The sequence below is a fragment of the Streptomyces sp. MNU76 genome (assembly GCF_020982545.1).
Taxonomy (GTDB): domain Bacteria; phylum Actinomycetota; class Actinomycetes; order Streptomycetales; family Streptomycetaceae; genus Streptomyces.
Genome location: NZ_JAJKLK010000019.1, coordinates 57,672 through 287,880, shown reverse-complemented (window position 1 = coordinate 287,880; position 230,209 = coordinate 57,672). Strand labels below are relative to the sequence as shown.

187 protein-coding genes, 1 tRNA gene and 15 pseudogenes (2 of these 203 only partly in view) are annotated in these 230,209 nt (G+C 71.4%); 85 read left to right on the top strand and 118 right to left on the bottom strand.

The genetic code is table 11. The annotated features are described in order from the left end of the window. Positions 1-183, top strand: partial view of a LysR family transcriptional regulator substrate-binding protein gene (locus E4N62_RS27745; protein WP_230219073.1) — the 3' portion only. 597 nt of this gene lie to the left of the window's left edge; 183 of the gene's 780 nt are visible here — the last part of the coding sequence; its start codon lies off the left edge, out of view; the stop codon is at positions 181-183. A gap of 97 nt (positions 184-280) precedes the next feature. On the opposite strand, the pseudogene E4N62_RS27740 reads toward E4N62_RS27745, so the two are convergent. Continuing rightward, a pseudogene (locus tag E4N62_RS27740) lies at positions 281-697 on the bottom strand (carbohydrate binding domain-containing protein); the annotation flags it as partial. A 129-nt stretch (positions 698-826) separates the two neighbouring features. Here E4N62_RS27740 and E4N62_RS27735 point away from each other — a divergent pair. After that, positions 827-1,276 carry a DUF6314 family protein gene (locus tag E4N62_RS27735; RefSeq protein WP_230219071.1) on the top strand — a complete coding sequence of 150 codons (450 nt, stop codon included), beginning with the start codon at positions 827-829 and terminating at the stop codon, positions 1,274-1,276. A 10-nt stretch (positions 1,277-1,286) separates the two neighbouring features. Here E4N62_RS27735 and E4N62_RS27730 read toward each other — a convergent pair whose 3' ends face one another. The 3 genes from E4N62_RS27730 to E4N62_RS27720 form a co-directional block, all read right to left on the bottom strand. After that, positions 1,287-1,862, bottom strand: a complete 576-nt coding sequence (locus tag E4N62_RS27730; protein WP_230219069.1) for a histidine phosphatase family protein — start codon at positions 1,860-1,862, stop codon at positions 1,287-1,289. A 106-nt stretch (positions 1,863-1,968) separates the two neighbouring features. Further along, the gene (locus tag E4N62_RS27725) at positions 1,969-2,412 is read right to left on the bottom strand and encodes a GNAT family N-acetyltransferase (protein ID WP_230219067.1); all 444 of its coding nucleotides are present in this window, start codon (positions 2,410-2,412) and stop codon (positions 1,969-1,971) included. Continuing rightward, the gene (locus E4N62_RS27720; RefSeq protein ID WP_230219065.1) at positions 2,409-3,875 is read right to left on the bottom strand and encodes a PLP-dependent aminotransferase family protein; all 1,467 of its coding nucleotides are present in this window, start codon (positions 3,873-3,875) and stop codon (positions 2,409-2,411) included. Before E4N62_RS27720 ends, E4N62_RS27725 begins: the two co-directional genes overlap by 4 nt. Between E4N62_RS27720 and E4N62_RS27715 the strand changes: the two genes are divergently transcribed. From E4N62_RS27715 to E4N62_RS27705, 3 genes are all read left to right on the top strand, one after another. After that, complete coding sequence (locus E4N62_RS27715) at positions 3,874-4,827, top strand: DMT family transporter (protein WP_230219063.1); 954 nt, start codon at positions 3,874-3,876, stop codon at positions 4,825-4,827. The two genes, E4N62_RS27720 and E4N62_RS27715, sit on opposite strands and share 2 nt — an antisense overlap. A gap of 110 nt (positions 4,828-4,937) precedes the next feature. Next, positions 4,938-5,135: a DUF1918 domain-containing protein gene (locus tag E4N62_RS27710; RefSeq protein WP_230219061.1), complete on the top strand. Its 198-nt coding sequence runs from the start codon at positions 4,938-4,940 to the stop codon at positions 5,133-5,135. Between the two features lie 920 nt (positions 5,136-6,055). After that, on the top strand, positions 6,056-7,780 hold the full coding sequence (locus E4N62_RS27705) for a BCCT family transporter (protein ID WP_268269891.1): 1,725 nt from the start codon (positions 6,056-6,058) through the stop codon (positions 7,778-7,780). Positions 7,781-7,835: 55 nt separating this feature from the next. On the opposite strand, the gene E4N62_RS27700 is transcribed toward E4N62_RS27705, so the two are convergent. The 3 genes from E4N62_RS27700 to E4N62_RS27695 all read right to left on the bottom strand — a co-directional run bounded on the left by E4N62_RS27700 (position 7,836) and on the right by E4N62_RS27695 (position 9,065). Further along, a complete protein-coding gene (locus tag E4N62_RS27700) occupies positions 7,836-7,976 on the bottom strand; it encodes a hypothetical protein (protein ID WP_230219057.1) in 141 nt (46 codons plus the stop codon). Next, the gene (locus tag E4N62_RS49710; RefSeq protein WP_374117076.1) at positions 7,925-8,257 is read right to left on the bottom strand and encodes a helix-turn-helix domain-containing protein; all 333 of its coding nucleotides are present in this window, start codon (positions 8,255-8,257) and stop codon (positions 7,925-7,927) included. The genes E4N62_RS27700 and E4N62_RS49710 overlap by 52 nt, the downstream gene beginning before the upstream one ends. Positions 8,258-8,378: 121 nt before the next feature. Further along, positions 8,379-9,065, bottom strand: coding sequence for a TetR/AcrR family transcriptional regulator (locus E4N62_RS27695; RefSeq protein ID WP_230219055.1), 687 nt, complete (start codon positions 9,063-9,065; stop codon positions 8,379-8,381). A 100-nt stretch (positions 9,066-9,165) separates the two neighbouring features. Here E4N62_RS27695 and E4N62_RS27690 point away from each other — a divergent pair, with 100 nt between their 5' ends. Beyond that, a complete protein-coding gene (locus E4N62_RS27690; protein WP_230219053.1) occupies positions 9,166-9,882 on the top strand; it encodes an NAD(P)-dependent oxidoreductase in 717 nt (238 codons plus the stop codon). A gap of 911 nt (positions 9,883-10,793) precedes the next feature. On the opposite strand, the gene E4N62_RS27685 is transcribed toward E4N62_RS27690, so the two are convergent. Continuing rightward, a complete protein-coding gene (locus E4N62_RS27685) occupies positions 10,794-11,960 on the bottom strand; it encodes a glycoside hydrolase family 10 protein (RefSeq protein WP_374117108.1) in 1,167 nt (388 codons plus the stop codon). Positions 11,961-12,230: 270 nt separating this feature from the next. On the opposite strand from E4N62_RS27685, the gene E4N62_RS27680 reads away from it, so the two are divergent. Both E4N62_RS27680 and E4N62_RS27675 read left to right on the top strand, forming a co-directional pair. After that, positions 12,231-13,106 (top strand): 3-hydroxybutyryl-CoA dehydrogenase, encoded by an 876-nt coding sequence (locus tag E4N62_RS27680; RefSeq protein ID WP_184896214.1) that lies wholly within the window; start codon positions 12,231-12,233, stop codon positions 13,104-13,106. Between the two features lie 207 nt (positions 13,107-13,313). Continuing rightward, the gene (locus E4N62_RS27675) at positions 13,314-13,571 is read left to right on the top strand and encodes a hypothetical protein (RefSeq protein ID WP_184896212.1); all 258 of its coding nucleotides are present in this window, start codon (positions 13,314-13,316) and stop codon (positions 13,569-13,571) included. A gap of 30 nt (positions 13,572-13,601) precedes the next feature. Here E4N62_RS27675 and E4N62_RS27670 read toward each other — a convergent pair whose 3' ends face one another. From E4N62_RS27670 to infC, 10 genes and pseudogenes are all read right to left on the bottom strand, one after another. Continuing rightward, positions 13,602-14,147 (bottom strand): NUDIX domain-containing protein, encoded by a 546-nt coding sequence (locus E4N62_RS27670; RefSeq protein WP_230219049.1) that lies wholly within the window; start codon positions 14,145-14,147, stop codon positions 13,602-13,604. 96 nt (positions 14,148-14,243) lie between these two features. Then, the gene (locus tag E4N62_RS27665) at positions 14,244-15,584 is read right to left on the bottom strand and encodes a transcriptional regulator (protein WP_230219047.1); all 1,341 of its coding nucleotides are present in this window, start codon (positions 15,582-15,584) and stop codon (positions 14,244-14,246) included. Between the two features lie 222 nt (positions 15,585-15,806). Next, the gene (locus E4N62_RS27660; protein ID WP_308185713.1) at positions 15,807-16,805 is read right to left on the bottom strand and encodes a PP2C family protein-serine/threonine phosphatase; all 999 of its coding nucleotides are present in this window, start codon (positions 16,803-16,805) and stop codon (positions 15,807-15,809) included. 246 nt (positions 16,806-17,051) lie between these two features. Next, the gene (gene pheT / locus E4N62_RS27655) at positions 17,052-19,565 is read right to left on the bottom strand and encodes a phenylalanine--tRNA ligase subunit beta (RefSeq protein WP_230219045.1); all 2,514 of its coding nucleotides are present in this window, start codon (positions 19,563-19,565) and stop codon (positions 17,052-17,054) included. Then, positions 19,565-20,686 (bottom strand): phenylalanine--tRNA ligase subunit alpha, encoded by a 1,122-nt coding sequence (gene pheS, locus E4N62_RS27650; protein ID WP_033531711.1) that lies wholly within the window; start codon positions 20,684-20,686, stop codon positions 19,565-19,567. The genes pheT and pheS overlap by 1 nt, the downstream gene beginning before the upstream one ends. A gap of 163 nt (positions 20,687-20,849) precedes the next feature. Then, positions 20,850-22,006, bottom strand: a pseudogene (locus tag E4N62_RS27645) (ATP-binding protein). Between the two features lie 53 nt (positions 22,007-22,059). Beyond that, positions 22,060-22,914, bottom strand: coding sequence for an RNA methyltransferase (locus E4N62_RS27640; RefSeq protein WP_230219043.1), 855 nt, complete (start codon positions 22,912-22,914; stop codon positions 22,060-22,062). A 294-nt stretch (positions 22,915-23,208) separates the two neighbouring features. Continuing rightward, positions 23,209-23,592: a 50S ribosomal protein L20 gene (gene rplT, locus E4N62_RS27635; RefSeq protein WP_184896197.1), complete on the bottom strand. Its 384-nt coding sequence runs from the start codon at positions 23,590-23,592 to the stop codon at positions 23,209-23,211. A gap of 100 nt (positions 23,593-23,692) precedes the next feature. Further along, positions 23,693-23,887: a 50S ribosomal protein L35 gene (rpmI, locus tag E4N62_RS27630; RefSeq protein WP_003977225.1), complete on the bottom strand. Its 195-nt coding sequence runs from the start codon at positions 23,885-23,887 to the stop codon at positions 23,693-23,695. Between the two features lie 131 nt (positions 23,888-24,018). Beyond that, the gene (infC, locus tag E4N62_RS27625) at positions 24,019-24,735 is read right to left on the bottom strand and encodes a translation initiation factor IF-3 (protein WP_221522910.1); all 717 of its coding nucleotides are present in this window, start codon (positions 24,733-24,735) and stop codon (positions 24,019-24,021) included. Between the two features lie 332 nt (positions 24,736-25,067). On the opposite strand from infC, the gene E4N62_RS27620 reads away from it, so the two are divergent. After that, positions 25,068-25,424 carry a DUF1844 domain-containing protein gene (locus E4N62_RS27620; protein WP_184896195.1) on the top strand — a complete coding sequence of 119 codons (357 nt, stop codon included), beginning with the start codon at positions 25,068-25,070 and terminating at the stop codon, positions 25,422-25,424. Positions 25,425-25,618: 194 nt separating this feature from the next. Here E4N62_RS27620 and E4N62_RS27615 read toward each other — a convergent pair whose 3' ends face one another. Next, positions 25,619-26,350 carry an SseB family protein gene (locus tag E4N62_RS27615; RefSeq protein WP_230219042.1) on the bottom strand — a complete coding sequence of 244 codons (732 nt, stop codon included), beginning with the start codon at positions 26,348-26,350 and terminating at the stop codon, positions 25,619-25,621. Positions 26,351-26,499: 149 nt separating this feature from the next. On the opposite strand from E4N62_RS27615, the gene E4N62_RS27610 reads away from it, so the two are divergent. Then, a complete protein-coding gene (locus E4N62_RS27610; RefSeq protein WP_230219041.1) occupies positions 26,500-27,597 on the top strand; it encodes a class A beta-lactamase-related serine hydrolase in 1,098 nt (365 codons plus the stop codon). Here the strand turns inward: E4N62_RS27610 and mycP are convergent. Beyond that, the gene (gene mycP, locus E4N62_RS27605) at positions 27,587-28,924 is read right to left on the bottom strand and encodes a type VII secretion-associated serine protease mycosin (RefSeq protein ID WP_230219039.1); all 1,338 of its coding nucleotides are present in this window, start codon (positions 28,922-28,924) and stop codon (positions 27,587-27,589) included. The genes E4N62_RS27610 and mycP overlap by 11 nt on opposite strands. Beyond that, positions 28,921-29,775 (bottom strand): hypothetical protein, encoded by an 855-nt coding sequence (locus tag E4N62_RS27600; RefSeq protein WP_230219036.1) that lies wholly within the window; start codon positions 29,773-29,775, stop codon positions 28,921-28,923. Before E4N62_RS27600 ends, mycP begins: the two co-directional genes overlap by 4 nt. Positions 29,776-31,440: 1,665 nt before the next feature. Between E4N62_RS27600 and E4N62_RS27595 the strand changes: the two genes are divergently transcribed. Continuing rightward, positions 31,441-32,643 carry an amino acid deaminase/aldolase gene (locus tag E4N62_RS27595; RefSeq protein ID WP_184896189.1) on the top strand — a complete coding sequence of 401 codons (1,203 nt, stop codon included), beginning with the start codon at positions 31,441-31,443 and terminating at the stop codon, positions 32,641-32,643. 72 nt (positions 32,644-32,715) lie between these two features. Here the strand turns inward: E4N62_RS27595 and E4N62_RS27590 are convergent, their stop codons facing one another. The 4 genes from E4N62_RS27590 to E4N62_RS27575 all read right to left on the bottom strand — a co-directional run bounded on the left by E4N62_RS27590 (position 32,716) and on the right by E4N62_RS27575 (position 37,274). Further along, positions 32,716-33,642: a DUF2510 domain-containing protein gene (locus E4N62_RS27590; RefSeq protein WP_230219034.1), complete on the bottom strand. Its 927-nt coding sequence runs from the start codon at positions 33,640-33,642 to the stop codon at positions 32,716-32,718. A gap of 103 nt (positions 33,643-33,745) precedes the next feature. Further along, positions 33,746-34,537 (bottom strand): 3-oxoacyl-ACP reductase, encoded by a 792-nt coding sequence (locus tag E4N62_RS27585; protein WP_230219030.1) that lies wholly within the window; start codon positions 34,535-34,537, stop codon positions 33,746-33,748. Beyond that, a complete protein-coding gene (locus E4N62_RS27580; protein ID WP_230219029.1) occupies positions 34,534-35,907 on the bottom strand; it encodes an aldehyde dehydrogenase in 1,374 nt (457 codons plus the stop codon). The genes E4N62_RS27585 and E4N62_RS27580 overlap by 4 nt, the downstream gene beginning before the upstream one ends. Before the next feature lie 8 nt (positions 35,908-35,915). Then, a complete protein-coding gene (locus tag E4N62_RS27575) occupies positions 35,916-37,274 on the bottom strand; it encodes a glutamine synthetase family protein (RefSeq protein WP_230219028.1) in 1,359 nt (452 codons plus the stop codon). Between the two features lie 105 nt (positions 37,275-37,379). Between E4N62_RS27575 and E4N62_RS27570 the strand changes: the two genes are divergently transcribed. The 3 genes from E4N62_RS27570 (at position 37,380) to E4N62_RS27560 (ending at position 40,434) form a co-directional block, all read left to right on the top strand. Next, entirely contained in the window at positions 37,380-38,126 is a 747-nt protein-coding gene (locus E4N62_RS27570) for a FadR/GntR family transcriptional regulator (RefSeq protein WP_230219027.1), read from the top strand. 124 nt (positions 38,127-38,250) lie between these two features. Then, a complete protein-coding gene (eat, locus tag E4N62_RS27565) occupies positions 38,251-39,690 on the top strand; it encodes an ethanolamine permease (RefSeq protein WP_230219025.1) in 1,440 nt (479 codons plus the stop codon). 63 nt (positions 39,691-39,753) lie between these two features. Beyond that, positions 39,754-40,434, top strand: a complete 681-nt coding sequence (locus E4N62_RS27560) for a gamma-glutamyl-gamma-aminobutyrate hydrolase family protein (protein ID WP_230219023.1) — start codon at positions 39,754-39,756, stop codon at positions 40,432-40,434. A 237-nt stretch (positions 40,435-40,671) separates the two neighbouring features. Here E4N62_RS27560 and E4N62_RS27555 read toward each other — a convergent pair whose 3' ends face one another. Then, positions 40,672-41,598, bottom strand: coding sequence for a LysR family transcriptional regulator (locus tag E4N62_RS27555; RefSeq protein ID WP_230219021.1), 927 nt, complete (start codon positions 41,596-41,598; stop codon positions 40,672-40,674). 204 nt (positions 41,599-41,802) lie between these two features. Here E4N62_RS27555 and E4N62_RS27550 point away from each other — a divergent pair, with 204 nt between their 5' ends. Further along, a complete protein-coding gene (locus E4N62_RS27550; RefSeq protein WP_230219019.1) occupies positions 41,803-42,864 on the top strand; it encodes a C4-dicarboxylate ABC transporter in 1,062 nt (353 codons plus the stop codon). Here E4N62_RS27550 and E4N62_RS27545 read toward each other — a convergent pair. The 3 genes and pseudogenes from E4N62_RS27545 to E4N62_RS49705 form a co-directional block, all read right to left on the bottom strand. Beyond that, a complete protein-coding gene (locus E4N62_RS27545) occupies positions 42,791-43,546 on the bottom strand; it encodes a helical backbone metal receptor (protein WP_230219017.1) in 756 nt (251 codons plus the stop codon). The two genes, E4N62_RS27550 and E4N62_RS27545, sit on opposite strands and share 74 nt — an antisense overlap. 7 nt (positions 43,547-43,553) lie before the next feature. Beyond that, on the bottom strand, positions 43,554-44,135 hold the full coding sequence (locus E4N62_RS27540; protein WP_230219015.1) for a helix-turn-helix domain-containing protein: 582 nt from the start codon (positions 44,133-44,135) through the stop codon (positions 43,554-43,556). A gap of 631 nt (positions 44,136-44,766) precedes the next feature. Continuing rightward, positions 44,767-46,245 (bottom strand): annotated as a pseudogene (locus E4N62_RS49705) (glycine betaine ABC transporter substrate-binding protein); the annotation flags it as partial. A 79-nt stretch (positions 46,246-46,324) separates the two neighbouring features. On the opposite strand from E4N62_RS49705, the gene E4N62_RS27525 reads away from it, so the two are divergent. From E4N62_RS27525 to E4N62_RS27515, 3 genes are all read left to right on the top strand, one after another. Beyond that, positions 46,325-47,254 carry a 5'-3' exonuclease gene (locus E4N62_RS27525; protein WP_230220217.1) on the top strand — a complete coding sequence of 310 codons (930 nt, stop codon included), beginning with the start codon at positions 46,325-46,327 and terminating at the stop codon, positions 47,252-47,254. Between the two features lie 172 nt (positions 47,255-47,426). Then, positions 47,427-48,272: a siderophore-interacting protein gene (locus E4N62_RS27520; protein ID WP_230219013.1), complete on the top strand. Its 846-nt coding sequence runs from the start codon at positions 47,427-47,429 to the stop codon at positions 48,270-48,272. Continuing rightward, positions 48,173-48,811, top strand: a complete 639-nt coding sequence (locus E4N62_RS27515; RefSeq protein WP_308185957.1) for a serine hydrolase — start codon at positions 48,173-48,175, stop codon at positions 48,809-48,811. The genes E4N62_RS27520 and E4N62_RS27515 overlap by 100 nt, the downstream gene beginning before the upstream one ends. Here E4N62_RS27515 and E4N62_RS27510 read toward each other — a convergent pair. Continuing rightward, the gene (locus E4N62_RS27510; RefSeq protein ID WP_230219011.1) at positions 48,798-49,658 is read right to left on the bottom strand and encodes an N-formylglutamate amidohydrolase; all 861 of its coding nucleotides are present in this window, start codon (positions 49,656-49,658) and stop codon (positions 48,798-48,800) included. The two genes, E4N62_RS27515 and E4N62_RS27510, sit on opposite strands and share 14 nt — an antisense overlap. Positions 49,659-50,026: 368 nt before the next feature. On the opposite strand from E4N62_RS27510, the pseudogene E4N62_RS49700 reads away from it, so the two are divergent. From E4N62_RS49700 to E4N62_RS27490, 3 genes and pseudogenes are all read left to right on the top strand, one after another. Further along, positions 50,027-51,632: pseudogene (locus tag E4N62_RS49700) on the top strand (amino acid permease); the annotation flags it as partial. 841 nt (positions 51,633-52,473) lie between these two features. After that, positions 52,474-53,385 (top strand): hypothetical protein, encoded by a 912-nt coding sequence (locus tag E4N62_RS27495; protein WP_230219009.1) that lies wholly within the window; start codon positions 52,474-52,476, stop codon positions 53,383-53,385. A gap of 78 nt (positions 53,386-53,463) precedes the next feature. After that, positions 53,464-54,429 (top strand): RluA family pseudouridine synthase, encoded by a 966-nt coding sequence (locus E4N62_RS27490; protein ID WP_230219007.1) that lies wholly within the window; start codon positions 53,464-53,466, stop codon positions 54,427-54,429. Between the two features lie 8 nt (positions 54,430-54,437). Here E4N62_RS27490 and E4N62_RS27485 read toward each other — a convergent pair whose 3' ends face one another. The 6 genes from E4N62_RS27485 to E4N62_RS27460 all read right to left on the bottom strand — a co-directional run bounded on the left by E4N62_RS27485 (position 54,438) and on the right by E4N62_RS27460 (position 60,068). Beyond that, on the bottom strand, positions 54,438-55,904 hold the full coding sequence (locus tag E4N62_RS27485) for a cytochrome P450 (protein ID WP_230219005.1): 1,467 nt from the start codon (positions 55,902-55,904) through the stop codon (positions 54,438-54,440). Between the two features lie 97 nt (positions 55,905-56,001). Next, the gene (locus tag E4N62_RS27480) at positions 56,002-56,640 is read right to left on the bottom strand and encodes an ATP/GTP-binding protein (RefSeq protein WP_184896161.1); all 639 of its coding nucleotides are present in this window, start codon (positions 56,638-56,640) and stop codon (positions 56,002-56,004) included. Beyond that, positions 56,621-57,061 (bottom strand): DUF742 domain-containing protein, encoded by a 441-nt coding sequence (locus tag E4N62_RS27475; RefSeq protein ID WP_184896159.1) that lies wholly within the window; start codon positions 57,059-57,061, stop codon positions 56,621-56,623. The genes E4N62_RS27480 and E4N62_RS27475 overlap by 20 nt, the downstream gene beginning before the upstream one ends. Continuing rightward, positions 57,058-57,465 (bottom strand): roadblock/LC7 domain-containing protein, encoded by a 408-nt coding sequence (locus E4N62_RS27470; protein ID WP_033531682.1) that lies wholly within the window; start codon positions 57,463-57,465, stop codon positions 57,058-57,060. The genes E4N62_RS27475 and E4N62_RS27470 overlap by 4 nt, the downstream gene beginning before the upstream one ends. Next, the gene (locus tag E4N62_RS27465; RefSeq protein WP_230219003.1) at positions 57,462-59,120 is read right to left on the bottom strand and encodes an ATP-binding protein; all 1,659 of its coding nucleotides are present in this window, start codon (positions 59,118-59,120) and stop codon (positions 57,462-57,464) included. Before E4N62_RS27465 ends, E4N62_RS27470 begins: the two co-directional genes overlap by 4 nt. A gap of 312 nt (positions 59,121-59,432) precedes the next feature. Further along, the gene (locus E4N62_RS27460) at positions 59,433-60,068 is read right to left on the bottom strand and encodes a TetR/AcrR family transcriptional regulator (RefSeq protein ID WP_230219001.1); all 636 of its coding nucleotides are present in this window, start codon (positions 60,066-60,068) and stop codon (positions 59,433-59,435) included. Between the two features lie 191 nt (positions 60,069-60,259). Between E4N62_RS27460 and E4N62_RS27455 the strand changes: the two genes are divergently transcribed. The 4 genes and pseudogenes from E4N62_RS27455 to atzF all read left to right on the top strand — a co-directional run bounded on the left by E4N62_RS27455 (position 60,260) and on the right by atzF (position 67,080). Beyond that, a complete protein-coding gene (locus E4N62_RS27455; protein ID WP_230218998.1) occupies positions 60,260-61,084 on the top strand; it encodes an urea amidolyase associated protein UAAP1 in 825 nt (274 codons plus the stop codon). After that, positions 61,081-61,722 carry an urea amidolyase associated protein UAAP2 gene (locus E4N62_RS27450; protein ID WP_230218996.1) on the top strand — a complete coding sequence of 214 codons (642 nt, stop codon included), beginning with the start codon at positions 61,081-61,083 and terminating at the stop codon, positions 61,720-61,722. Before E4N62_RS27455 ends, E4N62_RS27450 begins: the two co-directional genes overlap by 4 nt. Then, positions 61,719-65,236: pseudogene (locus E4N62_RS27445) on the top strand (5-oxoprolinase/urea amidolyase family protein); the annotation flags it as partial. The gene E4N62_RS27450 and the pseudogene E4N62_RS27445, both read left to right, overlap by 4 nt. 250 nt (positions 65,237-65,486) lie before the next feature. Continuing rightward, positions 65,487-67,080: pseudogene (gene atzF, locus E4N62_RS27440) on the top strand (allophanate hydrolase). Between the two features lie 102 nt (positions 67,081-67,182). On the opposite strand, the gene E4N62_RS27435 reads toward atzF, so the two are convergent. From E4N62_RS27435 to E4N62_RS27385, 11 genes are all read right to left on the bottom strand, one after another. Further along, positions 67,183-70,032, bottom strand: a complete 2,850-nt coding sequence (locus E4N62_RS27435) for an RNA helicase (RefSeq protein WP_230218991.1) — start codon at positions 70,030-70,032, stop codon at positions 67,183-67,185. Between the two features lie 164 nt (positions 70,033-70,196). Then, positions 70,197-71,147 (bottom strand): twin-arginine translocase subunit TatC, encoded by a 951-nt coding sequence (gene tatC, locus E4N62_RS27430; protein ID WP_230218989.1) that lies wholly within the window; start codon positions 71,145-71,147, stop codon positions 70,197-70,199. Positions 71,148-71,197: 50 nt separating this feature from the next. Beyond that, positions 71,198-71,485 (bottom strand): Sec-independent protein translocase subunit TatA, encoded by a 288-nt coding sequence (gene tatA, locus E4N62_RS27425; RefSeq protein WP_230218986.1) that lies wholly within the window; start codon positions 71,483-71,485, stop codon positions 71,198-71,200. Between the two features lie 258 nt (positions 71,486-71,743). Beyond that, the gene (locus E4N62_RS27420; protein WP_230218985.1) at positions 71,744-71,938 is read right to left on the bottom strand and encodes a hypothetical protein; all 195 of its coding nucleotides are present in this window, start codon (positions 71,936-71,938) and stop codon (positions 71,744-71,746) included. Positions 71,939-71,960: 22 nt separating this feature from the next. Next, the gene (locus E4N62_RS27415; protein ID WP_230220213.1) at positions 71,961-72,221 is read right to left on the bottom strand and encodes a hypothetical protein; all 261 of its coding nucleotides are present in this window, start codon (positions 72,219-72,221) and stop codon (positions 71,961-71,963) included. A gap of 178 nt (positions 72,222-72,399) precedes the next feature. Then, positions 72,400-73,398 (bottom strand): YafY family protein, encoded by a 999-nt coding sequence (locus E4N62_RS27410; protein ID WP_230218984.1) that lies wholly within the window; start codon positions 73,396-73,398, stop codon positions 72,400-72,402. Between the two features lie 15 nt (positions 73,399-73,413). Next, complete coding sequence (locus E4N62_RS27405; RefSeq protein WP_230218978.1) at positions 73,414-74,391, bottom strand: YafY family protein; 978 nt, start codon at positions 74,389-74,391, stop codon at positions 73,414-73,416. Between the two features lie 150 nt (positions 74,392-74,541). Then, positions 74,542-74,913, bottom strand: a complete 372-nt coding sequence (locus E4N62_RS27400) for an FKBP-type peptidyl-prolyl cis-trans isomerase (RefSeq protein ID WP_230218976.1) — start codon at positions 74,911-74,913, stop codon at positions 74,542-74,544. 62 nt (positions 74,914-74,975) lie between these two features. Beyond that, entirely contained in the window at positions 74,976-75,920 is a 945-nt protein-coding gene (locus tag E4N62_RS27395) for an FKBP-type peptidyl-prolyl cis-trans isomerase (RefSeq protein ID WP_230218975.1), read from the bottom strand. 109 nt (positions 75,921-76,029) lie between these two features. After that, positions 76,030-77,391 carry a Pup--protein ligase gene (gene pafA, locus E4N62_RS27390; RefSeq protein ID WP_013004876.1) on the bottom strand — a complete coding sequence of 454 codons (1,362 nt, stop codon included), beginning with the start codon at positions 77,389-77,391 and terminating at the stop codon, positions 76,030-76,032. 9 nt (positions 77,392-77,400) lie between these two features. Continuing rightward, a complete protein-coding gene (locus E4N62_RS27385; RefSeq protein ID WP_230218974.1) occupies positions 77,401-78,660 on the bottom strand; it encodes an MFS transporter in 1,260 nt (419 codons plus the stop codon). Positions 78,661-78,768: 108 nt separating this feature from the next. On the opposite strand from E4N62_RS27385, the pseudogene E4N62_RS27380 reads away from it, so the two are divergent. Beyond that, a pseudogene (locus tag E4N62_RS27380) lies at positions 78,769-79,786 on the top strand (LacI family DNA-binding transcriptional regulator). Between the two features lie 103 nt (positions 79,787-79,889). Here E4N62_RS27380 and prcA read toward each other — a convergent pair. The 6 genes from prcA to arc all read right to left on the bottom strand — a co-directional run bounded on the left by prcA (position 79,890) and on the right by arc (position 86,030). After that, complete coding sequence (prcA, locus tag E4N62_RS27375; protein WP_230218973.1) at positions 79,890-80,633, bottom strand: proteasome subunit alpha; 744 nt, start codon at positions 80,631-80,633, stop codon at positions 79,890-79,892. 71 nt (positions 80,634-80,704) lie between these two features. After that, on the bottom strand, positions 80,705-81,550 hold the full coding sequence (gene prcB / locus E4N62_RS27370) for a proteasome subunit beta (protein ID WP_045557093.1): 846 nt from the start codon (positions 81,548-81,550) through the stop codon (positions 80,705-80,707). After that, a complete protein-coding gene (locus E4N62_RS27365) occupies positions 81,502-82,080 on the bottom strand; it encodes an endonuclease VII domain-containing protein (protein WP_230218972.1) in 579 nt (192 codons plus the stop codon). The genes prcB and E4N62_RS27365 overlap by 49 nt, the downstream gene beginning before the upstream one ends. Positions 82,081-82,113: 33 nt before the next feature. Beyond that, positions 82,114-82,329, bottom strand: coding sequence for a ubiquitin-like protein Pup (locus E4N62_RS27360; protein WP_005485230.1), 216 nt, complete (start codon positions 82,327-82,329; stop codon positions 82,114-82,116). 188 nt (positions 82,330-82,517) lie between these two features. Then, positions 82,518-84,029 (bottom strand): depupylase/deamidase Dop, encoded by a 1,512-nt coding sequence (gene dop, locus E4N62_RS27355; protein WP_338133446.1) that lies wholly within the window; start codon positions 84,027-84,029, stop codon positions 82,518-82,520. Between the two features lie 234 nt (positions 84,030-84,263). Continuing rightward, complete coding sequence (gene arc / locus E4N62_RS27350; protein WP_033531660.1) at positions 84,264-86,030, bottom strand: proteasome ATPase; 1,767 nt, start codon at positions 86,028-86,030, stop codon at positions 84,264-84,266. A 269-nt stretch (positions 86,031-86,299) separates the two neighbouring features. Between arc and E4N62_RS27345 the strand changes: the two genes are divergently transcribed. Continuing rightward, positions 86,300-86,599, top strand: coding sequence for a ferredoxin (locus E4N62_RS27345; protein WP_230218971.1), 300 nt, complete (start codon positions 86,300-86,302; stop codon positions 86,597-86,599). A gap of 90 nt (positions 86,600-86,689) precedes the next feature. Here the strand turns inward: E4N62_RS27345 and E4N62_RS27340 are convergent, their stop codons facing one another. The 3 genes from E4N62_RS27340 to E4N62_RS27330 form a co-directional block, all read right to left on the bottom strand. After that, positions 86,690-87,259 carry a hypothetical protein gene (locus E4N62_RS27340; RefSeq protein WP_230218970.1) on the bottom strand — a complete coding sequence of 190 codons (570 nt, stop codon included), beginning with the start codon at positions 87,257-87,259 and terminating at the stop codon, positions 86,690-86,692. Positions 87,260-87,455: 196 nt separating this feature from the next. After that, positions 87,456-88,358, bottom strand: a complete 903-nt coding sequence (locus E4N62_RS27335; RefSeq protein WP_045557089.1) for a tRNA (adenine-N1)-methyltransferase — start codon at positions 88,356-88,358, stop codon at positions 87,456-87,458. 59 nt (positions 88,359-88,417) lie between these two features. Beyond that, positions 88,418-89,548, bottom strand: coding sequence for a site-2 protease family protein (locus E4N62_RS27330; protein WP_230218968.1), 1,131 nt, complete (start codon positions 89,546-89,548; stop codon positions 88,418-88,420). A gap of 749 nt (positions 89,549-90,297) precedes the next feature. On the opposite strand from E4N62_RS27330, the gene E4N62_RS27325 reads away from it, so the two are divergent. Both E4N62_RS27325 and E4N62_RS27320 read left to right on the top strand, forming a co-directional pair. Beyond that, positions 90,298-91,221 carry a RecB family exonuclease gene (locus E4N62_RS27325; protein ID WP_230218966.1) on the top strand — a complete coding sequence of 308 codons (924 nt, stop codon included), beginning with the start codon at positions 90,298-90,300 and terminating at the stop codon, positions 91,219-91,221. Between the two features lie 15 nt (positions 91,222-91,236). Beyond that, the gene (locus E4N62_RS27320; protein ID WP_230218964.1) at positions 91,237-91,908 is read left to right on the top strand and encodes a response regulator transcription factor; all 672 of its coding nucleotides are present in this window, start codon (positions 91,237-91,239) and stop codon (positions 91,906-91,908) included. 96 nt (positions 91,909-92,004) lie between these two features. Here E4N62_RS27320 and E4N62_RS27315 read toward each other — a convergent pair whose 3' ends face one another. From E4N62_RS27315 to metH, 4 genes are all read right to left on the bottom strand, one after another. Further along, on the bottom strand, positions 92,005-93,588 hold the full coding sequence (locus E4N62_RS27315) for an ABC transporter substrate-binding protein (RefSeq protein ID WP_230218962.1): 1,584 nt from the start codon (positions 93,586-93,588) through the stop codon (positions 92,005-92,007). 91 nt (positions 93,589-93,679) lie between these two features. Continuing rightward, positions 93,680-95,284, bottom strand: a complete 1,605-nt coding sequence (locus tag E4N62_RS27310; protein ID WP_230218960.1) for an ABC transporter substrate-binding protein — start codon at positions 95,282-95,284, stop codon at positions 93,680-93,682. A gap of 406 nt (positions 95,285-95,690) precedes the next feature. Continuing rightward, complete coding sequence (locus E4N62_RS27305) at positions 95,691-96,395, bottom strand: HAD family phosphatase (RefSeq protein WP_230218957.1); 705 nt, start codon at positions 96,393-96,395, stop codon at positions 95,691-95,693. A gap of 128 nt (positions 96,396-96,523) precedes the next feature. Beyond that, positions 96,524-100,051: a methionine synthase gene (gene metH, locus E4N62_RS27300; RefSeq protein WP_230218956.1), complete on the bottom strand. Its 3,528-nt coding sequence runs from the start codon at positions 100,049-100,051 to the stop codon at positions 96,524-96,526. 394 nt (positions 100,052-100,445) lie between these two features. Between metH and E4N62_RS27295 the strand changes: the two genes are divergently transcribed. The 4 genes from E4N62_RS27295 (at position 100,446) to E4N62_RS27280 (ending at position 105,870) form a co-directional block, all read left to right on the top strand. Beyond that, the gene (locus tag E4N62_RS27295) at positions 100,446-101,210 is read left to right on the top strand and encodes an IclR family transcriptional regulator (protein ID WP_230218955.1); all 765 of its coding nucleotides are present in this window, start codon (positions 100,446-100,448) and stop codon (positions 101,208-101,210) included. Positions 101,211-101,761: 551 nt separating this feature from the next. Continuing rightward, complete coding sequence (locus E4N62_RS27290) at positions 101,762-102,559, top strand: MIP/aquaporin family protein (protein ID WP_230218954.1); 798 nt, start codon at positions 101,762-101,764, stop codon at positions 102,557-102,559. A 100-nt stretch (positions 102,560-102,659) separates the two neighbouring features. Then, positions 102,660-104,198 (top strand): glycerol kinase GlpK, encoded by a 1,539-nt coding sequence (gene glpK, locus E4N62_RS27285; protein ID WP_230218953.1) that lies wholly within the window; start codon positions 102,660-102,662, stop codon positions 104,196-104,198. A gap of 55 nt (positions 104,199-104,253) precedes the next feature. Next, the gene (locus E4N62_RS27280) at positions 104,254-105,870 is read left to right on the top strand and encodes a glycerol-3-phosphate dehydrogenase/oxidase (RefSeq protein ID WP_230218951.1); all 1,617 of its coding nucleotides are present in this window, start codon (positions 104,254-104,256) and stop codon (positions 105,868-105,870) included. Between the two features lie 148 nt (positions 105,871-106,018). On the opposite strand, the gene E4N62_RS27275 is transcribed toward E4N62_RS27280, so the two are convergent. Further along, entirely contained in the window at positions 106,019-106,231 is a 213-nt protein-coding gene (locus tag E4N62_RS27275; protein WP_230218949.1) for a hypothetical protein, read from the bottom strand. A gap of 118 nt (positions 106,232-106,349) precedes the next feature. Between E4N62_RS27275 and E4N62_RS27270 the strand changes: the two genes are divergently transcribed. Next, positions 106,350-107,021 carry a FadR/GntR family transcriptional regulator gene (locus tag E4N62_RS27270; RefSeq protein ID WP_230218946.1) on the top strand — a complete coding sequence of 224 codons (672 nt, stop codon included), beginning with the start codon at positions 106,350-106,352 and terminating at the stop codon, positions 107,019-107,021. A gap of 158 nt (positions 107,022-107,179) precedes the next feature. Further along, complete coding sequence (locus tag E4N62_RS27265; protein WP_230218944.1) at positions 107,180-108,196, top strand: PAC2 family protein; 1,017 nt, start codon at positions 107,180-107,182, stop codon at positions 108,194-108,196. Between the two features lie 121 nt (positions 108,197-108,317). Here the strand turns inward: E4N62_RS27265 and E4N62_RS27260 are convergent, their stop codons facing one another. The 5 genes from E4N62_RS27260 to E4N62_RS27240 form a co-directional block, all read right to left on the bottom strand. After that, positions 108,318-109,322, bottom strand: coding sequence for an SMP-30/gluconolactonase/LRE family protein (locus E4N62_RS27260; protein ID WP_230218942.1), 1,005 nt, complete (start codon positions 109,320-109,322; stop codon positions 108,318-108,320). Positions 109,323-109,727: 405 nt separating this feature from the next. Then, complete coding sequence (gene mshC, locus E4N62_RS27255) at positions 109,728-110,957, bottom strand: cysteine--1-D-myo-inosityl 2-amino-2-deoxy-alpha-D-glucopyranoside ligase (RefSeq protein WP_230218940.1); 1,230 nt, start codon at positions 110,955-110,957, stop codon at positions 109,728-109,730. A gap of 159 nt (positions 110,958-111,116) precedes the next feature. Continuing rightward, complete coding sequence (locus E4N62_RS27250) at positions 111,117-111,974, bottom strand: SCO1664 family protein (protein ID WP_230218938.1); 858 nt, start codon at positions 111,972-111,974, stop codon at positions 111,117-111,119. After that, positions 111,938-112,528, bottom strand: a complete 591-nt coding sequence (locus E4N62_RS27245) for a DUF3090 domain-containing protein (RefSeq protein ID WP_033531640.1) — start codon at positions 112,526-112,528, stop codon at positions 111,938-111,940. The genes E4N62_RS27250 and E4N62_RS27245 overlap by 37 nt, the downstream gene beginning before the upstream one ends. 97 nt (positions 112,529-112,625) lie before the next feature. Next, a complete protein-coding gene (locus tag E4N62_RS27240; protein WP_230218936.1) occupies positions 112,626-113,312 on the bottom strand; it encodes a histidine phosphatase family protein in 687 nt (228 codons plus the stop codon). 141 nt (positions 113,313-113,453) lie between these two features. On the opposite strand from E4N62_RS27240, the gene corA reads away from it, so the two are divergent. After that, the gene (gene corA / locus E4N62_RS27235; protein ID WP_230218934.1) at positions 113,454-114,449 is read left to right on the top strand and encodes a magnesium/cobalt transporter CorA; all 996 of its coding nucleotides are present in this window, start codon (positions 113,454-113,456) and stop codon (positions 114,447-114,449) included. Between the two features lie 112 nt (positions 114,450-114,561). Here corA and E4N62_RS27230 read toward each other — a convergent pair whose 3' ends face one another. Together E4N62_RS27230 and E4N62_RS27225 are read right to left on the bottom strand one after the other, a co-directional pair. Further along, a complete protein-coding gene (locus E4N62_RS27230) occupies positions 114,562-115,350 on the bottom strand; it encodes a ferritin-like domain-containing protein (protein WP_230218932.1) in 789 nt (262 codons plus the stop codon). Positions 115,351-115,628: 278 nt separating this feature from the next. Then, positions 115,629-116,684 carry an LLM class F420-dependent oxidoreductase gene (locus E4N62_RS27225; protein WP_230218931.1) on the bottom strand — a complete coding sequence of 352 codons (1,056 nt, stop codon included), beginning with the start codon at positions 116,682-116,684 and terminating at the stop codon, positions 115,629-115,631. A gap of 224 nt (positions 116,685-116,908) precedes the next feature. Between E4N62_RS27225 and E4N62_RS27220 the strand changes: the two genes are divergently transcribed. Beyond that, a complete protein-coding gene (locus tag E4N62_RS27220; protein WP_230218928.1) occupies positions 116,909-117,892 on the top strand; it encodes an aldo/keto reductase in 984 nt (327 codons plus the stop codon). Next, positions 117,889-120,201 (top strand): helix-hairpin-helix domain-containing protein, encoded by a 2,313-nt coding sequence (locus E4N62_RS27215; RefSeq protein WP_230218926.1) that lies wholly within the window; start codon positions 117,889-117,891, stop codon positions 120,199-120,201. The genes E4N62_RS27220 and E4N62_RS27215 overlap by 4 nt, the downstream gene beginning before the upstream one ends. A gap of 154 nt (positions 120,202-120,355) precedes the next feature. On the opposite strand, the gene E4N62_RS27210 is transcribed toward E4N62_RS27215, so the two are convergent. Continuing rightward, positions 120,356-121,045 (bottom strand): hypothetical protein, encoded by a 690-nt coding sequence (locus E4N62_RS27210; RefSeq protein WP_230218925.1) that lies wholly within the window; start codon positions 121,043-121,045, stop codon positions 120,356-120,358. 48 nt (positions 121,046-121,093) lie between these two features. On the opposite strand from E4N62_RS27210, the gene E4N62_RS27205 reads away from it, so the two are divergent. Beyond that, the gene (locus E4N62_RS27205) at positions 121,094-121,282 is read left to right on the top strand and encodes a DUF5703 family protein (protein WP_005485166.1); all 189 of its coding nucleotides are present in this window, start codon (positions 121,094-121,096) and stop codon (positions 121,280-121,282) included. A 70-nt stretch (positions 121,283-121,352) separates the two neighbouring features. Here E4N62_RS27205 and E4N62_RS48865 read toward each other — a convergent pair whose 3' ends face one another. From E4N62_RS48865 to E4N62_RS27190, 3 genes are all read right to left on the bottom strand, one after another. Then, complete coding sequence (locus E4N62_RS48865) at positions 121,353-122,285, bottom strand: chaplin (protein WP_230218924.1); 933 nt, start codon at positions 122,283-122,285, stop codon at positions 121,353-121,355. Between the two features lie 133 nt (positions 122,286-122,418). Then, positions 122,419-122,652 carry a chaplin ChpH gene (gene chpH / locus E4N62_RS27195; RefSeq protein ID WP_033531632.1) on the bottom strand — a complete coding sequence of 78 codons (234 nt, stop codon included), beginning with the start codon at positions 122,650-122,652 and terminating at the stop codon, positions 122,419-122,421. 155 nt (positions 122,653-122,807) lie between these two features. Beyond that, a complete protein-coding gene (locus tag E4N62_RS27190; RefSeq protein WP_230218923.1) occupies positions 122,808-124,133 on the bottom strand; it encodes a M20/M25/M40 family metallo-hydrolase in 1,326 nt (441 codons plus the stop codon). Between the two features lie 200 nt (positions 124,134-124,333). On the opposite strand from E4N62_RS27190, the gene E4N62_RS27185 reads away from it, so the two are divergent. From E4N62_RS27185 to E4N62_RS27170, 4 genes and pseudogenes are all read left to right on the top strand, one after another. Then, positions 124,334-124,418, top strand: a tRNA-Leu gene (locus E4N62_RS27185). Positions 124,419-124,700: 282 nt separating this feature from the next. Then, positions 124,701-128,575, top strand: a pseudogene (locus tag E4N62_RS27180) (Pls/PosA family non-ribosomal peptide synthetase). 77 nt (positions 128,576-128,652) lie between these two features. After that, on the top strand, positions 128,653-130,035 hold the full coding sequence (locus E4N62_RS27175; RefSeq protein WP_230218922.1) for a M1 family metallopeptidase: 1,383 nt from the start codon (positions 128,653-128,655) through the stop codon (positions 130,033-130,035). 10 nt (positions 130,036-130,045) lie between these two features. Continuing rightward, positions 130,046-130,501, top strand: coding sequence for a YchJ family protein (locus E4N62_RS27170; protein ID WP_374117075.1), 456 nt, complete (start codon positions 130,046-130,048; stop codon positions 130,499-130,501). Between the two features lie 21 nt (positions 130,502-130,522). On the opposite strand, the gene E4N62_RS27165 is transcribed toward E4N62_RS27170, so the two are convergent. After that, positions 130,523-131,248 carry a FadR/GntR family transcriptional regulator gene (locus E4N62_RS27165; protein ID WP_230218920.1) on the bottom strand — a complete coding sequence of 242 codons (726 nt, stop codon included), beginning with the start codon at positions 131,246-131,248 and terminating at the stop codon, positions 130,523-130,525. Between the two features lie 143 nt (positions 131,249-131,391). Here E4N62_RS27165 and E4N62_RS27160 point away from each other — a divergent pair, with 143 nt between their 5' ends. Continuing rightward, on the top strand, positions 131,392-131,910 hold the full coding sequence (locus tag E4N62_RS27160; protein WP_184896060.1) for a gluconokinase: 519 nt from the start codon (positions 131,392-131,394) through the stop codon (positions 131,908-131,910). 249 nt (positions 131,911-132,159) lie between these two features. Here E4N62_RS27160 and E4N62_RS27155 read toward each other — a convergent pair whose 3' ends face one another. The 3 genes from E4N62_RS27155 to E4N62_RS27145 all read right to left on the bottom strand — a co-directional run bounded on the left by E4N62_RS27155 (position 132,160) and on the right by E4N62_RS27145 (position 135,363). Next, complete coding sequence (locus tag E4N62_RS27155) at positions 132,160-132,783, bottom strand: cytochrome b/b6 domain-containing protein (RefSeq protein ID WP_230218917.1); 624 nt, start codon at positions 132,781-132,783, stop codon at positions 132,160-132,162. Then, entirely contained in the window at positions 132,767-133,558 is a 792-nt protein-coding gene (locus E4N62_RS27150; RefSeq protein ID WP_230218915.1) for a molybdopterin-dependent oxidoreductase, read from the bottom strand. Before E4N62_RS27150 ends, E4N62_RS27155 begins: the two co-directional genes overlap by 17 nt. 149 nt (positions 133,559-133,707) lie before the next feature. Further along, positions 133,708-135,363, bottom strand: coding sequence for an FAD-binding dehydrogenase (locus tag E4N62_RS27145; RefSeq protein WP_230218913.1), 1,656 nt, complete (start codon positions 135,361-135,363; stop codon positions 133,708-133,710). Between the two features lie 269 nt (positions 135,364-135,632). Between E4N62_RS27145 and E4N62_RS27140 the strand changes: the two genes are divergently transcribed. The 7 genes and pseudogenes from E4N62_RS27140 to E4N62_RS27110 all read left to right on the top strand — a co-directional run bounded on the left by E4N62_RS27140 (position 135,633) and on the right by E4N62_RS27110 (position 140,713). Next, positions 135,633-136,145 carry an NUDIX hydrolase gene (locus E4N62_RS27140; protein WP_230218911.1) on the top strand — a complete coding sequence of 171 codons (513 nt, stop codon included), beginning with the start codon at positions 135,633-135,635 and terminating at the stop codon, positions 136,143-136,145. A gap of 30 nt (positions 136,146-136,175) precedes the next feature. Next, positions 136,176-136,565, top strand: a pseudogene (locus E4N62_RS27135) (YidH family protein); the annotation flags it as partial. Then, entirely contained in the window at positions 136,545-136,895 is a 351-nt protein-coding gene (locus E4N62_RS27130; protein WP_230220211.1) for a DUF202 domain-containing protein, read from the top strand. The pseudogene E4N62_RS27135 and the gene E4N62_RS27130, both read left to right, overlap by 21 nt. A gap of 102 nt (positions 136,896-136,997) precedes the next feature. Beyond that, positions 136,998-137,294, top strand: a complete 297-nt coding sequence (locus E4N62_RS27125; RefSeq protein WP_184896043.1) for a hypothetical protein — start codon at positions 136,998-137,000, stop codon at positions 137,292-137,294. 99 nt (positions 137,295-137,393) lie between these two features. Further along, positions 137,394-138,296 carry an MBL fold metallo-hydrolase gene (locus E4N62_RS27120; protein WP_230218909.1) on the top strand — a complete coding sequence of 301 codons (903 nt, stop codon included), beginning with the start codon at positions 137,394-137,396 and terminating at the stop codon, positions 138,294-138,296. 150 nt (positions 138,297-138,446) lie between these two features. Next, positions 138,447-139,493 carry a phosphotransferase family protein gene (locus tag E4N62_RS27115; protein WP_230220209.1) on the top strand — a complete coding sequence of 349 codons (1,047 nt, stop codon included), beginning with the start codon at positions 138,447-138,449 and terminating at the stop codon, positions 139,491-139,493. A 5-nt stretch (positions 139,494-139,498) separates the two neighbouring features. Further along, entirely contained in the window at positions 139,499-140,713 is a 1,215-nt protein-coding gene (locus E4N62_RS27110; RefSeq protein WP_230218900.1) for an acyl-CoA dehydrogenase family protein, read from the top strand. 226 nt (positions 140,714-140,939) lie between these two features. Here E4N62_RS27110 and E4N62_RS27105 read toward each other — a convergent pair whose 3' ends face one another. Further along, the gene (locus E4N62_RS27105) at positions 140,940-141,533 is read right to left on the bottom strand and encodes a TetR/AcrR family transcriptional regulator (protein ID WP_184896035.1); all 594 of its coding nucleotides are present in this window, start codon (positions 141,531-141,533) and stop codon (positions 140,940-140,942) included. Positions 141,534-141,673: 140 nt separating this feature from the next. Then, positions 141,674-142,438 carry an SDR family oxidoreductase gene (locus E4N62_RS27100; protein WP_230220207.1) on the bottom strand — a complete coding sequence of 255 codons (765 nt, stop codon included), beginning with the start codon at positions 142,436-142,438 and terminating at the stop codon, positions 141,674-141,676. 237 nt (positions 142,439-142,675) lie between these two features. Between E4N62_RS27100 and E4N62_RS27095 the strand changes: the two genes are divergently transcribed. Then, positions 142,676-143,932, top strand: coding sequence for an exo-beta-N-acetylmuramidase NamZ domain-containing protein (locus E4N62_RS27095; protein WP_230218892.1), 1,257 nt, complete (start codon positions 142,676-142,678; stop codon positions 143,930-143,932). Positions 143,933-144,042: 110 nt separating this feature from the next. Next, entirely contained in the window at positions 144,043-145,362 is a 1,320-nt protein-coding gene (locus E4N62_RS27090; protein ID WP_230218891.1) for a serine-threonine protein kinase, read from the top strand. An 85-nt stretch (positions 145,363-145,447) separates the two neighbouring features. Here E4N62_RS27090 and E4N62_RS27085 read toward each other — a convergent pair whose 3' ends face one another. Next, on the bottom strand, positions 145,448-148,261 hold the full coding sequence (locus E4N62_RS27085) for a penicillin acylase family protein (protein WP_230218890.1): 2,814 nt from the start codon (positions 148,259-148,261) through the stop codon (positions 145,448-145,450). A gap of 355 nt (positions 148,262-148,616) precedes the next feature. Here E4N62_RS27085 and E4N62_RS27080 point away from each other — a divergent pair, with 355 nt between their 5' ends. Both E4N62_RS27080 and E4N62_RS27075 read left to right on the top strand, forming a co-directional pair. Further along, positions 148,617-149,219, top strand: a complete 603-nt coding sequence (locus E4N62_RS27080) for a hypothetical protein (RefSeq protein WP_230218889.1) — start codon at positions 148,617-148,619, stop codon at positions 149,217-149,219. 762 nt (positions 149,220-149,981) lie between these two features. Beyond that, positions 149,982-151,058, top strand: coding sequence for an RNA ligase (ATP) (locus E4N62_RS27075; RefSeq protein ID WP_230218886.1), 1,077 nt, complete (start codon positions 149,982-149,984; stop codon positions 151,056-151,058). 29 nt (positions 151,059-151,087) lie between these two features. Here the strand turns inward: E4N62_RS27075 and soxR are convergent, their stop codons facing one another. Beyond that, positions 151,088-151,573 (bottom strand): redox-sensitive transcriptional activator SoxR, encoded by a 486-nt coding sequence (soxR, locus tag E4N62_RS27070; RefSeq protein WP_308185686.1) that lies wholly within the window; start codon positions 151,571-151,573, stop codon positions 151,088-151,090. A gap of 107 nt (positions 151,574-151,680) precedes the next feature. Here soxR and E4N62_RS27065 point away from each other — a divergent pair, with 107 nt between their 5' ends. Next, entirely contained in the window at positions 151,681-152,142 is a 462-nt protein-coding gene (locus tag E4N62_RS27065; RefSeq protein ID WP_230218882.1) for a MaoC family dehydratase, read from the top strand. A gap of 98 nt (positions 152,143-152,240) precedes the next feature. Here E4N62_RS27065 and E4N62_RS27060 read toward each other — a convergent pair whose 3' ends face one another. The 5 genes from E4N62_RS27060 to E4N62_RS27040 form a co-directional block, all read right to left on the bottom strand. Then, entirely contained in the window at positions 152,241-152,945 is a 705-nt protein-coding gene (locus E4N62_RS27060; RefSeq protein WP_230218880.1) for a polysaccharide deacetylase family protein, read from the bottom strand. Beyond that, entirely contained in the window at positions 152,942-153,640 is a 699-nt protein-coding gene (locus E4N62_RS27055; RefSeq protein ID WP_230218876.1) for a glycoside hydrolase family 11 protein, read from the bottom strand. Before E4N62_RS27055 ends, E4N62_RS27060 begins: the two co-directional genes overlap by 4 nt. 204 nt (positions 153,641-153,844) lie before the next feature. Beyond that, complete coding sequence (locus tag E4N62_RS27050) at positions 153,845-154,471, bottom strand: TetR/AcrR family transcriptional regulator (RefSeq protein WP_230218874.1); 627 nt, start codon at positions 154,469-154,471, stop codon at positions 153,845-153,847. Between the two features lie 126 nt (positions 154,472-154,597). Next, a complete protein-coding gene (locus E4N62_RS27045; protein WP_184896013.1) occupies positions 154,598-154,885 on the bottom strand; it encodes a YiaA/YiaB family inner membrane protein in 288 nt (95 codons plus the stop codon). Positions 154,886-155,017: 132 nt separating this feature from the next. Next, complete coding sequence (locus E4N62_RS27040; RefSeq protein ID WP_230218872.1) at positions 155,018-156,205, bottom strand: acyl-CoA dehydrogenase family protein; 1,188 nt, start codon at positions 156,203-156,205, stop codon at positions 155,018-155,020. A 73-nt stretch (positions 156,206-156,278) separates the two neighbouring features. Between E4N62_RS27040 and E4N62_RS27035 the strand changes: the two genes are divergently transcribed. Continuing rightward, positions 156,279-156,917: a TetR/AcrR family transcriptional regulator gene (locus tag E4N62_RS27035; RefSeq protein WP_230218871.1), complete on the top strand. Its 639-nt coding sequence runs from the start codon at positions 156,279-156,281 to the stop codon at positions 156,915-156,917. A gap of 97 nt (positions 156,918-157,014) precedes the next feature. Here the strand turns inward: E4N62_RS27035 and E4N62_RS27030 are convergent, their stop codons facing one another. The 10 genes from E4N62_RS27030 to E4N62_RS26985 all read right to left on the bottom strand — a co-directional run bounded on the left by E4N62_RS27030 (position 157,015) and on the right by E4N62_RS26985 (position 169,736). Then, positions 157,015-158,340, bottom strand: a complete 1,326-nt coding sequence (locus tag E4N62_RS27030) for an MFS transporter (RefSeq protein ID WP_230218870.1) — start codon at positions 158,338-158,340, stop codon at positions 157,015-157,017. 258 nt (positions 158,341-158,598) lie between these two features. Further along, on the bottom strand, positions 158,599-159,684 hold the full coding sequence (locus tag E4N62_RS27025) for a Zn-dependent alcohol dehydrogenase (protein WP_230218869.1): 1,086 nt from the start codon (positions 159,682-159,684) through the stop codon (positions 158,599-158,601). 66 nt (positions 159,685-159,750) lie between these two features. Next, positions 159,751-161,139 carry an aldehyde dehydrogenase family protein gene (locus tag E4N62_RS27020; protein ID WP_230218868.1) on the bottom strand — a complete coding sequence of 463 codons (1,389 nt, stop codon included), beginning with the start codon at positions 161,137-161,139 and terminating at the stop codon, positions 159,751-159,753. Positions 161,140-161,331: 192 nt separating this feature from the next. Then, a complete protein-coding gene (locus tag E4N62_RS27015; protein WP_230218867.1) occupies positions 161,332-161,850 on the bottom strand; it encodes a DUF3574 domain-containing protein in 519 nt (172 codons plus the stop codon). Positions 161,851-162,009: 159 nt separating this feature from the next. Further along, positions 162,010-162,546 carry a class F sortase gene (locus tag E4N62_RS27010; RefSeq protein WP_308185683.1) on the bottom strand — a complete coding sequence of 179 codons (537 nt, stop codon included), beginning with the start codon at positions 162,544-162,546 and terminating at the stop codon, positions 162,010-162,012. A gap of 441 nt (positions 162,547-162,987) precedes the next feature. Then, positions 162,988-163,614 carry a hypothetical protein gene (locus tag E4N62_RS27005; RefSeq protein WP_230218864.1) on the bottom strand — a complete coding sequence of 209 codons (627 nt, stop codon included), beginning with the start codon at positions 163,612-163,614 and terminating at the stop codon, positions 162,988-162,990. A 100-nt stretch (positions 163,615-163,714) separates the two neighbouring features. Then, positions 163,715-164,989: an MFS transporter gene (locus E4N62_RS27000; protein WP_230218862.1), complete on the bottom strand. Its 1,275-nt coding sequence runs from the start codon at positions 164,987-164,989 to the stop codon at positions 163,715-163,717. Positions 164,990-165,067: 78 nt separating this feature from the next. Continuing rightward, positions 165,068-166,528 (bottom strand): CitMHS family transporter, encoded by a 1,461-nt coding sequence (locus tag E4N62_RS26995; protein WP_230218860.1) that lies wholly within the window; start codon positions 166,526-166,528, stop codon positions 165,068-165,070. Positions 166,529-166,649: 121 nt separating this feature from the next. After that, on the bottom strand, positions 166,650-168,905 hold the full coding sequence (locus tag E4N62_RS26990; protein ID WP_230218858.1) for a molybdopterin oxidoreductase family protein: 2,256 nt from the start codon (positions 168,903-168,905) through the stop codon (positions 166,650-166,652). Between the two features lie 213 nt (positions 168,906-169,118). After that, a complete protein-coding gene (locus E4N62_RS26985; protein WP_230218856.1) occupies positions 169,119-169,736 on the bottom strand; it encodes a TetR/AcrR family transcriptional regulator in 618 nt (205 codons plus the stop codon). Positions 169,737-170,053: 317 nt separating this feature from the next. On the opposite strand from E4N62_RS26985, the pseudogene hmgA reads away from it, so the two are divergent. The 3 genes and pseudogenes from hmgA (at position 170,054) to E4N62_RS26970 (ending at position 173,369) form a co-directional block, all read left to right on the top strand. Beyond that, a pseudogene (gene hmgA / locus E4N62_RS26980) lies at positions 170,054-171,378 on the top strand (homogentisate 1,2-dioxygenase). Positions 171,379-171,406: 28 nt separating this feature from the next. Next, positions 171,407-172,156: a GntR family transcriptional regulator gene (locus tag E4N62_RS26975; protein ID WP_184895985.1), complete on the top strand. Its 750-nt coding sequence runs from the start codon at positions 171,407-171,409 to the stop codon at positions 172,154-172,156. 12 nt (positions 172,157-172,168) lie between these two features. Further along, positions 172,169-173,369, top strand: a pseudogene (locus E4N62_RS26970) (type ISP restriction/modification enzyme). Positions 173,370-173,427: 58 nt separating this feature from the next. Here E4N62_RS26970 and E4N62_RS26965 read toward each other — a convergent pair. Beyond that, positions 173,428-174,653, bottom strand: a pseudogene (locus E4N62_RS26965) (RNA-guided endonuclease InsQ/TnpB family protein). 214 nt (positions 174,654-174,867) lie between these two features. Then, complete coding sequence (locus E4N62_RS26960) at positions 174,868-175,575, bottom strand: TetR/AcrR family transcriptional regulator (RefSeq protein WP_230218850.1); 708 nt, start codon at positions 175,573-175,575, stop codon at positions 174,868-174,870. 63 nt (positions 175,576-175,638) lie between these two features. Between E4N62_RS26960 and E4N62_RS26955 the strand changes: the two genes are divergently transcribed. The 3 genes from E4N62_RS26955 to E4N62_RS26945 all read left to right on the top strand — a co-directional run bounded on the left by E4N62_RS26955 (position 175,639) and on the right by E4N62_RS26945 (position 178,789). After that, entirely contained in the window at positions 175,639-176,679 is a 1,041-nt protein-coding gene (locus E4N62_RS26955) for an ATP-binding cassette domain-containing protein (RefSeq protein WP_230218848.1), read from the top strand. Beyond that, complete coding sequence (locus E4N62_RS26950) at positions 176,676-177,458, top strand: ABC transporter permease (RefSeq protein WP_230218847.1); 783 nt, start codon at positions 176,676-176,678, stop codon at positions 177,456-177,458. Before E4N62_RS26955 ends, E4N62_RS26950 begins: the two co-directional genes overlap by 4 nt. A gap of 107 nt (positions 177,459-177,565) precedes the next feature. Beyond that, the gene (locus E4N62_RS26945) at positions 177,566-178,789 is read left to right on the top strand and encodes a CaiB/BaiF CoA-transferase family protein (RefSeq protein ID WP_230218846.1); all 1,224 of its coding nucleotides are present in this window, start codon (positions 177,566-177,568) and stop codon (positions 178,787-178,789) included. A 40-nt stretch (positions 178,790-178,829) separates the two neighbouring features. Here the strand turns inward: E4N62_RS26945 and E4N62_RS26940 are convergent, their stop codons facing one another. The 3 genes from E4N62_RS26940 to E4N62_RS26930 form a co-directional block, all read right to left on the bottom strand. Continuing rightward, the gene (locus E4N62_RS26940; protein WP_033531581.1) at positions 178,830-179,096 is read right to left on the bottom strand and encodes a hypothetical protein; all 267 of its coding nucleotides are present in this window, start codon (positions 179,094-179,096) and stop codon (positions 178,830-178,832) included. A gap of 115 nt (positions 179,097-179,211) precedes the next feature. Next, positions 179,212-180,042: an anti-sigma factor domain-containing protein gene (locus E4N62_RS26935; protein WP_230218845.1), complete on the bottom strand. Its 831-nt coding sequence runs from the start codon at positions 180,040-180,042 to the stop codon at positions 179,212-179,214. Between the two features lie 34 nt (positions 180,043-180,076). Continuing rightward, positions 180,077-180,619: a sigma-70 family RNA polymerase sigma factor gene (locus E4N62_RS26930; protein WP_230218844.1), complete on the bottom strand. Its 543-nt coding sequence runs from the start codon at positions 180,617-180,619 to the stop codon at positions 180,077-180,079. Positions 180,620-180,852: 233 nt separating this feature from the next. On the opposite strand from E4N62_RS26930, the gene E4N62_RS26925 reads away from it, so the two are divergent. The 4 genes and pseudogenes from E4N62_RS26925 (at position 180,853) to E4N62_RS26910 (ending at position 188,188) form a co-directional block, all read left to right on the top strand. Next, on the top strand, positions 180,853-182,376 hold the full coding sequence (locus tag E4N62_RS26925; protein ID WP_230218843.1) for a DUF4331 domain-containing protein: 1,524 nt from the start codon (positions 180,853-180,855) through the stop codon (positions 182,374-182,376). Between the two features lie 531 nt (positions 182,377-182,907). Further along, entirely contained in the window at positions 182,908-184,551 is a 1,644-nt protein-coding gene (locus tag E4N62_RS26920; RefSeq protein ID WP_308185955.1) for a tetratricopeptide repeat protein, read from the top strand. Continuing rightward, a complete protein-coding gene (locus E4N62_RS26915; protein ID WP_230218840.1) occupies positions 184,548-186,389 on the top strand; it encodes a nickel transporter in 1,842 nt (613 codons plus the stop codon). Before E4N62_RS26920 ends, E4N62_RS26915 begins: the two co-directional genes overlap by 4 nt. A 72-nt stretch (positions 186,390-186,461) precedes the next feature. Beyond that, positions 186,462-188,188: pseudogene (locus E4N62_RS26910) on the top strand (serine/threonine-protein kinase). 39 nt (positions 188,189-188,227) lie between these two features. Here the strand turns inward: E4N62_RS26910 and E4N62_RS26905 are convergent. Further along, a complete protein-coding gene (locus E4N62_RS26905) occupies positions 188,228-189,034 on the bottom strand; it encodes an SGNH/GDSL hydrolase family protein (RefSeq protein ID WP_230218838.1) in 807 nt (268 codons plus the stop codon). A 315-nt stretch (positions 189,035-189,349) separates the two neighbouring features. Between E4N62_RS26905 and E4N62_RS26900 the strand changes: the two genes are divergently transcribed. The 7 genes and pseudogenes from E4N62_RS26900 (at position 189,350) to E4N62_RS26870 (ending at position 199,189) form a co-directional block, all read left to right on the top strand. Beyond that, a complete protein-coding gene (locus E4N62_RS26900) occupies positions 189,350-190,555 on the top strand; it encodes a S8 family peptidase (protein WP_230218836.1) in 1,206 nt (401 codons plus the stop codon). A 205-nt stretch (positions 190,556-190,760) separates the two neighbouring features. Then, positions 190,761-191,150 (top strand): hypothetical protein, encoded by a 390-nt coding sequence (locus E4N62_RS26895; protein WP_184895958.1) that lies wholly within the window; start codon positions 190,761-190,763, stop codon positions 191,148-191,150. Between the two features lie 3 nt (positions 191,151-191,153). Then, complete coding sequence (locus E4N62_RS26890) at positions 191,154-192,275, top strand: GNAT family N-acetyltransferase (RefSeq protein WP_230218833.1); 1,122 nt, start codon at positions 191,154-191,156, stop codon at positions 192,273-192,275. Positions 192,276-192,627: 352 nt separating this feature from the next. Further along, complete coding sequence (locus tag E4N62_RS26885) at positions 192,628-193,461, top strand: glycosyltransferase family 2 protein (protein ID WP_230218831.1); 834 nt, start codon at positions 192,628-192,630, stop codon at positions 193,459-193,461. Further along, a pseudogene (locus tag E4N62_RS26880) lies at positions 193,458-194,485 on the top strand (glycosyltransferase family 2 protein). The gene E4N62_RS26885 and the pseudogene E4N62_RS26880 overlap by 4 nt, the downstream one beginning before the upstream one ends. Beyond that, positions 194,482-195,306: a polysaccharide deacetylase family protein gene (locus E4N62_RS26875; RefSeq protein ID WP_230218829.1), complete on the top strand. Its 825-nt coding sequence runs from the start codon at positions 194,482-194,484 to the stop codon at positions 195,304-195,306. Before E4N62_RS26880 ends, E4N62_RS26875 begins: the two are co-directional and overlap by 4 nt. Next, the gene (locus E4N62_RS26870) at positions 195,299-199,189 is read left to right on the top strand and encodes a lipopolysaccharide biosynthesis protein (protein ID WP_230218827.1); all 3,891 of its coding nucleotides are present in this window, start codon (positions 195,299-195,301) and stop codon (positions 199,187-199,189) included. The genes E4N62_RS26875 and E4N62_RS26870 overlap by 8 nt, the downstream gene beginning before the upstream one ends. Positions 199,190-199,218: 29 nt before the next feature. On the opposite strand, the gene E4N62_RS26865 is transcribed toward E4N62_RS26870, so the two are convergent. Next, positions 199,219-200,634 carry a xylan 1,4-beta-xylosidase gene (locus E4N62_RS26865; RefSeq protein WP_230220205.1) on the bottom strand — a complete coding sequence of 472 codons (1,416 nt, stop codon included), beginning with the start codon at positions 200,632-200,634 and terminating at the stop codon, positions 199,219-199,221. A gap of 135 nt (positions 200,635-200,769) precedes the next feature. Here E4N62_RS26865 and E4N62_RS26860 point away from each other — a divergent pair, with 135 nt between their 5' ends. Then, the gene (locus E4N62_RS26860; RefSeq protein WP_230218826.1) at positions 200,770-201,864 is read left to right on the top strand and encodes a DUF5925 domain-containing protein; all 1,095 of its coding nucleotides are present in this window, start codon (positions 200,770-200,772) and stop codon (positions 201,862-201,864) included. Positions 201,865-201,912: 48 nt separating this feature from the next. Continuing rightward, positions 201,913-202,683, top strand: coding sequence for a DUF72 domain-containing protein (locus E4N62_RS26855; RefSeq protein WP_230218825.1), 771 nt, complete (start codon positions 201,913-201,915; stop codon positions 202,681-202,683). A 13-nt stretch (positions 202,684-202,696) separates the two neighbouring features. Here E4N62_RS26855 and E4N62_RS26850 read toward each other — a convergent pair whose 3' ends face one another. Then, positions 202,697-203,065 carry a GntR family transcriptional regulator gene (locus E4N62_RS26850; protein WP_230218823.1) on the bottom strand — a complete coding sequence of 123 codons (369 nt, stop codon included), beginning with the start codon at positions 203,063-203,065 and terminating at the stop codon, positions 202,697-202,699. A 71-nt stretch (positions 203,066-203,136) separates the two neighbouring features. On the opposite strand from E4N62_RS26850, the gene E4N62_RS26845 reads away from it, so the two are divergent. Together E4N62_RS26845 and E4N62_RS26840 are read left to right on the top strand one after the other, a co-directional pair. Then, entirely contained in the window at positions 203,137-204,066 is a 930-nt protein-coding gene (locus E4N62_RS26845; protein WP_230218820.1) for a GNAT family N-acetyltransferase, read from the top strand. After that, positions 204,047-204,559 (top strand): DUF402 domain-containing protein, encoded by a 513-nt coding sequence (locus tag E4N62_RS26840; RefSeq protein ID WP_230218818.1) that lies wholly within the window; start codon positions 204,047-204,049, stop codon positions 204,557-204,559. The genes E4N62_RS26845 and E4N62_RS26840 overlap by 20 nt, the downstream gene beginning before the upstream one ends. Positions 204,560-204,580: 21 nt before the next feature. On the opposite strand, the gene E4N62_RS26835 is transcribed toward E4N62_RS26840, so the two are convergent. After that, the gene (locus E4N62_RS26835; RefSeq protein WP_230218816.1) at positions 204,581-205,240 is read right to left on the bottom strand and encodes a bifunctional 2-polyprenyl-6-hydroxyphenol methylase/3-demethylubiquinol 3-O-methyltransferase UbiG; all 660 of its coding nucleotides are present in this window, start codon (positions 205,238-205,240) and stop codon (positions 204,581-204,583) included. A gap of 137 nt (positions 205,241-205,377) precedes the next feature. Between E4N62_RS26835 and E4N62_RS48160 the strand changes: the two genes are divergently transcribed. After that, positions 205,378-205,512, top strand: coding sequence for a hypothetical protein (locus tag E4N62_RS48160; protein ID WP_268269884.1), 135 nt, complete (start codon positions 205,378-205,380; stop codon positions 205,510-205,512). A gap of 115 nt (positions 205,513-205,627) precedes the next feature. Here E4N62_RS48160 and E4N62_RS26830 read toward each other — a convergent pair whose 3' ends face one another. Then, on the bottom strand, positions 205,628-206,398 hold the full coding sequence (locus E4N62_RS26830) for a dienelactone hydrolase family protein (RefSeq protein WP_230218814.1): 771 nt from the start codon (positions 206,396-206,398) through the stop codon (positions 205,628-205,630). A gap of 254 nt (positions 206,399-206,652) precedes the next feature. Between E4N62_RS26830 and E4N62_RS26825 the strand changes: the two genes are divergently transcribed. After that, positions 206,653-207,696: a lytic polysaccharide monooxygenase gene (locus E4N62_RS26825; RefSeq protein ID WP_230218813.1), complete on the top strand. Its 1,044-nt coding sequence runs from the start codon at positions 206,653-206,655 to the stop codon at positions 207,694-207,696. A 64-nt stretch (positions 207,697-207,760) separates the two neighbouring features. On the opposite strand, the gene E4N62_RS26820 is transcribed toward E4N62_RS26825, so the two are convergent. The 3 genes from E4N62_RS26820 to E4N62_RS26810 all read right to left on the bottom strand — a co-directional run bounded on the left by E4N62_RS26820 (position 207,761) and on the right by E4N62_RS26810 (position 213,317). Beyond that, complete coding sequence (locus tag E4N62_RS26820) at positions 207,761-208,630, bottom strand: triacylglycerol lipase (RefSeq protein ID WP_230218812.1); 870 nt, start codon at positions 208,628-208,630, stop codon at positions 207,761-207,763. A 200-nt stretch (positions 208,631-208,830) separates the two neighbouring features. After that, positions 208,831-209,799: a hypothetical protein gene (locus E4N62_RS26815; protein ID WP_230218811.1), complete on the bottom strand. Its 969-nt coding sequence runs from the start codon at positions 209,797-209,799 to the stop codon at positions 208,831-208,833. Further along, positions 209,796-213,317 (bottom strand): DNA polymerase III subunit alpha, encoded by a 3,522-nt coding sequence (locus E4N62_RS26810; protein WP_230218810.1) that lies wholly within the window; start codon positions 213,315-213,317, stop codon positions 209,796-209,798. Before E4N62_RS26810 ends, E4N62_RS26815 begins: the two co-directional genes overlap by 4 nt. Before the next feature lie 187 nt (positions 213,318-213,504). Between E4N62_RS26810 and E4N62_RS26805 the strand changes: the two genes are divergently transcribed. Continuing rightward, a complete protein-coding gene (locus tag E4N62_RS26805; RefSeq protein WP_230218809.1) occupies positions 213,505-214,590 on the top strand; it encodes a DUF3533 domain-containing protein in 1,086 nt (361 codons plus the stop codon). Between the two features lie 35 nt (positions 214,591-214,625). Here the strand turns inward: E4N62_RS26805 and E4N62_RS26800 are convergent, their stop codons facing one another. The 5 genes and pseudogenes from E4N62_RS26800 to E4N62_RS26780 form a co-directional block, all read right to left on the bottom strand. Continuing rightward, entirely contained in the window at positions 214,626-215,669 is a 1,044-nt protein-coding gene (locus E4N62_RS26800) for a S1 family peptidase (RefSeq protein WP_230218808.1), read from the bottom strand. A 347-nt stretch (positions 215,670-216,016) separates the two neighbouring features. Then, positions 216,017-216,856, bottom strand: coding sequence for a slipin family protein (locus tag E4N62_RS26795; protein WP_230218807.1), 840 nt, complete (start codon positions 216,854-216,856; stop codon positions 216,017-216,019). A 140-nt stretch (positions 216,857-216,996) separates the two neighbouring features. Continuing rightward, positions 216,997-217,899, bottom strand: coding sequence for a S1 family peptidase (locus tag E4N62_RS26790; RefSeq protein WP_230218806.1), 903 nt, complete (start codon positions 217,897-217,899; stop codon positions 216,997-216,999). Positions 217,900-218,504: 605 nt separating this feature from the next. After that, positions 218,505-218,834, bottom strand: coding sequence for a hypothetical protein (locus E4N62_RS26785; RefSeq protein ID WP_374117074.1), 330 nt, complete (start codon positions 218,832-218,834; stop codon positions 218,505-218,507). A gap of 47 nt (positions 218,835-218,881) precedes the next feature. After that, positions 218,882-220,078 (bottom strand): annotated as a pseudogene (locus E4N62_RS26780) (DUF5685 family protein). Between the two features lie 315 nt (positions 220,079-220,393). Here E4N62_RS26780 and E4N62_RS26775 point away from each other — a divergent pair. Beyond that, positions 220,394-220,837, top strand: coding sequence for a cell division protein SepF (locus E4N62_RS26775; RefSeq protein WP_184895921.1), 444 nt, complete (start codon positions 220,394-220,396; stop codon positions 220,835-220,837). A 53-nt stretch (positions 220,838-220,890) separates the two neighbouring features. Here the strand turns inward: E4N62_RS26775 and E4N62_RS26770 are convergent, their stop codons facing one another. Together E4N62_RS26770 and E4N62_RS26765 are read right to left on the bottom strand one after the other, a co-directional pair. Continuing rightward, entirely contained in the window at positions 220,891-222,060 is a 1,170-nt protein-coding gene (locus E4N62_RS26770) for an acyl-CoA dehydrogenase family protein (RefSeq protein ID WP_230218804.1), read from the bottom strand. A gap of 95 nt (positions 222,061-222,155) precedes the next feature. Further along, positions 222,156-223,766 (bottom strand): MFS transporter, encoded by a 1,611-nt coding sequence (locus E4N62_RS26765; protein WP_230218802.1) that lies wholly within the window; start codon positions 223,764-223,766, stop codon positions 222,156-222,158. A 325-nt stretch (positions 223,767-224,091) separates the two neighbouring features. Between E4N62_RS26765 and E4N62_RS26760 the strand changes: the two genes are divergently transcribed. Next, entirely contained in the window at positions 224,092-225,309 is a 1,218-nt protein-coding gene (locus tag E4N62_RS26760) for a glycosyltransferase family 39 protein (protein WP_230218800.1), read from the top strand. Between the two features lie 228 nt (positions 225,310-225,537). After that, a complete protein-coding gene (locus E4N62_RS26755; RefSeq protein WP_374117073.1) occupies positions 225,538-226,461 on the top strand; it encodes a phosphatase PAP2 family protein in 924 nt (307 codons plus the stop codon). 211 nt (positions 226,462-226,672) lie between these two features. On the opposite strand, the gene E4N62_RS26750 is transcribed toward E4N62_RS26755, so the two are convergent. Next, positions 226,673-226,888: an I78 family peptidase inhibitor gene (locus E4N62_RS26750; protein ID WP_230218798.1), complete on the bottom strand. Its 216-nt coding sequence runs from the start codon at positions 226,886-226,888 to the stop codon at positions 226,673-226,675. Between the two features lie 384 nt (positions 226,889-227,272). Between E4N62_RS26750 and ctaD the strand changes: the two genes are divergently transcribed. Then, positions 227,273-229,003, top strand: coding sequence for a cytochrome c oxidase subunit I (ctaD, locus tag E4N62_RS26745; protein WP_230218795.1), 1,731 nt, complete (start codon positions 227,273-227,275; stop codon positions 229,001-229,003). Here the strand turns inward: ctaD and E4N62_RS26740 are convergent. Both E4N62_RS26740 and E4N62_RS26735 read right to left on the bottom strand, forming a co-directional pair. Next, positions 228,912-229,922: a YafY family protein gene (locus E4N62_RS26740; protein WP_230218794.1), complete on the bottom strand. Its 1,011-nt coding sequence runs from the start codon at positions 229,920-229,922 to the stop codon at positions 228,912-228,914. The genes ctaD and E4N62_RS26740 overlap by 92 nt on opposite strands. Before the next feature lie 56 nt (positions 229,923-229,978). Then, positions 229,979-230,209: the 3' end of a hypothetical protein gene (locus E4N62_RS26735; RefSeq protein ID WP_230218792.1), read on the bottom strand. The gene runs 609 nt beyond the window's last position; 231 of the gene's 840 nt are visible here — the last part of the coding sequence; the start codon falls outside the window, past its right edge — the gene reads right to left on this strand; the stop codon is at positions 229,979-229,981.

The window sequence follows — 230,209 nt, the reverse complement described above, 5'->3', positions numbered from 1 at the left end:
GTCAACAGCTCGCGGGGCCGGGCGAAGCCCCCGGAGGAGAAGAAGCCACAGCAGAAGGCGCAACAGAAGCCCAAGCGCCCCGGCACCGGCAAGCCGACCGCCCGCACCCCCCGGGCCGGCTCGTCCGGCGGCAGGAACGCCAGGAGCGGCGGCAAGCCCGGAAAGCCCCGCCGCCGCTCATAGCCGCCCTCGATGGGCCGCAGGCCCGATCAGGGGCGCGGGACGTGTCATCTGCGGCTGCGCCGCGTGGGCCGACGGCTCCGCGTCGCGTCCTTCCACTGGTACGAGCGCTTGCGCTCCCAGCCGCCCGTACCGAGAAGTCGTACTTCTTGCCCTCCTCGACGTGGACGCCGGTGTTGCAGCCCGCGTTGGTGACGGCCGAACCGGCGCCCAGGGAGAGGTAGTTGCGGTTGCGCTCGTTGAGCCGGCCGGCGTCGTTCACGACCTGCGCGGTGCCGTCCACGGCCCACGAGGTGAGGGGGGTGCAGGCGCGGTTGTCGACGGTCGAGTACTCGAAGGACCGGTTCTGCACGAGCTCGGCGTACAGACCGCCGTCGGCGGCCCGGTTGATGTCCTCGAAGAAGACGCCGTACATCGTGTCGTCGATCTTCGCGCCCTTGGCCCTGGGGTCGACGCCGATCGCGTAGTCGGTGATGTCCTCGGCATGCGCGGGGGCCGGGACGGAGGCGGCGGCCACCTACCTGGACGGAAGGAGTTTGTTCGAAGTGCTGAACGATGATCAGCACTTCGAACGGCAAGATAGGGAGGTGACCAAGACACCGTCAACGGGTCGCACGGCACCGAAAGTCTCGGAAATGAAGGACGGATGAGCGGTTTCCTGCCAGTTCCCGACGCGTCGGCGTATCTCCGAGGAGAGTGGCGGGTCCTACGGTCCGTGCGGGATCTGGCCAGCGGCGCGGAAGGGGAGTTCTCCGGGACGACCGTTTTCAGCCCACTGGACGGCGGTGGCCTCCTGCACCGGGAGACCGGAACCTTCGTCTGGCAGGGCGTCCCGCGGCCCGCCGAACGCACGCTGCGCTTCCTGCCGGGGGCCGCGCCCGGAACGGCGGACGTCCGCTTCGCCGACGGCCGCCCCTTCCACGACCTGGATCTGACCACGGGCCACTGGCGGACGGAACACCCCTGCGCCGCCGACCTCTACCGGGGCGAGTTCGCGGTGTACGACGAGGACCACTGGCGGACGACGTGGCGGGTGGGCGGCCCCGCGAAGGACCAACTGCTGGTCACCGACTACACCCGGGACCCTCCGGCCTGAGCCCGTCCAGTCACTGCGCAGCGCCCAGCCGCAGGTTCCAGCGACCCGCGTGGCCCGCGACCGTGACCGTCGACAGGGGACGGATGTCCATGTTCCAGAACGACGACGGCGGGGCCTTCAGGGCGTAGACCAGGGCGGCGCGCAGCACGGACGGCTCGGCCACCGCGACGACCCGGCCACCCGCGCCCACCGGCCGGGTCTCGAGCCAGCCGCCTATGCGGGAGATGAAGCCGACCAGCGACTCCCCGCCGTGCGGGGTCGCGTGCGGGTCGGCGAGCCAGGCGTCCACGGCCGAGGGCTCCCGCGCCATGGCCTCGCCGAGCGTGAAGCCGCGCCACCGGCCCATGTCGCAGTCTCGCAGTGCGGGCTGGGCCAGCGGCGCGTAGCCGAGGGCGTCCCCGGTGGCCCGGCTGCGCGGCGTGGGCGAGCAGTAACGCAGCTCGGCCGCCGCCAGCGGCACCAGCTCGTGGGCGGCGCGCTGCACCTCGTCCCAGCCGGCCTGGTCCAGCGGCCGGTCGTCCTCGAAACGCTCCGCGAGCAGCGAGGAGCAGCGCGCGGCGGCGACGAACGTGACCCGAAGATGCATGCGGTGATGGTGGAACGGGGTTCTGCGCAGGTCAAGAGGCCGTTACTCAGGAGTTACCCGGGGTACCGCACCTCGGGTTCCGGGCACCCGCCGGCACACCCGACCCTCAGTCGAACAGCAGCGCCATGTACTGCTCGGGCTTGGCGAGCGGCTCGAACCCGAGCTTCGCGTAGACGCCGTGCGCGTCGTGCGTGGCGAGCAGGAGGCGCCGCAGCCCCGAGGGCCGCAGGTGCACGCGCACGGCCGCGACCAGGGCGGTGCCGAGCCCGTTCCCCCGCACCGAGGGGGCGACGTAGACATCGCAGAGCCAGGCGAAGGTGGCCCCGTCGGTCACCACCCGCGCGTACGCCACCTGCTCCCGCGAACCCACCTCGTACACACCGAAGTTGCGGGATCCACGGATCGCGCTCTCCTGCTTCTCGCGGCTGCGGCCGAGGGCCCAGTACGCGTCGGTGGACAGCCAGTGGTGGACCCGTCCGACGTCGATGCGTCCGGGATCGTCGGAGATCTCGTAGCCCCTCGGGACGGCGGGCTGCAACTCGTCTTTCATGGCAGGACGTTCGCAGTCCGGGCGCCCGCTGTCGAACCTTTTACGGCCTCCTCCAGCCTCCGCACCCCTTCCGCGATCTCGCCCGCGCCCGCGACCCCGGCGAAGCTCAACCGCAGGTGCCCGGCCGGGGGTTCGGCGCTGAAGTAGGGGCGGCCGGGGGTGACGGCGACGCCCGCGCGCAGGGCGGCGGCGACCAGGGCCGCTTCGTCCTTGCCGTCGGGCAGGCGCAGCCACAGGTGGTAGCCGCCGGAGGGGATGTGGGGCAGGGCGAGTTCGGGCAGACGCGACCGCAGCGCGGACGTGAGGGCGTCCCGACGGAGCTTCAACTTCCTCGAAACGGCGCGAAGATGGCGGGGCCAGGCGGGCGAGCCGACGAGTTCGAGTGCGGCCTCCTGAAGGGGGCGCGGCACGAAGAAGGTGTCGACGACCTGGATGGCGCGCAGTCGCTCCAGGACCGGGCCCCGTGCGGCCAGGGCGCCCACCCGGAAGCTGGGCGAGGTCGCCTTGGTCAGCGAGGAGACGTGCACGACCACGCCGTCCGGGTCGTCGGCGGCCAGAGGCCGGGGCAGGGGCCCGGCGTCCTCGTGCGCGAGTCGGCGTACGAAGTCGTCCTCCACGACGAAGGCCCCCGCCTCGCGGGCGATCCGCAGCACCTCTGCCCTGCGGTCGGCCGACAGGGCGGCTCCGGTGGGGTTCTGGAAGAGCGGCTGGCAGACGAAGACCCGCGCCCCGGACGCCTTGAACGCGTCGGCGAGGAGGGCGGGTCTGACCCCGTCCGCGTCCACCGGCACCGGCACGGGGCGCAGCCCGGCCGCCCGCGCGATCGCCAGCATGCCGGGGTAGGTGGGCGATTCGACGAGGACGGGCGCCCCTGGGGGCGCGAGGGCGCGCAGCGCGGTGGTGAGGGCGGACTGACCGCCCGCCGCGACGATCACCTCGGCCGCGGTGATCGCCCCGCCGATGCTCCGCGCGAACCACTCGCGCAGCTCCGGCACCCCCTCGACCGGCGGCCGCGCCCACACCCCGGGCCGCCGCCCGGCCCTGGACAGGGCGGCGGCCATCGCCTGCTCCGGCTGGAGGGAGGGGTGCAGATAGCCGCCGTTGAACTCGATGACGCCGGGCGGCGGAGAGGCGAGCGAGACCAGGACCCCGGAGGCGTCCACCGTGCGGGGCGACGGCTCGGAGCTGCCGTCCGCGCTCAGCGCGACCTCCTGCCAGGAGGTGTCCCCCACCGAGGCCGTACCGCGCTCCCGCGGGCTCGCCCGGAAGGCACCCGCCCCCGGCCGGGTCACCACCAGCCCCTCGGCGGCCAGCTGTGCCAAGGCTCGCGACACGGTCACCGGGCTCACCCGGAACCGCCCGACGAGGGCACGGCTCGACGGCAGCTTTCCACCGACAGAGTAGCGGTCGAGCTCTTTTCTCAGCTGTTCCACCAGTTCCGCAACGCTGCTACGCTCTTGCATGAGAGTAGAGAGTAGCGCTATCGCCGGAACATCAGTAGCGGTGGGCGGCGACCGGGCAGCCACCGGCCCCGCCGCTCCGCCACCCGGCCCACGTCTTCGCGCCGGCGGCACGCTCCAGGCCGCCCTCGGTGTCACCGCCTTCTCCCTCACCTTCCCGGCCACCGCCTGGGGCCTGGAAGGGTTCGGCCCCTGGTCCCTGGTGGCCGTCCGCAGCGCCCTGGCCGCCGTCATCGCGGGCGGGTGTCTGCTGGCCCTGCGGGTCCCCCTGCCGGGCCGTCGGCACTGGGCGGGGCTCGCGGTCGTGGCCGCCGGTGTCGTGCTGGGCTTCCCGATGCTGACCACGCTCGCGCTCCAGACCTCCACCACCGCGCACGCCGCCGTCGTGGTCGGTCTGCTCCCGCTGACGACCGCACTGTTCTCGGCCCTGCGCATGGGCACCCGTCCCTCGCGCGCCTTCTGGACCGCCGCCCTCGCCGGAGCCGCCGCGGTGCTCGCGTTCACCGTGACCCAGAGCGGCGGCGCCCTCACCACGGCCGACCTCTGTCTCTTCGGCGCCCTGCTGGTGTGCGCGGCCGGCTACACCGAGGGCGGCCGACTGGCCCGGGTGATGCCCGGCTGGCAGGTCATCGGCTGGGCCCTGGTGCTCTGCCTGCCGCTGAGCGTGCCGGGCGCACTGCTGGCCCTGTCGTACGAGCCGGCCCTGCTGACCGCGCACAGCGTGGCCGGGCTGTTGTGGGTGGCGGCCGGGTCCCAGTTCCTGGGGCTGGTCGTCTGGTACCGGGGCATGGCGGCCATCGGCATACCGAAGGCCAGCCAGTTGCAGCTGGCGCAGCCGCTGCTCACACTGGTGTGGTCGGTGCTGCTCCTCGGCGAGCAGCTCACCCCGGCCGCGCCCCTGACGGCCGCCGCCGTGCTGGTCTGCATCGCGGTCACCCAGCGCTCGTCCGCCTGAGTCGGGTGCGGGAGCGCGTGAGAGCCGTACGCACACAGGTCCATCCGGCGCCGCCCGCAATAGACTGCGGTCACGGACCGCCACTCCCGTGCAGAACGAGGAGGCCCCCGATGCGAGCAGTTGTAGGCGACACCCTGCTGGTGCACGGCAGGACCGTCGGGCACCACGACCGGACCGCGGAGGTCCTGGAGGTGCTCGGTCAGGACGGCAATCCGCCCTACCGGGTCAGGTTCGACGACGACGGGCACGAGGCGCTGATGTCCCCCGGCCCGGACACGGTCGTCCGCCACCCCGAGGACCGCAGGTAACCGTCCTTCCCGGCGCCCCCGGGCCCAGTACCACGAGCCCTCCCCCCGGGCTGCGTCAGCGCGGTGGTTCCGCCGGCCGCTGGTAGTGGTCGGCGGAACCACCCATGCCATCGCGCCGATCTTGTCGAGGCCGACCTCCTTGGCCGAGAAGAGGATGTGTCCACATGCCTCGTGGTCGTGGTCGCGAAGGAGGAGCCGGTTGCGAGACGGGGCGGCGCCGTCGGTCATGCCGTGGCAGGCGAAGTGCGCGACCGTGACGCCGGGGGCCGGGCCGGCCCCCGGCGCCGAGGGCCGGGCCGTCCGCGGGCGGATCGACCGTCACGTCAGGGTACACAGAAGCGTGGTCTCCCTGATGGGGCACCCTCAGCACCGTGGTCCGAGAAGCCCAGAGCCCCTCACCTGGGGCTCGCCCCCTGGTCCCGGATATCCCTCGACGCGATTCAAGGCCATGTCCCCCCGGAAGCGACATATGGGCGAGAAGGGTCGTACTGAGGTGTTCGGCGATGGAGCGGCGCTCTTGCGGCTCTGCAGATAGCGCGGCGAGCAAGCCCGGTTCCACGTGGAGGTAGGACAGTGCCTCCATACCGACCGGCTCTCGCCGCGGCCGGCCAGGACGCGGGAGCGGCCCCCGAGCGCCGCACCGGACTCTCGCCGCCACGGCCCGACCGGTTTCACCGACGCAGGAACGGGGCCGCCGACCAACAGGTCACCACTCGCCTCATGGGTCACAGCTCGATTCCGATGCTGGTCGAGAGCCCAGCGACTGGCCGAAGGAACTTGACGACAAGACGCGAGGCGTGTTCGCTGTTGCGCCAACAGCGAACAATTTCCCATTGTGCAACAGGCTGCCACCCGTGTCCCGCAGTACACAGCAGTCTTGTCGACCGTGCCAGAGCCCGACGACAGAAGGAAACAAGAGCATGGCTGCTCCCCAGGCGACGAAATCGCCAGCCGATTCCTCGGATCAAGAGAAATCGGGGATCCGTTCACCCGCAGCATCGATCGCACCGCGCGTCTTCTGGCCATCCGCGATCATCATCGTGGCCTTCGTGCTCTATACAACAGTATTCCAGGAGTCTGCGCAGGACGTCATCAGCAAGGTACAGACGGAGATCATCAGTGGTGTCGGTTGGTACTACACAGCCCTCGTCTCGCTCTTTGTGATCTTTGCCCTCTGGGTCGGCATCGGCCGCTTCGGAGACATCAGGCTCGGCAAGGACGGCGAACGCCCCGAGTTCAGCATGGCCTCCTGGCTGGCGATGCTGTTCGCCGCTGGTATGGGTATCGGGCTCGTCTTCTGGGGAGTCGCCGAGCCGCTGAACCACTTCGTCTCCCCGAGGCCGGGCGTCGGTGACGCCGTGGCCGAGCGGAGTGAGATGGCCATGGTCCAGACGTTCCTGCACTGGGGAATCCACCCCTGGGCCATCTACGTCGTGGTCGGCCTCGCCGTCGCCTACGCCGTACACCGCAGGGGACGTCCCATCTCGATCCGCTGGACTCTGGAACCGATCTTCGGCGACAAGATCAAGGGCGCCTGGGGCGACGCCATCGACACCATCGCCATCATCGGCACCGTCTTCGGCGTGGCCACCTCGCTCGGCTTCGGCGTCCTGCAGATCTCCGCGGGCCTCGACTTCCAGGGCTGGGTGGACGAGCCCGGCACGCCACTTCGTGTCGTTCTCATCGTCCTCATCACCGCGCTCGCCACCGCCTCCGTGGTCACTGGCGTCGGCAAGGGCATCAAGTGGCTGTCGAACATCAACATGGGCCTGGCCGCCGCGCTGATGGTATTCGTCCTCGTCGCGGGCCCGACGCTGTTCATCCTCAACGGCTTCGTCGAGGACGTCGGCGGGTATCTGCAGAACCTCCTCGCGCTGAGCTTCGACACCGGCGCCTCCCAGGGCGCCGACGGCACCGCATGGGTCAGCGGCTGGACGGTCTTCTACTGGGGCTGGTGGATCTCCTGGGCTCCGTTCGTCGGCATCTTCATCGCCCGTATCTCCCGCGGCCGGACCGTTCGTGAGTTCGTCACGGGCGTGCTGCTGGTACCGACCCTGCTGACCTTCCTCTGGTTCGCGATCCTCGGCGGCTCGGCGCTCCACCGCGAGACGGTCGGCGAGGGCGGACTCGTGGGCAAGGACGGCGCGGTCGGTACGGACAGCGCGCTCTTCCAACTGCTCGACGGCCTGCCGGGCGGCGCCTTCGTCGCCGGCGCGACGATCCTGCTGATCGTGCTGTTCTTCGTCACCTCCTCCGACTCCGGCAGCTACGTGGTCGACGTACTGGCCTCCGGCGGCCACCCCGACCCGCCGACCTGGAGCCGCGTGTTCTGGTGCGCTGCCGAGGGTGCCGTGGCCATCGCGCTGCTGATCGCCAGCGGTACGGGAACCTCGTCGCTGTCCACGCTGCAGACGGTGGCGATCATCACGGCACTGCCCTTCACGTTTGTGATGATCGGGATGTGCCTGGCCACGGCCAAGTCCTTCCGCCGGGAACACCACGCCTATCAGGCCGCCCGGCGAAAGAGGCAGGAGGAACGACTTATCGACCAGGCCGTCACGGCGTTCGAGGAGGGCCTGGAGAACGGGAACGGGGCTTCTCCGAACGTGTCCACGGACAGGACGGTGGACTCGCGCACCACATAGACAGACGTCCGGCCCAGTGAGCCTCCTGGAGCATCGCTCCCGGAGGCTCACTCCTTCAGTGCCCTATGTTCCGAACGAGAGAGGCGCGCACGGCCTGGTTCTCGGTGTCGCGCGGGTACAGGGCGCGGCGCGGGTCGGCGGTCGTCATCCGGCCCCCGCCGACGGGGCGGGTGTTGTCGTCGACGACCGCTCGCACGGTCTGTTCGTCCAGGCCGGCCCTGGGGGTCGGCCGCGCAGGACGTGGGTGAGGTGGCGGCGGGATTCGAACGCGTCAGCGCGATCACGCGGACCGTACCGTGCCGGCACCTGCCCCCGTGCACCACCGGTACGCTCCCCGCCAGCCCCGCCAGGCCCCTGCTCGGCGTTACGGGTCTTCCAGCGGTCCGCGGTGGACAGCGACACCCCGAGCAACTCGGCAACGCCCTTGCGTCGACGCCCCTCACCCGACCACAGCACGATCCTCCCCCGTGGCGACATCCGCAGGCACGTCCCCTGCTGTTCACCAACTCCCGCAACTCGGCGACCTGTTCCACGGAGAGCTCCATACCAAGCGCCCCTTCCGCACAAGATCAAGTAACGCTGAGGGAATCACGAGACGCTAGGCCCTCGGGGCTTCGTCCGGGTGCAGGGCGTCGAGAATGAGGGTAAGGCCGAAGGTGAACTCGTCGGCGTAGTTGTAACCGGGCTTGAGGGCGTGCTCAGTGGCGAGCTCGGTGAGGTGGGGGTAGGCGTCGGCGGGCATATCACGCAGGATGGCACCCGCGACCTCATCCAGCTCCGCCGAGCTGCCGAACGGCAGGCTCAGCTCCTGGATCACGAAGCCGTACAGGTAGCTGTCGATCAGCGAGAAGGCGTGCGCGGCCATCGGGACGGAGAACCCGCCAGCGCGCAACGCGCCGATGACGGCGTCGTGGTGGCCCAGGGTTGCCGGGCCGGGCTGGGGGCGGGAGTCCATCAGGGCGACGGCCCACGGATGGCGCCGGAGCACGGCACGGGCGGAGACCGCGCGGTGGCGCATGGCGCTCTTCCAGTCCGTGTCGCGCGGCGGCAGGTCGATCTCACCGAACACCGCGTCCACCATCCCGTCGAGGATGTCCTCCCTTCCCTTCACATGGTGATAGAGCGACATCGCCTCGACGCCCAGCGGGTCGGCAATGGCCCGCATGGTGAGCGAGGCCACCCCCTTCTCGTCTGCCACCGCCACTGCCGCGCCAATCACGCGCTCGCGACTGAGCGGGGTGCGCGCCGATGCTCCGCGCCGGCCGCCCCTGCCTCCTTCAGGCATCCGGACTTCCCCTCGCATTCAACTCCTCTTGACCGCCTTACGGCATAAGGTTATCGTACCTTACAACATAAGGTACGCATGTCGGCGAAGGGGCTGCACCATGGGCACGAGTCACGTGAAAAAGGTCTGCATCGTCGGAGCTTCAGGAAGGCTCGGGCAGTACATGGTGCGGCACGCGCTGGAGCGCGGCTACGAGGTGGTCGGTGTCTGCCGGGAGCGCAGCGTGCCGAAGCTCGCCGAGTTCGAAGGCCGGATGACCGTGGTCGCCGGGCCCACGAACGACCCGGAAGTGATCCGGCAGGCGGTCGCCGGATGTGACGGCGTACTGACGGTGCTGGTGCCCTGGGGCGTGCAGCAGTACGCGTCGGGCACGGCTCGGGCGGTCCTCGACCACGCACGGCCGGACGCACGTCTGATCTTCTCCTGCGGCTGGCACATCACCCGCGACGGCAAGGACACGTACTCGCGGATGTTCACCCTGGGCGTCCGGATCGCCGCCGTGCTGGGCAAGCTCGTCCGCGCCGTCGAGATCGAGGACCAGGTGGAGGCATGCCGCCGGGTGTTCGCCAGCGACACCCGGTGGACCGTGGTACGCGGCAGCACCCTGGAGGAGGGCGAGAGCCAGGGGCTGCCCGTATGGAGCCGGCACGTGGGGGACCCGGTACTGGCCGGCGACCTGACGCGCCGGGTGGACTTCGCGCTGTTCATGGTGGAGGCGCTGACCGACGACACGCTCGTCCAGGAGGCCCCGGCGATCGTTGGCTGCCGCACCCCCAGCGCCCTCGCCCACACCAGCCGCCTGGACGACCAGGCTTAGGACGTCTTGTCCGCGGCAGGCCGTCGCCCACAGCGTCCTGCGGATGTGGCGGCCGGGCGGGCGGTCCTGTGCGGGCATGCTGCGGCCCGTATGGTCGCCGGCGAGAGGAAACAGCCGGTCATGGCGACATCAGCAGGGGTGGTGGGGCGTGGCTTGGCAGCCGTGTCCGTACTCCCCGGACCGCGGCCATGATCCTTCTGTTCACCGCCGAGTTGGTTCCGCTGACGGCCGACACCGTAGTCGCGCTCCTGTTCAACACGCGGACCGGCCGGACCGAGGACGCGGCACAGCAGTGGCTTGCCGACGTGCCGGACGCGTCCGGCACGAGCGTCGACGCGACTTCCCGAAGGATGTACGTCCACGTCCGCGGCCCCGGAGACCTCCCGCCGGCGGAGCTTGTGCTCGACCGCTCGAGGGCCGGTTCCCGGACGATACCCCCGTCGTGGTGGACACGTCGCGTGGTCGGCGCACCGACGCCGGAGCGGTCGGCGGCCGAGCCCCGCCCCCGGGCCGTCGCACATAGTCTGCCCGGGCACGGCGGTCGCGCCTCGTCCGGCCCTCCGGCTCGCACCGCGGGGCTGCCATCACCGGTCGGCACGCCTGCCGTCAGCTCCCCGGAACGGTGCTCGGGACTTCGCCTGGCCTCGGCCGCGCCGTCCGGAACGTCGCCGGTCACCACCGCCTGTGGCCGCCAGGGCCGTCCGGTTCCGCTTCGGTCGCCTGCGGGGGTGGCGAGGACGCCGCGCGATGGCGGCATGGGTCGTATCCGTGCGATTCACTGAGACCGTGCCCCCTCCAGCCAAGGCGTCGGGACTCTGCCGACGGAACGCTCGGCGGCACCCGGGCCTGCACCAACTCGGGATACCCGCTCAAGATCTCCGCGCAAGCCCTGCAGGGGACCTGCCCCGCAATCAGCGGGGCGTCCGCGTCGACCGCTGATAGTGGTCGACGACCACCCGGGCCATGGCCCCGATCTTGTCCTCCTTGACCTCCTTGGCCGCGAAGAACACATGCCCCCGCACCTCTGGGTGCTGCTTCGCCAGGGTGAGGTGTCGGGACAGCTCGGCCGGGTCCTGCCAGGCGGCGGGCTGTGCCGGGTCGCCCGCCTTGTAGAGGGCCTCCCCGATGTACAGCCGCGTCCCGCTGCCCCGGGCGGTCTCCGCCCACCAGGGCAGCAGCTTGGCGTAGTCGGCGGCGGCGAAGCCGATGTTCCAGTACAGCTGCGGGACGATGTAGTCGATCCAGTTCTCCCGGACCCACTTCCGGGTGTCCGCGTGCAGGTCGTCGTAGGTCTGCACGCCCGCCCGGGTGTCCGAGCCCGACGCGTCGGTCTCGGCGTTGCGCCACACGCCGAACGGGCTGATCCCGAACTGGGTGCCGGGTCGGATCGTCTTGATCTGGGCCGCCGTCTCCCGCACCAGGAGGTCGATGTTGTCGCGCCGCCAGGCCGCCCGGTTGGGGAAGCTCGCGCCGTACCGGTCGTAGGCCTCGTCGTCGTCGAAGACCTGACCGGCCACCGGGTACGGGTAGAAGTAGTCGTCGAAGTGCACGGCGTCGACGGCGTACTTGCGGACGGCGTCGAGCATGGCCTTCTCCACGAAGGCGCGGACGGCGGGGATGCCGGGGTTGTAGTAGAGCTTGCCGCCGTAGGGGACGACCCAGTCGGGGTGCTGCCGGGCCGGGTGCGAGGCGACCAGCCGGCTCGGGTCGGTGTGGACCGCGACCCGGTACGGGTTGAACCAGGCGTGCAGTTCGAGCCCCCGGGCGTGCGCCTCCTCGACGGCCGTGCCCAGCGGGTCCCACCCGGGGTCCTTGCCCTGGGTTCCGGTGAGGTACTGCGACCAGGGCTCGTGCGGTGAGGGCCAGAGGGCGTCGGCGCTGGGGCGGACCTGGAAGATCACCGCGTTGAGGCGGCGGTCCACGGCCATGTCGAGGTGCGCGAGGAGTTCGGCGCGCTGTTCGGCGGCGGTCAGACCGGCCTTCGAGGGCCAGTCCCGGTTGAGGACCGAGGCCAGCCACATACCGCGCAGCTCGCCCTCGCCCGCCCTGCGGCGCGGGCTCGGTTCTCCGCCGGCGATGGCGGTGCCCGCCGCCACCCCGCCGCCGCCACGAGGGTCGCCGCCGCGGTCGCCCAGAAGGCCCGCCGTGACATCCGTGGCTTGCGATGCATCCTCGTACCTCCGCGTACCGCGTCCCGCGTGTCCGCCCCGTCGCGGACCGTTCTCGGACCAAGCCTTCCATGTGACACCCGGAATACTGATCAGTAGGCGTCGCGGGTAACGTGCAGGTTTGGCGCAGGCCCCCACCACGGGTATCTGCCAGGCACGAAATACAGTGAAAGGGACGATGTGACGGACATCCCGGCGGGAGACATTGCACGCGTCGGAGTCGTGGGCTGCGGCCAGATGGGAGCGGGCATCGCCGAGGTGTGCGCCCGCGCCGGACTGGACGTCAAGGTCGCCGAGACCACCGGCGAAGCCCTGGAGATCGGCCGTACCCGGCTGTTCAACTCCCTGTCCAAGGCCGCCGAGCGCGGCAAGATCACCGAGGCGGAGCGGGACGGGACCCAGGCACGCCTGAGCTTCACCACCGATCTCGGCGAGTTCGCCGACCGTGACCTCGTCATCGAGGCGGTCGTGGAGAACGAGCAGGTGAAGACGGAGATCTTCCAGGTGCTCGACCAGGTGGTGACCCGCCCGGACGCGATCCTCGCCTCCAACACCTCCTCCATCCCGCTGGTGAAGCTCGCGGTCGCCACCTCGCGGCCCGACCACGTCATCGGCATCCACTTCTTCAACCCGGCCCCGGTGCAGAAGCTCGTCGAGCTGATCCCGGCGCTGACCACCTCCGAGGGCACGCTCAGCCGGGCGCAGCTGTTCGCCGAGAAGGTGCTCGGCAAGCACGCCGTGCGGGCCCAGGACCGCTCGGGCTTCGTCGTCAACGCGCTGCTGGTGCCGTATCTGCTCTCCGCGATCCGGATGTTCGAGTCGGGCATCGCGGGCCGCGAGGACATCGACAACGGCATGGAGCTGGGCTGCGCCCACCCGATGGGGCCGCTGAAGCTCTCCGACCTGATCGGCCTGGACACCATCGTCTCCATCGCCAATTCCATGTACGAGGAGTACAAGGAGCCGCTGTACGCCGCTCCCCCGCTGCTCCAGCGCATGGTGGACGCGGGCCGGCTGGGCCGGAAGTCGGGGTCGGGCTTCTACGCCTACGCCTGATCCCCCGACCGTCCGACTACGCTCGGTCAGTTCCCTTTCGCGCACGGGCCCGGCACCGGAGAAGGTGCCGGGCCCGTCGTATTCACACACCGTGTGCGCGGCGGACACGCATATGCCGCTCGCACACTCTCCCCACTCGCCCACCAGGCGAGTTGACTTCACGTGCGCATGCAAGGGATGACGACGACTACAGAAAGGAGCGGACTCGTGGCCATCGACCCCGAGCATCCCGTGCTCCATGGCGAACTCGCAGAGTTACGCCGCCGTCTGGACGTGGCGCACGCGCGCGTCGAAGGCGGGCACACCCTGCTGAGCCACCGCGCCGAGCAGACCGCCAAGGAACTGGACGATCTGAGCGCGCGGGTCGTCAGCCTGGAGCACGCCCGCTGGCCGCTGCCCGCGGTGGCGGCCCTCACGGCCCTGGGCGCCCTGGTGGTGTCCATCTGGCAGGCGCTGGGCCGTTGAGGACCCCTCGGGCGGGACGCGACGGGGGATTCAGGACTGGGCGTCCTGCCCGAGCCGTAGGTGGTGCAGCAGGAGCAGAGCGGCCGCCATGTTGGCGGCCGGGACCTCGCCGCGGGCGACCATGTCGGGGACGAGCTTGAGGGGGACCCATTCCCGGCGGTCCGACTCGAAGTCGTCCACGGGGTGACCGACGTACGCGCCCTCGTCGGCCCAGTAGATGTGGTGCCGGGCGTCGGCGAGCCCGTTGGAGGGCTCGACGCTCATCAGGTGGTGCAGGGGTCCCGGCCGCCATCCGGTCTCCTCCTCCAGTTCACGGGCCGCCGCCTCGGCGATGGCTTCGCCGTCCTCGACGACGCCCGCCGCGAGCTCCCAGCCCCAGCTGTCGGTGATGAAGCGGTGCCGCCACAGGAGCAGCACCTCGTTCGACTCGTTGACCACGGTGGCCACGGCGACGGGCCGCAGCCGTATCAGGAAGTGATCGAGGTGCCGCCCGTCGGGCAACGCCACATCCGCGAGATTGACGCTGAACCAGCGATTCGAGTACACAGTTTGTTCGCTCTGTTTCGTCCACTGCACGGTTCTGCCACCTTCCGCCGAGTAAGTGGCAATATCGCAGCAGGAGCTTGGTGACAGCAGGCGCACAACCGGTGCACGCCGCGCCCCGGGACGGCGTCAGAGCGGTACGCGCAGTGCCCCGTCGATGAGTTCGGCGGCCTCGGAGGTTCCCGCGCAGCCGCTGCGCACGAGGTGCTCGCGGACCGCCCGCAGTCTGTCACGCAGGCGCATGGACTCCATTCCGCGTGCCCGCTCGGCCATTTCGACGGCCGTGGCCACCGCCTTGTCCGCGTTGCCCTGCCGCAGTTCGATCTGGCTGAACATCGCGAGCCGGTGCACCCGCCCCCGGTCGTGCGCCGGGGAGTCGACGGCCGCCGCGGCGTGCTCCGCCGCGGCCGTCAGGTCACCGAGGCTGAGCAGTGCCTCCGCCACCTGTACGTTCACCAGGCCGGGTTGGACATAGCCGGTCTCATCGGGTTCGCACCCGCGCCGGATGCGCTCGGCGGCCTGCTCCGCCCGCCGGATGCAGGACAGCGCGCTCGTGCCGTCGCCGAGGTGCGCGTACGCCTTCGCCTGCATCGCGTACAGATCGGAGGCGAGCGCCGGGGTGATGTCCGTGCCGGCCGTGCGCAGCGCCGCCTCGGCGAAGGCGACGGCCTGCCGGTACTCCCGCATGAACAGCGACTGGTTGACCAGGAGCGCGATCACGTACGCCCCCAGCCCCCGGTCCCCGCTGGCCTTGGCCAGCCGCAGCGCCTGGTGGAAGTAGCGCTGGGCCAGACCGTGGGCGTCGGAGTCGTACGCGCAGATCCCGGCGATCGCGACCAACCCCCCGGTGGCCCGGTGCAGTTGGCGGCCGGTGGCGTCGGTGTAGCTGCCCCGCAGCAGCGGCGCGGCCTCGGCGTTGAGGAACCCGACGATCCGGGTGCGGGTGGCGACACCCCCGGCCTTGCGGTACAGCTGCTCGTAGTGCGTCCGGGCGGCGCGCAGCATCTCGATGTCGGCCACGCTGACGTGATGCCGTCCCCCACGGGAGACGTCGACGTCCTCCGGCGGGTTCTCCCACTCCCAGACGGGCATCACGGCGGGGGTCCCGGTGACGGCGGGGGCGCCCAGGACATGGGGCCGCTGCTGTTCGTCGGAGCGCCACAGGGCGGTGGCGCGCTCCACGAAACCGGAGAGCCCGGCGCCGTGCGGGGCGGCGGCCTCGCCCGGCACGCCGAGCCCGATGTCGTCGAGGGTGACGGTCCTGCGCAGCCGCCCGGCGAGCACCTCACAGATCAGGTCGGGCACCTGCCCTCGCGGCCGCTGCCCCTTCAACCACCGTGCCACGGCGGTGTGTTCGTATCTCAGCGCCAGCCCCCGGGCCCGCCCCGCCTGATTGACGTGGGCGGCGAGACCGGCGTGGGAGATACCGGCCTCGTCGAGGATCGCGTCGAGCAGGGTGTTGGGCTGCATGGAGGCCCTCCGGTGGCTCGGTGCCGGCGAATCGCAGCGTAGCGCCTCCCTCTTCACACGGGGTGTGAAGGGAACGCCCGAATCCGCACTGTGTGCGCGCTGTCGCAGAGAGTTTCGGACAGGTTGACTGGGATCCCTCGCCAAGAGGCCGGCCGGGCCGCCGGCTCCCCCTCGTACAGTGCGGTGGCCCTGCCGGGGCGCTGCGCTGGCAACACCGGGCGACTACGGGGTGGGGGCGACCGGTGGGTTGTCGGGTGCGGGTGCGTCGTGGCTGATCGCGCAGTTCCTCGCGCCCCTGAAAACCGCCGTGCGTACGCGTTCGTTGCGAAGTACCAGTATCGCGATGTCGTCCTTGGGCCTTCCCGCTGTGTGGCGGAGTAGTGAGGTGAAGGTCGCTCGGAGCACCGACTGAGGCGAGATGGGGCGGTCCCGTACGGCTTCCCTCAGCGTGGCCGTCAAGGGAAAGAAATGGCCCTGGCCGTCCCTCGCGTCCTCCACTCCGTCCGTGTGCAGGAACAGGGCCTCGCCCGGGAGGAGTTGGCCGCAGGGCGTGACCGGGAGCTCGGCGGGCAGCGGGAAGAGGCCGAGCGGGGGCAGGGGGTCGGCCCGGGTGACGGGCGACGCGCGGCCGACGCTGAGCAGGTAGGGCCAGGGATGGCCGCAGTTGAGGGCGTGGAGATCGCCGTCGGGGGTGATCTCCAGCAGGAGGACGGTGACGAATTCCTCCATGGCCTCGGTGCGGGCGCCGTCCCGGAGATGGCGGGCGAGGGCACGGTCGAGGCGGGCGAGGACGCCGGCGAGTTCGGCCTCGTCGTGGACGGCCTCGCGGAAGCAGCCGAGGACGGCGGCGACGGTCCCGACGGCGGCGAGGCCGTGGCCGCGTACGTCGCCCATCACGACCCGTACCCCGTGCTCGGTGGCGATCACCTCGTACAGATCGCCGCCGACGGTCGCGCCCCGGTCGGCGGAGAGCTGGGCGGCGGCGGTGGCGAGCCCGTCGATCCGCGCGGGCAGCGGCCGGAGCAGCACGCTCCGGACGACGCCCGCGACCGCGCGCGCCTGCCGCACTTCCCGCAGCAACTTCCGCCTGACGTGCAGCATCATCCCGGTGCCGGCCGCGAGGACCACGGCACCACCGACGATCCCGGCCCCGAGCCGACTGGACAGGCGGCGCCCCCGGGACCACGCCCGACGAGGAACCCCAGCCCTGTTGCGAATCATGCCGTTGGCCCCCCATCAGGCCCGGACAGCGTGTACGGCCCAGAGAGGCCGGTCCGATTCTGTCGACCACATGCCCTGTTCGGGTAGATCACCCGAGATTGTCACCCGAATGAGTGAGGTGACCGCTAGGGGGTCTGATGGGGGTGCGGGGGCTCGCGCCCCCATCAGGGGCGCGGGGAACTGCGCGACGAGCCACGAACGACCCGCAGCCGCCGTACCACCGCAGTCCCCCACCCCTCAGGCACCTCAGCTACGCAGCACGGCCCCCGTACGCTCGCCCGCGAGGGCGACCGCCGCGTCCCGGGCCGCCGACGCCTCGTCCACGGTCAGCGTGCGATCCGCGGCCCGGAAGCGCATCGCGTACGCCAGCGACTTCCGCCCGTCACCCAGCTGCTCGGCGTTCTCGTACACGTCGAACAGCCGGATGCCCTCCAGGAGTTCACCCGCGCCCTCACGCAGCGCGGCCTCCACGTCGGCGTGCGGTACGAACGCGTCGACGACGAGCGCGACGTCCTGCGTGGCGACCGGGAACGTGGAGATGCTCGGCGCCTGCGGGGTGCTGTCCCCCACCTGCTCCAGGGCGTCCAGGTCGATCTCCATCGCGGCGGTCCGGGCCGGCAGCCCGAGGGCCTTCAGGACGCGCGGGTGCAGCTCACCGGCGTGGCCGACGACCCGCTCGGTGCCGTCGGCGACGACCACGAACTCGGCGCAGCGGCCGGGGTGCCAGGGACCGTACTGGCCCTTGCGGACGACCAGTTCGGCACCGGCCTCGCGGGCGACCGCGCGGCCCGCCTCGACGGTGTCGGCCCAGTCGGCCGGACGGCCCTTGCCCCACCAGCCGGCCTGCTCACGGGCCCCGGCGACGACGACGGCGACGTGGCGCGGCTGCTCGGGCAGCGCGGCGTTCAGCGTCGCGATCTCCTCGTCGGTGGGCCGGCGGTCGACCGGCAGCGCGACGGCGACCCGCTGCTCCTCGCGGGGGAGGAAGACCAGGCCGGTCTCGAACAGGGCGAGGTCGTGCGTGCCCCGGCCGTCGTTGCGCCGCAGCGCGCCCAGCAGACCCGGCAGCAGCGAGGTGCGCAGCGCGGGCTCCTCGTCGCTCAGCGGGTTGGTGAGCCTGACGACGCGGCGGGCCGGGTCGTCCGCCTCCAGACCGAGCTGGTCGAAGACCTGCTCGCCGATGAAGGGGTAGTTCGGCGCCTCGACGTATCCGGCACCGGCCAGCGCCCGCCCGACCCGGCGGTGCAGTCGCTGCCGCTGGGTGAGACCGCGCCCCGCGGGGGGCTTGGGCAGCGTGGAGGGCAGGTTCTCGTAGCCCTCCAGCCGGATGACCTCTTCGGCGAGGTCGTTCGGGTCGGTGAGGTCGGGCCGCCACGACGGCACGGTGACGATCAGCTCGTCCTGGCCGTAGACGTCACAGCCGACCTCCTGGAGGCGGCGTACGACGGTCTCGCGGCCGTACTCCACGCCCGCGACCCGGTCCGGGTGGTCCGCCGGGATCGTGATCGTGCGGGGCGCGGACGGGGCGATCACCTCGGTGACGCCCGCGTCGGCGGTGCCGCCCGCGAGGAGCACGAGCAGGTCGATGGTGCGCTGGGCGGCGGCGGCCGCGGCCAGCGGGTCGACACCGCGCTCGAAGCGGCGGGACGCCTCCGACGACAGCTTGTGCCGGCGGGCCGTGCGCGCGATGGCGACCTGGTCGAAGTGGGCGGCCTCGATGACGACGTCGACGGAGGCGTTCTCCACATCGTCGTGATCGGCGATCTCGGTGTCGGCGCCGCCCATGACCCCGGCGAGGCCGATGGGGCCGCGCTCGTCGGTGATCACCAGGTCCTCGGCGTGCAGGGTGCGGGTGGTGCCGTCGAGGGTGACGATCTTCTCGCCCTCCTCGGCCCGGCGGACGCCGATGGTGCCCTGGACGAGAGCCCGGTCGTAGGCGTGCAGCGGCTGGCCCAGCTCCATCATCACGTAGTTGGTGATGTCGACGGCGAGGGAGATCGGGCGCATGCCGACCTTCTGCAGCCGGCGTTTGAGCCAGATCGGGGAGCGCGCCTCCGGGTCGAGCCCGGTGACGGTGCGGGCGGTGAAGCGGTCGCAGCCGAGCGGGTCGGAGACCTGGACGGGGTGCCCGAACGCGTTCGGCCCGGGGACGTCGAGGAGGGCCGGGTCGCGCAGCGGCAGACCGTAGGCGATGGCGGTCTCGCGGGCGACGCCGCGGATCGACAGGCAGTAGCCGCGGTCGGGCGTGACGGCAATGTCGAGGACCTCGTCGACCAGCTCCAGGAGCTCGATCGCGTCCTTGCCGACCTCGGTCTCCGGCGGCAGCACGATGATGCCCTTGGTGCCGTCGTCGCCCATGCCGAGCTCGTCGCTGGAGCAGATCATGCCGTGGGAGTTGCGGCCGTAGGTCTTGCGGGCGGAGATGGCGAAGCCGCCGGGCAGTTCGGCGCCCGGGAGGACCACGACGACCTTGTCGCCGACGGCGAAGTTACGGGCGCCGCAGACGATCTCCTGGGGCTCGCCGGTGCCGTTGGCGGTGCCGACGTCGACGGTGCAGAAGCGGATGGGCTTCTTGAACTCCGTCAGCTCCTCGATGGTCAGCACCTGACCGACGACGAGGGGGCCCTTGAGGCCGTCGCCGAGCTGCACGACGGTCTCCACCTCCAGGCCGGCCGAGATGAGCTTGGCCTGGACGTCACGACCGGTCTCGGTGGCCGGCAGGTCGACGTACTCCCGCAGCCAGGAAAGCGGGACCCGCATCAGATCTCCATCCCGAACGGCCGGGTGAACCGGACGTCACCCTCGACCATGTCTCGCATGTCTTCGACGTTGTGGCGGAACATCAGCATCCGCTCGATGCCGAACCCGAAGGCGAATCCGCTGTACTTCTCGGGGTCGACGCCGCAGGCGGTGAGGACCCGGGGGTTGACCATGCCGCAGCCGCCCAGCTCGATCCAGCCCTCGCTGGAGCAGGTGCGGCAGGGGCGGTCGGGGTTGCCGACGGAGGTGCCCTTGCAGACGTAGCAGAGCATGTCCATCTCGGCGGACGGCTCGGTGAACGGGAAGAAGTTCGGCCTGAGCCGGGTCTTCATGCCCTCGCCGAACAGCGACTGGACCATGTGGTCGAGGGTGCCCTTGAGGTCGGCCATGGTCAGGCCCTCGTCGACGGCGAGCAGCTCGACCTGGTGGAAGACCGGGGTGTGCGTGGCGTCCAGCTCGTCGGTGCGGTACACGCGGCCGGGACAGATCACGTACACCGGCAGCTCACGGTCGAGCAGGGAGCGGATCTGCACGGGCGAGGTGTGGGTGCGCAGCACGACACCGGACTCGGTACCGCCCTCGGGGCCCTGTACGAAGAAGGTGTCCGCCTCGCCCCGGGCCGGGTGGTCCGGGCCGATGTTGAGCGCGTCGAAGTTGAACCACTCGGCCTCGACCTGCGGGCCCTCGGCGACCTCGTAGCCCATGGCCACGAAGATGTCCTCGATGCGCTCCGACAGCGTGGTGAGCGGGTGGCGGGCGCCGGCGGGGACGCGGTCGTACGGCAGCGTGACGTCCACTGCCTCCTCGACCAGCACCCGGGCGTCACGCTCGGCCTCCAGCTCGCTCTGGCGGGCGGCGAGGCCCTTGTTCACCGCGCCCCGCGCCTGGCCGACGAGCTTGCCCGCGGCGGCCTTGGCCTGGGGGGGCAGCGCGCCGATCTCGCGGTTGGCGAGGGCCAGCGGGGAGGTGCCCCCGGTGTGGGCGACCTTGGCCTCCTGGAGCGCGTCGAGGGAGTCCGCGGCGGCGAAGGCGGCGAGCGCCTCGTCCCGCATGCGCTCGATCTCTTCCGGTTTCAAGGCCTCGACCTCTACAGGGTCGTACGACTTATTCGGTGCCGACATCTCTTCCCGTGCTTCCGATTGGCTGGCGGATGGTCCCCGTACCGACTCGTGGACAGATCGTCACGGTTTTTGGGACACAAAGGTGCCAAAGGCCGAGTCTAACGGGGTGGCGGTGTACGAACGCGCCCGTGGTGCTCAGTCCCTCCCGTCGCCCGCCACCACCCTATTTGGCGCTGCGCGGCAGATCGAACTCAAAGGCCGGCGCCGCCACGGGCAACGTAAATCGGAACTCGGCGCCGCCACCGGGCGCGCGTCCGACGGTGATGGTGCCGCCGTGGGCTTCGACGATGCCCTTGACGATGTACAGCCCGAGACCGGTGCCCCCGCGCTTGCTGCCCCGCCAGAAGCGGGTGAAGACGCGGTTCATGGACTCCTCCGGAATGCCACTGCCCTCGTCGCTCACCGTGACCGACGTGGCGGTGTCCTCGCCCTCCCGGGGGGACGCCGTGGCCGTGACGTCAATCGTGACGGTTCCCTCGCCGTGCCGCACCGCATTTTCCAGCAGGTTGCTCAGCACCTGGTCGATCTTGTCCGGGTCGGCCCAGAGATCAGGCAGCGGCTGCTCGATCCGCAGCAGGAACCGGTCGGCGGGCTGTCCGGCGGCGACATAGGCCTGGATGTGCCGTCCGACGGCCGCGCCCATGTCGACGGGCTGCCGTCGCACCTCGAGCCGACCCGAGTCGATGCGCGAGATGTCGAGCAGCTCGGCGATGAGCCGGGTGACCCGGTTGGCGTCGGCGTCGACGGTCTCCAGCATCAGCTTCTTCTGATCGTCCGTGAACCGCTCCCACTTGGCGAGCAGCGTCGCGGTGAACCCCTTGACCGAGGTCAGGGGTGAGCGCAGTTCGTGGGCCACGGTGGCGATGAGTTCGGCGTGGCTGCGTTCGGTGCGGCGCCGGGCCTCGGTGTCGCGCAGCGAGACGACGACCCGGCGGACCGGGCCGGTGGGTTCGCCGCGGATGTAGCGGGCCGATACGAGGATCTCGCGCGCCCCGGGCAGCAGCAGGTTCCGCTCGGGCTGTCCGACGCGGATGGCGAGGCCCCCGTACGGGTCGGTCAGCTGCCACCAGCGGCGGCCTTCGAGGTCTTCTAAGGGGAGGGCCCAATCGAGGGGCGGCCGAGGGCCTCGGCGGCGGGGGTGGCGGTGATCCGGACGGCTGCGGCGTTGAAGCAGATCACGCGGCCGTTCTCGTCGGCCACGACCAGTCCGTCGGGGAGGTCGTCGGGGTCGATGCCCAGTTCGGCGAGATCGCCCTGCCGGGCCCCGGATGTGGCGCGCACGTCCCGTGCCACCGGTGTGCCGCTGGTGCCGACCCTCATCCCCGTACCCCACCTCTCGCGTTGTGCAGTGGGCCCCCGAGCCCGTCACCCTACTAGCTGGGCGTGACGGTGCGGCACCCTCCGAAGGCGCGCTGTGCACGGGCGGACGCGTAGAGACATACGGCGGCGGCGGTCGCCAGGTTCAGGCTTTCCGCCTTTCCGTGGATCGGTACCCGGACGACGGCGTCGGCCAGCGCCCGGGTCTCCTCGGGCAGCCCCCAGGCCTCGTTGCCGAACACCCAGGCCGTGGGCCCGCCCATCGTGCCCTTGTCGAGTTCGTCGTCGAGGTCGTCCTGTCCCGCGCCGTCGGCGGCGAGGACGCGTACGCCGATGGCCTTGAGCCCCGCGACGGCCTCGTCCACGGGTACACCGACGGCGACCGGCAGATGGAACAGCGACCCGACGGAGGCACGCACGGCCTTGGGGTTGTAGAGGTCCACGGAGGCGTCGGTGAGCACGACGGCCTCGGCTCCGGCGGCGTCGGCGCACCGCAGCACGGTGCCGGCGTTGCCGGGGTCGCGGACGTGGGCGAGCACGGCGACGAGCTTGGGGCGGCTGTCGAGGATCTCCGCGAAGGGGGTGTCGAGGAACCGGCAGATCCCGACGAGGCCCTGCGGGGTGACGGTCGTGGAGATGTCGGCGATGACGGTCTCGTCGGCGAGGTGGACGCGGGCGCCGGCGGTGCGGGCGTCGCCGACGATGTCGGCGTACCGCTCCGCGGCGTCGACCGTGACGAAGAGCTCGACCAGGGTGGGTGTGCCGTTCGGCCGGTGCCCGGCGGCCTCGCGCACGGCCTGCGGTCCCTCGGCGAGGAAGAGGCGGTCCTTCCCCCGGAAGTTCCGCTTCCCGAGCCGCCGGGCCGCGGAGACGCGGGCGGAGCGGGGGGAGATCAACTCAGGGGTGGGCATGGGTCACCTTTTGGATCGAGGGGTGTGGGGAGGGCGCCTGAGAGCTCGGGGGTGCGGGTGCGTCGGCGGGTACGGGTGGTCCGTGGTTGCTCGCGCACTTCCCCGCACCCCTGAAAAAGCAGGGGCTGCGCCCCGTGCTTTTCGGCCCGAAAGGGCCGGAGGCCCTCAAGGGGCGCGGGGAACTGCGCGAGAAGCCCCACTCACCCGCACCCGACGACGCACCAAAGAACCCGGGCCCACAGGCAGCTTGCACCTGCGGGCCCGGGTCACACGCGGCTCAGAGCCAGCGCAGCGTCACGCTGCCTTGGGCGCGTTGACGTCGGCCGGCAGCGCCTTCTGCGCGACCTCGACCAGCGCGGCGAACGCGGTGGCGTCGTTGACGGCCAACTCCGCGAGGATCTTGCGGTCGACCTCGATGTTCGCGGCCTTCAGACCCTGGATGAGGCGGTTGTACGTCATGCCGTTCTGGCGGGCCGCAGCGTTGATGCGCTGGATCCACAGCTGACGGAAGTCGCCCTTGCGCTTCTTGCGGTCGTTGTAGTTGTAGACCAGCGAGTGGGTGACCTGCTCCTTGGCCTTGCGGTACAGGCGCGAACGCTGACCGCGGTAGCCGGAGGCCTGCTCGAGGATCGCCCGGCGCTTCTTGTGGGCGTTGACTGCCCGCTTGACGCGTGCCACTTTTAACTCCTTGTAGCGGGGCCGTGGTTGTCGTCACACGACCCGAAATCGATGGGGTCCCGGTCCTGACGTACGGCGCTCACAGGGGGCGCCGCGGACGTCACTTGCCGAGAAGCTTCTTGATCTTCGCGGCGTCGCCCGGGGCCATCTCGGCGTTGCCGGTGAGGCGACGCGTCACGCGGGACGACTTGTGCTCGAGCAGGTGGCGCTTGCCGGCGCGCTCACGGAGCACCTTGCCGGAGCCGGTGATCTTGAAGCGCTTGCTGGCACCGCTGTGCGACTTGTTCTTCGGCATAGCGCCGTTCTCTCCTCGTCAGTGGCGCTCCGGTGCCCGGTCGCTAAACCGGGCACGACGGAACGTCATTTCTTTCGGTTGGCACCCTGGACCGGTGTCCAGGGCTTCCCCCGGACTCGCGTCCCGGGGACTTACGCCTCGGCAGGCTCCTCGGCCGGCGCCTCGACCTCGACGTGCTCGGCGTCGGCGGCGTTCTGCGACTTGCCGGGGTTGGCCTTCGCTTCCGCCTTCCGGGCTTCCTGAGCCTGACGGGCCTCGGCCATCGCCTCGGTCTTCTTCTTGTGCGGACCGAGGACCATGATCATGTTTCGGCCGTCCTGCTTCGGGTTCGACTCGACGAACCCGAGCTCCTGGACGTCCTCCGCGAGACGCTGCAGCAGTCGGTAGCCCAGCTCGGGCCGGGACTGCTCGCGACCACGGAACATGATCGTGATCTTGACCTTGTCGCCCTGCTTGAGGAACCGGACGACGTGACCCTTCTTGGTGTCATAGTCGTGCGGGTCGATCTTCGGCCGGAGCTTCATCTCCTTGATGACCGTGTGCGCCTGGTTCTTGCGCGCCTCACGGGCCTTCATGGCCGACTCGTACTTGAACTTCCCGTAGTCCATGAGCTTGCAGACCGGCGGACGGGCGTTCGCGGCCACCTCGACGAGGTCGAGGTCGTACTCCTGCGCAAGCTCCAGGGCCTTGGCAAGCGGAACAATCCCGACCTGCTCGCCGCTGGGACCGACAAGTCGCACCTCGGGAACGCGAATCCGGTCGTTGATGCGGGGCTCGGCGCTGATGGATCCTCCTCGGTAGCACCACACGACGGTCTGGCGGACCGCCGCGTCATGTCTGGTTGACATCAGGACCAACCACCGGGAGCCATGAAAAATGCCCCTGACGGAACACAGGCGGGGCTCCATGAACTGCCGGAGCACCGCCGCGGGTGTGCCGCGGGGCGCAATATCGGACGACTCCACCGTCCGTACGGAACGGTGGGGGCCGCCTGACCGGGTGACCTGCCGTCCCGGAGGACAGTCAGGTGGGAGTGCGGAGCCTCCACTTGCGGGCCGGACACACAGGTGTCCAGCCGGTCGTTGACACAACCATACCGGGTTCAAACCTCCCGTGCCAATCGGGCCGCGGCGGACTCCCGCAGGTCGGGAGGTACGTGGCGGGGCCTATCGTGTGGGGCATGAGTGAGACCCCTCCTGAGAGCCCCGACTTCGACTCGATGACCCGCGACATCGCCGAGGTCCCCGCGGTCGAGGTGATCGTGACGGTCGCCGTCAACCTGATGAGCGCCGCCGCGGTGAAGCTCGGTCTGACCGAGGAGGGCGACAAGTACAAGGACCTGGACGAGGCCCGCAAGCTGGTCACCGCCCTCGCCGGTCTGCTGGACGCGTCCGCGACCGAGATCAGCTCCTTCCACGCGGCCCCGCTGCGCGACGGTCTGAAGTCGCTGCAGCTGGCGTTCCGCGAGGCGTCGCTCGTCCCGGACGAGCCGGGCCAGGGCCCGGGCGAGAAGTACACGGGCCCGATCTACGGCTAGGGGGTGTTTCGAAAGTCCCGCACAGCACCCACGGCGCCCGGCACGCACTCTCGCCGCACCGGCCGAAACCCCAAGTACGTCCAGTACGAGGGCTTTCGTCCGGCACGCCGAGAGCACGCACCGGACACCGCGGGCACCGCACAGGACTTTCGAAACCCCCCTAGGGCCGCCCTGGTCCCGGCCGTCCCCGAGGGCTACGCCCGTACGTACAGGGGCTCGCCCGGCGGGGTCGTCCCCGTCGGCAGCAGTGCCAGGTCGAGGCCGCGTACCAGGCGGGCCCGCAGTGTCTCGTCGGCGGCGATGCGCCCGGCGACGGCCTGCGCGGTCTCGGCCGGCGGCGCGGTCGCGTCGAGGACGAGGGCCAGGGTGCCGTCGGCCTGTCCGGGACCGAGGTGCGCGCGCAGCACGGCCGGCTCGGCCGCGACGGCGGCGCGTACGGCGTCGAGGACGGCGGGGTCCGCGAGCGGGTCGGTGGTGGTGCGTCCCTCGGCGAGCGCGAGCAGGGCCTGGCCGGTCAGCTCGTAGGGGACCGGGCCGGCCAGGTCGAGGACGATCGTGTCGGCCTTCTCGTGCGCGGCGGCCTGCAGGGCCCGGTGCAGCGGTACGGCGACGGGCCGGGCGACGGGGTCCCAGCGGGCGAGGCTGTCGGTGGAGGTGAAGGCGGGCAGCGCGGTGCGGTCGCCGGCCTTGAGGGTGGGCACCGCCATGTCGCTGGTCTTCTCGCGGCGCAGTCCGTTCTCGTCGGTTTCGACCTCGCCGAGCACGGCCACGACCGGCACGAGCAGCCGGGCGCCCTTGAGCGCTTCGAGGACGGGCCCCACGGCGGTCCGGTCGTCGGCCCAGGCGGCGAGCGCGGCGCTCAGCCGCGGGTCGGCGGAGCCGTCGTCGTCGGGGAAACCGGGGTCGGGAATGTTCTTGTTCGCCACGGTCGTCGACCCTATCGGGGGAAGTCTCCAGGGCGTTCGGCGGGCCGGAAACGTGACCGTCACCTCACTCACGGTTCTCTCAGCCATCCCTGACAAGCATCTAACAATCGCCTAACCACACGTACAGCGCGGCGCAGAACCATCACGGCATGCCCTGTCGCAGAGCCCGTCGCCGTGCCCGTCCGTCCGGGCGCCGTCCGCTCGTCCACCTCGCGCTCGCCTGCGTGGTCCTGGTGGGCGGCACGGCCGCGGGGACGGTGTTCATGAAGGCCCAGGCGCAGGACGGCGCCCCCTCCGCCGTTTCGTCGCCCTCCGCCGTATCGTCGTCCGCGGCCTCGGCACCCTCGTCGGCGGCCGCTGAGGAGGCTTCGGTGGAACCGGTGGCGGCGCCCGAGGTGGATCACGACGAACTGCTCGCGACGGCCATGGCGGAGGTGACCGTCGAGGACGGGGCCGCGATCTCCGTCGCCGTGCTCGACGTGGCGTCCGGCGACTCGGCCGGGTACGGGGACGCCTCGTTCGACACCGCGAGCATCGTCAAGCTGAACATCCTGGCGGCGCTGCTGCTCCAGGCGCAGGACGCGGACCGGCGGCTCACCGCGCAGGAGCGGACGTACACGTCGGCGATGATCCGCGACAGCGACAACGTCTCCGCGACAGCACTGTGGAAGGTCATCGGGCAGGCGGCCGGACTGGACGCGGCGAACGAGCGGTTCGGGCTGACGGCCACCGAGGGCGGCCACGGGCTGTACTGGGGCCTCACCCAGACCACGGCGGCCGATCAACTCGTGCTGCTGCGGCAGGTGTTCGGCGAGGACGACACCTCCGAGCTGAGCGCGGCCTCACGGGCGTACGTCCAGGATCTGATGGGACGGATCGCCGAGGGTCAGGACTGGGGTGTCTCGGCCGCGGCGACGGGTGGGGCCTCGGGGTCCGGCTTCGCCCTGAAGAACGGGTGGCTGCCCCGGACCGCCACCCGGTTGTGGGACATCAACAGCGTCGGCCGGGTCGAGCTGGACGGGCGGGAGTTCCTCGTGGCCGTGGTCTCCGACGGGCACACGACCAAGGCGAAGGGCGTCGCCGCGGTCGAGGCGGCGGCGCGGGCGGCCGTGTCGGTCTTCGCGGACCTGACGGGCACGGAGAGCACGACGGGCACGGAGAGCACGAAGGGCACGGAGAGCACGAAGGGCACGGAGAGCACGACGGAGGTGGCGGGCACGGCGGGTGCCGCAGGACTCAGACGATGAACTCGTCGGGGCGGCCGCGGCCCCGGCCGCGCCAGATCACCACCGCCGTGATCAGCAGGACCACACCGAGGCCGCCCGCGACCGGGGCCGTCCAGCCGGCGGTGGGGTCCTCCTCCTCGACCGGGTCCGGGCCGGAGCCGAAGTACTTTCCGGCGTACGACGCGGCCCTGAGGTCGTCGGGTTCGAGCTTGCCGCCCTCCTCGATGGCGGCGGCCGGGTCGACGAAGCCGAAGCCCCGGGAGTCGTCGCGACCGCCGACCGGCGCCTCGCGGGCGGTGTCCTCCAGGAGCCGTTTGACCTGGGCGGGGGACAGGCCCGGATGGGCCGCCCTGATGAGGGCGACGGCGCCGGAGACGAAGGCCGCGGCGGCGCTGGTGCCCCAGCCCTCGTAGTACTTGCGGTCCGGGTCGGCGATGACGACGTCCATGCCGGGGGCGCTCACGGTGGCGTACCAGCGGCGGGTGGAGAACGGGGCGCGGTCGCCGTCCTCGTCGACCGCGGTCACGGCTATCACGCCCGGGTAGGCCGCCGGGTAGGAGACGTGGTCGCCCTTCTCGCCGCCGTTGCCTGCGGAGGCGACGACGATCGATCCCTTCGCCAGGGCGTACTGGACGGCGGCGTCCTCGGAGGGCTCCGGGTGGGCGGACTCGGAGTCGTCGCCGAGGGAGAGGTTGATGACGTCGACGCCCTGGTCGGCGGCCCAGCGGATGCCGTCGGCGAGGGCGTTGCCACGGGTGCTGCGGGCCTTGGAGCGGGACGGGTCGCCGTCCTCCAGGATGACGCGGACGGGGAGGATCCTGGCCTCGGGGGCGATGCCGAGGACGCCTTCGGAGCGGTTCGCGCCGTGGCCGTGGCCGGCGATGATGCCGGCCATGGCGGTGCCGTGGCGGGCCCAGGAGCGGTCGCCGCGCGACGCCCCGAAGCCGACCATGTCCTTCGTCGGCAGGACGTTGCCGGCCAGGTCGGGGTGTTCGTCGTCGACGCCCGTGTCGAGCACGGCGACGGTGATCCCGGCGCCCTTGGTCGTTCGCCAGGCCTCCTGTGTGCGCATCGCGTCCAGCGCCCACTGCTGCTCCCGGATGCCGTCGGCGTGCGCTGCGGTGGACGGCAGGAGCGCGAGGGAGGCGGCGAGGGGGGCGCTGAGCAGACCGGTCCGCAGACGCCGAGGGCGACGGCGCCGCGGGCCGTGTCGTCGGCCGGCTGTGTCGGGGGCTTCGGTCCGCACCGGCTTCTCGGCCGTCCGCGCGGCGGCGACGGTTCCGGACGGCCCGTCCGGCCCGGCGGGTGCGGCGGGTGGTGCGGCGGTCTCGGGTTCGTCGGCTGTCATGAGGGCTGCTCCGTGGCGGACGCGGCGGTCTTGCGCAAGCCGCGTTCGATGCGGTCGGCGAGGCCCTTCGCCTCGTGGCCGAGGCCGGACTGGGCCGGGGCGGTGGTGGCGCCGGACTTCATCGCGTCCTCGGCGGCCTGCGGTTCGGTGACCGTACGGCCGTCCGCGAAGCCGGAGACGGCGTAGACGACCACCGGGACGTCGGTGAGGACGGAGATCGTCCACGAGGCACGCTGCTCGTCGCCGAAGCCGGCGGCGACGGTGCCCTCGGCGGCGTACGGGCGGGGCATCAGGTCGGTGCGGCGGTCGAGGCCTTCTTGGGTGAAGCGGGCCCTGAGTGCGGTCATGGCGGCCGCGTCCGTCCTGGTGAACAGCAGGCCGACCGTGGTGACGTTGCTGCGGGTCGCGTCGGTGTAGGTGGCACGCAGCAGCCGCAGACAGCCGACCGGGGCGAGGACCTTGCGCAGCAGCGGGTCGAAGGCGTCGGCGCAGCCACTGTCGGGCGCGACGGCGATCCGGGTCCAGGTGCGGTCGGTGCCACCGGGTCCGGCGCCCTCGCCCTGGACGGTGGGCGGGAACAATGCGTCGACGGGTACGCCGTGCCACAGCTCACCGGCCGCGGCGAAGGTGTCGCGGGCGTCGTCCGCCCCTGAGTCCCCGGTGAGCCAACTCCCGGCCGCCGCACCGCCGATGAGCCCGAAGCCGAGCACCACGCAGATGGCCACGGCAGCCGCGCGCGCCTTGGTGGGGCGGGGTCGGCGCCGCGCGTCCCGCGGCGCGGGCGGCGTCCAGGGAGAGGTGTCCGGCTGCGCGAATGTGACGAAGGGCCGCGCGGGAGACGTGCCGAGCACGCCGTCGATGGCCTCGGCCGACCGCCGCGAGGGGCTGGACGGGGCTGCCAGCCACTGGGGCGCTCGGGGGTGAGCGGGCGCGGCCTGGGCGTCCCCTCGGGGCCGGTCGCCCGGGCAGCGGACGCCGGAGGGTGGGGCCGGGGACGGGTCGGCGGTGCCGGGGCCGGTACGCGGTCGCGCGGCACGGACGTCGAGGGTTGTCCCTGCGGGCGTGAGGTCGAGTCGCGGGTGCCGGAGTCGCCGGGGCGGGACGAGCTGCCGTCGGAGCCCGGCCCGGCGGGACGAGCGGGACGAGGGGCGCGCCGTCGGCGGTGGCCCAGGACGGGCCGGTGGGCCGGGACGCACGGTCGCCGAGGGTCGCGCCCGAGTCGCCGGTCCGGGCACCCGGGGCCTGCGCGGAGGTGGGCGTACGCCGCCCGGTGGCGGGCCCGGCGGGCGGGGCGTCGGGGAAGCGCGCCGAGGCCGGGGGCGGGCGTCACTCTGGCGCCGGGCGGCCGACGGCTCGTCCGGGATGCGAGCGGAAGTCCTGGGCGGGCCGTCCGGGGTGCGAGCGGACGCTGAGGGCGTGCTCTCCGGGAAACGGGTCGCGGAGGGCGGCGGGGTGTCCAAGTGACGGGTCCAGGCCGCTCGTCGGTCGTTCGGGGAGCGGGCGGCACCGTGGGAGGGTCTCCGGGACGGGGCCTCCGCCGGAGGGGTGTCCTGGAAGCGGGCCGAGGCCCTGGGAGGCGTGTCCGGGAAGCGGGCCGAGGCCGCCGGGGGCGGGGGCGGCGTGGCTGAGGAGCCGGCGTTCTGGTTCGCGGTGCGCCGGAAGTCGGCGAAGCGCGGGTGTTCGGCGCGGCGCGGACCACCACCGTCCACGGCGGAACCCGGCCCCGCGCTCTGCTCGAACAGCTGACCGGAGCCTCGTGCGGGCGCGGAGCCACGCCCGTGGCCGCTCTGCCCCGAGTCACGTCCAAAAGCGCGACCGGCCGCCGGACCGGAACTTCGGGCACGGGAGGGTCCGGGCTCACCCTGGCTGCCGGAACTCCGGCCGCTCCCGGCGGAGTTCGGCCCCTCCGCCGTACCCGGGTGCCGTACGTCCGGGCCGCGCCCGGCGTCGACGCGGGCACCGAGGACGGGCGGGCGGGTGCTGGGCCGCGCGGGCACACCTGGCGTCGGCGGTCGCTGTGGGCTGCGTGGCACTTCGGATCCGCCAGTGGCGGACGGCGCGCGGTCGGGACGAGGCGGCGGCACCGATCGCGAACCTCCGGCGACGGAGTCCGTCGGGGTGTCCGGTGCGGGGGCGTCCGGTGTCGAGCCGCTCGGAGACGGGGCCGACGGGTCCTGGCCCGGGGTATGGAGGGGCGGGTGGGGCCGGGGGCGGGGGAATGGAGGCGCGGCGCGCTTCCGTGCTCATGCACCCCCCGTTTCCTCGTCCCTTGCAGACCCGGAGGTCGTCGTTTCCCGCAGACCCGAAGGTCGGCTTCTCCCGCAGACGCGAGCCGCCCGTCACCTCGGGCAAGCCATACCCGTGGCAGCGGATCGGCATCCCCGTCGAGGTCGTCCCTGCGTGCGCGTCACTCTACGGGTTGGCCCCGGTCGAACGGGAACCAGTCCCGCGGGACTGCGGCTTAAGCCCGGAACGTCCCTCTACCCTGCGGTAATCATGTCTGGCAGGCTTCGTGCATGACTGCGCGCGCCGCCGACCGGGCCCGGTACGACCGGGCCACAGCTCATCTCGACGCCCCGCTGGCGATCGTCGACCTCGACGCCTTCGACGCCAACGCCGACGACCTCGTCCGCAGGGCCGGCGGCAAGCCGATCCGCGTCGCGAGCAAGTCCGTTCGCTGCCGGGCACTGCTCGAGAGGGTCCTGGCCCGTGACGGCTTCCAGGGCATCATGTCGTTCACCCTCGCCGAGTCCCTGTGGCTGGCCCGTTCCGGGTTCGAGGACGTCCTGCTCGCCTACCCGTCGGCCGACCACGAGGCGTTCGCCGAACTGGCGGGCGACCCCAAGCTCGCCGCCGCGGTGACCGTGATGGTCGACGACCCCGCCCAGCTCCAGCTGATCGACAACTCCCGACGCGGCGGCACCGAAGTCGTCCGGGTCTGCCTGGAGTTGGACACCTCGCTGAAGCTGCTCGGCGGACGGGTCCGCGTCGGCGCGCGACGCTCCCCCCTGCACTCCCCCGCGCAGGTCGCCGACATGGCGCGCGCCGTGGCCGAGCGCCCGGGGTTCAAGCTGGTCGGGATCATGGCCTACGAGGGTCATATCGCCGGTGTGGGCGACTCGGTGGCCGGGCGGCCGCTGCGGTCGCGGGCGGTGCGCATGATGCAGGCCACGGCGAAGAAGGAGCTGGCCGCCCGTCGGGCCGAAGTGGTGCGGGCCGTCCGGCGGGTGGCGCCGGACCTGGAGTTCGTGAACGGCGGCGGCACGGGCAGTGTGCAGCACACGGCGGCCGAGGACGCGGTCACCGAGATCGGCGCGGGCTCCGGGCTGTACGTGCCTCGGCTCTTCGACAACTACACCTCGTTCACGGGGCGTCCGGCCGCGCTGTTCGCGATGCCCGTCGTACGGCGTCCGGGTGTCGGCGTCGTCACCGTCCTGGGCGGCGGCTACCCGGCCTCCGGCGCTCCCGGCCCCGACCGGCTCCCGGTGCCGTATCTGCCGGAGGGGCTGAAGTACGACCCGCAGGAGGGGCCGGGCGAGGTGCAGACCCCGCTGCTCGGCGCGCCCGCCGACGATCTGCTGCTCGGGGACAAGGTGTGGTTCCGGCACGCCAAGGCCGGTGAGCTGTGCGAGCGGTTCGACGTGCTGCACCTGGTGGAGGGCGACGAGGTGACGGCGAGCGTGCCGACGTACCGCGGCGAGGGGCACACCTTCCTGTAGCGCGGAGTGCGGCCGGGAGCCCCGCGCGGGTTCCCGGCCCCGTACCCGGGCGGGGCTCGGGCTGGACGGGCCTCACGAGGGGCCGAGGCTGCTGCCCACTCCCCCGCCCGTGTCGGCCTCCGCGTCGCCCGCAGGGCGGATGCCCCGGACGATCTCGTCGATGTCGTCGAGCGGCGGGCCGTCGTCGCCCGCGTCGAGGGCGAACCGGACCAGGACCGGGGCCTCGGAGCCGCTGCTGGAGGGGAAGACGAGGGACTGGACGTAGCCGCCGGCGCCGGCGCCCGTCGTCACCCGCCAGCGCACGTAGTAGCCGGCGCGGTCCGCGACGGCGACCGAGCCGGAGCCGACGACCTCGTGGCCGGTGATGCCGCCGTACGGCTGCTGGTCCAGGACGTCGCGGTCGAAGGCGTCGGCGGCGGCGTCCTCGATGTCCTTCTCGGCGAGGATCTTCGGGGAGGTCTCGTCGCTGCCGGTGACGGTCCGGGAGACGACGACGCCACCGCGGCACACACTGCCCTCGCCGGGGCAGTCGAAGGTGCCGTCGGTGACCAGGACGGCGTCCTCCTCACCGGACCGGTCGCCGTCCTCCCAGCCCTCGGGGATCGGGAAGGTGATGCCGTTGAGCTCGTCCGCGACGCGGTCGGCGTCCTCGGCGGGGGACGGGCCGGCGGACTCCGACGGGGAGGGGCTGTCCTTCCCGTCGGCCCCGGAGGTCGGGGACGCCGTGGTGGTCCGCGTCTCCTGCCCGCCGTCGCCGTCCTTGCCGAGGAGCAGGACACCGCCGGTGACCGCCCCGGCCACCAGGACGGCCCCGACGGCGGCCAGGGCCACGACCTTGGTGCGGCCGGGGCCCCGGCGCATGGGCGGCTGCGGCGGGAGCACCGGCGGGACGGGCTGTTCCGGCTGGCGCCGGTGGTCGGTCCACACGGTCCCGTCCCACCAGCGTTCGGTGAGCGGGTAGGACGGGTCGCGGTACCAGCCGGGCGGCGAACTGCTCATCCTGGCACTTTAATCACACCGACGGGTTCGGTGTTCCGGTCCCGGGACGGACCGCCCCGAGCGACGCCGGGACGGGCCGCCGGAGCGTCACCGGACGGGCCGCCTAGAGCGGGGTGACGTACGCGCCCGAGATACCGCCGTCGACCAGGAAGTCGGTGGCGTTCACGAACGAGGAGTCGTCGCTGGCGAGGAACGCGACGGCGGCCGCGATCTCGGTGGCCTCGGCGAACCGGCCGACCGGGATGTGCACGAGCCGGCGCGCGGCCCGCTCCGGGTCCTTGGCGAACAGCTCCTGGAGGAGGGGGGTGTTCACCGGCCCCGGGCAGAGCGCGTTGACGCGGATCCCCTCCCGGGCGAACTGCACGCCCAGCTCACGCGACATCGCCAGCACACCGCCCTTGGAGGCCGTGTACGAGATCTGGGAGGTCGCGGCGCCCATGCGGGCCACGAAGGACGCGGTGTTGATGATCGAGCCCTTGCCCTGGCGGCGCATGTAGGGGATCGCGGCCTTGCAGCACAGGTACACGGAGGTGAGGTTGACCTCCTGCACCCGCTTCCATGCCTCCAGGCCGGTCTCCAGGATGGAGTCGTCGTCGGGCGGGGAGATGCCCGCGTTGTTGAAGGCGATGTCGACGCTGCCGTAGGTGTCGAACGCCGCCTTGAACAGCGCGTCGACCTGCTCGGCGTCGGTGACGTCGACCTTGACGAAGAGCCCGCCGACCTCCTCGGCGACCGCCTTGCCGCGCTCCTCGTCGAGGTCGCCGCAGACGACGTGCGCGCCCTCGGCGGCGAGCCGGCGCGCGGTGGCGAGGCCGATGCCGCTGCCGGCACCGGTGATGACGGCGGTGCGGCCGACCAGGCGGCGGCAGATGTTCTCAGGGGACGTCGAGGTCACTGTGCGGGGCCTTCCGTGCTGATGAAGACGTTCTTGGTTTCGGTAAAGGCGGCGAGCGCGTCCGGGCCCAGCTCACGGCCGATGCCGGACTGCTTGAAGCCGCCGAAGGGGGTCCAGTAGCGGACGCTGGAGTGGGAGTTGACGGACAGGTTGCCCGCGCGGACGCCCTGCGAGACCCGCAGGGCGCGGCCGACGTCCCGGGTCCAGATGGAGCCGGAGAGGCCGTACGGGGTGTCGTTGGCGAGCCGGATCGCGTCCGCCTCGTCGGTGAAGGGCAGCAGGACGGCTACGGGTCCGAAGATCTCCTCGCGGGCGGCGGCGGAGTCGGGCCGCTCCCCGGTGAGGACGGTCGGCGGGAACCAGAAGCCGGGCCCGTCGGGGGCGCCGCCCCGCAGCGCGGTCGCCTCGTCGGGCACGAACGACCGGACGCGGTCCAGCTGTTGACGGGAGATCAGCGGGCCCATCTGGGTCTTCTCGTCGGCCGGGTCGCCCACCACCACGCCGGCCAGCGACTCGGCGAGCAGGCTCTGGACCTCGTCGTACACGGACTCCTGGACCAGGACGCGGGTGCGGGCGCAGCAGTCCTGGCCGGCGTTGTCGAGGAAGGAGAAGGGGTCGACGGCCCTCTTGAGGTCGGCGTCGGCGAAGACGATGTTCGGGCTCTTGCCGCCGAGTTCGAGGGTGACCTGCTTGACCTGGTCGGCGCAGAGTTCCATGACGCGCTTGCCGGTCCGGGTGGAGCCGGTGAACACGATCTTGGCGACGCCGGGGTGCTTGACGAGGGCCTCGCCGGTGATGTCGCCGCGTCCGGGCAGCACCTGGAAGAGGTGTTCCGGGAGCCCGGCCTCCAGGGCGAGTTCGGCGAGGCGCAGCGCGGTGAGCGGGGTGGTCTCGGCGGGCTTGAGGACGACGGCGTTGCCGGCGGCGAGTGCGGGTGCGGTGCCCCAGGCGGCGATCGGCATGGGGAAGTTCCAGGGCGCGATGACCCCGACGACCCCGAGCGGTTCGAGGATCGTGACGTTCATGCCGCCGGGCACCGGGATCTGCCGGCCGGAGAGTCGTTCGACGCCGCCGGCGGCGTAGTCGAGCAGGTCCCGGACGTTTCCCGCCTCCCAGCGGGCGTTGCCGAGGGTGTGTCCGGCCTCGCGGACCTCCAGGCGGGCGAGCTCCTCGATGTGGTCGTCGACCACGGCGGCGAAACGGCGCAGGAGCCGGGCCCGGTCGGCGGGGGCGACGGCGGCCCAGGCGTGCTGCGCCTTCTCCGCCCGGCGCACGGCGGCGTCGACGTCGTGCTCGGCGGCGCCCGCGACGGCGGCGATCACCTCCTCCGTCGCCGGATTGAGGACGTCCAGGATGTGGTGCTGGGACAAGGGATGCCTCACAGACGTTCGAAGGAGCGGCGCAGCTCCCAGTCGGTCACGGCGGCGTCGAAGGCCGCCAGCTCGACGCGGGCCATGTTCAGGTAGTGCGCGACGACCTCCTCGCCGAAGGCGGCCTTGGCGATGGGGCTGTGCTCCCAGAGCTCGGCGGCCTGGTGCAGGGTGGTCGGCACATGGTCGTACTCGGCGGTGTAGGCGTTGCCCGCGCACACCTCCGGCAGTTCCAGCTTCTGCTCGATGCCGTGGAGGCCGGCCGCGATCAGGCCGGCGACGGCGAGGTGCGGGTTGACGTCGCCGCCGGGGAGCCGGTTCTCGAAGCGCATCGAGCGGCCGTGGCCGACGACCCTGAGCGCGCAGGTGCGGTTGTCGTACCCCCAGGCCACGGCGGTCGGGGCGAAGGAGCCCGGCTGGAACCGCTTGTAGGAGTTGATGTTGGGGGCGTAGAGCAGGGAGAAGTCACGGAGGGCGGCCAGCTGTCCGGCGAGGAAGTGCCGCATGACCTGGGACATCTCCTGCCCGTCGGCCATGGCGTTGGTGCCGTCGGCGTCCGCGAGGGAGAGATGGATGTGACAGGAGTTGCCCTCGCGCTCGTTGTACTTCGCCATGAAGGTGAGCGAGACGCCCTCCTGCGCGGCGATCTCCTTGGCGCCGGTCTTGTAGATGGCGTGCTGGTCGCAGGTGACCAGGGCCTCGTCGTACTTGAAGGCGATCTCGTGCTGGCCGGGGTTGCACTCGCCCTTGGCGGACTCGACGGTCAGCCCGGCGGCCGCCATCTCGTTGCGGATCCTCCGCAGGAGGGGCTCGATACGGCCCGTCCCGAGGACCGAGTAGTCGATGTTGTACTGGTTCGCCGGGGTCAGGCCCTTGTAGCCGGCGTCCCAGGCCTGCTCGTAGGTGTCCTTGAAGACGATGAACTCCAGCTCGGTGCCCACGTTGGCCGTGTAGCCCAGTTCCGCGAGGCGCTCCAGCTGGCGGCGCAGGATCTGCCGGGGGGCGGCGACGACCGGGGAGCCGTCGTTCCAGGCCAGGTCGGCGATGAGCATGGCCGTGCCCTCGTTCCAGGGCACCCGGCGCAGGGTGGAGAGGTCGGGGCGCATGGCGAAGTCGCCGTAGCCGCGGTCCCAGGAGGACATCGCGTAGCCGTCGACGGTGTTCATCTCGGTGTCGACGGCGAGCAGGTAGTTGCAGCCCTCGGTGCCGTGGGCGAGCACCTCGTCGAGGAAGAAGCGCGCGGCGAACCGCTTGCCCTGAAGTCGCCCTTGCATGTCGGGGAAGGCCAGGACGACAGTGTCGATCTCACCGCCCGCGACGAGGGTGTGCAGTTCCTCGACGGAGAGCGGGGGGGTGTGGTCTGCCACGGGAAAGCCTCCTAGGGGCTTCTTCGGCCACCCCGGAGCCATTCAGCCATCCGGGAGCCATAAGGTATTACCCGTAACCATTAGTTGGGAAGGGGGAACGGTCACATGTCGCGGACAGGGGCGGAACCGGAGACTCCGTGGGCCGACGACCGACTGGCGTCCGTCCTGCGTCCGGTCCGGGCGGGCAACGGCTTCGAGGAGGCGCTGGAGCAGATCCTCCAAGTGGTCCGGCTCGGCCTGGTGCCCGGCGGCGAACGGCTGCCGGCCGAGCGCGAGCTGGCGGAGCGGCTCGGGATCAGCCGGGTGACGCTGCGCGAGGTGCTGAAGGTACTCCAGGACCAGGGCCTGATCGAGGCCCGGCGCGGACGGTACGGCGGAACGTTCGTACTGCCGCGCGCGGACACCCCGGGCGAGGACGAGCTGCGCCGGCGCCTGAAGGGCATCGACGTCGAGGACACGCTGCGCTTCCGCGAGGTCCTGGAAGTGGGCGCGGCGGGACTGTGCGCGGCGCACGGCCTGAGCGACGACCGGGCCGAGCGGCTGCGCGGGGCCCTGGCGCGCACCCACAACGCGCCGCTCACGGAGTACCGCCGGCTGGACACCCTGCTCCACCTCACCCTCGCCGAGCTGTCGGGCTCCCCCTCGCTCGCCGCCCAGTACGCGGGCGTACGCGCCGGGGTCAACGACCTGCTCGACTGCATCCCGCTGCTGGTGCGCAACCTGGAGCACTCGCAGCAGCAGCACACGGCGCTGGTGGAGGCGGTGCTCGACGAGGATGCCGAGGCGGCACGGGAGATCATGCGCGAACACTGCGCGGGCACGGCGGCGCTGCTGCGCGGCTTCCTGGGGTGAGGACGGATGTGACGGCCGGGCCAGGACCTGATGGATTTACGACCGCGTAACGCAGGGGTATTGCTTTTCGGCCACCCCTCCCACAAAGGTATGGATCCATTCCTTTGAGTGGGGAGAGTGCGTCATGTCCCTGAAAGCCACCGACACCGCCGACTCGGCGGACGACTACCTGGAGCGCCGGACGCTCCGCCGGGGCAGCGCCGGCTGGGTCCTGCTGACCGGTCTCGGCGTCGCCTATGTCGTCTCCGGCGACTTCTCCGGCTGGAACCTCGGCCTGGCGGAGGGCGGCTTCGGCGGCCTGGCGGTCGCCACGGTGCTCATGGGCACCATGTACGCCTGTATGGTCTTCGCCCTCGCCGAACTGTCCGCGATCCTGCCGACGGCGGGCGGCGGCTACGGCTTCGCACGCCGTGCGCTCGGCCCGTGGGGCGGCTTCCTGACGGGCACGGCGATCCTGATCGAGTACGTGCTGGCCCCGGCGGCCATCGTGATCTTCATCGGTGACTATGTGGAGTCACTGGGTCTGTTCGGCCTGGAGTCCGGCTGGCCGGTCTACTTCGCCTGCTTCGCGATCTTCATCGGCATCCATCTCTGGGGCGTCGGTGAGGCGTTGATCGCCAGCTTCGTCGTCACCGGCATCGCCGTCTTCGCCCTGATCGTGTTCGCCCTGGGCGCGCTGCCCGACTTCAGCGTGTCCGCGCTCGACGACATCCCGGTGGACACCGGCGCGTTCGGCGCGAGTTCCTGGCTGCCCATGGGGCTGCTGGGCATCTGGGCGGCGTTCCCGTTCGGCATGTGGTTCTTCCTGGGCGTCGAGGGTGTGCCGCTGGCCGCCGAGGAGACCAGGGACCCGGCCCGCACCCTGCCGAAGGCCATCCGCTGGTCGATGGGTGTCCTGGTGGTGCTGGCGGTGATCACCTTCGTCGCCGCGGCCGGGGCGCGTGGCTCCGCCGCCATCCAGGACGCCGGCAACCCGCTGGTCGAGGCGCTCCAGCCGGACGGCGAGGCCACGGCGCTCAGCCGCTTCGTGAACTACGCCGGTCTGGCGGGCCTGGTGGCCTCGTTCTTCTCGCTGATCTACGCGGGATCGCGCCAGCTCTTCGCGCTCTCCAGGGCCGGCTACCTCCCCCGGGTCCTGTCCCTCACCAGCGGCCGCAAGGCCCCGTACCTGGGGCTGCTGGTGCCGGGCGCCATCGGTTTCGCGCTGGCCGCCGCGACCGGGGACGGCGGCCGGATGCTGAACATCGCCGTCTTCGGCGCCACCATCAGCTACGCGCTGATGGCCCTGTCGCACATCGTGCTGCGCCGCAGGGAGCCGGGTCTCGAGCGGCCGTACCGCACGCCGGGCGGGGTGCTGACCTCCTCGGTCGCCCTCGTCCTCGCGTGCTCGGCGCTGGTGGCGACGTTCCTGGTGGATGTGACGGCGGCGTTCATCGCGCTCGGCGTGTACGCGGTCGCGGCGGCGTACTTCGGGCTCTACAGCCGCAAGCACCTGGTGGCGAAGGCGCCGGAGGAGGAATTCGCGGCGCTGGCCGCTGCCGAGGCAGAGTTGGCGCGGGACTGAGCGTCGCGTTCCACTGGTTGCGTGGGGCGTGACGTTCACGGCTCGCACGCGTGAGGAGCAAGTGTGACCAGGCCGTTGATCGGTGTGAGTACGTATCTGGCAGACGCGCGCTGGGGCGTCTGGGAGCTGGAGGCGGCCCTGCTGCCGGTCGGCTACCCCCGGCTCGTGCAGGCGGCCGGCGGCATGGCCGCGATGCTGCCGCCGGACGACCCGGCGCACGCCGCCGGGGCGGTCGCCCGCCTCGACGGCCTGGTCATCGCGGGCGGGCCCGATGTGGACCCCGCCCGCTACGGCGCCGAGCGGTCCCCGCGCTGCGGCCCGGCCGCGCCCGAGCGCGACGCGTGGGAGCTGGCGTTGATCCGGGCGGCGCTGGACTCCGGCACCCCGCTCCTCGGCATCTGCCGCGGCATGCAGCTGCTGAACGTCGCCCTCGGGGGCACGTTGATCCAGCACATCGACGACCACGTGGCCGGGATCGGTGTCTTCGGCCGCCACGCGGTGAAGCCCGTCCCGGGCACGCGCTACGGCGACCTCGTCCCCGAGGAGACGGACGTGCCGACCTACCACCACCAGGCCGTGGACCGCCTGGGCACCGGCCTGCTGGCCTCGGCCCACGCCTCCGACGGCACGATCGAGGCCATCGAACTGCCCGCCCCCGCCTGGGCGTTGGGCCTGCAGTGGCATCCGGAGATGGGCGAGGACGTACGGGTGATGCGAGCGCTGGTGGAGACGGCGACGCCCTGAGCGGCCGCCGCCCTCGCCCCGCCGCCCCTGCCCGTCCCGTCCTCGCAAGGGGCTGCGCCCTTCGACCTCCACACGTCCGTCCGGTGAGGGCTGGTCGCGCAGTTCCCCGCGCCCCTGAAGAGGCGGGGCTGCGCCCCGACCTTTTTCAGGCCGCAGGGCCTGAATCCTTCAGGGGCGCGGGGAACTGCGCGAGAAGCCCCCACCGGACCCGCACCCGACAGCGCCCCCCCGGCGCGGTCAGGCGGCCGTCGGCCCCCGCGTGAGGCCGAGCAGGTCCCGGGCCGGGCCCGTCGGGCGGTGGCCCGTCGGCCAGACCGCTCGTAGGGCGCGCCGCAGACGGACGCCGTTCACGGGGACACGGACCAGACGGCGGGCGGAGAGTTCCTCACCGAGGGCGAGTTCGCTGAGCACCGCCGGGCCCGCGCCGCTCAGCGCCGAGGACTTGACCGCCGTGGTGGAGGAGAGCTCGATGAGGGGCCGGGCCAGGCCGCCCAGGGCCGCCTCCAGGACCTGCCGCGTACCCGAGCCCTTCTCCCGCAGGATCAGCGGCGTGGAGGCCAGCTCCGTCGCCTCCAGGGGTTTGCGACGACGCGCCCAGGGGTGACTCGGCGCGGTCACGACGATCAGGTGGTCGTGCGCTATCACGGCCGCGTCCAGCCCGGCCGGCACGGTCGGCCCCTCGACGAACCCCAGGTCGGCCTCGTCCGCGAGCAGCCGCTCCGCCACGACCGTCGAGTTGCCCGCGAGGAGCGAGACCGCCGTGTCCGGGCGTGCGGCGCGCAGCGCGATGAGCCAGCCGGGCAGCAGGTACTCGGCGATGGTCATGCTCGCGGCGACCCGGAGCCGGGAGTCACGCCGGTCCCGCAGCGCCTGCGCGCCCGCGTCGAACGCCTCGGCCGCCTCCACGATCCGCCGGGCCCAGTCGGTGACGAGCGCCCCCGCGTCGGTGAGCCGGGACCCGCGCGGTGACCGGTCGACCAGCGCCACCCCCAGCTGTCGTTCCATCGAGCGGACACGACTGCTCGCGGCGGGCTGGGTGATGCCCAGCTCCCGCGCCGCCCGACCGAGCGAGCCCAGCCGGGCCACGGCCAGCAGCAGTTCGAGTGCCCCGAGATCCGGCACCCGGTGGGCCAGCCCGCCCCGCTCCCCGTTCGTCTCGCTCATAACCCAAGCTTATGCCCCCATACAACCGGACTCCCTGGTGGGCCCCGCACGGCGGCGGGACGCTCGGCGCATGGCCACCGCAGTCCGCCCAGCCCGTCCGTCCACGCCCCTCCGCACCCCCGCCCCCGTCCGGATACGCGCGCGTCCCGCCCGCTCCCGTTCCCCGCCCTGCGTCACCTCGGCCCGAACTGGTACGCCCCGGTCATGGGCACCGCCATCGTCGCCTCCGCCGGTGCAGGACTCCCCCTGGACCTCCCGGGTCTGCGGACGGCCTGCGCGGCGGTGTGGGCGCTCGGCCTCGTCGCCCTGGTCGCCGTCCTCGGCGCGCGCGCCCTGCACTGGACCCACCACCGCGACCAGGCCCGCGCCGACCTTCTGGACCCGGCCGTGGCCCCCTTCCACGGCTGCCTCGCCATGGCCCTGCTGGCCGTCGGCGGCGGTGCCCTGGTCGTCGGCCGCGACTGGATCGGCGCGCGGGCGGCCGTCGCCCTGGACGTCGTGCTCTTCTCCGCCGGAACGGGCGCGGGCCTCGTCGCCGCCGTGGGCGTGCCGTATCTGGTGATCGTCCGGCATCGGATCGACGCGGACCGGGTCACTCCGGCCCTGCTGCTCCCCCTCGTCGCCCCGATGGTCTCCGCCGCGCTCGGTCCGCTGCTCGTGCCGCACCTGCCGCCAGGACAGGTCCGACAGACGTTGTTCTTCGGCTGTCTCGCGCTGTTCGGACTGAGCCTGCTGGCCACGCTGCTCGTCCTGCCGGCGGTGTGCGGCCGGCTCGTCACGGCAGGGCCGTTGCCGCTCGCGCCGACGCCGAGCCTGTTCCTGGTCCTGGGGCCGCTCGGGCAGTCGACCACCGCCGTCGGCAACCTCGCCGACGCGGCCCCCGGCGCCGTAGCAGCCCCGTACGCGCACGCCTTCACCCCGTTCGCCGTCCTCTACGGCGTCCCCGTCCTCGGCTTCGCGCTGCTCTGGCTCGCGCTCGCCGCCGCCCTGGTCGTCCGTGCCCGACGGCGGGGCATGGGGTTCTCGATGGCCTGGTGGGCGTTCACCTTCCCGGTCGGCACCTGTGCGACCGGCGCGACGGGACTGGCCCGGCTCACGGGGCTGATCGCCCTGGACGTCCTCGCCGTCGCGCTGTACGCGCTGCTGCTGGCCGCCTGGGCCACGGCCGCCGTCGGCACCGTGCGCGGTCTGGTCAGCGGAGGGCTGCTCGCAGCGCCGCGTCCAACACCCGCGGAGCCTCGGCCAGCGACGGCCCGTACCAGGTGAGGTGCCGACCGCTGAGCAGCGCGCAGGGCAGCCCGCCGAACGCCTCGGGGCCGTCGTCGGCGGTGAAGCGGTACGGCTCGTCGGGCAGGACCACGACATCGGGCGCGGCGGCCCGCAGCTCCTCCACGGGGATCCGGGGATAGCGCTCGGCGTGCCCGGCGTACAGATGGTCCACGCCCAGCCGGGCGAGCACGTCACCGGCGAAGGTGTCCCGGCCGAGGACCATCCACGGCCTGCGCCAGACGGGCACGACGGCGGTCGTCCTGCGGCCGGGCGTCAGCGGACCGTCCGCGGCGGCGGCCGGCGGCCGGGACCACGCCGACTCCGCCTCGTCCAGCCAGCGCGGCCGGGACCGGGCCCCGCAGGCACGCAGCACCCGGTCCAGTTCGGCGAAGGCGCCCGGCACGTCCCGTACCTCGGTGACGAGGACCTCGACTCCCGCCTCGCGCAGGGCGGCCAGGTCCGCCTCGCGGTTCTCCTCCTCGTTGGCGATCACGAGGTCGGGGGCGAGACGGGCGATGTCGTCGGTCCTGGGGTTCTTGGTGCCGCCGATCCGGGCCACGTCGAGATCACCTGGGTGGGCGCACCAATCAGTGGCGCCGACCAGCACGCCCGGCAGCGAGACCGCGACGGCCTCCGTGAGTGACGGGACCAGGGAGACGACCCGGGGGAGGGAACCCACCGTGCTCTCACGCGCCCTTGCGGTGACGGTCCTCCAGGGCCTCGATGTGGTCCGCGACGGCGACCACGATCACCCTGGTCTCGGGCTCGGTGGCCCGCCAACGGTGCCGTACGCCACCGGACATGTACAGCGTGTCACCGCGTCCGAGGCGGTGGGCGCGGCCCTCGGCCTCGACCTCGACGGCGCCGTCGACGACGTACATCAGCTCGTCGTTGCGGTGCTGGACCTCGCGGCCCTCGTCGTGGTCGCCGGTGAACTCCATGGCGTGCAGCTGGTGGTGCCCGCGCACCAGGGAGCGCGAGCAGGCGTGGGGAGGCGTGAAACCGTCCTCGTCGGCGGCACGCACCACGTCGACACTGCACGCCGGATCGGCCGCGGCGAGGAGTTCGACGGCGGTGGTGCCGAGGGCGTCCGCGATGCGTTCCAGGGAGGGCCTGCTGGGGCGGGCCCGTTCGTTCTCGACCTGGCTGAGGAAGGGAACCGACAGACCGCTGCGCTCGGCCACGGCGGCGAGGGTGAGCTCCTGTGCCCGGCGCCGCCGCCGAACGGCCGCGCCCACCCGAAGGGGCTGTTCTTTGTGGTCGCCCATCGCTCCGGCTCCCTCCTTCGCTCGTCGGTCGGCTCGCGGACACCCACCCGGGCGGGCCCGCGAACGCTCACTGGTCCGGTTACGGATGCCCACCCGTCCGGCACTCACCGGGCACGCTTCTCCTGATGAGTTCTCTGCACCCTACGCATGTTCGGCAAACCGTTTCACGCGCCCGTCACATCCCTGTGAACCGGCAGGGGGTCCATGCTCACACTTCTCGCCAGCCGCGCCACCCTTCCACCTCCCCTCCCCCGGCCTCCTCGTGCCGTACGAGGCACGGAGAGGCCGCCCCGGCGAACGCGCGGTGTGACGTGGCCCGTACACCCCGTCACCGGAAGTCCCCTTGCGGGTCCGCCGCCCACGACACCCCTCCCGCGCAGCCAGGACGCCGTCCCGGGCGCCTCCACGGGACCACCCGCCCGGCCATGAAGTCATGCACGGCGAAAGAGAGTTGAAGAACCGAGAGCGGCCCGCCCCACCGGCCCGGCGGGCTGCCGGGCCGGTGGATGCGGACCGCCTCAGGGTTGTCCGGATCTTTACTCGTACGCCAGTACGCGACTCCCCTCATCCGTTCGGGAAGTCGCGCCCGACCGCCTCACTCCGCCGCTTCACACGGCCGTCTCGTCGACGATCACTGCACGGGGGCCATCTCGTCGACGATCCCCGGATGCGCGTCGATCCACTTCTCGACACCCTCGTCCTCCTGACTCCGTCTCGGGGTCGGCGAGCCGAGTGAGGTCGTACTTGTCGTACGCCCAGTGCGGCGACCAGAGCACGACGGCGATCGGCTCCTTCTTCGCGTAGGCGCGGTCCAGTTCGGCGAGCATCGAACTCGTCCCGGCCTTGGTGAGCTTGAAGTCCGACAGCCCGTACGCGGGCATGACGGTGTTCTCCAGCCGGACCATCCGCCCCGTGCCGGGTTCGATGCCGACGATCCGCCCCTGGAACTCGTCCTTGTGCGCCCGCAGGTCGTCCATGGTGCGCACGCCCTTCACGTACGACGGGACGGCGATCTCCAGCGACGTCCTGTCGTACCAGGCGCCGAGGTCGACGAGTTCGTTCTTGCACTTGTCCCAGTACGACTTCTGCGCGACCGGCAGCCAGGCGTCGAACTCGACGTCGACCTGACCGGTGGACAGGCCCGTGAACAGCGGGCCGATGTCGGGCTTGGTCTTCTTCGGCCGGTAGCCGCGCTTCTCCAGGACGTTCTCCCAGAGATGGGTGACGGCGATGGCCTCGTCCCACGCCGGGTAGCCGATGACCGGCGCGGCACCGGCCTGCCTGCCCTGCTCGTAGCGGGACTCTGCGACCGGGGCCAGCTTCTCGACGATCCCGGGGTTCTTCTTCAGCCAGACCCTGACACCGTCCTCCCGGTGCCCCTTTCCGGCGTCCTGGACGGCGCCTTCGAGGGAGGTGAGCCGGTCGTCGGCGAGCTTGAAGTCCTTGAGCCACCGGGCGACCCGGGGCTCGTCCTTCGCGAATCCCTTCCGCCCGAGCGTGTGGATCCCGTCGCCCGCGCCGAAGGCACCCTCGGGGGTCCTCCAGCTTGGTCAGGTCGGCCTTGTCGTACGCCCAGTGCGGCGACCACAGCGTGACCGCGATGGGTTCCTTCTTCTGGTAGGCACGGTCCAACTGGGCCGGCATCGCGGAGGTGTTGGACGTCGAGGGACTTCACGCCCTTGACGAAGGAGGGGACGGCGATCTCCAGCGAGGTCTCGCCGTCCCAGCTGCCGTAGTCCTCCAGCCGGTCCTTGTACTTCGCCCAGTACGAGGCGTGCGTGGCCGGCAGCCAGGAGTTGGTCTGGAAGTCGACGCTGCCCTGGGCCTGGCCGTCGTAGAGGGCACCGACCTCCAGCGACCTGGTCTCCGGGGCGAAGCCGCGCCGCTGGAGGATCTCCTTCCAGAAGTAGGTGGAGGCGACGCCCTCGGGCCAGTCGATGGAGCCCATGCCGATCGGGCGTCCCTGGCCGACGTTCGTGGTGACCTCGGTGGTGTCGTCCGACCTGTCGAAGACGTTCAGGCCGCCGGCGACCAGCGCGAGCACGACCACACCGACCATCGCGACCGGGGTGGCCGGCTTCCAGCGCAGGAAACGCAGACCGCCGAGGGCCCGGGATCGGGGTCGGCGCGCTGTCGCGTCGGGGCCGTCGGCTGTCGCGCGAGGCCGTGTGTCTGTGGCGTACGGCATGATGCGGGGCGTGACCCGACGCCTGATGCTCCTCGACACCGCCTCGCTGTACTTCCGCGCCTACTTCGGGGTGCCGGAATCCGTGAAGGCCCCGGACGGCACCCCGGTGAACGCCGTGCGCGGGCTCCTCGAATTCATCGACCGGCTGGTCAAGGACCATCGGCCGACGGACCTGGTGGCCTGCATGGACGCCGACTGGCGGCCGCAGTGGCGAGTCGACCTCATCCCCTCCTACAAGGCGCACCGCGTCGCCGAGGAGCACGAGGCCGGACCGGACGAGGAGGAGGTGCCGGACACCCTCTCGCCGCAGGTGCCGGTCATCGAGGCGGTGCTGGACGCGCTCGGCATCGCGCGCGTGGGCGTCGCCGGGTACGAGGCGGACGACGTGATCGGCACCTTCACGGCCCGGGCGAAGGACCCGGTCGACATCGTCACCGGCGACCGCGACCTGTACCAGCTGGTCGACGACGAGCGCGAGGTACGGGTGCTCTATCCGCTGAAGGGCGTGGGCACGCTGCAGCTCACCGACGAGGCGTGGCTGCGCGAGAAGTACGGGGTGGTCGGGCGCGGGTACGCGGACCTGGCCCTGTTGCGCGGCGACCCGAGCGACGGTCTGCCCGGCGTGCCGGGCATCGGCGAGAAGACGGCGGCGAAGCTGCTCGACCAGTTCGGCGACCTGGCCGGGATCATGGCCGCGGTCGACGACCCGGCGGCGAAACTGACCCCGTCGCAGCGCAAGAGGCTCGACGAGGCGCGGGCCTATGTCGCGGTCGCGCCCAAGGTGGTCCTGGTGGCGGCCGACGTACCCTTGCCGGACGTCGACACGGCACTGCCGCGCGAACCGCGGGATCCGGCGGCGTTGGAGGCGCTCGCGGCGCGCTGGGGGCTCGGCGGATCGTTGCAGAGGCTCCTGGCCACGCTCGGAACATGAGAAGCGCGCCTCGGAGGGGGCGTACGCCGGAGGGCGGGGCGACACTTCTGTAGTGAGGGCTCTGAGGCGCGATTCACATCGCGAAGTCCTCGTACACGCTCCGAGCATGGGGTGTTCATCAGGGGGAGATGGTAACTTAGGTAAGCCTTAGCTAGGTATTTGGGAGGCCGTCATGGCAGAGCGTCCGGAACGCAGGACCCCGAAGCCCCACACCGCGCGAGTCGTCCGCACCGAGCGGCTCACTCCGCATATGCAGCGCGTCGTACTCGGTGGCGACGGCCTCGCCGAGTTCTCCCTGCGCGGCAGCACCGATCATTACGTGAAACTCCTGTTCGGCCCCGAGGGTGTGACCTACCCGGAGCCCTTCGACATCGAGCGGATCCGCGCGGAGCTCCCCCGGGACCAGTGGCCGGTGACCCGGACGTACACCGTGCGCGCCTGGGACCCCGAACTGCGCGAGCTGACCCTCGACTTCGTGCTGCACGGCGACGAGGGCATCGCCGGTCCGTGGGCCACCCGTGTCCAGCCGGGCGAGCTGATCCGTTTCCTGGGCCCCGGCGGCGCGTACGCGCCCAACCCGGAGGCCGACTGGCACCTCCTCGTCGGTGACGAGTCCGCCCTGCCGGCGATCGGCGCCTCGCTGGAGGCCCTTCCCGACGGTGCCCGCGCGCACGCGATCGTCGAGGTCGCCGGCGCCGAGGAGGAGCAGAAGATCAACTCCGATGTGGAGGTGGTCTGGCTGCACCGCGGCGACCGTCCCGTGGGCGCGGCCCTCGTCGAGGCCGTACGCGCGCTGGAGTTCCCCGAGGGCCGGCTGCACGCCTTCGTCCACGGCGAGGCCGGCTTCGTCAAGGAACTGCGCCGGCTGCTCCGCGTCGAACTGGCCGTTCCCCGCGAGGACTTGTCCGTCTCCGGCTACTGGCGCCTCGGCCACGACGAGGACGGCTGGCAGGCCTCGAAGAAGGAGTGGAACGCCCGCGTGGAGGCCGAACAGGAGAGCCCGCCCGCGTCGGTGTGACCCCCACGGCCCGCCGCCCCGACCGCGCGCCCTGCCCTGGCCGGCGGGGGTGCGGCTTCTTCCCAGGACAAAGCCCCGGGGAGGTGAGGTACGTCCGGGACGCCGATGCCCAGGCCCCGGCGGGCGGTGCCGGTTCCTCGGCCCTCGACCTCGCACGCCGGCTGCGGCTCCAGCTCGCGAACGGCGAGCTGGACGGCGACCGTGTCATCGCCACCGCCCCCTCGAACGCACCCACCTCCCCCGGAGCGTCTCCCAGCCACCGCCCGCGCCGACGGGCCGCACCGGCTTCCACGGCCTCGGCCGGAACGTCGCCTGCCGACGACCTCGGCCGCCTCCGGCTGAGCCACACCGGCGCGTTCGCCCTCGGCGCCCACACCAACGCCACGATGCTCCCTGGCGAACGGCTCGGCATCGTCGTCCTCACCAACGGCTCCCCCGTCGGCCTCGCGGACGCCGTGGCCCTGAGAACGGCCGGGGCGACCTCGGTGACGATCGAGGCGTTCGACGCGGACGGGCTGCGGCCTCTCAGACGTCCGTGAGCCGGTCCGGGAGCAGGTCAGGGAGAAGGCCGGGGAGAAGGTCCACCAGCCGCGCCAGCGCCTCCGCGAGCGTCACCACCCCCGGGCCCGGCGCCCCGCCCGGCTCGGCCATGTAGACGTCCCGGCGGATCTCGATCATCAGGGCGCTCACCCTCGGGTCCCGCCCGTAGTACTGCAACGGGACGTACGCGCCCCCGAACGGGCTGTCGACGCCCGTCCCACCGAACCCGCTGAACGCCTCCTCTGCGGCGGCGAGCAGGCCGGCCGGCGTATGGAAGGGGTCGGTGCCCAGGCAGACGGGCGGCCGGGGACCGTCGCCGTGCAGCTCGTAGGGCAGGCGCTCGCTCGGGTACGAGTGGACGTCGACGACCACCGCCCGCCCCACGGCTTCCAGCCGGTCGGTGACGGCTTCGGTCATGGCGTCGGCGTACGGACGGAAGTAGCCGTCGACGAGCGACCTCCCACTCCCGTCGAGGGGCAGACCGTCGCGGTCGGCCGGACGCAGCACCTCGCCGTGCGTGGTCCGTGTGTACACGGCGCCCATGCCCACGGCCAGCATCTCCTCCCGCTCGTCCGGGAACCGCTCGGGGTCGACCACGAGCCGGGACAACTGGTTCACGAACCGCCACGGGCGCAGGGCCGACCGCCCGGCGGCCGACTCGGCGATGCGGTCCGTGTACGCGTCGGTGATGTGGTCCAACTCCCGGGCCAGAGCGGCGTCGTCGAGCACGATCCCGCTCCGTACGGCGGCCGGGATCACGCGCGAACCGTGCGGCACGTGGAGCAGCACGGGCGACTCGGGAGCGCCCCGGTGGAGCAGGTGGGAGGGCGTCGACGCGTCGTTCATCCGGAGGCTCCTCACCGTGGCGGTCGCGGCGGGGCCGGCTGCCCGCAGCCGCTCAGCATAGAAGCGACACTCCACCGACCCCACCACACCCACCCACCCCGACGTGCTCCACGACCACACCTCTCCGTCGTGCCTTGTCCCGGGCACCCACCCCGGCCTTGGTCGTGAGGATTTGGGCTCGCCCCGGACACGGTCGCGTGACGCGCGCGACACAGGCCTCCCTAATTTCTGTCGCCCGACAGGAATGCGCGCCTCTCGTGCGCCAGAGCTCGCGTCCCCCCGGGCGCGAAGGCTCGCGCCGCTTGTTGCGAAAGCAGGTTGCCGCCATGACGAGCACCGCCCCCGAACTCCGTCCGGAGTCGCCCCACTCCCCCGACGACCGCTCCCTGACCGAGTTCGGCTACCGCCAGGAACTGCACCGCAGCCTGAGCAGATACGCCTCGTTCGCCGCCGGTTTCTCCTTCATCTCGGTCCTCACGACCGTCTTCCAGTTCTTCGCCTTCGGATACGCGTTCGGCGGCCCGGTGTTCTTCTGGACCTGGCCGGCGGTCCTCGTCGGCCAGTTGCTGGTGGCCGCCTGCTTCGCGGAACTCGCGGCGCGCTACCCGATATCGGGCTCGATCTACCAGTGGTCCTCGCGCCTGTCCAACCGGACCTTCGGCTGGTTCGCCGGCTGGATCATGGTGATCGGACAGATCGTGGTGGTCGCGGCGGCCGCGCTCGCGCTCCAGATGGTGCTGCCGGCGATCTGGTCGGGCTTCCAGCTCGTGGGCGGCGACCCGACACCCACGTCGTCGACGGGCGCGGCGAACGCGGCCGTCCTGGGCGTGTTCCTGCTGGTCCTCACGACGACAGTGAACGTCCTCGACAACCGGGTGCTGTCCGTGGTCAACCGGGTGGGCGTGACCGCCGAGATCATCGGCGCGATCCTGCTCATCGTCCTGCTGCTCACCCACTCCGAGCGCACCCCCGGCATCACGTTCCACACGGCCGAGGGCAGCACCGATCTGCTGGGAGCCCTGCTGGTGGGCTCGTTCATGGCGGCGTACGTGATGATCGGCTTCGACAGCGCGGGCGAAATGAGCGAGGAGACGCACAACCCCCGCCGCACCGCGCCCCGCACGATCCTCACGGCGCTAGGGCGTGTTTCGGAAGTCCCTTCTGCTCTGCGACGCCCGGCACGCTCCCCCAGTCTCGGCTGGCGCTCGACCGGGAGGTACCCCCACCGCCGCACCGGACGCCGCAGAGCCGCCCTTCGGGCGACGAAGGGACTTCCGAAACACGCCCTAGCGCGGCCGGTCTGCTCGGCGGTCTGCTCGCCGCGCCGAGCCTGACCGACGGCAGGCTCGGCGCGGACGGCCTGAGCTATGTGCTGACCAGCAGCCTCGGTGACGGTGTGGGCCGCCTCCTGCTCGCCGACGTGGTGGTGGCGATCATCGTGGCCACGCTCGCGATCCAGACGTCGGCCTGCCGCATGCTCTTCTCGATGGCCCGCGACGGCCGGCTCCCCTTCGCCGCACGGCTCGCCGAGGTCAACCCGCGCACCGGCATGCCCACCGCCCCCGCCGTGGTCGTCGGTGTCCTCGCCGCCGCCCTGCTGCTCCTCAACTTCGCCTCGCCGGAGGCGTTCCTGGCCATCGGCACGACCTGCATCGTGATGCTGTACCTGGCGTACGCGATGGTCACCGGCCCGCTCCTGATCCGTCGGCTGAAGGGCACGTTCCCCACCGCCGGCACCGACGAGACCGGCAAGCCCCTCTTCTCCCTGGGTCGCTGGGGCGTCCCCGTCAACGCCCTCGCCCTCCTCTACGGCCTCTTCATGACCGTCAACCTGGCCTGGCCCCGAGCGGAGGTCTACGACCGGCCGGCGGCCACTGGTGGTTCCAGTGGTTCACGGTCCTGTTCCTCCTGGCCACGATGGCCGCGGGCACCGCATACCACCTCCTCCACAAGCACCGCACGCGCTCCAGTTGACGCTCGTCCCGCTGCGCACCTTCACCCCGTCCCGCCTCGGCACCGCACCGTCCGCCCGCCCGGCACACAGGCCCGGCACAGACGGCGCGCAGGGCAGGGCGGGGCCGAGCGCCGCTCCATGCGCCGGGGTCGTACGCCCTTTCGGTCGCCCTGAAGTCATCGCATGGTGCGAAGTGGTGGCCTGTCAGGGCGGGTTGCCACCGCACCAGAGGGCCGGCATGAGGGAGCGCCCGACGGTGTGTCATACACCTTTCGCGGGAGAGTGGCCTGTCTTCACATCTCCCGCCCTGAATTCAAGCCAAACGATTGACAAATCACCATAGGGCTTCCCCGCTCGCGTCTCGGAACGGTCCGCCGAGGTTGACGCGGGACAACGTGGAGCGGATGGTGGTTTGGAAGGTCAATTCCCCGGAGAGCGTCCAGAGGAAGGCGGGGCGATTCACGGCCTGGTCACCGACGGCTCGGTCACGGCGATGGTGATCACGGATCTTCTGCACCGTCCGGATGTCACCTCGAAGGTCACGGCCGAGACAGCGCCCGGCACGCAGGCAGCCAGGCCACGTTCGACCGGTTCCGCCTGCACGACCAGCAAGCCCGGTTCGTACGCGGGTCGGCGGCGCCGCCGTCGCAGCGTAGGGAGCACAGCGCGTCATTCATGGACCTGGTGGCGGCATGTACGCCGTCGACCAGGACAGAGGGCGGTGCAGAGGCACGTCGTCACAGACAGGAGGCAGCCGTGGCGGACACCTTCCAGATACCCTCGTTCTACATGCCGTTCCCGGCCAGTGTGAACCCCCACTTGGAAGAGACCCGTCCACGCGTTCGCGCGTGGGCGCACTCCATGGGATTACTCGAACCGCAGCACACCGATTCGCATCACGGCGGGTGGAGTGCCGAGGTCTTCGACCGGGCGGACTTCACCCGTTTCACCGCACTGACCTATCCGCACGCGTCGGCCCGTGAGCTGGAACTGCTGTCCTGCTGGCACAGTGTGATCTGGTGCCTCGACGACATCTTCCTGCCCTGGTGCGAGGCTCTCGGCAAGCGGGAGCAGATCCTCGACCACATCGAGCGCCTGATGTCCTTCCTGCCGGTGACGGCAGACTTCCCGGCCTCGGGCCCGGCTGCGAAGGAGCCGCTGGAACGCGCGCTGGCCGATCTGTGGCAGCGCACGGCCCCCGCGGCATCCCTCTCGTGGCAGTTCCTGTACACCAGGTCGGTCCGACAGTTCCTGGAAGCCTCGCTGTGGGAGACGGAGAACCTCACCCGCCCTCGGTTCCCCGACCTCATCGAGCAGACGGAGATGCGCCGTGACTACGGCGCGGCCGGGTGCAGCGCCCTGCTGATGGAGCACTCGCTCGGCTGGGAGATCACCGAGGACATCCGCGCGACCCGCCCCTTCTCCGTACTGATCAACGCGTTCCGCGACACCGTCGACCTGCACAACGACATCGTGTCCTACCCCAAGGAGGTGCGCGAAGGTGTCGCCAGGAACAACATCGTGCGCGTCACCCAGGAACTGCACGGCGTCCCCCTCCACGAGGCGGTCTCCCTCGTCAACCGCATCCTGACGGGGCGGGTCAGGACTCTGGAGGAGACGGTCAGGTCCGACCTTCCGCAGGCCCTGCACGACCTGCGTACGAACCAGCACACCCAACGCGCCGTCCTCCGCCATGCCCGGGCCATCCAGGGCTGGGCCGCGGGCTCCTACCACTGGCACGAGGACACCGATCGCTACCGGTGCGCCGCCTGACGCCATCGGCCGAAGGCCCGCCCGGAAGGGGGACCGGACCGCACCGGCGCGTCCGGTCCCCTCGTACGCTTGACCGTGATGAGACGCAGACGTCCGGTCCCCCCTTCCCCGCTGCCGCAGCGCGACGGCATCGATCCGGTGCGGGTCAGGCTGCCGCAGGGGACGGCGTGGGCGACCGTGCGTGATCACCTGGTGGAGCGGCTTGCGGCCGGGCCCGGCGTGATCGACGGCATGCTGGACGCGGGAGTGATCGTGGACGCCGACGGGCGGCCCGTGCCGCGTGACACGGCGTATGTGCCGGGCATGTACGTGTGGTTCCACCGGGACCTGCCCTGCGAGGTGCCGGTGCCGTTCGCGCTGGACGTCGTGTACCGCGACGAGCACGTGGTCGTGGTCGACAAGCCGCACTTCCTGGCCACGACACCTCGCGGCAGCCATGTCACCGAGACCGCGCTCGCCCGGCTCCGCCGTGAGCTGGGGCTGCCCGCGCTGAGCGCCGCCCACCGGCTGGACCGGCTCACCGCCGGGCTGGTGCTGTTCACCGTACGCCCCGAGGAACGCGGCGCCTACCAGTCGCTGTTCCGCGACCGCCTCGTGGCCAAGGAGTACGAGGCCGTCGCCCCGTACGACCCGGAGCTCGCCCTTCCCCGCACCGTGCGCAGCCGGATCGTGAAGGAGCGCGGGGTCATGGCGGCCCGAGAGGTCGAGGGTGAACCCAACGCCGTCAGCGGGGTGGAGTTGCTGCGGCACCGGGACGACGGCCTGGCCCTCTATCGGCTCACGCCCCGCACCGGGCAGACGCATCAACTGCGGGTGCACATGGCCGCAGTGGGCGTGCCGATCCTCGGTGACCCGCTGTACCCGGACGTACGGGACCCCGTGCCGGCCGACGACTTCAGTCGCCCGCTGCAACTGCTGGCGCGGGTGCTGGAGTTCACCGATCCGGTCACGGGGCGCGAGCACCGGTTCATGAGCGGCCGGGTGCTTCAGGCGTGGGCGTCGTACGAGGAGTGGGCGGGCACACCGTACGACGCCCGGGCCTGAAGGTGTGGCTATCGGCCGCTCAGCCACAGCAGCACGCGGCGCAGGAGCCCGGGACGGGCCGGCTGTTCGGCTGTCGCCGGCGCCGCCTGCGCGGTCCCGGAGGCGGGGCACCCGGGCGGCGGGCTCGCCACAGTGGCCTTCTGGCCCTCGCTCTGGGCCGGCACCGGACGGCCGAGGGGCCGCGGCTCCAAGACCTCCTTCTCCTTCGGCTCGAAGCGCACCGGAAGCCGGACGAGATGCCGGGTCGAGATCGAGGCCCGCCACCGCAGCTCGTGCTCCTCGCAGTTGAGCTGGATGTCCGGAAGACGCGCCAGCAGGGCGTCGACACCGACGTCGGCGATGGCTCGGCCCGTGTCCTGGCCCGGGCACTCGTGCGGACCGCCGCCGAAGGCGAGGTGGGAGCGGTTGCCCTGCATGTTGGCGGTGAGATCGGGCCGTACCCGCGGGTCGACGTTGCCCGGTGCGATACCGAAGAGCAGACCGTCACCCTTGCGGATCCGCTGACCGCCCAACTCCGTGTCCTGCTTGGCGAAGTAGGCGAGCTGGGTGCTGAACGGGGGCTCGTCCCACAGGGACTGCTCGACCGCCTCGGGCACCGTCATCTGGCCGCCCTTGAGCTGGGCGCGGAACCCGGGGTTGGTGAGGACCACCCGCAGCACGTTGGCGAGGAGGTTGGTGGTGGCCTCGTACGCGGCGATGAGCACGACGCGCAGGTGCTGGCTCACCTCCTCGTCGTTGAGCTTCGCCGGGTGGTTGATCAGGTGGCTGGTGAAGTCCTCCTGGGGGTGGGCCCTGCGGCGGGCGGTGAGCCCCATCAGGGCTTCCATGATGTAGGCGTTGCTGGCGATGGCCGTCTCGGTGCCCTTGAGCATGTCGCGGGCCGCGTGCACCAGCCGTTCGTTGTACTCCTCGGGCATGCCGAGGATCTCGCACATCACCGCCATCGGCAGGTGCTCGGCGAACTGGCTGACGAGGTCCGCCTCGCCCTCCTCGCAGAACTCGTTGACGAGCTGCTGGGTGTAGCGGTTGATGCTGCGGCGGATGCCCCGGAAGTTGATGGTCGACATGGCGCCGGTGACCGCGCCGCGCAGCCGCAGGTGCTCGTCACCCTCGGCGTGGCAGCAGATGGGCTGCCACGCGATGTGCGGCATCAGCGGGTTGTCGGGCTTGAACGTGCCGTCCTGGAGCTTGTTCCACAGCCGGGTGTCCCGGGAGTACTGCGACGGCGTGCTCACCATGTGCAGGTTCTCGCCGTGCCCCAGCACCACCCAGATGGGTACGTCGTCGTGGAGCAGGGCGGGGGCCACCGAGCCGTGTTCCGCGCGGAGCTTCTCGTACACGGCTCCCAGGTCCTCCGCCTCGGGGCCGTACAGGCGGCGGAGCCCGCCGGGGCCCGTGCCGTGGGCGGGGCAACCGGAAGGCGGTCCGAGTGTGGGGTCGTCCGTGCCGGTCAGGGACTTTGATTCAGGCGTCACGGTGCTCGCTCCGAACTGAGGTGGATCCGGTGTCTGAAGGTGAGGGAATTACGGGGAGGGCGACGGGAAGCGCCCGGCGCGCGCGGGCGCGCGCCGGTCAGGCCGTGGCCGCTCCCGGTGCCGCCGCCCCCGACATCGCCAGGGAGTGCAGGAAGGTCATGAGGGTCATCAGGACGTCCCGGCTGGACGCCCGGCGGCGTACGTCGCAGCGGATGATCGGGATCTCCTCGGCCAGGTCGAGGGCCTGACGCAGCTCCTCGATGGCGTAGCGGGGCGCGTCCGGGAAGTCGTTGACGGCGACGACGAAGGGCACACCACGCTCCTCCAGGCGGCCCATGACGTCGAAGCTGACCTCCAGCCGACGGGTGTCGACCAGGACGACCGCCCCGAGGGCGCCCTCGAACAGGCCGTTCCACAGGAACCAGAAGCGCTCCTGTCCGGGGGTGCCGAACAGATAGAGCACCAGCTCGTCCGTGATGCTGATGCGGCCGAAGTCCATGGCCACGGTGGTGGCCGTCTTGGACTTGGAGCCGAAGTTGTCGTCGACCCCGATGCCGGCCTGGGTCATGGTCTCCTCGGTCGTCAGCGGCCTGATCTCGCTGACGGACCCCACCATGGTCGTCTTGCCGACGCCGAAACCGCCCACGATCACGATCTTCGCCGCGGCCTGAGCGGTGTGCGGCAGGTGGTCCTCGGTCCGTGGACCCGTGATGGTGTCAGAGCTTTTGAAGTCCATGCATCACCGCTTCGAGGAGGGAACGGTCCGCCCGCGCCTGCCGGACGACCGGTGCGCGTGCCTGAACCAGTTCGGCCGTCAGCAGCTCGGTGAGCAGGACGGTCACCACGCTGATCGGCAGGTTGAGATAGGCCGAGATCTCGGCCACGGACAGGGGGGCCTGGCAGATCCGGAGCAACGCCGACTGCTCCGGAGCGGCGGACGGCGGCGGATCGGCGCGCGCCACGATTAATGTGACGAGGTCGATCGGGGCTCGCTCGCCCTCCGCCCCGGTGAGGATGTAGAGCCGCTCGGGCGGGCGGCCGCCCGACTCACCTGCGGGCTCCTCGCCCTCCGCGTGCGCGGAGGACGAGGACGGCAGGGGAGGCGGAGGCGAGGGCTCGTGCCTGGGTTGGCGCCGTCGGCGTTGCGGAGGCGTCATACGGTCTGCCCGTTCCGCCGCGGCGGACTGGTGAGGTGGGAGCCGATCCGGTCGACGAGGTCGCGCATGCGGTTGCTCATCAGGCCGGGTTCGGCGACCTCGTTGGCGAGGACGGCGAGGTAGGCGTTGGCTCCGGCGGCCATCATGTAGAAGTAGCCGCCGTTGATCTCGATGATGACCATCCGCATGTGGCCGTCGCTCTGGGGGATCTCACCGGCCACGGCGCCGGCCAGGCTCTGCAGTCCCGCGCAGGCGGCGGCGACCCGGTCGGCGGCGTCCGGGTCACCGCCGTGGCGGGCGATCCGAAGACCGTCGGCGGAGAGCACGACGATCTGTTGGATACCGGGTACGCCGTCGGCCAGATCCTTCAGCAGCCAGTCGAAATTGGCTCGTTGCTGGATCACTTGAGGTCCCCCTCGTCGTCGGCCTCGGTGCGGGCCGGCTCGGTGTTCGCGGTGAGAGCGTCGTTGCTCGCGGTGGATGCGGTGGACGCCGTCGGGTCGTCCGGGTTCCGTCGGGCGTTCGGGTCGGGGTCGCCCTTGAGCCCGGCCATGAACGCCTCGACCCACATGCCGGGCGGCGGCAGTTCCTTCTCCGGCTCGGGCTCGGGCTGCCACACGGGGGCGGCGGCCATGGCGGCCTCGGCGGCGGCCTCCGCGGCGGCGGCCTCGGCGTAGCGCTGGCTGAGCGGGATCTTGCTGCGGCTGCGGCGCTGCGGCAGGCCGTTGGCGGTCCACTCGGTGACGACGGGAACGTCGTCCTCCATGTCCCGGCTCATCTCCTCCGCGGAGCTCGGGATCCGCGGGCCGGTGGTCGGGCGGCGGCGCTTGGGCTTGCGGTCCGGGCCCGGCACGCCACCGTTGTCGATGGTCGTCACGGCGCCGGCGCCGATGCCGTGCGCGAGGCCGGGGGCGGGTTCGTCGGTCAGCAGGTCGCGGGGCACGATGATCACGGCGCGGACGCCGCCGTAGGCGGAGGGCCGCAGCGAGACGTGCATCTTGTACATGGTCGACAGACGGCCCACGACGGCGAGGCCGAGGCGCGGGGTGTCGCCCATCTCCTGGATGTCCATGCCCTGCTGGGCCTTGGCGAGCATGTCCTCGACCTTGGCCCGGCTCTCCTCGCTGAGGCTGATGCCGCCGTCCTCGATCTCGATGGCGATGCCGGTCTGTACCTCCACGGCGGTGACGTGCACCTTGGTGTGGGGCGGCGAGTAGCGGGTGGCGTTGTCGAGGAGTTCGGCGCAGGCGTGGATGACCGGTTCGACACCGACGCCGTTGACGTTGACCTTGGCGATCGATTCGAGCTCGATGCGGCGGTACTCCAGGATGCGGGACATGGCGCCGCGCAGCACGCTGTAGAGCGGCACGGGCCGGGTCCACACGCGGCCGGGGCGGCTGCCGCCGAGGACGGCGATGGAGTCGGCGAGGCGGCCGATCAGGGCGGTGCCGTGGTCGATGCGCAGCAGGTCGTCGAAGACCTCGGGGTTGCGCCCGTGGTCCTCCTCCATCTCGCGGAGTTCGTTGTTCTGCTGGTGCACGATCGCCTGGACGCGGCGGGCGATGTTGACGAACGACCGCTGCGAGGAGTCGCGCAGTGCTTCCTCGCGGTCGACGATGGTGAGGAGGATGCGCAGCAATTCTCGCTGGGATTCCGGAAGTTCGCGCCACTCGGCGTCACCGTCGACGACGTGACGAATCACCTCTGAGGGGGATTCTCCGGTGCGCAGCCGGTACAGCGCGGCGGGCAGGATCTCCTTGCCCAGCCGGATGAATTCCTCGTCGTGGGCGGCGATCCGCTGTTCGAGGAAGGTGGTCCGGCGCTGCTGTTCGGCGCGTAGTTCCCGGACCGTACGACGGCCGCCGCGGACCGCGACGACGGCGACCGTGAGCAGCAGGAGCGCCGCGACGGCTCCGCACAAACCGACGGCGAGGCGGGCCGGACCCGTCACCAGGAAGACGGTGGTCCCGGTCGCTGCGGCCATCAGTATCGCCGGTAGCGGCAGCACGCGCGCGTAGGGAAGTTCACGGCCACCGGGAGGCGATTGAACACTCACCATGTATGCCCTCTAAAGACGGTTCGGCTGAAGGTCGGGGGACTTGCGGGGAGTTGCTGGAGCTTGCTCTGGTTCGTCTGCGAATCAAACTGCGTCTTCGGTATTTTTTGGAACAAGCGCCCGAATACATCTCAACTCGGTGCGCTGCGGGCGAGCTTAGTCCGACCGGATCATCGCTGTGTCATATTCAGCAACCGCCTGAAATCACCCTCGCGCAAGGAGTACGCTCTGGTCATTTACACGCCGGGTCGCGGTTCGCACACACCGGGTAGCGGCGAACGGGCATGCGAGAAGAGCCTCTTGACAGGGTGAAGGTCAGACTCCGGCGATGCGCAGCGCGGCGTCCGCCGTCGCCTCCGCGAAGGACGAGACGGGGCGGTCGGGCTCCGAGCGGTGGACGAGGATGACTCCTTCGATCAGCCCGAAGACGAGGTCCGTCCGCAGCTCCAGCTCGCTCTTGGCGAGCGTCCCGCCCACGGCCGTCGCGGCGATCAACTGCCGGTAGGCGTCCTTGAGTTCGGCCCGTACGGCACGGAAGCCCGCGAAGCGTTCGGCGCGGACCTCCGGCAGGAGGTAGAGGCCGCCGAGGTTGCGCGGGCCGCCGCAGAGCAGCGCGACGTCGGCGCGGCACAGCTCCCACAGCCGCTCCTCGGCGGGGACGGCGTCCCGGGCCAGAAGGTCACGGGCGCAGGTCAGCGACGGCGTGACCGTTGACTCCAGCAGCTCTGCGAGCAGCTCCTCCTTGCCGGAGACGTAGTGGTACATGGACGCCTGCCGCATGCCGGCGCGCTCGGCGACGGCCCGGGTGGTGGTGGCCGCGTACCCCCGCGTCGTGAACAACTCGGCCGCGGCGGCGAGCAGTTCGTCCCGGGGCGCCAGTCCGCTCTCCGACCGGCCCTCGGCACGCGGTCTGCCGACCCGCCGCCCACCGCCACCGCCCGCGCTTCCCATGTGTTCGATCCTCGCACACGGCACCCGGACGCCGACTCAGGCCGACCGCCCTGTTCCCCGGCCCCCGGCCGGGCACGATCATCGTGAGGGGGCGGTAACCACCCGGCAACGCGAGGGACATGGCACGGACGCGCCCCGCTCCTAATTTCTGTCGCACGACAGAAATACACGCCGCACCCGGAGGTCCCACGATGGCGACATCGACGACGTACGGAGCACGTGATCACGCCCGCGCCCAGGAGGGCTCCGCCGCCGAGTCCATGCCCGTGGTGCCCGCGAGCGACTGGCCCGCCCCTCCCTGCGAGCCCGCACGGCTGGTCTGGGCCGAGACGGTGGCGGGCGGCACCTACACGCACCAGGTGCTCGCCCGCGGCACCGAGCTCCGACTGACCGATCTGCGCGGCGACGCCTGCGCCCATCTGCTGCTGCACCACGCCGACCGCCCCTGGGAGCGGCTGAACGTGGCCGACACCGTCAAGGTCCAATGGAACGCCTACCTGGGCGAGGGCGTCCTGCTCCTGTCCGACCAGGGCCGGGTCCTGGCCTCGGTGGTCGCCGACACCTCGGGCCGGCACGACGCCCTGTGCGGCACCTCCACCCTCGTACGCAACACCGAGCGGCACGGGGACGGCACCCCGCACTCCGCCTCCCCCGCCGGGCGTGAACTGTTCAAGCTGGCCGCCGCCAAGAACGGTCTGGAACCCCGGGACCTCCCGCCGTCGCTCTCCTTCTTCCAGGGGGTACGGGTACGCGAGGACGGCACCCTCGACTTCACCGGCTCGGCCGGCCCCGGCGCCGCCGTGACCCTGCGCACCGAGCAGGACGTGACCGTGCTGATCGCCAATGTGCCGCACCCGGCCGACCCGCGCCCCGAGTACGTCAGCACCCCCCTGGAAGTGCTCGCCTGGCGTGCCCGGCCGACCGAGCCCGGCGACCCCCTGTGGGACGCCACGCCCGAGGGCCGCCGGGCCTTCTTGAACACCGCCGAGTTCCTCACCGCGAGGGGGATCGCATGAGCACGAGGACCGTGGTCCCGGCCCGCGCCGCCTGGTCGTCGGTGATCCGCGCCGGCGAGACCCTCACCCTCACCGATCTGCACGGCAACCAGGCCGTCGACTTCCTGCTGTACGACGCCCACGACACGGCCGTCCGCTACAGCGCGCCCGACACGATCCACGCCCAGGGCGGCATCTTCCTCACCACCGGCAGCGTGCTGATGTCGAACGAACACACCCCGCTGATGACGGTGACCGCCGACGACGTGGGCCGGCACGACACGGTCGGCGGCGCCTGCTCCAAGGAGTCGAACACCCTGCGGTACGGGCACCACACCTGGTCGCAGCACGCCTGCGTGGACAACTTCCTCTCGGAGGGCGCGAGGCACGGCCTCGGCAAACGCGATCTGGTGTCGAACATCAACTGGTACATGAACGTCCCGGTCGAGCAGGACGGCACCCTCGGCATCGTCGACGGGATCTCCGCCCCCGGCCTCGCCCTCACCCTGCGCGCCGAGCGGGACGTGCTCGTCCTGATCTCCAACTGCCCCCAGATGAACAACCCCTGCAACGGCTTCGACCCGACGGCCGTGGAAGTGACGATCACCGGCCGGGCGCCGGACGCCGGAGAAGCGACGACCACCGGAGCGGGCACATGACCTTCGACACCCTGCTGGTCGCCAACCGGGGCGAGATCGCCGTCCGGATCATCCGCACCGCCCGCGAACTGGGCCTACGCACGGTCGCGGTGTACTCCGACGCCGACCGCTGCGCCGCCCACGTCCGCCTCGCCGACGAGGCGGTACGGCTCGGCCCGGCGCCCGCGAAGGAGTCGTACCTCGACGCGGACCTGGTCCTGAAGGCCGCCAAGGACACCGGCGCGGGCGCCCTCCACCCCGGGTACGGGTTCCTCTCCGAGGACGCGGACTTCGCCCGCCGCTGCGCGGAGGCCGACATCGTGTTCGTCGGACCGACCCCCGACCAACTGGAGCTGTTCGGCGCCAAGCACACCGCGCGGGCGGCGGCCGAGGCCGCGGGCGTGCCCCTCCTGCCCGGCACGGACCTGCTCGCCTCGCTCGACGAGGCCCTCGGCCACGCCTCGGAGATCGGCTACCCGGTGATGCTCAAGGCCACCGGCGGGGGCGGCGGTATCGGTATGTCGGCATGTCGATCCGCCGCCGAACTCACCGACGCCTGGGAGCGGGTGCGGCGCGTCGCCGCCGCCTCCTTCGCCGCGTCGTCCTCGGGGGTCTACCTCGAACGGTTCCTCGAGCGGGCCCGCCATGTCGAGGTGCAGGTCTTCGGCGACGGCGACGGCCTCGTCGTCACCTTCGGCGACCGTGACTGCACCCTCCAGCGCCGCCACCAGAAGGTCGTCGAGGAGGCCCCGGCCCCCGGCCTGCCCGACCATGTGCGCGCCCGGCTGACCGCCGCCGCCCGCGACCTGTGCGCGAGCGTCGAGTACCGCTCCGCCGGAACGGTCGAGTTCGTGTACGACGCCGCCCGCGAGGAGGCGTACTTCCTGGAGGTCAACACCCGCCTGCAGGTGGAGCATCCGGTCACCGAGGAGGTCTACGGCGTCGACCTCGTCGCCTGGATGCTGCGCCTGGCCCGCGGCGACAGGGCCGTCGTCCGGGCCCCGGGCCAGCCGCGCGGCCACGCCGTCGAGGCCCGGATCCACGCCGAGGACCCCTGTCGCGAACACCGGCCGAGCGCGGGCCTGTTGACCCGGGTCGAGTTCCCGCCGGGCGTCCGCGTCGACGGCTGGGCGGAGACGGGCACCGAGGTCACGACGTCGTACGACCCGCTGCTGGCGAAGCTCGTCGCGTACGGCTCCGACCGCGCCCACGCGCTGCGGCGGCTGGACGAGGCACTGGCGAGGACCCGGATCGACGGCATCGAGACGAACCTGGGCCAGCTACGGGCGGCCCTCACCGACCCCGGTTTCCGACGGGCCGACCACACCACGGCGACCCTCGCCGCCGTCTCCGACCCGACGCCCCGCATCGAGGTCGTCTCCGGCGGCACGCTCACCACCGTGCAGGACTGGCCCGGCCGCACCGGACACTGGCAGGTCGGCGTCCCGCCCAGCGGCCCCATGGACGACCTGTCCTTCCGCCTCGGCAACCGGGCGCTGGGCAACCCCGAGGGCGCCCCCGGCCTCGAATGCACCCTCCAGGGGCCCACGCTGCGCTTCACACACGCCACCACGGTCTGTGTGACGGGTGCGCCCGCCCAGGCGACCGTGGACGGCGCACCGGTCGCCCGGTGGGAACCCGTCACAGTGCCCGCCGGATCCGTACTGGCCGTCGGTGCCCCGACCGACCACGGCCTGCGCACCTACGTCCTCTTCGCGGGCGGCGGCCTGGACGTCCCCTCGTTCCTGGGCAGCGCGGCCACGTTCACCCTGGGCCGCTTCGGCGGCCACGGCGGCCGGGCCCTGCGCACGGGCGACGTCCTGCACGGCGGCGCGGCCACGGAACACGCGGCACCCGTCCCGCCGGACGCCCGCCCCGCCTTCCCCACCTCCTGGCGGGTGGCCGTCCTCGAAGGCCCGCACGCGGCACCGGAGTTCTTCACCGAGAAGGACATCCACGAGTTCTACGCGGCCGACTGGAAGGTCCACTTCAACTCCGCCCGCACCGGCGTGCGCCTGATCGGCCCCAAGCCCCGCTGGGCCCGCGCCGACGGCGGAGAGGCCGGCCAGCACCCGTCCAACATCCACGACACCCCGTACTCGGTCGGCGCCGTCGACTACACCGGGGACATGCCGGTGCTCCTGGGCCCCGACGGCCCCTCCCTCGGCGGCTTCGTCTGCCCGGCCACGGTCGTCTCCACCGAACGCTGGAAGCTCGGCCAGCTGCGCCCCGGGGACACCGTCCGCTTCCTCCCGGTCGCCGATGACGCCTCGCCCCGCCCCCCGATCGTCGACGGCGGCGTCCTGGCCCGCGACGGCGACGTGACGTACCGCCGCAGCGGGGACGACAACCTCCTGGTCGAGTTCGGCCCCATGCGGCTCGACCTGGCCCTGAGGATGCGCGTCCACGCCCTGATGGAGGCGGTCGCCGAGGCGGGCCTCGACGGCGTGACCGACCTCACCCCCGGCATCCGCTCCCTGCAGATCCGGACGGCCCCGGCGACCCTGACCCAGTCCGCACTCCTCGACGCGGTCCGGCGGATCGTGACAGCGCTGCCCCCCACCGACGAACTGATCGTCCCCTCCCGCACGATCCACCTCCCCCTCTCCTGGGACGACCCCGCGACCCGCGAGGCCATCGCGCGCTACATGGCGGGCGTCCGCGACGACGCGCCCTGGTGCCCCTGGAACATCGAGTTCATCCGCCGCGTCAACGGCCTGGACACGGTGGAGGAGGTGTACGACACCGTCTTCGCCGCCGAGTACCTGGTCCTGGGCCTCGGCGACGTCTACCTGGGCGCACCTGTGGCCACCCCGCTGGATCCCCGTCACCGCCTGGTGACCACGAAGTACAACCCGGCCCGCACCTGGACGGCGGAGAACTCGGTCGGCATCGGCGGCGCCTACCTCTGCGTGTACGGCATGGAAGGGCCCGGCGGCTACCAGTTCGTCGGCCGCACCACCCAGGTGTGGTCCCCCTGGCAGCAGCGCGGCGCCTTCGAGCCCGGCTCGCCCTGGCTGCTCCGCTTCTTCGACCGCATCAAGTGGTATCCCGTGGACGCCGACGAACTGCTGGCGCTGCGCGCGGACATCGTCTCGGGCCGTTTCGTCCCGCGCGTGGAGCAGGGCACCTTCTCCCTGGCCGAGTACGAGACGTTCCTGTCCGAACACGCCGATTCGGTGGCCGAGTTCAGAGGTCGGCAGCAAAGGGCGTTCGCGGCGGAGAGGGCCGCCTGGGAGGCCGCCGGCGAGTTCGACAGAGCGGAGACGGGGGCCGCCGAGCCGGTATAGCCCGCCGAGGTCCACGTGCCCGACGGCGCCCAGTTGATCGAGGCCGAGTTCACCGCGTCGGTCTGGCAGGTGACCGTCCGACCGGGCGACCGGGTGACCACCGGCCAGCCCCTCCTGACCCTGGAGGCCATGAAGATGGAGTCCCGAGTCCCCTCCCCCACGACCGGCGTCATCGACCGCATCCTCACCACCCCGGGCACCCAGGTGTCCCCAGGCACGCCCTGATCATCCTGACCCCGGACACCACCAACCCGCCTTATAAGGGGCGCGGGGAACTGCGCGAGAACCCCACCCACCCGCACCCGCCGACAACCCCACACCCCACCCCGGTTGGCGGGGGGTCGAAGGGGCACAGCCCCTGAAGGACGGGACGGTAGGGGCGGCGGGGCGAAAGAATCCCCCGCACCCAACGACCGCACCCCACCCCACCCCACCCCCAGGAGCCAACATGCCCCCTCCCCCACCCTCACCAGAGTCCGCACGGCCTACACCCGCATCGAAGCCGTGGACCGCCCCGAGATCTGGATCGACCTACGCCCCCGCGCCGACGCGGGAGGCCGAGGCCGAGGCCATCGACGCCCGCCTGGCCGCCGGCGCCCACCTCCCCCTCGCCGGCCGCCTGCTCGCCGTGAAGGGCAACATCGACGTCCACGGCCTCCCCACGACCGCCGGCTGCCCGGCGTACGCGTACACCCCGGACGCCGACGCCCCGGCCGTCGCCCGCCTCCGCGCGGCCGGCGCCCTCGTCCTCGGCACCACCAACCTCGACCAGTTCGCCACGGGCCTGGTCGGCACCCGCTCCCCGTACGGCGCGGTCCGGGGCGCCCACGACCCGTCCCGCGTCAGCGGCGGCTCCAGCGCGGGGTCGGCCGTAGCGGTGGCGCTCGGCCTCGTCGACCTAGCCCTCGGCACCGACACGGCGGGCTCCGGCCGGGTGCCGGCCGCCTTCAACGGCATCGTCGGCCTGAAGCCCACCCGGGGCCTGGTCCCCACCGCGGGCGTGGTCCCGGCCTGTGCCTCGATCGACTGCGTCACGGTGTTCGCCCGCACTCTCCCGGAGGCGGAACAAGCCCTCGCCCACATGACCTCCCCGCCCGACCGCGTCCTCCCGTCCCTCCCCGCTCCGGGCCCTTGGCGCGTCGCGGTCCCCTCACACGTTCAGCTGGGCGAACTCGACGAGGGCTGGGCGGAAGCGTACGAGGCGACCGTCACCCGTCTGCGGGCCACGGGCGCGGACGTACGCACCCTCGACCTCACCCCGTTCACCGAGGCGGCGGCCATGCTCTACCAGGGCGCCTTCGTGGCCGAGCGCTACACGGCGGTCGGTGCCTTCGTCGACAAGGCGATCGCGGACGGCGTGGACTCCCTGGACCCCACCGTCGCGGGCATCATCACCCGGGCCCGGGACATCCCGGCCCACCAGCTGTTCGCCGACCAGGACCAGCTGTCCGCCCTGCGCACCCGCGCGCTCGCCGAAGTGGCCGACGCGGACGCCCTGTTGCTGCCGACGACACCGGGCCACCCCACCCTCGCCGAGGTGGCCGCCGACCCGCTGGGCGCCAACGCCCGCCTCGGCCGCTTCACCAACTCCACCAACCTCTTCGACCTCGCGGCGGTGGCCGTCCCCGCCGGTGAGGTGAACGGTCTCCCCTTCGGCGTGATGCTGGTCGGCCCGGCCTTCACGGACGGCCGCCTGGCCAGCGTCGCCACCGTACTCCAGCCGGACACCCGCCTGGCGGTGGTGGGCGCCCACCTCTCGGGCCAGCCCCTGAACCCCCAACTGCTGTCCCTGGGCGCCCGGCTGGAACGAACCACCACGACGGCCCCCGTCTACCGCCTCCACGCCCTGCGCACGACCCCGCCGAAGCCGGGCCTGGTCCATGTCGGCGAGGGCGGCGCCCCGATCGAGACCGAGGTCTGGCGCCTCCCGGCAGAGGGCCTGGGCCGCCTCCTGACGACCCTCCCCCGCCCCATGACCCTGGGCACCGTCGAACTCGCCGACGGCACCCGAACCCCGGGCTTCCTCTGCGAACCGTCAGCCCTCGAAGACACCGAGGACATCACGGAATACGGCAGCTGGCGCGACTAGGTAACCCACTGAACAGTCTTCAGGGGCGCGGGGAACTGCGCGAGAAGCCCCACTCACCCGCACCCGTCCGACAACCCAACCCACTCCCCGCCCGGCGAAGCCTCACCCCACCGACGAGTAAGCCACAACCCCCCTCAACACCCCGTCCACAGCCTTACGCGCACTCTTCCCCACGGTCGACCCGGCAGGCGCCGCCGCGGAGATCTGCCCCAGCACATCGATCACCTGCTTGCACCACCGCACGAAGTCACCCGCCGGCATCTCCACCTCCCGCAGCACCTCGTCCAGCCCCGCTCCCGAAGCCCACATGTACGCGGCCCAGGCGAAGCCGAGATCCGGCTCCCGCTGCCCGACCCCTTCGCTCTGCGTGATCCGGAACTCCTCCTCCAGCGCGTCCAGCCGCCCCCAGATCCGCACCATCTCCCCGAGCGCGGCCTTGGCGTTCCCGGACGGCAGCTTCGGCGCCATCGCGTCGTCCCCGACGCGCGCCTCGTAGACCAGCGCCGAGACGCACGCAGCGAGCTCCGCGGGCCCGAGCCCCTCCCACACACCCGCGCGCAGACACTCACTGGCGAGCAGGTCCAGCTCGCCGTAGAGCCGGGCGAGCCGCTTGCCGTGCTCGGTGACCTCGTCACCCCGCAGATAGTCCAGCTCGGTGAGCAGGGCGACGATACGGTCGAAGGTCCGCGCGATCGTGTTCGTACGGCCCTCGATACGCCGCTCCAGCTGCGCGGTGTCCCGCTTGAGCCGGTGGTACCGCTCGGCCCACCGTGCGTGGTCCTCACGGTCGCTGCACCCGTGGCACGGATGCGCTCGCAGCTCGGCGCGCAGCCGCGCGATCTCCCGGTCGTCCGCGGCGGCGGCCCGCCGCTTGCGGTGCCGGTCCGGCACCAGATGCCCGGCCTTGGTGCGCAGCGCCGACGCCAGGTCCCGGCGCGACTGCGGCGAACGCGGGTTGAACGACTTCGGGATCCGCATCCGCTCCAGCGCCTCCACCGGCACCGGGAAGTCCATCGACGCCAGCCGCTTGACCTGCCGCTCGGCGGTCAGCACCAGCGGACGCGGCCCGTCGTGGTGCTCGAACCCCCGGTGGCCGTTGGACCGCCCGGCGGGCAGCCCCGGGTCCAGCACCAGCGCGAGCCCGGCGTACTTGCCCGTGGGCACATGGATGACGTCGCCGGGCTTGAGCTTCTCCAGCGCGACGGCGGCCTCGGCGCGCCGCTGCGCGGCCCCCTGCTTGGCCAGCTCGGTCTCGCGGTCCTTGAGGTCCCGCCTGAGGCGCGCGTACTCCTCGAAGTCCCCGAGGTGGCAGGTCATGGACTCCTTGTAGCCCTCGAGGCCCTCCTCGTTGCGCTGCACCTGGCGGGAGATCCCGACGACCGACTTGTCGGCCTGGAACTGCGCGAACGAGGTCTCCAGCAACTCGCGCGAGCGATGCCGCCCGAACTGCTCGACCAGGTTGACCGCCATGTTGTACGACGGCCTGAAGCTGGAGCGCAGCGGGTACGTCCGGGTGCCGGCGAGCCCGGCGAGGTGGTCGGGGTTCATGCCCCGCTGCCACAGCACCACCGCGTGGCCCTCGACATCGATGCCGCGTCGGCCCGCACGCCCCGTCAGCTGGGTGTACTCGCCGGGGGTGATGTCGGCGTGCTGCTCGCCGTTCCACTTGACGAGCTTCTCCAACACCACCGAGCGGGCGGGCATGTTGATGCCGAGCGCGAGGGTCTCGGTGGCGAACACGGCCTTGACCAGGCCGCGTACGAAGAGTTCCTCGACGACCTCCTTGAACGTCGGCAGCATGCCCGCGTGGTGGGCCGCGATGCCGCGCTCCAGGCCTTCCAGCCACTCGTAGTAGCCGAGGACGTGGAGGTCCTCGCGGGGGATGGAGGCGGTGCGTTCCTCGACGAGGGCGCGCACCTTGTGCCGGGACTCGTCGTCGTTCAGCCGGAGGCCCGCGTACAGGCACTGCTGGACGGCGGCCTCGCAGGCGGCGCGGCTGAAGATGAAGGTGATGGCGGGCAACAGACCTTCGGAGTCGAGCCGTTCGATGACCTCGGGGCGGCTCGGGATCCAGATCCTCGACCGCTGTCTGCGCTCGCGCTCACGGTCGGCCTCGCGCATGGCACGGCCGCGCCGGCGGTCCTGGAAGGAGGGCCGGCTGGCCTCCATCCGCGCCATCCGGGTCAGGTCCGGGTTGACGGCCTTCTTGTTGCCCTCGCCCTCCTCGAACAGGTCGTACATCCGCCGTCCGGCGAGCACGTGCTGGAACAGCGGCACCGGCCGGTGTTCGGAGACGATCACGTCGGTGTCGCCGCGCACGGTGTCCAGCCAGTCGCCGAACTCCTCGGCGTTCGACACGGTGGCGGACAGCGAGACCAGGGTGACCGACTCGGGAAGATGGATGATCACCTCTTCCCACACGGCGCCCCGGAAGCGGTCGGAGAGGTAGTGCACCTCGTCCATGACGACGTATCCGAGGCCGAGGAGGGTCTGGGAGCCCGCGTACAGCATGTTCCGCAGGACCTCGGTGGTCATCACGACCACGGGGGCGTCGGAGTTGACGCTGTTGTCACCGGTGAGCAGACCGACCTTGTCGGCGCCGTAACGGCGGCACAGGTCGGCGTACTTCTGGTTCGACAGGGCCTTGATGGGTGTCGTGTAGAAGCACTTCTTGCCCTGTTGCAGGGCGAGGTGGACGGCGAACTCGCCGACGATCGTCTTGCCCGAGCCGGTGGGGGCGGCCACCAGGACGCCCTTGCCCGCCTCCAGCGCCTGGCAGGCCTCGATCTGGAAGGGGTCGAGACCGAAGTCGTACATCTCGCGGAAGGAGGCGAGCGCGGTGGCCTGCTCGGCAGCGCGCCTACGTGCTGCCGCGTACCGCTCGGCCGGTGAGAGGTCCTCTGTCATCGTGCTTTCGAGCGTACCGGGCCCCACTGACAACAGGACGATCATTATCCGGATCGTGGCACCGTCGAGATCAGGACCGCCCATCGTCCGAAAAGGAATCACGGCGAACGGACGGACGTACGACGGCGGTGGGCCCCACCCGGGATGCCGGATGGGGCCCACCGCCGTCTCGTCTCGTCTCGGCTTCGTGCCGTGCCGTGTGCCGGTGCTCAGGTCACGTCGTCGTACCCGTTGATCCGTTCCCGCTCGGGCTCGGTCTGCGCGGGGAGCGCCTTGGCCGCTGACACGGTCTCGACCTCGCCGACGTCCTCGGGGGTGAGATCCAGCTCGGAGGCCTCGTCGTCGTCGGGGCCGAGCGCATCGCGCTGTCGCCTGCGCTTGTCGTTCAGCAGGGAGAAGCCGGTGGCCAAGAAGTACAGCAGGATGATCGGCGCGGCCAGCGAGAGCATCGAGACCGGGTCGACGGTCGGGGTGGCGAACGCGGCGAACACGGTGACGCACATGATCATGGCCCGCCACCAGCCCAGCATCCGTCGGCCGGTGACCATGCCGGTCATGTTCAACATGACGAGCACGAGCGGCAGCTCGAAGGAGAGGCCGAAGACGATCACCATGCGGGTCACGAGGTCCAGCAGCTCGTCCAGCGGCAGCAGGTTGACCGTGTCGTCAGGGGTGAACTCGAGCAGGACCTCGGCGGCCGCGGGCAGCACGTGGTACGAGAAGTAGGCGCCCACCATGAACAGGGGGAAGCCCGCGGCCACGAAGGCCATCGAGTAGCGCTTCTCGTGCCGGTGCAGGCCGGGCGCGATGAAGGCCCACAGCTGATAGAGCCAGACCGGGCTGGCGATGACCACACCGGCCGTCAGGGACACCTTGATCATCAGCGTGAACGGGCCCATCAGGCCCGACATCGTGATGTTGCCGCAGGCTCCCTGGCTCTCCTTGGCGAGCTCGGTGAAGTCGCGCGTGCACCCGACGGACTCCTGGACCGGCCGGGTGAGGAAGTTGATGATCTCCTGATAGAAGACCAGACCCACCACAGAGGCCACGACGATCGCCAGGAGCGCTTTGCCCAGCCGGTTGCGGAGCTCGCGAAGGTGCTCCACGAGGGGCATCCGCCCCTCGGGATCCTTCTCCTTGTTGCGGGCAGACTTGAGCAACCCACGTCCTCATCTCGTGCGGCAGGCCGGAAGTCTGGTCCGGCCTTGCGTCAGCGCTTGGTGGTGTCCGTCGGCTCGGTGACCGGGCGCGAGCTGGTCACGTCGCCGGGAGCGGCCTGGATGGTGCGCTGCGCGGGGGCCTCGCCGCCGGCGTGCGGGGGTGCTGCCGCCGCGTTGGTGTCGTCCTGGCCGTCGGACTTCATGGCCTTGGCCTCGCTCTTGAGGATGCGGGCGGACTTGCCCAGCGAGCGCGCCATGTCCGGAAGCTTCTTCGCACCGAACAGCAGGATGATGACGACGAGGATCAGAATGATCTCGGTGGGGCCGAGCCTACCCATAGCTGTCTACCTTCTTCACCGAGGCGGCGGGTGGGGGCTGTCCGACCAGTCGGACAAGTGTCCGAACGATCGTACTGGCAGCGATCGTAACGCTCAGGGGTGAACGCTGGGCAATCCCCTTGCGCACTCCCGATTCGCGACCCGGGCCTCGTTCTCCGTGCCGCGACAGGCAGCGTACCTGCCCAAGGTGAGAAGGTGACAGGGCGAAGTGGCGCAAAACGCACCGCGCTGTCAACTCACAGGAGCCTCGGCCGCGCCTCACAGAGCGTCCACAGAGCGGGCCGCGCTCGCCGTCGCCCGCTCCAGATCCTCCGCCGCCCGGCTGATCCTCCGCGCCGACTCCGCGACCTGTGCTCCCAGCCGCCGGGCCTCCAGAAAGACCCGCACGGCCAGCACCCCGAGCACGACCAGCCCGACAAAACCCACAGCCACCGCGAACATCGCCCAGAACATGAGCCGACCCTAGCCCCTGGCCCTATCCCTCCGAATGCAGCCTGAGGGTCCGCACACCGCCGCCGGTCAGCAGCTCGACGATGCGCTCACCGGCCGGCTTGCGGACGGCGGTGCCGCACTCGGGGCAGGTGAAGGAGTAGAAGGTGGTCTTGCTGGTGGCGCCGATGGCCAGCCGCAGCGCGCTCGCCCCCAGTTCGAAGTTGGCCCGGCAGTCGGGGCAACCGGCCCTGAACACCACGTCGACCGCCTTCTTCATCCCCGCGAAGGCGACCGCGACGGTCATCTCCCGGATCTCCTGGATCTCCTGCACCCCGGACTTCACACCCGACTTCACACCCGACACAACCGACCCGCCGCTCACAGCCCTCGTATCTCCCTATTCCGGTCGTACGCCGTCGTCGTCACGTCCCGCCGCCCCCGGTGCCGCCGTCACGCGGTGCCGTGGTGTTGCGGCGCCGCGGTCACGGTCTGGTCGGCTCGGCCTCGTCGTAGGCCGCCAGTGCCTCGCGGGCCGCCCGGCGGGCGCTGTCGGCGAGGTCCTTCGGGGAGACGATCCGGCCGTCGCGCCCCAGCCGCAGCGCCAGGCGCCGCAGCGAGGCGGGGTCGGGGGTGCGCAGACTGATGCGCAGCCCGCCGTCCGGCAGCTCCTCGGCGCTGTCGTGCGGGTAGTACTCGGCGACCCAGCGCCCGCCGGGACCCACCTCGACCACCACCTCGGGATCCTCGGCGGCCGGCTGCACCAGCGCCTCCGACAGGTCCCGCAGCTCGATCTCGGGCGGCGCGGACGGCTCGTCGAGGATCTTGATCTCGGCGACCCGGTCCAACCGGAACGTACGCCGGGCCTCGGAACGGCGGCACCAGGCCTCGACATAGGTGTGACCCACGCTGACCAGGCGGATCGGGTCGATCTCGCGCTCGGTGACCTCGTCCCGGGCGGGCGAGTAGTAGCGGATCCACAGCCGCCGGCGCTCCGAGATCGCCCGGTCGACGTCCGCGAAGACCCCGCCCTCGGCCTCGAACGTGACCGACAGGCGTGAGCTGGCGCCCGCCGCGTCCCCGGCCGCGCCCTCGACCTTGGCGGTGGCCCGCAGCAGGGCCTGCCGGTCGCCCTCCCGCAGCCCGGGCAGGGTGGCCACCGCCCGGGCGGCCACCAGCAGCGCGGTGGCCTCGTCGGCGGCCAGCCTCAGCGGCTCGGCGGCCTCCGCGCCGAGGGCGGCCGGATTGTGCCACCAGATACGTTCGCCGTCGGTGTCGATGTCCAGCAGGTCACCGCCGCGGAAGCTGGTCCCGCACATGGGCAGCACATCGAGGTCCGACACCAGCTCGTCCTCGGTGATCCCGAAGGCACGGGCGACGTCCTCGATCCGGGCGCCGGGCCGCTCCCGCAGATACGTCACCAGGGAGAGCATCCGCCGGGTCTGATCGATGGCGTTCGCCGGCCGGGCCGGTTTTCCCACCACGTTCTTACGTCCCCCTCAACCCTTGGCCACGGCACGCAGCCGGTCCACCACGTCGGCCCGCAGCTCGGCGGGCTCCAGGACCACCACGTCGGGCCCGAACTCCACCAGCCAGGCATCCAGACCGTGCCCGTACGGAATCTCCAACTCGTCCCAACCGTCCCCGAGTTCCCGAACGAGGGATGCCTTCGCGCGCAGCGGGTAGCCGGCGCCGGAGCGCAACCGGATCAGCGCGGAACGGTCGGCGGTCTCCCCGGCCCAGCTCGCGACCGTCTCCCGCACGGTGACGACGTCGGGGACCTCGGCGGTGAAAGCGGCACCCCGGCTGCGGACCTTGCCGGTGATCCGGGAGAGCCGGAAGACCCGCTCGGCACCCCGGTCCCGGTCGAAGCCGGCCAGGTACCAGTGACCGCGCCAGCACTCCAGTGCCCACGGCTCCACATGACGGGGCTCGGGGCGCGCGGCGGTCGCCTTGCGGTACTCGAACACGACGGGACGCCGGTCACGGCAGGCCAGCATCAACGGCTCGAAGGCGGCCTCGTGCACCGGGATGCGCGGCTCCAGGGCCCCGTGTGCCTCGTACGGGTCGACGTCCTCGGGCAGCCCGGCCGCGCGCAGCTTCTGCAGGGCACCGCTCGCGGCCCCGGCGAGACGAGCCTGCTGCCAGACCTTCGCGGCGAGCCCGAGGGCCGCGGCCTCCTCGGCGTCGAGGGTGATCGGCGGGAGGCTGTTGCTGTCGCGTCGGGCCAGATAGCCGACCTCGCCGTCGAGGTTCTCCACCGTCTCGATGACCAGGCCGAGTTCGCGCAGATCGTCCTTGTCGCGCTCGAACATGCGGTTGAAGGAGTCGTCGGAGCCGGCTGCGCCACTTCCCGGCCCGGCGGCCTCGACATACGCCTCGATCGAATCCCGCAGCTCCCGCTTGCTGAGCGGCCGCCGCGTCCCCAGCAGACACAGCGCCAGGTTCATCAACCGCTCGGCCTTGGCAATGGCCATCGACGCCCTTCCTCCGGGTGTTTCCGCGGCACGACCGTACCGCTACGAAGCGTCGCGGCAAAAGCCGAGGGCCCATGCCCGAAAAGGCATGGACCCCAGACAGTCGGGACCGGTCACGGCACGATCGCCGCGGAACCGGGATCCGATGGATCAGACCCCGAGGAGGTCGACCACGAAGATCAGCGTCTCACCGGGCTTGATCGCCGGAGTCGGGCTCTGGTTCCCGTAGGCGAGGTGGGCCGGAATGGTCAGCTGGCGACGGCCACCGACCTTCATGCCCTGCACACCCTGGTCCCAGCCCTTGATGACACGACCGCCACCGAGCGGGAAACGGAACGGCGTCCCGCGGTTCCAGCTGGCGTCGAACTCCTCGCCGGTGGAGAAGGACACACCCACGTAGTGCACGGTGACGGTCTGGCCCGCCTGGGCCACCTCGCCGTCGCCCTCCCAGATGTCCTTGATCTCCAGGTCCGCCGGCGGCTCGCCCTCGGGAAAGTCGATCTCGGGCTTCTCGATGCTCACTGCACTGGCTCCTCTGTCGTACGAACGTCATGCGCGATGCCTGATGGGCAACCTGCCCAGTCTTACATCACGGCCAGGATGTCCACGGCGAAGACCAGCGTGGAGTTCTTCGGGATGCCCTGCTGCTCCTTGTCACCGAAGGCCTGGTCGGGCGGCAGGACGAGAAGCACCCGGCTGCCCGCCTTCTTGCCCACGAGACCGTCCTTCAGACCCTTGAGCGTCACCTGGTCCAGTGGGAGCGTCGCCGTCTTGCCCGTCTTGTACGTACTGTCGAAGTTCTTGCCCCCCTCCCACAGGAGGGCGACATAGTTCACGACCACGCTGTCCGTGTCCTTCACGACGGCGCCGTCGCTCTCCAGGACGTAGTTCGAGACGAGCTTCGTCGGCGGCTCAGCGTCCTTCGGCATGGTCACCGTCGGCTCCTTGCCGTCGGTGTTCGTGCCGACCTTCGGCAGGTCGACATTGTCCTGGGCGACCTCCGTGCCCTTCGCCGAGGCGGGAATCGTCGTGCCCTTCACGATGTCCACGACGAAGACCAGCGTGGCATCGGCCTTGATGTCGCCCTGCCCCTGCGCCCCGTACCCGAGATCCGGGGGGATCACCAGCTCCACCCGACTGCCGACCTTCTGGCCCTCCAGGCCCTTCTCCCAGCCCTGGATGACACCACCCGCACCCAGCGTGACCGGGAAGGTCTGCTTCTTGTCGTAGCTGTTGTCGAAGGGCTCCGACTCGTCGTACTCCTGGCCGAGGTAGTTCACCTCGGCGACGTCGCCCTTCTTCAGCTTCGCGCCGTCACCCTCGCTGATGACCTCGACCTTCAACTCCTTCGGCGGGTCACCCTCCCCCTTCGCGAGGGTCGGCTTCTCCCCGAACTCGGCGCCCTTGGTGATCGCGGGCACTCCGTTCTTCGTGGAGGTGGAGTCGGAGCCCTTGTCGTCGTCGCTGCCGCAGGCCGCTGCGGAGAGCAGCAGCAGCGGCACGACGAGAAGGCCGGCAATTCGGCGCACGTGTTCCTCAGATCTCAGACGGCACTCTGGTCGCCCGCCACTCTAAGGCGTGCGACGGGCCCCGTACGAGGACGTACGGGGCCCGAGGGCCGGTTTCCTCAACCGGAGGTCACATTCCCGCGATCAGCTTCTCCACCCGGTCGTCCACCGAACGGAACGGGTCCTTGCACAACACGGTCCGCTGCGCCTGGTCGTTGAGCTTGAGATGCACCCAGTCGACCGTGAAATCCCGGCGCTGTTCCTGCGCGCGCCGGATGAAGTCGCCGCGCAGCCGGGCCCGAGTGGTCTGCGGCGGAACCGACTTGCCCTCGAAGATCTTCAAGTCATTGCAGATGCGGGTGGCTTGACCTTTCCTCTCCAGCAGGTAGTAGAGGCCACGACGACGGTGGATGTCGTGATACGCGAGGTCTATCTGCGCGACCCGCGGATGCGACATGGTCATGTTGTGCTTGGCCCGGTACCGCTCGATGAGCTTGTACTTCATCACCCAGTCGATTTCGGTACCGATCCGGTCGAGGTCCTCCGCCTCGATCGCGTCCAGCGTGCGGCCCCACAGCTCCAGCACCTGCTCCACGGTGCCCGTACGGATACCGCGGCGCTCCACGAAGTCCACGGCCTTCTCGTAGTACTCGCGCTGCACCTCCAGCGCGGAGGCCTCCCGGCCACTGGCCAGCCGCACCTTGCGACGGCCGGTGATGTCATGGCTGACCTCGCGGATCGCCCGGATCGGGTTCTCCAGGGTGAGGTCGCGCATGACGGTGCCCGCCTCGATCATGCGCAGCACCAGGTCGGTGGCCCCGACCTTGAGCAGCATGGTCGTCTCGGACATGTTCGAGTCACCCACGATGACGTGGAGACGGCGGTACCGCTCGGCGTCCGCGTGCGGTTCGTCACGGGTGTTGATGATGGGCCGGGAGCGGGTGGTCGCGGAGCTGACGCCCTCCCAGATGTGCTCCGCGCGCTGGCTCACGCAGTACACCGCACCACGCGGGGTCTGCAGAACCTTGCCCGCGCCGCAGAGCAGCTGCCGGGTGACGAGGAACGGAATCAGGATGTCCGCGAGACGGGAGAACTCCCCGTGCCGGGCCACCAGATAGTTCTCATGGCAACCGTACGAGTTGCCGGCGGAGTCCGTGTTGTTCTTGAAGAGGTAGACGTCGCCCGCGATTCCCTCCTCGTGCAGGCGGCGTTCGGCGTCGACCAGCAGTCCTTCGAGAATGCGCTCGCCGGCCTTGTCGTGAGTGACGAGTTCGGTCACGTTGTCACATTCGGGTGTCGCGTATTCCGGATGTGAGCCCACGTCGAGATAGAGGCGGGCTCCGTTCCGCAGAAACACATTGCTGCTGCGGCCCCATGACACGACACGGCGGAAGAGGTACCGCGCCACCTCGTCAGGAGACAGACGGCGCTGTCCCCTGAACGTGCACGTGACGCCGTACTCGTTCTCCAGCCCGAAAATGCGGCGGTCCATGACTGAACATTACGCCCGATCCACCGAGCTGAAACGGGGTTCGGCAGCACGGTTTGGATCATTTTCCGATGAGACCGCAACCACCGCACCCCCGGAAGGAACAGCGAGAACCCGCCCCGTGGCCAGCAGAACCAGCAACGCCACGGCCCCCGCCGCACCCGGCACGACGAAACCCCACAGCGTCCCGCCCCACTCGACGACCGGCCCGGCGACGGCCGTTCCGACCGACTGGCCCACCGTGAACGTCGTCACGATCCAGGAGAACGCCTCGGTGACCGTGCCCCGCGGCGCGTGCCGGTCGACCAGGACGAACACACACGCGATCGCCGGCGCCAGGAACACCCCGGCGAGGGTCGTCAGCCCGGTCATCCCCACCGGACCCGGCATCAGCGTCAGCGGCACGTAACACACCGCCAGAAGCGCCACCAGCACCTGCAGCCGCCGCTCGGGCGCCCCGGTCCACTGCCGCGCGCCGTACGCCGTGCCGCCCACCAGCGCCCCCAGGCCGACACCCGCCATCAGCCAGCCGTACACCACGTCCCCGCCGTGGCCGTCCGCGTACGACAGGGCGGCGACGGTGATCGAGCCGAGCGCGACACCGACGAAGAGGAAGGCGCCGAGGAGGGACAGCAGCCCGGGCGAACGCAACGCGCCCAGCCAGTGCGCCTCACGCGGGGCGGACCGCCAGGCCCTCGAAGGCGGCGAGACGACCACCCACAGCGCCCCCAGCACCCCGATGACACTCAGCACCACCAGCGCGGCCGACGCCGACCACAGCGCCACGCACAGCGTCACCAGCAGCGGCCCGACGGTGAACATGAGCTCCTGGGCCACGGCGTCCATCGCGTACGCCGTGTGCACCTGCTCCTCCCTGCGCAGCACCGAGGACCACAGGGCCCGCAGCCCGCCCTCCAGCGGCGGCGTGCACAGCCCCGCGACCGCCATCGCGAGATACGCCAGCCCCAACGGATCCAGCCCGGACAGCGCGAAGACGACCATGGCGAGGGCGGAGACGACCGCCGCGGGGAACTGCACCCGCGGCTGCCCGTACAGGTCCACCAACCGCCCCAGCAGCGGCTGCCCGACGGCGTTGGCCAGGCCGTACACCGCCGCGAGCGCGCCCGCGAGGCTGTAGGTGCCGCCCTCCGCGCGGACGAAGAGCACGATCGCGACGGCGGCGGTGGCGTTCGGCAGCCGGCCCACCAGTGTTCCGGCGAGCAGTCGCGCGGCGTGCCGCGTCCTGAGGATCTCGAGATATCCGGCGGCCATGTCCTGCCTCTCGACGGGCTCTCACGAGCGACGTGTTACGTATAACGTCTCCGGGTCATACGTACCATGTGCCCTGACCGCGAGTCCAGACGAGGGAGCAGGCCGACGGTGGCACGAGGTAGTACCCGGCCCACGAGCCGTGACGTCGCCCAGGCCGCCGGCGTCTCCCAGGCCGCCGTCTCCCTCGTCCTCGGCGACAAATGGCGCGGCCGCGTCGCCGAGACCACCGCGGAACGCGTACGCCAGGCCGCACGCGAACTCGGCTACCGACCCAACCTCGCCGCCCGCAACCTCCGCCTCGGCCGCACCCGCACCGTCCTGCTGGTGGTCCCCGCCCTCACCACCGAGTTCTTCGCCGGCGTCTACACGGGAGCCGCCCGCGTCGCCGCCCGCCACGGCTTCGGCGTGGTCCTCTACCCTCCCCGAGGGCGTGGGCCCCGCCCGCGACCCCTTCGCCTCGGCCCAGGCCGCCCTCGACGGCGTGATCGCCTCCTCCATGGCCGCGGACGCGCTCACCGCCATCCGCGGCGACCAACTGCCCCTCGTCATGCTCGACAGCGACCCCGACGGCAGCCTCGGAGCCGCGACCGTCAACCTCGACATCCGCGACGGCATCCGCCAGGTCACCGAACACCTGCTCGCCCTGGGGCACCTCGACTTCCTGCACCTCGCCGCGGACATCCCCTCCTGGACCTTCCACGTCCGCGCACGGGAACTCGCGGAACGCGTGGCCGCGGTGCCGGGCGCGTCGCTGCGCACGGCCGCGGCGCCGATCTCCATCGAAGGGGCACTGGCCGCGGCGGAGGCGGCCCTGACCGACACCGGCACCGGGAGACGCCCCACGGCCGTGGTGTGCGACGACGACAAGCTGGCCGCCGGGGTCTACAAGGCCGTACGGCGCCTCGGGCTGCGGATCCCCGAGGACGTGTCCGTCACCGGGCTCGACGACCTCGCCCTCGCCACCGCCCTCGACCCCGAGCTGACCACCGTCCGGCTGGACGCGGAGCTGTTCGGGGAGCGCGGGATGGAGGCCCTGCTGGCCGTCCTGGAGGGGCGCACACCGAAGGAGGGAGACATCCCGGTGGAGCTGGTGGTGCGGGGGTCCACGGCACGGGCAGGGAGCTGAGCACGCGCCCTTTCAGGGCGCGCTGCCAAAAGGCACCGAACGCCGCGCGCCCCGGCCTGTGTCGGCCGGGGCGCACTACGGGCGGGTCCTGCGGACGCCGGTGCTACTCGTCCTCTTCCTCGGAGCTCTCGGCCTCTGTGGAGGCGCCGTCCGCCTCCAGCAGACGGTCGAGCTGACGGCCCACGATGCGCTTGAACTTGCGCTGCTGCGGACGCGTACGGTCCAGAACCGCCACCTCCAGTCGCTCCGCGGGGATCTCCCGCTGCGTGCCGTTGGTGTCGCGCGACAGGGCCTGGACGGCGAGCTTCAACGCCTCCGCCAGGGACATGCCGTCCTGGTGCCGCTGGTCCAGATAGCTGCTGATCTGCTCGGCGTTGCCACCGACCGCGACCGAACCGTGCTCGTCCACGATCGACCCGTCGTGCGGCAGCCGGTAGATCTGGTCGCCCTCGGGGGTCTCCCCCACCTCGGCCACGACCAGCTCCACCTCGTACGGCTTCTCGGCCGCGGAGGAGAAGATCGTGCCCAGGGTCTGGGCGTAGACGTTGGCGAGACCACGGGCGGTCACGTCGTCACGGTCGTAGGTGTAACCACGCAGGTCGGCGTAGCGCACACCACCGATCCGCAGGTTCTCGTACTCGTTGTACTTGCCGGCGGCCGCGAAGCCGATCCGGTCGTAGATCTCGCTGAACTTGTGCAGCGCGCGGGACGGGTTCTCGCCGACGAACACGATGCCGTCGGCGTACTGCAGCACGACCAGGCTGCGGCCACGGGCGATGCCCTTACGGGCGTACTCCGCCCGGTCGGCCATCGCCTGCTGGGGTGAGACATAGAACGGCGTCGACACCGGTTATCCGTCCCTTTCTGTCGAAGTCACTGGATCACCTTGATAAAGAGGGGCCGTCGAGGCCGGACCGGCTAGAGCAGCGCGGCCCGGGGGCCGTCCGGCTGCTCCAGACGCCGCTCCAGGATCGAGCGGGCGATCTCGGAGGACTCCTCGTCGGTGAGCCGACGGAAGCCGTCCTCGGTGATCACGGTGACGATGGGGTAGATCCGGCGGGCGACATCGGGACCACCGGTCGCCGAGTCGTCGTCTGCCGCGTCGTAGAGGGCCTGGATGACGAGGGTCGTCGCCTCGTCCTCGGAGAGATCGGCACGGAACAGCTTCTTCATCGCACCGCGCGCGAAGATCGAGCCCGAGCCGGTGGCCGCGTACCCGCTCTCCTCGGAACGGCCGCCCGTCACGTCGTACGAGAAGATGCGGCCCTTCTCCCGGTCCACGTCGTAACCCGCGAAGAGCGGGACCACGGCCAGGCCCTGCATGGCCATGCCGAGGTTGGAACGGATCATGGTGGAGAGCCGGTTCGCCTTGCCCTCCAGGGAGAGCTGCGCGCCCTCCACCTTCTCGAAGTGCTCCAGCTCCAGCTGGAACAGCTTCACCATCTCCACGGCCAGACCGGCCGTGCCGGCGATCCCGACGGCCGAGTACTCGTCGGCCGGGAACACCTTCTCGATGTCCCGCTGGGCGATCATGTTCCCCATCGTGGCCCGGCGGTCACCGGCGAGCACCACACCGCCGGGGAACGTCACGGCCACGATCGTCGTGCCGTGCGGAGCTTCGATGACGCCCTGGGTCGGCGGCAGCTGCCGCTTGCCGGGGAGCAGCTCCGGCTGGTGGTCCGACAGGAAGTCCATGAAGGACGACGACCCAGGCGTCAGGAAGGCAGCTGGTAGACGCCCGGTGCTACGAGTGTTGGCTTCCACGCGTTTCCTTCCAGATAGTCGGCAGCTCGGTTCAACGCGTCAGGGTCGTCCCTCAACAGACCGAGGCCAGCATTGCAGTTGAAGCACAGTACGCCTCGGACCCTACCCGTCTTGTGGCAGTGATCCACATGCGCGGCCGGGGCCGACAAACAGATACAGCAGACGCCCCCTTGAGAGGCGATCAACTCGTCGCGGTCGGCTTCGGTGAGACCGTACTTACGCCGAAGATGCTCTGCGGGTCGCGCCGCCGTCCTGCACGCCTTACAGCGACCGGCGAAGCCCTCGCGCTTTCGATGCCACTCACTGTGCGGCTTCACCTGACCACACCCGCGACAGCGCTTGTGCCCCTCAGACACGCAATCGGCGGGGCCGAGCACCGGAGACTCCATGTCTCGGCTAGGGACGCTGGTCGCGCAGTTCCGGCAATGGCGCTGCAAGCCGTCTAGATTCGACCGCTTGCGAGCGAACGCCGCATACGGTCTGAACTCCCCACACCGTACGCAGCGCTTCGCACCTTCTTCACTTGCCATCCGAGGCAGCCCCAGTAACCTTCGATTCGAAGGTCACTCGCCACCTTTCTGAACGAATGACCGAACGAAGTCCTCGGCGTTCTCTTCGAGCACATCATCGATTTCGTCCAGAACCGAGTCCACGTCGTCGCTCAGCTTCTCCTGGCGTTCCTTGAGGTCCTCCGACGCCTGCGCCTCCGGCGCCGCCTCGGTCTCCTCGGTGGAACGGGTGGCCTTCTGCTGGCCGCCGCCGGTGTCCTTGGTCGCCATAACCCTCACCCCGCTCTGTTGCCCGACATGGTCGGCAGGTCGGCATTCCTGCCGATCGGTGATGATCAGACCCTACAAGCCGGGTCCGACATTGGCCCTGTTGTTTCCACAACGTCCGGGGACCACCTCGATGATTCCCGGACGGCGGTGTTTCCACCCTGCCCCGCTGATCACGATTGAAGCGCGGTTCAGTGGCCGGAAAGTACCCTGACCAGGTCTTCTGCCGTGCGGCAGCGGTCCAGCAGCTCCTTGACGTGATTTCGCGTTCCGCGAAGCGGTTCGAGGGTTGGAACGCGCTGGAGCGAGTCCCGGCCCGGGAGGTCGAAGATCACCGAGTCCCAGGAGGCCGCCGCGACGTCGTCCGCGTACTGCTCCAGACAGCGACCGCGGAAGTACGCACGGGTGTCCTCCGGCGGCTTCGTACGGGCCTCGTCGACGCCCTGCTCGGTCAGCAGCCGCTTCATCTTGCCGCGGGCCACCAGACGGTTGTAGAGGCCCTTCTCGGCGCGCACGTCGGCGTACTGGAGGTCGACGAGGTGGAGCCGGGCGGCGTCCCAGTCGAGGCCGTCACGGCGCCGGTAGCCCTCCATCAGCTCCCGCTTGGCGACCCAGTCCAGCTCTCCGGAGAGGCTCATGGGGTCGTTCTCCAGGCGGTTCAGCGTGTCCTCCCACCGGCTCAGGACGTCCTTGGTCTGGTCGTCCGCGTCCGCTCCGAAGCGCTCCTCCACGTACTTGCGCGACAGCTCGTAGTACTCCATCTGGAGCTGTACGGCGGTCAGGGTGCGCCCGCTGCGCAGCGTGATGAGGCGTTGCAGGGTCGGGTCGTGCGAGACCTGGTGGAGGGTGCGTACGGGCTGGTCGACGGCCAGGTCGACGGCGATGAAGCCGTCCTCGATCATCGAGAGCACCAGGGCCGTCGTGCCCAGCTTGAGATAGGTCGAGATCTCCGAGAGGTTCGCGTCGCCGATGATCACGTGGAGGCGGCGGTATTTCTCCGCGTCGGCGTGGGGTTCGTCGCGGGTGTTGATGATGGGGCGCTTGAGGGTGGTCTCCAGGCCGACCTCCACCTCGAAGTAGTCGGCGCGCTGGCTGAGCTGGAAGCCGTGTTCGTGGCCGTCCTGGCCGATGCCCACGCGGCCGGCGCCGGCGAAGACCTGGCGGGAGACGAAGAAGGGGGTCAGGTGGCGCACGATGTCCGAGAAGGCGGTCTCCCGCTTCATCAGGTAGTTCTCGTGCGTGCCGTAGGAGGCGCCCTTGTTGTCGGTGTTGTTCTTGTAGAGGTGGATCGGCTGGGCGCCGGGAAGCTGTGCCGCGCGTTCGGCGGCTTCGGCCATGATGCGCTCGCCGGCCTTGTCCCACAGGACGGCGTCCAGGGGGTTGGTGACCTCGGGGGCGCTGTATTCGGGGTGGGCGTGGTCGACGTAGAGCCGCGCGCCGTTGGTGAGGATGACATTGGCGAGGCCGATGTCCTCGTCGGTGAGCTGGCTGGAGTCGGCGGCCTCGCGGGCGAGGTCGAAGCCTCGCGCGTCCCGCAGCGGGTTCTCCTCCTCGAAGTCCCAGCGGGCCCGGCGGGCCCGGTGCATCGCCGCTGCGTAGGCGTTGACGATCTGGGACGAGGTGAGCATGGCATTGGCATTGGGGTGACCGGGGACGGAGATCCCGTACTCCGTCTCGATGCCCATTACTCGCCGTACGGTCATGCGGCCCTCCTTGCCCGGCGGCGCCCTCGGTCGGGGGCGCTGCTCAAGTACCGCTGGCGCTCCGGTGCGTGTGCGGTGCCCGTCCCCGCACTGCGCGACTCGGCGGTACGAAAGAGCCTAGAACGGCTCTGCGCTGGTGGGGAGATCATTTGCGTCATTGCCTTGCTCCGGCCTTCACCTGGAAAACAGTCGGCTGCGGGTACCCACTGAGGGCACCCGCAGCCGCCCTGCGTTCTACAGGTACTGTCCGGTGTTCGCCACCGTGTCGATGGAGCGCCCTGTATCGGCGCCCTGCTTTCCGGTGATCAGCGTACGGATGTAGACGATCCGCTCGCCCTTCTTTCCGGAGATTCGGGCCCAGTCGTCCGGGTTGGTGGTGTTGGGCAGGTCCTCGTTCTCCTTGAACTCGTCCACGCAGGCCTGGAGCAGGTGGGAGACGCGGAGGCCCTTCTGGTTCTTGTCGAGGAAGTCCTTGATCGCCATCTTCTTGGCGCGGCCGACGATGTTCTCGATCATGGCGCCGGAGTTGAAGTCCTTGAAGTAGAGGACTTCCTTGTCGCCGTTGGCGTAGGTGACCTCCAGGAAGCGGTTCTCCTCGGACTCGGCGTACATGTGTTCCACTGCCGTCTGGATCATGCTCTGGACGGTGGTGGTCTTGGAGCCACCGTGTTCGCCGAGGTCGTCCGTGTGCAGCGGGAGACGCTCGGTGAGGTACTTCTGGAAGATGTCCTTGGCCGCTTCGGCGTCCGGACGCTCGATCTTGATCTTCACGTCGAGCCGACCGGGGCGCAGGATGGCGGGGTCGATCATGTCCTCGCGGTTGGAGGCGCCGATGACCACGACGTTCTGCAGGCCTTCCACACCGTCGATCTCGGCGAGCAGCTGCGGGACGATGGTGTTCTCCACGTCCGAGCTGACGCCGGATCCGCGGGTGCGGAAGAGGGACTCCATCTCGTCGAAGAAGACGATGACGGGGGTGCCCTCGCTGGCCTTCTCCCTCGCACGCTGGAAGACGAGGCGGATCTGTCGCTCGGTCTCGCCGACGTACTTGTTGAGGAGCTCGGGGCCCTTGATGTTGAGGAAGAAGCTCTTGCCCTGGGCCTGCCCGGTGACCTCGGCGACCTTCTTGGCCAGCGAGTTGGCGACGGCCTTGGCGATGAGCGTCTTGCCGCATCCGGGGGGGCCGTAGAGCAGGACGCCCTTGGGCGGGCGCAGTTCGTGCTCCTTGAACAGGTCCGGATAGAGATAGGGGAGCTCGACCGCGTCGCGGATCATCTCGATCTGGTTGCCGAGGCCACCGATCTGCTCGTACCCGATGTCGGGGACCTCTTCGAGGACGAGTTCCTCGACCTCGCTCTTGGGCACGACCTCATAGACATAGCCGGAGCGGGGTTCGAGCAGGAGGGCGTCGCCGGGGCGGATGGTGATGTCCAGCAGTGGCTCGGCGAGCCGCACCACCCGTTCCTCGTCGGTGTGCCCCTGCACGAGGGCGCGCTCGCCGTCCTCGAGGATCTCCTTGAGGGTGACGATGTCGCCGACGCTCTCGTACTCCATGGCCTCGACCACGTTGAGAGCTTCGTTGAGCATCACTTCCTGGCCTCGCCGGAGCTCTTCCAGGTCGACGCTGGGGCTGACGTTCACCCGGAGCTTTCGGCCTCCGGTGAAGATGTCGGCCGTGCCGTCCTCGTTCGCCGTGAGGAAGACACCGAAGCCGGCCGGCGGCTGTGCGAGCCGGTCGACTTCCTCCTTGAGGGCCACGATCTGGTCGCGGGCCTCACGGAGCGTGTTGGCGAGCCGCTCGTTCTGCGCGGACACGCCGGCCAGATTGGTCTGCAGCTCGACGATCCGCTCTTCGAGAATCCTCGTGTGTCGCGGAGAGTCGGCGAGCTTGCGTCGCAGGACGGCGATCTCCTGCTCAAGGTAGGCAATCTGCCCGGCCGGGTCGTCGGACCCTCGTCCCGGGCGGATGCCGCGGTTCATGTCGTCGTCGTGGGCTGCCACGGTCCTCACCTCCTCCAAGGGGAGCTGGACGCTTCCAGACCCTACCTGGGTGGGTGTCGATTGAAACCCCTAGATCACAAAGACGGTCGGGGTGTGTCCGATCTTCACCCTTGCGCTCTCCCTCACGTCAAGGGGATACCCACCGAACATGATGGGGAAGCCGCCCCGGGTAGGGTCGAACTGTTCAACACCCGTCAGAGCCTGCATCGTTCCCGACCGGCTCGGCGGATGACTCGACGGATGACCCGACACATGAGGCGGCAGGAGAGATGAGCGTGCAGCAGGAGGCCGCGGGCGAGGCGCTCGAGGTCTGGATCGACCAGGACCTCTGCACCGGTGACGGCATCTGCGTGCAGTACGCGCCCGAGGTGTTCGAGCTGGACATCGACGGACTGGCCTATGTGAAGAGTCCGGGCGACGAGTTGCTGCAGGCCCCGGGGGCGACAACGCCCGTTCCGCTGCCGCTTCTCACGGATGTGGTGGACTCCGCCAAGGAGTGTCCGGGCGAGTGCATCCATGTACGTCGCGTTTCGGACAGGGTCGAGGTCTTCGGGCCTGACGCGGAGTGACCCTGCCGGCACTCCACGTCGCCCTGTGTCTGCTTTCTCACACCGTGTTTGCCGGGTGATCACATCCCCTTCGCCCGGAGGCGACGGGTGTCAGACGCTCTGTGCCCCGGCGGGGGTGGAGCGGACGAACGCCCCGTTCTTCCACTGCCACTTGGCGGGGTTCGTGACGTCCGGGCAGCAGTTGGGGACCTCGGCCGACGAGTAGCCGTGCAGGGTGGCGGTGACGGTGGCGTCACGGACGGCGAAGTCGGAGACGGTGGTGCGGTCCTTGGGGTTCACCAGGGTGGCGACGACCCGGGGCTGCGCCGCGTCGGTGGAGCGGGTGAGCACGTACACGCCGTCGGGCGGGGTGCCCATGCTGGCGTCGCAGTGCACGACGGCCACGGTCTCGGGCCGGCCGTCCCCGTCGAGGTCCTCGGAGCCCTGCTTCTTCACGACGACGCCGACGGGTCCGCAGTCGAGCGGGAGGTCCACCTCGGCAGGGTCGGGGGCGCCACGGCGGCGGGGCCGGGGCTGTCGCGGGGAGCTGGGCCGCCTCGCCGCGTCGGGCTGGAGGGCGGACGACAGGGCGACGACGCCGGCGAGGGCGGTGGCCGTGGCGAGCCAGTGGATGGGGCGGGTGTGCGCGTGTGCCAGTTCCGGGACGGCGGATTGCTGCACTAGGAGCGTCTCCTGAGGGTGCTGTGCCGGTTGGGATGACCCGCATGGTGCCACACGTCACAGTGGGGTGGAACGGCGGGGTACGTGGTTCCCGCAGCTTTTCGGGTGGTGCGTCAACGGGCCCCCGCCGTGGCCGAGTTCCCGGGCGCTGCGGGGAACTCGGCCACGGCGGGGGCGCGTTCGTCGTGCGTCGCGGTCAGCGGCCGGAGCCGCCGTCGGCGTTGGGTCCGGCGTAGTCCTCGCCGTAGGCGCCCTTGGCGGGGCGGCGGCGGCGCATGGGGGGCTCGACGCCGTCGGCGAGACGGCGGGCGGTGAGCAGGAAGCCGGTGTGGCCGATCATCCGGTGGTCGGGGCGGACGGCGAGGCCTTCGATGTGCCAGTTGCGGATCATCGATTCCCAGGCGCTCGGCTCGTTGAAGCAGCCGATCTCGCGGATGGACTCGACGGTCCGGGCGAGCTGGGTGGTGGTCGCCACGTAGCAGCAGACGATGCCGCCGGGGACGAGGGCCTTGGAGACGGCCTCCAGGCACTCCCAGGGGGCGAGCATGTCGAGGATGACGCGGTCGACCTCGGTGTCGCTGAGGTTGTCCTGGAGGTCGCCGACGGTGAGCTGCCAGGCGGGGTGGGGGCCGCCGAAGTAGCGCTCCACGTTGGCCTGGGCGATCTCGGCGAAGTCGGCGCGGCGCTCGTAGCTGTGCAGCATGCCCTGGTCGCCGATGGCGCGCAGCAGGAAGCTGCTGAGCGAGCCGGAGCCGACGCCGGCCTCGACGACGCGAGCGCCGGGGAAGATGTCGGCGAAGGCGAGGATCTGCCCCGCGTCCTTGGGGTAGACCACGGCGGCGCCGCGGGGCATGGACAGGACGTAGTCGGGGAGCAGGGGGCGGAGCGCCAGGTAGGCGACGTTCCCCGTGGTGCGGACAACACTGCCCTCGGGAGCGCCGATCAGCTCGTCGTGCGGGAAGGAACCCTTGTGGGTGTGGAAGTTCTTTCCCTCTTCGAGCGTGAACGTGTAGTGGCGTCCCTTGGGGTCGGTGAGCTGGACCTGGTCCCCGACCTTGAAGGGCCCGCGACGGCGGGCGGCACCGGTCGGTTCGGACATGTGACCCAGCGTACCGGTCCCCGGAGGGCGCGCCGACCATGGTCCGGGGAGGGGCTGTCTCAGCTGGGTCTGGCCATCGCCTTCACGAAGGCCCGTTCCACGTCGGCCGCGGACAGGACGCCGTAGATCTCCCCGGACTCCTCCACGACGAGGTACTCCGTGGCCGGGGCGGCGCGGAGGGCGTCGAGGAGTTCTTCGCCGGCGAGTTCGGCGGAGACGCGCATGCCGTCGGTGAGGTCCTGGGCGAGGACGCTGACGGCGACCCAGGGGCGGCGGTGTTCGGGGACGCCGACGATGGCGGCCTCGCGGACGAGGGAGAGGGGTTCGCCGTCGGGGTCGACGACGACGAGGGCGCGGGCGCCGGCCTCGTTGGCGCGGCGCAGGGCCTCGGAGAGGGGGGTGTCGGTTTCGACGGGGACGGCACGGCGGGTGAGGGCACGGGCCTGGAGTTCGGGCAGGTGTTCGCGCAGGCGGGCCATGCGGAGGCTGTTGCCGGCGCCGGTCCAGATGATCGCGGCGAGGATGGCGGCGAGCAGGGCGTCGAGGACGGTGTCCATGCCGACGCTGTCCTCGGCGGCGGAGCCGAGCATGCCGGACTGGGTGAGCAGCGGCAGGCCGATGAGGACGGAGACGGCGAGGGCCCGGCCGACCCAGGCGGCGGCGATGGTGCCGCTCATGGGCTTGCCGGTGATCTTCCAGACGACGGCGCGGAGCATCCGGCCGCCGTCGAGGGGGAGGCCGGGGAGGAGGTTGAACGCGGCCACGATCAGGTTGGAGATCATCAGGCCGGCGAGCAGGACGCCGGGGACGGTGCCCGGTTCGACGGCGAGCAGGGCGACGTAGAAGACGCCGGCGAGGATCAGGGAGAGGAGGGGGCCCACGAAGGCGAGGACGAACTCACGGCCCGGGGTCTCGGACTCCTTCTCGATCTCGGAGACACCGCCGAAGAACTGCAGCTGGATGCGGCGCACGGGCAGTTTGTAGCGCAGGGCGGCGATGGTGTGGGCGAGTTCGTGGACGAGTACGGAGCCGTAGAAGGCGACCGCGAAGAAGAGGGCGACGAGGTAGCGGAGGGCGCCGAGTTCGGGCAGGACGCGGTCGAGTTGGCCGCCGAAGACCCAGGTGATCAGGGCGGCGACCAGGAACCAGCTGGGCGCGACGTACACGGGCACGCCGAAGGGACGGCCCATGAGGATGCCGCCACCGGGCTCCTTGGGGCGCTCGGGGGCTTGGGGGCGGCGTCCGAGTGGGCGTAGGGGCGCGCGGACGTGGCGGTGCGCTCCGGCCTCGTCCGCCGGGTGGGCACCTTGGTCAGGTCGGTGGGGACGCCTTCTCAGGGGCGGCGGGTGCGGGTGTTCTCGCCGGGTCGGTGGGCGGGCGGTCACCGGAGGCTTCGGCGCTCTCGGACGGCACGCGGTCGTCGGGCGCCTCGGCGGTGTCCGGGTCTCGGCGCTGTCGGGCGTCTCGCCGGTGTCGGGCGTCGCCCTTGTCGGCCTACTCGTCGTCGGCGGGGGTCGCGGCAGTGGACTTCTCGGCGTCGTCCGTCGCGTGGGGGCGGGGGCCGGTGCGGAGGTGTCTTCGGGCCGGTCGGCGGTGGGGTGGGGGCGGGCGGAGTGGGGGCGTCCTGGTTCACCGGTGTCCCGATCGCGTCGCCGTGGGCGCTCTCGGGTGCCTGCTCACTGTCGGACCGCGGCTGCCCGCTCCCGCCGCTCGTCTCCACGATGTCCCCTCGTTCGAAGCGTCTTCCGCACCCGGTGGCCGGGCGGAAGGGTCTGTCGTCGATGCTATGCCGTCACCGGGGCGCGTTCCGCCCCGGCACCCCCTCTGTTTTCCCCCGCGTCGCACGAGGCACACGGGTGTCGGCGGGCGCGGTGTCGGACGGTGGTCGTACGGGCCCCCTGACGGTCACTGTCAGTGGTGGGCCGTATGGTCTGTGGTCATGGAAACCAGCACCGACGGCACCCCCGCCGTTCCCGTGGGTGGCGAGGGCGACCGTCCTGTCGTGCGCGCCGCCGCGCCGCCTGCCTCGCTGTCGCCGTCGCGCGCCGGCGACTTCATGCAGTGTCCGCTGCTGTACCGGTTCCGGGTGATCGACCGGCTGCCGGAGAAGCCGAGCGAGGCGGCGACCCGCGGCACGCTGGTGCACGCGGTGCTGGAAAGACTCTTCGACGCGCCGGCGGCCGAGCGGACGGCGCCGCGGGCCAGGTCGCTGGTGCCGGGGCAGTGGGACCGGCTGCGGGAGACCAGGCCGGAGGTCGCGGAACTGTTCGCGGACGACGCGGAGGGTGAGCGGCTGGCGAACTGGCTGGCGGAGGCCGAGCGGCTGGTGGAGCGCTGGTTCACGCTGGAGGACCCGACGCGGCTGGAGCCCGCCGAGCGGGAGTTGTTCGTCGAGGCGGAGCTGGAGTCGGGGCTCAGGCTGCGCGGGATCATCGACCGGGTCGATGTGGCGCCCACCGGCGAGGTGCGGATCGTCGACTACAAGACGGGGAAGGCGCCGCGACCGGAGTACGCCGAGGGCGCGCTGTTCCAGATGAAGTTCTACGCGCTGGTGGTGTGGCGGCTGAAGCAGGTGGTGCCACGTCGGCTTCAGCTGGTCTACCTGGGCAGTGGGGACGTGCTGACGTACGACCCGGTGGTCGCCGATCTGGAGCGGGTGGAGCGCAAGCTGCTGGCGCTGTGGGAGGCGATCCGGCTGGCCACGGAGACCGGTGACTGGCGGCCCCGGCCGACGAAGCTGTGCGGCTGGTGCGACCACCGGTCGGTGTGCCCGGAGTTCGGTGGGACTCCCCCGCCGTACCCCCTCCAGGTGAGGTCACCGGAGTCGGCCGGCGAGGGGCAGGGCAGAATGGGGCCGGACTAGCCGAAGGAGATTTTCGTGGCCATCCGCGTCCTACTGGTCGACGACCAGCCGCTGCTGCGTACCGGGTTCCGGATGATTCTGGAGGCGGAGCAGGATCTCGCGGTCGTCGGGGAGGCCGGGGACGGCCTCCAGGCGCTCGACCAGGTGCGGGCGCTGCAGCCCGATGTGGTGCTGATGGACATTCGGATGCCCCGGATGGACGGGGTGGAGGCGACCCGTCAGATCACCGGTCCCGGGCGGGACGGTCCGGCCAAGGTGCTGGTGCTGACCACGTTCGATCTGGACGAGTACGTGGTGGAGGCGCTGCGGGCGGGCGCCAGCGGGTTCCTGCTGAAGGACGCGCCGGCCAATGAGCTGGTGCAGGCGATCCGGGTGGTGGCGGGTGGGGAGGCGATGCTCGCGCCCAGCATCACGCGCCGGCTGCTGGACAAGTACGCGGAGCATCTGCCGTCGGGCGAGGAGCCGGTGCCGGACACGCTGCACACACTGACGGACCGTGAGGTCGAGGTGCTGAAGCTGGTGGCCCGGGGGCTGTCGAACGCGGAGATCGCCGCCGACCTGTTCGTCAGCGAGACCACGGTGAAGACGCATGTGGGCCATGTGCTGACGAAGTTGGGGCTGCGGGACCGGGTGCAGGCGGCGGTGTACGCGTACGAGAGCGGGCTGGTGCGCCCCGGCGCGCAGTAGTCGTCGGCAACCTGCGCAACGCCCCGAGGGCGCTCCCTTCTTGTGGAAGGGAGCGCCCTCGGTCGTACGGGGCCGTGGTGTCGGCCCGTGCTCGTGTCAGTCCTTGCTGATCTCCCAGAAGCGGAAGACGGTGGAGGCGTCCAGGCAGTACTCCAGGCCGTAGACGTCGTCGCGGACGACGGCGTACTGCTTGGCCTGCCAGATGGGGATGAGCGGGACGTCGTCGGCGACGATGTTCTGGAGTTCGGCGTACTCCTTCTCCGTGGAGGAGCGCTCGCTCTCGGCGGCGGTCTTCGTGAGGAGTTCACCGGTGATGGTGGAGTTGTCGTAGTTGTTGCCCAGCACGTTGCCCTTGCCGAAGAAGGGGCCGGTGAAGTTGTCGGGGTCCGGGTAGTCGGGGACCCAGCCCTTGACGTACACGCCGTACTTGCCGGCGGCGATGTCCTTCTCGTACCGGTCGAAGGCGACGGACTTCACGTCGGCGTCGAACAGGCCACTGTCGTTGAGCTGCTTGGCGACGGCCTCCAACTCCTGGTCGGTGGAGGGGCCGTAGCGCGACGGGGTGGACCAGAGGGTCAGTTCGACCTTGTCGTTGATGCCGTCGGCGCGGAGCGCGGCCTCGGCCTTGGCCTTGGAGGGGCGGGCGCCGTAGGTGTCGAAGAAGGCCGTGTTGTGGCCGGTGATGCCGGCCGGGATGATCGAGTACAGCGGGGTGGCGGTACCCTGGTAGACCTCGTCGACGAGGGCCTCGCGGTCGAGGAGGTAGGCGATGGCCTGGCGGACGCCGAGCTTGCCGGTGACCGGGTCGTCCATGTTGAAGACGAGGTGCTGGACCTCGGCGCCGGTGCCGTCGACGATCTCGACGCCGCTGGCGGTGGAGGTGTCGGTCTCGATGTCGGAGATGTCGGAGGCGCTGAGGCCGCGGTAGGTGACGTCGAGGTCGTCCTCCAGCAGGGCCTTCTTCAGGGCGTCCTGGTCTCCGTGGAAGAACCTGAGGGTGACGCCGCTGTTCTCGACGTCGGCGGGGCCCTGGTAGTTCTCGTTGACGGTGAAGACGGCCTCGTCCTTGCCGAAGGACTCCAGCTTGTAGGGGCCGGAGCCGACGGCCTTGCCGTCCTTACGGAGTCCGTCGGCGTCGTAGGAGCTCTCGTCGACGATCGAGCCGGCGCCGGAGGCGATCTTGCTGGGGAAGGTGGCGTCGGCGTACTTCAGGTCGAAGCGGACGGTCTTGTCGTCCGGGGTCTCGACCTTGTCGAGCATGGGGAACATGATCGCGGGGCCGGCGTCGTCGTTGATCTTCAGCATGCGGTCGAAGGAGAACTTGACGTCCTTCGCGGTGAGCGCCTCACCGTTGCTGAACTTCAGGCCGTCCTTGAGGGTGCACTCGTAGACCGTGGTGCCGCCCTCCTCGAAGGAGCACTCCTTGGCGAGGTCCGGTTCGGGCTCGGTGGCGCCGTTGGGGAAGCTCAGCAACGACTGGAAGACGTTGTTGAAGAGCAGCCAGGAGCCAGGGTCGTAGCCGGAGGCGGGGTCGGTGGCGAGGACGTCGTCGGACATCCCCACCACGACGTTGGAACCGGAGCCCCCGGATCCCCCCGAGTCGGAGCCGCAACCGGTCAGCAGGCCGGCGGCCAGCCCTGTCGCGATGGTCAGGACAGGCCACTGGGTGCGTATGTTCACGTATGGATGCCTTGTGTCGTCGGTGCATTGCGGGCACTCCGGGCTCCCCCGAGGCCGAACGGCCCCTGCCTGGAGGGATGGTGAGGTCCGGTCAGTCGCTTCTGCCGCGGCCCAGCTCCCAGAGCTGGAGGGTGGAGGCGGCGTTGAGGGCGTACTCGGCGCCGGTGACGTCGTCGCGGGCAGCGACGTACTGCTTGCCCTGCCACAGCGGCAGGATCGGCACGTCGTCGGCGACGATGTCCTGGATGCCGGCGAGGCTCTCGGCGGCGGAGAGACGGTCGGCCGCACGGCGGGACTCGGGGATCAGCTTGCCGCGGATCTCGCTGTTCGCGTAGGGCGAGCCGAGGAAGTTGTCCTTGTCGAGGAAGGGCGCGAGGTAGTTGTCGGCGTCGGGGAAGTCCGGGAACCACCCCATGCCGTAGACCGCGTACTCGCCCTCCTGCTCGGCGGGGCGGAACGTGGACCAGGGGGTGCCCTTGATGGTGACGTCGAACAGGCCACTGTCGTCGAGCTGCTTCTTCAGCACCTCGAACTCCTTCTTCGTGGCGGCGCCGTAGTGGTCGGTCGTGTAGTGGAGGGTCAGCTTCACCGGTGCGGTGACGCCGGCCGTCTCCAGGGTCGACTTCGCCTTGGCGACGTCCGGGTCGCCGTACTTGTTGAAGAAGGAGTTGGAGTGGCCGGTGATGCCGGCGGGGACCAGGGAGAAGAGGGGTTCGGCCTGGGAGCCGTAGACCTTGGCGACGAGTTCGCCGCGGTCGATGACCTCGGCCATGGCCCGGCGGACGGCGGTGCTCCTGACCGGCGAGGCGTCGGTGTTGAAGGCGAGGTAGCGGATCTCCAGGCCGGCGGACTCGACGACGTCGATGTCGCTGTCGGCCGCGTCGGAGAGCTTGGTGATCTGCTCCGGGGTCATGGTGCGGGTCATCAGGTCGACGTCGCCGTTCTTCAGGGCGGTGCCCATGGCGTCGGCGCCGTCGAAGGAGCGCAGCTCGACCTTGTCGTTCTTCGGGTCCAACTGGCCCCTGTAGTGGGGGTTCTTGGTGAACACCGCTCGGACCAGCTCGTTGTTCTCGACCTCGGCGTCCAGGGTGTACGGGCCGGAGCCGTCGACCTGGAAGCCGTCACGCAGCTTGTCCTTGTCGTAGTCGTCCGGGTTGACGATGCCGGCGACGGGTGTGGACAGCTTGTACGGGAGGGTCGCGTCGGGGCTGTTGAGGTGGAAGATCACCTCGTTGTCGCCCTTGGTCTCGACGAGGTCGATGGTGGACAGCAGGGCGAAGACACCGCTGTCGGCCTTGAGGGAGCGGGCCCGGTCGATGGAGAACTTCACGTCCTCGGCGGTGATCGGGTCACCGTCGGCGAACTTCAGACCGTCGCGCAGGGTGCAGGCGTAGCGCTCGTTGCCGGAGTCGGTGAAGGAGCAGCTGGAGGCGGCCTCGGGTTCCGGTTCGCCGTCGCCGCGCGGCTGGACCAGGAGGGTCTGGACGGTCTGGCGGAGGATGTTCCAGGTGCCGACGTCGTACGCGTAGGCCGGGTCGATCGGGGCCGGGGCCTGCTTGGAGGCGGTGAACCGGTCGGTGGTGCCGACGACGATCGCGTCCCCGCCGCCGCCCGCGCTGTCGGTGGCACCGCAGGCGGCGAGTACCGGGGTGAGCAGACCGATCACGGCCGGCAACACCAAGGTCTTGCGGTTCATGCGCGCTTGTTCTCCAAAGCTGGGTTCCAGGACGGGTGCTGGCGGGGTGGTGCGAGCGCGCCCTGGGCAGTACGGCGATGTTCTCGCGTCGAGATTAGCCCGCACGGCCAGAGGGGCCCGCGCGCACCGGAGTTGAGTTCCCATCACGCTGCGGAACCGGGTGTGGACACAAACGATGTAATACCCACGGAATGTTTGGGGCACTGTTCGTCAATCAGGACACAAAGGCGCGCCGAACGCCCCCGAACCGAGGGTTCGGGGGCGTCGGGCGACCACTTCAGAGGCCGCGGTACGTGGTCAACGTCACAGGTGGAAAGGTATTCCCCTGTGTGGGAATTCAGTCATCGCGGCCGGGTGAATTCCCTGTCCCGAGCGGAGTCGCGCGATCTTGGAATTCGTTGCGCTTTCAATTGGCCGTGACCGCCATCAGGCCGCGCAGAAATGGCAGGTCCACCTCTTCCAGCGAGGTCACGACGGTGCGCCGGACGGCGGGGGCGATGGGGGCCACGGACGGGACGGCGACCACATGGCAGCCGGCGGCCTCCGCGGCCGCGACACCGGTGGCGGTGTCCTCGATGACCGCGCACCGGGACGGGTCCGCGCCGAGACCGGAGGCCGCGAGCAGATAGGGGTCGGGGAACGGCTTGGTCCGCTCGACCTCGTCGCCGGCGACGGTCAGCGCGAAGTGCTGGGGGCCGAGCGAGGTCAGGACGCGGTCGATGATGCGCCGGTGCGAGGCGGAGACCAGAGCGGCGGGGACGTCGTGGGCGGCGAGTTCGGCGAGGAGTCTGGAGGCGCCGGGCATCAGCGGCAGCGTGCGCTCGATGCGGGCCTCGAAACCGTCGTTGAGCAGCACCGTGAGCTCGGCGAGCGTGATGTCGGCGCCGGTGGCCTCGACGAGGAAGCCCGCGCTGCGGGTCATGGGTCCGCCGACCACGACATGCCGCCAGGAGTCGTCGAGGGTGTGCCCGAGGCCGGCGAAGACCTCGACCTCCACGTCCCACCAGAAGCCCTCGGTGTCCACCAGGGTGCCGTCCATGTCGAGGAGCACGGCCTGGAGGGCCGAGCCATCGGCCGTACGGGTTCCTGGCGCGGGAATCGTCGTGGTCATCCGGCGCACCTCCTTGGGGGACGAGCAGGCCGGTTCCCGGGTGGGGAACCGGCCTGCGGTGGACCGACCAGTCTACGACGCCGCGCGCGGAAGCGCCTTTCGCCAGGGTCGCCCCCCTGGCCGGGGCCTTATCGCGCGTTGAAGTACTTGGCTTCGGGGTGGTGGATGACGATGGCGTCGGTGGACTGCTCGGGGTGGAGCTGGAACTCCTCCGAGAGCTGGACGCCGATCCGCTCGGGCTCGAGGAGCTGCGCGATCTTGGCGCGGTCCTCCAGGTCGGGGCAGGCGCCGTAGCCGAGGGAGAAGCGGGCGCCCCGGTACTTGAGGTCGAACATGTCCTCGATCGCGGCCGGGTCCTCGCCGGCGAAGCCGAGCTCGGAGCGGACGCGGGCGTGCCAGTACTCGGCGAGGGCTTCGGCCAACTGCACGGACAGGCCGTGGAGTTCGAGGTAGTCGCGGTAGGAGTTGGCCTCGAAGAGCTTGGCGGTCTCCTCGCCGATGCGGGAGCCGACGGTGACGACCTGCAGGCCCACCACGTCGATCTCGCCGGACTCCTCGGGGCGGAAGAAGTCGGCCAGGCAGAGCCTGCGACCGCGGCGCTGGCGCGGGAAGGAGAACCGGGTCCGCTCGTTGCCGTCGTCGTCCAGGATGATCAGGTCGTCGTCCTTGGACACGCAGGGGAAGTAGCCGTAGACGACGGCCGCCTCCAGCAGGTTCTCGGTCTGGAGCCGGTCCAGCAGGCCGCGCAGCCGGGGCCGGCCCTCGCTCTCCACGAGCTGCTCGTAGGTGGGGCCCTCGCCGGTGCGGGCCTGCTTCAGGCCCCACTGGCCCTTGAACAGGGCGCCCTCGTCCAGCCAGCTCGCGTACTCCTTGAGCTGGATGCCCTTGACCACACGCGTGCCGCGGAACGGCGGGGTGGGCACGGGGTTGTCGGTGGCGACGTCGGAGCGGACGTGGCCCTCCTCGGGGCGGTCCTCCACGACGGTGGCCGCGGCCACGGGGCGCACCCGGCGCTGCCGCAGCTCGGGCAACTGAGCGCCCGGGACCCCGCGCTTGACACCGATGAGGGCGTCCATCAGGCGCAGGCCCTCGAAGGCGTCACGGGCGTAGCGGACCTCGCCCTCGTAGATCTCGTGCAGGTCCTGCTCGACATACGCCCTGGTCAGTGCGGCGCCGCCGAGGATGACGGGGTAGTCGGCGGCCAGGCCGCGCTGGTTGAGCTCCTCCAGGTTCTCCTTCATGATCACCGTGGACTTGACCAGCAGGCCGGACATGCCGATGACGTCGGCGCGGTGCTCGGCGGCGGCGTCCAGGATCGCGGAGACCGGCTGCTTGATGCCGAGGTTGACGACGTTGTAGCCGTTGTTGGACAGGATGATGTCGACGAGGTTCTTGCCGATGTCGTGGACGTCGCCGCGGACGGTCGCCAGCACGATGGTGCCCTTGCCCTCGGCGTCCGACTTCTCCATGTGCGGTTCGAGGTGGGCCACGGCGGACTTCATGACCTCGGCGGACTGCAGCACGAACGGCAGCTGCATCTGGCCGGAGCCGAAGAGCTCACCGACGACCTTCATGCCGTCCAACAGCGTGTCGTTGACGATGTCGAGGGCGGCGCGGGTCTGAAGCGCCTCGTCGAGGTCGGCCTCCAGACCGTTCTTCTCGCCGTCGATGATGCGGCGCTTGAGGCGCTCCTCCAGCGGCAGGGCGGCCAGCTCCTCGGCCTTACCCGCCTTCAGGGACTTGGCGGTGGCGCCCTCGAACAGCGCCATCAGCTTCTGCAGTGGGTCGTAGCCCTCGGCACGGCGGTCGTGGATCAGGTCGAGCGCCGTCTGCACCTCCTCCTCGCTGAAGCGGGCGATGGGCAGGATCTTGGAGGCGTGGACGATGGCCGAGTCCAGGCCGGCCTTCACGCACTCGTCGAGGAAGACGGAGTTCAGCAGGATGCGGGCGGCCGGGTTCAGGCCGAAGGAGATGTTCGACAGGCCCAGGGTGGTCTGCACGTCCGGGTGGCGGCGCTTGAGCTCGCGGATCGCCTCGATGGTGGCGACGCCGTCCTTGCGGGACTCCTCCTGACCGGTACAGATGGTGAAGGTCAGGGTGTCGATGAGGATGTCCGACTCGTGGATACCCCAGTTGCCGGTCAGGTCGTCGATGAGCCGTTCGGCGATCTCGACCTTCTTTTCCGGGCTGCGGGCCTGGCCCTCCTCGTCGATGGTCAGCGCGATCAGCGCGGCGCCGTGCTCCTGCGCCAGACGGGTCACCTTCGCGAAACGGGACTCGGGGCCGTCGCCGTCCTCGTAGTTGACCGAGTTGATCACGGCCCGGCCGCCGAGCTTCTCCAACCCGGCCCGGATGACGTCCACTTCGGTGGAGTCCAGGACGATGGGCAGGGTGGAGGCGGTGGCGAAGCGGCCGGCGAGTTCGGCCATGTCGGCCACCCCGTCACGGCCCACGTAGTCGACGCAGAGGTCGAGCATGTGGGCGCCCTCGCGGATCTGGTCGCGGGCCATCTCCACGCAGTCGTCCCAGCGGGCCTCCAGCATGGCCTCGCGGAACTTCTTCGACCCGTTGGCGTTCGTCCGCTCACCGATCGCCATGTACGAGGTGTCCTGACGGAACGGCACGCTCTGGTAGAGGGAGGCCGCACCGGGCTCCGGGCGCGGGTCGCGGCCGGTGGGGGTGAGGTCCCGGACGCGCTCGACGACCTGGCGCAGGTGCTCGGGGGTGGTGCCGCAGCAGCCGCCGACGAGGGAGAGACCGTACTCGCGGACGAAGTTCTCCTGGGCGTCCGCCAGCTCCGGCGCGGTCAGCGGGTAGTGGGCGCCGTCCTTGGTCAGCACCGGCAGTCCGGCGTTGGGCATGCAGGACAGCTGGATGCGGGAGTGGCGGGCCAGATGGCGCAGGTGCTCGCTCATCTCGGCCGGGCCGGTGGCACAGTTCAGGCCGATCATGTCGATGCCGAGCGGCTCCAGGGCCGTCAGCGCGGCGCCGATCTCGGAGCCCAGGAGCATGGTGCCGGTGGTCTCGACCGTCACCGAGACGATCAGGGGGACCTCGTATCCGGCGGTCTCCATGGCGCGGCGGGCGGCGATGACGGAGGCCTTGGTCTGCAGCAGGTCCTGGGTGGTCTCCACCAGGAGCGCGTCGGCGCCGCCGGCCAGCAGGCCCTCGGCGTTCTGCTGGTAGGCGTCACGGATGGCGGTGAACGTGGTGTGGCCGAGGGTGGGCAGCTTGGTGCCGGGGCCGATGGAGCCGAGCACCCAGCGCTGCCGTCCGTCGCGGGCGGCGTACTCGTCGGCCGTCTCGCGGGCGATGCGGGCGCCGGCCTCGGACAGCTCGGCGGTGCGTTCGGGGATGTCGTACTCGCCCAGTGCGGTGAGGTTGGCGCCGAAGGTGTTGGTCTCCACGCAGTCGACGCCCGCGTCGAAGTACGCGGCGTGCACGGAGCGGACGATGTCGGGGCGGGTGACGTTGAGGACCTCGTTGCAGCCCTCCAGCTGCTGGAAGTCCTCCAGTGTGGGGTCCTGCGCCTGGAGCATCGTGCCCATCGCGCCGTCGGCGACCACCACACGGGTGGCGAGGGCCTCCCGGAGGGCCTCGGATCGGGCCCGGCCTGCGGCGGCGGACGTGAGGGACGTGTTCGGCGACGAGGCCATGGAGCTGCTCCCTGGAGTGCGACGGCTGTCGGCTTTGCGGCTTCCCACGGAAGGCGCACGCGGCAAGCGTAGCCCGGAGCGGCACGGATGGTCAGGGGCGTCCACGGGGCGGACCGGCGTGGCGCACCCGCTCGGGTGCGGTTTACTCCGACGACGAGAACAACGACGGACACCGTTCCGGCACCCTTCGGACACCGCGCGGACGCATCGGGCACACCGCGGGCACCGGACGGACACCGCGGGGCACGAGAATGCCACCGCACGGTGCGCGTGGCCGAAAAGCTGGTGACGGCCATTAGCGAGAGGGCGGCAACGACCGGTAGTGTTCGACATTGCCGAACGATGGAAGTTTCAGTCGCGTACGGCGGCCGAAGGGGACGGAGGCAGGACGGCGATGGCACGGAACATCCAGTCGCTCGAACGGGCGGCCGCGATGCTGCGCCTGCTCGCGGGCGGCGAACGGCGGCTCGGCCTGTCGGACATCGCCTCGTCGCTGGGCCTCGCCAAGGGCACCGCCCACGGCATACTGCGCACGCTCCAGCAGGAGGGGTTCGTCGAGCAGGACGACGCCTCGGGGCGCTACCAGTTGGGGGCCGAGCTGCTGCGGCTCGGGACCACCTACCTCGACGTCCACGAGCTGCGGGCGCGCGCCCTGGTCTGGACGGACGACCTGGCCCGGTCCAGCGGCGAAAGCGTCCACCTCGGGGTGCTGCACCAGCAGGGCGTGCTGATCGTGCACCACGTCTTCCGGCCCGACGACAGCCGGCAGGTCCTGGAGATAGGCGCCATGCAGCCCCTGCACTCCACGGCCCTGGGCAAGGTCCTGTCGGCCTACGACCCGGTGGCGCACAGCGAGGTGCTGGAGAGCGAGCGCAAGGCGTTCACCGACCGGACCGTGCACGCGCTGTCCGACTTCGAGGGCGTCCTGGACCTCACCCGCGCCCGCGGGTACGCGGCCGACGTCGAGGAGACCTGGGAGGGCGTGGCGTCCATCGCCGCCCCCATCCACGACCGGCGGCGGATGCCCGTCGGCGCGGTCGGCATCACCGGCGCCGTGGAGCGGCTGTGCCGCGACGGAGAGCTGCGCCCCGAGCTGATCGCGGCCGTACGGGACTGCGCCCGCGCGGTGTCGCGGGACCTGGGCGCCGGGCGGTTCTGACCCCTTCCGTACGACACGGCGAAGGCCGGGACACGGTGACGTGTCCCGGCCTTCGCCGTACCCCGCGTACGCGCCTTTGACGCCCTCGCCTGCGTGAACGCAGGCGATTCCGGTCAGCACCGCTACGCGGCGCCACCTCGGGTTCCTGCTTCACGGGCCCCTGCCACCCGAAGGTGGTCCTACAAGGCCTCCACAGGCCTGACTTCCCGCCCGTCCGGCGGCAGGTCCGCCAACCACGTTGTCGGACAAAGCGACATTAGCAGCGGCGCTGCGCCCCTACGGGACACCGAGGCGAGGAGGCCCTACACCTCCACCCTGAAGACTGGATCACTGGACAAGTGTTCGGCAGCAGCCGCCCCAAGATCGACGGGCCTGTTCGATCAATAACGATCGCGTTTTCGACAACCCAGCTCTTGACGTGCCCGTAACGCCGGAGCAAGACTCCCGTCCATCGGTCGACATTGTCGAACACCTACCGGCAATACGCGCTAGAGTGTGACAACGCCAAGGGCCGAACTCTTTCCCCTGGACGAAGGACAAAGGAGTCGCGGGTGTCCAGCTCCGACATCTTCATCGGCGAGACCATCGGTACCGCCCTACTCATCCTGCTCGGCGGCGGCGTCTGCGCGGCCGTCACCCTGAAGGCCTCCAAGGCCCGTAACGCCGGTTGGCTCGCCATCACCTTCGGGTGGGGTTTTGCCGTTCTCACCGCCGTCTACACCTCCGCACCGCTCTCCGGCGCCCACATCAACCCGGCCGTCACCCTCGCGCTCGCGCTGAAGAAGGACGGCATCGAGTGGGGCGACGTCCCGATCTACTGGGGCGGGCAGCTGCTCGGCGCCATGATCGGTGCCGCTCTGGTCTGGATCGCCTACTACGGACAGTTCCACGCCCACCTCACCGACGAGGAGATCGTCGGAGACGCGGAGACACAGGCCAAGGCCAAGTCGATCGAGGCCCGGGAGAAGGGCGCCGGCCCCGTGCTGGGCATCTTCTCCACCGGCCCGGAGGTCCGCAACGCGGTCCTGAACGTCGCCACCGAGGTCATCGGCACCGTCGTGCTGGTGCTGGCGGTCCTCACACAGGGTCTGAACGACTCGGGCAAGGGCCTCGGCACCCTCGGTGCCCTGATCACCTCCCTCGTCGTGGTCTCCATCGGTCTGTCCCTCGGCGGCCCGACCGGTTACGCGATCAACCCGGCCCGTGACCTCGGTCCGCGCATCGTGCACGCCCTGCTGCCCCTGCCCAACAAGGGCGGGTCGGACTGGAGCTACGCCTGGGTCCCGGTGGTCGGCCCGCTGATCGGTGCCGCCATCGCCGCAGGCCTCTACAACGTCGCATTCGCCTGAGAAACCCGTTGAGCCGCCGTTCCACGGACCCGTCCCGCGGAACGCTCAGCACGCGCCGTACGTACAGCCCGTTGACCAGTTGACCTTTCAGGAGCACACCGTGACCGACGCCCACACCGCCGGCCCCTTCATCGCCGCGATCGACCAGGGCACGACCTCGTCCCGCTGCATCGTCTTCGACCGCGACGGACGCATCGTCTCCGTCGACCAGAAGGAGCACGAGCAGATCTTCCCGAAGCCGGGCTGGGTCGAGCACGACGCCACCGAGATCTGGACGAACGTCCAGGAGGTCGTCGCCGGGGCCATCGAGAAGGCCGGCATCACCCGCGACGACATCAAGGCCATCGGCATCACCAATCAGCGCGAGACCACGCTGCTCTGGGACAAGAACACCGGTGAGCCCGTCCACAACGCCATCGTCTGGCAGGACACCCGCACCGACGCCCTCTGCCGCGAGCTCGGCCGCAACGTCGGCCAGGACCGGTTCCGCCGTGAGACCGGCCTGCCGCTGGCCTCGTACTTCGCCGGTCCGAAGGCCCGCTGGCTGCTCGACAACGTCGACGGCCTGCGGGAGCGCGCCGAGGCCGGCGACATCCTCTTCGGCACCATGGACACCTGGGTCATCTGGAACCTGACGGGCGGTGTGAACGGCGGCAAGCACTACACCGACGTCACCAACGCCTCCCGCACCATGCTGATGAACCTGCACACGCTGGAGTGGGACGAGAAGATCGCCGAGTCCATCGGCGTCCCGCTGTCGATGCTCCCGGAGATCCGCTCCTCCGCCGAGGTCTACGGCGAGGTCACCGGCGGCCGCCTCGGCGACCTGCTCGGCGGCATCCCGGTCGCCTCCGCGCTCGGCGACCAGCAGGCGGCCCTGTTCGGCCAGACCTGCTTCGAGGAGGGCGAGGCCAAGTCCACGTACGGCACCGGCACGTTCATGCTGCTGAACACCGGTGAGAAGATCATCAACTCCTACAGCGGCCTGCTGACCACGGTCGGCTACCGGATCGGCGACCAGAAGCCGGTCTACGCCCTGGAGGGCTCGATCGCCGTCACCGGCTCGCTGGTGCAGTGGATGCGCGACCAGATGGGGCTCATCTCCACCGCCGCCGAGATCGAGACGCTCGCGCTCACGGTCGAGGACAACGGCGGCGCGTACTTCGTGCCGGCCTTCTCCGGTCTGTTCGCCCCGTACTGGCGCTCCGACGCCCGCGGTGTGATCGCCGGTCTCACCCGGTACGTCACCAAGGCGCACCTCGCGCGCGCCGTCCTGGAGGCCACCGCCTGGCAGACCCGTGAGATCACGGACGCCATGACCAAGGACTCGGGCGTGGAGCTCGCGGCCCTCAAGGTCGACGGCGGCATGACCTCCAACAACCTGCTGATGCAGACGCTCTCGGACTTCCTGGACGCCCCCGTGGTCCGTCCGATGGTCGCCGAGACCACCTGCCTCGGCGCCGCCTACGCCGCCGGTCTCGCCGTCGGCTTCTGGACCAGCACCGACGACCTGCGCGCCAACTGGCGCCGGGCCGCCGAGTGGACCCCCCGGATGGACGCGGAGACCCGCGACCGTGAGTACAAGAGCTGGCTCAAGGCCGTCGAGCGGACCATGGGCTGGATCGAGGACGAGAGCTGAGCGGGGCCCTCGAGGGCTCCGAACATCCGGCTCTGATGAGGAGTAAGAACCCGACATGACCAGTCAGACCACCCTGCAGACCCTGCCTGCCCTGGGGACGCGCCCGGCGTCCGGCTCGAACCCGAGCCGTGCCGAGACCCGGGAGCAGCTCGCCAAGGCGTCGTACGACCTCCTCGTGATCGGCGGCGGCATCCTGGGCATCTCCACCGCCTGGCACGCCGCGCAGTCCGGGCTCAGGGTGGCTCTGGTCGACGCCGGCGACTTCGCCGGCGCCACCTCCTCCGCCTCCTCCAAGCTGCTCCACGGCGGTCTGCGCTACCTGCAGACCGGCGCGGTGAAGCTGGTGGCGGAGAACCACTTCGAGCGCCGTGCGGTCTCCCGCCAGGTGGCCCCCCACCTGGCGAACCCGCTCACGTTCTACCTCCCCGTGTACAAGGGCGGGCCGCACGGCGCGGCGAAGCTCGGGGCGGGCGTCTTCGCCTACTCCGCGCTCTCCGCTTTCGGTGACGGCGTCGGCCACCTCCTCTCCCCCGCCAAGGCGGCGCAGGACGTGCCCGAGCTACGCACCGACAACCTCAAGGCCGTGGCCGTGTACGGCGACGACCAGATGAACGACTCCCGGATGGCGCTGATGACGGTCCGCGCGGCCGTCGAGTCGGGCGCGGTGGTCCTGAACCACGCCGAGGTCACCGGGCTGCGCTTCACCAAGGGCCGGGTCACCGGCGCGGAGCTGCGTGACCGGCTGTCCGGGGACGAGTTCGGCGTCGACGCGCGGCTGGTGCTGAACGCGACCGGTCCGTGGGTCGACCACCTGCGCCGGATGGAGAACCCGAACGCGGCCCCCTCCATCCGTCTCTCCAAGGGCGCGCACCTGGTGCTGAAGCGGACGGCTCCCTGGAAGGCCGCGCTCGCCACCCCCATCGACAAGTACCGCATCACCTTCGCCCTCCCGTGGGAGGACATGCTGCTGCTCGGTACGACCGACGAGATGTACGAGGGCGACCCGGCGGACGTCGCGGTCACCGAGAAGGACATAGCGCAGATCCTGGACGAGGCCGCCTTCTCCATCCGCGACCAGCAGCTCTCCCGCGACCTCATCACCTACTCCTTCGCCGGTCTGCGGGTGCTGCCGGGCGGGCCCGGTGACACCGCGAAGGCCAAGCGGGAGACGGTCGTCACCGAGGGTCGGGGCGGCATGCTGTCCGTCGCGGGCGGCAAGTGGACGACGTTCCGGCACATCGGCCGCACCATCATGAAGAAGCTGGAGGCGCTGCCCGGGCACCCGCTGGGCGAGGACTTCGAGCCGGTCTCCGCGCTGCCGAAGAAGCTGCCCCTGCCGGGTGTCGCCAACCCGCGCGCGGTCGCCCACCGGCTGCTGGTGGACCGTCCGGCCCCGGGCCCGCGGATGGGTGCCGACACGGCGCGGCACCTGGCCACGCACTACGGTTCCCTGGCCTTCGACATCGCCCGTCTGGCCAACGAGAACCCCGAGCTGGGCGAGCGCGTCCACCCCGACGCGCCCGAGATCTGGGCGCAGGTCGTCTACGCCCGCGACACCGAGTGGGCCGAGACGGCCGACGACGTCCTGCGGCGCCGGACGACGCTGACGATACGGGGCCTGGCGACGGACGAGATCCGTACGAAGGTCCAGGACGTGCTCGACAAGAAGTGACCGACTCTCGGCCCGGCCCCTCCCCTGACCGGGGCCGGCGCCGAGCGGGACGGCCCCCTCCGCTCTGGGGCCGGACCATGCGAAGGGGCGGCTCCCTCTCCTGGGAGCCGCCCCTTCGCGTCTGCCCGGACGATGCTCCTCCCGCCTGTCACCCGCGGACGACGAGGCACTGGACGGCGGAGACCAGGGCGTCGACGTCACGGACCTCGACCGTCTCGGTGCGCTGCGGCATGACCTCGAAGAACCGCCCGGAATCACGAGGGGCGGTGCCGCGGTCGTTTCCCTCCGCCGTGCCGCCCGCGAGGCGGCGGCCCGGCCGACCTGAGGGGCTTTGGCCGAAGAGACACGCCGGAGGCTTCATAATGGCCTGATACATCGGATGTCTGAACGACCGGATCAGCCGGAGCGACCGGAACGGCCGGAGCAACTAGAACGGCCGGAACGATCGGAACGTCCTGACACGACGAGGAGGGGCCGCCATGGCAGTCACCGACGAGGCGATCGAGAAGATCAAGGGCATGATCATCTCCGGCGCGCTGCGCCCCGGCGACCGGCTGCCCAAGGAGAGCGAGCTCGCCGCCGACCTCGGGCTGTCCCGCAACTCCCTGCGCGAGGCCGTGCGCGCCCTGTCGTTGATCCGCATCCTGGACGTGCGGCAGGGCGACGGCACCTATGTGACCAGTCTCGATCCGCAACTCCTGCTGGAGGCGCTGAGCTTCGTCGTCGACTTCCACCGCGACGACACGGTCCTGGAGTTCCTCGCCGTACGCCGGATACTCGAACCGGCGGCGACGGCGATGGCCGCCTTGAAGATCAGCGAGCAGCAACTGGACTCCTTGGGGGCCCAGTTGGACAAGCTCGGCACTGATCCGTCGGTGGAGGAGCTGGTCGCCGGCGACCTGGAGTTCCACCGGGGCATCGTGCAAGCCTCAGGGAACTCCGTGCTCTGCTCGCTGCTCGACGGCCTCTCGGGCCCCACCACACGGGCCCGCATCTGGCGCGGACTGACCCAGGAAGACGCCGTCAGCCGGACCCTGCACGAGCACCGGGCCATCCTGGCCGCCCTGCGCGACCGCGACGCCGACGCCGCGCGCTCCTGGGCGACGGTGCACATCGCGAGCGTGGAACAGTGGCTGCGATCGTCGCTGTGAGAAGTTGATCACCTGATGCTCCGGCCGCCGGCGCGTGTTTGAGCCGTGCGAACGGGGCAGTGATCCGTTCACTCCCCCGTGCAAGGGGGCTGCGGAGGCCCCCTCGGCACGCCGTAAGGTTGGGGCGTACGCGAGGGCACGTCGGAAGGAGGCGCTGGGTGATCGAGCTGGAGGGGGTTCCCGAGCTGATCGACCCAGTGATGGTGGCCGCGTTCGAAGGCTGGAACGACGCCGGCGACGCCGCCTCCACCGCGGTCGCGCATCTGGACCGGGAATGGAAGGGCGAGGTGTTCGCGGCGCTGGACGCCGAGGACTACTACGACTTCCAGGTGAACCGTCCCACGGTGTGGCTGGACGGCGGGGTACGGAAGATCACCTGGCCGACGACAAGGTTGTCGGTGGTCAGGGTGGGCGGCGACAAGCCCCGCGATCTCGTACTCGTCCGGGGTATCGAGCCGTCCATGCGCTGGCGCTCGTTCTGCAACGAGCTGCTGGGCTTCGCCCATGAGCTGGGCGTGGAGCTGGTGGTCGTGCTGGGCGCGCTGCTCGGCGACACCCCGCACACGCGTCCGGTCCCGGTCAGCGGTGTCACGTCCGACCCGGACCTGGCGCAGCGGATGGACCTGGAGGAGACCAAGTACGAGGGCCCCACGGGCATCGTCGGCATCCTCCAGGAGGCGTGCACGCACGCCGGTGTCCCCGCGGTCTCGCTCTGGGCGGCGGTGCCGCACTACGTGTCGCAGCCACCGAACCCCAAGGCGACGCTGGCCCTCCTGAACCGCCTGGAGGACCTCATCGACGTACGCATCCCGCTGGGCGAGCTGCCCGAGGACGCGCGCGCCTGGCAGGTGGGCGTGGACCAGCTGGCGGCGGAGGACAGCGAGGTCGCCGAGTACGTGCAGACGCTGGAGGAGGCCCGGGACACGGCGGAGCTGCCGGAGGCGTCGGGCGAGGCGATCGCTCGCGAGTTCGAGCGGTATCTGCGGCGCCGTGACGGTGGGCCCGGCTCCGCCGGTCCGGCCGGGGGGCATGCCACGGCTGACGGGGGTGACGCGGGGGCCGGTGCGTGGAACCCGAAGGAGAACCCCGGTGGCCGTACACGGCCGCCGAAGCCGGCTCGGCCTGACGCCGCCGACGAGAGCGAGGGCGACGCCGAGGATTCGTCGGAGGAGTAGCGCTCCGGGGGATGCCGTTGCTGTGACGCTGCGCGCGCTCTGCGGGTTTGTTGTGGCTGGTCGCGCAGTTCCCCGCGCCCCTTTCAGGGCGCGGGGCAATGCACCGGGAGTTGTCAGGCGCTCAGCATTTGATCGACACCACCGCGTACGTCGTGTCCGGGGTCGGAGTGGTCGTGAAGCGGGCGTTGGGCAGGTACAGGCGGTTCTTGTGGGCCGCGACCGTCGTCGGGACGTCGAAGTCGGCGTCGCTGAGGCGGCCCTCGAAGATGCCGCTGCGGCCGTCGGCCGAGAGGTGGAACACGTCGATCGCGTTCTGCCGGTTCTGCACCACGTAGAGCCGCCGGCCGAGCAGCAGCAGGCCGTCGCCGTTGGCGAGGGGGGCCGCGTCGCCCAGGTCGACGAGGGTCGTGACGCCCGTCCTCGGGTTGACCCGGTGGAGTCCGCCCACGCCGGACTGGACGACCAGGAGGGCCTTGCCGTCCGGGGTGCGGGTGATGCCGTTGGCGTTGACCGTCTCGCCCGGCGTCTGGGTCCAGGCACCGCTCAGGGATACCGTGACGACCTCGTCCGGACCCGACAGCCGGCCGTCACGGCCGAGCGGCAGGGCGTAGAGGGCGGGCTGGAACGAGTCGGTGAACCAGGCCGCGCCCGGGGTGAGGAAGACGTCGTTGGCGAAGGTCGGCGTCCTGGTGGTGAGCGTGTACGAGGCGATGATCGCGCCGGTACGGACGTCCACCACCCGGGCGCCCTGGCCGCGCCCGGCGACGAACAGCCGCCCCCGGTCGTCGAGTTTGAGCCCCACGGAGGGCGTACCGGGGCCCGCCGAGACGACGCGGCCCGCGCCGGTGCGCAGGTCGACGCGGTAGATCGAGCCGTCGCCCAGGGAGCCGAGGTAGGCGTAGGGGCCGGTGCCGATGGTGATGCCCTCGGGGCGGAAGCCGTTCGGCAGGGGGATGACGTCGGGCCACGGGTCCCCGGTGGCCGAGCCGGTGGCGGAGGCGGTGGACGCGGCGGAGGCCCCGACGAGCAGCGCGCCGGCGGTCGCGGCCGACGTCGTGAGCAGTCTTCGCCTACTGAGGTGGGGGTGGGGCGAGCCGAGAGGGAGTGCGGGGGAGCGGGGTGCCACTGTGCGTCCCTTCCACGAAGGGACCGGCAGCTGGCCGGTCCGGCTTCAACTGACGTCTGTCACCCCATCACATGCCGACCGGCCCCGCAGCCCTTCGCCCGTCGACCGACAGCGCCTTGACAGCCCGGGGACGACGCGCGGCCGGGATGGTGACGGTCCGGTCGGCTCGGCCGATCAGCTCCTCCCCCGCACCCCGAACTGCTGTTCTGACACCGCGTCTTCGTGTCCGGCGGGGCGGGATCCCGCCGCCCGCCCCGCGAGCGGCCCTGCCGCATGGCGACGGGGCGCGTCCTCCGGTCGGAGGACGCGCCCCGTCGATGTCCCTCCGGCGCGCGTGGCGTGGGCGACGCGTGTGCCGGGGTCGTTCTTCGGTGACGCCTGTGCAGAGTCGTTACTGCAACGGCTTCACAGGGCCACGCCGAGGAGCGCGTCCACGGCGCGCGACACCACACCGGGCGCGCCCTCGTCCGTGCCGCCCCGCTCCTGCTGGAGGGCGGCCCAGCGGTCGACCGCGGCGAGCGCGGTGGGCGCGTCCAGGTCGTTCGCGAGGGCCTCGCGCATCTCCTCGACCAGGGCCTCGGCGGGCGGTCCGTCGGGCCGCGAGACGGCGGCGCGCCACCGGTCGAGGCGGGCCACGGCGTCCTGGAGCACCTGATCGGTCCACTCCCAGTCGGAGCGGTAGTGGTGGGCGAGGAGCGCGAGCCGTATCGCGGCCGGGTCGACCCCGTCGCGGCGGAGCGCGGAGACGAAGACCAGGTTGCCCTTGGACTTCGACATCTTCTCGCCGTGCAGCGCGACCATCCCGGCGTGGACGTACGCCTTGGCCATGGGGAACTCGCCCGTCAGCGCCTGCGCGTGCGAGGCGCCCATCTCGTGGTGCGGGAAGGCGAGGTCGGAGCCGCCGCCCTGCACGTCGAAGCCCATGCCGAGGTGGTCGAGGGCGATGGCGACGCACTCGATGTGCCAGCCGGGCCTGCCGCGTCCGAGGGAGCCGCCGTCCCAGCTGGGCTCGCCCTCTCGGGCGGCCATCCAGAGCATGGGGTCGAGGGGGTTCTTCTTGCCCGGCCGGTCCGGATCGCCGCCGCGCTCGGCGGAGAGCAGCCGCATCGTGGCCGCGTCGAGGCGCGAGACCTTGCCGAAGTCCGGGTCGGACTCGACGGAGAAGTAGATGTCCCCTTCGAGTTCGTACGCGGCGCCGGAGTCACGGAGCCGTTCGACGAGCGGAACGATGCCGGGGATGGCCTCGACCGCGCCGATGTAGTGGCGGGGCGGGAGCATCCGCAGGGCGGTCATGTCCTCGCGGAAGAGGGCGGTCTCCTTCTCGGCGAGGGCCACCCAGTCGATGGCGTCGCGCTCGGCCCGCTCCAGCAGGGGGTCGTCGACGTCCGTCACGTTCTGGACGTAGTGAACCTGCCGCTTGGTGTCGAGCCACACGCGCTGAACGAGGTCGAACGCGTTGTAGGTCGCCGCGTGACCCATGTGGGTCGCGTCGTACGGGGTGATACCGCAGACGTAGATACGGGCGACGGGACCGGGGTCAAGGGTGATGAGCCCATCGGTCGCGGTGTCGTGGATCCGAAGGTCGCGGCCCTTGCCGGGCAGGGCGGGGACCTCAGAAGCGGGCCAGGCATGCATGCCACGAGCCTAACCCGATCGCTGCGCGGCTATGCCGGGCGCCTGAGCACTCGGGGGTACGCCCTGTTTTGCGACTGCGCCCAGGTAGGTGGCTGATCGCGCAGTTCCCCGCGCCCCTACGGGGCACGCCCCGCCCCTCAGCCCCGGGCACCGGTGCCCTCAGACCGGGGGCCAGGGGATCGCCAACCACTCGCCGCTCGGCTCCGGGTGGCGTCCGCTCTTCAGGAGCGCGGCCACCCGTTCGCGCGTGGCGCCCAGTTCGGCCGGTGTGATCAACGCGACGAGTTTCGCCGCCAGCGCCCCGCCCTCCCCGAGCGCGTCCCGCAGCCGCTCCAGAACGTCCACGGCCTCCTCGGTGAGCGGCTCCCCCGCCCAGCCCCACAGCAGCGTCCGCAGCTTGTTCTCGACGTTGAAGGTCACTCCGTGGTCGATGCCGTAGAGCCGTCCCTCCGCGGCGGGCAGGAGGTGCCCGCCCTTGCGGTCGGCGTTGTTGACGACCGCGTCGAGGACGGCGAGCCGCCGCAGCCGCTGGTCGTCGGCGTGCACGAGGAGCGCGGTCTCGCCGTCCCCGACCTCCGCGAAGCCGACGGCCTTCCAGCCCTCCCCGGCCTCCTCGCCGTCGACGAGGGCCAGCAGCTCGGCCCCGGGCACGCCCTCGATCCACAGCTGGCACATGCCCTGCCCGTACGGCCCCTCCCGCAGCACGGTGGGCGGGACGAGCCCCCAGCCGGTCGCCTCGGACACCTCGTACGCGGCGACCTCCCGCTGCGCGAGCGTCCCGTCGGGGAAGTCCCACAGGGGCCGCTCCCCGGCGACGGGCTTGTAGACACAGGCTGCCTCGCGACCCTCGTGCGCGACCGTGCAGTACAGCACCGCGTTGGACGCCTCCCGCACCTGGCCGCGCACGGTCAGCTCGCCCTCGGCCAGCAAGGTGACCGACTGCTCGACCGACGGGGTGGGCGACGGCTCGGCGGAGGAGGTCACTCCCCGCGCCGGTATCCGTTCTGGCGCGGACATACGTGTCCTTCCGGATCGAGCGGCAGACTGCACAGCGGGCACGGCGGGCGCCCCGCGTTGACGACGTCGAGCGCGCGCTTGGCGAAGGCGCGGGCCTGGGTGCCGGTGAGGCGGACGCGGAGCATCGGCGGGCCGTTCTCCTCGTCCTGGAGCATCCGCTCCTCCGCCTCCGCGAGGTCCTCCTCGGAGTCGGCGTCCAGCTCGACCAGGGCCTGGGCCTCGACGATCATCCGCTCCTCGTCGCCGTCCCAGGCCAGTGCCATGGTGCCGACCCGGAACTCCTCCTCGACGGGGGTCTCCAGCGGTGCCGTGTCCGACACCTCGGTGGGGGCGACGGCCGGCACCGCGGCGCTGCCGCCGCTGCGCCGCACGACCTCGTCCAGCAGTTCGTCCATGCGCTCGGCGAGCGCGGCGACCTGGGTCTTCTCCAGGGCGACGCTGGTGACACGCTGCCCGGAGGAGGCCTGCAGGAAGAAGGTACGGCGCCCGGGCAGCCCGACCGTACCGGCCACGAAGCGGTCCGGGGGGTCGTAGAGGAACACCTGACGGGACACGTCCTGTCTCCATTGGAATCGACGTCGGGACCGAACGCGCCGGCTGCTGAGGGGGTTCAGTGCCGCCGCGACCGCTTCACCCTACTGCGGTTGACGATCACGGTGCCCCCGCACCGCCCCCCACGGTCGCGTCACCGCTCGGGGGCTCCTCGCGCGGCGCCAGGGACGAGAAGTTCCCGGTGTCGCCGAGCCGGACGAGAAACGGCCTGAGTCGGGTGTAACGGATCGCGGTGATGGAACACGGTTCGACAGAGATCCGCTGGAAGAGGTCCAGATGAAGTCCGAGTGCGTCGGCGACGAGCGACTTGATGATGTCGCCGTGCGAGCACATCACGTACACGGCGTCGGCACCGTGCTCGCGCTCCACGCGCGCGTTCCACTCGCGGACCGCCTCCGCGGCCCGGTGCTGCATGGCCCGCATCGACTCCCCGCCGGGGAACGCGGCCGCCGTCGGATACGCCTGGACGACCTCCATCAGCGGCTCGTCGTTCAACTCGGCGAGCTTGCGGCCGGACCAGTCGCCGTAGTCGCACTCGCCGATGCGCTCGTCGGTGTGCGCGGCGAGACCGGGCCGGGCGTCCAGCAGCGGCCGGACCGTCTCCTGGCAGCGCTGGAGCGGGCTGGTGACGACCTCGGCGATCGGCAGCCCGGCGAGGCGGCCGGGCAGCGCCGCGGCCTGCGCGGCGCCACGCTCGTCGAGCGCGACCCCGGGCGTCCACCCGGCGAGCACACCCTCGGTGTTGGCGGTGGAACGTCCGTGCCGGACAAGGATCAACGTGGGCATGCGCCCCAGCCTAGACGCCCGCCCGACGCAGGCCCCGGCCCTGTGGACAACGCTCGGTGAACGAGGCTCTGCGACAACGCTCCGTGCACAAGGCTCCGTGGACAACGCTCTGTGGACAAGGCCCTGCGAAAGGAACTCCCCGTGATCGTCGACTGCGCCGTCTACCGCGACGGGCACCGCACCGAGGGCCCCGAGAACCTCTCCGACGCCCTGGCCGCCGCCCGTGCCTCGGGCGGCTTCGTGTGGATCGGCCTGCACGAGCCGTCGGAGAAGGAGTTCGCCCTGGTCACCGAGGAGTTCGCGCTGCATCCGCTGGCCGTGGAGGACGCCCTGAAGGCCCACCAGCGGCCCAAGCTGGAGGTGTACGACGACTCGCTGTTCATGGTCCTCAAGCCGGTCGTGTACGAGCCGGCCAGTGACACCGTGACCAGCGGTGAGGTGATGGTCTTCCTCGGCCACGCCTTCGTCGTGACCGTCCGCCACGGCGACGGCTCCCCCCTGGCTGTCGTACGACGGCGCTTGGAGCAGGAGCCCGAACTGCTCGGGAAGGGGCCCACGTCCGTGCTGTACGCGATCACGGACGCCACGGTCGACCACTATCTGGAGGTGGCGACCGAGCTCCAGACCGACCTGGAGGAACTGGAGACGGAGGTCTTCTCCCCCGACGTCGGCGGCTCACGGAACACGGCGTCCCGGATCTACACCTTCAAACGCCAGGTCCTGGAGTTCCGCCGGGCCACCGGCCCGCTCGCCGCACCGCTCGTCCGGCTGTCGGGCACCGGCACCTCCACCCTCGCGGTGCCCTTCGTCGAGGAGAAGGCCCAGCCCTTCTTCCGTGACGTCAACGACCACCTCACCCGCGTCAACGAGTCCGTCGAGGGCCTGGACCGGCTGGTCTCCGACATCCTCTCCGCCCATCTCGCGCAGATGAGCGTCCGTCAGAACGACGACATGCGGAAGATCTCGGCCTGGGCGGCGATGGCCGCGATTCCGACGATGGCCGCCGGTGTCTACGGCATGAACTTCGAGCACATGCCCGAACTGCGCTGGGTGTGGTCGTACCCGGCGCTGATGGCGCTGATGGTCATGACGGAGGTGCTGGTGTACCGGCTCTTCAGGCGGCGGGGCTGGCTGTAGCTCTGAGGACCCCACGCAGCCGTGTGCCGCCCTCGTGCCGTACGCGGCGTACGCGGTGCCGTACGCGCGCGTGGGCGGCGGCGCCCCACGCGCGTACGGGTGCGCGAGGCCCTCAGGCGAACTCCGGGGCCGCGGTCGCCGGTCCGCCCAGGGCATCGCGGCGTTCCGGCATCGCCAGGGTCACCAAGCGGCGCCAGCCGAAGGCCCGCTCGTAGGCGTACGCGGCGTGGATGCCCGCCGCGAGGACGGCGGCCTTCGCCTTCGGCCAGCCGAGGACGCGCCCCATGCGGTCCATCACGGCGAGGCTGACGTCCCGGTACACGGCGATCTCGGCGAGCGCGCACTCGCGCAGGGTCCGCTGGATCAGGCGGCCGTGTCCGGCGGCCGCGTAGCGCAGCAGTTCCTCGTGGGTGTACGCGAGGTGGTTGTCCTCGTCGTCGGAGATCATCCGGACGGCCTTGCCGATCTCGGGGTGGTCCGCGAAGTGCTTGCGGAGCATCACCATCTGGTCGGCGGCACGCTGTTCGGTGACCCGGCTGTGGGACAGGTAGACGATGATGTCCCGCTGTGTCAGGGCCTGGTCGGCCTTGAGCTTCTCGTGTGCGAGGCCGATGCCGCGGCGTTCGAGGAGCATCGTGTAGTCGGTCTCGGGCGGGACCTCCACCGGTCGGAGGCCGCGCTTCTTCATGAGGGCGTTGAAGATCCGCCCGTGTTTGTCCTCGTCCGCGCCGTGGCGCGTGATCTTCGGTGCGAGTGCGCGCTCGCTCTGCGGGACGAGCGCCGCGATGCGCGCGTTCTCCCAGCCGCCCTGTGTCTCGCCGCTGGCGGCGATCGAGCAGAACAGCCGGAACGACTCGTCGTTGTCGATGATCTCCTGGAAGAGACTCTTGGCCGAAAGCATCTGAGGCACCTCTCTGCAGGGGTCCTGGAGGGGTCCTGCAGAAAACGAGTCAAATGGGGTAACAGGAGCCGGGCAACAGCTGTGTCGGACAAATCCGCCGAACGAAGGATGCCGGGGCGGCGCGAACGCGTAACCGAGCGGGACGCGCCGCGTTGTCCTCCGTGACGGCCGTGGCGGGGAAGACCCCGAGCCCCCACCACGGCCGCGGAACTTTCCGAGCCCCCGGTCCGGCCGATTCCTGCCGGTTTCGGGGCGCGTCGGTCGCTGCTCCGTTCGGGTTACGCGAGCCCGGCCAGCTCCATGGCCTCGGTGCCGGCCCGGAGCGAGGCGATCCGCTCGTCCAGGGTGAACCCCGCGGGGGCGAGGGTGAGGGTGGTGACCCCGGCCGCGGCGTAGGCCTTCATCCGGTCGGCGATGCGCTCCACCGACCCGAGCAGCGCGGTCTGGTCGATCAGCTCGTGCGGAATGGCCGCCTCGGCCCCGGTCTTGTCGCCCGCCAGGTACTTGTCCTGGATCTCGGCCGCCTCCTTCTCGTACCCCATGCGCTGGGCGAGCTGGTTGTAGAAGTTCTGCTTGCGGCTGCCCATGCCGCCGACGTACAGCGCGGTGTACGGGCGGAAGGTGTCGGCGAGCGTCGCCACGTCCTTGTCGGCGCCGACGGCGAGGGGCAGGGTCGGGCAGACGTCGAACCCATCGAGGGTCTTGCCGGCCTTCTCCCGTCCCGCCCGCAGGTACTTGATCGCCGTGTCCTCCAGGTGCGCGGCCGAGGGGAAGATCAGCAGGGCGCCGTCGGCGATCTCGCCGGTCTGCTCCAGGTTCTTCGGGCCGATCGCGGCGATGTACAGCGGGATGTGCTCACGGGTGGGGTGCACGGTCAGCTTCAGCGGCTTGCCGGGGCCGCCGGGCAGCGGCAGCGTCCAGTGCTCGCCGTCGTGCGACAGGCGCTCACGGGTCATCGCCTTGCGGACGATCTCCACGTACTCGCGGGTGCGGGCGAGCGGCTTGTCGAACTTGACCCCGTACCAGCCCTCCGAGACCTGGGGGCCGGAGACGCCGAGGCCGAGGCGGAAGCGGCCGCCGGAGAGCGAGTCCAGCGTCGCGGCGGTCATCGCGGTCATCGCGGGCTGGCGGGCCGGGATCTGGAAGATGGCGGAGCCCACGTCGATGCGGTCGGTCTTGGCGGCGACCCAGCTGAGCACGGTGGCGGCGTCCGAGCCGTAGGCCTCCGCCGCCCAGCAGACCGCGTACCCCAGGCGGTCGGCCTCCTGGGCCACGGCCAGGTTGTCCCCATCCATTCCGGCGCCCCAGTAGCCGAGGTTGATCCCGAGCTTCATATAGACCCGCCTTCCCCATACCGATCAGTAACGTCTTTGTCCCGCCGACCCTACCGGGCTGTGCCGCGCCAGAGTTCCGGAGACGCAGGTTGTGTGGCGAGTGCGGGCGAGTGGGAACTGCGCGACCAGCCCCCACCAGGCCTGTGGACAACGAACGCTCCTTGGGGAAATCCGTTGTCCACAGGCCCCCACACGGCGAACCGTGGCCAGTAATCTCGGCGTTCATGGAGCAGAGGCATCTCGGCCGTACCGGCCTGCGCGTGTCCCGGATCGGGCTCGGCACCCTGACGTGGGGCCGCGACACGGACGAGCATGACGCCGCGGACATGTTGAAGGTGTTCTGGGAGGCGGGCGGCACCCTCGTGGACACGGCCGACGTCTACGGGGACGGCGAAGCCGAGTATCTGCTCGGGCAGTTGATGGACGGTCTGGTACCCCGCCGCGACCTGGTCATCTCCACGAAGGCCGGCAGCGTCCCGGACCCCGACCGCCGTTTCGACGGTTCCCGGGGCCATCTGCTCGCCGCCCTGGACGCCTCCCTCGCCCGCCTCGGCACGGACTACGTCGACCTCTGGCACATCCACGCCTACGACCCCGAGACACCGCTCGACGAGACGCTCCAGGCCCTCGACCTGGCCGTCAGCAGCGGCCGGGCCCGGTACGTCGGCGTCTCCAACTTCTGCGGCTGGCAGCTGGCGAAGGCGGCCACCTGGCAGCTCGCGGCCCCCGGCATACGCACCCGCCTGGCCAGTACGCAGCTGGAGTACTCCCTGCTGCAACGCGGCGTCGAGCGCGAGGTGCTGCCCGCCGCGCTGGACCTGGGCGTCGGCCTGCTCCCCTCGTCGCCGCTGGGACGTGGGGTGCTGACCGCCAAGTACCGCCACATCACGCCACCCGACTCCCGGGGCGGCTCCGAGCACATGGCGCCGTTCGTCGCGCCCTACCTCGACGAGACGGCGACCAGCATCGTGGAGGCGGTGCAGACCGCCGCGGACGGTCTCGCCGTGACCCCGCTCCAGGTGGCCCTCGCCTGGGTGCGCGACCGGCCCGGCGTGGCCGCGCCCATCATCGGCGCGCGCAACGCGCTGCAGCTCTCGGGGGCATTGTCAGTGGAGAGCCTTAGTCTTCCTGACGAGATCTGCCGGGCTCTCGACGATGTGTCGGCGCCCGTGCACCGCTATCCCGATCACGACTGGAGCACGCTGTGAGCACGGAGCCCGCGACCACGGGGACGGACGAGCCGGGGGGCCAGGGCGACACCACGCGCTCCGACGCACCCGACGACGCAACCGCCGGGAGCACTCCGGAAGGCTCCGCCGACACCGACGACCCGGGCGCACCCGAAAGCGTCTCCGAAGCCTCCGGAGACCCGTCCGAAGGCGCATCCGAAACATCCGGAGCCGCGTCCGGAGGCGGGTCCGAAGGCGCCTCCGAAGTCTCCGAGGCGCAGGCCGAGTTGGCGGCCCAGCGGCTTGAGCGGGAGCGGATCGAGCGGCGCAAGGCGGAGAAGAAGGAACCGATCACGAGCGGAGCCAAGCTCAGCGGGACGGCCGCCGATCTACTGGCCGCCGTACGGGCCGTGGAGGGCGGCCGAAAGCCCACGGCCACCGTCTTCGACGAGCCGGAGCCCGCGCCGCGTCCGCCCGCACCGGAACCGGCGCGGCGACCGCAGCCCGTGGCGCCCCCGGCCGGTGCGGCGGTTCCGTCGGGCGAGACCGTCGAGGCGGTGCGCGCGGTGCTGGCCGAGGGCGGTGCTCCTCAGGAACTGGTGCCGCAGGTCGCCGAGGCGCTCGGCGAGGGCGCGGGCGCCCTGCTGCGCGAGGATCCCTGGCAATTGCTGCGCGTTCCGGGCGTACGGCCCGAGCAGGCGGACGGGTTCGCGCGGGCCCTGCTCGGCGCCGAGTGCGGCCCGGACGACGAGCGGCGGGGCCGGGCGGTCACTGTCTGGCTGCTGGAGCAGGCCGCCGTGGCCGGGCACACGGCGCTGGAGGCCCCGGCCCTGGTCGGCGCGCTCGGTCGGCGTTCCGTCCCCGACCCCGACGAGGCCGTCCAGAGCACCGTGGCCGAGGGCGAGGCCCTGGTGTTCCAGGACGCCCTGGACGACGCCCCGGCCGCGCAACGTCCCACACCGCCCCCCGGACCGGCCGCCGACTCTCCAGCCGACGACGAGGGCGAGGACGGCGAGGCCGAGGAGGAGCGCCCGGTCCGCGTCCTCATCGGCCTGGAACGGTACGCCCTCGCCGAGGAGAGCCTCGCCGACGGCCTCGCCCGCGTCATGAACTCCCTGCCCAAGGACGATAAGGACGATCCGGTCGACTGGTCCTCGGCGGCCGCGTCGGCACCGCGCTCCGCCGCCGAGCTGATCCGCGCCGTCGCGGGGCACGGGCTCGTGCTGCACACCGGCGGCGAGGCGGCCCGCGCGGAGCCGGCGGCGCTCGTCACGGCCGCCCGGTCGCTCGGACTGCGGGCGTACGCGGCGACGCACAGCGCGGACGGTGTGCGCCGCTTCGCCGCACAGCTGGGCTCCGCCGACGGCGGGGACCCCGCCGAGGGGGGCGACACCGCCGTGGCGACCCTCGCCGGGCTGCTGTCCGGCGCCGAGGGACCAGGCCGTGACATGGAGGGCGCGCTCGACCTGGATCTGCTCGTGGTGCTGGACGCGCCCCAGTTGGACGTCGAGACCGCCGCGCTGCTCGTCGAATCGATGCCCGACGGTTCCCGGCTGGTGCTCAGCGGCGACCCGGGAGTGCTCTGGTCCGCCGGGCCCGGCCGGGTCTTCGCCGATCTGCTCGCCGCCCGGACCTGCCCGCAGGTGGCCTCGCGGACACCCGACCCCGGGCCGATCGGTGAACTGGTCTCCGGCATCGGCATCGGCGAGCTGAACCAGGTCGACGCGCCCGGCAAGGAGGTCGTGATCGTGCCGGTGCGGGACGCCGGTGAGGCCGTGCACCGGACCGCGCAGCTCGTCGTGGACTCGGTGCCGAGGGCGTTCGGGATCCCGGCCGAACAGGTCCAGGTGCTCACCCCCGGGCACGGGGGCGCCGCCGGTACGCGTGCGCTGAACGCCGCGCTCAAGGAGCGGCTGAACCCCGGACCGGGCCGTTTCGGCGGCTTCGACCCGGGCGACCGTGTGGCCCACTCCCCCGCCCCGGGTCGTACGACTCCCGGCCGGGTGGTGAAGGCCGACGCCGAGGGGCTGCACCTGGAGTGCGCCGGTGTGGCCGTGGTCGTACCGAAGGAGCGGGTGGAGCAGACCGTGCGGCACGGGTGGGCGCTGACCGCGCACCAGGCCGTGGGACACCGGTGGCCGGCGGCGGTGGTGGTGCTGCCGGGTGACGCGGCGCAGGCCCTCACGCGCCCCTGGGTCTACACGGCCTTCGGCCGCGCCGAGCGGCACCTGTCCGTCGTGCACGGGGTGGAGCAGGCCCTGCCCCGCGCGGTCGCCGAGATCCCCGCGAAGCCACGCACCACCCGGCTGCCGGCACTGCTCAAGACCCAGGTGCCGTCGGCCGATTGACATCACGCGTCCCCAGGGCGGCCCGCGAGGGCCGCCTTCAGGGGCGCGGGGCCGCCCTTCAAAGGGCGCGGGGAACTGCGCGAGCGACCACGCACGACCGAGGCCGCCCGACGACGGACGCCCCGAGCTCCGAGGCGCCCCGCCCGCTGGGCCCCTACCGGTCCACGTCCAGCGGTTCCAGATCCTCGTCCTCGTCCAGCTCCGCCGCGAGCGTGACGTCGTCGTCGAGGTCGTCGTCGTCCGGCTCGTCGTCGAAGACCGCGCTGACGTCGAAGCGGCAGACGACCTGCTGCCCGTCGACCCCTTCGAAGGGCGCCTCCAGCCACTCACCGGGCTCGGCGGCATCGTCCGCTGCAGTCACCCAGAGCGTGGAGTCCCCTTCCTCCAGACCGAACTCCTTGTGCCGGGAGGCGATCTCGTCCGGTTCGAACTCCCCGAACAGCACGCCGAGGGCGCCGAGCACCGTGCTCGCCGCCCCGCCGGTGCCGGCCGGCTCCTCGGCCGCCTCCACGCGTTGCGCCTGTGCCAGCAGCCGCTGCGGCTCGCCCACCGTGTAGTCCCGGCGGATCAGCACACTGAGCGCGCCGGGCTCGTCGGGGCCGATGTACGGCGGCCTGTCCTCGGTGCCGGGGATCTCGAAGGGAGTGACCTCGTCATAGCGGTCGTAGAGCAGTTCGTCGTACTCCTCGGCGGCCGCGGCCAGCTCGTTGAACGCCTCGTAGACGGCCGGGTCGTCCTCCCCCGACCGGCGTTCGACCGCCGCCAGGTGGCGGTCGAGCGCGGTCTTGACCGCCTCGGCGGCGGCGCGTACCTCGGCAGCGGTGGGCTGCGCAGCATCAGACATAGTGCAGACGCTATCCGTACCGGGCCCCAGCCCGCACAATAGATACCGATGCCGGAATACGAATTTGTCGACGTGTACGTACCGCGCGGGGTCTCCCGCAAGGACGCCACACGCCTGCTGACGGACCATGCCGAGTACGGACACTGGGAGTTGGACCGACTGAGCCTGCTGCGTGACGGCAGCCGCAGGGTGCGGTTGCGCCGACGGATCATCCGCCAGGTGCGCGCCACATGGTGACTGGGCGCAGCGAAACGGAGCGGGCCCCGCTGGTGCGGGGCCCGCTCCGTTCGGTGGACGCCGGGTCCCGTTACAGCGCCGCGGCCCGTGCCTTGCGGTAGATCAGGGCGCCCCCGATCAGTGCGCCCGCGCCCACCGGGAGCATCAGCCCCAGCGGCAGGTCGCCGCCGGTCTGGGCGAGCTGGGCCGCACCGTCGGGCCGGGTGACGGTCTGCGTACCCGGGGTGTTGGTGTCACCGCCGGGGACCTCGCCGCCGGGCCTGCCCGGACCGCCCGGCTCACCGGGCTTGCTCGGCGTCTGCGGGGACGCCTCCTCGGAGTCGCCCGGCGGGTTCTGCGAGCCGCCGCCCGGGTTCCCGCAGTCGTCGTTCGCGACCCCGTTGCCGATGCCGACCACGCTGACGCTGTTGCCGCACACGTTGACCGGCACGTGCACCGGAACCTGGATGTGGTTCCCGGAAGCCACACCGGGCGAGCCACCGGTGTGACCGTCGGCGTGGGACCCGCCGCTGTACGACGGGCCGTGGCCGTCGTCGCCGTAACCGCCGCCGCCCGAGCCGCCCGAGCAGTCGTTGCCGACGGCCGTGTTGCCGACGCCGACGACGTTGACGCTGTTGCCGCACACGTTGACCGGTGCGTGCACCGGGGCCTGCACGACGTTGCCGGAGGCCACGCCCGGCGAGTCACTGGCGTGCCCCCGGGCCTGGGAGCCACCGTGCGAGGAGCCGTTCCCCTGGTCGCCGCGTGCGTGCTTGCCGCCTCCGCCGTTGGAACACTTGTTGCCGGCCGCCGGGTTGAGCAGTCCGACCACGTTCACCGTGTTGCCGCAGACGTTGACCTCGGCCTCCACCGGCGCCTGCACGGTGTTGCCGGAGAGCACGCCCGGCGAGTTGGTGGCGGAGCCCTGCGCGCCGGAGTCGGCGTGGGCCATGCCTCCGGCCGCGGCGAAGACTCCGGACGCGGCCGCCACCGTCATGAGGCCTTTGCGGGTGACCTGTCGCATGCTGAATTACCTGCCTTAAGCCCTATGTCGCGATCTTGTACACCTTATCGGGAGACCGAGCGGCCCCGGAGCGCATGGCGCGCGCTCCGGGGCCGACGGCTTGTATCAGACCCTCACCGGGTGAGGCACAACGTCACTTGTTGATGCAGGTGTTGCCGAAGGCGGGGTTCAGCAGCCCGATCACCGAGATCGTGTTGCCGCACACGTTCACGGGGACGTGAACCGGCACCTGGACGACGTTGCCGGACGCGACACCCGGGGAGCCGACGGCGGCACCCTGGGCCCCGGCGTCGGCGACGGCCAGACCCGCGCCCGCGAGAACCAGACCACCGGTGGCAGCCGCAGCGGCGACGACCTTCTTGAGCATTGTTCCTCCTTGTTGGCAAAGCGACTCCAAGTAGCGAGTCGCATCACCTGTAACGAGGAGGGGCTATTGGAGCTACGAGCTTATGGTCGGATTCACCCGTCACGGTCGATCTTCGTACGCGCGGCCGAATAAGTACCGGATCGATGCCGAACAGGTCAGGACGCGTCGATGAAACGGTCGAGCACGCGCACACCGAACTTCAGGCCCTCCACCGGCACCCGCTCGTCGACACCGTGGAACATGCCCGCGAAGTCCAGCTCCGGGGGCAGCTTCAGCGGCGCGAAGCCGAAGCCCCGGATGCCGAGGTCGTCGAAGGACTTGGCGTCCGTACCGCCGGAGAGCATGTACGGGACCGCCTTCGCGGCCGGGTCCTCGGCGAGCAGCGCGGACTGCATGGCGTCCACGATGGCTCCGTCGAAGGAGGTCTCCAGCGCCTTGTCGGAGTGCACGTCCTCGCGCCGCACCTTGGGGCCGAGGATCTTGTCGAGATCGGCGAGGAACTCCTCCTCGAACCCGGGCAGGAACCGTCCGTCGACGTGCGCGGTGGCCTCGCCCGGGATGACGTTGACCTTGTAACCGGCGCCGAGCTGGGTGGGGTTGGCGGTGTTGCGCAGGGTCGCGCCGATGAGCTTGGCGATACCGCCCAGCTTGGCGAGGGTGCCCTCCATGTCCTCCGGGTCGAGCGTGGTGCCGAGGGCGTCGCCGAGTTCGTCGAGGAAGGCGCGGGTGGTCTTGGTGACCCGTACCGGGAACTGGTGGCGGCCGAGGCGCGCGACCGCCTCCGACAGCTCGGTGATGGCGTTGTCGCGGTGGATCATCGAACCGTGGCCCGCCGTTCCGGCCACGGTCAGCTTCATCCAGTGCATGCCCTTCTCGGCCGTCTGGATCAGATAGAGCCGCCGCTGCTCGCTCACCGTGAACGAGAACCCGCCGACCTCGCTGATCGCCTCGGTGACGCCCTCGAAGAGATCGGCGTGGTTCTTGACGAGGTGCTTCGCCCCGTACGTGCCGCCGGCCTCCTCGTCCGCGAGGAAGGCGAGCACGATGTCGCGCGGGGGCTTGCGGCCGCTGCGCAGCCGGTCGCGGACGACCGCCAGCGTCATGGCGTCCATGTCCTTCATGTCGACCGCGCCCCGGCCCCACACACAGCCGTCGGCGACCTCGCCGGAGAAGGGGTGGTGGGTCCAGTCCGCCGCGTTGGCCGGGACGACGTCGGTGTGGCCGTGGATGAGCAGCGCGGGCCGGGACGGGTCCTCGCCCTCGATCCGGGCCACCGTGGAGGCGCGGCCCGGGTGCGACTCGAAGATCTTCGGTTCCAGCCCCACCTCGGCGAGCTTCTCGGCGACGTACTCGGCGGCCGCGCGCTCACCCGGGCCCGAGTGGTCGCCGAAGTTGCTGGTGTCGATCCGGATCAGCTCGCTGCAGAGATCGACGACCTCGTCCTCACCGGTCACGCGCCTGCCTGTGTCCGTCTCACTCACGCTGGTTCCTCCCGCTGTCGCTGCTGGTGGTTCCCCCACATCCTCCTCCTGCCCCTGGGCCCGCCCCAAGACCGGGACCGGCCCGTCACACGCCGTTCACGCCCGGCCGTCCCCGGGGACGGGGTGTGATCGGGGGCCCTCGAAAGCCTGGTAATGTTTCCTTCGTCGCCGCGAGGGAGACCCCGCGCGACAGACACCTTGTCCGGGTGGCGGAATGGCAGACGCGCTAGCTTGAGGTGCTAGTGCCCTTTATCGGGCGTGGGGGTTCAAGTCCCCCCTCGGACACACAGTGGCGAAGGCCGTGACCCTCGGGTCGCGGCCTTTGTGCGTTGCCGACGGCAAAATGTGGGACACATCTCGCCTCGTTCGAGAAACCCCAGGTCACAGCCGTACGGTCGGCCCTCGCGGGCCGCCGTCCGGATGCCTCCGCTTGGCCGACACGACAGGCAGTAGTCACCCGAGCACTAGAGTATGGGGCTTGTTCGGCACCGGTACGGAAATATCCCCAGGCAGACCTGCGGCCCTCCGGCGCCCCCGGATGGTCCGGGTTCGAGAGGCGAGGATCCGATGGCCGCCGTGTACGAGAGTCCCGACCTGACGCTGCTCGACGAGGAGATGGCGGAGGACGCCGGGCGGTTCGGCGGGGCGGCGCGTTTCTCGGCCGGTCCCGCGGCCTCCCCCCGCACGCTGGTCGACGTCTTCGAGGCGTCCGCGCGGTCGTACCCGGACGAGCCCGCCCTGGACGACGGGATGCGGCGGCTGACCTATCGCGCGCTGGCCGTCGAGGTGGAGAACCTGCGGCGACGACTGGGAGCCGCCGGGGTCGGACTCGGGGACCGGGTCGGGGTGCGGGTGCCGTCGGGCACGAACGAGCTGTACGTCGCCATCCTCGCCGTGCTCGCCGCCGGAGCCGCCTATGTACCCGTGGACGCCGAGGACCCCGACGAGCGGGCCGAACTGGTGTTCGGCGAGGCGGAGGTGCGGGCGGTCGTCGGGGCCGGACACGAACTGACCGTGCACGGCGCGTCCGATTGCCCCGCCGCACGCCCCGGGGTCGAGCACGACGCGTGGATCATCTTCACCTCCGGGTCGACGGGCAGGCCCAAGGGGGTGGCCGTCAGCCATCGCAGCGCCGCCGCGTTCGTGGACGCCGAGGCGGCGCTCTTCCTGACCGAGGAGCCGATCGGCCCCGGGGACCGGGTGATGGCCGGCCTCTCGGTGGCCTTCGACGCGTCCTGCGAGGAGATGTGGCTGGCCTGGCGGTACGGCGCCTGTCTGGTGCCCGTGCCGCGCGCACAGGTCAGGAGCGGCGCGGATCTGGGGCCCTGGCTGGTCGAGCAGGAGATCACGGTGGTGTCGACCGTGCCCACGCTGGCCGCGCTCTGGGAGCCCGAGACCCTGAGCGACGTACGGCTGCTGATCTTCGGCGGTGAGGCGTGCCCGCCGGAGCTGGCGCAGCGGCTGGTGACGGAGGGGCGGGAGGTCTGGAACACGTACGGGCCGACCGAGGCCACCGTCGTCGCCTGCGCCTCGCTGATGACCGGCGCGGAGCCGATCCGGATCGGGCTGCCGCTCGACGGGTGGGAGCTGGCCGTCGTGGACGAGAGCGGGGAGCCCGTGCCGATGGGTGGCAGCGGGCAGCTGGTGATCGGCGGCGTGGGGCTCGCGCGGTACCTCGACGCCGAGAAGGACGCGGAGAAGTACGCGCCGCTGAAGTCGCTGGGCTGGGAGCGCGCCTATCGCAGTGGTGACCTGGTGAGGGCCGAGCCCGAGGGGCTGGTCTTCCTCGGGCGGGCCGACGAGCAGATCAAGCTCGGCGGGCGGCGGATCGAGCTGGGCGAGGTGGACGCCGCGTTGCAGGCCCTGCCCGGGGTGGCGGGCGCCGCGGCGGCCGTACGGACCGCGCGGAGCGGCAACCAGCTGCTGGTCGGGTACGTGGTCACCCAGGAAGGGTGGGACCACGCGACGGCCGTGGCGAAGCTGCGGGCGGAGCTGCCGGCCGCGCTGGTGCCGCTGCTGGCACCGGTGGCGGAGCTGCCGACCCGGACGTCCGGGAAGGTCGACCGGAACGCCCTGCCATGGCCGCTGGCGGACCTGGAGACGGCCGGTCCGGCCGAGGAGCTGTACGGGACCGAGGCGTGGCTCGCCGAACAGTGGGCGGAGGTGCTGGGGATCCCGGTCGGTGGCGCGGGCGACGACTTCTTCGCGATCGGCGGGGGGAGTCTGGCCGCCGCGCAGCTGACGACACGGCTGCGGACCAGGTATCCGAGCGTCGCGGTGGTGGACGTCTACCAGCGGCCCACGCTCAGGAAGCTGGCCCGGTATCTGGAGGAGTCCGGCGGGCAGGAAGGCCCCCGGCGCGTGGTGGCACCCGTGCCCGTGCGGGCGCGGCTGGTCCAGTCGCTGCTGCTGGTGCCGCTGTTCACGCTGCTCGCTCTGCGGTGGGTCGTCCCGCTGGCCGCGCTCGGGAATCTGCTCGGGCCGTACGCCTGGCTGCCGACCGCGCCCTGGTGGTCCGTGGGGGCCGGGGCGGTGCTGCTCTTCACCCCGCCGGGGCGGCTGGCGGTCGCGGCCGTCGGGGCGCGGCTGCTGCTGCGCGGCGTCGGGCCGGGCCGGTACGCGCGCGGCGGGAGCGTGCACCTGCGGCTGTGGGCGGCCGAGCGGCTGGCCGAGTTCAGCGGGGCCACCTCGCTGACCGGGGTCTGGCTGGAGCGGTACGCGCGCGCCCTGGGCGCCAAGGTCGGCGCCGATGTCGATCTGCACGCGCTGCCGCCGGTGACCGGGATGCTCAAGCTCGGGCGGGGCGCGGCCGTGGAGTCCGAGGTGGACCTCTCCGGGTACTGGCTCGACGGGGATGTGCTGGAGATCGGGCCGGTCAAGGTGGGCGCCGGCGCGGTCGTCGGGACGCGGAGCATTCTGCTGCCGGGGGCCAGGGTCGGCAAGCGGGCCGAGGTGGCGCCCGGGTCGGCCGTGGTCGGTCAGGTCCCCACCGGACAGCGCTGGGCCGGGGCGCCCGCGGTCAAGCTGGGCAAGGCGAAGCGGAACTGGCCGAGGGAGCGGCCACGGCGGGGCCTGTTCTGGCGGGCGTCGTACGGGGTGACCGGGTTCGGGCTGAGCGCGCTGCCGGTGCTCGCCGGGCTCGCCGCGCTGGCGGGCTTGAGTCCGTTCGTGGATCCGGGGGCCGGACTGGGCGGTGCCCTGCGGGGCGCGGTGCTCGGGCTGGTGCCGGCCACGCTCGCGTTCGGGGCGGCGTACGCGCTGCTCCTGCTGGTCGCCGTGCGGCTGCTGAGCCTCGGGCTGCGGGAGGGCACGCATCCCACGCACAGCCGGGTCGGCTGGCAGGCGTGGACGGTCACGCAGCTGATGGACCGGTCGCGGGAGACGCTGTTCCCGCTGTACGCGGGGCTGGTCACGCCGGTGTGGCTGCGGTTGCTCGGGATGCGGATCGGGCGGGGCGCGGAGGTGTCGACGGTGCTCGCGCTGCCGAGTCTGACGACGGTCGGGGACGGGGCGTTCCTCGCGGACGACACGCTGACCGCGCCGTACGAGCTGGGCGGGGGCTGGATGCGGATCGGGCGGGCGGAGATCGGGCGGCGGGCGTTCCTGGGGAACTCCGGGATGACCGCGCCGGGGCGTTCGGTGCCGGACGGCGGTCTGGTGGGGGTGCTGTCCGCGACGCCGAAGAAGGCGAAGAAGGGCAGCTCGTACCTGGGGCTGCCGCCGGTCAGGCTGCCCCGGGCGGTGGCGGACGGTGACCAGAGCCTGACGTACGAGCCGCCGGCACGGTTGCTGTGGGCGCGGGCCCTGGTGGAGCTGTGCCGGATCGTGCCCGTGTTCTGCTCGGCGGGGATCGCGCTGCTGACGGTGGCGGCGCTGAGCGCGCTGGGCGGCTGGGCGTGGCGGCGGGCGGCCTCGTGCTGCTGGGGGCGGGTGTGCTGGCGGGGCTGGTGTCCGTCGTCGCGAAGTGGCTGCTCGTGGGGCGGCACCGCGGCGGGGAGCATCCGCTGTGGAGCGGGTTCGTGTGGCGCAACGAGCTGGCGGACACCTTCGTGGAGGTCCTGGCCGTGCCGTGGCTGGCCGGGACGGTGCCCGGGACCGCGGTGCTGAACGTGTGGCTGCGCGGGCTGGGGGCGCGGATCGGCAAGGGGGTGTGGATCGAGAGCTACTGGCTACCCGAGACCGACCTCGTGACGCTCGGCGACGGGGCCACGGTGAACCGGGGGTGCGTCCTGCAGACCCACCTCTTCCACGACCGGATCTTGCGGACGGATACTGTTGAGCTCCGTGAGGGCGCCACGTTGGGCCCAGGCGGAATCGTCCTGCCCGGCAGCGTGGTCGGGGCCCGTACCACGCTGGGTCCGGCGTCGCTGGTCATGGCCGCGGAGTCCGTTCCCGACGACACCCGGTGGCTGGGCAACCCGATCGAGTCATGGCGCCGCTGACCGCGGCTCGTGCGGCGTCGGGGGACTCGGGGGACGATGGACGTCGTACGAGAGCGGAGCGGGGAGCAGAAGCGGCAGTGGCGGTTCAGCAGTCAGTGGGTCCGGACCCGTACTTCCCGGCGAACGGTGATGCCCGTTATCGGGTGCATCGGTACGAGCTGGCTGTGGACTACCGGCCAGGGCCGAACCGGCTGTCGGGCACCGCGCGGCTCAACGCCATAGCGGGCCGGGCCGCGCTCGCCGAGTTCCAGCTGAACCTCGCCGACTTCAAGATCGGGCGGGTGCGGGTCGAGGGGCGGGCGCCGCACTACTCGCACCGGGGCGGCCGGCTGCGGATCCGGCCCGCCAAGCCGATCCGGCCCGGGGCCGCGTTCACGGTGGAGGTGCACTGGTCGGGCAATCCGAAGCCGGTGAACAGCCCCTGGGGCGGGCTCGGTTGGGAGGAGCTGACCGACGGGGCGCTGGTGGCGAGCCAGCCGGTCGGGGCACCGTCCTGGTATCCGTGCAACGACCGGCCCGCCGACAAGGCCTCGTACCAGATCTCGGTGACGACGCCGTCGGCGTACCAGGTGGTGGCGGGCGGACGGCTGCTCACCCGTACGGCGAAGGCGTCCACGACGACCTGGGTGTACGAGCAGTCGGCGCCGACGTCGAGCTATCTGGTGGGGCTGTCGATCGGCAGGTACCAGACGGTGCTGCTGGGCGATCCGCGGCCGGGTGGGGTGCCGCAGCACGGGCACATCCCGGCGCACCTGCTCACCGAGTTCTCGCGGGACTTCGCGCGGCAGCCGGCGATGATGGAGCTGTTCGAGGAGCTCTTCGGGCCGTACCCGTTCGGGGAGTACGCGGTGGTGGTGACCGAGGAGGAGCTCGATGTCCCGGTCGAGGCACAGGGGTTGTCGCTGTTCGGCGCCAACCACGTGGACGGGGCCCGGGGTTCGGAGCGGCTGGTGGCCCACGAGCTGGCGCACCAGTGGTTCGGCAACAGCGTGTCCATCGCCGACTGGCGGCACATCTGGCTGAACGAGGGGTTCGCCAAGTACGCGGAGTGGCTGTGGTCGGAGCGTTCCGGCGGGCGCAGCGCGCAGCAACTGGCCGCCGCCGCGCACCAGAAGCTCGCCGCGCTGCCGCAGGATCTGCGGCTGGCCGACCCGGGCCGCAAGCTGATGTTCGACGACCGGCTCTACGAGCGCGGCGGGCTGACCGTCCACGCCGTGCGCTGTGCCCTTGGTGACGAGGCGTTCTTCCGGATGCTGCGCGGTTGGGCAACCGTCCACCGCGGCGGCGCGGTGACCACGGCCGGTTTCACCGCGCACGCCGGGCGCTACGCCGACGGGCCCCTGGACGCCCTGTTCCGGGCCTGGTTGCAGGAGCCGGCGCTGCCGCCGCTGCCGTCCCCGAGGGGTTCCGGGGTGCCGGCGCGGCCGCCGTATCCGCCGACGAACGCGGGGTCGGCGTAGAGCGGGCACAATGACTGCCATGTCGTCGCGCCGCAGTGGTTCCAGGGCCAGGTCGAAGAGTGTTTCCCGGGCTTCGTCGCCGGCTCCTCGTTCGTGCCCCTGCGGGCTGCCGCAGGCCTACGAGGACTGCTGCGGCCGTTACCACTCCGGGGGCGCCGCCGCGCCGACAGCCGAGGCGCTGATGCGGTCCCGGTACAGCGCGTTCGTCGTGCGCGACGAGGCGTACCTGCTGCGCAGCTGGCATCCCCGCACCCGGCCCGCCGACGTGGCCTTCGACACGACGATGCGCTGGACCGGCCTGGAGATCCTGGAGACCCGCGACGGCTCCCTCTACCACGCCACCGGCACCGTCACGTTCCGCGCCTCGTACCGCGGTGGCTCGATGCTCGAACGGAGCCGCTTCGAGCGGGTGGCGGGGGCCTGGGTGTACGTGGACGGGGAGTTCCCCACGGGCGACGGGGCCTAGCGAGCCCGTCCGAGTCCCGGGTCAACCAGTTGTCGGCGCTTGGCCGTTGGGGGCCAGGATGTCCAGTTCCTGGAGGGCGCCCGCGGTGATTTCCCTGGTGAGTCGTTCGGCGCGGGGGGCGTCGTGCTCGCGGATGGCTTCGGCGACCTGGACGTGGAGGGTGACGGCGGCGGGGTCGGGGTCGTGGAACATCACGGCGTGGTGGGTGCGGCCGGCGAGGACCTCCTCGACGACGTCGCCGAGGCGGGCGAACATCTCGTTGCCGGAGGCGTCGAGGATCAGGCGGTGGAAGAGGACGTCGTGCCGGAGGTAGCCCTCCAGTTTGTGGCCGCGTGAGTTGGCGACCATGCCGATGGCGCACTCGGTGAGCGCGGCGCACTGCTCGGCGGTGGCGTTGCGCGCGGCCAGGCCCGCGGCGATCGGTTCGACGGCGGAGCGCAGGACCGTGAGGGAGCGCAGCTGGCGGGGGCGGTCCGCGCCGGCCAGGCGCCAGCGGATGACCTGCGGGTCGTAGACGTTCCACTCGGCGGGCGGCCGGACGATCACGCCGACCCGGCGGCGGGACTCGACCAGGTGCATGGACTCCAGCACGCGGACCGCCTCGCGCATCACGGAGCGGGAGACCTCGAAGGTCTGGGCGAGTTCGTCCGTGCGCAGCACGCTGCCCGGCGGGTACTCGCCCGCCGTGATCGCCGGTCCGAGGGTCTCCAGAACTCGGCCGTGCAGCCCCCGGCCCGGTGTGGTCATGGGGGTCAGGGTACGAGGAGCGGGGGGTGAAGAAAAAGTCAGACTTATTTATGTCGAGGGCTTGAATTCGTCGTACCTAATGGGCTTCAGTGTCGTCGACGTCGGGTGACGTCTCAGATGTCGACGAAGACAGCGAGGTAGTGATGCGTACCCCTCATGTCGTCGTGGTGATGGGCGTGGCAGGGACCGGGAAGACCACGATCGGTCCCCTGCTCGCGGCACGGCTCGGCGTTCCGTACGCCGAGGGCGACGACTTCCACCCCGCGGCCAACATCGCCAAGATGTCGGCCGGGACACCGCTGGACGACGCGGACCGAGGTCCGTGGCTGGACGCCATCGGCGCCTGGGCGCACGACCGGGCCGGGCTCGGCGGGGTGGTCAGCTGTTCCGCGTTGAAGCGGTCCTACCGGGACCGGCTGCGGGCGGCGGCGCCCGGTGTCGTCTTCGTGCATCTCACCGGTGACCGGGCGCTCATCGAGGACCGGATGTCCCACCGGCAGGGCCACTTCATGCCCACCGCGCTGCTCGACTCGCAGTTCGCCACGCTGCAGCCCCTGGAGGCGGACGAGGCGGGCGTCGCGGTCGATGTGGCGGGCGCGCCCGAGGAGATCGCCGAGCGGGCGGTCACGGCGCTGCGGGAGTTCGATCCGGCGTCGTCGTAGGCCCCTCGGCCGCCGACTCCTGCTGCCGCCCGGCCTCCTCCCCACCCCCACCTCCCCTGACACCTCCCCAACGGTGATGGAGACGATCACCTCGGTGGTGGCGGGGGCGATCGTGCTGCTGCTGTCGCTGATCATCTAGGGGCGCGGGCCGGAGCGGAGCGATGGTCGTTCAGGGGGCGGGGAACCGGAGCCGGCTCCCCGCCCCCCTGGTCTCGACCGACGGCCTACGCGCGGCTTACCGTCTACGGTCTACGGCCGCCACAGCGGGTGCTCGCTGTCCGCCCACTCCCGGCTCACCGAGCCCGTACGCAGGCCGCGTCGGGCCTCCGGGTCGCCCAGGGCCATGCCGATGTGGCCGGCGAGGACGATGCCGATGGTCAGGGCCAGCCAGTCGTGGACGAAGGTCGCGCTGGTCCGCCACATCAGGGGGGTGAGGTGGGTGAACCACATCATCAGGCCCGTGGCGAGCATGACGAGGGTGGCGCCGGCGATCCAGGCCGCGTAGAGCTTCTGGCCGGCGTTGAACTTCGCGGCGGGGCGCGGGCCGGGAAGCCGACGGCGGGCGGCGCGGAGCCAGAGGCGGTCGTGCGGGCCCCAGCGGTTGAGGCGGCCGAGGTCCGCGCGGAACGCGCGGGAGACCAGGCCCGCCAGGACCGGGAGGGGCAGGAGGAGGCCCGTCCACTGGTGGACCATGACCACCAGGGCCCGGCGGCCGACCAGTTCGGCGAGGGCGGGGAGGTAGAGGCAGGCCGCCGTCGCCACACAGACGCCCATCAGGGCCGCGGTCGTCCGGTGGATCCAGCGTTCGACGGCGGTGAAGCGCGGGACGCGGGAGGCCGTGACGACCGGCCGCTCCTCAAGTCGTCGGTTCATCGTCCCGCCCGTTCGATCGGCCGACCCACGCGTCGATGTCGTAGCCCCGCTCCTCCCAGTAGCCGGGTTCGACCTCCTTCGTGACCTCGATGCCGGAGAGCCACTTCGCCGACTTGTAGAAGTACATGGGGGCGACGTACAGGCGGACCGGGCCGCCGTGGTTGTGGCTGAGGTCCTTGTCCTGCATCCGCAGCGCCACCAGGACGTCCGCGCGGCGGGCCTGCTCCAGGGTGAGGCTCTCGCTGTACGCCCCGTCGAAGCAGGTGAAGCGGACCGCCCCCGCCGAGGAGCGCACCCCGGCCGCGTCCAGCAGCACGGAGAGCCGTACGCCCTCGAACGGGGTGTCCGGCACGCGCCAGCCGGTGACGCACTGGACGTCCTTCACCATCCGGGTCTGCGGAAGGGCCCGCAGGTCGGCGAGGGTGTAGGAACCGGGCTTGTCGACCAGGCCGTCGACGGTGAGACGGTAGTTCTTCGCGGTCCTGCGCGGGACGGACGACGTCACGGAGTAGTAGCGGAAGCCGCCTCCGTTGGGGAGCAGGCCGGTCAGGCCGGTGGGGTCCTTCTGGGCCGCCTCGCCGAGGAACGCCTCCATGCCGCGCTGGAGGACCGGCGCGGAGACGACGCCGAGGGCGCCGAGGCCGAGGGTACCGAGGAGGACACGGCGGCCGATGGGCGCGCCACGGCCCTCGGAGGCGTCCGCCCGGTCGGTGGGGGCCGCCGGGGCCGGGGGCTCCGGCGGCGCTTCCCGTGCTTGGGGGTGTTCAGGGTTCACGTATCGATTCGAACACCCGCCACCCCGGCTGGGCCAGCGGCGGCGGGTATTCGTCAGAATTCCGTCATGAGTGCGGCGCCGCGCTCAGCCCTCGCCGCCGTACAGCCCGTCGCCCTCGCCGCCGTACGACCCGTCGCCCTCGCCGCCGCTCAGCCCGTCGCCTTGGCCGCCGCCCGGCCCGCCGTGCGGCCCGAGAACAGGCAGCCGCCGAGGAATGTGCCCTCCAGGGAGCGGTAGCCGTGGACGCCGCCGCCGCCGAAGCCCGCGGCCTCGCCCGCCGCGTACACGCCCTCCAGCGGGTCGCCGCCCTCGGTGAGGACCCGGGAGGAGAGGTCGGTCTCCAGGCCGCCGAGGGTCTTGCGGGTCAGGATGTTCAGGCGGACGGCGATCAGCGGGCCCGCCTTGGGGTCGAGGATGCGGTGCGGGGCTGCGGTGCGGATGAGCTTGTCTCCGAGGTAGTTGCGGGCCCCCCGGATCGCCATGACCTGGAGGTCCTTGGTGAAGGGGTTGGCGACCTCACGGTCCCGGAAGACGATCTCGCGGCGCAGCTCGGCCTCGTCGATCAGCGGATCCTTGGTGAGCGCGTTCATCCCGCGGACCAGGGAGCCGAGGTCCTTCTCGACGACGAAGTCCACGCCGTGGTCCATGAACGCCTTCACCGGGCCGGGGACGTCCGCGCGGGCCCGGATGAAGACGTCCTTGATGGACTTGCCCGTCAGGTCGGGGTTCTGCTCGGAGCCGGAGAGGGCGAACTCCTTGCCGATGATCTTCTGGTCGAGCACGAACCACGTGTAGTCGTACCCGGTCTTCATGATGTGTTCGAGGGTGCCGAGGGTGTCGAAGCCCGGGAAGAGCGGCACGGGCAGGCGCTTGCCGCGGGCGTCCAGCCAGAGCGAGGACGGGCCGGGCAGGACACGGATGCCGTGGTTGTCCCAGATGGGGTTCCAGTTCTGGATGCCCTCGGTGTAGTGCCACATCCGGTCGCGGTTGATGAGGCGCGCGCCTGTCTCCTCGGCGATGCCGAGCATCCGGCCGTCGACGTGCGCGGGCACACCGGAGATCATCTTCTCCGGGGGGTTGCCGAGGCGCTCGGGCCAGTTGGCGCGGACCAGGTCGTGGTTGCCGCCGATGCCGCCGGAGGTGACGATCACGGCCTGGGCCTTCAGTTCGAAGGCGCCGGTGACCTCGCGGCTGCTCGGCTGACCGCGTTCGATCGTCGAGGCTTCCAGGATCTCGCCGGTGACGGTGTCGACGGAGCCCGCGCTGCGCGACAGTCCGGTCACCCGGTGCCGGAACTTCAGCTGGACCAGTCCCCGGCGCACCCCTTCCCGCACCCGCCGCTCGAAGGGCGCGACGAGCCCGGGGCCGGTGCCCCAGGTGATGTGGAAGCGGGGGACGGAATTGCCGTGGCCGCCTGCGTCGTAGCCGCCGCGCTCGGCCCAGCCGACCACCGGGAAGAACCGGACGCCCTGCTGGTACAGCCAGGACCGCTTCTCCCCGGCCGCGAAGTTCACGTACGCCTCGGCCCACTTGCGCGGCCAGTGGTCCTCCTCGCGGTCGAAGGCGGCCGTGCCCATCCAGTCCTGGAGGGCGAGGGCGTGGCTGTCCTTGATCCGCAGACGGCGCTGCTCGGGCGAGTCGACGAAGAAGAGCCCGCCGAAGGACCAGTGCGCCTGGCCGCCGATCGACTGCTCCGGCTCCTGGTCGAGGAGGATCACCTTGCGGCCCGCGTCGACGAGCTCCGCGGTCGCCGCGAGCCCGGCGAGGCCCGCCCCGATCACGATCACATCTGCGTCGTACGACATGGAGGACGTCCTCTCGGGAACGGGTCAGGCAACCGGGGCACGCCGAAACGGGGCGGAGCACGGCCCCCGCGCGTTGTTACCGGCCGGTCAGCAGCTTAGGGATCAGATCCTTCGGCAGAAGGCGTGACCTAGTCAACTGCCGAGATGGGTCTCTTCTCTCATCGGCCCGCAGGGCCGTGTGTTTCGGGGGCTCGGGGAACTGCGCGAGAAGCCCCACCGGGCCGGCAGCCGAAAGCCGCTCTCGTCCCACCCCCTGCTTGGATGGGGCCATGAGCGCAGCCGACGAGATTCTCGACATCGTGGACGAGGACGACCAGGTCATCGGGCAGGCACCGCAGGGGGAGGTGTATGCGCGGGGGATGCGGCATCGGGCCGTGTTCGTGCTGGCCAGGGATGCCGAGGGGCGGATCTTCGTGCACCGGCGGACGGCGACGAAGCTGGTCTACCCGTCGCTGTACGACATGTTCGTCGGCGGGGTCGTCGGGGCGGGCGAGTCCTACGACGACGCGGCGCTGCGCGAGGCCGAGGAGGAGCTGGGGGTCACCGGGCTGCCGCGCCCCGAGCCGCTGTTCAAGTTCCTGTACGACGACGGCGCGGGATGCAGCTGGTGGTCGGCCGTGTACGAGGTCCGCTGCGCGTCGCCGGTGAGCCCGCAGGTCGAGGAGGTGGCCTGGCACGGGTTCCTCACGGAGGCCGAGCTGGAGCGGCGGCTGGGCGAGTGGGAGTGGGTGCCGGACGGGGCGGCGGCGTACGAGCGGCTCAAGGAGGACCGGGGCGACTGACGCTCGAAGTCGACCGGTAGTGTCCGGCATGTGATCGAATTTGTGCGGAACGTCCGACTCTGGTTCGTCCCCGAGGACGTCCGGAAGGACGGCAGGACCCCGGACTACCGGTTCTCCCTGGCCAACGAGCGGACATTCCTGGCCTGGCTGCGCACCGCGCTCGCGCTCATCGGCGGCGGCTTCGCGGTGGACCAGTTCCTGCCGGACCTGCGCTGGGGCTGGCGGGTCGGGCTCGCGCTCGCCCTGCTGGCGGCCGGGGTGCTGTGCGCGCTGCGGGCCGTCAACCACTGGGTGCGCTGCGAACGGGCGATGCGGCGCGGGGAGGATCTGCCGGTGTCGCGTTTCCCCGCGCTGCTCGGTGTCGTCGTCGCCGTGGTCGCCGTCGCGATGGTCGTCGTCGTGCTGCTCGGGTGGGAGGGTGAGCCCGGTGCCCGCTCCCCGGCCGCCCCCGACCGCGACCCCGGCCTCCAGCCCGAACGGACCCGGCTCGCCTGGCGCCGTACGACTCTCACGGGAGCCGTGATCGCCGTGCTCGCGGCGAAGTCCGCGCTGCACGGTGGGCCGTCGACGGCGGGCGTGCTGGCCGCGGCCCTGTGCGCGGCGCTGTGGCTGGCTCTCCTGGCGCTCGCCCATCGGCGTATCGCCGCCCTGGCCGCCGTCCGCCCTCCCGCCCTCGCTCCTCCGGCCGCCACGACGGCCGCCCTGTGCGTGATCGCCCTCGCGGTGTGCGGGGCGGCACTGGTGTTCTGAAGGGGAACTCTTGGTGTGTGCATGGAGTTTCGGAAAGGAAGAATTGAGACTTCTGTGCCTAGCCTGGACAAGTCACCCCTCGTACCAGCGAAGGCGAGCACCATGACCACCCTTCACCAGGAGCACCCCGTCCACGACCACGACCACGGTCCGACCTGCGGACACACCGCCGTGACGCACGGTGACCACACCGACTACGCGCACGACGGGCATCTGCACCGCGAGCACTCCGGGCACTGGGACGAGTGCGAGCCCAGCGGGCACACCGCGCACGACGGTCACGCCCACGAGCACGGCGAGGACTGCGGGCACCAGGCGGTCACCCACGGGGACCACGTGGACTATGTGCACGACGGACACCGGCACGCCGCCCACGACGGGCACTGGGACGACCACTGACCCGGCGCGTTCCCGGACCCCCGGAAGCCACCGGATCGTGGCCGACCGGCAGGCTCTGACCACCGGTTGGCGACGATCCGGGGGTCGAAGGGGGTCACCATGACCGCGGAAGAGCCGTACACCGTCGAACTCGCGAGCGACGTGTACGCGTATGTGCAGCCGGACGGCGGATGGTGTCTGAACAACTCGGGTTTCGTCAGTGACGGCACCTCGACCCTGCTCGTGGACACCGCGGCGACGGAGCGCCGGACCCGCGCGCTGGGCGCCGCGACCGGGGTCCCGAGGCCCCGGCTCCTGGTCAACACCCACCACCACGGGGACCACACCTACGGCAACGGCTTCTTCACGCCGGCCGCCACCCTCGTCTCGCACTCGGCCCGCCGCCGCGAGGCCCTCGCCGGCGGACAGCACCTGCATCTGCTCTGGCCGCGGACCGACTTCGGGGACGTGAGCATCCAGGGCGCGGACCTGACGTACGACGACCGGGTGACGCTGCATGTCGGGGACATCGAGGCGCAGGTCATCCACCCGGGCGTCTCGCACACCGTCGGAGACTCGGTGGTGTGGCTGCCGCACCGCCGGGTGCTCTTCGCGGGGGACCTGGTCTTCGAAGGCGGGACGCCGTTCTTCCTCATGGGGTCGCTGAGCGGTTCGCTGCGGGCACTGGCGCTGCTGCGCGAGCTGGGCGCCGAGACCGTCGCCCCCGGGCACGGGCCGGTGATCGACCCGTCGGCGTTCGACCGGGCCGAGCGGTACATGCGGTTCGTGGCCGAGGTCGCCGAGAAGTCGCACGCGGCCGGACTCACCCCGCTGGAGGCCGCGCGGAGCACGGATCTCGGGGAGTACGCCGCGCCGCCCGAGAGCGAGCGGCTGGCGGCGAACCTGCGGCGGGCGTACGCCGAACTGGACGGGGAGCCGGAGGGCGAGGGCGTCGACCCGTTCGCCGGGTTCATGGACATGGCGGCCCTCAACGGCGGGGAGATGATGACCTGCCACGCGTGAGGGCCGCGCGGCTCACTCCGGGATCCGGCCCTTTCCGGCCGGATCCCGTGGAGATGCCGATCACTTTCGTGCCGCCCACTGGACGACATACCGACCGGTCGGCATCATGAGACGGGTCCCGGTAGAACGCGTTCGCGTGTAGGAGCGATGATGCACCCAGACCACCCGCCAGGTCTCGACCCCGACCGCCTCCGCGCCCTGCTCGACGCCGAGCGGCCCGGACTCGTGAGCGGCCCGCTCACCGGCCGGCTCATCGAGGGCGGGCGGTCGAACCTGACGTACGAGGTCACGGACGGCACCGCGAAGTGGGTCGTCCGGCGGCCGCCGCTGGGCCATGTGCTGGCGACCGCGCACGACATGAAGCGCGAGCACCGTGTGATCAGCGCACTGCACCCGACCGACGTGCCCGTGCCGCGACCCGTGCTCCTCTGCGAGGAGGAGGACGTGCTCGGCGCGCCCTTCTACGTCATGGACTTCGTCGAGGGCACCCCCTACCGCACCGCCGAGCAGCTGGCCCCGCTCGGGCCGGAGCGCACCCGGGCCGCCGTGCTGGGCCTGGTCGACACCCTGGTCGAACTGCACGCGGTGGACCCGGCCGAGGTGGGCCTCGCCGACTTCGGGCGCCCGGAGGGCTTCCTGGACCGGCAGCTGCGGCGCTGGGGCAAACAGCTGGACGCGTCCCGCAACCGCGAGCTGGCCGGCATCGACGAACTCCACGCGACACTGGGCCGCCGGCTCCCCCGCTCCCCCGCCGCGACGGTCGTCCACGGCGACTACCGCCTCGACAACGTGCTGCTCGGCGACGACGACGCGATCAAGGCCATCCTCGACTGGGAGATGTCCACGCTCGGCGATCCCCTCACCGACCTGGGCCTGCTGGTGATGTACAGCGTGCCGCTGGCCACGCCCGACTCCCCCGTCTCGACGACCGCGGCGGCCGCAGGTCACCCGGACCCGAGCGAGATCGTCGAACGGTACGCGGCGCGCTCGGGCCGCGATGTCTCCTCGGTGTCCTGGTACACGGCGTTCGCATGGTTCAAGCTCGCCGTGATCCTGGAGGGCATCCACTACCGGTACACCCTCGGCCAGACGGTCGGCCGCGGCTTCGACCGCATCGGCGACCTGGTCCCCGTCTTCATCGAACACGGCCTGACGACTCTTCGTACCGGCTCCGGTTCCGGCTCCCAGGAGGGCTGATCCCCATGGACTTCGCATTCGACGCACGCACGGAGGAACTGCGCGCCAAGCTCCTCGCCTTCATGGACGAGTACGTGTACCCGGCGGAAGCCGTGGCCGAGGAGCAGCGGACCGAGCTGGCCTCGCCGTGGGACACACCGGCCGTGGTGGAGGAGCTGAAGGCCGAGGCCCGCAGGCAGGGCCTGTGGAACCTCTTCCTGCCCGACTCCGAGTACGGCGCGGGGCTCACCAACCTCCAGTACGCGCCGCTCGCCGAGATCACCGGGCGGTCCCCGCAGCTGGCGCCGACCGCACTGAACTGCGCCGCGCCCGACACCGGCAACATGGAGGTGCTCAGCCAGTTCGGTGACGAGGCCCAGCGCAAGCAGTGGCTGGAGCCGCTGCTCGCCGGTGAGATCCGGTCGGCGTTCGCGATGACCGAGCCCGAGGTGGCCTCCTCGGACGCCACCAACATCACCACGCTGATCGAGCGCGACGGCGAGGACTACGTCGTCACCGGACGCAAGTGGTACATCTCCGGGGCCATGAACCCCGACTGCCAGATCTTCATCGTGATGGGCAAGACGGACCCGGACGGGGCCGACGTCCGGCGTCAGCAGTCGATGATCCTGGTTCCGCGCGACACCCCGGGTGTCACCGTGCAGCGGGCGATGCGGGTCTTCGGGTACGAGGACCACTACCACGGCGGTCACGCCGAGGTGATCTTCGAGGGTGCGCGGGTGCCGGCGTCGAACCTGATCGGCGAGGAGGGCGGCGGGTTCGCCATCGCGCAGGCGCGGCTGGGTCCGGGGCGCATCCACCACTGCATGCGGCTCATCGGGATGGCCGAGCGGGCGATCGAGCTGATGTGCCGGCGGGCGGTGGCCCGGGAGGCCTTCGGCAAGGCGCTGGCCCAGCAGGGCGTCGTGCACAACTGGATCGCCGACGCGCGGGTCGCCGTCGAGCAGCTGCGGCTGCTGGTGCTGAAGACGGCCTGGATGATGGACACGGTGGGCAACAAGGGGGCCCACACGGAGATCCAGGCGATCAAGATCGCCACGCCTCGGACGGTGGTGGACATCATCGACCGGGCGATCCAGCTGCACGGTGCGGGAGGCGTCAGCCAGGACTTCCCGCTGGCCGAGCTGTACGCGGGGGCGCGGACGCTGATGATCGCGGACGGGCCGGACGAGGTGCATCAGCGGTCGCTGGCTCGGCGGGAGCTGAAGCGGTACGTGTGAGGTTGGGCGCGGGCGCCTTGTAACCTCGGGGTGCGGGTTTCGTGGGCGGGTGCGGGTGGGTGGGGGCTGGTCGCGCAGTTCCTCGCGCCCCTTCGGGCCTCCGGCCCTCAGGGGCAAAAGGCACGGGGCGCAGCCCCTGCCTTTTGAGGGGCGCGGGGAACTGCGCGAGAAGCCCCACCGGGCCCGCGGTCGCCGACGAACCCGTACCCCCGAGCCATGAGGCGTCCTACGGTCGCAGTGCTCTCAGCAGCAGGTCCGCCAAGTGGTCGGCGACCTCCTGTGGGGTCATCGGGCCGTCGGGGCGGTACCACGTCGACAGGTGGTGGACCGAGCCGAAGTGGTAGTCGACGACCAGGTCCGCCGGGGTCGCCTTGGAGAAGACCCCGGTCTCCTGGCCCTCTTCCACGAGCGCCCGGAAGCGCTCGTGGTAGCGGCGGCGCTCCGCGCGGACCTGCTTGTTCTTCTCGGGGCTCAGGTGGTGCATCGAGCGGAAGAAGATCATCGCGTCGTCGAGGTTGTCGATGGTGGTGACCACGACGTCCGCCGCGGCCCCCCGCAACCGCTCCTCCACCGGCGCGTCGGCCCCCGCGAACGCGTCCAGCCGTTCCTGCTGGATGCGCAGCACGCGCGCGTACACCTCGTGCAGCAGGTCGTCCTTGGAGCCGAAGTAGTGGTAGAGCGCGCCCTTGGTGACACCCGCGGCCTCGACGATCTCCTGCACGGAAGTGCGGTCGTACCCCCGCTCGGCGAAGAGCCGGGTGGCGGCGGCCAGCAGCCGCTGCGGGACGGGTGTACCGTCTCCGTCCGTCGTCCTGGGCACTGCCGCCACCTGCCTTCCGAGGTTCTGTTGTCGCCTACTGGTCGCCCAGCCGGCCTCGATCGGTTCCCGATCGGGCGGAATCGGGCGCTCCCGCCGGAGGATCATCCCATTCCTCCGCGCCCGTGCGCCGGGCAGGGCGGTCAGCCCGTCGTCTCCCACTTCTGCTGGATGTGGTTCATGTTCGTCAGCCAGCGGTCCGGGTCTGCCGCCCTGGCCTGGTAGTAGGCGGCCACCTCGGGGTGCGGCAGGATCAGGAAGCGGTCCTTCTCGATGCCCTCGAACAGCGCGTCGGCCACGTCCTCGGGCTCGATCGCGGTGGGCGCGAGCACCAGGTCGCCCGCGCTGCCGGAGGCCGTCAGCATGTCGGTGCGCACCCCCTGCGGGCAGATCGCGTGCACCTTGACGCCCCGGTGGCGGTAGGTGAGGGACAACCACTCGGCGAAGGCGTACGCCCCGTGCTTGGTGACGCTGTAGGGCGCCGCGCCGATCATCGTCAGCAGGCCCGCCGCCGAGACCGTGGACACGAAACGCCCGCTGCCGCGCTCCAGCCACGCCGGCAGCAGCTCGTGGGCCGCCCGGACGTGCGCCATCACGTTGACGTCCCAGGCGAGCGCCCACACCTTCTCGTCGGCGGCCTCGGTCCCCCCGGAGGCGAGCCCGGCGTTGGCGCAGTACACGTCCACGGTCCCGCCGAGCGCGTCACGCGCCGCCGGAACGATCGCCGAGGCGTCCCCGGGCACCGCGAACCCGCCGATCTCCTCGGCCACGGCCTTCGCGCGGTCCCCGTCCAGGTCGTTCACGACGACCCGGGCCCCCTCCGCGGCGAACCGCCGGGCCAGCGCGGCCCCGATCCCGCCACCGGCTCCCGTGACGACCACACCAGCACCCTGCACGGCTCCCACGATCGGTCTCCTTCGACGCGACACATCAGCAACGACCCACCTACGGGCCCAGACTAACCGGTCGGTATGTTCTCGAGAAGGGGCGCCACCACCCCCGCCCCAAAGGGGCGGGGCTGTGACATTTGCGGCTCCGCCACGTGGGCGCGAGAAGCCCCACCGGACCCGCGGACGACAAACCACCCCCGGAAGCGCTTAGCTTTCACCAAACACCGCTCACCGCGATGACGGAGGTCACCCCACATGCGCCTCTCCCGCCGCACCTTCCTCGCCGCCTCCACGGCCACGGCGGCCACGGCCACCGCCTCCACCGCCGGCCTCACCACCGCACCCCCGGCCGAGGCAGCCCGCCCAGGGCTGCGCACCGGCTTCGAGCGCCTGGCCGGAGACGGCTACGAGGTCCTCGGCGGCCAGAAGGTCGGCATCGTCACCAACCCGACCGGCGTCACCCGCGACGCCCGCCACATCGTCGACGTGATGCACGCCGACGACCGCGTGGACCTCAGGGCCGTCTTCGGCCCCGAGCACGGCTTTCGCGGCACCGCCCAGGCCGGCGGCTCCGAGGGCCGCCACGACGACCCGGCGACCGGACTGCCCGTGTACGACACGTACCAGAAGAGCGGCCGCCCCCTCGCGGACATCTTCACCGCCTCCGGCGTGGACACGGTCGTCTTCGACATCCAGGACGTCGGCGCCCGCTTCTACACGTACATCTGGACGCTGTACGACTGCATGGAGGCGGCCCAGCTGGCCGGGAAGCGCTTCGTCGTGCTGGACCGGCCGAACCCGGTGACCGGGCGCAGCGCCCAAGGGCCCGTGCTGCACAAGGAGTTCGCGACGTTCGTCGGGCGGCAGCCCATCGCGCAGGCGCACGGGATGACGGTGGCGGAGCTGGCCCGGCTGTTCAACGGCGAGTTCCTCACGGCGCCGGTACCGCTGGAGACCGTACTGATGTCGGGGTGGAAGCGGTCGCGGTTCCACGACGCCTCCGGGCTGCCGTGGGTGCCGCCGAGCCCGAACATGCCGACGCCGGACACCGCGCTCGTGTACTCCGGGACGTGTCTGTTCGAGGGGACGAACCTGTCCGAGGGGCGGGGTACCACGCGGCCGTTCGAGCTGCTCGGCGCGGAGGGGATCGACCGGCGGTGGGCGGCCGCCGCGAACGAACTCGGGCTGCCCGGCGCGCACTTCAGAGAGGCCTACTTCGCGCCGACCTTCTCCAAGTTCCAGGGGAAGACCATCGGGGGTGTGCAGATCCATGTCCACGACCGGGCCGCGTACGACCCGGTGCGCACGGGGATCGGCCTTCTCGTGACCGCCAGGAAGGTGTGGAGCGGCTTCGCCTGGCGGCCGGACAACTGGATCGACAAGCTGACCGGTTCGGCTCGGGTGCGGACGATGATCGACGCGGGCGCGGACACGGACGAGGTCGTGGCCGGCTGGCAGGAGGAACTGGCCGCGTTCCGCAGGGTGCGCAAGGAGTATCTGCTGTACCGCTAGCCGGACGTTCGGATCGCGAGCCCGGCCGTACGTGACGTATGGCCATCTTTCGCCGTTGGCAGGACCATGCGCCTGAGCGCACCACCGACGGGGGCCGAAGGGGGCTCGTCATGGCGGTTGTGGAAATGAGCGTGACTCCCTACTGGGAACTGACCTTCGACGCGGACGGGGACGTGGACACCGGCCGGCGGAACCGGCTGCTCGCCGGGGTCGGCGGGCGCGGGGTGGCTGATCTGGTCGTCTTCGCGCACGGCTGGAACAGCGACCGGTCCGGCGCGACCGGGCTCTACAGCCGCTTCTTCGAGCCGTTCCCGGTACTCGCGCCGACCGCGAGGCTGGGGTACGTCGGCGTGCTGTGGCCCTCGATGCGGTTCTCGGACGAGCCGATCCCGGACTTCAGGCCGGTGCCCGCCCTCGCGCCCGGTCGCCCGGCGCTCGACAAGAACACCCGGCACGCGCTGGCGGAGGTCTTCCCCGGGCGGGCCACCGTCGTCGAGCAGCTCGCCCGGCTGCTGGAGCGACGACCGGACGAGGGCGCGTCGTTGGACGAGTTCGGGCGGCTCGTACGGCTGCTGGTCGAGGTGGAGCCACAGGCGCCGCAGGGCGCGTTCACGGCGGACACCGCGGTGGCGGGTGCGCCGGAGGGCACACCCGGGATGCTGTGCGGGGACACGGCGTCGGTGTGCGCGGACTTCGCGGCGGCGCTCGCAGAGGTCGAGACCCCGGGTGTGCCGACCGGGGCCGCCGTCACCCCTCCCCGGGCGTGGGACGGCGCGCACGAACTGCTGCGCCAGGCGACCTACTTCGCGATGAAGCGGCGAGCCGGAACGGTCGGTGAGCGAGGGCTCGGGCGGCTGCTCGGACAGCTCGCGGAGACCTCGCCGGACGTGCGGGTGCACCTCGTCGGGCACAGCTTCGGCGCCCGTCTGGTGTCGTTCGCGCTGCGCGGGCTGCCGGAGGGTGTGCGGTGCGTGAAGTCGGTGACCCTCCTTCAGGCGGCCTTCTCGCACTACGCGTTCGCGGCCCGGCTGCCGCACGACGAACGGGCGAGCGGGGTGCTGAACGGGCAGCACAGGCGGATCGACGGCCCGTTGGTGTGCTGCCACTCCAGGCACGACTCGGCGCTCGGCACGATCTACCCGCTGGCCTCCCGGATGGCGGGCGACGCGCGCGCGGTGCTGGGCCTGAGCGTGAACAGCGTGCTGGGCAGGAAGTGGGGCGCCCTCGGCTACGACGGGGTGCAGGCGGTCAAGGGGACGCGATCGTTCGAGCTGGCCGACGCGCTCAAGGCACGGCTGCCGGCGACGGGGTGTGTGAACGTCGACGCCTCGGCCGTGGTGCGGCGCGGCGGCGCGCCGTCCGGGGCCCACAGCGACATCTGCCACCGTGAGCTGGCCCGGGTGGTGCTGGCGGCGGGCCGTATCGCCTGATCCGGGCCCGCCGCCGTCACGCGTTCACCGGTTCTCGTCGGCGTTCACACCGCCCCGCACCGGTGGCACCGGTGCGGGGCGTCGCTCACCGGTGTGAGGTGAACTCCACGACCTGCTGGTACGTCGGCCGGTTCTGCCAGCTGATCTTGTTGTGCTTGATGCCGCCCAGGGTCCGCTGGATGATCGAGTCGGCGCACCACTGGTCGCCGGCCGAGCAGTTCGCGTCACCGGGGTAGACCTGCGCGGCGGTCTTGCCGGCCGCCTCCTTGAGGGTGTTGATCAGGAGGGTGCGGCAGGCGCCGAGGCTGCCGCCGCCGCAGTACTGGTTCGCGAGCGGGCCGCGCACCGTCTCGCCCAGCACCGCGCGGATGTCCTTGTCGACGTAGCTCCACCAGCCGTACTGGAAGGAACTGCCGGCGTGGGATCCGGTCGGGCCGTGCGCGGCGGACGGGGACTCGTCGATGGGCAGGTTGGCGGTGATGGCGTTGTACAGGTCGGTGCCGAGGCCGGGTTCGAACTCGGCCTTCACCAGCAGGGGCCACCAGGCGTCCAGGATGCGGATCGCCTCGGCGTGGGCGTAGGTCTTCGAACCGGCGGAGGTCTCCGTGCGTTTCGAGCCGGACGTGACCCAGGTCTGGAGCTTGGTGACCGCCGCGGCAGCCGCGGAGTCCGTGACCGTGCTGCTGTTGATGACCTTGAGCAGGTCGGGGACGACGTCCTCGGCCCGCAGGTCGGCGAGGCCCGCCTCGGCCATGGCCTTCGTCAGCGAGGCCCGGGTGACCCCGCCCGCGGCGACCAGCCTCTTCACCCGGTCGTCGAGGAGGTTGCCCCGGTGGACGGAGCCGTTGCCCCAGGGGGCGGTGGTGTAGTCGGCGGCCTGCTTGTTGTTCCAGGAGATGTAGTAGTCCTGGTCGATGGAGTTGGGGTGCTGGGAGGGCGGTGTGTAGTCGGCGGTGTTGGTGGTCGGGTTCCAGCCCCGCCACTCGTACGCGGACCGGGCCCAGGCCGGGAACTCGGGGTCGACGCTCGTGGCGCGCACCGGGTTGTCACCGCTGTTGTAGTACGCGGTGTGGGTGGAGTCGGCGTAGAACCAGTTGAAGGTGTAGTTGATGTTCTGGACGGCCTTCTGGAAGCTCTCGGGACCCTTGACGTAGTCCGGGTCGTTCAGCATCTGGAAGCCGATGATCGACTCGGCCTCGTTCAGGTACGAGGAGCGCAGGGTGGTGTAGGCGACCTTCTTGCCGTCGACCGTGGCACGGTGCGTCACGGGGCCGTACTTGGTGCGCCACACCTGCATGCGGTACGAGCCCGCCGGGGTGGAGTCGGCGGTGGTGGGCTTCCAGGCGTTGGTCTGCTCGACCTTCTCCATGGGCGTGCAGGTGCCGTGGTAGAGGTAGTGGACGTCGTCCTGGCACAGCTCGACCGCGTACGCGTCGATGATGTCCTGGCCGGAGGTGGTGGCGCTCCAGGCGTAGTCCTGGCCCCGGCCGAGTTCGACATACATGCTCAGACCCGCGAAGGAGGCGCCCCGGGCGCTGATGCCCGGGCCCTGGATCTCCTGGAGCATGAGCAGCTGCGGGGCGAAGTAACCGGTCTGCGGGCCGAAGACGGCGACGGGGTGTCCGCTCGCGGTGTGCTCGCCGCTGACGACGAGGGCGTTGGACATGCCGCGCCGGGCGGAGCTCAGGGCGCTGTCGGTGGCCTTGGCGGACAGGCTCGTGGAGGCCGGGGTGGCCGCGCTGCCGGTGCGGTCGTACACGAGGGGTTCCTCGGCGACCGTGCCGGCGTCGGGGAGGGCCATGCCCTGCGGGTCCGCGGGCTTGGTGGCGTACGGGAAGCTGCCGTCGTGGACGGTGAGGGCGGCCTCGGGATCGTTGCGCTCGCGGAAGGACTCCCAGACCTTGGTGCCCTCGGTGACGCCGTACTTCTCCTGGGCGGCCAGCAGGGAGAGGGCGTTGTTGACCTCGCCGCCGCCCCCGGAGCCGAAGAGGGCGCCGATGACGGAGGCCAGGGCGACCAGGTCGGTGGGCTTGAACTTCTCTATGGTGCCGGCGTTGGTGATGGAGTCCTTGTGGCCGGTCAGGACGTACTCGCCGGGGAAGTAACGGCCGCTGTCGGAGGCGTCGATGTAGGCGTTGATGCCGGCGACGTAGGCGTTGACGTCGGCCAGTGCCAGCTGCCCGCGCTCGCCGTTGGCGGCCACCGCCTTGTCGATCTGGGCCTGCAGATCGACCTCGGTGTAGGGGGCGTGGCGCCAGAACTCCTGTTCCAGGCCCTGGTTGGACGGGGCGCCGCCCGCGAACGGGGTCAGCTTGCCGCGGCCGACGTGGCGGAAGACGTCCATCAGCCACAGCCGGTCCTGGGCGGCGGCGTAGCCCGCGCCGAACTCGGTGCCGTAGCGGGTGGTGCCCGTGATGTGCGGCACGCCGGTCTTCTTGTCGCGGACGATCGTGACGTCGGTGCGGCCGGCCGGCTTCAGGGTGGAGGCGACCTGGTCGGAGGCGACGCCGAAGGAGGCGTCGTTGAAGAAGGTGTTGATCGTGGAGTTGGTGAGGCCGGGGTAGCCGGTGGCCAGGTTGTTGTAGGGGCCGAGTTGGTTGCTCGCGTTCTCCGGCATGGAGCCGAACGCTTGGTTGAGGAGGATCTGGGCGAGGGTGGCGTTGCCGTTCTGGCCGGGCGGCAGGATGTCGGAGCACTGTCCGCCGCAGTGGTCGGTCACGGCTGCCGCCTGCACGGACCCGGTGTCGGCGGCCGCCGCCGGGGAAGTCGGGGAAAGAGGCGACAAAAGACCGGCAACGAGTGCGCATAGGGAGGCGGCCTTGAGGAACTCCGGGAATCTGCGGGGAGTTCTCAGTCCGTCCGGTGCGTTGCGTGAGGTGCGTGGGGTGCGCCAGGGCATGGCAGCTCCTCGTGACAGGGGTGGGCCGGATGTTACCGCCGGTATCCCCGACTTTGAACATGAACATGCGTCACGTTTTCTGGATCACCGCGGACACACAGGTGACGGACAGCGTGAACAGGTACTCAGAAGTAGTCGTAAGCCCAAGAAGAAGCGCAACAAGAGCGCAAGAAGAAGTCAGAGGCAGTCAGGCGTATGCAGGAACGGTCCGTGAACGGCTCAGCAGACGACTTATCGAGGTCATCGGAAATCGGATGGAGCCGAATCGCGTGTCGATACGTCTATTCGACGACGTCCCGACGACGACGCCGAAGTGACCGAAGTTCATGTGCAGGTGTGACGGAGGTGCAGGGCGATGGCCGGTTTCCGGAGTCTGGCAAGACAGGTGCGAGATCCCAGGTGCGATCTGGCACTGCGGCGGTATTCACTGCGCAAGTGCCTTGAGAGGTTCGCCCCCTACGGGCATCGGGCGACGTGGGACCACTTGTGCTCGCGGGTCGGCTTCGGCCCCGAGGACCGCAACCCCGACCCGGCGCGGCTCGTGGCCGCACTGGAGGAGTTGGAAGAGGCCCGCTCCGTCTGGCTCGACTACGAGGTGCAGTTCGCGCGCCGCCGCAAGAAGGAGAAGTACGACGGGCTGCGCAGGCCGGGCAGTGTCGACGACTGGCACCGGCTGACCTGGGGCGGTTTCGGTGTCGCATGGTGCGACGACCCGAAGGTCCACCCCCGGGAACCACTGGCGGAGGTGCTGCGCCGGCTCATCGCCGCGCTGGAGCGCGAACCGGGCTCGTCCTGCCCGGTGTGCGAGGGCGAGCGCCTCGTCTGGATGTACGACCTGGCCCATGAGCCGTCCTCGGGCCCGGTCTGCACGGAGTGCGGCATCGTGGTGCCACGGCCGGTACTCACCCCCGAGGCCCTGGCGGAGTCCAGGCGCGGGCGACTGCTGATCTCGGCCTAGCGCGGCGGGGGTGCGCCGGGGATGCCGCACCCCCGTGCATGTGTGGTCGACGAGGTTCCGTTCCGGTACGGCGTGACGGCACACCATCGCCGACAGGACGCCCCAGCCGTCGTGGCTGGGCCAGATCGTCCGGAGCGCGGGTCGGGGAACTTCGAGGCGGCGCCCACCGCCGTTCGCCGGGTCGTGCATCTTCCAGCGGTCGTACGACTCCTCGGTCGCCTCGCGCGGGAAGGGCACCAGGTGTTGACGCCCTCGCCTGCGTGAACGCAGGCGATTCCGGTCAGCACCGCTACGCGGTGCCACCTCGGGCTCCTGCTTCACCGGCACCTGCCACCCGGAGGTGGCCCTACAAGGCCTCCACAGGCCTGACTTCCCGCCCGTCCGGCGGTAGGTCCACCAACTACGTCATCGGACAAAGCGACTTCAGCAGCGACGCTGTGTCCGCTGCGTCCCCGACTGGGCCTTCTCCCACTTCAGCGAACAGATGACGACGCTCATCGGCGCTCCCTGCCGTGCTGTGCTTTCGCTGTGCCCTTGCCGTGTCAATGCCCGGGGGACGCGCCACGCCACCCCTCCGTGTCCATGACACCGTTGGCACGAAAGCGGTTGCACCCCGTGGCGTGCGCGCGGCACGCCACGGGGTGCGCCCGGCGCGTCCGGGGCGCGCTCTTACCAGGGCGAAATCCACTCGCTCCACCCCTTTCCCGTGCGGAGAGTGGGGGCGATGAGACAGCCCTGAGTCCGAGGAGCGAGGAGAGGCCGATGTCGACGCTGCGCGTCACCGCCGAAGTGCTGACGATCCACGAACACCCGAACGCCGACGCGCTCGAACTGGCCCAGGTGGGCCTGTACCGAGCCGTCGTGGCGAAGGGGGCGTACCGCACCGGTGACACCGCCGTGTACATCCCGGAGCAGTCCGTGCTCCCCGCGCCGCTGATCGAGGAACTGGGGCTCACCGGCCGGCTGGCGGGAGGCAACTCGGACCGGGTGAAGGCGGTACGGCTGCGGGGCGAGCTGTCGCAGGGCATCGTCTGCCGCCCACGGGCCCTCGCGGACATCGATCTGACGGCCGCCGTCACCGACGGCACGGACTTCGCGGAGCAGCTCGGCATCGTCAAATGGGTGCCGCCGATCCCGCCCACGATGAGCGGCGAGGTCGAGTCGGCGCCGGATCTGCTGCCCTGGGTCGACATCGAGAACGTCCAGCGCCACCCCGGCACCTTCACGCCCGGTGAGCCGGTCGTCCTGACGGAGAAGCTGCACGGCACGGCCTGCCTGGTCACGTATCTGGCCGAGGACGGCCGGGTGCTGGTGTCCTCGAAGGGCTTCGGCTCGAAGTCCCTGGCCCTCAAGGAGGATCCGCGCAATCTGTACTGGCGGGCCGTCCACGGCCACCGGGTGGGCGAGGTCGCCGCCCGGCTCGCCGAGCGGCTCGGCGCGCGACGGGTCGGGATCTTCGGCGAGGTCTACGGCGCCGGGGTGCAGGACCTCACGTACGGCGCGGACGGCCGCCGCGACACCCTCGGGTACGCCGTGTTCGACGTCTCCGCGGACATCGACGGCCGGGTCCGCTGGCTGGACTCCGCGGAGCTGTCCACGCTGCTCGACGGCGAACTGCCGCTGGTGCCACGGCTGTACGAGGGGCCGTACGCCGCGGACCTCGTCCTGGAGGTGGCCGAAGGACGGGAGACCGTCTCCGGGCGCGAACTGCACCTGCGCGAGGGGGTCGTGATCCGGCCGGTCACCGAGCGGTACAGCCCCGTGACCGGCGGGCGGGCCGTCGCCAAGGCGGTCAGCCCGGCGTACCTGACCCGTAAGGGCGGCACGGAGTACGAGTGACGCCCGGCGCGAACCCGGGAGCCGCCCTGTCAGCTCCCGGGTTCGCGCCGTTCGGTCCTGCGGCGCTCGACCAGGAGGCGGGAGCCGCTCTGCCGTTCGCCGAAGACGTCGTCGGGGTTGGAGAGCACACAGGTGTCGAGGGACAGACAACCGCAGCCGATGCAGTCGGTGAGGTGGTCGCGCAGCCGGTTCAGCTGCTTGATCCGTTCGTCCAGTTCGGACCGCCAGGCCTCGGAGAGGTGGGCCCAGTCCTCACGGTTCGGCGTGCGTTCCTCGGGCAGTTCGGCGAGTGCCTCGCGGATCGTGGCGAGCGGGATGCCGACGCGTTGCGCGGCCCGGACGAAGGCCACCCGGCGCAGGGTGTCCCGGCTGTAGCGGCGCTGGTTGCCCGAGGTGCGGCGGCTGCTGATCAGCCCTTTGGACTCGTAGAAGTGCAGCGCGGAGACGGCGGCACCACTACGGGCCGACAGCTGGCCGACGGTCAACTCGTGGATCTTCACAGGGATCTGGGGCACCCCTCCGAGCCTACCCATACCCGAAAGGGCCACGGTCCGTTGACAGGGATCGCACGGCCGACCATGCTAAGCAGTCGCTTAGACAATGGGACCAGGGAGGCCGAGACATGGCAGAGCCGAGGATCTTCACGTCCGCCGAGGAGCTGACGGCGGCGGTGGGCGAGTCGCTGGGGTACAGCGACTGGCTGGAGGTCGACCAGAAGCGGATCGATCTCTTCGCCGAGGCCACCGGTGACCATCAGTGGATCCACGTGGACCCGGAGAAGGCGGCGGTCGGGCCCTTCGGGACGACCATCGCCCACGGCTATCTGACCCTGTCCCTGCTGCCGTTGCTCGTGCCGCAGATCCTCAAGGTCGACAACATCAGGATGGGCGTCAACTACGGCACGAACAAGGTCCGCTTCCCGGCGCCGGTCCCGGTCGGTTCCCGGCTGCGCGCCACCGCGACCCTCCAGGACGTCACGGAGGTCGGCGGCGGCGTCCAGGTCACGGCCGCGGTCGTCGTGGAGCGCGAGGGCGGGGAGAAGCCGGTGTGCGTGGCGGAGTCGGTGTCCCGGTACTACTTCTGAGCGCGTGTGGCGCGGCGTGAGCGCTCGGGGCGCGCGGTGGCGCGGCGTTCGCGACCGCCGCGCCACGTTCTCGTCCCAGCCCGGCGCACGCTCCTGCCTCAGCGGGGCGCCACGGCGCGGCCGGTCTGCGGTGAGATCATCCCCGCGCACAGACCTCGGGCGGACAGCCCCTGCGCGATGCGCGGGAGCGCCGCGCGCGAGTTCGCGGACCAGTCGTGCAGGAGCATGACCTGGCCGTTGGTGAGCCGGGCGGCGGCCTGCACGATCGCGTCGGTGCTCGCCCCGTTCCAGTCCTGCGAGTCGACGTTCCACAGGATCTCGGTCAGGCCGTACCTGGCCGCCACCGACCTCACCGTCGCGTTGGTCTCGCCGTACGGCGGCCGGAACAGCTTCGGCGTGCCGCCGCCCGCCGCGGTGATGGCCTGCTGGGTGCGGGAGATCTCCGCGTCGATCTGCGCCTGGCCCAGCTGGGTCAGATGCGGGTGGGTGTAGCTGTGGTTGGCCACCCACATGCCGGCGCCGACCTGCGCCCGGACCAGGGCGGGGTTGGCGGCGGCGTACTGGCCCTGGTTGAACATGGTCGCCCGGAGCCCGGTCTGCCGGAGCGTGTTCAGCAGGGCCGACGTACTGCCGGACGGGCCGTCGTCGAACGTGAGCCCGACATAGCCGGTGCAGGCGGCGGCCCGCTCCGGCGCGGCCTCGGCGGCGCCGAGCGTCAGGGGGACGACACTCGCCAGGGCCGTCGCGACGACGGCGGGCCGCCACAGCCGTCGACGCGGCCTGCGGCGTGGTCCGGCCTTCACGGGGACACCGTGATGCTGGAGCCGCCGCTGCTCCGGTATCCCTCGGTGGCCATGATCATGTAGTACCGGAAGCTGCCGAGGGGCATCCCGGCACGGGCCCAGGCGTCGAAGTGGTTGCCGGTGGTGATGTTCCCGCCGGTCCGCCTGGACTGACGCACACTCCAGTACTGGTCGAAGGTGCGGGTGCCCTCGACGGAGGGGGCGTTGTACCGCGTGGTCCGGTAGATGTCGTACGTGCCGCCGTCGCTGGTGACCGTGCCCTTGTACGCGCCCGTCGGCCGGTAGGTGCCCCAGTTGTCGACGATGTAGTACTCGACGAGCGGACTGGCCGTCCAGCCGTAGAGGGTCAGATAGGCGTTGCCGGACGGGCTGAAGGAGCCCGAGTAGGTCACCGTCCTGCGGGAGCCGTTGCTCCAGCCCTTGCCGGCGACGAAGTTGCCGGTGTTGCGCCAGGAGGTCCGGTAGGTGCCGCCGGAGGCCAGGGTCATGGAGACCGTGCCCGGGGCGTCGGTCCAGAAGGAGTAGTAGAAGCCGTTGTTGTTGCCGGTCTGATTGCTGGTGACCACCGTGTCCGCGCGGGCCGTGCCGGGCAGGGCCAGCGTGGTCGCCGCGGCCATCGCGGTCGCGCAGACGCCGCTCATGAAGAGCCTGCGGCTCGGGGGCGGGGTGGGAGTGGGTGCGGGTGCGTCGTCCATACGCTCGCGTCCTCCTCGGGCTCGTGGGTTGCCCTGTCACCCCGGGAGTGTTGGCCTGCCCCTGCCAACTGTCAATACATTCGGCACCGGCCCCGAAACATTCGCGCTCCGCACCAGCGACAATCCGCCAACGGACCAATGGGCGGAACAAAAGCAACGGCCCCGGCCTTCGAATGTTTCGAAGACGGGGCCGATCGCCGGGAGTTACTTCTTCGCGCCCACCATGCGCAGGACGAGGTCCGCGTAGAGCGCGCCGACCTCGTCGGGGGTGCGGGGGCCGTTGACGTTGAACCAGCGCGCCACGTCGATACAGAGGGAGAGGATGGCGACGGTCGTCCCGCGGACGTCGGGGACGTCGAAGTCGCCCGAGGCGACGCCGTCCTCGATGATGCCGCGTACGGCGGCGTCGTTCTCGCGGCGCAGGGTGACGATCTCGGCGCGGGCCTCGGGGCCGAGGGCGTCGAGCTCGTACTGCACGACACGAGCGACGGTGTGCTGCCCCGCGTGCCAGCGGACGAAGGAGCGCACGGCCTCGGCGAGCCGGTCGGCCGGGCCGCCCTCGGAGCGGGCCGCCGTCCGCAGGACGTCGAGGGCCTTCTCGTGACCGATGCGGCTGATCCGGTGGAGCAGCTCTTCCTTGGTCTTGTAGTGGATGTACAGCGCGGCGGGGCTCATCCCCGCGCGGCCCGCGATGTCCCGGGTCGTCGTCGCGTGGTAGCCACGCTCGGCGAAGGCCTCCACGGCGGCCATCAGCAGCCGCCGGGCCGCCTCCGGATTGACCTCGCCCCACGGCTGCGGCTCGCCGCCCGCCGTCTCCTCCGCCGTACTCATCGCTCGTTCGTCCCTTCGATGGCTGGGCACCACCATACCGCCGAAGGTGAGCGGGCGCTTAGAAGGCCCGCTCAGGGCTGTGCCGCACGGCGGCGGGGGCGCGCGCCGGGGGTCGCGCGCCCGGTCTCAGAGCTTCTCGAAGGGGTCGTGCTCGGCGAGGAGTTTCTCCAGCCGGGCCTGGTCGACCCGGCTGACGATCCGCCCGGCCTCCTGGCGGTCACGGATCACCTTGGCCAGGGTGAAGGACGAGGTCACCAGATAGAGGACCGCGATGGCCAGGAAGGCGCGGACCCAGGTGTCGGCGTCGAGGTTGTAGATGCCGACGGTGGTGGCCGCCATGGCGACGGCGAACGAAACGACGGCCTGGCCGTAGAAGGCCGCCGTGTTCTGCTGCTTGACCGGTGTCTCACTCATGGGGACATGGTTCGACGGATGTGGCCCGAACCACATCCGTCGGGATACTCAGCCGGCGGTGTCGCATACTCAGAGCCGCGCTCGGACGCGCACCGGAGCCGCACCGGGGTCGCGGCGAGCGCGGAGCCGGGATCAGAACGCCGAAACGCCCGTCAGTGCCCGCCCGATGAGCAGTTTCTGTATCTGACTGGTGCCCTCGTACAGGGTCATCACCCGGGCGTCGCGCAGGAGTTTTCCGGCCGGGTACTCGTCGATGTAGCCGTAACCGCCGAACACCTGGAGGGCGTTGTTCGCGGCGCGGACGGCGGCCTCGGAGGCGAAGAGCTTCGCCTTGCTGGCCTCGGTGGCGAAGGGCCGGCCCCGGTCGACGAGATCGGCGACCCGCCAGGTCAGCAGCCGGGCCGCGTCGACGTCCACCGCGATGTCGCTGATGAGTTCCTGGACGAGCTGGTGGTGGGCGATGGGCCGGCCGAACTGCTCGCGCTCGCCCGCGTACCGGACCGCCGCGTCCAGCGCGGCCTGGGCGATGCCGACGCAGCCGGCGGCCACCGACATCCGCCCCTTGGCGAGCGCGGACATGGCGACGGTGAACCCCTTGCCCTCGGGGCCGAGCATCGCGGAGGCGGGGACGCGGACGTCCTCCAGGACCAGTTCGGCGGTGGCCTGGCCGCGCAGGCCGAGCTTGCCGTGGATGGTGCGCCGGGTCAGGCCGGGGGTGTCGGTGGGGACGAGGAAGGCGGAGACGCCCCGGTGGCCGGGGGCGTCGGTGGAGCGGGCGAAGAGCAGGACGACGTCGGCCCAGGTGCCGTTGGTGATGAACATCTTGGTGCCGTTGATGACGTAATCTCCGCCACTCTCGGCTCCGCTCGAGCGGGAGGTGCCCCCATCGTCGCGCACCGCCCGGGTGGCGAGGTTGCCCGCGTCCGAGCCGGTGCCGGGTTCGGTGAGGCCGAAGCAGCCGACGTACTCCCCCGTCGTGAGCCCCGGCAGCCAGCGGCGCTTCTGCTCCTCGTCGCCCCAGGCCGCGATCGTCTTCGCGACCAGCCCCAGGGAGACGGAGACGATCCCGCGCACGGAGGAGTCGCCGCGGCCGAGCTCCTCGGTGACCAGGCAGTACGTCAGATGGTCGCCGCCGGAGCCGCCGTACTCCTCGTCGACGGTGAGCCCCAGGAAGCCGACCTCGCCGAGCTTCTTCACGATCGCCCGGTCGACGTTCTCCGCGCGGTCCCACTCGATGACGTGCGGGGCGATCTCGCGCTCCACGAAGTCGCTCGCGAGCCGGCGCGCGGCGGACTGCTCCTCGCTGAGCTCCAGGTTCACGCGGCCCGCCTCTCGTCAGTTCCCCATTTAATTACCACTGCTAGTTTTAGGGTGCAGCCCTACTATGTGCGCCATGGCCCGACCACGCAAGCCCCTGTTGAGCACCGACCGCATCGTGGAGACGGCGCGGGCGCTGGTGGACGCGGAGGGGCTGGCGGCGGTCTCCACCCGGCGGCTCGCCGCGGAGCTCGGAGTGAGCGGGCCCTCGCTCTACAACCACTTCCGCACCATGGACCAGATCCTGGAGGCGGTCGCCGACTCGGTGAGCGCGCAGGTCGACCTGTCGATGTTCCGGGACGGGCGGGACTGGCGGACCGCGCTGCACGACTGGGCCGTGTCCTACCGGGCGGCACTGCGCGACCACCCCAACATCGTGCCGATCCTCGCGCGGGGACCCGGGCGCCGGCCGGCGGGGCTGCGGGTCGCCGACGTCGTGTTCGGGGCGATGGTCGAGGCGGGGTGGCCGGCGGCCCAGGCCACGTCCATCGGGGCGCTGATGCGGTACTTCATCATGGGGTCCGCGATCGGGTCGTTCGCCGGGGGGTTCGTGGACGACGAGAGCGCCTACGACCCCGCCGACTACCCGCATCTCGGGCAGGCCCACCTGCTGGCCGAGCAGCAGCAGAAGGTCGACGAGCGGGCCTTCGAGGTGGGGCTGCGGGCGCTGCTGGACGGGTTGGAGCAGCAGTACGGACAGGGCGGGACCCGATAGGCGGCGGGGAACCGCCCGCACGGGCACGAACGCCTCGGGGTCGCGGCCCCGGATGGGGTTCCGCAGCCGCGACCCGGGCCGCCGACGAGGAGCCTGCCTAATCCTCCTCTCGTGAACTCGCCCTCCCCGCGAGGATCTTGATCGAGACGAGGGCGATCACCGAGAGCCCGATGATGTACGCGGACACCGCCATGGACGTGCCCGTGGCCTCCAGGAGGAGGACCATCAGGAACGGGGCGAGGCCGCCGCCGAGCACCGCGGCGATCTGGTAGCCGAGGGAGGCACCCGTGTAGCGCATCTCGGGGGTGAACAGCTCGGCGAACAGGGCGGCCTGGGGCCCGTACATGATGCTGAGGAAGCAACTGGCGACGAAGGTGCCGACGGCGAGCCACAGCAGGGAGCCGGTGTCGATGAGCAGGAACAGCGGGACCGCCCACAGGGCGATGCCGGCCGCGCCGATCCCGTAGATCCGGATCCTGCCGACGCGGTCGGAGAGGGCCGCGGCGGCGGGGATCAGCACCAGCTGGGTGAGGCTGACGCACAGGGAGACCGCGAGGACGGCGCTGCGCTTCATGTCGAGTTCGCGGGTGGTGTAGTCGAGGACGCCCGTGATGAGGATGTAGAAGGTCGCGGTGTTCACGGCGAAGGAGCCGCCGGCCAGGAAGACCGTGCCGAGATGGCCGCGCAGGATCGTCCTGAGCGGGGAGCTCTTCTCGCCCTTCTCCTTCTCCGCCAACTCCCTTTCAGCCGCCCGGAATTCGGGGGTCTCCTCGACATGGCGGTGGATGTACCAGGCGAGGCCGAGGACGAAGAGGCCGACCAGGAAGGGCACGCGCCAGCCCCAGGCGGCGAAGGCCGAGTCGCTGGTGGCCGCGCCCACGACGAGGAACATCGTGTTGGCGCTCACCACGCCGATGGGGACACCGAGTTGGACGAAGCTGCCGTACACCCCGCGCTTGCCCTCGGGGGCGTACTCGGTGGCCAACAGCATCGCGCCGCCCCACTGGGCGCCGACGGCGACGCCCTGGGCGACACGGAGGAGGACGAGCAGGACCGGGGCGGCGATCCCGATCGTCTCGTACGTGGGGAGGAGGCCGATGCCGGTGGTGGCGAGGCCCATCAGGGTCAGCGCCAGGACCAGCATCGGCTTGCGGCCCCGCTTGTCACCGAGGTGACCTGCGACGACGCCACCGAGGGGGCGGGCGAGGAAGCCGACGGCGAAGGTGGCGAACGCGGCGAGGACTCCCGCGGAGGAGCTGCCGGCCGGGAAGTAGAGGTCGCCCAGAACGAGGGCGGCGGCTATGCCGAAGACGAAGTAGTCGTACCACTCCACCGCCGAGGCGAGGGCCGCGGCGGTGGCCACCTTGCGGTGGCTCTGGGGAGGGGACGTGGTGACGGAAGCGGAAACGGGAGCGGTGTCCATACGAGCACACTCCGGTGGGTGCGGGGACGTTCCCGGGAACGTACTGACCGGACGGTATGGAGGTCAACGGTCGTGCGGGTATCAGTTCGGGGAGGGTTTTGTCTGCGGGCGGGTGGGGTTACTCGCGCAGTTCCCCGCGCTCCTGGAAACCACGGGGCGCGCCCGGAGTCCTTCAGGGGCGCGAGGAACTGCGCGACAAGCCCCCGCGCACCCGCACCCGCAGCCGCAGCCGCAGCCGCAGCCGCAGCCGCAGCCGGATCAGAACGTCACCAAAGCCCGGCCGCCCTTGCCGGCTCGCATGTTGTCGAAGGCCACCGGGATGTCGTCCAAGGTGATGCGGTCGGTCACCAGGGCGGACAGGTCCAGGCGGCCGGCGTGGATGTGATCTGCGAGGACCGGCACGTCGCGGGCCGGGTCGGAGTTGCCGTAGACGCACCCGGAGAGGGTGCGGCCCCAGTGGAAGATCTCCAGCGCGTTGAAGGTGACCTGCTGGTCCTTGCCGCCGATGCCGACGACGGTCGTACGGCCGCCGCGCCGGGTCGACTCCCATGCCGTCCGGATGGTGACCGCGCGGCCGACGCACTCCACGGCGACGTCCACCCCCTGCTTGCCGGTGAGCGCGCGGATCTCGCGGGCGGTGTTCTCGGACGCGACCACGTACTCCGTGGCCCCCGCCGCGCGGGCCAATCCCTCCTTCGCCGGGGAGACGTCCACGGCGACGATCCGGGACGCGCCGGCCATCCGCGCGGCCTGGAGCGCCGCCAGCCCGACGCCGCCCACCCCGAACACGGCGACGGTCTCGCCGTCCCGGACCCGCGCCGAGTGGTGGACCGCGCCGTAGCCGGTGAGGACGGCGCAGCCGAGCAGGGCCGCGTCGGTGAGCGGAACCCCGTCCGGCGCGGGGAGCACACATCCGGCGGCCACGACCGTCTCCTCCGCGAAGGCGGCCACGTTCAGCCCGGGGTGGAGGTCGGCGCCGTCGGAGGCACGTCGGGCATGGACGTTCCCGGAGCCGAGCAGCGCGTTCGCGCACAGCCAGACCTCGCCGAGCGAGCAGGCGTGACAACTCCCGCAGGACGGGGCCCAGTTGAGGACGACGCCGTCGCCGGGCGAGACATGACCGACCCCGTCGCCGACCGCCAGGACGGTGCCCGCCCCCTCGTGGCCGAGCACGGCGGGCACCGGCACCCGCATGGTGCCGTCGGACAGCGACAGATCGGAGTGGCAGACCCCGGCGGCGGCGAGCCGCACCCGGACCTGGCCGGGCCCGGGGTCCGGCAGCTCGATCTCGGTGATCTCCAACGGGGCACCGACGGCGGGCAGTACGGCGGCTCGAACGGCCATGGGACGACTCTCCTACTGGTTCGCCTGGAACCCGGTCGGAACGGTGGGACTCGGAAAGCAGGTGGCTCAGAACTGCAGGGACTTGGTCTGGAGGTACTCCGCCAAGCCGTGCGTGCCCAGCTCGCGACCCACTCCCGACTGCTTGTAACCCCCGAACGGGGCCCGCGGGTTGAAGCGGCCGCCGTTGATGTCGACCTGGCCGGTGTCCATCCGGCGGGCGAAGGCCACGGCCTCACTCTCGTCGCCGGCCCAGACCGCGCCGGCCAGCCCGTACACCGTGCCGTTGGCGATCCGCAGGGCGTCGGACTCGTCCTCGTAGCGGAGGATCGACAGGACCGGGCCGAAGATCTCCTCCTGGGCGATCGTCATCTCGGGGGTCACGTCGGCGAAGACGGTCGGGCTGACGAAGTAGCCCCGCTCGCGCGGGGATTCGGGGCCGCCCGCGACCAGACGGGCGCCCTCGGCCACGCCCTTGTCGATGTAACCCCGCACCCGCGCCTGCTGCTTGGCGTTGACCAGCGGGCCGATGCGGTCCCCGTACTTCGCGGCGGCCCCCGCCGCCAGCTCGACGGCCTCGTCGTACTGGGAGGTGTGGACGAGCATCCGGGTCCAGGCGCTGCACGTCTGCCCGGAGTTGGACATCACGTTGGCGACACCGACACCGACCGCCTTGGTCAGGTCGGCGCTCGGGAGGATCACGTTGGCGGACTTGCCACCGAGTTCCAGGGCCACCTTCTTCACCGCGGCGCCGGCGGTCGCGGCGATCCGCCGGCCCACCGCCGTGGAGCCGGTGAAGGAGACCAGGTCGACGCCGTCGTGCTCGGCGAGCGCCTGACCGGCGACCGGGCCCAGACCCGTGACCAGGTTGAACACTCCGGCGGGCACGCCCGCGTCATGCACGGCCTCGGCGAAGAGCTGGGCGGTCAGCGGGGTGTCCTCGGCGGGCTTCAGGACCACGGTGCAACCGGCGGCGAGGGCGGGGGCGACCTTGGCGACGATCTGGTGCAGCGGGTAGTTCCAGGGGGTGATGGCACCGACGACGCCGATGGGCTCGTGGTACACGGTGGAGTTGCCCACCTTCTCCTCGAAGGCGTGCTCGGCGGCCAGTTCGGCGTAGGAGCCCGCGACCGCGACCGGCAGGTCCGCGTGCACCTTCTGGGAGAACGGCAGCGGCGAGCCGAGCTCCGCCGTCACCGTCTCGGCGATCTCCTCCCGGCGCGCGGCGAGCGCGTCACGCAGCGCGCCGATGATCGCGCCCCGCTCGGCGGGCGGGGTCGCGGCCCAGCCGGGGAGAGCGGCGCGGGCGGCGCCCACGGCGGCGTCGACGTCCTCGGCGGTGCCCGCCGGGACACGGTCGATCACCTTCTCGTCGACCGGGTTCACGACCTCGATCGTGTCGGTCCCGGCGGCGGGGCGCCAGGTACCGCCGATGTACATGCCGTCGTGTGCCTTCATCGTGCTGCCTCCGGGGCGGGCGTCGTCGTTCCGCCCCAAAAACTAGCCCTGATAGTTTTCCGGCACCAGGTCTCCGGGGAGTGAGGCAGGACTCGTCGGCCACGAGGCAGAACGTGTCGGCCACGGGGCGGCGGAAGTGTCCCCGACGCCGCCGCCGGCGGCGCTCTCCGCCGGGCTCGGAGCCGCCTCGTCTCAGAAGTCGACCCGCTTCCTGTCGTCGACGCGTGCCACGGCCTCCTGTGCGAACTCCTCGCGGTAGTCGCCGCGGATCTCCTCGATCCTCCGGTCGCTCACGGCGGCCGACGACACCGGATACAGCAGGATCAGCTCGTACGACCGCTCCTTCTCGATCGTCCCGCTCGCGTCCCGCCACTGCCCGCGCCCCTCCTGCACGGTCAGCCCGTCGGGGAACCCGGGGGTGACCGCGCGGTCGACGAAGGCCGTGAACTGCGCGTCGGTGACGGCCGGGCCGCCGTCGGGCCGCTCGGTGCCGAACAGGAGCCGCGTCTCGATGTAGGGCGTGCCGCGCGCCGGGGCGATCACGGTACCGGCGGGGGCGTCCTCGGCGAGGGTCGCGTACGCGGTCGGGGCGCCCACGACCAGGAGACAGGCGGTGGCCGCGAGGGCGCCCCGGGCGCGGAGGGCGCGATGCGGGTGCGGGTGAGGGCTGGTGGTCGCGGAGGCGCTCGGCCATGGGGGGTGCGAGGTCATGGGTCCAGCTCTAGCGGGACCGTCGGTTGCTGATCCCTCGGCCGCGCCGGGACCGGGCCGCGCGTGCGCCCGTACGCCCCCGGGGCTCGCCGAGGCGGGCGACGCGCGCCCTGCGCGCCGGTTCAAGGCTTGCGCGCCCGTTCAGGGGCCGCGACCGGTTCAGGGGCCGCGCGCCGGTTCCCGGGTCGCGGTGAGGTGGGCGAAGACGACCACGTTGCTCGCGTAGCCCTTCCGCCGGTCGTACGTCCCCCCGCAGGTGATCAGGCGCAGTTCGGGGCGCCCGCGATGGCCGTACACCTTCTTGCTGGGGAAGCGGTCCTTCTCGTACGACTTCACGGCGTCCACGGTGTAGACGGCGGTACGGCCGTCCGCCCGCAGGACCTCGACGAGTCGGCCGGGCTTGATCACGTCCAGCGCGGCGAAGACGGCGGGGCCCGTCCTGGTGTCCTTGTGACCGACGACGACCGCCGTGCCGGGTCCGCCGGGCGCGGGCCCCTCCGCGTACCAGCCGACCAGCTTCGGCTTGTCGTCCGGCGGCGCGGGGAGGCGTCGACCGGCGTCGAGGCGGAGAGCGGTCACCGGTGCCTCGATGCCCAGGTAGGGGATGGTGACGGTCTTCGCCGGGGAGGGCGGCAGCGTACGGGGGCGGGCCGGTTTCCTCGGCTCGGCGGGCCCGGACGTGGACGCGGGTGGCACGGGCGTGGTGGTGGCGGGCTGGACGGGTGTCTGTCCGGCGGGCGCGGCGGCCGCCGGCGTCGTGTGCGGCGGGCGCCGGGCCCGTCGGCTCGGTCGCGGGGTGGGCACGGTCGGGCGGGCGGGGGCCTGGCTGACCGGCCGCGTCGGCTCGGTGGGGCGGCCGGTTCGGCGCCCTCCGCCCGTCGGTCGGGGCCGCTGTCGGGGGCGGGTGGGTACGGGCCCTCGGGCGGCGGGGGTGTGAAGTACAGGGACGCCCGGGCGCGCGGGTCCTCCGCGCCGGGCGCCCCGGAGTCGGCCCAGACGGCGCCGGCCTCGGTGGTCCCGGTCCGTTGCTCCCTGTTCTCCGCGATGTGGACGCCGCCCACCACCAGCGCGGTGGCCATGACGACCGTCCGCGTCAGGCGGTAGGCGCGCGTCCGGTGCCAGGGCCTGCGCCGGCGTCTACGCGGCGCCATCGGCGCGGCGACGGCGCAGCCGCAGATAGGCCACGCCACCGACCGCGGCGAGTCCCACGGCGGCCGCGCCGGCGACCGGCGAGAAGTTCTGGGTGAGGGCGAGGCCGCCGCCACCGGCCGGAACCGCGCCCTCGGGCCCGGCGAGGCCGTTGAGCGGGCAGTTGACGTTGATGTCCCGGCGGCCCTCCTCCAGCGTCCCGCCGATGGTCCTCCAGGTCAGCACGTAGTTGCCGTTGGGCAGGCGCGCCGCGTTCGGGGGCGCCACGGGGGTGCTGTGTCCGGTGCCGTCGGCCGCGAGGGTGATCTCGCCCGTGGCGACGGGGTCGGTGCGCGGCGCGGGGGGCTGGCGGTCGATGGTCCAGCTGATGCGCTGCGACGGCGTGGGGTCCTCGGGGAAGTTGAAGGCGGAGAGGTAGAAGTCGCAGACCAGCGGCTGGTTGCGCTGGTTGTCGAACGGGAAGCCCACCTTGTGGATCACGACGTCGGGGTCGCCCGGTGCGGCGACGGCGGCCGGTGCCGTGATCAGGCTGGCTCCCGTGACGGTGAGGGCCGCGAGGACGGCGGCGGCACTCGCGCGCACTCCGGCGGGGCGCGGGCGGGACGAGGTGGACATGCATGACCTCCGAGTCTGACGATTTTCACACAAATCGCTCTTTCGCCTGACTCTCTGTCACATCACACCGGGCGCGGGGGGAGCCGCGCCCGACGACCCGTCAGATATCCCCCTTACGGCTCAGGGACTCGTCCGACGCGGCCGACCGCGAGCCGCTCTCCTTCCGCTTCGCCGAGGTGCCGCGCCTCCGGTCCCGCCCCGGCCGCCCCGGCTCCGCCGGCGAGCGCAGGGCGATGGCCGACGACACCAGCAGCAGCGCGCCCAGCATCACGAACGGCGCTGCGACGCCCGCGACCCCGGCGATCAGACCCGCGGCGGCCGGCGCCCCGGCCTGCCCCAGCCGGTTCCCCGTCAGTCGCAGCGCGAGGGCGGTGGAGCGGGCGTCGTCCGGCGCGGCCTGCACCACCGTGGTCATGGACAGCGGCTGCCCGGCCCCGAGGCAGAACCCGAGGGCGGCGAGGATCACGGCGAGCGCCCACACCGGCACGGGCAGCGCGATCCCGGCGCACAGCACGGCCCCCAGCACACAGGTGACCGTGAGCAGCGCGGTCCGGCCGAGCAGGCGGAGCATGGGCGTCATCACCAGACGGCACGCGATGGTCGCCGCCGCCCGCAGGCTCAGCAGGACGCCGATCACCGAGGGCGCGATGCCCCGGTGTTCACCGACCACCGGCAGATACGCGGTGAGGATGTCCGTCGCCGACAGCACGGCGAGGCTGATGAAGATGCCGCCCGGCACGCCACGGGTGCGCAGGATGCGGTGCACGGGCACGCGTCCGCCCTGCCCCGCACGGGACTTGGGTTCGACGGGACGCTCTATCCGCCACAGCGAGGTGAACGCGACCGCCGCCCCGGCGCCCGCGACCACCAGTGCCAGGGCGCTGGTCCGGGCCATGTCCGGGCCGCCGATCAGGGTGCCCGCCGCGATCGGGCCGACCAACTGGCCGAGGGAGGCGCCGATGGTGAAGTGGCCGAAGTTGCGGTCGTGTTCGTGCGGCGCGGACTGGCGGGCCACCAGGGACTGGGCGCCGATGACGAAGGAGAGGTGACCGAGGCCCATCACCCCGCTCCAGACGGCCATCGCGGCCAGGGAGTTCGCCAGACCGCTCAGGACGCAGCCGCCGGATATGAGGACGACACCGACCGGCAGCAGGGGCGCGCACCGGCCCTGGTCGGTCCTGCGGCCGAGCGGGACGGCGGCGAACAGCGGGAGCAGGGCGTAGACCCCCGCGATCACACCGATCGCCCGCTCGTCTGCGCCCAACGCGAGGGCCCGGTAGGACACGGCGGGCCGCGCCATCGACACCGCCCCCTGCGCGAAGCTGAAGGCGATGACGAGGCGGAGCAGCCAGCCGTGGTTCCTACCGGGCCTCACGATGCGGGTCCTCCTGGGGGAAGTTCACGCCGGTGCGAGCGAACTCCGCTCCGGTGCCGGGGAGTCGGGTTCCCTGGTTCAGATGATGCCGAACAGCACACCGGCACCGAGGATGATCAGCGAGGTCGCCGCCGCCCACTTCACCACGAACCTGGTGTGGTCGCCGAACTCGACCTTCGCCATGCCCACGAGCACGTAGACGGCCGGGACCAGCGGGCTGGACATGTGCAGCGGCTGGCCGACGAGGGAGGCGCGGGCGATCTCCAGCGGCGAGACCCCGTGGGCGGCACCGGCCTCGGCGAGGACCGGGAGGACGCCGAAGTAGAAGCCGTCGTTGGACATGAAGTAGGTGAGCGGCAGGCTCAGGAAGCCGGTGACCAGGGCCATGTGCGGGCCCATGCCGCCCGGGACGCCGTCGACGATCCACTTGGCCATCGAGTCGACCATGCCGGTGCCCTGGAGGACGCCGGTGAAGACGGCGGCGGCGAAGACCATGCCGGAGACGTTGAGGACGTTGTCCGCGTGCGCGGCGAGCCGGTCCTTCTGGTCGGGGATGTGGGGGAAGTTGACCGTCAGCGCGAGCGCGGCGCCGAGCAGGAAGAGCACCGGGATCGGCAGCCACTCCATGATCATGGCGGTCAGCAGCGTGACCGTGAGCAGCGCGTTGAACCAGTACAGCTTCGGGCGCAGCGTCGGGCGGTTGGGGTCCAGGCCCTGGAGGCGGACGTCCTCGACGTCGTCGTCCTCGGAGTCGGCGTCGGTGCCGGAGCCCGCGCCGCCGGTGGCCTTCGTCGTACGGACCTTGTCGTCGCCGGAGCCGGCGGCCGACGCGGCGCCCGCGCCCACGAGCACGGTCTCCTCGGAGCCGGACTTCTCCTCGTCCTTGACGATCTTCTCCTGCTCCAGGACCTCGTCGAGGCTCAGCACACCGAGGCGCTTGCGCTCGCGCAGACCGAGGAAGTAGGCGAGGACGAAGACGAAGAGCAGGCCGACGAGGAGCGCCGGGATCATCGGGACGAAGATGTCGCCGGCGTCGAGCTTGAGCGCGGTGGCGGCGCGGGCGGTCGGGCCGCCCCAGGGCAGCGTGTTCATCACGCCGTTGGCGGTGGCGGCGACACCGGTCATCACGACCAGGCTCATCTTCAGGCGCTTGTACAGCGGGTACATGGCCGAGACGGTGATCATGAAGGTGGTCGAGCCGTCGCCGTCCAGCGAGACGATCGCGGCGAGCAGGGCCGTGCCCACGACGATGCGCAGCGGGTCGGCCTTGCAGAACTTCAGGATGCCTCGGACGATCGGGTCGAAGAGCCCGACATCGATCATGAGGCCGAAGTAGACGATGGCGAACATCAGCATCGCGGCGGTGGGCGCGAGATTGCCCACCCCCTCGATGACGTAGTCGCCGAGATGGGCCCCCTTTCCGACGAACACGCAGAAGAGCGCGGGGATCAGCACGAGCGCCGCGATCGGCGACATCTTCTTCATCATGATCAGGACCAGGAAGGTCGCGATCATGGCGAAGCCGAGGATGGTCAACATGTGGATACCTAACGTTCGCCCTTGAACTCCCACCAGGGCACCGGCGGTGCGACGACGTTAGGGCGGGTCCACAAGCGTTAACAAGACGTTGACATGCGAGCAATAAGCGCAGAACTCCAGGTCACAGCGTTGCGCCTGCTCGGGCGAGTTCCACGGGCACTCCGTTGAGGACCGCGTTGCCCGACAGCGGGTCGAGCTGGGAGCCGTCGAGGAGCTGGTTGACGTTGACCCCGGGGTCGACCGCCGCGTGGCTCATGCGAGTGCCCGGACGGTCGTGTCCCCAGCCGTGCGGAAGGCTCACGACACCCCGTCGTACGACATCGGTGACCTCGACAGGAGCCGTGACCTCTCCCCCGGCGCCCTTGATCCGTACGGCGTCGCCGTCGGCGAGGCCGAGGCGGTCGGCGTCGTCGGGGTGGATGTGGAGGGTGCAGCGGTTGGTGCCGCCGGTGAGGGCGGGGATGTTGTGCAACCAGCTGTTGTTGGAGCGCAGATGGCGGCGGCCGATGAGGACCAGGCCGTCCGGGCGCTCGCGCAGGGCGGTGCGGAGCCTCGGCAGATCGTCGACGATCGGTCGCGGCAGCAGCTCCACCTTTCCGCTGACCGTCTTCAGCGGCCGCGGCAGTCGGGGCTTCAGCGGTCCGAGGTCGATGCCGTGCGGGTGGGCGAGGAGCCTGTCCAGCGTCAGTCCGTCCGGCTCCGCGCCGAAGCCCTCGCCGTACGGGCCGAGGCGCAGCATCATGTCGAGGCGGCGCTCGGGTCCGGTGTCGCCGGTGAGCAGGCCGGCGAGTTCCTTCGGGTCGCGGCCGTGGACGGGCGAGTGGGCCTCCTTGACGGCCTTGCCCAGGGTCTGGCCGATGACCAGGTCGTCCACGACGGACGGGTCGGCGCCGTGCATCCCGGTGGCGGCGAGGGTGAGGCGGGCGAGGATCTCGGTCTCGGCCATGCGGCCGTCCTCCAGCGGGACGGCGGCGCGGTTGTAGCGGACCTGGTTGCGCACGGCGAAGGCGTTGAACGCGAAGTCGAAGTGCGGGGCCTGCGAGGGCGGGGGCGGCGGCAGGACCACGTCGGCGTGGCGGGCCGTCTCGCCGAGGTAGGGGTCGACGCTGACCATGAAGTCCAGCGAGTCGAGCGCCTTGTCGAGGCGGTCGCCGTCGGGCGCGGAGAGCACCGGGTTGGCGGCGATCGTGATGAGGGCGCGGACGGGGCTGCCCTCGGGGGTGGCGGTGTCGATCTCCTCGGCGAGCGCGGACAGCGGCAGTTCGCCCTTGGCCTCGGGGTGGCCGCTGACCCGGCTGTGCCAGCGGCCGAGGCCGAAGCCCCGGCCGGGTCCGGCGGGCCGGGGGGTCTTGTCGGTCGCGGAGTGCGGGAAGAGCGCGCCGCCGGGCCGGTCGAGGTTGCCGGTGAGGATGTTGAGGACGTCGACCAGCCAGCTGGCGAGGGTGCCGTGCGGGACGGTGCAGCTGCCGATGCGGCCGTAGACGGCGGCGGTGGGCGCGGCGGCCAGTTCGCGGGCGAGCTCGCGGATGGTCCCGGCGTCGACGTCGCAGGCGCCGGCGACGGCCTCGGGGGTGAACTCCGCGATGGCGTCGGCGAGTTCGTCGACCCCCTGCACATGCGGTGCGAGATCCCCGAGGTCGGTGAGCCCCTCCTCGAACAGCACCTGGGCCATCGCCGCCAGCAGCAGCGCGTCCGTGCCCGGCCGGATCGCGATGTGCCGGTCCGCGAGCTTGGCCGTCCGGGTCAGACGGGGGTCCACGACGGTGAGGGTGCCGCCGCGCGCCTTGAGCGCCTTGAGCTTGCCGGGGAAGTCGGGGGCGGTGCACAGACTGCCGTTGGACTCCAGCGGGTTGGCGCCGAGGAGCAGCAGATGGTCGGTGCGGTCCAGGTCGGGGACGGGGATCGCGTGGGCGTCGCCGTACAGGAGCCCGCTGGAGACGTGCTTGGGCATCTGGTCGACGGTGGAGGCGGTGAACAGGCTGCGGGTGCCGAGCCCGGCGAGCAGGATCGGCGGGTAGAGGGCGCCGGCCATGGTGTGGACGTTCGGGTTGCCGAGGACGACACCGACGGCGTTCGGGCCGTGCGCCTCGACGACGGGCCGCAGTCCGGCGGCGACGGCGTCGAAGGCCTCCGCCCAGGTGGCTTCCCGCAGCTCCCCGTCCTTGCGGACCAGCGGGGTGCGCAGCCGGTCGGGGTCGCCGTCGGCCGCCCCGAACGAGGCGCCCTTCGGGCAGATGAAGCCCTTGCTGAAGACGTCGTCCCGGTCGCCGCGGGCCCTGGTCACCCGGGTGCCCTCGATGGTGAGGGTGAGTCCGCAGGTCGCCTCGCAGAGCGGGCAGACGCGCAGGGCGGTGCGGGAGTCGGTGGTGGTGGACACGGGTCCTCCCGGAGGGGGCGGCGGCGACGGTGACGCTCGGACGTGGGCCGCGTGCGGGCACGCGGCGCCGAGGCCGAGCATACCGACCGGTATGCATCACGGGGAGGGGCTGCCGGGGGTCTTGTCGGGAAACAGCGGGAACGGGGGCGCGGCCGCACGGCGGCGGTCGGCGTCCGGGGGTTCGGCGGGACGTTCCGGACCCCCGGGCAGGGCTCAGTCCAGCACGCGCGCGAGATAGGCCCGCAGCAGCTCCCGCATCTCCTGGATGATCCGCTCGTCACCCGCCGGGGAGACCCGGAAGGCCAGGTGCACCAAGGTGTCGGCGGTCTCGACGGCGATCAGGAAGGTACGGCGCAGGTCCTCGTCGGGGGCGCGGCCGATGAACGCGGAGAGCAGGTCGGACAGCCGGTCGGCGACCCGGTGGTTGGGCTCCTGCCGGCTGCCGCCGACCGGGATCTGGTTGCCGAAGTCGATGAGGGCGAAGCCCGGGGTGTTGCGCTTCATGTCGAGGTACTCGTCGAGCACGGCGTCCATCGCGGTGCGCCAGTCCCGGCCGCCCGTCCCCTGGAGGCGGCGAGTGATCCGGTCGGTGAAACGGTCCAGGTTGCGTTCGGCCAGCGCGTCGGCCATCGCGCGCTTGTTGCCGAAGAAGCGGTAGACGGAGCCGATGGGCACACCCGCGCGCAGCGCCACGGCACGGGTGCTCAGCGCGTCGTAGCCGACCTCGTCGAGGAGGTCGGCGCAGGCGTCGAGGATCCTGGTCAGTCGTTCGGCACTGCGCCGTTGCACGGGGGCACGGCGCAGGGAGGTCGCCTGGGACACGGGCTTCATGATGCCTTTCCGCCTAGGTCCGATGAGCTGTCCGAATATCAGTACGGCCGGTACCGCTGCTCCCGCTCAGCGCTGGACCGTGCGAACACCGAACATCCGCACACCCTCCGCCTGCCGGGAGACTAGAGCACCGCACTGACAGGACGGATCTCCTCGCGGTCCGGTTCTCCCCCTCCGCCCGATGCACCCGATCTGCGGACGCCCCGCCGACGTCCGGTTGTCGCCCGTCGGCGCCCCGCCGCCGCCTCGTCCCCTTGCACCCACCCCGGCCGAATCCTACGGTGAAGCACAGGAATCAGGATCGCGAGGGAGCGGGCATGAACGGGGACGCGAGGAAGACGGCCGAGGGACTGGAGTACCTCACCGGCTTCGGCAACGAACACGCCTCGGAGGCGGTCCCGGGCGCGCTGCCGCACGGCCGCAACTCCCCGCAGCGCGCCCCGCTCGGCCTGTACGCGGAGCAGCTCAGCGGCACCGCGTTCACCGAACCGAGGCCGCACAACCGCCGCTCCTGGCTGTACCGGATCCGCCCGTCCGCCGCGCACCCCGCGTTCACGCGCACGGACAACGGCGCGCTGCGCACGGCCCCTTCACCGAGACCCTCCCCGACCCCAACCGCCTGCGCTGGAACCCCCTGCCGGAGCCCCCGGCGGGCACCGACTTCCTCTCGGGCCTGTGGAGCCTCGGCGGCAACGGGGACGCGGCGCGGCGCTCGGGCATGGCCGTGCACCTGTATCACGCCAATTCCGCCATGGAGCGGGTCTTCGGCGACGCGGACGGCGAACTTCTGATCGTCCCGGAGCGGGGCGGCCTCCTCCTGCGCACGGAGTTCGGCCTGCTGTGCGCCGAACCCGGTGAGGTCGCCCTGATCCCCCGGGGCGTCCGCTTCCGCGTCGACCTCCTCGACTCCTCCGCCCGCGGCTACGTCTGCGAGAACTACGGCGCCCCCTTCCGGCTGCCCGACCTCGGTCCGATCGGCGCCAACGGCCTCGCCAACGCCCGTGACTTCCGGGCGCCGGTGGCCGCGTACGAGGACGTCGAGGGCCCGATGGAGGTGGTGAACAAGTTCTGCGGCAACCTCTGGACGGCCACCTACGACCACTCCCCGCTCGACGTCGTCGCCTGGCACGGCAACCACACCCCGTACGTCTACGACCTGCGCCGTTTCAATGTCATCGGGACGATCTCGTACGACCACCCGGACCCGTCGATCTTCACGGTGCTGACCTCGCCGAGCGACACCCCGGGGCTCGCGGCGGTGGACTTCGTGGTGTTCGCGCCGCGCTGGCTGGTGGGCGAGGACACGTTCCGGCCGCCCTACTTCCACCGGAACGTGATGAGCGAGTACATGGGCCTGATCGAGGGTGCGTACGACGCGAAGAGCGCCGGAGAAGGGGGTTTCGTGCCCGGCGGCGGCTCGCTGCACAACATGATGTCGGCGCACGGCCCGGACCGGGAGACGTTCGACCGGGCGAGCGCGGCGGAGCAGAAGCCGCAACGGGTGGACGACGGGCTCGCGTTCATGTTCGAGACGCGCTGGCCCGTCCTCACCACCGAGCAGGCGGCCCGCTCGGAGCGGCTGCAGCGGGGGTACGACGACGTGTGGTCCGGCCTCCGGCGCCACTTCGGCCCGTTGCACTGAGGGCCTGGGGCCGGGTACGGATACCGTCGTGACCTCATTCGCTCCGGACTCGATCGTCCTGAACCGCAAACTGCCGCTCTGGTATCAGGTGTCGCAGTCGCTGCGCGCCTCGATACTCGGCCGGTCGCCGCAGGAGTCGCTGCGGCTGCCGACCGAGGAACAGCTGGCCGGGCACTACGGCGTGAGCGTGCTGACCATGCGCCAGGCGCTCAAGGAGTTGGAGGACGAGGGGCTGATCAGCCGGCACCGCCGGCGCGGCACGTTCATCGAGCCGAGCGCCCAGCGGGGCTCCCCGGTGCGGCTGCTCGGTTCCGTGGACGCGATCGTGGCCCAGCAGTCGGGGATGACGACCGAGCTGCTGGACCACGGCAGCACCCCCCTGTCGGGTGAACTCGCGCAGTACTTCCCGGACTTGACCGAGGTGGCCACCTACCACCGGTTGCGCGGCGACGAGCGGACGGGCGAGCCCACCAACCACGCCCGCAACTACGTCCGCCCCGAGCTGGCCGAACGCATCGACCGCGACGACCTGCTCCGCTGGCCGATGACCAAGGTGCTGCGCGATGTCGTGGGCGTGGGCATCGGCCGGATCACCGACACCGTCGAGGCCCGCATCGCCGACCCGGAGACCGCCCGCCTGCTCCAGGTCCCGCTGCTCAGCCCGATCCTGCACTACACGGGCGTCACCCGCGACGAGTCCGGCCGCGTCCTCGACGTGGCGGTCATCCACTACCGCGGCGACCGCTTCTCGTTCACCGTGACCCTCGACGCCCCCTGACGAGGCCGTACGATGCCCAGCGTGACGCCCGACGACGCTCCGCGACTCGCGGACCTCATGCCGTGGTCCGTCGCACCGCCACGGCTGGGCCGGGGGTGGCCGACGGCCCCCGACGCCGTGTCCCTGAAGGCCCGCTGGGACGCCCTGGTGAAGGCGGAGGGCCCGGACCGCGAAAGCCTGTTCGTCCCCACGCGTTCCCGCACGCTCACCTCGGCGGTGGCGCAGCTGCCGGGCCGGTCCACCGGTACCGGCCGGCTGGTCCGGGAGTCGGGCCCCTGCCCGGAGCCGGTCCGCGTCCTGGCCGCCCCCTTCGACGAGCAATGGCTCATCCCCGACCACCGCCTCATCGACTCGGCCCGTCCCGAGCTGTGGCGGGTGGCGGACGAGCGGCAGGTCTTCGTGGTCGAGCAGACGTCGGCCCCGGAGCCCTCCGGACCCCTGCTCCTCGCGTCGTCCGTCCTCCCGCTCGCGCCGCTCCACGGCCCCCGCTTCGGCCGCGTCCACCCGCTGTACCGCCGCCCCGGGGCCGCCGAACCGAACCTCGCGCCGGGGCTGACGGCGTACCTCGGCGAGCGCCTCGGCACCGGCCCCGTCGATCCGGTCGATCCCGTCGACGCCCTCGCCTGGATCCTGGTGGCCGCGCGCCCCGGCCCCGACGGTGTCGAAGTGCCCCTCCCCGCCGACCCGGACGTCTGGTCGCACGGCGTCGAGCTGGGCCGCCGCGCCCTGTGGCTCATGCGCCGCGACGGCGACCGCCCCAAGCTCCCCGGCGGCCGTCGCCCCTATGTGCGCGCCCCGCCCCTCCCGCCCGGTCGACGTCCGCTACGACCGCGACGAGGAGAGCCTCGTCGTCGACGAGGGCCGCATCTCCCCCGTCCCGGCCGAGGCCTGGGACTTCCACGTCGGCGGTGTCCGCGTGCTGGAGGAGTGGTTCACCCGCAGAACGGAACCGGCGGAGCCGGGCACCCTGGAGGCGATCCGCCCGACGACCTGGCCGCAGGCCTGGACGTCGGAGCTGCTCGAACTGATCACCGTCCTGGCGCTGCTGGCCGAACTACGGCCGCGACAGACCGAGTTGACGGTCGAGAACGCGATCACGACCGCGGACCTGCGCCGGGCGGGAGTACTCCCGGTCCCGGACTCCTCCCGCCGGCCCGCCTCGGTCCTGGACCACCGGGAGGAGGGCCCGGAGGGCCAGTTCACCCTGCTTTGACTTGCTCCTCGCCCCGAAGGGCAAGGATTCTGGCCTTCCTTGACTGGTTGCCGTGCCGCTACGCGGCACGGCTTCCGGTCGGGAATCCGTGGCTTCCTGTTTCTTCGCGCCGTGCCGGGACTGCTCCCGGTCCTACCGGCGCTCCGCAGGCCGTCACCGCCAGTCCGGCGGCCGTCTTCACGTTGATCGCGGCGTTGACGTCCCGGTCGTGGACCGCGCCGCAGGCCCCACACGTCCACTGCCGCACGCTCAGGGGTTCGGGCCCGTCCACCGCACCGCAGGTGGAGCAGGTCTGGGAGGTCGGCGTGAACCGGCCGATCGTGACCAGGGTGCGGCCGTACCGTGCCGCTTTGCACTTCAGCATGCCGATGGACGCCGACCATCCGGCGTCGTGCACGGACTCGGCCAGCCTGGTGCGGGCCAGTCCCGCCACCGACAGGTCCTCCACGGCGATCCCTTGGTTCTCGCAGATCAGCTGCGTGGAGAGCTGGTGGTGGAACTCACGGCGCGCGTCCGTGACCTTGGCGTGGGCGCGGGCGACCTTGCGGCGGGCTTTGGCCCGGTTCTTCGATCCCTTCTGCTTGCGGGACAGCTCGCGCTGGGCCTTCTTCAGCTTCTTCTCCGCCCGGCGCAGAATCCGCGGGGAGTCGATCTTCGTGCCGTCGGAGAGGACGGCGAAGTGGGTGAGGCCGAGGTCGATGCCGATGGTGCGGTCGGTTGCGGGCATCCGGGCGGTGTCGGTGGCGGGGTCGGTGTCGATGACGAAGGAGGCGAAATACCGGCCGGCCGCGTCCATCACGACGGTGACCGAGGTGGGGGTGGCGGGCAGGGTGCGGGACCACTTCACCTTCACCGGACCGATCTTCGGCAGGTTCAGCCGTCCGCTGCCGGTGATGCTCCAGTGGGCGTTGGCCGTGAACCGGATCGACTGCCGCGCGTGTCCTTACGGGACTTGAAGCGGCGCGAGCCGACCTTCCGTCCCCTGCGGGCGCCCTTGAGGGAGGCGAAGAAGTTGCGGTACGCGCTCTCGACGTCCCGCAGGGACTGCTGCAGGACGATCGCGGAGACCTCGCCCAGCCAGAAGCGTTCCGTTGTCCGTTTCGCCTCGGTGATCAGCCTCCTCGACAGCTCTCCGGCCGTCGGGAACGGCTGCCCGGCCTTCCGGGCGTCCTCACGGGCGCGGACCGCGTCGTTGAACACGACACGGGCGCACCCGAACGCCCTGGCCAGCGCGGTGCGCTGACCGGCATCCGGGTAGAGCCTGAAGGCGTACCGGAGCTGCATGACGATCACACTAGGGAGATCGCACACCCGTCACCGGAGAGAACAGGCGAACGAGCCATCACCCTGACCCTGCCGCCCCCACCCACCACAGCGTCCGGCTCCGCCGGAACAATGCCCCGACGCTCCGCGTCGCCGTCATCAGATTCGCTTCACCCCCGGCCTGAAGGCCGGAGCACTGCGAACGAATCCCGCTAGGGGGTGTTGCGAGGCACCCCTACGGCGCGAACGAGTCCAGGACCCTGTCCAGCATCCACTCGAACACGGCCTCCAGATCGATCGGCCCGGAGTCCTCCGTGAAGGCCGCGGCCAGCCGCGGATACGCCCCGCTCGCGATCTGCCCGCCGAGGTACGCGATCCGGACCTCGTTCTCCCGCTCCTCCGACCACGGCAGTGAGCGCACCCGCTCGGCGGTCGCCAGCTCGTTCGCGACGTAGGTCGTCACGCACCCGTTCAGCATCCCCAGGAGCTGCATCTTCGTCCCGTACGGCGCGTCGAGCGAGTCCATGCAGGCCATGCAGTGCTCCAGAAACCGCAGGCTGTTGGGACTGAACCCGTAGACCGGCGACATCAGCCGGGGCATCCAGGGATGCCGGCGCAGCAGGTCACGCGTCTGGTGGGCCACCCGGCGCAGATCGGCCCGCCAGTCCCCGCCCGGCTCCCACAGCTCGTGCTCCCCGGCGACCACGTCGACCATCAGCTCGTACAGGTCCTCCTTGCGCGGCACGTAGTTGTAGAGCGACATCGTGCCGCAGCCCAGCTCGGCGGCCACGTGGCGCATGGACGCGGCGTCGAGGCCGCCCGCGTCGGCGAGGCGCACGGCCGCCGCCGCGATGTCGGCGCGGCTGAACGCGGGCCTCGGGCCCCGGCCGGTGCGCTCGGGACGCGCCCAGATCACTTCGGGTCGGGCCGCTCGGCCAGCCATCGATCATCACCTCGGCCACCATCCTAGTTACGTACAGCGTACGTAATGCGCTATGGTCCACCCATGACTACTACGTACGCTGTACTTAGTGAGGGTCTGGAGAAGAGCTTCGGCGACGTTCGTGCCGTGCGCGGTCTCGATCTGGCCGTGGAGGAGGGCACGGTGGTCGGGTTGCTCGGCCCGAACGGCGCGGGCAAGACGACGGCCGTACGGCTGCTGGCGACCCTGCTGCGGCCGGACGCCGGGTCGGCGCGGATCGCGGGCCACGACCTCGTGCGGGAGCCGGCCGCCGTCCGGCGGGTGATCGGGGTGACCGGGCAGTACGCGTCGGTCGACGGCGACCTCACCGGACGGCAGAACCTGCGACTGTTCGCCCGGCTGCACCGGGTCCGCGACACGGCGGCCCGCGCGGCCGAACTCCTCGACCGCTTCGGTCTGACCGAGGCCGCCGACCGCCCGGCCTCCACCTACTCCGGCGGTATGCGCCGCCGGCTCGACCTCGCGGCCAGTCTCGTCCGGCACCCGGCGGTGCTCTTCCTGGACGAGCCCACCACCGGTCTCGACCCGGTCAGCCGCAACCGGACCTGGGACGCCGTGCGCGCTTTGAAGGAGGAGGGGACGACCGTGTTGCTGACGACGCAGTACCTGGAGGAGGCCGACCAACTCGCCGACCGGATCGTACTGATGGACCGAGGCCGGATCGCGCACAGCGGTTCTCCGCCCCAACTCAAGGCACTCATCAGCTCGTTCGCGGAGGTCGTCGTCGCCCACCCGGACGCGATGACGGCGGCGGCGGGCGTCCTCGACCAACTGACCGGCGCTGAGCCCTCGTTCGACCACGCCCGGCACGCGGTCGGCGCGGTCGCGCTCGACCCGACGCTCACGCTGCCCCGGCTGGTGCGCGAACTCGACGCGGCGGGCGTGCCGTTGCTCGACGCGAGCCTGCGCCCGCCCACGCTCGACGACGTGTTCCTCCGCCTCACCGTCGGCGCGCCGACGGGTCTCCGCGACCCACACGACCCACACGACCGACTCGACCGACCCGAGCGACACGACGGGCGCGACGGGCGCGACGGGCGCGACCTCAAGGGGCGTGCGGCGTGAGCGCGTTGGCGTACGACGGCACGGCGATGCTGGGCCAGCAGCTGCGGCGGGTCCGCAACAACCCGGGCCTGCTGATCCTCACCCAGATCATGCCCATCTCGATGCTGCTGTTCTTCGGGTACGTCTTCGGCAGCGCCCTCGCCGTGCCCGGCGAGGAGTACCGGCGGTTCCTGGTGCCCGGTCTGCTGGTGGCGACCGCCTCCGGCGGGATCATGACCGGGATGTTCCAGGCCGCCCAGGACACCCACCGAGGCGTGATGGACCGCTTCCGGACGCTGCCCGTGAGCCGGGCCGCCGTGCCCCTGGGCCAGGCGCTGGCGGACGTGGTGGTCACGGTCGCGGGGACGGTGTTGTTCCTGCTGGTCGGCCTGGCGGTGGGCTGGCGGATCGAGGGGGGCGCGCTCGCGGCGGCCGGCGGGTTCGGGCTGTTGCTGCTGTTCCGGTTCGCGTGTGTGTGGATCGGCATCTTCCTGGGGTTGCTCACCCGCAACGAGGAGGCGTCCGGACAGCTGGGCGGTGCCACCTTCCTACTGCCGTTGCTCTCCAGCGCGTACATCCCGACCGAGGGTCTGCCGGGCTGGCTGCGCACGGCCGCCGAGTGGAACCCGATCAGCGCCCTCGCCACGGCCCTGCGCGACCTCTTCGGGAACGCGGCCGTGCCGGAGGGGGCCGCCTGGCCGGTGACGCATCCCGTCGCCGGGTCGCTGCTCTGGTGCGCGCTGCTGCTCGCGGTGTTCGTGCCGCTCGCGGTCCGTACCTACGCGACGGGGCCCAGGTGACCTCCGGCCCGTTCGGGGGACGGGCCGGAGGCCGCCGGCCCCGGGGCGTGCCGCCGGGGCGCGTGACACGCGGCACTCCCTGGTGACAACGGCGCCCCGGCGGGGACATGATCCACGGCATGCGTCCACTCCCCCGCGCCGGTGACCCCCTGCCCCTCGACGGCATCACCGTCGTCGCCGTCGAGCAGGCCGTCGCGGCCCCCTTCGCCACCCGGCAGCTCGCCGACCTCGGCGCCCGGGTGATCAAGGTCGAGCGGGTGGACGGCGGTGACTTCGCCCGCGGCTACGACACCGCGGCCCGGGGCCTGGCCTCGCACTTCGTGTGGTGCAACCGGGGCAAGGAGTCCCTCGCGCTGGATCTGAAGGACCCGCGCGGACTGGCCGTCGTACGCCGGCTGGTGGCGGACGCGGACGTGTTCGTGCAGAACCTCGCGCACGGCGCGGCGGCCCGGCTCGGCCTGGACGCGGCCTCGCTGTGCGCAGCGCACCCCCGGCTGATCGCCGTGGACATCTCCGGCTACGGGGCGTCGGGCCCGTACGCGCGCAAGCGGGCGTACGACATGCTCGTGCAGTGCGAGGCCGGGCTGGTGTCGGTCACGGGGACACCGGAACGGCCCGTGAAGGCGGGCATCCCGGCGGCGGACATCGCCGCCGGGATGTACGCGTTCTCGGGGGTGCTCGCGGCGCTCGTCCGGCGGGGTACGACCGGGCGGGGCGGGCCGGTGGAGGTGTCGATGCTGGAGGCGCTGGCGGAGTGGATGGGGCATCCGCTGCACCACGCGATGCACGGCGGGAGCGCGCCGGCCCGCACGGGCCTCGGCCACGCGGTGATCGCGCCGTACGACGCCTATCCGACGGCGGACGGCGGGCGGGTGCTGCTGTCGGTGCAGAACGACCGGGAGTGGCGGCGGCTCGCCGAACAGGTGCTGGGGCGCCCGGAGTTGGCGGACGACCCGGCGTTCGCGACGAATCCGGCGCGGGTCGAGCGCCGGGACCGCACGGACGAGTTCGTCGCGTCGGCGCTGGGGCTGCTGGACACCGACGAGGCGCTGGCGCGGCTGGAGGCGGCGGGGATCGCCTGCGCGCGGCTACGGGATGTGACGGAGGTGGCGGAGCACCCGCAGTTGGCGGCCCGGGACCGGTGGCGGGAAGTGGACTCACCGGTGGGGCCGCTCAGGGCGCTGCTGCCGCCCATCACGCTGCCGGGCGGGGACGAGGCGCGGATGGGTGCGGTGCCCGCGCTCGGGGAGCACACCGGGTCGCTGCTGCGTGCCGCGGGGATGACGGACGACGAGATCGCAGCGTTGCGCCGGGACGGCGTGGTGGCCTGAGCGCGGGCCTCCCGCGGGGAAAGCCCTTGGTGCGGTGGTGCTAGCGGCTGCCGAACAGCGAGCGGCGCAGCCTCTTCAGGGGGGCGAACAGCGAGACCCGGCCGACGCGCGTGTCCTTGCGGCTACTGCGCTCCTGCGGGGAACGTGACGTTATCTCGCGCATCAGCGAGGTCGCCTCGGCGGCCTCGCGCTGTGGCACGGCGGGGCCGCTCAGCACCGAGAGATGTCGGTCGAGGCGCGAGCTGGTCGCGCTGCTCCCGCACGTGATCGCAGGGACTCGCGCCCTGCGCACTGTTATCTGTTCCATGTCACTCCCCACCCGTACGAGTCCACCCGGCCCGGGCAGCGTAACCATATCGCCCCGCCTGAGCACTCGGGAATCACGGTCCCGGTATTCACCTACCCCGTAACGGTGTTGCTGATTACTCTCCGAATCCGACCGATTCCAGGGCGAGTTGGACAACTGGCTGGCTGGTGGGCTGTGGTGATCCCCCGCCGGGTTCGACGGTCACGGCGAGTGACGTCGCGTCGGTGTTCATTCCGCTCGTGACCAAGGGCGTGTCGCCGTCGAAGAGACCCAGGGAGCGTGGTTGCACGTCGGGGCGCATGAGCCAGAGCTGGTGCACCCGGTTCTTCGGGAGGTCCTCGAATCCGCCGAGGGTCACGATCGCTCTCCCCTCCTCCGCGGAAGCGATCACTCCGATTCTGTGGCCCTCCGCGTCCCGGTCGCTGGTCGCACGGGCGTCCGGCGCGGTGAGAACGTGGGCGATCTCACTCGCCCGCGTGCGCTCGGCGGCCAGCTCGTCGCGGGTGCGGTCGGCCTGGACGGCGAAGAGGGAGGCCACCACGAGCGCGGCGGCGGCCGTGACGGTGGCCAGCGGGACGAGCCAAGAGCGCAACCGGGGCGCACGGGCGCGCGACCGCGGCGGCGGCTCGGTCCCCCACACATGCCGCGGCAGATGCTGGGACCGCGGCGGCTGGGCGCTCCAGGACTGGTTCTCCTGGGGCGCGCCGCTCTCCTGCGGCGTGTGGCGTACGGCGGCGAAGACCCGGTCGCGCATCGCGGCGGGGGCCGGCGCGGCCGTCGACCAGGCGAGCCGGACCGCGTCCTCGGACAGGGCGCGCACCTCGGCCGGACAGCGGTCGCAGCTCTCCAGATGCTGCTCGAAACGGCGCCGCTCGTCGGGCTCCAGGGCGTCCAGCGCGTAGGGAGCGGCGAGCGAGTGGAGGTCCTCGCGGCGGAACAGGCTCACTCGGCACCTCCCCCGGGCCGGCCGTACAGGGCGCTCATGCGACTCCTCCCAGGCATTCGCGCAGCCGTGTGAGTCCGTCGCGCATACGGGTCTTGACCGTCCCGAGCGGCAGGGAGAGCCGCTCGGCCACTTCACGGTAGGTGTAGCCGTCGTAGTAGGCGAGGGTGACGGACTCGCGCTGGAGCGTGGTGAGCTTCTCCAGGCAGTGGCGCACCCACTGGCGTTCGAGGCCGGCCTCGACCTCCTCGGCGACCTGGTCGAAGGCGGTGTGGTGGTTGCGCCGTCCCTCGCGCTGCTCGCGCTCGGTGGCGGCGCGGGCGCTGCGCACCCGGTCCACCGCGCGACGGTGCGCGAGGGTGAGTATCCAGGACAGCGCACTGCCCCGCGCCGGGTCGAACCGGCCCGCGGAACGCCAGAGTTCGAGCAGCACCTCCTGGGCCACCTCCTCCGACTGCGCGGGGTCCCGTACGACCCGGCGCACCAGCCCGAACACCGGGCCGGACACCAGGGCGTACAACTCCTCGAACGCCCGTTGGTCGCCCCCGGCCACCTGGACCAGCAGCCTGTCCGCCTCCACTCGCTCTCCCTCGCCTCCGGCCGAGCACGGCCATCCCCGCGCGTAAGGCATTCGCAACCGACCCACCTCCGGATGGGGTTACGGATCCGGAGGAGATCCGGATCAACAAATCCCGCTCTCCGCTGAAACAACCTTTCAAACGCGCCGTAAGAACGTTTGGGATTCGACCAATCCACCCTGCCGACCGCTCCGAATGGCGTTCGTCAGGCAAGTTGGGACAGAGGACGGACGGCATGACGACACCTACTTCCAGGAGCGGCGCGGGACGGCGGAGCATCGCGTCCCTCATCTGTGCTTCGCTGGCCGCCGGAGGACTCGCGGCCGCCGGAGTCACCGTGCTGGAGCCGGGGGCGGCTTCCGCCTCCAGCCACCGAGAGGCTCCGCTGATCTCAGGCGAGCCCCAGTTCGACAACACCGACGTGTACGCGTTCGTCAGCCCTGACAAGCCGGACACGACGACGGTGATCGCGAACTGGATCCCCTTCGAGGAGCCCGCGGGCGGCCCGAACTTCTTCACCTTCTCCGAGGACGCGGAGTACGACATCCGCGTCGACCAGGACGGCGACGCCCAGGAAGACCTGATCTTCCGGTACACGTTCAAGACGAAGACGAAGAACGACAGGACCTTCCTGTACAACACGGGCGTCGTGGAGAGCCTCGACGACCCGGACCTGAACATCACGCAGACGTACGACATCGACCTCATCAAGCTGAAGAACCGTCGCGCGGTCTCCAAGACGAAGCTCGCGGACGACGTGTGGGTGGCGCCGTCGAACGTCGGCAAGGCGTCGATGCCGAACTACAAGAAGCTGCGCGACGAGGCCGTCTACAAGACGGCGAGCGGGGTGACGACGTACGCCGGTCAGGCCGACGACCCGTTCTTCCTGGACCTGCGCGTCTTCGACCTGCTGTACGGCGGTGACCTCTCCGAGGTCGGGCGGGACACGCTGAAGGGCTACAACGTCAACTCGATCGCCCTGCAGGTGCCGAGCGAGGCGCTCGTCCAGTCCAAGGACCAGCCGATCGTCGGCATCTGGTCCACCACGCAGCGCCAGGGCGCCGACGGCCAGTACCGCCAGGTCTCGCGCCTCGGGATGCCGCTGGTGAACGAGGTCGTCAACCCCATCGGCGACAAGGACAAGTTCAACGCGTCCTCGCCGGTGGACGACGGGCAGTTCCTGAAGAACGTCACCGAGCCCGAGCTGCCCAAGCTCATCGAGGCGATCTACAAGATCCCGGCGCCCAAGGAGCCGCGCAACGACCTCGTCGACGTCTTCCTCAAGGGCGTCGAGGGGCTCAACCAGCCCCCGCACGTGACGCCTTCGGAGCAGCTGCGGCTCAACACCTCCATCGAGCCCACCAAGAAGCCGAAGCGGCTGGGTGTGCTGGACGGTGACAACCAGGGCTTCCCGAACGGGCGCCGGCTCACCGACGACGTGATCGACATCGCGCTCCAGGTCGTCGAGGGCGAACTGGTCGACGCGCCGAACGACCTGGGTGACGCGGTCGACAAGAACGACAAGAAGTTCGGCAAGTCCTTCCCGTACGTCGGTCTGCCGACGGCCGGTTCGCGGGGCAAGACGGTCAAGGGCAACACCACGAACAACGTCCGCAGCGCGCTGGGCGGCAGTGTCGAGAGCGGCACCGACGACACCACGCTGATCGCCGCCTCGGCCGGCGCCGGCGCGGCCGGTGTCCTGCTGATCGGCTCGGGTCTGCTGTGGTGGCGCCGTCGCAACGACCGCGCGTACTACTAGCCGATCCCTCGTCCGGGCCCTTCCCCATGGGGCCCGGCCGACGTGACCGGCGCGGCCCGCTCGTATCCATCCCCCACGGCGCGGGCCGCGCCCCACGACCACGAACACCGCACTCGGCAAGGATGTTGAGGAGAGGGCATGCCCCCGCGTACGAACGAGAGCGCGCCGCAGAACGGGCGTCCGCGTCCCGACGAGGGGGCACTTGAGCAGGACCGGCCCCAACTCACCACAACCGCCGGGCCGACGGACACGTCCGCCGCATCCGCCCGCCCGACGGACACCGGGTCCACCACATCCGCTCGGCCGACCAGCGCCGGGTCCAGCACGGTGGCGGAGCGGGGGGCCGACACCGGGTCCGCCCCGGCGCCCGGTCCGGCATCGGACGACGGGTCCCGGCCCGGCCCGGCGACCGGGTCCGGGGCTGGCGCTCCCTCCGACTCGGCTTCCGCTGCGGAGCCGAGCCCGGCGTCCGACGCCGAGGCCGAGGCCGGGTCCACGCCCGATGCCCAGGCCGAACCCGCGTCCCGCTTCGTGTCGGACACGGAGGCCGACCCCGCCTCCGGCGCCGACTCGGGCACCGGGTCCGGATCAGCGTCCGACGCCGGGCCCGACGCCAAGGCCGGCTCCGCGTCCGACACCGACAGCGGACCCACGCCCGGCGTCGAGGCTGGGTCCGGGGCCGACACCGAGACCGGTTCCGCGCCCGGCGTCGACCTGGACGCCGGCTCAGACGCGGTGCCCGTGTCCGGGGCCGTGTCACCAGGCGAAGGGGCCCCGGCTGCCGCGCCGGTGGCCGGTCACGGGTCGGTGTCCCGGTCCGGCCGGAGGCCCGTGGCCGAGTCGGGCGGGCGGCGGCTGGTGCGGGTCGGTGCTTGTGCGGTGGCGCTGGCCGTCGCGTTCACCGGGTTCGCGGTGGCGCTCGGCGCCAGGGACGACGACCGGACGGTGGCCATGTCCTCCTCGCCGGGTGTGTCCTCGGCCCAGCTCGCCGGCGGTGACCTCGACACAGCGGTCGAACGGCTCCAGGCCCATCTCAAGGAACAGCCCAAGGACTTCGGCTCCTGGTCCACACTCGGCCTCGCCTATGTCGAGCAGGCCCGGGTCAAGGGCGACCCCTCCCGCTATCCGCAGGCCGAGAAGGCCCTGGAGCGCTCGCTGGAGCTGCGCCCGGACAACGACCCGGCGCTCGCGGGCCTCGCCGCCCTCGCCGCCGCCCGCCACGAGTTCGAGGACGCCCTGCGGTTGGCGGACCGGGCGTTGAAGGAGAACCCGTACAGCGAGCGGGCGCTGTGCAGCCGCGTCGACGCCCTCGTCGAACTCGGCCGCTACGACGACGCGTTGGCGGCGGTCCGCCTCGCCGACACCCGCCGCCCCGGCATCCCCGTCTTCACCCGCTACGCCTACGTGTACGAGCTGCGCGGCGACGTGAAGACCGCCCGACGCGTGCTGGAGCAGGCCCTGGACTCGGCGGCCACCCGCGGCGACATCGCCTACGTGGCCACCCAGCTCGGCCAACTCGCCTGGAAGCAGGGCGATTACCGGACCGCGCTCGACCACTACGCCCGCGCCCTCGGCGCCGACGACACCTACCTCCCCGCCCTTGAGGGCCGCGCCCGCGCCCAGGCCGCGAGCGGCGACGGCGCGGAGGCGATCCGCGGCCTGGAGCAGGTGGTCTCCTCCTATCCGCTGCCGGGACCGCTCGTCGTACTCGGCGAGCTGTACGAGGCCGAGGGCGACAGGACCAAGGCGAACGACCAGTACGCGCTGGTGGACGCCTACACCGCCATCGCTCGCGCCAACGGCGTCAACGCCGACCTCGACACCGCGCTCGCCGCCGCCGACCACGGCGACACCAAGGCCGCGCTGCGGGCCGCGGAGGCCGAGTGGAAGCGCCGCGAGACGGTGCACACGGCGGACGCCCTCGCCTGGGCGCTGCACGTCAACGGCCGCGACGAGGAGGCCCTGCCGTACGCGCGCCGGGCCACCGCCACCGGCTACAAGGACGCGACCTTCCTGTACCACCGCGGCATGGTCGAGTACGCGGCCGGCGACAAGAAGGACGCCCGCAAGACCCTCGAAGCGGCGCTCGACCTCAACGCCGGCTTCTCGCCGCTCGGCGCGGCCGGGGCCCGCGAGACCCTGAAGGCACTGCAGGCTCTGGAGACCGCCAAGTGATCTCTCCCCGGCGCGTGTTCGCCTCCGGCACGGCGGTCCTGGCGGCCGCCTGCGCGCTCGTCCTCGGCCCCGCCGAAGCCGCGAGCGCCCACCCGCTCGGCAACTTCACCGTCAACCGGTACGACGGCCTGGTCGCCGCCCCCGGGCAGTTGAGGATCCTCCACGTCGAGGACCTGGCGGAGATCCCGGCGGCCCAGGCCGCGCCCGCCATCAAGCGGCAGGGCGTGGAGAGTTGGGCCCGGGAGCGGTGCGAGAAGGCCGCCGAGGGCAGTGAGGTCACCGTCGACGGGAGCGCCGCCGAGGTGGCGCTGAAGTCGAGCCGCGCCGTGGAGCGGCCGGGCCAGGCGGGGCTGAAGACGCTGCGGGTGGAGTGCCGGCTGACGGCCGCGCTGCCGGACCGTGCCGCCGACGTACGCTTCCACGCCGCCGTGGACTCCGGCCCCGGCTGGCGCGAGGTCACCGCCCAGGGCGACCGGATGACCCTGGCCGGGTCGGATGTGCCCGAGGAGTCGGTGTCGAAGCGACTCACCGACTACCCCGCGGAGTTGTTGCAGTCGCCGGAGGACACGGCCACGGCCTCGCTCCAGGTGCGGCCGGGCGGTCCCGCGCTGGCCGAGCGGGAGAGCGCCGCGCCCGGCGCCTCGATCCTCCCGCGCGGCGCTGACCGCTGGACCAGGGCCCTCGACGATCTGGTCTCCAGCCAGGACCTCACCTTCGGGTTCGGCGCCCTGGCCTTCGGCATCGCCCTGTTCCTGGGTGCCATGCACGCGCTCGGCCCGGGTCACGGCAAGACGCTGATGGCCGCGACGGCCGCCGCGCGCGACCGGGCCCGGATGCGGGACGTGCTGCCCATGGCCGCGTCCGTGACGGTCACCCACACCCTGGGCGTCGTCGCCCTCGGCCTGCTCGTCCTGGCCGGTTCCGCCGCCGCCCCGTCCGTGATCACCTGGCTGGGCATCGCCAGCGGCCTGTTCGTGATGGGCGCGGGCGTCACCCTCGCCCGCCGCGCATGGCTCAACCGCAAACTGGCCCTCACCCACGCGAGCGCACACGGGCACGGCCACGGGCACTCACACGACCATGGGCACGATCACGGCCACGGCCACGGCGATGACCACAGCCACGAGCACGACCATGGCCACGACCACAGCCACGAGCACGGGCACACCCACGCGCACGACCACAGCCACGGAGACGGCCACACCCACGCGCACGATCACGAGCCGGAGCCCAGCCGGGAGCTCGTACTAGCCCAGGCCGCTCCTTCACACGCCCACGCGCACGGCGAGCCCCGCACGCACACCCACGCGCCGGTCACCCCCCACACCCACGACCACGACCACGACCACCAACACGGCGACAAGCACGACCACGGCCATGACCACCACGACCACCCGCACAACCACGACGACGCGCCCCAAGAGAAGCGCTCCCTCTTCGGCGGCGGGATCACGCACACCCACGGCGGCTTCACCCACACCCACCCCACCGCGCCCACCCTGCGCGGCACGATCCTGCTCGGCTTCGCGGGCGGCATGGTGCCGAGCCCGTCCGCCGTGGTCGTCCTGGTCGGCGCGGCGGCACTGGGGAAGGCGTGGTTCGGACTGCTGCTCGTGCTGGCGTACGGCATCGGCCTCGCGCTCACGCTGACCGCGGCCGGCTACGCCGTCGTGAAGGCGGGCGGCTGGGTGACACGGGTGATGGACCGGGGCGAGGGCCGGCTCGGCGGGCCGACGGCCGCGCTGGTGCGCAGGACCGTACCGCTGGCGTCGGCTCTGCTGGTCGTCGCGCTCGGGGCCGTTCTGGTGTTCAGGGGGGCAACATCCGCACTCGGCTGAGCTACTTTTGGGAAGAAACAGCACGGAGTGGAGATTCCGGGCCGATGCGCGTGCGGATGCGAGTGACGGGGGATGGCCGTGTCCGAAGAACCGGGCGGTGAACGGGTGATCGCGGGCCGCTACCGGCTGCTGACCCCGCTGGGCGAGGGCGGCATGGGAACCGTGTGGCGGGCCCGCGACGAGGTGCTGCACCGTGAGGTCGCCGTCAAGGAGGTGCGGGCGCCGGGCGGTATCGCGGTCTCCGACGTCGAGCGGATGTACGCCCGTCTGGAGCGGGAGGCGTGGGCGGCGGCCCGGGTCGCCAACCGCAATGTCGTCACGGTGTACGACGTGGCGATGGAGGACGGCCGCCCGTGGATCGTGATGGAGCTGGTGCGCGGTCTGTCGCTCGCCGATCTCCTGGACGGCGAGGGGCCTCTGTCCCCGCAGCGCGCCGCTCACATCGGCGCCGAGGTGCTGTCCGCGCTGCGTGCCGCGCACGAGGCCGGGGTGCTGCACCGTGACGTGAAACCGGCCAATGTGCTCATCTCCAACGACAACCGGGTCGTGCTCACCGACTTCGGCATCGCCACGGTCGAGGGCAGCTCCGCGCTGACCATGACCGGTGAGGTCATCGGCTCCCCGGAGTTCCTCGCCCCCGAGCGGGCGCTCGGCCGGGCGTTCGGCCCCGAGTCGGACCTGTGGTCGCTCGGGGTGCTGCTGTACGCGGCGGTCGAGGGCAACTCGCCGTTCCGGCAGAACACCCCGCTGAGCACCCTGCGCGCGGTCGTCGACGAGGAGCTTCCGCCGCCGCGCCGGGCCGGTCCGCTGGCCCCGGTGATCGAAGGGCTGCTGCGCAAGGATCCGGCCGAACGGATCTCCGCCGAACAGGCCGAGCGGGACCTTCGGTTCATCGGCGCCGGGGGCACCCCGCACGCGGACGCGACGACCCCGTACAGCCCTACGGTGGCCGCCTTCCCGGTCGCGGGCGCGAGCACGAACACGGAACCGGAATCGAACCGGTACGGGCCGCCGACCCCGCCGCACCCCACCCCGGCCGCCACCCACCCTCCCCGGTGCCCGCCCGCGAGCCGGACCGCAACCGCCGGGCCCTCGTCTTCCTGGTCGCGGGTATCGCGGCGATCTCCTTCGCCATCGCCGGCCTGACGTACGCCCTGGTCAGCCAGGGTGACGACGGCAAGGACGGCAGCCCGACCAACGGGGCGGGCACGGTGGGCGGCACCAACGACCAGACCGGCGACGACGGTACGGGCGAGGAGCCCGGCGGGGGCGACGAGACGAGCGCCGACGAATCGCCCTCGGACACGCCCACCGAGGAGAAGCCGACCACCAAGCCGCCCGCGCAGTCGGTCGAGGTGACCGTCGAGGGCGTGAACACCGACTACTCCGGCACCTGTCCGCCGCAGGACGCCGACGCGCCCACCTTCACGGCGACGTTCACCGTGGGCAGCGTCCCCGTGGACGTCGACTACCGGTGGGTGGCGAGGAGCGGCGAGGTGGAGGACGAGGGCTGGAAGACCCTGTCGTTCGCGTCCGGCGGCGGGAAGACCAAGCAGGACCGGGTCGTCGTCTCGACGAACGCGAGCCACTCGGACGTGATCGGCGTCGAGGTGCGCGGTCCGGTGAAGACGGAGTCGAACAAGGTCGCATTCTCGGTGACGTGCGAGTCGGAGGCCCCGACCACGGGCGGGACCTCCTCCTCCGACGACTCGGAGAACCCGGACGGCTACAGCGACTCCGACGCCGACTACGACGCCGAGGCCGGAGCCCTGAACGGGGCCGTCAGGCCGCGTTCCTGACCTGAGGCCGTCCTGGCCGGCCCCAGACCGTCCCTGGCCTCAGGCCGCGTTCCTGAACACCGGCAGATACCCGCCCGACTGGCCCGCGGCCTTCGGGTGGTACGACTCGCCGATGTTCAGCAGGTTGAGGCTGTGCAGCCACGCGCTGCCCGAGCACAGTTCGTGCCCGGTGAACGCGGAGCGGACGTCGCCGAAGGTGAATCCGTGGTCGGCGGCGCGTTTGGCGATCGCGGTGTTCAGATAGTCGGAGGCGTTGTTGATGGCGGTCCGCTTGACCTGGGACAGGCCGGGGCAGGTGCCGCCCAGCTGGTAGAAGCGGGGGTAGCCGAGCACCACCACATGAGCGGACGGTGCCTTCGCGCTGATCGCCGAGTAGACCTTGTCGAGTTGGCCGGGGAGCGTCGAGTCGACGTACGCCTTCGCCGTGTTGATGCGGGAGACGCAGGCGCTGTCGGACTGCAGGACGCAGGTGGTCATGACGTCGGCGAAGCCGGCGTCGTTGCCGCCGACGGAGACGGAGACCAGCCCCGTGCCCGCGCCGAGCGGCCCCAGTTGACTCGCCAGAACATCACCCGTTCGGGCGCCCGAGCAGGCCGTGAAGTCGAAGGACGAGGGAGCGTTGGCGGCCGCCCAGAGGTACGGGTAGGCCTTCGTGCTGCGCTTGCAGTCGCCGCTGGAGGAGAGGTAGCTCCCCGCGCCGACACCCGAGGAGTAGGAGTCTCCGAGCGCCACATAGCCCGTGGCGACGGCCTGTTGGGACGCCTGCGCCGTCGCGGCCCCGGTCAGGCCCGCGCCGACGGCGAGGAGGAGTGAGGTCATGTATGCCGCAAGTCGGGAACGTCTCATGGAACCTCCCTTTAGCAGGATCTCTGCCTCAACCGTCGTAGCAACTACGCGTGTTGATCGGAAGTGTTCATGTCAATACTTTCCCGCCCGCAAGCACCTGTATCCACCGCGCCCCCTCCCTCGTTCGATTTCAAATGCGTGACAGAAACATGACAACGCTTCAACTCTCTTGAGCTACACCCGTAGATCACTCAATCTGCTTACAGCCGCGAACGGAACGCGACGTTCCCGGCCGTGCGCGCGATCCCGCACGCACCCCCCACGGACGCGCGCTCCACCCAGGCACGCGTCGCCTATGAGGAGGAAACCCTCGTAATGGCACACCTGCGTATCAAGAACATCCGCGTCGCCGCCGTCACCACCCTGGCGACCACCGCCCTGCTCGGCGGTCTGACCGCGCTCCCCGCCCAGGCCGCCCCGGCCGAGGGCAAGGTGCTCGCGGCGGACTCCCCCACCGCCGTCAAGGACAGCTACATCGTCACGCTCAAGAAGAGCGCGGGCCTCAAGGCCGCGTCGAGCGCCGGCAAGGACCTGGTCGAGGAGTACGGCGGCACGGTGAAGCGGACCTTCAAGTCCGCGCTCAACGGCTACTCGGCCGAGCTCTCCGCGACCGAGGCGAAGAGACTGGCCGCCGACCCGGCGGTCGCCTCCGTCGAGCAGAACCAGATCTTCACGGCCGACGCCACCCAGACCAACGCCCCCTGGGGCCTGGACCGCTCCGACCAGGCGTCGCTGCCGCTCTCCGGCACCTACACCTACCCGGACAGCGCGGGCAGCGGGGTGACCGCGTACGTCATCGACACCGGCGTACGCATCTCGCACGCGCAGTTCGGCGGCCGCGCGGTCAACGGCTACGACGCCGTCTCCAACGACAACGTGGCCCAGGACGGCAACGGCCACGGCACGCACGTCGCCTCCACCATCGCGGGCTCGACCTACGGCATCGCCAAGTCGGCGAAGATCGTGGCCGTGCGCGTGCTCAACAACTCCGGCTCGGGCACCACGGCCGGTGTCGTCGCGGGCATCGACTGGGTGACCGCGAACCACAGCGGCCCCTCCGTCGCCAACATGTCCCTCGGCGGCGGCGCCTCCACCGCGCTCGACACGGCCGTCCGCAACTCCATAGCCAGCGGCGTGACCTACGCCGTCGCGGCCGGCAACAGCAGTGCCAACGCCTCCTCGTACTCCCCGGCCCGCGTCACCGAGGCGATCACCGTCGGCGCCACCACCAGCACGGACGCGCGGGCGAGCTACTCCAACTACGGGTCGGTCCTGGACATCTTCGCCCCGGGTTCGTCGATCACGGCCGGCTGGTACACCAGCGACACCGCGACCAACACCATCTCGGGCACCTCGATGGCCACGCCGCACGTCGCGGGCGCGGCCGCGATCTACCTGGCCGGCCACACCTCGGCCACCCCGGCCCAGGTCGCCTCGGCCCTGACCGCCGGTGCCGTCACCGGCAAGGTCACCAGCCCCGGCACCGGTTCCCCGAACCGTCTGCTGCAGCTCGTCCCGTAAGGGCGGCCGCCGCACCCTGAAGAGATGTTTCCCCGGAGGCGCGGGTCGCCTCCGGGGATTCTCGTGTGCGACCGCGCACTCCCCCGCCGACGTATGACAATTGGACGCACGGTCGGGCGCGGCGAGTCTCGACGTATTGACTCCCCCGCGCCGACTGAGCGACATTGAAGCCCGGCATCCGGCGCTTCAGGGGGCAAAGTCGCCAATGCAGACCTTGCGTATCAAGCCATCGTCGTCAGGCAGTGGGGGGCCGCTGCTGGCGGGTGTGGCCGCGGCCGTGGCGGGGGTCGGCGCGGTGCTCGCGTTCGCCGGCTCCGACTCGGTGCTGCGCGGCCCGTTCACCCTGTTCTTCCTCCTCGTCGCGCCAGGAGCCGCCATCGGGGCCGCGCTGCGCGGGCTGGAGCCGTTCGGCCGGGTCGTGACGTCTCTCGCGGGCGCGATCGCGGTGAACCTCCTCGTCGCCCAAGGCATGATCGCCACCCACTCGTGGTCGGTGACCGGTGGGATCACGGCCGTGACCGTGATCAGCTCGCTCGTCATCCTGCCGAGTCTGGTACGGCTCCTACGCGGCCGTACGGAGAGAAGACGGACCTGAGACGTGGACATCAGTGTGTACCGCCCAGGCGAGCTGACGGCCGCCGACCGGGCGGCCTGGACCGCCTTGCAGTCGAAGGCCCACCTCCACGGCGCTCCCGAGCTGGCCAATCCGTTCCTGTCCCCGGAGTTCGCCCTCGCCGTGGGCAGCTGCCGACGCGGTGTACGGATCGCGGTCGTCCGGGAGGGCGGCGAGCCGGCGGCCTTCTTCCCGTACCAGAGATCAACCGTCGGGGTGGGCAGAGCCATCGGTCTCGGCCTCTCCGACTGCCAGGGCGTGGTCCACCGCCCCGGCTTCACCTGGGACGCCCAGGAGCTGCTGCGGGCCTGCGGGCTCGCGGTGTGGGAGTTCGACCACCTGGCGCGGGGCCAGACGCCGTTCGCCGCGCACGTCACCGAAAGCTTTCCGTCGCCGGTCATGGACCTGGAGCAGGGCTACGAGGCCTATCTCGGCCAGTTGCGCGCCCGCTCGCCGAAGTTCGTCCGCTCGACGTTCGCCAAGGAGCGCAGGCTCGGCCGCGCGGTGGACGAGGTGCGCTACGTGCACGACGAGCGCGACCCGGCGGCCCTGCGCACCCTGATGGCCTGGAAGTCGGCGCAGTACCGCAGGACGGGCCGCAGCGACCGCTTCGCGCACCCGTGGATCACCCGCCTGGTGCACCGCCTCTTCCACACCCGCTCCGCCTCCTTCGTCGGCCAGCTGTCCGTGCTGTACGCGGACGGCAAGCCGGCCGCGGCTCATTTCGGACTGCGCTCCGAGCGGGTGCTGACCTGCTGGTTCCCGGCGTACGACCCGGCGTTCGCGAGGTTCTCGCCGGGCCTGCTCCTGCATCTGCACATGGCCGAGGAGGGCGCCGCGGACGGCGTCGCCTATCTGGATCTGGGCCGGGGGCAGAAGCAGTACAAGGATTCCCTGAAGACCCGGGAGATCTCCGTGTCGGAGGGGTGGGTCACCCGGCGCCATCCGGTGGCGCTCGGGCACCGGGCTCGACGGGCACCGGTCCGGGCCTTGCGCAACACGGTCCTGGCGCGACCGGAACTGTTCGAGCAAGCCGATAGATTGCTGAAGCGGATGGGGAAATTCCGGTCGGGGGGTCAGGTAACGGACACATCATCAAAAACGTGAGTCCTCGTACGAGGTCTTGCCATATGGTCTCAATCATCAATACCGTCTTGCATCGTTGTACTTACACCCGCATCGGTCCGTCGGCACATGCTCCTGGGGGAGGGCTCAAGGAGCACGGCGGCCCCGGCGCGGGGCGCGGTAGGGGGGTGCCGTGCTCGGTGACCGCACCGATCACCGAGTCGTGCCGCGCGACCGACTGCCGAGTCGCGACAGTCGGCCGGCTTTGCCAGCTCACCAGGCATGCACGGAGATCGACTTCGCCGTGCCCTGAGTGAGAACCCCCCTTTCGAACCGGACAACATTCCGGACCACCCAGGGGCGGGTGGTTCACCGGACGAGAGGGACCAGACTCATGAGCTCAGTTCTGCGCCCGGCGATATCCGAGTCCGATACCGGCAGCGCCGGGACGTCGGCGCTCGCGAAGTACCGGCCGATCTCCGACCACCTGGCCATCGCACCACCGGTGAGCGTGGTGATCCCCGCCATGAACGAGGCGGAGAACCTTCCGTACGTCTTCAAGACGCTGCCGGGCTGGATCCACGAGGTGGTCCTGGTCGACGGCAACTCCACCGACGACACCGTCGAGGTGGCCCGCGAACTGTGGCCGGACGTCAAGGTCGTCCCGCAGCGGGGCAAGGGCAAGGGGGACGCCCTGATCACCGGCTTCGCGGCGTGCACCGGTGACATCGTCGTGATGGTCGACGCCGACGGCTCGGCCGACGGCCACGAGATCGTCTCGTACGTGTCCGCCCTCGTCTCGGGCGCCGACTTCGCCAAGGGCTCCCGCTTCGCCAACGGCGGCGGCACCGACGACATGACCCTGATCCGCAAGCTCGGCAACTGGGCGCTGTGCACCACCGTGAACCGCAAGTTCGGCGCCCGCTACACCGACCTGTGCTACGGCTACAACGCGTTCTGGCGGCACTGCCTCGACAAGATCGACCTCGACTGCACCGGCTTCGAGGTGGAGACCCTGATGAACATCCGGGTCGTCAAGGCGGGCCTGAAGGTGCAGGAGATCCCCAGCCACGAGTATCTGCGCATCCACGGCGCGAGCAACCTGCGGGCCGTCCGCGACGGACTGCGGGTGCTGAAGGTGATCCTGAAGGAGCGCTCCAACCGGCGTGCGCTGAGCCGCCGTTCGCACGCCACGATGCTCACCGCGGGGCGGGGAGAGTCGTCTTGAACGAGCCGACCGTCTCGGTCGTGATCTGTGTGTACACCGAGGACCGCTGGGAGGACATCCTCGCGGCGGTCTCCTCGGTGCGCGCGCAGTCCCGGCCGGCCCTGGAGACGCTCCTGGTGGTGGACCACAACCGGACCCTGCTGGAGCGTCTGACCAGGGAGTACAAGGAACACCAGGAGAGCGGCGAGGTCCGGGTGCTGGCCAACGCGGGCCCCCGAGGGCTGTCCGCGGGCCGCAACACGGGCATCACCGCCTCGTGCGGGGAGATCATCGCCTTCCTCGACGACGACGCCGTGGCCGAGCGCGACTGGCTGCGGTATTTCGCCCAGGGGTACGCCGATCCCCATGTCATGGCCGTCGGCGGCCGTACGGTGCCCGTGTGGGCGTCCGGCCGCCGCCCGGCCTGGTTCCCCGAGGAGTTCGACTGGGTGGTGGGCTGCGCCTACAAGGGGCTGCCCGGCGGGGTCGCCGAGGTCCGCAACGTCCTCGGCGGCAACGCCTCGTTCCGCCGCGCCGCCTTCGACGCGGCCGGGGGCTTCGCCACCGGTATCGGCCGCGACGGGGACAAACGCCCGCTGGGCTGCGAGGAGACGGAGCTGTGCATCCGGCTCTCCCGGGCCCTGCCGGGGGCGGTGCTGCTGCTCGACGACCGGGCGGTGATCCACCACCGGGTGCCCGACGCACGGGAGCGCCTGGCGTACTTCCGGGCGCGCACCTACGCCGAGGGCCTGTCGAAGGCGCTGGTGGCGCGGAGCGTCGGAGCGGACAAGGGGCTGGAGTCGGAACGCCGGTACACCACCCGGGTGCTGCCCGCCGGGGTCGCGCGCGGGGTGCGGGACGCCCTGCTCGGGCGCGCGGGGGCGCGGGCCGTGCGGGCGCGATCGTCCTGGGGTGGCGGCCGCCGCCGGGGTACGTTGTCGGGAGCGTCCGGGCCCGCAGGGGCGAGGTCACGTTCTCGGTCGGCGGAGTCGCGGACAGCACGGTCGGCCCGGTCGGCAAGGAGGGCGAGGGGGGCTCGTCATGACGGAGACGACGGCGACGGCGGGGACGGCGGGAACGGCCGTACCGATCCTGATGTACCACGCGGTGTCCACCGCGCCGAACGACGCCACCAGGGACCTGTCGGTGACCCCGGAGGCCTTCGCGGAACAGATGGCGGTCATCGACGACCTGGGCCTCACCCCGGTCGACACCGCGGCCCTGGCGGCGAGTTGGCGGGACGGCCGCCCGCTCCCTGCCCGGCCCGTGCTGATCACCTTCGACGACGGCTACGCGGGCGTCCACCGGCACGCCCTGCCCGCCCTCGCCAAACACGGCTTCACGGCCTCGCTGTTCGTCACCACGGGCTGGATCGAGGGACCCCACGACAACGGCGAGGCCCTCGACACCATGCTCGGCTGGGACCAGGTCCGCGAGCTCGCCACGGGCGGCGTGGAGATCGGCGGGCACAGCCACACCCACCCGCAGCTCGACATGCTGGACGACGACCGGCTCCGGTCCGAGCTGCGCCGCTGCCGCCAGATCGTCGCCGACGAACTGGGCACCCGGCCCGTCTCGTTCGCCTACCCCTACGGCTACTCCAGCCGCCGGGTGCGCGTCGCGGTGCGCGAGACGGGGTTCGCCCAGTCCCTCGCGGTCGGCAACGCGCTGGCCCGGCGCGCGCAGGGCCCGTACGCGCTGCGTCGGGTGACCGTGCGGCGCTCCACGGGCATCGAGGAGTTCGAGCGACTCGTCGAGGGCCGCGCGATCGCCCGCATCTTCGCCCGGGACCGTGCCCTCACCAAGGGGTACGCCATGGTCCGAAGAGCACGACAGGTCCGGAAGGCCATCCGTTCCCGTGTCTGACACGACGACCACCACGGCTCACGAGGCCGAGAGCACCCCGGCCGAGGAGACCGGGCCCGCGCCCGGCCCCGGCCGCAGGCTGCGCCTGCCCGGGCTGGGCCGGGGCGCGGGCGGCGACCAACTGTTCCGCAACGCCTACGCCCTGATGGTGAACACCGGTATCTCGGCCGTGCTCGGTCTCGGCTTCTGGCTGGCCGCCGCCCGCTACTACACCGAGGCCTCGGTCGGTCAGGGCTCCGCCGCGATCGCCGCGATGAAGCTCTTCGCCGGGCTCACCGCGCTCACGCTGACGGGAGCCCTGGCCCGGTTCATCCCGGTCGCGGGGCGCGACACCGGACGGCTGATCTTCCGCACGTACGCGGGCAGTGCGGTGGTCGTGGCGCTCGCGGCGGGGGTGTTCCTGCTGACGCTGGGCCTGTGGGGGTCGTCGTACGGCTTTCTGCACGATCCGCTCTACGCCGTGTTCTTCGTGCTCGCGGTGGTCGCCTGGTCGACGCTGACGCTCCAGGACGGGGTGCTCACCGGGCTGCGCAGCGCGGTGTGGGTGCCGGTCGGCAACACCGTGTTCTCGGCGGTGAAGCTGGTGCTCCTCGTGGTGTTCGCCGCCGCGGTCCCGACCATGGGCGTCTTCGTCTCCTGGGTCGCGGCGATCGCGATGTCCGTGCTGCCGCTGGGCTGGCTGGTGTTCCGGCGGCTGATCCCGAGGCACGTCGAAGCCACCGCCGAGCGCGCGCACCCTCCGTCGTGGCGGGAGATCGGCCGCTTCCTCGCCGGCGACTACACGGGCTCCCTCTTCTCCCTCGCGGTCGTCTACGCGGTCCCGGTGATCGTCGCCGCCCAGGTCGGCTCCGTCGACAACGCGTACTTCTACATCACCACCACCATCGGCGGCACGGTCAATCTGCTCGCCATCAACATGGGCGCCTCGCTGACCGTCGAGGGCGCCCACGACCCGGGGCGCCTGGCCGCCAACACCCGGGCCGCGCTGAAGCGGATGGCCCGGATCATGCTGCCGGTGTGCGCGGTGCTGTTCTTCGGGGCGCCCTGGATCCTGGCCGTCTTCGGGCAGGGCTACGCGGACGCGGCGACCCCGCTGCTGCGCTGGTTCGCGGTGGGCGCGGTCCTGCGGGTGGTGATGGAGACGTACTTCGCGGTGCTGCGCGCGCAGAGCCGCACGGCCGGACTCGCCTGGCTGCAGGGCCTGTTGTGCGCCCTGGTCCTCGGCCTGACGCTGGCCCTGCTCCCCCGGATGGGGCTGACCGGCGCGGGCGTCGCCGAGATCTCCAGCCTCGCGGTGATCGTGCTGATCGCCGCGCCACGGCTGTACCGGATCCTGCGGACCGCCGGGCCCGCCGAGGTGCCCGCCGACGCGGCGCCCGACGGTGATCTCGCCGACCTGGGCCGGGTGGCCACCGCCGCGAAGAAGCAGAGCGGCGCCTGGTCCCGGCGTCTGGACTCCGACACCCTCGCCCTGGGCGTCCACGTCGACTTCGACCATCTGGAGCGCCGCCCGGACGTACGGCCCGGCCCCGGCACCCCGCCCGCCGGAACCGCGGTGCCGCGCAGGGATCACCGGCCGGCCTGGGCCGAGGACCGGCCGACGCGTCCGCTGCTGCCGCAGTCCGGGCCGGGCCTGCCGGTGGAGTCCCGCGAGCCGGGCTCGGATTCCTCCCTGGGCCCGGCGCCGTCCCCGGATGTGGACGCCCCGTTCGAGGACGCCCCGTTCGAGAAGGCCGCAGGGGAACCGGACGCGGCAGGAGCGGCCGAGACGCTGGAGAAGTCCGTACGGGAGCCGGTGAACCCCCCGGCCGAGGAGACGCCGGCCGCGCAGGACGCACCTCGGGTGCCCCTGCGCGAACGACTGCTGCACCCCACGGCCACCGGGCTCGTCCTCGGCTTCCTGCTGCTCGCCGCGCTGCTGCTGTACTGGGTGCCCGCGCTGGCGCTGGACGACGCCGACCTGGACCGCATGGGCGGCCTAGGCCTGATCTCCGTGCTGCCGACGCCGACGCTGATCGGGGCGGCCCTGCTGGCCGTCGTGTTCGCCTCGCTGCTGTGGCCGGCCCGGGAGCACCGCGCACTGCTGCTGATCACCCTCCTGGCCACCGTGTTCTCGCTGCACGCGCTGCCGGCCGTGATCGAGACCGAACCCCGGTTCGCGACGGCCTGGCAGCACCTGGGCTTCATCGACTACATCGACCGCACCGGCTCCGCCGTACCCGACCTGGACGCCCGCTGGAGCTGGCCGGGGTTCTTCGCGGCGGCCGCGTTCGTCGCCGAGGCCTGCGGGGTCACCGACTTCACCGAGATCATCCGCTGGTGGCCGACGGCCGTCCAACTCCTGTACCTGGCACCGATGTTCCTCCTCGCCCGCCATATGCGGGCGAGCTGGCGCGCCAGGTGGACGGGCGTCTGGATCTTCGTCCTGAGCGGCTGGGTGGGCCAGGACTACTTCTCCCCCCAGGGCTTCACCTACCTCCTCTACCTGGTCTTCGTCGCGATCCTGCTGGTCTGGTTCCGCGCCCCGCACATGCTGTGGGGCACGGTGCGCCCCGGCGAGGCGGAGGTGGAACCCGCCGACCGCCGGCAGCGGGCGGTCCTCCTGGCGGTCCTGATCGCGCTGTACGCGGCGACGGTCCCGGCCCACCAGCTCACCCCGTTCGTGATGCTGGGCGTCCTCGCGGCCCTCGTCCTGGTCGGCCGCTCGGAACTGCGCGGGCTGCCCATCCTGTTCGCCGTGCTGGTCGCCGTCTGGGTGGGCTTCCTCGCCGAGCCGTACTGGTCGGGCCACTTCGACGAACTCTTCGGCGGGGTCGGCGGTGTGGGCGGGAACGTCACGTCCTCGGTCTCCGGCCGGATCGGCGAGGGCAGTTCGACGCACAAGCTCGTGCTGTACGCGCGCGTGGCCCTCGCCGGCACGGTCATGCTCCTGGCCTGCTACGGCTTCTGGCGCCGCCGCGCGAACAGGTACCGCGAACGCTCTCTGCTCGTCCTGACGTTCGTGCCGTTCCTGGGCTTCGGCATGCAGTCGTACGGCGGTGAGATGGCCCTGCGGGTCTTCATGTTCGCCCTGCCGGGCGCCGCGCTGCTGGCCGCGCTCGCCCTCTTCCCGCGCACCGGCGTCACCGACGGGGAACGCGAGAAGGACCGGGTGAGCCTCGCCCCGCTGGCGGCCCTCATGGCCGGTCTCGTCCTGATCGGCGGCTTCCTGGTGGCCCGTTGGGGCAACGAGCCCTTCGAGCGCGTCCGGCCGGGGGAGGTCGCCGCCATGGAGTACGTCTACGCCCACGACGATCCGACGGTACGGCTGCTCTGGCTCAGCGACGACCCGGTGAACAACGTGACACCCGCGATGCCGTGGGGCGCCCGGGACATGGAGAAGGTCGAGTACGTGCCGACGCTCGCGCCGATCGACCCGGTCCTGGTGTCCGGTGTGGCCAAGGCGCTGAAGGACGCGGGCGCGGGCTCCTTCCTGATCGTCAACCGCAGCCAGGTCACCAACCTCCAGATGGACGCCGGCTACTCCGCGACCTGGGAGTCCCGGCTCATCCGGAACCTCGACGAGCGCGCCGACATCGAGAAGGTCTTCTCCAACAGGGACGCCACGATCTTCGCCCTGCGCGACCAGACCGGGAAGGCCCCGGAGCCCGATCCCGGGCCGATCGGCCCGCAGGTCACCTGGACCCCGTGGTCGGTGGTGGGCGGCCTGGCCGCGATCGCCCTGATCGTGCTGCTGAGCGTCCGCGAGATGGTCCGGGTGGCGGTCCGCCCCGGCGTCCGGCAACTCCGGTGGCTCCAGAGCAGTTTCTGGTTCAGCCTGCCGCTGCTGGCGCTCCTGCTGGCCTCACTGGTGCAGCGCTTCCTGACGATGGGCGCGCCCTGACCCTCATCTCTCTGTGCGCTCCCTGACCCTCACCTCTGAAGCCACTTCACCTCGTAGGCGGCCATGTCGAACTTCTGGCCGTCGATGTCGGCGCTGATCCTGCGGTCGAGGGTGTTGACCACGAGCACCGCCTTGTCGTCGGCGAGCACCCGGACGTTGGGCTTGTCGTCGTCGGCGACGGCCACCGTCTCGTACCTGGTCCCCGGCGGGAACTCCTCGTTGAACCGGGACAGCAGCCCGTACATGGGGAGCTCCTCGCCCCCGTCCTTCTTGTCGGTCGGCGTCCACAGGCACCCGGGGCACTCCCCGGTCTTCTCCTCCGGGTTCCAGTAGAAGCCGGAGGTGGCACCGCCCTTGGCCATGGCCATCAGCCCGGAGGCCTGGACGGCGACGCGGCGGTTCTCGGACCAGCCGTGCCGGTTGTCGTCGGCGTCGGCGGGCTCGACGTAGTACTCGGCCCACCACAGCGGCAGATCACCGGACCGCTCCCGCACCCACCGGCCGACGGCCGTGAACTTGTCGCTCGCGGCGAACTCGTCGGGGACCAGCTCGTCGTCCCGGGTGTAGCTGGAGCCGTCCACCACCACGAAGTCGGCGCCGGCCTTGTTCTCGTTCCAGTAGTCGAAGGCGTCGAGGACCCGCTGGTCCAGGGAGCCCCACGGCCCCTTCAGCGAGGTCGACGCGTCCTGCTTCTGCCGTGGATCGACGCTGTCCATGACCAGATAGGGCCCGCCGACCATGATGTCCTCGTCGACCTTCTTCAGGGCCTTGTGGACGAGGTTGTACAGCTGGGTGTACCCCTCGTAGTCCCAGCGGGCCTCCGCGTCGTTCCAGAAGCCCTTGAACTCGTTCCAGACGATGAAGTGCCGTACGTCCGGGTAGCGCTTGGCGACGGTCGCGGCGAGGGCGGCGTAGTCCGCGAAGTGCTCGGGCTCGGGCGCGGTCTCCAGCGCGGCCTGGCTCCAGTCGGTCCGGTCGGCGCCCGGTCTGCCGCCCTTCATCCAGTCGGGCGCGCAGCACAGGGTGACGACGGGGGTTCCGCCGGTGGCGCGGACGAAGTCGATGCGCCGGTCCATCTCCTCGAAGTCGTAACGCCCCTCGACGGGTTCGGGGTTGCCCGCGCCCCAGCCCATGATGTGCTGGATCTGTGGCAGGGGCCGCTCACCGAGCCACTCCTCGACGCGCTCGACGGCCGTCCCGCTGCCCACGTCCGCGCTGTACTGGGTGTGGGTGAAACCCCAGCCCACACTGGGTCCGGTGGCCCCCGGCGGGGTCGCGGGCGTGCCGTGCACCTTGTCGCCGTCGGGCGTGGTGCCGGCGGTGCTGCCGCCTCCGGGCAGTGTGCTGAGCAAGGTCACGACGAGGGCCAGTGCCGCCACCCCCACGCCCACGAGCGCGGTGAGCCGCCACCGCCGGTCCCCCGCAATCCACCCATGACGTCCCATCATGGGCAACAGTAACCGCGCGGACCCCTGCCGGGGGAGGTTCCGCCCGTGAACTCCCGGGCAATCGCGCCGACACCACCGGCACGCCACGCAAAGCGGATGCACGGGGAGCCCTCGGTGACGGATCATGGCGACATGTCTGCCAACCCACACGACGCACTGCCGATCCGGCTCAACGTCGACGACAGCGACTCCCCGTCCGACGTCGTCGACGCGCTGTTCCTCGGCCGTTTCGCGACGGGCGAGCAGCCGTACGCGCACGCGGCGAACATCGACCGGGTACGGTCCGGGGCCACCCTGCTGCCGCCGGGCGCCCGGGTGCTGCGCTCCGCGCGGGACGACGACCGCAGCGCGACCCTCGCGGAGGGCGACGGCTGGACGGTGCTGATCTCCCGCTGGAACCGGGGCGCGGACGTCACGGTGACCGCGACCACCGCCGAGCTGGCGGAGCAGGTCCTCGGCCAGGCCACCGACGGCGCGGCCGACGAACCCGAGCCGCAGCCGGAGAACGTGACGATGGGCTTCTGGTACGTCTCGCCGCGCCGAGGCCCGCACCGCACCACCCGGCAGATCTCGGCGGGCACCTGGGAAGAGGTGCGGCCGAACTACACGGCCCCTGTGGCGGACGCGATGGACCGCCTGATGAAGACGACCCCGGAGGACATCGCGGGCCGTCTTCTGCTGCTGCACGGCCCGCCCGGCACCGGCAAGACCTCCGCGCTGCGCACGCTGGCGCGCTCCTGGCGGGACTGGTGCCAGGTCGACTGCGTCCTGGACCCCGAGCGGCTCTTCTCCGACGTCGGCTATCTCATGGACATCGCGATCGGCGAGGAGGACGCGGCGGGCAAGGGCCGCTGGCGGCTGCTCCTGCTGGAGGACTGCGACGAACTGATCCGGGGTGAGGCCAAGCACACGGCGGGCCAGGCGCTCTCCCGGCTGCTGAACCTGACGGACGGCCTGCTCGGGCAGGGCCGCAACGTCCTGGTGGGCGTCACCACCAACGAGGACCTGGAGCGCCTCCACCCGGCCGTGGTCCGCCCCGGCCGCTGCCTCGCCCGGATCGAGGTGGGCGCGCTGACCCGCGCGGAGGCGGTGGGCTGGCTCGGCACGGACGAGGGAGTCGGCCGCGAGGGCGCCACCCTGGCCGAGCTGTACGCGCTGCGCCGCGGCACGTCACCGACGTCGCTGCCGGAGCCGCGGGGCGGGGCCGACGCGGGCCTGTACCTGTAGGGCTGGGGCCCTTCTGTGACATGGGACCGACGGTGCTTTGATGGACGTATGACCCTGTTCGTCGGTACGTCGGGGTGGCAGTACAAGGACTGGCGGGGCGCCTTCTACCCGGAGGGCTGCCCCACCCGGTCGTGGCTGGAGGAGTACGCGGCGCACTTCGCGACGGTCGAGCTCAACAACGCGTTCTACCGGCTGCCGACGCGGGAGAACTTCGAGGCGTGGCGGGACCGGGTGCCGGGGGACTTCGTGGTCGCGGTGAAGGCGAGCCGGTACCTGACCCACATCAAACGGCTACGGGATCCCGAGGAGCCGGTGCGGCGTCTGATGACCCATGCGGAGGGCCTGGGCGACCGCCTGGGCCCGGTCCTGCTCCAGCTCCCCCCGACGCTGAGAGCCGACGCCGCTCTCCTGGACGCCTGCCTGGGCCGCTTCCCCTCCGGCACCCGGGTCGCGGTCGAGCCCCGGCACGACTCGTGGTGGACACCCGAGGTCCGCGCGGTCCTGGAGTCCCGGGGCGCCGCCCTGTGCTGGGCGGACAGCCACTCCCGCCCGGCCACCCCGCTCTGGCGCACCACCGACTGGTGCTACCTCCGCCTCCACCAGGGCCGGGCCCACCCCTGGCCCCACTACGGCAGCCGCTCCCTGACCACCTGGGCCCACCGCCTGGCGGACACCTGGCCCGCCACGGCCGACGCCTACGTCTACTTCAACAACGACCCCCACGCGGCGGCGGTGCAGGACGCGACGACGTTCGCGAAAGCGGCCGGAAGAGCAGGCCTGCACCCCACCCGGACACCGGAACACCCGGCCCGGACGTAGAGACCTGCCGGCCCTACTCCGCGTACGCGGCCCGTAGGGCGTCCCTGGCCGCTGCCAGTGCTGCCGTCTCGCTCAGGCCCAGGCGGCGCGCCCGCTCCGCGTACGCCCCCGCCGCCACGGCGGCCTCCCGTTCCGCGGCGGAGCCGGCCGCGGCCACGAACGTCCCGTTGCGCCCCCGCGTCTCGATCACCCCGTCGGTCTCCAGCGCCCGGTACGCCTTGGCGACGGTGTTGGCCGCGAGCCCGAGCTGCTCGGCGAGCCCGCGTACGGTCGGCAGCCGGTACCCCACGGGCAGCGCTCCGGAGCGGGCCTGTTCCGAGATCTGGGCGCGCACCTGCTCGTAGGGCGCGCCCCCCTCCACGATGCGAATCTTCAAGGTCACGCGGCGATTGTCCCGTACCCACCGGAAAATCGGAGGCGACGCCCGGCGACGCCCGCGTAGCGTGCACTCACATGACTCTGATCGTGCGCGACCTCCGCGCCGCCGACCCGGCGGACGCCGAGGCCTTCGCCGACGTACGACGGCGCGCCCTGCCCTTCATGGTCAGCACCGCCGCGTCCCTGCTCCACAACGCGACGCTCGCGCCTCCCGAGGCCCACCACCAGCAGCTGGTCGCCGAGGCCGACGGCGAGGTGATCGGCACCGCGCAGCTGTCCATCGCCCACGACAGCCCCGAACCCGGCCAGGGCGACATCACCGTGTACGTCCACCCGGCGCACCTGCGCCGGGGCGCGGGCGCCCTGCTGGCGCGCACCGCCGAGGAGCGGCTGACGGCGGTGGGCGCGCGGCGCCTGCTGTCCTGGGTGCTGGACACCCCGGACAACCGCGCGTTCGCCGAGCGGCGCGGCTACACACCGAGCCGCTTCGCGCACTTCCTGCGCCTGGGCCTGGCCCACGGCACCCTCCCCCCGCTCTCCTCGCCGCCCCCGGGCGTGGAACTGCGTACGGCCGCCGACTTCGCTGACGACCCGCGCCCCCTGTTCGACCTGGACGCGGAGACCACAGCCGACGAACCGGGCGACGTCGACGCCGAGTTGGACGACTACGGGCAGTGGGTCGAGGAGATCTACGGCCACCCCCTGCTGGACCACGCCCTGAGCACGGTGGTCGTCGTGGACGGCACCCCGGCCGCATTCACCGCGGTCCACACGGACGGCCGGGACCGCTACTTCACCGTGATGACGGGCACGGCCCGCGCCTTCCGCGGTCGCGGCCTCGCCAAGCTCGCCAAGAACGCCTCCCTGCACCGCGCCCGCGCCGCCGGCTGCGCGGAGGCGTTCACGGGCAACGACGCCGGCAACGGGCCGATGCTCGCGGTCAACAAGTGGTTCGGGTACGAGGTCTGCGCGACGGAGGTGCGGTATGTCCGTGAACTCGGCTGAGCCCCGGGAGGAGGGGCGCGAGGTGGACGTCGTCCTGCTCAAGGCGGGCCGTACGAAGATCCGTTACCCCGCACGGCTGGTGAGCGACGACGGCACCCGGATCGTGGTCCGGGCCGACTGGGCGACCGAGGGCGTACGGGACTTCGGTTTCGTACGCTTCGGGCCGGGTGACGTGTTCACCGAGTACTACTGGCGCGCCCGGTGGTACGCGGTGAAGGAGGTCCGGGATCCCCGGGGCGTGCTGAAGGGCTGGTACTGCGACATCACCAGGCCGGCCGTGTTCTCGGGTGGGGAGGTCGTCGTCGAGGATCTCGACCTGGACCTGTGGCGGTCGGCCGACGGCGGAACCGTACTGCGGCTGGACGAGGACGAGTTCGAGGAGAGCGGGCTCGCGCGGAGCGATCCGGAGGCCGCGGCCGCCGCGGTCGCCGCCCTCGACACGCTGGAGGCGCTCGCCACCACCGAGGGCGGTCTGGAGTCGCTGCTGGCCTAGCCGGCACCGGCTGGGGGGCGGTCAGAGGCGGCCCACGATGGCGTACCGCTCGTCCTCGACCTCTCTCCCCCACAGCGACGGGTCGTCCCCCAGCCGCACCAGCTCCGCGTCGGACACGAGTGGCGCGAGCAGCCCGTACAGCTGCTCGGCGGGTATGCCGACCGGGCTGGCCGTGCCCCACACGCCCTCGACCAGCACGAGTCGGCCGCCGGGCCGCAGCAGTCCGCACCAGCGGCGCAGCACACGGCCCGGGTCGGGCAGGGCCCACAGCACATGGCGGACGAGGATCACGTCGAACCGCTCCTCGCCCACGGGCGGGACCGCCGCGTCGCCGACGAGGAACACGGCGGGCCGCCCGGCGAGCTTGGCGCGGGCCAGGGCGACCATGGCGGTGGAGGAGTCCACTCCGGTCACCCGGTGCCCCTGTTCGGTCGCGAGGAGTGACAGGCTGCCGGTGCCGCAGCCGAGGTCGAGCACGTCGCAGGCGCGCCCCGGCAGCCAGTCCCGCAGCCTGGCCGCCCAGGCCTCCCGAACGGCGGGTTCCCGCAGGCCATGATCGGGTTCGTCGTCGAAAGAGGGGGCTTCCGCGTCCCAGTCGACGGCCCCGGGAGGGTCATCTGCCGCCGGGTTGTTCGGTGTTCGCGGGGCTGGGGAGGTTTCGCCGTCGTCGATGTTGGTCATGCCGCCAGAGTGACACCTGCCACTGACAGTCCAGATGGTGACAGCCGCCACTGACAGAGCACGAACGATGAGTAACGCTCCCGGAAAGGGTCTACCTCCGTGAAAACGCGGAACCCGGTAGACGCAAGGAGGCAGCCATGCGCCGTACGACCGTGCAGAAGCCCCTGAGGAAGTCCCCGTCCCGCCGGGTGCGGGACGAGGCCGACGAACGCCCCGTCGAGCGCCGGGAAGTGCGAAAGGACATCGCGCGCACGTGGTGGCCGGACGGCTGAGCGTTCCGCGCTCCCGCCCCGCCGACCACCCGCGCCCCGCCACCCGTCCACCCGACCGCCAGACCTTGAGACCTTCAGACCGTCCGAACGGCAACCGCCCCGGCCGACCGGACCGTCATGACCTCGGCCGCTTCAGGGTGCGGTCCAACAGGTTCAGCAGCGCCGTCCAGTGGCGTTCCGTCGCGTCGGCGTCGTACGCGGCGGTGTCGGCCTGGGTGTAGCCGTGCGCGGCGCCCGGGTAGACCTCGGTGCGGTGGCGGACGCCGGCCTCGGTCAGCGTCCTGTCCAGCAGGTCCATCTGCTCCGGGGGCAGGGAGGGGTCCCCGTCGGCGTGGCCGAAGTAGACCTCACCGGTGATCCGTGCCACCGCCAGATGCGGGCTGTCCGGGGCGTCCGTCGCCAGGCCTCCCCCGTGGAAGCCGGCCGCGGCGGCGACCCGTTCGGGGAAGGCGCCGGCGGTACGCAGGGCCAGCCGGGCGCCCATGCAGTACCCGGTGGTCCCGACGGGCCCGTCGGCGGCCCGGGGGCTGTCGGCCAGCCATCCCAGATACGCGGCCGCGTCCCGCAGGGCGAGGTCCGGCGTCAGCGCCAGCATGACCGGCAGGATCTGGTCCCATATCTCCGGACGCGCGGCCGGGTCGATGAACTCGGGCAGGTCGAACACCGGGGTCCGCCCCGACCGATGGAAGACGTTGGGCACGAGGACCGTGTATCCGGCACCGGCCAGCCGGTCGGCCATCGCCCTCAGATGCGGCCGCAGCCCGAACGCGTCCATGTAGAACAGGACCGCCGGATGCGCGGCGTCGTCGTCGGGGTGGACGAAGTAGGCGTCGACGGTGCCGTCCTCGGTGGCGATGTCCACGGATGTTCCGCGTACGGCGGTCATGCGCGGGTCCCTTCTCTACGACGGATACGAACGGGCCCAGTGTCACGCACCGAGGTAAGAATCGGATCTTCGACGGACTTCCCAACGGGCTTTCCTGAGCCCTCGATTAGCCCATCCTTAACGCCGCCATAAGGATCGCGCGCGTCCGCCCTCAGCAGGCGATTTCACGGTTCTTCGGGGCTAGCTTGTTGATCACCCCGGCAACCGGGCCCCACCCGGGAGCCGTTCAGGACCGTTTCGAGGAGCGCCCCGCCATGCCCGCTGCCCGCCGCAAGGCCGCCGCGTCCGCCACCGCACGTGTCGTCGGTGCGATGGGCGCGGTCGGGGTCGCCCCGCTCGCCCTGACCCTGTGCGCCGCCGGGCCGGCCGCGGCACACGGCTCGCTGGGCGACCCGGTGAGCCGGGTGGCGCAGTGTTACGCGGAGGGCCCCGAGAGCCCGAGGTCGGCGGCCTGCCGGGCGGCGGTCGCGGCCGGCGGCACCCAGGCGCTCTACGACTGGAACGGCGTACGGATCGGCGACGCGGCCGGCCGCCATCGGGAGCTGATCCCGGACGGCGAGCTGTGCAGCGCGGGCAGCGAGGCGTTCAAGGGCCTCGACCTGGCCCGTACCGACTGGCCGGCGACGAACGTGCGCGCCGGGTCGTACACCTTCGAGTACCGGGTGACAGCCCCGCACAAGGGGACGTTCAGGGTGTACCTCACCAAGGGCGGCTACGACCCGTCCCGGCCGCTCGCCTGGGACGACCTCGACCTGGCGAACCCGGTGGCGACGGCCACCGACCCGGCAGCGTCGGGCGGCTTCTACACGTTCTCCGGCTCCCTCCCACAGCGCTCCGGCAGGCACCTGCTGTACGCGGTCTGGCAGCGTTCGGACAGCCCGGAGGCGTTCTACTCCTGCTCGGACGTCTCGTTCGGCGGCCACGGCCACGGCGACGACGACGCGAGCACGACGACCGACCCGACGCCGAAGACCTCGGCGAAGGCGACGGAACGGACCTCGGCCGAGAAGGGCGAGAAGGGCGAGAACGCCGGGGGCACAGCTGACACCGGGGACACCGCCTCCGACGACACGTCACCGACCGCCAGGTCCACGACCGCCGAGAGGCCGGCCGTGGAGGCCGCTTCCGACGGCCTCGCGGAACCCGCCGGCGGCAAGGACGGCCTCGCCGACACCGGCGGCGAGGGCGTGACCCCGTATCTGGCCCTCGGCGGTGCCGCCGTCCTGGCGGCGGGCTCCTCCCTCCTCTTCGCCGCGGCCCGCCGCCGCGCGACGACCGGTGGCCGGCACGGCCGCTGACGACTTCCGGGGCCTGTCGGGCGGCTCAGGCCGGACAGGCCCCGGCGGAACATGCCGGCACGTGTCAGCCGACGACCGACAGACAGGTCGTCGGGGTGGCGTGGGCCGGGTCCAGGGCGTTGACGACCTCGTGGAACGCGATCCGGTCGAGGAGCCCGATCGCCGCGTGCTCGGAGAGGTCGAGCGCGCAGAGGTCCTGGATGACGATGTTGCGTACGTTCGGCCCGTCGAGGAACTGGGACCGGTACGGCGTGACCACCTCGTCGTACCGGGTGGCGAGAACCGTGTAGGTGACACCGGGGACGGTGTCGCCGCCCGCGTTGAGCTTGGTCAGGAAGGGGGACCCGACCACCTGGTCGGCGAGGGCCGGGGTGGCGGTGGAGAGCAGGTCGCCGGCGCCGGGGAAGTGGTCGAGGAGCTGGGTGAGGCCGTTCAGGGTGGTGCCGTGGTTGGAGGGCGCGATGCCGACGAGCGCGTTCACCTCGGCGGCGCCGCCGAGGAACTTGAGGTAGTAGCGGGGCATCATGCCGCCCTGGGAGTGGCCGACGAGGTCGGCCTCGGCGGCGCCGGTCGCGGCGAGCACCCGGTCGACGAAGGCGTCGAGCTGCTCCGCCGACTTCTCGATGGGTCCCAGGCCGTGGAAGAAGGCGACGCCGGGGAGTTGGCCGTAGTCGAGGGAGTAGACGCAGTAGCCGCGGTTCACGAGGTACGGCGCGAGACCCAGCCAGTTGTCGACGGAGTTCGCGAACGTCCCGTGGACGAGGACGACGGGGCGCGGGTGGGCCTTGGAGGGTTTGCAGGTGTAGTCGTTCCAGCCACGGCTGGTGGCGGCGGCCGAGTCGGCGGCCTCCGCGGCGGTGACCGGCACGAGGGTCGCGGCGGCGGCCAGGCACAGGGCGGCCAACGGTCTGATCAGGCGTTTCCAGGGCAGCATCGGGTGATCTCCTTGCGGCTCAAGGGACGTGCGACGACGTTCGCCCTGTGATCCGGATCACGAGGATGCTGTTCTTATTCGCCAAGTTACGGGCGAGTAGAAAAAGTGGGAAGTTACGCGTCAGTAAAAACTTCAAGTGATGATCGGAGCCACTGACACGTGACGTCGGACCGTCACCGGACGGGACCGACGGGGGCGGCTCACGCGGCCAGCGTCCCCGGCATCACCGCGTGCGGGCCGAACTTGGCGCGGGCCAGGTCGGCGACCTCCTCGATACGGCGGACCTTCTCGTCGACGGGGTCGAAGGCGAGCTGGTGCGAGGCCTGGTCGGCGGGGGTGAGACCCTCGGCGCGCAGGGCGACGGCGCGGACGCGGGCGCGCTGGAGGCCGAGGGCCTCGTACAGGGCGTAGGCGGCCGCGGTCAGCGCCGGGGAGTGCGCGGTCGGCTCCTTGAGCGTGCGGGTGCGGGTTGTCGAGGATCGGTCGGCGTAGCGGACGGTGAGGGTCAGGGTGCGGCAGACCTTCTCCAGGGCGCGCAGCCGCGAGCCCAGCTCCTCGGTGCCGGCGAGCAGGGCGCGGCGGTGCCGGTCGGGGTTCAACTCGTCGTACGGGAAGGTCTGTTCGGTGGCGAGAGAGCGGGCGGCGGCGTTCGGTACGACCCGGCCCCGGTCGATGCCGTTGGCCTTCTCGTGCAGGTCACGGCCGGTCCGCGCGCCGACCAGCCGCTGCAGCGTGGACAGCGGCGCGCAGGCGACCCCGCCGAGGGTTTCGAGCCCGTACTCGCGCAGGGTGCGGGCGGTCGCGGTACCGACGCCGGGCAGCGCGCCGACGGGCAGTTCGGCGAGGAAGTCCACGACGAGGTCCTCGGGCACCGCGCACGGCGCCCCGGGCACCGCCGCCCCCAGCGCCAGCCGCGCCGTCAGCGGTCCGGGCCCGGCGCCGATCACGCAGTCGACGCCGTACAGCGCGAGGGCGCGGATCCGGATCAGCCGGGCCAGCTCCTCGGCGTCCCGGCCGAAGTACCGTTCGGCGCCCCGCAGATCGGCCAGCGCGCCGTCCGGCGGCAGCGCCTGAACGACCGGGGTGAAGTCCTCGACCAGACCGAGGAGACCGGGCAGGGCCGCCTCGTACCCCGACGGCAGCTGGAAACGTACGCAGAGGATGGTCATCCCGCACTCCCTGGACTCTGGTGCCACAACTTCCGTATCCGAGAAGGACCTTGTGAGGGCTCTTCGCCCGCGGGCCGCAGATCGGCCCATGGATGCATCTCGTAACCGGTGGGCATCCGGATCCGCCGCCCGGTGTCGCCCCCGGTGCCCATGGGCTCCGGCTCCGCCAGCCGAGGTGCCACCGCGTCGAGGCCGCCCTCGCGCCGCAGCTCCACCAGTTCGGCGAGGTTCCAGGCGGCGGCGCCCACCACGCTGAGGCTGCGCGGTCCGCGCCGCTGCACCACTCCGCGCACCAGCAGCAGCCAGGAGTGGAAGACGGTGTGGGCGCAGGTGTCGTGGGAGTCGTCGAAGAAGGCGAGGTCGACCAGGCCGGTGCCGTCGTCGAGGGTGGTGAAGACGACCCGCTTGCCGGAGCGGATCGGCGGGGTCTGGGTCGCCGCCTTGGCGCCCGCGACCAGCACCGTCTCGCCGTGCCGCGCCGTGCGCAGCCGCCGCGCCGACACCACGCCGAGTTCGTCGAGGAACGCCCGGTGGTCGTCCATCAGGTTGCGGGAGACGTCCATCGACAGCACGCCCAGTTCGGCGCTGAGCCGCTCGGCGGAGGACAGGTCCGGCAGGCCGGCCGAGGCGGTCCGCCGCCCGCCGGACAACGGGAGCTGGCCGCCGCCCGCGCCCCGGCCGCCCCGGTGCACCTCGGTCAGGTGCAGTTGCAGGTCACGCCGGTTGGCGCCGAACGCGTCCAACGCGCCGACCTGGGCGAGCCTTTGAGCCAGCGGTCGGCTCGGCCGCGCCCGCTCCCAGAAGTCCAGCAGCGAGGCGTAGGGCTGCCCGTCCGCGATCCGCGCCGCCTCGGCCTCGCTGCTGCCGTGCACGTCGGAGAGCGCGAGCCGGATCCCCCACACCTTCTCCTCGGCCGGGCCCTTCGGCCCCCGCGTCCCCTCGGCCTCCTCCGCCTCCCCCGACTCCTTTGACTCGGACACCAGTTCGATACGGTGAGCGACCGCGGACCGGTTCACGTCCACCGGCAGGATCGGCACCCCGCGCCGCCGCGCGTCCGCCAGCAGCAGGCGCTTGGGGTACATCCCGGGATCGTGGGTGAGCAGCCCGGCGTAGAAGGCCGCCGGATGATGCGTCTTCAGCCATGCCGACTGGTACGTCGGCACCGCGAAGGCCACCGCGTGCGCCTTGCAGAAACCGTACGACCCGAAGGCCTCCACGATCTCCCAGGTCCGCCGAATCGTCTCGGCGTCGTACCCCCTCGCCGCCGCGTGCTGCGCGAACCAGACCCGGATCCGCCCCTGCGACTCGGGGTCCGACAGCCCGCGTCGCACCCGGTCTGCCTCGTCCCGGCCGCAGCCGGTCATGCGGTGCACGATGTCGATGACCTGCTCGTGGAAGACGACCACGCCGTACGTCTCCCGCAGCGGCTCCGCCAGATCCTCGTGCGGGTAGCGGACCGGCGCCCGCCCGTGCCGGGCCGCGATGAACGGCCGCACCATGTCGGCGGCGACCGGCCCCGGCCGGAACAGCGAGATGTCCACCACGAGGTCGTGGAAGGTGGCCGGCTGGAGCCGCCCCACCAGGTCCCGCTGGCCCGGCGACTCGATCTGGAAGCAGCCCAAGGTCTCGGTGGAGCGGATGAGTTCGTACGTCGCCGGGTCACCCGCGCCCCGTTCGAAGTCGAGCGCGTCCAGGTCGACCCGCTCCCCCGTCGCCCGCGCCACCTCCGCCACCGCGTGCGCCATCGCCGACTGCATCCGCACCCCCAGCACATCGAGCTTGAGCAGCCCGAGGTCCTCGACGTCGTCCTTGTCGAACTGGGACATGGGCAGCCCCTCGCCGCTGGTCGGCATCACCGGCGTACGGCTCAGCAGGGACGCGTCGGAGAGGAGCACCCCGCACGGGTGCATGGCGACTCCGCGCGGGAGGGCGTCCAACGCCTCGACCAGCTCCCACAGTCGGCCGTACTTCTCCTTCTCCCCCGCCAACTGCCTGAGTTCGGGCAGCTCTTCGAGTGCCGCCCGCGCGTCCCGGGCCCTGATGTGCGGGAAGGACTTGGCGATCCGGTCGATGTCGGCGGGGTCCAGGGAGAGGGCCGCCCCCACGTCCCGGACGGCGTGGCGGACGCGGTAGGCCTCGGGCATCGCGACGGTCGCGACCCGCTCGGTGCCGAAGCGGTCGATGATCGCGCGGTAGACCTCCAGACGGCGCGCGGACTCCACGTCGATGTCGATGTCGGGCAGCACGACCCGCCGTTTGGACAGGAACCGCTCCATCAGCAGACCGTGTTCGACGGGATCGGCGTGCGCGATGTCCAGCAGGTGGTTCACCAGGGAGCCCGCGCCGGAGCCGCGTGCGGCGACCCGGATCCCCATCTTCCGTACGTCGTCGACGACCTGGGCGACCGTCAGGAAGTAGGAGGCGAAGCCGTGGTGGGCGATGACGTCCAGCTCCCGATGCATCCGCTCCCAGTACGCTCGCCGGCTGTCGTAGCCGTGCCGCACCATCCCGGCCGCAGCCCGCGAGGCCAGCACCCGCTGGGCGGTGCGGCGGCCCGCGCCGACGAGGTGCGGTTCGGGGAAGTGGACGGTGCCGAGGCCGAGATCGTCCTCCGGGTCGACCAGGCACTCGGCGGCCGTGGCCCGGGTCTGCTCCAGCAGTCGGTACGCGGTGTCGCGGCGGTACCCGGCGGCCTCCACGACCCGCTCGGCGACGCCCAGCATGGCGTCCGCGCCCTTGAGCCAGGCCTCGCCGGAGTCCAGTTCGCCCCGGGGGTCGACGGGGACGAGCCGCCGGGCCGCGTCCAGCACGTCGGCGACCGGGCCCATGCCGGGGTCGGTGTACCGGACAGCGTTGCTGAGCACGGGCCGTACCCGCTGCTCCGCGGCGAAGCCGACGGTCCGGGCGGCCAGCCGCAGCGAGCCGGGGCCGGTGCCCTCACGGCCGTGCCACATCGCTTCGAGGCGCAAGGCGTCGCCGTACGTCTCCCGCCAGGGCAGCAGGAGCTTCGCGGCGCGGTCGGGGCGCCCCGCGGCCAGTGCCCGCCCCACGTCCGAGGCGGGGCCGAGGAGCACGGTCAGGCCCTCGGCGGCGCACTCCGACCAGGGCAGCAGGGGCGGGACCTCGCTCCTGTTCCCCTCCGGGCCACCGCCCGCATGCGCCGCCGAAACGATTCTGCACAGCTCGGCCCAGCCCTTGGCCCCCTCCCGGGCGAGGAACGTCACCCGGGGGGTCGACTCGTCGAGGAAGGCGCCGCCTCGCACGGAGGCCCGTCGCCGCGCCTGCCGTCCGGAAGGAGCGGGCGCCCCCACCGCCAGCTCCACCCCGAACAGCGGGCGGACCCCGGCCCCGGCGCAGGCCTTGGCAAACCGGACGGCGCCCGCGAGGGTGTCCCGGTCGGTGAGCGCGAGGGCGTCCATGCCCCGTTCGGAGGCGCGCTCGGCCAGCCGCTCCGGGTGCGAGGCCCCGTACCGCAGGGAGAACCCGGAGACGGTGTGCAGATGCGTGAACCCCGGCACACGCACCTCCCGCACTCGACCCACCAGTCGCCCAGTCACTTGCTCAGCCACTCGATCAGCCACTCGGCTCGAACATCAGTTCACAGCCCCCTCACCTCCACCATAGACCACTTTTCGAACTTCTGTACGACAACCATTCGGCCCCGCCCCACCTGCGCAAACGCCACCCGGCTCCGACCGTGGGGACATGACACAGACGGCCGCACCCGGCCCTGGCCACGGCTCCGGCTCCGGCTCCGGCACCGGCACCGGCACCGACCCCGCCCCCAGGTCCTTCCTCGACGAGCTCAAGGACGGGGTCACCCCACGGGCCACCCTGCTCGTCGTCGGGGTGCTCGCCCTGCAGCTGCTCTTCATCGCCTCGTACGTGGGGGCACTGCACCACCCGAAGCTCAGGGACGTGCCGTTCGGTGTGGTCGCGCCACGGGCGGCGGCCGAGCAGGCGGTGGCCCGGCTGGAGGGCCTGCCGGGCGAGCCGCTGGACCCGCGTACGGTGGCCGACCGGGCGGCGGCCCGGGAGCAGATCCTGGACCGGGAGATCGACGGCGCCTTACTGATCGACCCGGCCGGCACCACCGACACCCTGCTGGTCGCCTCCGGCGGCGGGCGCACCCTGGCCAACGCGCTGACCACTCTGGTCACCGCGCTGGAGCGGTCCGAGGGTCGCACGGTGCGGACGGTGGACGTGGCCCCGGTCGACCTCGGGGACGCAAGCGGGCTCACGTCCTTCTATCTGGTCGTCGGCTGGTGCGTGGGCGGCTATCTGTGCGCGTCGGCGCTGGCGATGAGCGCGGGGGCACGGCCCACCAACCTCCGGCGCGGGGTCATCCGCCTCGGCGCCCTCGCTCTGTTCGCGGTCCTCGGCGGACTCGGCGGCGCGGTCATCGCCGGCCCTGTCCTGGGCGCCCTGCCGGGCAGCGTGGCGGCGCTGTGGGGGCTGGGTGCGCTGGTCGTCTTCGCGGTGGGCGCGGCCACCCTGGCGCTCCAGTGCGTCTTCGGGATCGCCGGCATCGGCGTGGCCGTCCTGCTGGTGGTGGTCGCGGGCAACCCGAGCGCGGGCGGCGCGCTGCCGCCGCCGCTGCTCCCGCCGTTCTGGGCGGCGATCGGCCCGGCGCTGCCGCCGGGAGCGGGCGTCTGGGTGGCCCGCTCGATCGCGTACTTCGAGAGCAACGACGTCACCGGCCCGCTGCTGGTGCTCTCCGCCTGGGCAGTGGCGGGGGCCGCCATCACCGTGGTGATGGCGGCCCTGAAAAAGAAACCGGCGGCCGGTTGACCGATCAGCTGACCGGCTGACCGACTGACCGACTGTCAGCCGATCTGCGTGCCGGTCGCCGAGAGCGCCTCGGTGACGGGCTGGAAGAACGTCTCGCCGCCCGAGGTGCAGTCGCCGCTGCCGCCGGAGGTGAGGCCGATGGCCTTGTCCCCCGAGAAGAGCGAGCCGCCGCTGTCGCCGGGCTCGGCGCAGACGTCGGTCTGGACGAGGCCGTTGACGATGTCGCCGTTGCCGTAGTTCACGGTGGCGTCGAGGCCGGTGACCGTGCCGCCGTGGACCTGGGTGGTCGAGCCGCTGCGGGTGACCTTCATGCCCACGGTCGCCTCGGCGGCCCCGGAGATGGCCTGGGTGGAGCCGTTGTAGAGGTTGACCTCGCTGGGGTGGTCGACCTCGGCGGTGTACTTCACCAGGCCGTAGTCGTCGCCCGGGAAACTGGAGTCCGCGTTCTCGCCGATGACCTGGCCGCCGGCCGACCAGGTGGAGATGCCCTCGGTGCAGTGACCGGCCGTCAGGAAGAACGGCTCGCCGCCCTTGACCACGTTGAAGCCGAGGGAGCAGCGGCCGCTGCCGCCGGTGATGGCGTCGCCGCCCGCGACGAAGGGCTTGTACTCGCCCTTGGTGCGCTTGAGTTCCGCCTTGGCCCCGAGACCGTCGACGACCTTGGTGAGTCTCGCCAGTTCGGCCTTGGAGACGGTGCGGTCCGCGGTGACGACGACCTTGTTGGTGGTCGGGTCGGTGACCCAGGCGGTACCGGGGATGGTGGCGTCCGCCTTGAGGGTCGTCCGGGCGCTCTTCAGCTCGGCGAGGGAGTTCTCCACGATGCGGGCCTTGGCGCCTGCCGCCTCGACGGTCTCGGCGGCGGCCTCGTCGAGCACGTTCACGACGAGGAGCTTGCTCTTCGCGTCGTAGTACGTGCCGGCCGCGTCGGCGCCGAGGTCCGCGTCGAGGGTCAGGGCGAGCTTTCCGGCCGCCGTGATGGACAGCGCTTTCGGCTCGGGGGTCGGTGCGGTCTCACTCGCGTTCGCAGTCTGGAAGGTCACTCCCGCGGCGACCAGCGCGGTGATACCCGCACCTGTCACGACGGCACGGCGCCTGGGTATGCGTCGGTGCTTCAACTCGCGTCCTCCTGTGGGGGGTTGACCGAGAAGGGCGTGGGGGCCCCGCTCGGCCGGAAGGTGTACGGGCAAGGAGGCAGCAGACGGTAAAAACGCCGCGTCCATGCCAACTGTGCGGCGACAACTATTCCTAGGCGCACAGGGAGCACACAAGGTCGACTTCAGGCCGAGCGCACACCGAGGGCGCACGCCCCGTATGTCATTACCGTCCGGTAACGCCCCACTTGCCGGTCACGGGAATTCGCACTGCAAACACGCGAAGCAACGACCTCGTCCACAACGGGTGAGGTCTAGTCCTGGCTGAAAATCATCTACGGCTGGATGGGGCTTCTCGCGTGGGCCGACGAAAAGCAGGGGCGCGGGGAACTGCGCGAGAACCCACCGCCCGCAGCCGCCCCCAACCGCCCACACCTACGCACGACCGGCGGCTCCGACACCCCAGGCCCACCCGTCGTCCCCTGAACCGTCGGCGTCCCCTGCACCGGCGGAGCCACCTGCGCCCGCTCCAGGAACCGCAGCAACTCCACCGGGAACGGCAGGACGAGCGTGGAGTTCTTCTCGGTGGCCACCGCCACCACCGTCTGCAGCAGCCGCAGTTGCAGCGCGGCAGGCTGCTCGGACATCTGCTGGGCCGCCTCCGCCAGCTTCTTGGACGCCTGCGACTCCGCGTCGGCGTTGATGACCCGCGCCCGCCGTTCCCGGTCGGCCTCGGCCTGCCGCGCCATGGACCGCTTCATGGTCTCGGGCAGCGAGACGTCCTTGATCTCGACCCGGTCGATGGTGACGCCCCACTCGACCGCCGGGCTGTCGATCATCAGCTCCAGCCCCTGGTTGAGCTTCTCCCTATTGGAGAGCAGATCGTCCAGCTCGCTCTTGCCGATGATGGACCTGAGCGAGGTCTGCGCCATCTGGGAGACGGCGAACCGGTAGTCCTCCACGCGCACGATCGCGTCCGCAGCCGAGGTCACCTTGAAGTACACGACGGCGTCCACCCGCACGGTGACGTTGTCACGGGTGATGCCCTCCTGCGCGGGCACGGGCATCGTGACGATCTGCAGGTTGACCTTCTGGAGCCGGTCGACGAACGGCACGATCATCGTGAAGCCGGGCTCCCGCACCTGCGGCCTCAGCCGGCCGAGCCGGAAGACCACCCCGCCGCCGGAACGAGGGCGAGCCCCCGCACACCATGTGTGCGGGGGCTCGCCTGCTGCCGACTGCGGCTGGGTGGGGGCGGCGCCGGGGGGAAGAGCGCCGGCTCCCGTTCAGCCTGTCGATCCGCCGGTCTACCGGCTCAGTAGACCGAGACGCCGTACGCGCTCAGGGCCTCGGTGACCGGCTGGTAGAAGGTCGTGCCGCCGGACCTGCAGTTGCCGCTGCCGCCGGAGGTCAGACCGTACGCCACACCGTTGCTGCCGTAGAGCGGGCCGCCGGAGTCGCCGGGCTCGGCACAGACCGTGGTCTGGATCATGCCGTAGACGATGTCGCCGCCGCCGTAGTTCACGGTCGCGTTGAGAGCGGTCACGCGTCCGGTGTGGGTACCGGTGGTGGAGCCGGTGCGAATGACGTTCGTGCCCACGCTCGGGGTGGCCGCGCTGGTGATGTCCACGTTGCCCGCGGTGCCGTCCTTGGCGATGGACGTGTTGCTGTAGCGCACGAGACCGTAGTCGTTGACCGGGAAGCTCGACCCGGCGGTCGGGCCGAGGACCGTGGTGCGGCCGGAGTTGGAGTACCAGGTGCCCGCGCCGTCCGTGCAGTGACCGGCGGTCACGAAGTAGTACGTGCTCCCGCTGCGGACGTTGAAGCCCAGGGAGCAGCGCCAGCTACTCGCATAGATGGCGTCGCCGCCCTTGATCAACTTGTTGAACTTGCCCGGGGTCCGCTTGATCGTCAGGGCGTCGGCGTTCTCGCCCGCCGCCTTCTTGATCTTCGCGAGCTCGCCCTGGGAGACGGTGCTGTCGATGGTGACGACGAGCCTGTCCGTCGCCGGGTCGATCGCCCAGGCGGTGCCCGGGACATCGGCCTTGAGCACCGATGAGCTGGCGCTCTTGAGCTCGGAGGCGCTGAACGTCTGGGTGCCTGCCGCGTTGGCGGTGGGGACCGTGACGGCGGCTGCGGCCGCGAGTCCGGCGGTCACGGCGATCAGCCGGGTCCGTCTCGCTATGCCGCTGCGGGGGGTCGTGCGCTTGATCCTCACTGTTCGTTCCCTCCAAAGGGAAGTCGGGGGCCCGCGTGGGGTCGGGGCCCGTGAGGCGCAGATCAGGGGCATCGGTCCGGATTCCGGACACGCCGTGCCCCTGACAAGGCGCTGGGGGGAAGTATTCGGCCGTACCGCCGACCCACGCAAGGGTGCCTTTCGGCCTCTCGGAACCCAACCGGCGCGCCCTCCATGCCAGTTGATCCCACCAGGCCATATGTGCGGGTTCTGTGTGAATCCTTGTCGGCTCCCGGAGGGATCGGCTGACGGGTCGTCGGAGCAGGCCGCAGGGCCCGGAAGCGTTGATCACCACTATCGTCGGCCGCGGTGGAGGCCACCGCCCGAGGCGCCCGGTCGGAGTACCCGGGTCCACCGCCCGGGGGTGTCCGGAACTGATGGGTTGGGCCGTTCAGCCGTTCGGTTCCGCCACCCGGGGTTCCGGGACGGCGGATCGCCCCCGCCGGACCGCCCGGACACACGGGCGCGCGGCTGCCCGAATGCCGCGGGAGGGGACCGGCCTCCGATCCATGACCTGCAAGCCCCCCTGATCACGGACCCATTTGGCGAGCCGCGTACGCCGGCCGTCCGTCATGACCGTCCCCCTGTCACGACGTGCCGGTGGGCGGGCCGGGCGAGGCCCGGGTGATCGCGTGGGCGGGCCGGGCGAGGCCCAGGTGCTCGCGCAGCGTGCCGCCCGGGTAGAAGGTGTGGAACAGTCCACGGTGCTGGAGCAGCGCCACCGTCCCGTTGACGAGTCGCTCCAGGTCACGGCGCGGCTCGACGGGCACGAGAGGGAAGCCGTCCGTGGCCCCGGCCCGGTGCCAGTCGGCGATGAGCTCGGCGAGGGCGACGGGGCCGCCCCGGTACAGCGGACCGTCCGTGGTCCGGCGCGGCCCTCCCGCCGTGGCCCGGCTCGGCCGCGTGTCCCCCGCCACCGAGATCCACGCGTTCCCCTCTTTCCCGGTCCCGCGCGGCTGCCCTCTCAGCAATCACAGCCACAGCACTCGCACGCGTCACAGCAGTCGCAGTCCCGGCAGATGCCATCGCGCTTCTTCCGGGACCAGGGACCCTCGTACTCCTTCGCACAACACATCTGGCAGGTGCAGCACAGCAGTGTGAACATCCCGCACCCCGCCCAGAAGCCCCGCCGCCGCGGCGGCTGCGGCACCGGTCCACCACCGAGGCCCCGCGCCCGCCCTCACCGTGGCCCGCGCCGCCGCCACCGAACGGATTCCCCACCGCCGGCATACGGGTGTCCGCCGCTCCCCGCGTACGGATTGCCCGGCACCGCCCCCTGCTGGTGCGCCCCGCCCGGCCGATGCGCGGAGCACGTCGGCACGGCCCCGAACGCGCGGTCCACCGACCTGCGCAGCTCGTGCACCAGGAGCAGATGGGTGAGCTTGCCGTCGACGAACTCGGCCTCGCGCAGGGCGAGGCGGATGCCGTGCAGGGCGTCGTCGGCGAGCCTTCGGGCCTCGGTGAGGGAGGTGCCGGTGGCGGTCAGCGGGTTCCACGCGCCGGCGGCGGCGTCGGCGGCCCGGTCCTCCACCGCGTCCAGCAGATGGGCGAGCCGCCCGAAGAGGCGTCCGGCCTCGGCGAGCGGTTCGGCGTTGCCCGGCCGTCCGGCCAGGATCGCGGTGTGCGCGAACGCCGCCGCGGTCGCCGTCTCGGTCGGTTCGGTGACCGTCAGCAGCGGGGTGCCGGGGCCGACGAGCGCCTCGATCCCGAGCTGCCGGTCCACGGAGTCGACCAGCACCGCCGTGTCGAACCCGATGTCCGCTCCCGTACGCGCCCCCGCGCGCCCCCAGTTGGTCGCGATCCGGCGCGCGGCGTGCGCCACCGGCTTGCGCGCGAGCAGTCCATCCCCATCGGCGACATGGTCACGGACCTTGGCCGAGGCGAGCACCAGCGAGACGGCGGCGGCGAGCCGCGCGCCCTCACCCCGCGCCACGGAGGCGGTGCGCATCCCGCGCAGCGGGCAGGGTCCGGCGGTGCGCCGCCGGTCGGTGGTGCGCTCGGCCTGAGCCTCCGTCAGAACCGAGACCAGCAAACCGTCATAATTGGTGACGATCCGAGCGAACTGTCCATGATCGCCGCGCAGTGCGAGGCAGAGCCCGCACAGATGCGCCATCCATTGCGTCCGCAGCCCCTCGCCCAGCCGATGGCTACAGGGCCTCACGATTCCGAACACGACACTCCCCCGTGTCTCCCGGCGCCTTCGCACACCCGTCGGCGTCGCCGCATCGTAGCCGCCGGAACGTTCACCCGGACGCAGCAGGACTCACCCAAACGCCGCGAACAATATTATTTCACTCCCTGTCAGCAGGTGTGTACAGCAGAGCCCTTGGGGCACATGGACTCTCGACGAATTCGTTCTGCACCAGTACCGTCACGAAACCCCCGTGCGGCGTCTATCCACTTGGCGAGACATCCGCATCATGGACGACGATAGGGATGCGGAAAGCACGAAAGACCGCTGCGAGAGGAGGCGTCCATGGGATCGGTGCGCAAGGCGAGTGCCTGGCTTGGCCTCGTCGACGACAACGATGACGAGCGTTACTACGACGACGACTACGCCGATGAGCGGGAGTCCGGTTCCGGCGAGGCCTGGGTCACCGACCCTCGTGTCAAGGTCGCGTCCGAGTCCGCGCAGGAGCACGGCCGCCGGATCGGTACGGTCACGCCGGACAGCTTCCGTGACGCCCGGCACATCGGCGAGCTCTTCCGGGACGGCGTCCCCGTCATCATGAACCTCACGAACATGGAGCCCGCCGACGCCAAGCGTGTCGTCGACTTCGCGGCCGGTCTGATCTTCGGTCTGCGCGGGTCGATCGAGCGCGTGTCGAACCGTGTGTTCCTGCTGACCCCCGCCGACACGGAGATCGTCAGCGGCGAGGTCGCGAGCCGTCCGGTGGACGGCTTCTTCAACCAGAGCTGAGGCAGGGCCGCTCGCCGGCCCGTCCTTGCGGTGCCCGGGTCACCCGACGCGGCTCACCGGAAGGCGTCGAGTCCGGTGAGCGCCTTGCCCAGCACCAGTTGGTGCATCTCGACGGTGCCCTCATAGGTGAGCACGGACTCGAGATTCGTCGCGTGCCGCATGATCGGGTACTCCAGGGAGATCCCGTTCGCGCCGAGAATCGTCCGGGCGGTACGGCAGATCTCGATCGCCTCGCGTACGTTGTTCAACTTGCCGAAGCTGATCTGTTCGGGACGGAGCCGTCCCGCGTCCATCCGCCGCCCCAGGTGGTGGGCGAGCAGAATCCCCTTGTGCAACTCGACCGCCATGTCGGCGAGTTTGGCCTGGGTGAGCTGGAACGCCCCGATCGGTTTCCCGAACTGCTCCCGCGTCTTCGCGTATTCGACGGCCGCCTCGAAACAGGTTCGCGCGGCGCCCATCGAGCCCCACACGATTCCGTAGCGGGCGTGCGAGAGACAACTCAGCGGGCCTTTCAGCCCCGTCACCTCCGGCAGCACGGCATCGGCGGGCAACCGCACGCCGTCCAGGACGAGTTCACTGGTGACCGACGCGCGCAAGGACCACTTGTGCTTGATCTCCGGCGCGGAGAACCCGGCCGTGTCGGTGGGCACGACGAAACCCCGCACACCCTCCTCGGTCCGCGCCCACACCACGGCGACCCCGGCGACGGACCCGTTGGTGATCCACATCTTCCGCCCGTCGAGGACCCAGTCGGAGCCGTCCCGCTTGGCGTACGTACGCATCGACGCCGGATCGGAGCCGTGGTCGGGCTCGGTCAGCCCGAAGCAGCCGATGACCTCGCCGGAGGCCATGCGCGGCAGCCAGGTCCGCTTCTGCTCCTCGCTGCCGAACCGGTGGATCGCGTACATCGCGAGCGACCCCTGCACGGAGACGAGCGACCGGATCCCCGAGTCCGCGGCCTCCAGCTCCAGACAGGCGAGCCCGTACTGCACGGCGCTCGCCCCCGCGCAGCCGTAGCCCTCCAGCGACATCCCGAGGGCGCCGATCGCCCCCAACTCCCGCGCCAGCTCCCGGATCTCGGGCAGTTCCCCCCGCTCGTACCATTCGGCCACGTACGGCAGCACCCGGTTCCCTGCCCAGCTGCGCACGGTGTCCCGCACGGCGAGATCCTCGGGGTCGAGCAGATCGTCGAGGCCGAGGAGATCGGCGGGGTCGAAGCTCATGGGTGCACCTCCGGCTCAAAAACTAGCGACGCTAACCACCGTACCCGTCCGCATGCGCGGCCCACCCAGCACCGGCAGAGGGTGCCGGACGCGACTCAGCGCATCGACTCCGCACGCACAGGCGCAGCCGGCTTCGCCTCCCGCTGCCCCGGCACCTCCGCGGAGTTCCCGCACTCCATGCCCCGGGGCAGCCGCAGGGCCATCACCGCGCCGAGGACGAGCAGCGCCGCGCTCACCAGCAGTGTCACGTGCAGCCCGTGGACGAAGGAGTCGCGGGCGGCGTGCCGCAGGGCCTCACCCGAGGGCCCGCCCAGCCGGTCGGCGACCTCGTACGCCTCGCCCAGCGAGTGCCTGGCGGCGTGGGAGGCCGAGCTGGGCACCCCCGGCACGGACGACAGTCCAGGCGCGTACGCCGCGTTCATCACACTGCCGAGGAGTGCGATCCCGATGCCGGCGCCCAGTTGGTAGGAGGTCTCACCGATCGCCGCCGCCCCGCCCGCCGAGGACGCGGGCGCCTCGCTCAGCATCGACTCGTACGCCCCGAACAGGGTCGTCTCCAGGCCGAAGCCCAGCAGCACGAACCCGGCGAGCAGCAGCCCCGCGTTGTCGTGGCGTCCCATCGCGGTCAGCAGGACGACCGCGAAGGCGGTGAGGCAGAAGCCGAGGGACACCATGCGGCGGGGTCCGAAGCGGTGCAGCATGTGGGAGCCGACGAGCCCCGCGGCCATCGCGGCGACGGTCAGCGGCAGCAGGCGCAGCCCCGTCTCCAGCGGGGACAGGCCGAGGACCAGCTGCAGATACTGCGCGGCGATCAGTTCGAGTCCCACCAGCGCGAGCATGGCGAGGACGATGCAGCCGACGGAGGTGCTGAACGCGGGCCGCGCGAACATCCGCAGGTCGACCAACGGATGCTTCCGGCGCCGCTGCCGCCGGACGAACGCGATCAGCAGCGCGGCGCCGCCGAGGAGGGCGAGGGCGGTGCCCGGGTCGAACGGCGGATGGCCGCCGCCGAGCCGCTTGACGCCGAGGACGACGCCGAAGAGCCCGAGCGCGGCCATCAGGGCGCCGATCACGTCCCAGGGGCCGTCGCGGTCCCCCGTCGACTCGGGCAGCAGCAGCCGTCCGATCGGCAGACTGACCAGCATCAGCGGGATGTTGACGAGGAAGACCGAACCCCACCGGAAGTGCTCCAGCAGGAAGCCGCCGAGAAGGGGTCCGACGGCCGCGCCCACGGCGGCGACCGCGCTCCAGACGCCGATCGCGAGCGCCCGTTCGCGGCGGTCGGGGAAGACCTGCCGCAGGATCGACAGCGTCGCGGGCATGATCATCGCGCCGCCGACGCCCAGCAGGGCGCGGGCCGCGATCAGCACCTGCGGGGTCTCCGCGAAGGCGGCAAAGGCGGAGGCGACGCCGAAGAGGGCGTAGCCGAGGAGCAGGATCCGTCTGCGGCCGACCCGGTCGCCGAGCGTGCCGAAGAGGATCAGCAGCGAGGCGCAGACCAGCGGGTAGACATCGACGATCCAGAGCAGCTCCATGGCGCTCGGCTTGATGTCCTCGGTGACGGCGGGCACCGCCACGTGCAGCACGGTGGCGTCGACGGCGACGAGCAGCAGGCTGACGCAGAGGACGACGAGGACGACCCAGCGGTTTGCACCGGCCCCGGTGTCCCGACGGCGTCGCGAACCGGCCGTGGGCGTCCCGGACATGTACGTACCTCCCAGATGCTCTCGCGTTCGGCGGAACCAGCGGGGCGGGGACTCCCCGGTGGTCACGGCCCGGGCGGAGCGGGGTCCCGGGCCCGCGCAACGAAAGGCGAGCGAGCCGTCAGCGTACGCGAGTTCCCGCCGGTGGAACGTGGTGGGTGTCTCATGGAACCCTGATGTGACGTGTGGCATACGCCACGCCCCGGGCCGTCCACGGGTCCTCCATGGCTCCTTCATCACTCGTCCGTGGTCCCTCGGTCACGGTCCATCACGGATCACCACGTGACGGCGTCCCGGCCGGTTCCTGGCGCCCTCGATAATCGAGCGCGTGACCGATCTAGCCACGCGCCCGGCGGCGCCCCTCCTGAGGCGGGCCGCCCCCGCGCTTCTCGGGTACGCGGCCGTGCGCGCCCTGGGCCTCGTCGTCCTCGCCGTCTGGAGCGCGGCACGCGACAAGAGCGCCCTGACGCTGCTGTCGGCCCGCTGGGACTCGCTCTGGTACACCCGCGTCGCCGAGCTCGGTTACGGCTACGAGGTGCGGCTGCCGAACGGCGACGTCCACTCGAACCTGGCCTTCTTCCCGCTGCTGCCCTGGCTGGAGCGGGCGGTGTCCGCGGTGACCCCGCTGTCGTACGCCCACGCCGGTCTCGCCGTCGGCACCCTCGCCTCGCTCGCCGCGGCCTGGGGGATCTTTGCGGTCGCGGACCGGGTGTACGGGCGCCGGGTCGGCGTGTGCGCGGTGCTGCTGTGGGCGGTGCTGCCGGTCGGCGTCGTGCAGTCGATGGCGTACACGGAGTCCCTGTTCACCGCGCTGGCCGCATGGTCGCTGTACGCCGTCCTCACCGGCCGCTGGGTGACGGCGGGCGTCCTCGCGGCGCTCGCCGGGCTGACCCGCCCGGTGGGGCTCGCGGTGGTGGCGGCGGTGTGGGCGGCGGCGATCGCGTCGTACGCGGGAGAGCGCCGACGCACCCTCCCGCGCACCGGGGACCCCGGCCCCACTCCCCCGTTCGTACGAAACCGGAGTGCTGAATCATCGGGAGGCGCCCGTCCGGGGGTGCGCGCTCTCGCGATGCTCCTCGCGCCTCTGGGTGCCCTCGGGTACGTCCTCTGGGTCGGCCGCCGCACGGGCGGGGGCCCGCTCGGCTACCTCGACGTGCAGGCGGGGTGGCGCAACGGCTTCGACGGCGGCTACGCCTTCGCCCGTTTCGTCGCCGACAAGTTCACGTCGTTCCCATCGGCCCTGGCGGGGGTCGGGCTGATCATCGGAGTGGCGTTGATCATTTGGCTGTACGCGGTCTGTGTACGTCAGCGGCAGCCGCTCCCGTTGCTGGTCTACGCGGGGGTCGTCACCGCCCTGGCCCTGTGCGCGTCGAGCTACTTCGGCTCGAAGCCCCGGCTGCTGATGCCGGCCTTCCCCCTGCTGCTGCCTCTCGCGCGCGCTCTCGCCGACGCGCGTACCCCCAGGTCAGCGGCGATCCTCGGGGGCGTCGCGGCGGTGTCGGCCGTCTACGGGGCGTTCTGGCTGAATGGCTCCGGTCCGCCGTGACGGACGGCGAGCGGCCGGGTAATTCCGTGCAAGCAATCGGTGAACGAATTCAAAAGCGCCGCAAAACGACTGCTCAGTATTGGGCCATGGAATTGAAGGCCGAGTGGCGCAACGGTTCGTCATTAAGCAGAAATAAACATCATTCTGAGAGGAATCCCACATCACGGCGTCATCACAAAGCCAGTGATTCACGCCGCGTCGGAGCTCACTCGCTGTAACGTCGATTGAGTGCGTACCGAACTAAAGCCGACCCGTCTGGACCGGGTCTTCTCCAGGCTGGACCGTGAGCCGGAACGACCGGCCCACATCGATGTACCGGTGATGACCCGCCACCGGGTGGTGCTGTTCGCCTCCACCCTGGCCTTCTACGTCGCCATCGTGTGGGCCGTCGTCATCACCTCCTGGCTGGTCCGGCTCGACTGGCAGATCATGTTCTTCCGGCCGTACCAGCAGTGGCAGCAGATCCATGCCTTCCTGGACTACTACGTCGTCCTGGGCCAGCGCGGCCCCACCGCCGTGATGGTCGCCGCCTGGCTGGGCTGGCGCTCCTGGAGACAGCACACCCTGCGGCCGATGCTCGCGCTCGGCGTCTCGCTGCTGCTGCTCAACATCACCGTCGGCGCCGCCAAGCTGGGCATGGGCCGGCTCGGCCCGCACTACGCCACCGAGATCGGCTCCAACGAGATGTGGCTGGGCGGCGACATATTTCCTTCGGGACACACCGCCAACGCCGTGGTGACCTGGGGCATCCTGGCCTATCTGGCGTCCACTCCGAGAGCCAGGCGCTGGCTGTCGGCGCTGTCCGCCGTGATCTCGCTCGGTGTCGGTCTCACCACCGTCTACCTCGGTACGCACTGGTTGAGCGACGTCCTGCTGGGCTGGGCCGCCGGCCTGCTGATCATGCTGGCGCTGCCCTGGTTCGAGCCGCTGATCGCCCGCGCCGAGGTGTGGCTCTTCTCGCTGCGGGACGCCTGGCGCGACCGTCGTGCGACACCCGCCCGGCACCCGCCCGGTGTCCGCGCCGACGCCCGCCGTGGGCCCGGCCCGCTGCGGGCCACCGCCGAGGAGGCGAGCGCCCGGGAGACCGGCATCGCGGCCCGTGCCGCCCATCCCCGATCGTGCCGCTGCATCTGGCCCCCGGCCCGCATCTGACCAGGTCGGAGCGGACCCCGGTGACCCCGCTCGGCACCCGGCGGCCGCCCCACGCGGACCGGGTGGGCCATAACGCGACCTCGGCCCGACCGGTCGCGGGCGGCTGACACGAGACAGCGGGGCCCGGTACGCACAGCCCATGCCCCGCACGGCGAAGGCCCGACTCCGAAGGGAGCCGGGCCTTCGCCCGTCCTCGACCTGACGCTCGGGTTCAGCCCTTCCAGGCTCGCTTCACCCGGCCCTCCTCGACCTCCAGGTTCAGTCGGCCGAAGCGGTACTCCATGGTGATGATCGCGCCCGGCGGCAGCTTTCTGACCGTGGACCAGCCGCGGTCGGCGGCGCGGCGCTCGGCCTGCGACGCCTCCAGACCGACGTAGGCGTCGGGGTCGTCCCGGGGCTCTTCGGAAGGGGTGGGAAAGGGTGCCATGACCGCCACGGTAGGCGGCCCGGGGCCCCGCTGTCCCCCCGCAGTCACGCTTCTGTCACAGAACCACGACACCCGTTTCGGCCCAACGCAGTCACACGTACGAGCGGTTCCTTACGCCTACCGCGTGCTGCCGAACGTAATTCCCGGGCGCTTCGACACCATCGCGAATAGCCCGTCGGAAAGCATGTCCGGGGCCGTGTGTGTCCGGTGCATGTCCAGCCTTTTCCCACCGATTCCCGGACGGCTCCCGGAAGCTCCCACCTCATGGGAAATACACGGTTCCCACACACTTCCGCCGTACGCCCCCTGTCGGAGCGACCGGGGCACGAGCATCATGGCGTGCGTGCATCACGGGCCCAGGACGCGGCAGCGAAGGGGCGAGCGATGGGGACCGAGACCGTACAGGCGCCGGCGCGACCCGCGGGGGCGAAGACGCCGGGGCGGCTGGTGGTCGACTGGCTGACCACGACCGACCACAAGAAGATCGGCCACCTCTACCTGGTGACGTCCTTCCTGTTCTTCCTGGCGGCCGGTCTGATGGCGTTGGTGATGCGTGCCGAGCTGGCCCGGCCGGGCACCCAGATCGTGGACAACGAGCAGTTCAACCAGTTGTTCACCCTGCACGGCACGATCATGCTGCTGCTCTTCGCGACCCCGACCTTCGCCGGGTTCGCCAACGAGATCATGCCGCTCCAGATCGGCGCGCCCGACGTCGCCTTCCCCCGGCTGAACATGCTGTCGTACTGGCTGTTCCTGTTCGGCGGACTGATCGTGCTGGGCTCGCTGCTGGTGCCCACGGGGCCCGCCGACTTCGGGTGGTTCGCCTACGCGCCGCTGAACAACGCGGAACGGTCGCCGGGGATCGGGGCCGACATGTGGATCATGGGGCTGGCGCTGTCCGGGTTCGGGACGATCCTCGGCGCGGTGAACTTCCTGACCACGATCATCGGGATGCGTGCCCCCGGGATGACGATGTTCCGGATGCCGATCTTCACCTGGAACACGCTGTTCACCTCGATCCTGATCCTGATGGCGTTCCCGGTGCTCGCCGCCGCGTTGCTGGTCCTGGAGGCGGACCGGCGGTTCGGCTCGCAGGTCTTCGACGCGGCCAACGGCGGCGCGCTGCTGTGGCAGCACCTCTTCTGGTTCTTCGGGCATCCCGAGGTCTACATCATCGCCCTGCCCTTCTTCGGGATCATCACGGAGATCATCCCGGTCTTCAGCCGCAAGCCGATCTTCGGCTATCTGACGCTGGTCGGGGCGACCATGGCGATCACAGGGCTGTCGGTGGTGGTGTGGGCGCACCACATGTTCGCCACGGGCGCGGTGCTGCTGCCGTTCTTCTCGTTCATGAGCTTCCTGATCGCCGTGCCGACGGGGGTGAAGTTCTTCAACTGGACGGGGACGATGCTGAAGGGCTCGCTGTCCTTCGAGACACCGATGCTGTGGGCGACCGGCTTCCTGGTGTCGTTCCTCCTCGGCGGGCTGACCGGGGTCATCCTGGCCTCGCCGCCCATGGACTTCCACGTCACCGACTCGTACTTCGTGGTCGCGCACTTCCACTACGTCGTCTTCGGCACGGTCGTCTTCGCCACCTTCGCGGGGTTCTCCTTCTGGTGGCCGAAGTTCACCGGGAAGCTGCTGGACGAACGGCTCGGCAAGATCCAGTTCTGGACGCTCTTCGTCGGGTTCCACACCACGTTCCTGGTGCAGCACTGGCTGGGCGCCGAGGGCATGCCCCGGCGGTACGCGGACTATCTGGCCGCCGACGGGTTCACGGCCCTCAACACGGTCTCGACGATCGGCTCCTTCCTGCTGGGCCTGTCCACGCTGCCGTTCCTCTACAACGTCTGGAAGACCTCCCGGTACGGCGTGAAGGTCGACGTGGACGACCCGTGGGGCTACGGCCGGTCGCTGGAGTGGGCGACCTCGTGTCCGCCACCGCGCCACAACTTCGTGACGCTGCCCCGGGTGCGTTCCGAGTCCCCGGCGTTCGACCTGCACCATCCGAGGTTCGCGGCGCTCACCCCGCCGCAGACCCGGAGGGGCCAGGAGCGGACACCGCACCCCCGGTTCGGTCAAGAGCGGCCGACAGGCGGTCCCGAAGGGTCCTGACGGTCTCGGTCAGCCCCTCCGGTTCGACGACCTCGAAGTCGACGCCGGTCATCATCACGTGGATGGCCATCACGTCGAGGCTCGGGGCACCGGTGCGCAGCAGACAGCTGTGCTCGTCGTAGGGCTCCAGGGTGCCCGCCGAGGGCGAGATCCGCTCGGCGGCCTCGTGGAGGGGCACGAGCAGCCGTACGACGGCCTGCGAGGCGTACGCGCCCCGGGAGACGCCCTTGGAGACGTACGCGGCGAGGTCCTCGGCCGGTGGCTCGCGGGGCGGGAAGCGCGGCCCGTGGGGCGGCTTGGGCGTGACGCGGTCGACGCGGAAGGTGCGCCAGTCGGCGCGGTCGACGTCCCAGGCGACCAGGTACCAGCGGCGCTCGGTGCACACCAGACGGTGCGGCTCGACGGTCCGGCGGGTGGCGGTGCCCCCGTGGTCGCGGTACTCGAACCGCAGCCGCTCGGCGTCCCGGCAGGCGTTCGCGAGCTCGGTGAGGACCGCCGGGTCGACGGCGGAGAGCTGCGGGCCGCGCATCAGCGGGACGGTGAAGGCGTTCAGGGCGCCCACCCTGCGGCGCAGCCGGCTCGGCAGCACCTGTTCGAGCTTGGCGAGGGCGCGTACGGAGGACTCGCCGATGCCGTCGATGCCCTGGCCGGCGGCCGAGCGCAGCCCGACGACCACCGCGACCGCCTCCTCGTCGTCGAGGAGCAGCGGCGGCAGTTCGGCGCCGGCGCCGAGCTGGTAGCCGCCGCCGGTGCCGGGGCTGGCGTTGACCGGGTAGCCCAGTTCGCGCAGCCGGTCGACGTCCCTGCGGACCGTGCGCGCGGTGACGCCGAGCCGGTCGGCGAGTTCCGGGCCGGACCATTCGCGGTGGGCCTGCAGCAGCGAGAGCAGCCGCAGGAGCCGTGCCGATGTCTCCAACATGGGGGCGAGTCTGCCGGCGGTCGAGGACAGGGAGTGTCCTCGACCGCCGGCGGGTTTCACGGGGCGGCGACGACCGTCACGGAGAGGTCGTTGTGGGCCGTGTAGTACGGCTCGCCCTCCACCGGGCCGTGCGCCGACTCGGCTCGGGTCCTGGGGTAGACGAAGACCGGGTGCTTGTCGACGACGTCGTCGAGCAGCCGTGCGACGCGCACCTTCGGGCCGTCCCCGCCCCGGGGCCGCAGCCACAGGTCCCAGTGGCCGGGGCGCAGGTCGCCGTAGGTCACGGT

What these genes read in the sequence shown, in the direction of transcription:
- E4N62_RS27735 (WP_230219071.1), top strand. Translation starts at nt 827, where the DNA reads ATGAGCGGTTTCCTGCCAGTTCCCGACGCGTCGGCGTATCTCCGAGGA.
- E4N62_RS27730 (WP_230219069.1), bottom strand. Translation starts at nt 1,862, where the DNA reads ATGCATCTTCGGGTCACGTTCGTCGCCGCCGCGCGCTGCTCCTCGCTG.
- E4N62_RS27725 (WP_230219067.1), bottom strand. Translation starts at nt 2,412, where the DNA reads ATGAAAGACGAGTTGCAGCCCGCCGTCCCGAGGGGCTACGAGATCTCC.
- E4N62_RS27715 (WP_230219063.1), top strand. Translation starts at nt 3,874, where the DNA reads ATGAGAGTAGAGAGTAGCGCTATCGCCGGAACATCAGTAGCGGTGGGC.
- E4N62_RS27720 (WP_230219065.1), bottom strand. Translation starts at nt 3,875, where the DNA reads ATGCAAGAGCGTAGCAGCGTTGCGGAACTGGTGGAACAGCTGAGAAAA.
- E4N62_RS27710 (WP_230219061.1), top strand. Translation starts at nt 4,938, where the DNA reads ATGCGAGCAGTTGTAGGCGACACCCTGCTGGTGCACGGCAGGACCGTC.
- E4N62_RS27705 (WP_268269891.1), top strand. Translation starts at nt 6,056, where the DNA reads ATGGCTGCTCCCCAGGCGACGAAATCGCCAGCCGATTCCTCGGATCAA.
- E4N62_RS49710 (WP_374117076.1), bottom strand. Translation starts at nt 8,257, where the DNA reads ATGTCGCCACGGGGGAGGATCGTGCTGTGGTCGGGTGAGGGGCGTCGA.
- E4N62_RS27695 (WP_230219055.1), bottom strand. Translation starts at nt 9,065, where the DNA reads ATGCCTGAAGGAGGCAGGGGCGGCCGGCGCGGAGCATCGGCGCGCACC.
- E4N62_RS27690 (WP_230219053.1), top strand. Translation starts at nt 9,166, where the DNA reads ATGGGCACGAGTCACGTGAAAAAGGTCTGCATCGTCGGAGCTTCAGGA.
- E4N62_RS27665 (WP_230219047.1), bottom strand. Translation starts at nt 15,584, where the DNA reads ATGCAGCCCAACACCCTGCTCGACGCGATCCTCGACGAGGCCGGTATC.
- E4N62_RS27660 (WP_308185713.1), bottom strand. Translation starts at nt 16,805, where the DNA reads ATGATTCGCAACAGGGCTGGGGTTCCTCGTCGGGCGTGGTCCCGGGGG.
- pheT (WP_230219045.1), bottom strand. Translation starts at nt 19,565, where the DNA reads ATGCGGGTCCCGCTTTCCTGGCTGCGGGAGTACGTCGACCTGCCGGCC.
- pheS (WP_033531711.1), bottom strand. Translation starts at nt 20,686, where the DNA reads ATGTCGGCACCGAATAAGTCGTACGACCCTGTAGAGGTCGAGGCCTTG.
- E4N62_RS27640 (WP_230219043.1), bottom strand. Translation starts at nt 22,914, where the DNA reads ATGCCCACCCCTGAGTTGATCTCCCCCCGCTCCGCCCGCGTCTCCGCG.
- rpmI (WP_003977225.1), bottom strand. Translation starts at nt 23,887, where the DNA reads ATGCCGAAGAACAAGTCGCACAGCGGTGCCAGCAAGCGCTTCAAGATC.
- infC (WP_221522910.1), bottom strand. Translation starts at nt 24,735, where the DNA reads ATGTCAACCAGACATGACGCGGCGGTCCGCCAGACCGTCGTGTGGTGC.
- E4N62_RS27620 (WP_184896195.1), top strand. Translation starts at nt 25,068, where the DNA reads ATGAGTGAGACCCCTCCTGAGAGCCCCGACTTCGACTCGATGACCCGC.
- E4N62_RS27610 (WP_230219041.1), top strand. Translation starts at nt 26,500, where the DNA reads ATGCCCTGTCGCAGAGCCCGTCGCCGTGCCCGTCCGTCCGGGCGCCGT.
- mycP (WP_230219039.1), bottom strand. Translation starts at nt 28,924, where the DNA reads ATGACAGCCGACGAACCCGAGACCGCCGCACCACCCGCCGCACCCGCC.
- E4N62_RS27595 (WP_184896189.1), top strand. Translation starts at nt 31,441, where the DNA reads ATGACTGCGCGCGCCGCCGACCGGGCCCGGTACGACCGGGCCACAGCT.
- E4N62_RS27590 (WP_230219034.1), bottom strand. Translation starts at nt 33,642, where the DNA reads ATGAGCAGTTCGCCGCCCGGCTGGTACCGCGACCCGTCCTACCCGCTC.
- E4N62_RS27570 (WP_230219027.1), top strand. Translation starts at nt 37,380, where the DNA reads ATGTCGCGGACAGGGGCGGAACCGGAGACTCCGTGGGCCGACGACCGA.
- eat (WP_230219025.1), top strand. Translation starts at nt 38,251, where the DNA reads ATGTCCCTGAAAGCCACCGACACCGCCGACTCGGCGGACGACTACCTG.
- E4N62_RS27555 (WP_230219021.1), bottom strand. Translation starts at nt 41,598, where the DNA reads ATGAGCGAGACGAACGGGGAGCGGGGCGGGCTGGCCCACCGGGTGCCG.
- E4N62_RS27550 (WP_230219019.1), top strand. Translation starts at nt 41,803, where the DNA reads ATGGGCACCGCCATCGTCGCCTCCGCCGGTGCAGGACTCCCCCTGGAC.
- E4N62_RS27540 (WP_230219015.1), bottom strand. Translation starts at nt 44,135, where the DNA reads ATGGGCGACCACAAAGAACAGCCCCTTCGGGTGGGCGCGGCCGTTCGG.
- E4N62_RS27525 (WP_230220217.1), top strand. Translation starts at nt 46,325, where the DNA reads ATGCGGGGCGTGACCCGACGCCTGATGCTCCTCGACACCGCCTCGCTG.
- E4N62_RS27520 (WP_230219013.1), top strand. Translation starts at nt 47,427, where the DNA reads ATGGCAGAGCGTCCGGAACGCAGGACCCCGAAGCCCCACACCGCGCGA.
- E4N62_RS27510 (WP_230219011.1), bottom strand. Translation starts at nt 49,658, where the DNA reads ATGAACGACGCGTCGACGCCCTCCCACCTGCTCCACCGGGGCGCTCCC.
- E4N62_RS27495 (WP_230219009.1), top strand. Translation starts at nt 52,474, where the DNA reads ATGGGATTACTCGAACCGCAGCACACCGATTCGCATCACGGCGGGTGG.
- E4N62_RS27490 (WP_230219007.1), top strand. Translation starts at nt 53,464, where the DNA reads ATGAGACGCAGACGTCCGGTCCCCCCTTCCCCGCTGCCGCAGCGCGAC.
- E4N62_RS27480 (WP_184896161.1), bottom strand. Translation starts at nt 56,640, where the DNA reads ATGGACTTCAAAAGCTCTGACACCATCACGGGTCCACGGACCGAGGAC.
- E4N62_RS27475 (WP_184896159.1), bottom strand. Translation starts at nt 57,061, where the DNA reads ATGACGCCTCCGCAACGCCGACGGCGCCAACCCAGGCACGAGCCCTCG.
- E4N62_RS27465 (WP_230219003.1), bottom strand. Translation starts at nt 59,120, where the DNA reads ATGGTGAGTGTTCAATCGCCTCCCGGTGGCCGTGAACTTCCCTACGCG.
- E4N62_RS27460 (WP_230219001.1), bottom strand. Translation starts at nt 60,068, where the DNA reads ATGGGAAGCGCGGGCGGTGGCGGTGGGCGGCGGGTCGGCAGACCGCGT.
- E4N62_RS27455 (WP_230218998.1), top strand. Translation starts at nt 60,260, where the DNA reads ATGGCGACATCGACGACGTACGGAGCACGTGATCACGCCCGCGCCCAG.
- E4N62_RS27450 (WP_230218996.1), top strand. Translation starts at nt 61,081, where the DNA reads ATGAGCACGAGGACCGTGGTCCCGGCCCGCGCCGCCTGGTCGTCGGTG.
- E4N62_RS27435 (WP_230218991.1), bottom strand. Translation starts at nt 70,032, where the DNA reads ATGATCGTCCTGTTGTCAGTGGGGCCCGGTACGCTCGAAAGCACGATG.
- tatA (WP_230218986.1), bottom strand. Translation starts at nt 71,485, where the DNA reads ATGGGTAGGCTCGGCCCCACCGAGATCATTCTGATCCTCGTCGTCATC.
- E4N62_RS27420 (WP_230218985.1), bottom strand. Translation starts at nt 71,938, where the DNA reads ATGTTCTGGGCGATGTTCGCGGTGGCTGTGGGTTTTGTCGGGCTGGTC.
- E4N62_RS27415 (WP_230220213.1), bottom strand. Translation starts at nt 72,221, where the DNA reads ATGACCGTCGCGGTCGCCTTCGCGGGGATGAAGAAGGCGGTCGACGTG.
- E4N62_RS27405 (WP_230218978.1), bottom strand. Translation starts at nt 74,391, where the DNA reads ATGGCCATTGCCAAGGCCGAGCGGTTGATGAACCTGGCGCTGTGTCTG.
- pafA (WP_013004876.1), bottom strand. Translation starts at nt 77,391, where the DNA reads ATGGACCGCCGCATTTTCGGGCTGGAGAACGAGTACGGCGTCACGTGC.
- E4N62_RS27385 (WP_230218974.1), bottom strand. Translation starts at nt 78,660, where the DNA reads ATGGCCGCCGGATATCTCGAGATCCTCAGGACGCGGCACGCCGCGCGA.
- E4N62_RS27365 (WP_230218972.1), bottom strand. Translation starts at nt 82,080, where the DNA reads ATGGCAAGTGAAGAAGGTGCGAAGCGCTGCGTACGGTGTGGGGAGTTC.
- E4N62_RS27360 (WP_005485230.1), bottom strand. Translation starts at nt 82,329, where the DNA reads ATGGCGACCAAGGACACCGGCGGCGGCCAGCAGAAGGCCACCCGTTCC.
- dop (WP_338133446.1), bottom strand. Translation starts at nt 84,029, where the DNA reads ATGACCGTACGGCGAGTAATGGGCATCGAGACGGAGTACGGGATCTCC.
- E4N62_RS27345 (WP_230218971.1), top strand. Translation starts at nt 86,300, where the DNA reads ATGAGCGTGCAGCAGGAGGCCGCGGGCGAGGCGCTCGAGGTCTGGATC.
- E4N62_RS27335 (WP_045557089.1), bottom strand. Translation starts at nt 88,358, where the DNA reads ATGTCCGAACCGACCGGTGCCGCCCGCCGTCGCGGGCCCTTCAAGGTC.
- E4N62_RS27330 (WP_230218968.1), bottom strand. Translation starts at nt 89,548, where the DNA reads ATGGGCCGTCCCTTCGGCGTGCCCGTGTACGTCGCGCCCAGCTGGTTC.
- E4N62_RS27325 (WP_230218966.1), top strand. Translation starts at nt 90,298, where the DNA reads ATGGAAACCAGCACCGACGGCACCCCCGCCGTTCCCGTGGGTGGCGAG.
- E4N62_RS27310 (WP_230218960.1), bottom strand. Translation starts at nt 95,284, where the DNA reads ATGAACCGCAAGACCTTGGTGTTGCCGGCCGTGATCGGTCTGCTCACC.
- E4N62_RS27305 (WP_230218957.1), bottom strand. Translation starts at nt 96,395, where the DNA reads ATGACCACGACGATTCCCGCGCCAGGAACCCGTACGGCCGATGGCTCG.
- metH (WP_230218956.1), bottom strand. Translation starts at nt 100,051, where the DNA reads ATGGCCTCGTCGCCGAACACGTCCCTCACGTCCGCCGCCGCAGGCCGG.
- E4N62_RS27295 (WP_230218955.1), top strand. Translation starts at nt 100,446, where the DNA reads ATGGCACGGAACATCCAGTCGCTCGAACGGGCGGCCGCGATGCTGCGC.
- E4N62_RS27280 (WP_230218951.1), top strand. Translation starts at nt 104,254, where the DNA reads ATGACCAGTCAGACCACCCTGCAGACCCTGCCTGCCCTGGGGACGCGC.
- E4N62_RS27275 (WP_230218949.1), bottom strand. Translation starts at nt 106,231, where the DNA reads ATGAAGCCTCCGGCGTGTCTCTTCGGCCAAAGCCCCTCAGGTCGGCCG.
- E4N62_RS27270 (WP_230218946.1), top strand. Translation starts at nt 106,350, where the DNA reads ATGGCAGTCACCGACGAGGCGATCGAGAAGATCAAGGGCATGATCATC.
- mshC (WP_230218940.1), bottom strand. Translation starts at nt 110,957, where the DNA reads ATGCATGCCTGGCCCGCTTCTGAGGTCCCCGCCCTGCCCGGCAAGGGC.
- E4N62_RS27250 (WP_230218938.1), bottom strand. Translation starts at nt 111,974, where the DNA reads ATGTCCGCGCCAGAACGGATACCGGCGCGGGGAGTGACCTCCTCCGCC.
- E4N62_RS27240 (WP_230218936.1), bottom strand. Translation starts at nt 113,312, where the DNA reads ATGCCCACGTTGATCCTTGTCCGGCACGGACGTTCCACCGCCAACACC.
- E4N62_RS27230 (WP_230218932.1), bottom strand. Translation starts at nt 115,350, where the DNA reads ATGCTTTCGGCCAAGAGTCTCTTCCAGGAGATCATCGACAACGACGAG.
- E4N62_RS27225 (WP_230218931.1), bottom strand. Translation starts at nt 116,684, where the DNA reads ATGAAGCTCGGGATCAACCTCGGCTACTGGGGCGCCGGAATGGATGGG.
- E4N62_RS27220 (WP_230218928.1), top strand. Translation starts at nt 116,909, where the DNA reads ATGGAGCAGAGGCATCTCGGCCGTACCGGCCTGCGCGTGTCCCGGATC.
- E4N62_RS27210 (WP_230218925.1), bottom strand. Translation starts at nt 121,045, where the DNA reads ATGTCTGATGCTGCGCAGCCCACCGCTGCCGAGGTACGCGCCGCCGCC.
- E4N62_RS27205 (WP_005485166.1), top strand. Translation starts at nt 121,094, where the DNA reads ATGCCGGAATACGAATTTGTCGACGTGTACGTACCGCGCGGGGTCTCC.
- E4N62_RS48865 (WP_230218924.1), bottom strand. Translation starts at nt 122,285, where the DNA reads ATGCGACAGGTCACCCGCAAAGGCCTCATGACGGTGGCGGCCGCGTCC.
- chpH (WP_033531632.1), bottom strand. Translation starts at nt 122,652, where the DNA reads ATGCTCAAGAAGGTCGTCGCCGCTGCGGCTGCCACCGGTGGTCTGGTT.
- E4N62_RS27170 (WP_374117075.1), top strand. Translation starts at nt 130,046, where the DNA reads ATGACTGCCATGTCGTCGCGCCGCAGTGGTTCCAGGGCCAGGTCGAAG.
- E4N62_RS27165 (WP_230218920.1), bottom strand. Translation starts at nt 131,248, where the DNA reads ATGACCACACCGGGCCGGGGGCTGCACGGCCGAGTTCTGGAGACCCTC.
- E4N62_RS27160 (WP_184896060.1), top strand. Translation starts at nt 131,392, where the DNA reads ATGCGTACCCCTCATGTCGTCGTGGTGATGGGCGTGGCAGGGACCGGG.
- E4N62_RS27155 (WP_230218917.1), bottom strand. Translation starts at nt 132,783, where the DNA reads ATGAACCGACGACTTGAGGAGCGGCCGGTCGTCACGGCCTCCCGCGTC.
- E4N62_RS27145 (WP_230218913.1), bottom strand. Translation starts at nt 135,363, where the DNA reads ATGTCGTACGACGCAGATGTGATCGTGATCGGGGCGGGCCTCGCCGGG.
- E4N62_RS27140 (WP_230218911.1), top strand. Translation starts at nt 135,633, where the DNA reads ATGAGCGCAGCCGACGAGATTCTCGACATCGTGGACGAGGACGACCAG.
- E4N62_RS27125 (WP_184896043.1), top strand. Translation starts at nt 136,998, where the DNA reads ATGACCACCCTTCACCAGGAGCACCCCGTCCACGACCACGACCACGGT.
- E4N62_RS27120 (WP_230218909.1), top strand. Translation starts at nt 137,394, where the DNA reads ATGACCGCGGAAGAGCCGTACACCGTCGAACTCGCGAGCGACGTGTAC.
- E4N62_RS27115 (WP_230220209.1), top strand. Translation starts at nt 138,447, where the DNA reads ATGCACCCAGACCACCCGCCAGGTCTCGACCCCGACCGCCTCCGCGCC.
- E4N62_RS27110 (WP_230218900.1), top strand. Translation starts at nt 139,499, where the DNA reads ATGGACTTCGCATTCGACGCACGCACGGAGGAACTGCGCGCCAAGCTC.
- E4N62_RS27095 (WP_230218892.1), top strand. Translation starts at nt 142,676, where the DNA reads ATGCGCCTCTCCCGCCGCACCTTCCTCGCCGCCTCCACGGCCACGGCG.
- E4N62_RS27090 (WP_230218891.1), top strand. Translation starts at nt 144,043, where the DNA reads ATGGCGGTTGTGGAAATGAGCGTGACTCCCTACTGGGAACTGACCTTC.
- E4N62_RS27085 (WP_230218890.1), bottom strand. Translation starts at nt 148,261, where the DNA reads ATGCCCTGGCGCACCCCACGCACCTCACGCAACGCACCGGACGGACTG.
- E4N62_RS27080 (WP_230218889.1), top strand. Translation starts at nt 148,617, where the DNA reads ATGGCCGGTTTCCGGAGTCTGGCAAGACAGGTGCGAGATCCCAGGTGC.
- E4N62_RS27075 (WP_230218886.1), top strand. Translation starts at nt 149,982, where the DNA reads ATGTCGACGCTGCGCGTCACCGCCGAAGTGCTGACGATCCACGAACAC.
- E4N62_RS27065 (WP_230218882.1), top strand. Translation starts at nt 151,681, where the DNA reads ATGGCAGAGCCGAGGATCTTCACGTCCGCCGAGGAGCTGACGGCGGCG.
- E4N62_RS27055 (WP_230218876.1), bottom strand. Translation starts at nt 153,640, where the DNA reads ATGGACGACGCACCCGCACCCACTCCCACCCCGCCCCCGAGCCGCAGG.
- E4N62_RS27050 (WP_230218874.1), bottom strand. Translation starts at nt 154,471, where the DNA reads ATGAGTACGGCGGAGGAGACGGCGGGCGGCGAGCCGCAGCCGTGGGGC.
- E4N62_RS27045 (WP_184896013.1), bottom strand. Translation starts at nt 154,885, where the DNA reads ATGAGTGAGACACCGGTCAAGCAGCAGAACACGGCGGCCTTCTACGGC.
- E4N62_RS27035 (WP_230218871.1), top strand. Translation starts at nt 156,279, where the DNA reads ATGGCCCGACCACGCAAGCCCCTGTTGAGCACCGACCGCATCGTGGAG.
- E4N62_RS27030 (WP_230218870.1), bottom strand. Translation starts at nt 158,340, where the DNA reads ATGGACACCGCTCCCGTTTCCGCTTCCGTCACCACGTCCCCTCCCCAG.
- E4N62_RS27025 (WP_230218869.1), bottom strand. Translation starts at nt 159,684, where the DNA reads ATGGCCGTTCGAGCCGCCGTACTGCCCGCCGTCGGTGCCCCGTTGGAG.
- E4N62_RS27020 (WP_230218868.1), bottom strand. Translation starts at nt 161,139, where the DNA reads ATGAAGGCACACGACGGCATGTACATCGGCGGTACCTGGCGCCCCGCC.
- E4N62_RS27015 (WP_230218867.1), bottom strand. Translation starts at nt 161,850, where the DNA reads ATGACCTCGCACCCCCCATGGCCGAGCGCCTCCGCGACCACCAGCCCT.
- E4N62_RS27005 (WP_230218864.1), bottom strand. Translation starts at nt 163,614, where the DNA reads ATGTCCACCTCGTCCCGCCCGCGCCCCGCCGGAGTGCGCGCGAGTGCC.
- E4N62_RS26995 (WP_230218860.1), bottom strand. Translation starts at nt 166,528, where the DNA reads ATGTTGACCATCCTCGGCTTCGCCATGATCGCGACCTTCCTGGTCCTG.
- E4N62_RS26985 (WP_230218856.1), bottom strand. Translation starts at nt 169,736, where the DNA reads ATGAAGCCCGTGTCCCAGGCGACCTCCCTGCGCCGTGCCCCCGTGCAA.
- E4N62_RS26960 (WP_230218850.1), bottom strand. Translation starts at nt 175,575, where the DNA reads ATGGCTGGCCGAGCGGCCCGACCCGAAGTGATCTGGGCGCGTCCCGAG.
- E4N62_RS26955 (WP_230218848.1), top strand. Translation starts at nt 175,639, where the DNA reads ATGACTACTACGTACGCTGTACTTAGTGAGGGTCTGGAGAAGAGCTTC.
- E4N62_RS26945 (WP_230218846.1), top strand. Translation starts at nt 177,566, where the DNA reads ATGATCCACGGCATGCGTCCACTCCCCCGCGCCGGTGACCCCCTGCCC.
- E4N62_RS26940 (WP_033531581.1), bottom strand. Translation starts at nt 179,096, where the DNA reads ATGGAACAGATAACAGTGCGCAGGGCGCGAGTCCCTGCGATCACGTGC.
- E4N62_RS26925 (WP_230218843.1), top strand. Translation starts at nt 180,853, where the DNA reads ATGACGACACCTACTTCCAGGAGCGGCGCGGGACGGCGGAGCATCGCG.
- E4N62_RS26905 (WP_230218838.1), bottom strand. Translation starts at nt 189,034, where the DNA reads ATGAGACGTTCCCGACTTGCGGCATACATGACCTCACTCCTCCTCGCC.
- E4N62_RS26900 (WP_230218836.1), top strand. Translation starts at nt 189,350, where the DNA reads ATGGCACACCTGCGTATCAAGAACATCCGCGTCGCCGCCGTCACCACC.
- E4N62_RS26895 (WP_184895958.1), top strand. Translation starts at nt 190,761, where the DNA reads ATGCAGACCTTGCGTATCAAGCCATCGTCGTCAGGCAGTGGGGGGCCG.
- E4N62_RS26885 (WP_230218831.1), top strand. Translation starts at nt 192,628, where the DNA reads ATGAGCTCAGTTCTGCGCCCGGCGATATCCGAGTCCGATACCGGCAGC.
- E4N62_RS26875 (WP_230218829.1), top strand. Translation starts at nt 194,482, where the DNA reads ATGACGGAGACGACGGCGACGGCGGGGACGGCGGGAACGGCCGTACCG.
- E4N62_RS26865 (WP_230220205.1), bottom strand. Translation starts at nt 200,634, where the DNA reads ATGGGACGTCATGGGTGGATTGCGGGGGACCGGCGGTGGCGGCTCACC.
- E4N62_RS26860 (WP_230218826.1), top strand. Translation starts at nt 200,770, where the DNA reads ATGTCTGCCAACCCACACGACGCACTGCCGATCCGGCTCAACGTCGAC.
- E4N62_RS26855 (WP_230218825.1), top strand. Translation starts at nt 201,913, where the DNA reads ATGACCCTGTTCGTCGGTACGTCGGGGTGGCAGTACAAGGACTGGCGG.
- E4N62_RS26845 (WP_230218820.1), top strand. Translation starts at nt 203,137, where the DNA reads ATGACTCTGATCGTGCGCGACCTCCGCGCCGCCGACCCGGCGGACGCC.
- E4N62_RS26840 (WP_230218818.1), top strand. Translation starts at nt 204,047, where the DNA reads ATGTCCGTGAACTCGGCTGAGCCCCGGGAGGAGGGGCGCGAGGTGGAC.
- E4N62_RS26835 (WP_230218816.1), bottom strand. Translation starts at nt 205,240, where the DNA reads ATGACCAACATCGACGACGGCGAAACCTCCCCAGCCCCGCGAACACCG.
- E4N62_RS48160 (WP_268269884.1), top strand. Translation starts at nt 205,378, where the DNA reads ATGCGCCGTACGACCGTGCAGAAGCCCCTGAGGAAGTCCCCGTCCCGC.
- E4N62_RS26830 (WP_230218814.1), bottom strand. Translation starts at nt 206,398, where the DNA reads ATGACCGCCGTACGCGGAACATCCGTGGACATCGCCACCGAGGACGGC.
- E4N62_RS26825 (WP_230218813.1), top strand. Translation starts at nt 206,653, where the DNA reads ATGCCCGCTGCCCGCCGCAAGGCCGCCGCGTCCGCCACCGCACGTGTC.
- E4N62_RS26820 (WP_230218812.1), bottom strand. Translation starts at nt 208,630, where the DNA reads ATGCTGCCCTGGAAACGCCTGATCAGACCGTTGGCCGCCCTGTGCCTG.
- E4N62_RS26815 (WP_230218811.1), bottom strand. Translation starts at nt 209,799, where the DNA reads ATGACCATCCTCTGCGTACGTTTCCAGCTGCCGTCGGGGTACGAGGCG.
- E4N62_RS26805 (WP_230218809.1), top strand. Translation starts at nt 213,505, where the DNA reads ATGACACAGACGGCCGCACCCGGCCCTGGCCACGGCTCCGGCTCCGGC.
- E4N62_RS26775 (WP_184895921.1), top strand. Translation starts at nt 220,394, where the DNA reads ATGGGATCGGTGCGCAAGGCGAGTGCCTGGCTTGGCCTCGTCGACGAC.
- E4N62_RS26770 (WP_230218804.1), bottom strand. Translation starts at nt 222,060, where the DNA reads ATGAGCTTCGACCCCGCCGATCTCCTCGGCCTCGACGATCTGCTCGAC.
- E4N62_RS26765 (WP_230218802.1), bottom strand. Translation starts at nt 223,766, where the DNA reads ATGTCCGGGACGCCCACGGCCGGTTCGCGACGCCGTCGGGACACCGGG.
- E4N62_RS26750 (WP_230218798.1), bottom strand. Translation starts at nt 226,888, where the DNA reads ATGGCACCCTTTCCCACCCCTTCCGAAGAGCCCCGGGACGACCCCGAC.
- ctaD (WP_230218795.1), top strand. Translation starts at nt 227,273, where the DNA reads ATGGGGACCGAGACCGTACAGGCGCCGGCGCGACCCGCGGGGGCGAAG.
- E4N62_RS26740 (WP_230218794.1), bottom strand. Translation starts at nt 229,922, where the DNA reads ATGTTGGAGACATCGGCACGGCTCCTGCGGCTGCTCTCGCTGCTGCAG.